This window comes from Pseudomonas fluorescens (assembly GCF_004683905.1).
Taxonomy (GTDB): Bacteria; Pseudomonadota; Gammaproteobacteria; order Pseudomonadales; family Pseudomonadaceae; genus Aquipseudomonas; species Aquipseudomonas putida_A.
Map to the genome: position 1 here is coordinate 861250 of NZ_CP038438.1, position 230686 is coordinate 1091935.

205 protein-coding genes, 3 tRNA genes, 1 other RNA gene and 3 pseudogenes (1 of these 212 cut by a window edge) are annotated in these 230686 nt (G+C 60.0%); 116 read left to right on the forward strand and 96 right to left on the reverse strand.

What is annotated here, in order from left to right; all coding sequences use genetic code 11:
• Positions 1-171: 171 nt before the first annotated feature.
• The 8 genes from ssrA to E4T63_RS03855 all read right to left on the reverse strand — a co-directional run bounded on the left by ssrA (position 172) and on the right by E4T63_RS03855 (position 9143).
• Positions 172-561, reverse strand: a transfer-messenger RNA (tmRNA) gene (ssrA, locus tag E4T63_RS03820).
• Between the two features lie 96 nt (positions 562-657).
• Positions 658-933 carry a hypothetical protein gene (locus E4T63_RS03825; RefSeq protein ID WP_027610765.1) on the reverse strand — a complete coding sequence of 92 codons (276 nt, stop codon included), beginning with the start codon at positions 931-933 and terminating at the stop codon, positions 658-660.
• A gap of 197 nt (positions 934-1130) precedes the next feature.
• Positions 1131-1412: a hypothetical protein gene (locus tag E4T63_RS03830; RefSeq protein WP_027610766.1), complete on the reverse strand. Its 282-nt coding sequence runs from the start codon at positions 1410-1412 to the stop codon at positions 1131-1133.
• A 132-nt stretch (positions 1413-1544) separates the two neighbouring features.
• Positions 1545-4355, reverse strand: a complete 2811-nt coding sequence (locus E4T63_RS03835) for an FAD-binding and (Fe-S)-binding domain-containing protein (RefSeq protein WP_135294929.1) — start codon at positions 4353-4355, stop codon at positions 1545-1547.
• Positions 4352-5023 (reverse strand): LutC/YkgG family protein, encoded by a 672-nt coding sequence (locus tag E4T63_RS03840; protein WP_135294930.1) that lies wholly within the window; start codon positions 5021-5023, stop codon positions 4352-4354. Before E4T63_RS03840 ends, E4T63_RS03835 begins: the two co-directional genes overlap by 4 nt.
• Positions 5023-6477 (reverse strand): LutB/LldF family L-lactate oxidation iron-sulfur protein, encoded by a 1455-nt coding sequence (locus tag E4T63_RS03845; protein ID WP_135294931.1) that lies wholly within the window; start codon positions 6475-6477, stop codon positions 5023-5025. The genes E4T63_RS03840 and E4T63_RS03845 overlap by 1 nt, the downstream gene beginning before the upstream one ends.
• Positions 6474-7298 carry a (Fe-S)-binding protein gene (locus E4T63_RS03850; protein WP_135294932.1) on the reverse strand — a complete coding sequence of 275 codons (825 nt, stop codon included), beginning with the start codon at positions 7296-7298 and terminating at the stop codon, positions 6474-6476. The genes E4T63_RS03845 and E4T63_RS03850 overlap by 4 nt, the downstream gene beginning before the upstream one ends.
• A gap of 150 nt (positions 7299-7448) precedes the next feature.
• Complete coding sequence (locus E4T63_RS03855; RefSeq protein WP_098967142.1) at positions 7449-9143, reverse strand: lactate permease LctP family transporter; 1695 nt, start codon at positions 9141-9143, stop codon at positions 7449-7451.
• A gap of 261 nt (positions 9144-9404) precedes the next feature.
• Here E4T63_RS03855 and E4T63_RS03860 point away from each other — a divergent pair, with 261 nt between their 5' ends.
• Positions 9405-10172: a GntR family transcriptional regulator gene (locus E4T63_RS03860; protein ID WP_027610772.1), complete on the forward strand. Its 768-nt coding sequence runs from the start codon at positions 9405-9407 to the stop codon at positions 10170-10172.
• 102 nt (positions 10173-10274) lie between these two features.
• On the opposite strand, the gene smpB is transcribed toward E4T63_RS03860, so the two are convergent.
• Entirely contained in the window at positions 10275-10757 is a 483-nt protein-coding gene (gene smpB, locus E4T63_RS03865; RefSeq protein WP_003221505.1) for an SsrA-binding protein SmpB, read from the reverse strand.
• Positions 10758-10876: 119 nt separating this feature from the next.
• Here smpB and E4T63_RS03870 point away from each other — a divergent pair, with 119 nt between their 5' ends.
• From E4T63_RS03870 to E4T63_RS03880, 3 genes are read left to right on the forward strand one after another with little or no spacing between them, the layout of a single operon-like run.
• Positions 10877-12280 (forward strand): sodium-dependent transporter, encoded by a 1404-nt coding sequence (locus E4T63_RS03870; RefSeq protein ID WP_007961408.1) that lies wholly within the window; start codon positions 10877-10879, stop codon positions 12278-12280.
• Positions 12281-12287: 7 nt separating this feature from the next.
• A complete protein-coding gene (locus E4T63_RS03875) occupies positions 12288-12722 on the forward strand; it encodes a type II toxin-antitoxin system RatA family toxin (protein WP_003221509.1) in 435 nt (144 codons plus the stop codon).
• A complete protein-coding gene (locus E4T63_RS03880) occupies positions 12715-13029 on the forward strand; it encodes an RnfH family protein (protein WP_135294933.1) in 315 nt (104 codons plus the stop codon). Before E4T63_RS03875 ends, E4T63_RS03880 begins: the two co-directional genes overlap by 8 nt.
• A 61-nt stretch (positions 13030-13090) precedes the next feature.
• Here E4T63_RS03880 and E4T63_RS03885 read toward each other — a convergent pair whose 3' ends face one another.
• A complete protein-coding gene (locus E4T63_RS03885; RefSeq protein ID WP_027610774.1) occupies positions 13091-13618 on the reverse strand; it encodes an outer membrane protein assembly factor BamE in 528 nt (175 codons plus the stop codon).
• A 97-nt stretch (positions 13619-13715) separates the two neighbouring features.
• Between E4T63_RS03885 and fur the strand changes: the two genes are divergently transcribed.
• Positions 13716-14120 carry a ferric iron uptake transcriptional regulator gene (gene fur / locus E4T63_RS03890; protein WP_003221515.1) on the forward strand — a complete coding sequence of 135 codons (405 nt, stop codon included), beginning with the start codon at positions 13716-13718 and terminating at the stop codon, positions 14118-14120.
• A 75-nt stretch (positions 14121-14195) separates the two neighbouring features.
• Here fur and recN read toward each other — a convergent pair whose 3' ends face one another.
• Positions 14196-15869 (reverse strand): DNA repair protein RecN, encoded by a 1674-nt coding sequence (gene recN / locus E4T63_RS03895; RefSeq protein WP_007961422.1) that lies wholly within the window; start codon positions 15867-15869, stop codon positions 14196-14198.
• 240 nt (positions 15870-16109) lie between these two features.
• Here recN and grpE point away from each other — a divergent pair, with 240 nt between their 5' ends.
• The 8 genes from grpE (at position 16110) to E4T63_RS03935 (ending at position 26581) form a co-directional block, all read left to right on the forward strand.
• Positions 16110-16676: a nucleotide exchange factor GrpE gene (grpE, locus tag E4T63_RS03900; RefSeq protein WP_007961425.1), complete on the forward strand. Its 567-nt coding sequence runs from the start codon at positions 16110-16112 to the stop codon at positions 16674-16676.
• Positions 16677-16778: 102 nt separating this feature from the next.
• The gene (gene dnaK / locus E4T63_RS03905) at positions 16779-18695 is read left to right on the forward strand and encodes a molecular chaperone DnaK (protein ID WP_003221521.1); all 1917 of its coding nucleotides are present in this window, start codon (positions 16779-16781) and stop codon (positions 18693-18695) included.
• Positions 18696-18992: 297 nt separating this feature from the next.
• Positions 18993-20117 carry a molecular chaperone DnaJ gene (dnaJ, locus tag E4T63_RS03910; RefSeq protein ID WP_135294934.1) on the forward strand — a complete coding sequence of 375 codons (1125 nt, stop codon included), beginning with the start codon at positions 18993-18995 and terminating at the stop codon, positions 20115-20117.
• Between the two features lie 9 nt (positions 20118-20126).
• The gene (gene dapB, locus E4T63_RS03915; protein WP_134785409.1) at positions 20127-20933 is read left to right on the forward strand and encodes a 4-hydroxy-tetrahydrodipicolinate reductase; all 807 of its coding nucleotides are present in this window, start codon (positions 20127-20129) and stop codon (positions 20931-20933) included.
• 257 nt (positions 20934-21190) lie between these two features.
• Positions 21191-22327: a glutamine-hydrolyzing carbamoyl-phosphate synthase small subunit gene (gene carA / locus E4T63_RS03920; RefSeq protein WP_027610776.1), complete on the forward strand. Its 1137-nt coding sequence runs from the start codon at positions 21191-21193 to the stop codon at positions 22325-22327.
• Between the two features lie 126 nt (positions 22328-22453).
• Entirely contained in the window at positions 22454-25675 is a 3222-nt protein-coding gene (carB, locus tag E4T63_RS03925) for a carbamoyl-phosphate synthase large subunit (protein WP_007961429.1), read from the forward strand.
• A complete protein-coding gene (greA, locus tag E4T63_RS03930; protein WP_003221530.1) occupies positions 25672-26148 on the forward strand; it encodes a transcription elongation factor GreA in 477 nt (158 codons plus the stop codon). Before carB ends, greA begins: the two co-directional genes overlap by 4 nt.
• Positions 26149-26176: 28 nt before the next feature.
• Positions 26177-26581, forward strand: coding sequence for a hypothetical protein (locus E4T63_RS03935; protein ID WP_027610778.1), 405 nt, complete (start codon positions 26177-26179; stop codon positions 26579-26581).
• Between the two features lie 9 nt (positions 26582-26590).
• Here the strand turns inward: E4T63_RS03935 and E4T63_RS03940 are convergent, their stop codons facing one another.
• A complete protein-coding gene (locus E4T63_RS03940) occupies positions 26591-26899 on the reverse strand; it encodes a YhbY family RNA-binding protein (protein ID WP_003221534.1) in 309 nt (102 codons plus the stop codon).
• A gap of 101 nt (positions 26900-27000) precedes the next feature.
• On the opposite strand from E4T63_RS03940, the gene rlmE reads away from it, so the two are divergent.
• The 17 genes from rlmE to E4T63_RS04025 all read left to right on the forward strand — a co-directional run bounded on the left by rlmE (position 27001) and on the right by E4T63_RS04025 (position 43020).
• Positions 27001-27630 carry a 23S rRNA (uridine(2552)-2'-O)-methyltransferase RlmE gene (gene rlmE, locus E4T63_RS03945; protein ID WP_003221536.1) on the forward strand — a complete coding sequence of 210 codons (630 nt, stop codon included), beginning with the start codon at positions 27001-27003 and terminating at the stop codon, positions 27628-27630.
• A 202-nt stretch (positions 27631-27832) separates the two neighbouring features.
• A complete protein-coding gene (gene ftsH / locus E4T63_RS03950; protein WP_027610779.1) occupies positions 27833-29740 on the forward strand; it encodes an ATP-dependent zinc metalloprotease FtsH in 1908 nt (635 codons plus the stop codon).
• An 8-nt stretch (positions 29741-29748) separates the two neighbouring features.
• Entirely contained in the window at positions 29749-30600 is an 852-nt protein-coding gene (folP, locus tag E4T63_RS03955) for a dihydropteroate synthase (RefSeq protein ID WP_098967152.1), read from the forward strand.
• Between the two features lie 16 nt (positions 30601-30616).
• Positions 30617-31954, forward strand: a complete 1338-nt coding sequence (gene glmM, locus E4T63_RS03960) for a phosphoglucosamine mutase (protein ID WP_027610781.1) — start codon at positions 30617-30619, stop codon at positions 31952-31954.
• Positions 31955-32019: 65 nt separating this feature from the next.
• Complete coding sequence (gene tpiA / locus E4T63_RS03965) at positions 32020-32775, forward strand: triose-phosphate isomerase (protein WP_008088336.1); 756 nt, start codon at positions 32020-32022, stop codon at positions 32773-32775.
• 4 nt (positions 32776-32779) lie between these two features.
• The gene (gene secG / locus E4T63_RS03970; protein ID WP_027610782.1) at positions 32780-33166 is read left to right on the forward strand and encodes a preprotein translocase subunit SecG; all 387 of its coding nucleotides are present in this window, start codon (positions 32780-32782) and stop codon (positions 33164-33166) included.
• A 22-nt stretch (positions 33167-33188) separates the two neighbouring features.
• A tRNA-Leu gene (locus E4T63_RS03975) sits at positions 33189-33274 on the forward strand.
• Positions 33275-33371: 97 nt separating this feature from the next.
• Positions 33372-33448, forward strand: a tRNA-Met gene (locus tag E4T63_RS03980).
• 138 nt (positions 33449-33586) lie between these two features.
• Positions 33587-34045: a ribosome maturation factor RimP gene (gene rimP, locus E4T63_RS03985; RefSeq protein ID WP_007915250.1), complete on the forward strand. Its 459-nt coding sequence runs from the start codon at positions 33587-33589 to the stop codon at positions 34043-34045.
• A gap of 47 nt (positions 34046-34092) precedes the next feature.
• Positions 34093-35574 (forward strand): transcription termination factor NusA, encoded by a 1482-nt coding sequence (gene nusA / locus E4T63_RS03990; protein WP_003221546.1) that lies wholly within the window; start codon positions 34093-34095, stop codon positions 35572-35574.
• A gap of 27 nt (positions 35575-35601) precedes the next feature.
• Positions 35602-38121 carry a translation initiation factor IF-2 gene (gene infB / locus E4T63_RS03995; RefSeq protein WP_027610783.1) on the forward strand — a complete coding sequence of 840 codons (2520 nt, stop codon included), beginning with the start codon at positions 35602-35604 and terminating at the stop codon, positions 38119-38121.
• A 160-nt stretch (positions 38122-38281) separates the two neighbouring features.
• The gene (gene rbfA, locus E4T63_RS04000) at positions 38282-38680 is read left to right on the forward strand and encodes a 30S ribosome-binding factor RbfA (protein WP_135294935.1); all 399 of its coding nucleotides are present in this window, start codon (positions 38282-38284) and stop codon (positions 38678-38680) included.
• Between the two features lie 4 nt (positions 38681-38684).
• Entirely contained in the window at positions 38685-39602 is a 918-nt protein-coding gene (gene truB / locus E4T63_RS04005) for a tRNA pseudouridine(55) synthase TruB (RefSeq protein WP_024011571.1), read from the forward strand.
• Positions 39603-39717: 115 nt separating this feature from the next.
• Complete coding sequence (gene rpsO, locus E4T63_RS04010) at positions 39718-39987, forward strand: 30S ribosomal protein S15 (protein ID WP_003221553.1); 270 nt, start codon at positions 39718-39720, stop codon at positions 39985-39987.
• A 193-nt stretch (positions 39988-40180) separates the two neighbouring features.
• Positions 40181-42286, forward strand: coding sequence for a polyribonucleotide nucleotidyltransferase (pnp, locus tag E4T63_RS04015; protein WP_007961443.1), 2106 nt, complete (start codon positions 40181-40183; stop codon positions 42284-42286).
• A gap of 129 nt (positions 42287-42415) precedes the next feature.
• Positions 42416-42491 (forward strand) — tRNA-Thr (locus E4T63_RS04020).
• Between the two features lie 229 nt (positions 42492-42720).
• Complete coding sequence (locus E4T63_RS04025) at positions 42721-43020, forward strand: DUF6388 family protein (protein WP_135294936.1); 300 nt, start codon at positions 42721-42723, stop codon at positions 43018-43020.
• 51 nt (positions 43021-43071) lie between these two features.
• On the opposite strand, the gene nadC is transcribed toward E4T63_RS04025, so the two are convergent.
• Positions 43072-43920 carry a carboxylating nicotinate-nucleotide diphosphorylase gene (nadC, locus tag E4T63_RS04030; RefSeq protein ID WP_027610785.1) on the reverse strand — a complete coding sequence of 283 codons (849 nt, stop codon included), beginning with the start codon at positions 43918-43920 and terminating at the stop codon, positions 43072-43074.
• Between the two features lie 370 nt (positions 43921-44290).
• On the opposite strand from nadC, the gene E4T63_RS04035 reads away from it, so the two are divergent.
• The 5 genes from E4T63_RS04035 to E4T63_RS04055 all read left to right on the forward strand — a co-directional run bounded on the left by E4T63_RS04035 (position 44291) and on the right by E4T63_RS04055 (position 50898).
• Positions 44291-46477, forward strand: coding sequence for a DUF1631 domain-containing protein (locus tag E4T63_RS04035; protein WP_135294937.1), 2187 nt, complete (start codon positions 44291-44293; stop codon positions 46475-46477).
• A gap of 64 nt (positions 46478-46541) precedes the next feature.
• Entirely contained in the window at positions 46542-47102 is a 561-nt protein-coding gene (gene ampD / locus E4T63_RS04040; RefSeq protein ID WP_103367760.1) for a 1,6-anhydro-N-acetylmuramyl-L-alanine amidase AmpD, read from the forward strand.
• On the forward strand, positions 47099-47938 hold the full coding sequence (gene ampE / locus E4T63_RS04045; RefSeq protein ID WP_098967162.1) for a regulatory signaling modulator protein AmpE: 840 nt from the start codon (positions 47099-47101) through the stop codon (positions 47936-47938). The genes ampD and ampE overlap by 4 nt, the downstream gene beginning before the upstream one ends.
• A 1591-nt stretch (positions 47939-49529) precedes the next feature.
• Positions 49530-50234, forward strand: a complete 705-nt coding sequence (locus E4T63_RS28920; RefSeq protein WP_432431704.1) for a methyl-accepting chemotaxis protein — start codon at positions 49530-49532, stop codon at positions 50232-50234.
• A 274-nt stretch (positions 50235-50508) separates the two neighbouring features.
• A complete protein-coding gene (locus E4T63_RS04055) occupies positions 50509-50898 on the forward strand; it encodes a hypothetical protein (protein ID WP_135294939.1) in 390 nt (129 codons plus the stop codon).
• Here E4T63_RS04055 and E4T63_RS04060 read toward each other — a convergent pair whose 3' ends face one another.
• Both E4T63_RS04060 and cra read right to left on the reverse strand, forming a co-directional pair.
• Positions 50899-51675 (reverse strand): TatD family hydrolase, encoded by a 777-nt coding sequence (locus E4T63_RS04060; RefSeq protein ID WP_097090477.1) that lies wholly within the window; start codon positions 51673-51675, stop codon positions 50899-50901. It lies immediately after the preceding gene.
• Between the two features lie 3 nt (positions 51676-51678).
• Positions 51679-52674: a catabolite repressor/activator gene (gene cra, locus E4T63_RS04065; protein WP_027610792.1), complete on the reverse strand. Its 996-nt coding sequence runs from the start codon at positions 52672-52674 to the stop codon at positions 51679-51681.
• Positions 52675-52980: 306 nt separating this feature from the next.
• Here cra and ptsP point away from each other — a divergent pair, with 306 nt between their 5' ends.
• The 4 genes from ptsP to E4T63_RS04085 all read left to right on the forward strand — a co-directional run bounded on the left by ptsP (position 52981) and on the right by E4T63_RS04085 (position 60243).
• Complete coding sequence (gene ptsP, locus E4T63_RS04070; RefSeq protein WP_135294940.1) at positions 52981-55842, forward strand: phosphoenolpyruvate--protein phosphotransferase; 2862 nt, start codon at positions 52981-52983, stop codon at positions 55840-55842.
• Positions 55842-56783, forward strand: coding sequence for a 1-phosphofructokinase (gene pfkB / locus E4T63_RS04075; protein ID WP_135294941.1), 942 nt, complete (start codon positions 55842-55844; stop codon positions 56781-56783). Before ptsP ends, pfkB begins: the two co-directional genes overlap by 1 nt.
• 11 nt (positions 56784-56794) lie before the next feature.
• Positions 56795-58528: a PTS fructose-like transporter subunit IIB gene (locus E4T63_RS04080; protein ID WP_135294942.1), complete on the forward strand. Its 1734-nt coding sequence runs from the start codon at positions 56795-56797 to the stop codon at positions 58526-58528.
• Positions 58529-58701: 173 nt separating this feature from the next.
• Complete coding sequence (locus E4T63_RS04085) at positions 58702-60243, forward strand: alkaline phosphatase D family protein (protein ID WP_134785419.1); 1542 nt, start codon at positions 58702-58704, stop codon at positions 60241-60243.
• Between the two features lie 16 nt (positions 60244-60259).
• Here E4T63_RS04085 and E4T63_RS04090 read toward each other — a convergent pair whose 3' ends face one another.
• The 3 genes from E4T63_RS04090 to E4T63_RS04100 form a co-directional block, all read right to left on the reverse strand.
• Positions 60260-60661 (reverse strand): endonuclease domain-containing protein, encoded by a 402-nt coding sequence (locus E4T63_RS04090; protein WP_003221578.1) that lies wholly within the window; start codon positions 60659-60661, stop codon positions 60260-60262.
• 621 nt (positions 60662-61282) lie between these two features.
• The gene (locus tag E4T63_RS04095; RefSeq protein ID WP_135294943.1) at positions 61283-63811 is read right to left on the reverse strand and encodes a PepSY domain-containing protein; all 2529 of its coding nucleotides are present in this window, start codon (positions 63809-63811) and stop codon (positions 61283-61285) included.
• A 236-nt stretch (positions 63812-64047) separates the two neighbouring features.
• On the reverse strand, positions 64048-66369 hold the full coding sequence (locus E4T63_RS04100; protein ID WP_135294944.1) for a TonB-dependent receptor: 2322 nt from the start codon (positions 66367-66369) through the stop codon (positions 64048-64050).
• 207 nt (positions 66370-66576) lie between these two features.
• Between E4T63_RS04100 and E4T63_RS04105 the strand changes: the two genes are divergently transcribed.
• Positions 66577-67257 (forward strand): Fe2+-dependent dioxygenase, encoded by a 681-nt coding sequence (locus E4T63_RS04105; RefSeq protein WP_135294945.1) that lies wholly within the window; start codon positions 66577-66579, stop codon positions 67255-67257.
• Positions 67254-68030, forward strand: a complete 777-nt coding sequence (locus E4T63_RS04110; RefSeq protein WP_135294946.1) for a tetratricopeptide repeat protein — start codon at positions 67254-67256, stop codon at positions 68028-68030. Before E4T63_RS04105 ends, E4T63_RS04110 begins: the two co-directional genes overlap by 4 nt.
• Before the next feature lie 17 nt (positions 68031-68047).
• Here the strand turns inward: E4T63_RS04110 and E4T63_RS04115 are convergent, their stop codons facing one another.
• The 7 genes from E4T63_RS04115 to E4T63_RS04145 all read right to left on the reverse strand — a co-directional run bounded on the left by E4T63_RS04115 (position 68048) and on the right by E4T63_RS04145 (position 75680).
• Positions 68048-69049 (reverse strand): alpha-xenorhabdolysin family binary toxin subunit B, encoded by a 1002-nt coding sequence (locus tag E4T63_RS04115; RefSeq protein ID WP_135294947.1) that lies wholly within the window; start codon positions 69047-69049, stop codon positions 68048-68050.
• A 31-nt stretch (positions 69050-69080) separates the two neighbouring features.
• Positions 69081-70145: an alpha-xenorhabdolysin family binary toxin subunit A gene (locus E4T63_RS04120; RefSeq protein WP_135294948.1), complete on the reverse strand. Its 1065-nt coding sequence runs from the start codon at positions 70143-70145 to the stop codon at positions 69081-69083.
• Positions 70146-70401: 256 nt separating this feature from the next.
• Positions 70402-71565: a type III PLP-dependent enzyme gene (locus E4T63_RS04125; protein ID WP_039769212.1), complete on the reverse strand. Its 1164-nt coding sequence runs from the start codon at positions 71563-71565 to the stop codon at positions 70402-70404.
• Positions 71566-72255: 690 nt separating this feature from the next.
• Complete coding sequence (locus tag E4T63_RS04130; RefSeq protein ID WP_027610804.1) at positions 72256-73413, reverse strand: osmoprotectant ABC transporter ATP-binding protein OsmV; 1158 nt, start codon at positions 73411-73413, stop codon at positions 72256-72258.
• A complete protein-coding gene (locus tag E4T63_RS04135) occupies positions 73410-74063 on the reverse strand; it encodes an ABC transporter permease (protein WP_007965673.1) in 654 nt (217 codons plus the stop codon). The genes E4T63_RS04130 and E4T63_RS04135 overlap by 4 nt, the downstream gene beginning before the upstream one ends.
• A 12-nt stretch (positions 74064-74075) precedes the next feature.
• The gene (locus E4T63_RS04140) at positions 74076-74969 is read right to left on the reverse strand and encodes a glycine betaine ABC transporter substrate-binding protein (RefSeq protein WP_041066880.1); all 894 of its coding nucleotides are present in this window, start codon (positions 74967-74969) and stop codon (positions 74076-74078) included.
• A 21-nt stretch (positions 74970-74990) separates the two neighbouring features.
• Positions 74991-75680: an ABC transporter permease gene (locus tag E4T63_RS04145; protein ID WP_177409065.1), complete on the reverse strand. Its 690-nt coding sequence runs from the start codon at positions 75678-75680 to the stop codon at positions 74991-74993.
• A gap of 358 nt (positions 75681-76038) precedes the next feature.
• Between E4T63_RS04145 and E4T63_RS04150 the strand changes: the two genes are divergently transcribed.
• The 3 genes from E4T63_RS04150 (at position 76039) to E4T63_RS04160 (ending at position 80144) form a co-directional block, all read left to right on the forward strand.
• Positions 76039-77622: a peptide chain release factor 3 gene (locus E4T63_RS04150; protein WP_027610807.1), complete on the forward strand. Its 1584-nt coding sequence runs from the start codon at positions 76039-76041 to the stop codon at positions 77620-77622.
• Between the two features lie 880 nt (positions 77623-78502).
• Positions 78503-79732: an MFS transporter gene (locus E4T63_RS04155; protein WP_135294949.1), complete on the forward strand. Its 1230-nt coding sequence runs from the start codon at positions 78503-78505 to the stop codon at positions 79730-79732.
• A 157-nt stretch (positions 79733-79889) separates the two neighbouring features.
• Entirely contained in the window at positions 79890-80144 is a 255-nt protein-coding gene (locus E4T63_RS04160; RefSeq protein WP_047291237.1) for a hypothetical protein, read from the forward strand.
• A gap of 200 nt (positions 80145-80344) precedes the next feature.
• Here E4T63_RS04160 and E4T63_RS04165 read toward each other — a convergent pair whose 3' ends face one another.
• From E4T63_RS04165 to E4T63_RS04205, 9 genes are all read right to left on the reverse strand, one after another.
• A complete protein-coding gene (locus tag E4T63_RS04165; protein ID WP_027610810.1) occupies positions 80345-81325 on the reverse strand; it encodes a peptide ABC transporter ATP-binding protein in 981 nt (326 codons plus the stop codon).
• Positions 81325-82293, reverse strand: coding sequence for an ABC transporter ATP-binding protein (locus tag E4T63_RS04170; protein WP_134785427.1), 969 nt, complete (start codon positions 82291-82293; stop codon positions 81325-81327). Before E4T63_RS04170 ends, E4T63_RS04165 begins: the two co-directional genes overlap by 1 nt.
• 10 nt (positions 82294-82303) lie before the next feature.
• Positions 82304-83230, reverse strand: coding sequence for an ABC transporter permease subunit (locus tag E4T63_RS04175; protein ID WP_007966702.1), 927 nt, complete (start codon positions 83228-83230; stop codon positions 82304-82306).
• A 10-nt stretch (positions 83231-83240) separates the two neighbouring features.
• Positions 83241-84251, reverse strand: coding sequence for an ABC transporter permease subunit (locus tag E4T63_RS04180; RefSeq protein WP_007953665.1), 1011 nt, complete (start codon positions 84249-84251; stop codon positions 83241-83243).
• 73 nt (positions 84252-84324) lie between these two features.
• Entirely contained in the window at positions 84325-85920 is a 1596-nt protein-coding gene (locus tag E4T63_RS04185; RefSeq protein WP_098967183.1) for an ABC transporter substrate-binding protein, read from the reverse strand.
• Between the two features lie 78 nt (positions 85921-85998).
• The gene (locus tag E4T63_RS04190; protein WP_135294950.1) at positions 85999-87420 is read right to left on the reverse strand and encodes an OprD family porin; all 1422 of its coding nucleotides are present in this window, start codon (positions 87418-87420) and stop codon (positions 85999-86001) included.
• 176 nt (positions 87421-87596) lie between these two features.
• Entirely contained in the window at positions 87597-89195 is a 1599-nt protein-coding gene (locus E4T63_RS04195) for an ABC transporter substrate-binding protein (protein ID WP_135294951.1), read from the reverse strand.
• A gap of 303 nt (positions 89196-89498) precedes the next feature.
• Complete coding sequence (locus tag E4T63_RS04200) at positions 89499-91124, reverse strand: ABC transporter substrate-binding protein (RefSeq protein WP_027610816.1); 1626 nt, start codon at positions 91122-91124, stop codon at positions 89499-89501.
• A gap of 260 nt (positions 91125-91384) precedes the next feature.
• Positions 91385-92986: an ABC transporter substrate-binding protein gene (locus E4T63_RS04205; protein WP_135294952.1), complete on the reverse strand. Its 1602-nt coding sequence runs from the start codon at positions 92984-92986 to the stop codon at positions 91385-91387.
• 968 nt (positions 92987-93954) lie between these two features.
• On the opposite strand from E4T63_RS04205, the gene E4T63_RS04210 reads away from it, so the two are divergent.
• On the forward strand, positions 93955-94314 hold the full coding sequence (locus tag E4T63_RS04210; RefSeq protein WP_135294953.1) for a DUF6124 family protein: 360 nt from the start codon (positions 93955-93957) through the stop codon (positions 94312-94314).
• Between the two features lie 170 nt (positions 94315-94484).
• Here E4T63_RS04210 and E4T63_RS04215 read toward each other — a convergent pair whose 3' ends face one another.
• The gene (locus tag E4T63_RS04215) at positions 94485-95204 is read right to left on the reverse strand and encodes an SIMPL domain-containing protein (protein WP_027610819.1); all 720 of its coding nucleotides are present in this window, start codon (positions 95202-95204) and stop codon (positions 94485-94487) included.
• 404 nt (positions 95205-95608) lie between these two features.
• Between E4T63_RS04215 and E4T63_RS04220 the strand changes: the two genes are divergently transcribed.
• The gene (locus tag E4T63_RS04220) at positions 95609-96871 is read left to right on the forward strand and encodes an ATP-binding protein (RefSeq protein ID WP_027610820.1); all 1263 of its coding nucleotides are present in this window, start codon (positions 95609-95611) and stop codon (positions 96869-96871) included.
• On the forward strand, positions 96864-97424 hold the full coding sequence (locus E4T63_RS04225; RefSeq protein WP_003221630.1) for a response regulator transcription factor: 561 nt from the start codon (positions 96864-96866) through the stop codon (positions 97422-97424). The genes E4T63_RS04220 and E4T63_RS04225 overlap by 8 nt, the downstream gene beginning before the upstream one ends.
• Before the next feature lie 71 nt (positions 97425-97495).
• Here E4T63_RS04225 and E4T63_RS04230 read toward each other — a convergent pair whose 3' ends face one another.
• A complete protein-coding gene (locus E4T63_RS04230; RefSeq protein WP_134785433.1) occupies positions 97496-97822 on the reverse strand; it encodes a hypothetical protein in 327 nt (108 codons plus the stop codon).
• A gap of 270 nt (positions 97823-98092) precedes the next feature.
• Between E4T63_RS04230 and E4T63_RS04235 the strand changes: the two genes are divergently transcribed.
• Positions 98093-99820, forward strand: coding sequence for an ABC transporter ATP-binding protein/permease (locus E4T63_RS04235; protein WP_135294954.1), 1728 nt, complete (start codon positions 98093-98095; stop codon positions 99818-99820).
• A gap of 190 nt (positions 99821-100010) precedes the next feature.
• Complete coding sequence (locus E4T63_RS04245) at positions 100011-100760, forward strand: FadR/GntR family transcriptional regulator (protein ID WP_205884893.1); 750 nt, start codon at positions 100011-100013, stop codon at positions 100758-100760.
• A gap of 145 nt (positions 100761-100905) precedes the next feature.
• Here E4T63_RS04245 and E4T63_RS04250 read toward each other — a convergent pair whose 3' ends face one another.
• Both E4T63_RS04250 and E4T63_RS04255 read right to left on the reverse strand, forming a co-directional pair.
• Positions 100906-101094 (reverse strand): hypothetical protein, encoded by a 189-nt coding sequence (locus tag E4T63_RS04250; protein WP_135294955.1) that lies wholly within the window; start codon positions 101092-101094, stop codon positions 100906-100908.
• 11 nt (positions 101095-101105) lie between these two features.
• A complete protein-coding gene (locus E4T63_RS04255) occupies positions 101106-102410 on the reverse strand; it encodes a phospholipase (RefSeq protein WP_135294956.1) in 1305 nt (434 codons plus the stop codon).
• A gap of 237 nt (positions 102411-102647) precedes the next feature.
• On the opposite strand from E4T63_RS04255, the gene kdgD reads away from it, so the two are divergent.
• The 5 genes from kdgD to E4T63_RS04280 all read left to right on the forward strand — a co-directional run bounded on the left by kdgD (position 102648) and on the right by E4T63_RS04280 (position 109475).
• Entirely contained in the window at positions 102648-103559 is a 912-nt protein-coding gene (gene kdgD / locus E4T63_RS04260; protein WP_007981458.1) for a 5-dehydro-4-deoxyglucarate dehydratase, read from the forward strand.
• A gap of 60 nt (positions 103560-103619) precedes the next feature.
• The gene (locus E4T63_RS04265) at positions 103620-105065 is read left to right on the forward strand and encodes an aldehyde dehydrogenase family protein (RefSeq protein WP_027610827.1); all 1446 of its coding nucleotides are present in this window, start codon (positions 103620-103622) and stop codon (positions 105063-105065) included.
• A 149-nt stretch (positions 105066-105214) separates the two neighbouring features.
• The gene (locus E4T63_RS04270; protein ID WP_027610828.1) at positions 105215-106579 is read left to right on the forward strand and encodes an MFS transporter; all 1365 of its coding nucleotides are present in this window, start codon (positions 105215-105217) and stop codon (positions 106577-106579) included.
• An 11-nt stretch (positions 106580-106590) separates the two neighbouring features.
• A complete protein-coding gene (garD, locus tag E4T63_RS04275; protein ID WP_135294957.1) occupies positions 106591-108144 on the forward strand; it encodes a galactarate dehydratase in 1554 nt (517 codons plus the stop codon).
• A gap of 389 nt (positions 108145-108533) precedes the next feature.
• Entirely contained in the window at positions 108534-109475 is a 942-nt protein-coding gene (locus tag E4T63_RS04280) for an AEC family transporter (protein ID WP_041072811.1), read from the forward strand.
• A 135-nt stretch (positions 109476-109610) separates the two neighbouring features.
• Here E4T63_RS04280 and E4T63_RS04285 read toward each other — a convergent pair whose 3' ends face one another.
• The 6 genes from E4T63_RS04285 to gatC all read right to left on the reverse strand — a co-directional run bounded on the left by E4T63_RS04285 (position 109611) and on the right by gatC (position 114911).
• A complete protein-coding gene (locus tag E4T63_RS04285) occupies positions 109611-109991 on the reverse strand; it encodes a carboxymuconolactone decarboxylase family protein (RefSeq protein ID WP_003221648.1) in 381 nt (126 codons plus the stop codon).
• The gene (locus tag E4T63_RS04290; RefSeq protein ID WP_135294958.1) at positions 109988-111049 is read right to left on the reverse strand and encodes a calcium/sodium antiporter; all 1062 of its coding nucleotides are present in this window, start codon (positions 111047-111049) and stop codon (positions 109988-109990) included. The genes E4T63_RS04285 and E4T63_RS04290 overlap by 4 nt, the downstream gene beginning before the upstream one ends.
• A gap of 46 nt (positions 111050-111095) precedes the next feature.
• Positions 111096-111470 carry a septal ring lytic transglycosylase RlpA family protein gene (locus E4T63_RS04295; protein ID WP_007966094.1) on the reverse strand — a complete coding sequence of 125 codons (375 nt, stop codon included), beginning with the start codon at positions 111468-111470 and terminating at the stop codon, positions 111096-111098.
• A gap of 229 nt (positions 111471-111699) precedes the next feature.
• Positions 111700-113145, reverse strand: a complete 1446-nt coding sequence (gene gatB, locus E4T63_RS04300) for an Asp-tRNA(Asn)/Glu-tRNA(Gln) amidotransferase subunit GatB (RefSeq protein WP_007961565.1) — start codon at positions 113143-113145, stop codon at positions 111700-111702.
• A 10-nt stretch (positions 113146-113155) separates the two neighbouring features.
• Positions 113156-114607: an Asp-tRNA(Asn)/Glu-tRNA(Gln) amidotransferase subunit GatA gene (gatA, locus tag E4T63_RS04305; RefSeq protein WP_135294959.1), complete on the reverse strand. Its 1452-nt coding sequence runs from the start codon at positions 114605-114607 to the stop codon at positions 113156-113158.
• A 16-nt stretch (positions 114608-114623) separates the two neighbouring features.
• On the reverse strand, positions 114624-114911 hold the full coding sequence (gene gatC / locus E4T63_RS04310; protein WP_003221657.1) for an Asp-tRNA(Asn)/Glu-tRNA(Gln) amidotransferase subunit GatC: 288 nt from the start codon (positions 114909-114911) through the stop codon (positions 114624-114626).
• A gap of 211 nt (positions 114912-115122) precedes the next feature.
• Here gatC and mreB point away from each other — a divergent pair, with 211 nt between their 5' ends.
• From mreB to tldD, 8 genes are all read left to right on the forward strand, one after another.
• Positions 115123-116160 (forward strand): rod shape-determining protein MreB, encoded by a 1038-nt coding sequence (gene mreB / locus E4T63_RS04315; protein WP_002555108.1) that lies wholly within the window; start codon positions 115123-115125, stop codon positions 116158-116160.
• Positions 116161-116337: 177 nt separating this feature from the next.
• Positions 116338-117414, forward strand: coding sequence for a rod shape-determining protein MreC (mreC, locus tag E4T63_RS04320; RefSeq protein ID WP_245223423.1), 1077 nt, complete (start codon positions 116338-116340; stop codon positions 117412-117414).
• A complete protein-coding gene (mreD, locus tag E4T63_RS04325; protein WP_096795347.1) occupies positions 117414-117905 on the forward strand; it encodes a rod shape-determining protein MreD in 492 nt (163 codons plus the stop codon). The genes mreC and mreD overlap by 1 nt, the downstream gene beginning before the upstream one ends.
• A gap of 44 nt (positions 117906-117949) precedes the next feature.
• Positions 117950-118546, forward strand: a complete 597-nt coding sequence (locus tag E4T63_RS04330) for a Maf family protein (protein WP_098967207.1) — start codon at positions 117950-117952, stop codon at positions 118544-118546.
• 58 nt (positions 118547-118604) lie between these two features.
• Positions 118605-120062, forward strand: coding sequence for a ribonuclease G (gene rng, locus E4T63_RS04335; RefSeq protein WP_007961585.1), 1458 nt, complete (start codon positions 118605-118607; stop codon positions 120060-120062).
• 75 nt (positions 120063-120137) lie between these two features.
• Positions 120138-123941, forward strand: coding sequence for a YhdP family protein (locus tag E4T63_RS04340; RefSeq protein ID WP_135294960.1), 3804 nt, complete (start codon positions 120138-120140; stop codon positions 123939-123941).
• Positions 123942-123999: 58 nt separating this feature from the next.
• The gene (locus E4T63_RS04345; protein WP_135294961.1) at positions 124000-124860 is read left to right on the forward strand and encodes a carbon-nitrogen hydrolase family protein; all 861 of its coding nucleotides are present in this window, start codon (positions 124000-124002) and stop codon (positions 124858-124860) included.
• A gap of 4 nt (positions 124861-124864) precedes the next feature.
• On the forward strand, positions 124865-126307 hold the full coding sequence (gene tldD / locus E4T63_RS04350) for a metalloprotease TldD (protein WP_007961588.1): 1443 nt from the start codon (positions 124865-124867) through the stop codon (positions 126305-126307).
• 51 nt (positions 126308-126358) lie between these two features.
• On the opposite strand, the gene yjgA is transcribed toward tldD, so the two are convergent.
• Positions 126359-126883 carry a ribosome biogenesis factor YjgA gene (yjgA, locus tag E4T63_RS04355; RefSeq protein ID WP_007961589.1) on the reverse strand — a complete coding sequence of 175 codons (525 nt, stop codon included), beginning with the start codon at positions 126881-126883 and terminating at the stop codon, positions 126359-126361.
• 108 nt (positions 126884-126991) lie between these two features.
• On the opposite strand from yjgA, the gene pmbA reads away from it, so the two are divergent.
• The 6 genes from pmbA (at position 126992) to E4T63_RS04385 (ending at position 132358) form a co-directional block, all read left to right on the forward strand.
• Positions 126992-128338 (forward strand): metalloprotease PmbA, encoded by a 1347-nt coding sequence (gene pmbA, locus E4T63_RS04360; RefSeq protein ID WP_135294962.1) that lies wholly within the window; start codon positions 126992-126994, stop codon positions 128336-128338.
• Between the two features lie 250 nt (positions 128339-128588).
• Positions 128589-128996: a hypothetical protein gene (locus E4T63_RS04365; protein WP_027610839.1), complete on the forward strand. Its 408-nt coding sequence runs from the start codon at positions 128589-128591 to the stop codon at positions 128994-128996.
• Positions 128977-130353 (forward strand): class II fumarate hydratase, encoded by a 1377-nt coding sequence (locus tag E4T63_RS04370; RefSeq protein WP_134785441.1) that lies wholly within the window; start codon positions 128977-128979, stop codon positions 130351-130353. The genes E4T63_RS04365 and E4T63_RS04370 overlap by 20 nt, the downstream gene beginning before the upstream one ends.
• A 27-nt stretch (positions 130354-130380) precedes the next feature.
• Positions 130381-130821: a hypothetical protein gene (locus E4T63_RS04375; protein WP_096795353.1), complete on the forward strand. Its 441-nt coding sequence runs from the start codon at positions 130381-130383 to the stop codon at positions 130819-130821.
• Position 130822: 1 nt separating this feature from the next.
• Positions 130823-131434 carry a superoxide dismutase gene (locus E4T63_RS04380; protein WP_135294963.1) on the forward strand — a complete coding sequence of 204 codons (612 nt, stop codon included), beginning with the start codon at positions 130823-130825 and terminating at the stop codon, positions 131432-131434.
• Between the two features lie 30 nt (positions 131435-131464).
• Positions 131465-132358, forward strand: a complete 894-nt coding sequence (locus E4T63_RS04385) for a ZIP family metal transporter (RefSeq protein ID WP_135294964.1) — start codon at positions 131465-131467, stop codon at positions 132356-132358.
• Between the two features lie 101 nt (positions 132359-132459).
• On the opposite strand, the gene E4T63_RS04390 is transcribed toward E4T63_RS04385, so the two are convergent.
• The 10 genes from E4T63_RS04390 to E4T63_RS04435 all read right to left on the reverse strand — a co-directional run bounded on the left by E4T63_RS04390 (position 132460) and on the right by E4T63_RS04435 (position 139486).
• Positions 132460-132735 carry an HPr family phosphocarrier protein gene (locus tag E4T63_RS04390; protein ID WP_003221684.1) on the reverse strand — a complete coding sequence of 92 codons (276 nt, stop codon included), beginning with the start codon at positions 132733-132735 and terminating at the stop codon, positions 132460-132462.
• 15 nt (positions 132736-132750) lie between these two features.
• Entirely contained in the window at positions 132751-133608 is an 858-nt protein-coding gene (rapZ, locus tag E4T63_RS04395) for an RNase adapter RapZ (protein WP_027610844.1), read from the reverse strand.
• Positions 133609-133610: 2 nt separating this feature from the next.
• The gene (ptsN, locus tag E4T63_RS04400) at positions 133611-134075 is read right to left on the reverse strand and encodes a PTS IIA-like nitrogen regulatory protein PtsN (RefSeq protein WP_027610845.1); all 465 of its coding nucleotides are present in this window, start codon (positions 134073-134075) and stop codon (positions 133611-133613) included.
• Positions 134076-134087: 12 nt separating this feature from the next.
• Positions 134088-134396 carry a ribosome hibernation-promoting factor, HPF/YfiA family gene (hpf, locus tag E4T63_RS04405; RefSeq protein WP_025109458.1) on the reverse strand — a complete coding sequence of 103 codons (309 nt, stop codon included), beginning with the start codon at positions 134394-134396 and terminating at the stop codon, positions 134088-134090.
• A gap of 73 nt (positions 134397-134469) precedes the next feature.
• Complete coding sequence (locus E4T63_RS04410) at positions 134470-135963, reverse strand: RNA polymerase factor sigma-54 (RefSeq protein ID WP_027610846.1); 1494 nt, start codon at positions 135961-135963, stop codon at positions 134470-134472.
• Positions 135964-136149: 186 nt separating this feature from the next.
• Positions 136150-136875, reverse strand: coding sequence for an LPS export ABC transporter ATP-binding protein (gene lptB / locus E4T63_RS04415; RefSeq protein ID WP_007967211.1), 726 nt, complete (start codon positions 136873-136875; stop codon positions 136150-136152).
• Entirely contained in the window at positions 136875-137420 is a 546-nt protein-coding gene (gene lptA, locus E4T63_RS04420; protein WP_096795357.1) for a lipopolysaccharide transport periplasmic protein LptA, read from the reverse strand. Before lptA ends, lptB begins: the two co-directional genes overlap by 1 nt.
• On the reverse strand, positions 137407-137979 hold the full coding sequence (gene lptC, locus E4T63_RS04425; protein ID WP_027610848.1) for an LPS export ABC transporter periplasmic protein LptC: 573 nt from the start codon (positions 137977-137979) through the stop codon (positions 137407-137409). Before lptC ends, lptA begins: the two co-directional genes overlap by 14 nt.
• Positions 137980-137987: 8 nt before the next feature.
• Positions 137988-138512, reverse strand: a complete 525-nt coding sequence (locus E4T63_RS04430) for a KdsC family phosphatase (protein WP_007967216.1) — start codon at positions 138510-138512, stop codon at positions 137988-137990.
• Positions 138512-139486 (reverse strand): KpsF/GutQ family sugar-phosphate isomerase, encoded by a 975-nt coding sequence (locus E4T63_RS04435; RefSeq protein ID WP_027610849.1) that lies wholly within the window; start codon positions 139484-139486, stop codon positions 138512-138514. The genes E4T63_RS04430 and E4T63_RS04435 overlap by 1 nt, the downstream gene beginning before the upstream one ends.
• A 275-nt stretch (positions 139487-139761) precedes the next feature.
• Here E4T63_RS04435 and E4T63_RS04440 point away from each other — a divergent pair, with 275 nt between their 5' ends.
• The 10 genes from E4T63_RS04440 to hisC all read left to right on the forward strand — a co-directional run bounded on the left by E4T63_RS04440 (position 139762) and on the right by hisC (position 147714).
• Positions 139762-140571 (forward strand): ATP-binding cassette domain-containing protein, encoded by an 810-nt coding sequence (locus tag E4T63_RS04440; RefSeq protein ID WP_003221703.1) that lies wholly within the window; start codon positions 139762-139764, stop codon positions 140569-140571.
• The gene (gene mlaE, locus E4T63_RS04445) at positions 140571-141368 is read left to right on the forward strand and encodes a lipid asymmetry maintenance ABC transporter permease subunit MlaE (RefSeq protein WP_003221704.1); all 798 of its coding nucleotides are present in this window, start codon (positions 140571-140573) and stop codon (positions 141366-141368) included. The genes E4T63_RS04440 and mlaE overlap by 1 nt, the downstream gene beginning before the upstream one ends.
• Positions 141368-141835: an outer membrane lipid asymmetry maintenance protein MlaD gene (gene mlaD / locus E4T63_RS04450; RefSeq protein ID WP_007967220.1), complete on the forward strand. Its 468-nt coding sequence runs from the start codon at positions 141368-141370 to the stop codon at positions 141833-141835. Before mlaE ends, mlaD begins: the two co-directional genes overlap by 1 nt.
• A gap of 11 nt (positions 141836-141846) precedes the next feature.
• On the forward strand, positions 141847-142500 hold the full coding sequence (locus E4T63_RS04455; protein WP_027610852.1) for an MlaC/ttg2D family ABC transporter substrate-binding protein: 654 nt from the start codon (positions 141847-141849) through the stop codon (positions 142498-142500).
• Positions 142497-142802 (forward strand): STAS domain-containing protein, encoded by a 306-nt coding sequence (locus E4T63_RS04460; protein ID WP_027610853.1) that lies wholly within the window; start codon positions 142497-142499, stop codon positions 142800-142802. Before E4T63_RS04455 ends, E4T63_RS04460 begins: the two co-directional genes overlap by 4 nt.
• 116 nt (positions 142803-142918) lie before the next feature.
• Complete coding sequence (locus E4T63_RS04465; RefSeq protein ID WP_003221710.1) at positions 142919-143158, forward strand: BolA family protein; 240 nt, start codon at positions 142919-142921, stop codon at positions 143156-143158.
• Positions 143159-143180: 22 nt separating this feature from the next.
• On the forward strand, positions 143181-144446 hold the full coding sequence (gene murA, locus E4T63_RS04470; RefSeq protein ID WP_134785444.1) for a UDP-N-acetylglucosamine 1-carboxyvinyltransferase: 1266 nt from the start codon (positions 143181-143183) through the stop codon (positions 144444-144446).
• 127 nt (positions 144447-144573) lie between these two features.
• Entirely contained in the window at positions 144574-145209 is a 636-nt protein-coding gene (gene hisG, locus E4T63_RS04475; RefSeq protein WP_007967226.1) for an ATP phosphoribosyltransferase, read from the forward strand.
• Positions 145210-145333: 124 nt separating this feature from the next.
• Positions 145334-146659 (forward strand): histidinol dehydrogenase, encoded by a 1326-nt coding sequence (hisD, locus tag E4T63_RS04480; RefSeq protein ID WP_027610855.1) that lies wholly within the window; start codon positions 145334-145336, stop codon positions 146657-146659.
• Between the two features lie 2 nt (positions 146660-146661).
• A complete protein-coding gene (gene hisC / locus E4T63_RS04485; protein WP_135294965.1) occupies positions 146662-147714 on the forward strand; it encodes a histidinol-phosphate transaminase in 1053 nt (350 codons plus the stop codon).
• Positions 147715-148169: 455 nt separating this feature from the next.
• Here hisC and E4T63_RS04490 read toward each other — a convergent pair whose 3' ends face one another.
• The 3 genes from E4T63_RS04490 to algW form a co-directional block, all read right to left on the reverse strand.
• Complete coding sequence (locus tag E4T63_RS04490; protein WP_135294966.1) at positions 148170-148889, reverse strand: DUF4198 domain-containing protein; 720 nt, start codon at positions 148887-148889, stop codon at positions 148170-148172.
• Between the two features lie 12 nt (positions 148890-148901).
• Positions 148902-151007: a TonB-dependent siderophore receptor gene (locus E4T63_RS04495; protein WP_135294967.1), complete on the reverse strand. Its 2106-nt coding sequence runs from the start codon at positions 151005-151007 to the stop codon at positions 148902-148904.
• Positions 151008-151094: 87 nt separating this feature from the next.
• Positions 151095-152249, reverse strand: coding sequence for a Do family serine endopeptidase AlgW (gene algW, locus E4T63_RS04500; protein WP_096795365.1), 1155 nt, complete (start codon positions 152247-152249; stop codon positions 151095-151097).
• Positions 152250-152352: 103 nt separating this feature from the next.
• Between algW and E4T63_RS04505 the strand changes: the two genes are divergently transcribed.
• From E4T63_RS04505 to cysN, 3 genes are all read left to right on the forward strand, one after another.
• A complete protein-coding gene (locus E4T63_RS04505) occupies positions 152353-153111 on the forward strand; it encodes a Nif3-like dinuclear metal center hexameric protein (RefSeq protein ID WP_135294968.1) in 759 nt (252 codons plus the stop codon).
• 249 nt (positions 153112-153360) lie between these two features.
• Positions 153361-154278: a sulfate adenylyltransferase subunit CysD gene (cysD, locus tag E4T63_RS04510; RefSeq protein WP_003221715.1), complete on the forward strand. Its 918-nt coding sequence runs from the start codon at positions 153361-153363 to the stop codon at positions 154276-154278.
• 9 nt (positions 154279-154287) lie between these two features.
• A complete protein-coding gene (gene cysN / locus E4T63_RS04515) occupies positions 154288-156186 on the forward strand; it encodes a sulfate adenylyltransferase subunit CysN (protein ID WP_098967229.1) in 1899 nt (632 codons plus the stop codon).
• Positions 156187-156971: 785 nt separating this feature from the next.
• On the opposite strand, the gene E4T63_RS04520 is transcribed toward cysN, so the two are convergent.
• From E4T63_RS04520 to E4T63_RS04530, 3 genes are read right to left on the reverse strand one after another with little or no spacing between them, the layout of a single operon-like run.
• A complete protein-coding gene (locus tag E4T63_RS04520) occupies positions 156972-157877 on the reverse strand; it encodes an acyltransferase (protein WP_135294969.1) in 906 nt (301 codons plus the stop codon).
• Positions 157878-159977 carry a phosphate acetyltransferase gene (gene pta / locus E4T63_RS04525; RefSeq protein ID WP_135294970.1) on the reverse strand — a complete coding sequence of 700 codons (2100 nt, stop codon included), beginning with the start codon at positions 159975-159977 and terminating at the stop codon, positions 157878-157880.
• Positions 159978-160037: 60 nt separating this feature from the next.
• Entirely contained in the window at positions 160038-160364 is a 327-nt protein-coding gene (locus E4T63_RS04530; protein ID WP_096795392.1) for a DUF3565 domain-containing protein, read from the reverse strand.
• On the opposite strand from E4T63_RS04530, the gene E4T63_RS04535 reads away from it, so the two are divergent.
• From E4T63_RS04535 to E4T63_RS04545, 3 genes are all read left to right on the forward strand, one after another.
• Positions 160333-160818 (forward strand): FKBP-type peptidyl-prolyl cis-trans isomerase, encoded by a 486-nt coding sequence (locus tag E4T63_RS04535; RefSeq protein WP_007968032.1) that lies wholly within the window; start codon positions 160333-160335, stop codon positions 160816-160818. The two genes, E4T63_RS04530 and E4T63_RS04535, sit on opposite strands and share 32 nt — an antisense overlap.
• 122 nt (positions 160819-160940) lie before the next feature.
• Complete coding sequence (locus E4T63_RS04540; RefSeq protein WP_027610864.1) at positions 160941-161423, forward strand: glutathione peroxidase; 483 nt, start codon at positions 160941-160943, stop codon at positions 161421-161423.
• Positions 161424-161564: 141 nt separating this feature from the next.
• Entirely contained in the window at positions 161565-162668 is a 1104-nt protein-coding gene (locus E4T63_RS04545; RefSeq protein WP_003221722.1) for an NADH:flavin oxidoreductase, read from the forward strand.
• Between the two features lie 111 nt (positions 162669-162779).
• On the opposite strand, the gene E4T63_RS04550 is transcribed toward E4T63_RS04545, so the two are convergent.
• Entirely contained in the window at positions 162780-163979 is a 1200-nt protein-coding gene (locus E4T63_RS04550) for a glycosyltransferase family 4 protein (protein ID WP_135294971.1), read from the reverse strand.
• Between the two features lie 114 nt (positions 163980-164093).
• Here E4T63_RS04550 and E4T63_RS04555 point away from each other — a divergent pair, with 114 nt between their 5' ends.
• Positions 164094-164669 (forward strand): hypothetical protein, encoded by a 576-nt coding sequence (locus E4T63_RS04555; protein ID WP_127646215.1) that lies wholly within the window; start codon positions 164094-164096, stop codon positions 164667-164669.
• Between the two features lie 28 nt (positions 164670-164697).
• Here E4T63_RS04555 and cysZ read toward each other — a convergent pair whose 3' ends face one another.
• Positions 164698-165453: a sulfate transporter CysZ gene (gene cysZ, locus E4T63_RS04560; protein ID WP_027610866.1), complete on the reverse strand. Its 756-nt coding sequence runs from the start codon at positions 165451-165453 to the stop codon at positions 164698-164700.
• Positions 165454-165764: 311 nt separating this feature from the next.
• Between cysZ and trxB the strand changes: the two genes are divergently transcribed.
• Positions 165765-166727: a thioredoxin-disulfide reductase gene (trxB, locus tag E4T63_RS04570; RefSeq protein WP_003221727.1), complete on the forward strand. Its 963-nt coding sequence runs from the start codon at positions 165765-165767 to the stop codon at positions 166725-166727.
• Positions 166728-166909: 182 nt separating this feature from the next.
• On the opposite strand, the gene E4T63_RS04575 is transcribed toward trxB, so the two are convergent.
• The 6 genes and pseudogenes from E4T63_RS04575 to E4T63_RS04600 all read right to left on the reverse strand — a co-directional run bounded on the left by E4T63_RS04575 (position 166910) and on the right by E4T63_RS04600 (position 170046).
• Positions 166910-167248 (reverse strand): HopJ type III effector protein, encoded by a 339-nt coding sequence (locus tag E4T63_RS04575; RefSeq protein WP_003221728.1) that lies wholly within the window; start codon positions 167246-167248, stop codon positions 166910-166912.
• The gene (locus E4T63_RS04580) at positions 167241-167537 is read right to left on the reverse strand and encodes a DUF1244 domain-containing protein (RefSeq protein WP_007968038.1); all 297 of its coding nucleotides are present in this window, start codon (positions 167535-167537) and stop codon (positions 167241-167243) included. Before E4T63_RS04580 ends, E4T63_RS04575 begins: the two co-directional genes overlap by 8 nt.
• Before the next feature lie 96 nt (positions 167538-167633).
• Complete coding sequence (folX, locus tag E4T63_RS04585; RefSeq protein WP_007968040.1) at positions 167634-168005, reverse strand: dihydroneopterin triphosphate 2'-epimerase; 372 nt, start codon at positions 168003-168005, stop codon at positions 167634-167636.
• A complete protein-coding gene (folE, locus tag E4T63_RS04590) occupies positions 168006-168566 on the reverse strand; it encodes a GTP cyclohydrolase I FolE (RefSeq protein WP_135294972.1) in 561 nt (186 codons plus the stop codon).
• A 21-nt stretch (positions 168567-168587) separates the two neighbouring features.
• On the reverse strand, positions 168588-169298 hold the full coding sequence (folM, locus tag E4T63_RS04595) for a dihydromonapterin reductase (protein ID WP_135294973.1): 711 nt from the start codon (positions 169296-169298) through the stop codon (positions 168588-168590).
• Positions 169299-169477: 179 nt separating this feature from the next.
• Positions 169478-170046, reverse strand: a pseudogene (locus tag E4T63_RS04600) (antibiotic biosynthesis monooxygenase).
• A gap of 212 nt (positions 170047-170258) precedes the next feature.
• Between E4T63_RS04600 and E4T63_RS04605 the strand changes: the two are divergent.
• The gene (locus tag E4T63_RS04605; RefSeq protein WP_096795375.1) at positions 170259-171218 is read left to right on the forward strand and encodes a MerR family transcriptional regulator; all 960 of its coding nucleotides are present in this window, start codon (positions 170259-170261) and stop codon (positions 171216-171218) included.
• A 3-nt stretch (positions 171219-171221) separates the two neighbouring features.
• Here E4T63_RS04605 and E4T63_RS04610 read toward each other — a convergent pair whose 3' ends face one another.
• Both E4T63_RS04610 and E4T63_RS04615 read right to left on the reverse strand, forming a co-directional pair.
• Entirely contained in the window at positions 171222-171827 is a 606-nt protein-coding gene (locus E4T63_RS04610; RefSeq protein WP_027610872.1) for a hypothetical protein, read from the reverse strand.
• 55 nt (positions 171828-171882) lie between these two features.
• The gene (locus E4T63_RS04615; RefSeq protein WP_135294974.1) at positions 171883-172359 is read right to left on the reverse strand and encodes a PAS domain-containing protein; all 477 of its coding nucleotides are present in this window, start codon (positions 172357-172359) and stop codon (positions 171883-171885) included.
• Between the two features lie 152 nt (positions 172360-172511).
• Here E4T63_RS04615 and E4T63_RS04620 point away from each other — a divergent pair, with 152 nt between their 5' ends.
• The gene (locus E4T63_RS04620; protein WP_135294975.1) at positions 172512-172967 is read left to right on the forward strand and encodes a flavodoxin; all 456 of its coding nucleotides are present in this window, start codon (positions 172512-172514) and stop codon (positions 172965-172967) included.
• Here E4T63_RS04620 and E4T63_RS04625 read toward each other — a convergent pair.
• Complete coding sequence (locus tag E4T63_RS04625) at positions 172957-173844, reverse strand: LysR family transcriptional regulator (protein ID WP_135294976.1); 888 nt, start codon at positions 173842-173844, stop codon at positions 172957-172959. The genes E4T63_RS04620 and E4T63_RS04625 overlap by 11 nt on opposite strands.
• 94 nt (positions 173845-173938) lie before the next feature.
• On the opposite strand from E4T63_RS04625, the gene E4T63_RS04630 reads away from it, so the two are divergent.
• From E4T63_RS04630 to E4T63_RS04655, 6 genes are all read left to right on the forward strand, one after another.
• Positions 173939-174325 carry a CidA/LrgA family protein gene (locus E4T63_RS04630; RefSeq protein ID WP_135294977.1) on the forward strand — a complete coding sequence of 129 codons (387 nt, stop codon included), beginning with the start codon at positions 173939-173941 and terminating at the stop codon, positions 174323-174325.
• Positions 174315-175001 carry an LrgB family protein gene (locus E4T63_RS04635; RefSeq protein WP_135294978.1) on the forward strand — a complete coding sequence of 229 codons (687 nt, stop codon included), beginning with the start codon at positions 174315-174317 and terminating at the stop codon, positions 174999-175001. Before E4T63_RS04630 ends, E4T63_RS04635 begins: the two co-directional genes overlap by 11 nt.
• 131 nt (positions 175002-175132) lie before the next feature.
• Complete coding sequence (locus tag E4T63_RS04640) at positions 175133-175915, forward strand: class II aldolase/adducin family protein (protein WP_135294979.1); 783 nt, start codon at positions 175133-175135, stop codon at positions 175913-175915.
• Positions 175915-176817, forward strand: a complete 903-nt coding sequence (locus E4T63_RS04645) for an alpha/beta fold hydrolase (RefSeq protein ID WP_134785456.1) — start codon at positions 175915-175917, stop codon at positions 176815-176817. Before E4T63_RS04640 ends, E4T63_RS04645 begins: the two co-directional genes overlap by 1 nt.
• A gap of 201 nt (positions 176818-177018) precedes the next feature.
• Positions 177019-177930 carry an SDR family oxidoreductase gene (locus E4T63_RS04650; protein WP_007968066.1) on the forward strand — a complete coding sequence of 304 codons (912 nt, stop codon included), beginning with the start codon at positions 177019-177021 and terminating at the stop codon, positions 177928-177930.
• A 599-nt stretch (positions 177931-178529) separates the two neighbouring features.
• Positions 178530-182012, forward strand: a complete 3483-nt coding sequence (locus E4T63_RS04655; RefSeq protein ID WP_135294980.1) for a dermonecrotic toxin domain-containing protein — start codon at positions 178530-178532, stop codon at positions 182010-182012.
• A 31-nt stretch (positions 182013-182043) separates the two neighbouring features.
• Here E4T63_RS04655 and E4T63_RS04660 read toward each other — a convergent pair whose 3' ends face one another.
• Positions 182044-182829: an IclR family transcriptional regulator gene (locus E4T63_RS04660; RefSeq protein ID WP_097090409.1), complete on the reverse strand. Its 786-nt coding sequence runs from the start codon at positions 182827-182829 to the stop codon at positions 182044-182046.
• Positions 182830-182994: 165 nt separating this feature from the next.
• Here E4T63_RS04660 and hmgA point away from each other — a divergent pair, with 165 nt between their 5' ends.
• From hmgA to E4T63_RS04680, 4 genes are all read left to right on the forward strand, one after another.
• Positions 182995-184299 carry a homogentisate 1,2-dioxygenase gene (gene hmgA / locus E4T63_RS04665; protein WP_135294981.1) on the forward strand — a complete coding sequence of 435 codons (1305 nt, stop codon included), beginning with the start codon at positions 182995-182997 and terminating at the stop codon, positions 184297-184299.
• A gap of 3 nt (positions 184300-184302) precedes the next feature.
• Positions 184303-185607, forward strand: a complete 1305-nt coding sequence (gene fahA, locus E4T63_RS04670; RefSeq protein ID WP_135294982.1) for a fumarylacetoacetase — start codon at positions 184303-184305, stop codon at positions 185605-185607.
• A 12-nt stretch (positions 185608-185619) separates the two neighbouring features.
• Positions 185620-186255, forward strand: coding sequence for a maleylacetoacetate isomerase (gene maiA / locus E4T63_RS04675; RefSeq protein WP_135294983.1), 636 nt, complete (start codon positions 185620-185622; stop codon positions 186253-186255).
• A 160-nt stretch (positions 186256-186415) separates the two neighbouring features.
• Positions 186416-187786, forward strand: a complete 1371-nt coding sequence (locus E4T63_RS04680; protein WP_134785460.1) for an MFS transporter — start codon at positions 186416-186418, stop codon at positions 187784-187786.
• A gap of 183 nt (positions 187787-187969) precedes the next feature.
• On the opposite strand, the gene E4T63_RS04685 is transcribed toward E4T63_RS04680, so the two are convergent.
• On the reverse strand, positions 187970-188773 hold the full coding sequence (locus E4T63_RS04685) for a SirB1 family protein (protein ID WP_027610885.1): 804 nt from the start codon (positions 188771-188773) through the stop codon (positions 187970-187972).
• A gap of 172 nt (positions 188774-188945) precedes the next feature.
• On the opposite strand from E4T63_RS04685, the gene E4T63_RS04690 reads away from it, so the two are divergent.
• Positions 188946-189965 carry a Glu/Leu/Phe/Val dehydrogenase family protein gene (locus E4T63_RS04690; RefSeq protein WP_135294984.1) on the forward strand — a complete coding sequence of 340 codons (1020 nt, stop codon included), beginning with the start codon at positions 188946-188948 and terminating at the stop codon, positions 189963-189965.
• A 178-nt stretch (positions 189966-190143) separates the two neighbouring features.
• Here E4T63_RS04690 and E4T63_RS04695 read toward each other — a convergent pair.
• The 5 genes and pseudogenes from E4T63_RS04695 to E4T63_RS04715 all read right to left on the reverse strand — a co-directional run.
• A pseudogene (locus E4T63_RS04695) lies at positions 190144-190398 on the reverse strand (YebG family protein); the annotation flags it as partial.
• A 189-nt stretch (positions 190399-190587) separates the two neighbouring features.
• Positions 190588-191358 (reverse strand): SDR family NAD(P)-dependent oxidoreductase, encoded by a 771-nt coding sequence (locus E4T63_RS04700; protein ID WP_135294985.1) that lies wholly within the window; start codon positions 191356-191358, stop codon positions 190588-190590.
• 13 nt (positions 191359-191371) lie between these two features.
• Positions 191372-192520: an NADH:flavin oxidoreductase gene (locus tag E4T63_RS04705; protein ID WP_027610889.1), complete on the reverse strand. Its 1149-nt coding sequence runs from the start codon at positions 192518-192520 to the stop codon at positions 191372-191374.
• Positions 192517-193761 (reverse strand): AfsA-related hotdog domain-containing protein, encoded by a 1245-nt coding sequence (locus E4T63_RS04710; RefSeq protein WP_135294986.1) that lies wholly within the window; start codon positions 193759-193761, stop codon positions 192517-192519. Before E4T63_RS04710 ends, E4T63_RS04705 begins: the two co-directional genes overlap by 4 nt.
• A gap of 180 nt (positions 193762-193941) precedes the next feature.
• A complete protein-coding gene (locus tag E4T63_RS04715) occupies positions 193942-194496 on the reverse strand; it encodes an acyl-homoserine-lactone synthase (RefSeq protein WP_027610891.1) in 555 nt (184 codons plus the stop codon).
• A 155-nt stretch (positions 194497-194651) separates the two neighbouring features.
• Here E4T63_RS04715 and E4T63_RS04720 point away from each other — a divergent pair, with 155 nt between their 5' ends.
• On the forward strand, positions 194652-195371 hold the full coding sequence (locus tag E4T63_RS04720; RefSeq protein ID WP_027610892.1) for an autoinducer binding domain-containing protein: 720 nt from the start codon (positions 194652-194654) through the stop codon (positions 195369-195371).
• A gap of 325 nt (positions 195372-195696) precedes the next feature.
• Positions 195697-196197 (forward strand): phosphate-starvation-inducible protein PsiE, encoded by a 501-nt coding sequence (locus E4T63_RS04725; RefSeq protein WP_003221775.1) that lies wholly within the window; start codon positions 195697-195699, stop codon positions 196195-196197.
• On the opposite strand, the gene E4T63_RS04730 is transcribed toward E4T63_RS04725, so the two are convergent.
• The 3 genes from E4T63_RS04730 to E4T63_RS04740 form a co-directional block, all read right to left on the reverse strand.
• Entirely contained in the window at positions 196194-196511 is a 318-nt protein-coding gene (locus tag E4T63_RS04730; protein ID WP_007968083.1) for a DUF3509 domain-containing protein, read from the reverse strand. The two genes, E4T63_RS04725 and E4T63_RS04730, sit on opposite strands and share 4 nt — an antisense overlap.
• Before the next feature lie 315 nt (positions 196512-196826).
• On the reverse strand, positions 196827-198128 hold the full coding sequence (locus E4T63_RS04735; RefSeq protein ID WP_115988185.1) for an HAAAP family serine/threonine permease: 1302 nt from the start codon (positions 198126-198128) through the stop codon (positions 196827-196829).
• An 86-nt stretch (positions 198129-198214) separates the two neighbouring features.
• Positions 198215-199591, reverse strand: coding sequence for an L-serine ammonia-lyase (locus E4T63_RS04740; protein ID WP_098967266.1), 1377 nt, complete (start codon positions 199589-199591; stop codon positions 198215-198217).
• Between the two features lie 135 nt (positions 199592-199726).
• On the opposite strand from E4T63_RS04740, the gene E4T63_RS04745 reads away from it, so the two are divergent.
• Both E4T63_RS04745 and E4T63_RS04750 read left to right on the forward strand, forming a co-directional pair.
• Positions 199727-200674 carry a LysR substrate-binding domain-containing protein gene (locus tag E4T63_RS04745; protein WP_007914183.1) on the forward strand — a complete coding sequence of 316 codons (948 nt, stop codon included), beginning with the start codon at positions 199727-199729 and terminating at the stop codon, positions 200672-200674.
• 200 nt (positions 200675-200874) lie between these two features.
• On the forward strand, positions 200875-201279 hold the full coding sequence (locus E4T63_RS04750) for an HPF/RaiA family ribosome-associated protein (protein ID WP_027610895.1): 405 nt from the start codon (positions 200875-200877) through the stop codon (positions 201277-201279).
• A gap of 282 nt (positions 201280-201561) precedes the next feature.
• Here the strand turns inward: E4T63_RS04750 and fecA are convergent, their stop codons facing one another.
• The 3 genes from fecA to E4T63_RS04765 all read right to left on the reverse strand — a co-directional run bounded on the left by fecA (position 201562) and on the right by E4T63_RS04765 (position 205518).
• A complete protein-coding gene (gene fecA / locus E4T63_RS04755; RefSeq protein WP_135294987.1) occupies positions 201562-203892 on the reverse strand; it encodes a TonB-dependent Fe(3+) dicitrate receptor FecA in 2331 nt (776 codons plus the stop codon).
• 208 nt (positions 203893-204100) lie between these two features.
• On the reverse strand, positions 204101-205033 hold the full coding sequence (locus tag E4T63_RS04760) for a DUF4880 domain-containing protein (RefSeq protein WP_135294988.1): 933 nt from the start codon (positions 205031-205033) through the stop codon (positions 204101-204103).
• Positions 205030-205518 (reverse strand): sigma-70 family RNA polymerase sigma factor, encoded by a 489-nt coding sequence (locus E4T63_RS04765; protein WP_123587206.1) that lies wholly within the window; start codon positions 205516-205518, stop codon positions 205030-205032. The genes E4T63_RS04760 and E4T63_RS04765 overlap by 4 nt, the downstream gene beginning before the upstream one ends.
• Before the next feature lie 178 nt (positions 205519-205696).
• On the opposite strand from E4T63_RS04765, the gene E4T63_RS04770 reads away from it, so the two are divergent.
• From E4T63_RS04770 to E4T63_RS04795, 6 genes are all read left to right on the forward strand, one after another.
• Positions 205697-206002, forward strand: a complete 306-nt coding sequence (locus E4T63_RS04770) for a DUF3649 domain-containing protein (protein WP_007967542.1) — start codon at positions 205697-205699, stop codon at positions 206000-206002.
• Positions 205999-207582: a PepSY-associated TM helix domain-containing protein gene (locus tag E4T63_RS04775; protein WP_135294989.1), complete on the forward strand. Its 1584-nt coding sequence runs from the start codon at positions 205999-206001 to the stop codon at positions 207580-207582. The genes E4T63_RS04770 and E4T63_RS04775 overlap by 4 nt, the downstream gene beginning before the upstream one ends.
• Positions 207582-207908, forward strand: coding sequence for a DUF3325 domain-containing protein (locus E4T63_RS04780; RefSeq protein WP_098967271.1), 327 nt, complete (start codon positions 207582-207584; stop codon positions 207906-207908). Before E4T63_RS04775 ends, E4T63_RS04780 begins: the two co-directional genes overlap by 1 nt.
• A gap of 1 nt (position 207909) precedes the next feature.
• Complete coding sequence (locus E4T63_RS04785) at positions 207910-208476, forward strand: RNA polymerase sigma factor (protein WP_003221797.1); 567 nt, start codon at positions 207910-207912, stop codon at positions 208474-208476.
• Positions 208473-209462 (forward strand): FecR family protein, encoded by a 990-nt coding sequence (locus tag E4T63_RS04790; protein WP_135294990.1) that lies wholly within the window; start codon positions 208473-208475, stop codon positions 209460-209462. The genes E4T63_RS04785 and E4T63_RS04790 overlap by 4 nt, the downstream gene beginning before the upstream one ends.
• 214 nt (positions 209463-209676) lie before the next feature.
• The gene (locus E4T63_RS04795; protein WP_135294991.1) at positions 209677-212106 is read left to right on the forward strand and encodes a TonB-dependent siderophore receptor; all 2430 of its coding nucleotides are present in this window, start codon (positions 209677-209679) and stop codon (positions 212104-212106) included.
• A 142-nt stretch (positions 212107-212248) separates the two neighbouring features.
• Here the strand turns inward: E4T63_RS04795 and E4T63_RS04800 are convergent, their stop codons facing one another.
• Positions 212249-213124: a helix-turn-helix domain-containing protein gene (locus tag E4T63_RS04800; protein ID WP_097090427.1), complete on the reverse strand. Its 876-nt coding sequence runs from the start codon at positions 213122-213124 to the stop codon at positions 212249-212251.
• A gap of 254 nt (positions 213125-213378) precedes the next feature.
• Here E4T63_RS04800 and E4T63_RS04805 point away from each other — a divergent pair, with 254 nt between their 5' ends.
• A complete protein-coding gene (locus tag E4T63_RS04805; RefSeq protein WP_134785470.1) occupies positions 213379-214281 on the forward strand; it encodes a DMT family transporter in 903 nt (300 codons plus the stop codon).
• A gap of 19 nt (positions 214282-214300) precedes the next feature.
• Here the strand turns inward: E4T63_RS04805 and E4T63_RS04810 are convergent, their stop codons facing one another.
• The 5 genes from E4T63_RS04810 to E4T63_RS04830 form a co-directional block, all read right to left on the reverse strand.
• Complete coding sequence (locus tag E4T63_RS04810; RefSeq protein WP_135294992.1) at positions 214301-214810, reverse strand: DUF2165 family protein; 510 nt, start codon at positions 214808-214810, stop codon at positions 214301-214303.
• A 148-nt stretch (positions 214811-214958) separates the two neighbouring features.
• The gene (locus E4T63_RS04815; protein WP_135294993.1) at positions 214959-215933 is read right to left on the reverse strand and encodes a 2-hydroxyacid dehydrogenase; all 975 of its coding nucleotides are present in this window, start codon (positions 215931-215933) and stop codon (positions 214959-214961) included.
• Between the two features lie 173 nt (positions 215934-216106).
• On the reverse strand, positions 216107-217366 hold the full coding sequence (locus tag E4T63_RS04820; protein ID WP_098964685.1) for an IS256 family transposase: 1260 nt from the start codon (positions 217364-217366) through the stop codon (positions 216107-216109).
• 712 nt (positions 217367-218078) lie between these two features.
• A complete protein-coding gene (locus E4T63_RS04825; protein WP_098967280.1) occupies positions 218079-218453 on the reverse strand; it encodes a DUF6124 family protein in 375 nt (124 codons plus the stop codon).
• A gap of 306 nt (positions 218454-218759) precedes the next feature.
• On the reverse strand, positions 218760-219728 hold the full coding sequence (locus E4T63_RS04830; protein WP_027610909.1) for a LysR family transcriptional regulator: 969 nt from the start codon (positions 219726-219728) through the stop codon (positions 218760-218762).
• A 275-nt stretch (positions 219729-220003) separates the two neighbouring features.
• Between E4T63_RS04830 and E4T63_RS04835 the strand changes: the two genes are divergently transcribed.
• From E4T63_RS04835 to E4T63_RS04850, 4 genes are all read left to right on the forward strand, one after another.
• Positions 220004-221503 (forward strand): efflux transporter outer membrane subunit, encoded by a 1500-nt coding sequence (locus E4T63_RS04835; protein ID WP_135294994.1) that lies wholly within the window; start codon positions 220004-220006, stop codon positions 221501-221503.
• A 236-nt stretch (positions 221504-221739) separates the two neighbouring features.
• The gene (locus E4T63_RS04840) at positions 221740-223932 is read left to right on the forward strand and encodes an FUSC family protein (RefSeq protein ID WP_135294995.1); all 2193 of its coding nucleotides are present in this window, start codon (positions 221740-221742) and stop codon (positions 223930-223932) included.
• Entirely contained in the window at positions 223922-224122 is a 201-nt protein-coding gene (locus E4T63_RS04845; RefSeq protein ID WP_003221811.1) for a DUF1656 domain-containing protein, read from the forward strand. The genes E4T63_RS04840 and E4T63_RS04845 overlap by 11 nt, the downstream gene beginning before the upstream one ends.
• 10 nt (positions 224123-224132) lie before the next feature.
• Positions 224133-224999, forward strand: a complete 867-nt coding sequence (locus tag E4T63_RS04850; RefSeq protein WP_135294996.1) for an efflux RND transporter periplasmic adaptor subunit — start codon at positions 224133-224135, stop codon at positions 224997-224999.
• A gap of 129 nt (positions 225000-225128) precedes the next feature.
• Here E4T63_RS04850 and E4T63_RS04855 read toward each other — a convergent pair whose 3' ends face one another.
• Positions 225129-225527, reverse strand: coding sequence for a DUF4440 domain-containing protein (locus E4T63_RS04855; protein WP_135294997.1), 399 nt, complete (start codon positions 225525-225527; stop codon positions 225129-225131).
• The gene (locus tag E4T63_RS04860; RefSeq protein ID WP_135294998.1) at positions 225524-226894 is read right to left on the reverse strand and encodes an MFS transporter; all 1371 of its coding nucleotides are present in this window, start codon (positions 226892-226894) and stop codon (positions 225524-225526) included. The genes E4T63_RS04855 and E4T63_RS04860 overlap by 4 nt, the downstream gene beginning before the upstream one ends.
• Positions 226895-227003: 109 nt before the next feature.
• On the opposite strand from E4T63_RS04860, the gene E4T63_RS04865 reads away from it, so the two are divergent.
• Positions 227004-227885, forward strand: coding sequence for a LysR family transcriptional regulator (locus E4T63_RS04865; protein ID WP_134785477.1), 882 nt, complete (start codon positions 227004-227006; stop codon positions 227883-227885).
• A 100-nt stretch (positions 227886-227985) separates the two neighbouring features.
• On the opposite strand, the pseudogene E4T63_RS04870 reads toward E4T63_RS04865, so the two are convergent.
• The 3 genes and pseudogenes from E4T63_RS04870 to E4T63_RS04880 all read right to left on the reverse strand — a co-directional run.
• Positions 227986-228174: pseudogene (locus E4T63_RS04870) on the reverse strand (SDR family oxidoreductase); the annotation flags it as partial.
• 61 nt (positions 228175-228235) lie between these two features.
• Complete coding sequence (locus tag E4T63_RS04875; RefSeq protein WP_134785478.1) at positions 228236-229060, reverse strand: SDR family oxidoreductase; 825 nt, start codon at positions 229058-229060, stop codon at positions 228236-228238.
• Between the two features lie 36 nt (positions 229061-229096).
• Entirely contained in the window at positions 229097-229561 is a 465-nt protein-coding gene (locus E4T63_RS04880) for a multidrug transporter (protein ID WP_098967290.1), read from the reverse strand.
• A 178-nt stretch (positions 229562-229739) separates the two neighbouring features.
• Here E4T63_RS04880 and E4T63_RS04885 point away from each other — a divergent pair, with 178 nt between their 5' ends.
• Positions 229740-230686, forward strand: partial view of an RHS repeat domain-containing protein gene (locus tag E4T63_RS04885; protein ID WP_135294999.1) — the 5' portion only. It continues 1906 nt past the right edge of the window; only the first 947 of its 2853 coding nucleotides appear in the window; it begins with the start codon at positions 229740-229742; its stop codon lies off the right edge, out of view.

Below are 230686 nucleotides of genomic sequence, written 5' to 3' on the forward strand. Positions count from 1 at the left end.
TGAATGCGGGTACGAAAAAGGACGACATCGTGTCGTCCTTTTTTATGAGTAGGCAGAGCATTGCCAGGGTTATCGAGCTCGATCGCCTGCAGGCTGTAGATTTGTGTGCCCGGTTTGGCTGATGTCCAGATGCGACAAAGCCCGCACAAGGCGGGCTTTGTCGTCGAGAGTTGGTGGAGCCGGGGGGATTTGAACCCCCGTCCGCCAGTGCTCCGCTGTCGGTACTACATGCGTAGCCGTGTCTATTAAGTTAACCCTCAGCGACCCGACGGGCAGGGTGCTTTGGGCGAGTTGTGTAAGTTTTAGCCGCTTCGTCCACAACGTACTGCACGGCGATTCTGTTCTATATGACAATCATTTCGGGTTTACAGACATCCCCTGATGATTGCTGGGCCCGAAGGCACCAGGAGTGCATGTCAGCTGCAATTAAGCAGCGAGAGCAGCACCGTATTGGTCGTCATTGGCAACTATAAGAAGTTGCAACAGTGGATTTACGACTTCTGTTACCAAGTCGGCATGCACCTAAAGTTTCGTCACCGGCGTCGAATCCTAATCGGCCCCGAACTCATTGCCTCGTACATCAGGTGAGGCAACAAGCCTGCGCAGTGTACGCCAAACGGCCGGCGAGGCCAACCCGAAGGTTGGCCTCGTGGCATATCAATTGCGCGTTGGATTGCGGATTTGCATTTTGGTTATCAAGGAAGAGGTGACCTCAACGCAATCCTTGTCATTGCCGGCCGCCTGCGCGTCTTCAGCTTTTTTCTGCGCTTCCTTGACGTTGTTCATGGACGTCTCGGGAATTGACGGCTGACTGGTAACGAAGTCTTTGATGGTTTGAAGATTCCCGGCACAAAGGTCTTTGTCTGCCGCAAACACCGGCGACGTCAGCAGGGCACCAGCGATGAACAATCCAGCAATTGCAGAATGCTTCATGGGTATCTCCTTGAACGGTTGGTCTCGGTGCTGCCGGACGGTCTGGCGGCGATGCCGAGGTCGTAACAGGCCGTGTTTGGTAGTGGGCCTGTACAATCGACCGCGGCCGCAAGCAGGAATTCGGTTTTTTTTACATCGTGGCCCGTCAACCCGAACCGCGCTGCATCACGCCACCTGAAGGCTCGTCGTCCCGAGGTTTATTTCTTGGTATCGCCCGTCGAGTTCTGGATTACCAGAAGGGTTTGCTGGGTTTCCGCCAGGCAGTCGTCAATCCTGCCCTGAGCCTTGAGGGCCTGGGCTTTACTGACGCTTGCCGAGACGCGCGAATTCAGATCCGGCGACGTCTGATATTGCGTCTTGGCGCTTTCGATCTTTTGCAGATTCGCCTCGCACAAGTCGGCAGGTTTGCCATCGGCGAACGAAGTAGAAGCCATCATCGAGGCAGTAACGAACAGACCAAACAGTACAGAATGCTTCATGAGTATCTCCTTGCACTGAGGAATCCAGACTCTCGCTGACCGTCAGAGCAGGCCTGCGAAAGGAGGAAAAGCCCCGCGTGTTCGGGGCTTGTTCTGTGGACTACCGCCTCGCTCAAGGGTTCTAACTTTCTTTTAGCAGGCCTTCGCTCGAGTGACCCGATCCACCAGATAGACCAGTCCGTGATAGTCGATGCCGCCGTGCTGCGTCAGGCCGATCTCACAGGTGCGGCTGGTGGAAATCCCCTCGTTGCAATGTTGCACCGCGTCCTTGAGTGTGCGCAGCGAGTGGCTGTTCAGCTCCGGCGTGGTGAAACCCTTGTCACCGGCAAACCCGCAACAATGAATACCTTCCGGAATCACCACGGTTTTGCTGCATTTGCGTGCCAGTTCGATCAGCGCCTGGCTTTCGCCCAGATGCTGGGTGCTGCAGGTCACATGAACTGCAATCGGTGCTTCTTGCGGGGTGAACTCCAGTCGATCGAGAAGATGCGTACGGATGAAGCGCACCGGGTCATACAGATCCAGGCGAACATTTCCCACGTCCTGCACCAGGCGCAAGGTGCACGGGCTGGTGTCGCAATAGATCGGATCGAGTCCACCGCGACTGGCGTGCAGCAGCGCGCTGATCAACTCCTGACGCTTGTGCTCGGCCTGTTCGGCGTAGCCTTTGGAAGCAAACGGCTGACCGCAGCAGAGGTTGTCCTGATTGTCCGGGAATACCACTTGGTAACCGGCTTTTTCCAGCAGGCCACGGGTCTTGTCGTACAGCGACATCTGCTCCTTGTCGCCCGCTGCCGGGCCCATCACCCGTGAAACACAGGCGGCCAGATACACAACGCGTGGGCGTTCGTCGGACACGCTCGGGCTGAAGCGAATGGCTTTTTCCGGTTGCGGCATCGCGCTGGTCCACAGCGGCACCTGGCCTTTGGACAAACGTGTCAGGGTTGCCGACAGCTTCGCCAGGCGCGGTGCGCCGAGCAGCATCCGTGCGCCGTTGGCCACGTGCAGGGTGAAGCGTGCGCCTTGCAGGGTCTTGGCGAAATTTCCTTCGATCCAGTCAGCGGTTATCTGATGCGTGGCGTTGCGGGCGCGGAGCTTTTTCACCAGTTCGCCGGTATTGATGCCTACGGGGCAACGCTGCGCGCACAAGCCTGTCGCGGCGCAGGTTTCAATGCCTTGGTACTCGTAGGCTTGTTCCAGCTCGGTGGTGTCAACGCCGGCACGTTTTTTCGCCTGAATGTCACGCCAGATCACGATGCGCTGGCGCGGGCTGAGGGTCAGTCCTTTCGACGGGCAGACCGGCTCGCAGAAGCCGCACTCGATGCATTTGTCGACAATCTCGTCAGCCGCCGGCAGCGGCTTGAGGTGTTTGAGGTGGATCTGCGGATCTTCGCTGAGCACCACGTCGGGGTTGAGGATGCCGTTGGGGTCGAGCAGACGTTTGAGCTGCCACATCAACTGATAGGCATCGCTGCCCCATTCCAGCTCAACGAACGGTGCCATGTTGCGCCCGGTGCCGTGTTCGGCTTTGAGCGAACCGCCGAACTCCACCGCCACCAGTTGCGCCACGTCGTCCATGAACGCCTGATAGCGTGCGACTTCTTCCGGACTGTTGAAGCCTTGGGTGAAAACGAAGTGCAGATTACCCTCCAGAGCGTGTCCGAAAAGGATCGCTTCGTCGTAGGCGTGTTTGTCGAACAGCGCGATCAGGCGATTGACGCCGATAGCCAGTTGCTCGACCGGGAAGGTCACGTCTTCGATGATCACCGTGGTGCCGGTTTTGCGCACGGCGCCGACGGCGGGAAAGGTGTCCTTGCGGATCGCCCAAAGCTTGGCGTTCTCGGCCGGATCTTCGGTGAAATCGACCTGTTTCTCCACCGGGAAACGGGTCAGCGAAGCCATGATCTGCGCCAGTTGTTCTTGCAGCAAAGTGGAAGAGGCGGCGCGGGATTCGATCAGCAGCGCGCAGGCATTACTCGACAGGTGCTGTACGAAATCCGGCATGCCCGGTTTGTCCTGCACCGAACGCAGACTGCGCCGATCGAGCAATTCCACTGCCGACACCGGTTGGCTTTTCAGCACGGTGACCGCGTTGCAGCAGGTTTCCACATCCGGGAACACGATCAGCGCCGACGCCTTGTTCGGATGGTCGATCACCGTGTCATAGGTCACCGCGCTGATGAAGCCAAGGGTGCCTTCGGAACCGACCAGCAAGTGGCTCAAGATATCCACAGGCTCGTCGAAATCCACCAGGGCGTTGAGTGACAGACCGGTGGTATTTTTCAGACGATATTTGTGGCGGATTCGCGCAGCCAGTTCGGCATTGGCGCGGGTCTCGCGGCCCAATGTTGCCAGGCGCTCCAGCAGATCTTCGTGGCTTACGCGAAAAGCGGCGACGCTGGCGGCGTCTTCGGTGTCGAGACGGGTGCCGTCGGCGAGTACCAGACGGATCCCGGCCAGGGTGTGGTAGGTGTTTTGCGCGGTGCCGCAGCACATGCCGCTGGCGTTGTTGGCGACGATGCCGCCGATCTTGCAGGCGTTGATCGACGCCGGGTCCGGACCGATCTTGCGCCCGAACGGTGCCAGCCATGCGTTGGCCTGCGCGCCGATCACGCCCGGCTGCAGGCGGATTTGCATGCCTTGGTCGCGAATCTCGCGAGCGTTCCAGTTATCCCCCAGCACAATCAGCACCGAATCGCTGATCGCCTGCCCGGACAAACTGGTGCCAGCGGCGCGGAAGGTCACCGGGACTTGATCGCGCTGGGCCAGTTTCAACAGCGCTACCACTTCATCTTCGGACTCGACGCGGATCACCAGTTTGGGAATCAGCCGATAAAAACTGGCGTCGGTGCCGAAGGCCAAGGTCGACAGCGGATCGTCGAAGCGGCGATCCGCTGGAATCAGTTGCTGCGCGTCGCGCAGGAAATTCACTGGAAGCGTCATTGGTCCTCCAGGATCAGCACCACAAGGTCTTTCGGGCCGTGGGCGCCGTAGGCCAGTACTTGTTCGATGTCGGCAGTTTTCGACGGGCCGGACACCAGCAGCGCGTTGGTCGGCATGCCTTGGGCCCACTCGAATTCCTGTTGCACTTGATAGAAGTTGTCGCGGATTTCGCTGGCCTTGAGCAGGGCGAAATGCACCGGCGGCACCAGGCTCATCAATCGCGGCTCTTCACGAGTGGGCCAGAGAATCAGGCTGCCGGTCGCGGCGATGGCGCCGAGAGTGCCAGTGAGGCTGGCCGGGGTGTCGTTGAACAGCTCGGCTTTCCATTCTTCCATCGGCCGGTTGTAGGATTTCAGTGTCGGCAGATCAGGATTGTTCGCCCAGTGTTGTGAGATGCGCTGCCCGTGAGGCGTAGTCGGTGCGATCAGCAGGCTCGGTAGCTGCCGGTCACGCAGCAATTGCGCGAGCAGCGTCGGCCAGTCTGCGCCGGTAGTCAGATGGATCTCGGTGTGTACCGCTTCCATCAGTTTGCGCAGCTGCGGGATGCGTTGCTCGGCGCTGTAGGTGTAAGGCTGGGTCACCAGATCGACGTCGAAGTCGTCGGCAATCGGTGTGGTGCCGGTCAGACTTTTCCGTAGCTTGGCGAGGATATTTTGCTTGGCGCTCATCAGCGGTCTCCCTGTTTGCCCAGATGCTCGCGGGCCATGTCGTGCAGTGAGCGGGCGGCGGGTTTTGGTGCGCTGTGGTTTTGTGTCCACGGGCCGACATTGCTCGGCGTTAACGCACGCAGGCGCGTGGCGAAGAAACCGAACAACCGATACAACGTCGGCGAGCTGTTGAGTTTCGCCCAGGCGTTCCAGATGAAACGTTCCTTGCGCGAATACTTGCTGCCCTGACCGCGCATCACTTGATGCGGACTGTCCGGGGCTTTGACGTTTTCTTCGCGCAATCGCCGCAGCAGGGCAGGGATCGGAATTTTCACCGGGCACACTTCACCGCAGGCACCGCACAACGACGAAGCGCTCGGGTGATCCGGGACTTTCGCCAGACCGACCATGTGCGGCGTGATGATTTTGCCGATCGGTCCCGGATACACCTCGCCATAGGTGTGACCACCGACGCGGGTGTAGACCGGGCAATGGTTCATGCAGGCACCGCAGCGGATGCAGTTGAGGGTCTGGCGCAGTTCGCTGTCGGCAAAGGCCTGGCTGCGACCGTTATCGAGCAGCACCAGATGCACTTCTTGCGGGCCGTCGAGTTCATGTTCCTTGCGCGGGCCGGAGATCATGTTGACGTAGGTGGTGATCGGAATGCCCAGCGCCGAGCGGGTCAGCAGCGACAACAGCGGCACCACGTCGCGCAGGTTTTCCACGACCTTTTCGATGCCGGTGACGGCGATGTGCACCGGCGGCACGGTGGTGGTCATGCGTCCGTTGCCTTCGTTTTCCACCAGCAGCAGGGTGCCGGTTTCGGCTACGGCGAAGTTGACGCCGGAAACGCCGATGTCCGCTTCGAAGAATTTCTGCCGCAGGACCCTGCGACCGATCTGAATGAGTTGGTCAACGTCCTTGGTGTACTCCACGCCAAGTTTGTCGTGGAACAAGGACGCGACCTGACCGGCATTCTTGTGGATCGCCGGCATAATGATGTGTGAAGGCTTCTCGTGGTCGAGCTGGACGATGTATTCCCCCATGTCGGACTCCAGGCATTCAACACCTTGAGCCTCGAGGAAATGGTTCATCTCCATCTCTTCGCTGACCATCGATTTGCCCTTGATCACTTGCCGCGCCTCGTGAGCGCGGATGATCGAAAGGACGATGCCATTGGCCTCGTCCACCGTTTCCGCCCAGTGCACTGTCACACCGTTGCGGGTCAGGTTCTGTTCCAGTTGCTCGAGCAGGTCGGGCAACTTGGAGAGCGCACGCGCCCTGATCGAGTTGCCCAGGGCGCGCAAGTGTTCTCTTTCGTGGGCATCGCTGAAAGCCGCTGCCCGCTTGGTCATCAGTGAATCCATCGCAGTGCGGAAGTTGTTCCGTAGCTGCTGATCACCCAGGGCGTTGTGCGCCCGAGTACGGAAATCTTCTTCTACGGCAACCGTAGGAATAATCGTCGAGGTGCTCATTGCGCACCTCCGGTTCGTTGCCACAGAAAGCTGGCGAGATGTTGCCCGCGCAGCGCTTCTTTTTGTTTCTCCAATGCGCCATTGATGTTCATCAAACAGCCGCAGTCGGCGCTCAACACTTTGTGCGCGCCGGAATCCTTCAACGCGCGGGTCTTGTCCGCCACCATCGCGCCGGAAATGTCTGGCATACGGACGCTGAATGTCCCACCGAAGCCACAGCACTCGCTTTCGTGGTCGTGGTTGACCCGTTCCACGTTGCTCAACTGCGCCAATAACTCGCGGCCGTGCAGGTGGGTGTTCATCTCGCGGCGTGCCGAACACGAGGTGTGCAGCGCGACTTTGACCGGCTCGCCGCTGTCCTTGAGCTGCACCTTGCAGACGAACAGCATGAACTCGGCCAGCTCATAGGTGCGGGCCGCGAGTGCCTGCACCTGTTTCAACGTTTGCGGCTCGTCCTTGAACAAGTCGGCGTAATGCTCGCGCAACATGCCCGCGCAGGAACCCGACGGCACCACCACCGGATAATCCCCGGCAAACAGCGCCAGTTGCGAACGCGCCACCGTACGCGCCTGCTCGGTGTAACCCGAGGTGTAGGCCGGTTGCCCGCAGCAGCTCTGCCCTTGCGGGTACTCGACCTTGATCCCTTCACGCTCGAGCAAGTGGATCGCGTCCATCCCGGCTTCGGGGTAGAACAGGTCGACCACGCACGTGCCGAACAGATAGACCCGCGACGGTTTCTCGCTGGGGTACTGCCGAGGTTCGGGCAGTGGCGGTGCGACGCGGGTGGCGTTGGGCACAGCGTTGTAAAAAAGCTCGCTCATCAGGCGTGTCTCCGGGTGGGCCCGGTTATCCGTCTGTTGAGACTGCTGAATATAAAGAGCCTTGCTTTCAGCAGCCTTACAGACCGGGGTGTGAATTGCTGACGCCGGAATCACCAGCCGGCGTCGGTTATTTCCGTTTTGTTTATAGGTTTAGTGCACCAGCATGCCGGTGAACCAGTAAGCCTGGGCCAGAGTGATCAGGCCGACAATCGTGGCAAAGAATAGGCTGTGCTTGAGAGTGAAGCGGAACAGATCCGATTCCTTACCCACCAACCCGGTCGCGGCGCAGGCCACGGCGATCGATTGTGGCGAGATCATCTTGCCGGTCACACCGCCGCTGGTATTGGCGGCTACTAGCAGGGTGTCATTGACGCCGATCTGGTGTGCGGTGGTCGCCTGCAGCGAACTGAACAGGGCGTTGGAAGAGGTATCCGAGCCGGTGAGGAACACGCCCAGCCAGCCGAGGAACGGCGAGAAGAACGGGAAGGCTGCGCCGGTCGCGGCCAGGACCAGCGCCATGGTCGAAGACATGCCCGAGTAGTTGGTGACGAAAGCGAAGGCCAGCACCATGCCGATCGACAGAATCGGCCAGCGCAGTTCGTAGAAGGTCTCTTTCAAAGTGGTCAGACCAGTTTTGAAGTTGATCTTCAATACCAGCATCGAGATCAGCGCCGAGAAGAAAATCGCGGTACCGGTCGCGGAAATCGGGTCGAGTTTGAACACGGCCGGGATGGCGGTCGGGGTGGCGACGATCGGAGCAGTCTTGATCACCAGTTGGTCAAGGTGCGGGATGGCAAAGTTGAACACCCAGGCGTACATCGAACCGCCGGCGGCAAACATGGCCTTGAACGGCTTGAGGGTCCAGATGGTTACCAGCACGGTGAGGATCAGGAATGGCGACCAGGCAATGAAAATTTCCCAGAGGCTGTAAGGCGACGCCACGGTGCTGCGTTTCTGGCCGAAACCACCTGCGCTGGCGGTTACTGCCGAGGCCGAAACGGCGCCAGCGATGTGTTGGCCGGCGGCGCGTTTTGGCTGCCAGACTTTGAGGAACAGGGTCAGGGAAATCAGGCTGGCCAGGGCCGAGGTGATGTCCGGCAGCTCCGGGCCGATGAAGTTCGAAGTGAAGTACTGGGTCACGGCGAAACTCAGGCCTGCGACCAGTGCTGCCGGCCAGGTTTCACGCACGCCACGCAGGCCGTCCATCATGAACACCAGCCAGAACGGCACGAACAGCGACAGCAGTGGCAGTTGGCGGCCGGTCATGGCGCCGATCTTGAACGCGTCGATGCCGGTCACTTGCCCGGCAACAATGATTGGAATGCCCAGTGCGCCAAACGCCACTGGCGCGGTGTTGGCAATCAGGCACAGGCCGGCGGCGTACAGCGGGTTGAAGCCGAGACCGACCAGCAGCGCGGCGGTAATCGCCACTGGCGCGCCGAAGCCGGCGGCACCTTCAAGAAATGCACCGAAGCAGAAACCGATCAGCAGCACCTGCAGACGCTGGTCGTCGGTGATCGACAGCACCGAACTGCGAATGACCTCGAACTGACCACTCTTGACCGTCAGTTTGTAGAGGAACACCGCCGCGACAATGATCCAGGCAATCGGCCACAGACCATAGGCAAAGCCGTATCCAGCAGCGGCGAAGGCCATGTCGACCGGCATGTGGAAGGCGAAAATCGCCACGGCAATCGATAGGGCCAGCGTGATGCTGCCGGCCACGTGACCCTTGAGGCGGAACACCGCCAGCGCGAGAAAGAAGAAAACGATGGGGATGACGGCCGCAAGAGCGGAGACGCCGAGACTGCCGAGCGGGGTATAGAGCTGTTGCCAGGTTTGCATATGGGGTGGCCCCTAATTGTTGTTGGTCAGGCACTATCAGCGTTCTTGGTTAATTGGTAATACCAATTTACAATCGCTGTTGGCTAGGGTAAAAGCCTTGATGTCGGTGTGTCAATTTGTCGCCCTGAAACTTTTGTCGAATAAGCGGTGCAGAGGGCATCTGATCCGGTCGGGCGAATGTGCGCTGACAGGTGTCGGCGGGGCGCCGATAGGCCAGAATAGAGAGCCCGGCGAGCGGTCGGGATCGTGGAGAATTGAGTTATGGGGTTTGATCAGATTCGTCAGCGCCGTTTGTCTGACGATATTGTCGAGCGCCTCGAGGGGATGATCCTCGAGGGCACGCTGAAGTCCGGTGAGCGGCTTCCGGCCGAGCGCGCCTTGGCCGAGCAGTTCGGCGTGTCGCGTCCGTCGTTGCGCGAAGCGATTCAGAAACTGGCGGCCAAGGGCTTGCTGGTCAGTCGCCAGGGCGGCGGCAATTATGTGGTGGAAACGCTCGGCTCGACCTTCAGTGATCCTCTGCTATTGCTGCTGGAGAGCAATCCCGAGGCGCAGCGCGACTTGCTGGAGTTTCGGCACACTCTGGAGGCATCGTGCGCCTATTACGCCGCATTGCGCGCCACGGATGTGGATCGTGAGCGTCTGACTGCTGCGTTCAATGAGTTGCAGGATTGCTATACGCGGCATGACGAAGTGAGCCGGGCGGAAGAGGGCGCGGCGGATGCGAAGTTTCATCTGGCGATCGCCGAAGCCAGCCACAACGCAGTGCTGCTGCACACCATTCGCGGGTTGTTCGATCTGCTCAAGCGCAACGTGGTGACCAACATTGGCGGCATGTACAAGCAGCGCACGGAAACCCGCGACATGCTGATCTCTCAGCACCGGGAGCTGTATCTGGCGATTATCGAGGGGCGTGCGGAGCAGGCGCGGGAGGTTTCCAGTCGGCACATTCTGTATGTGCAGGAAGTGCTGGAGGAGGTACGGCAGGAAGTTCAGCGCATGGCTCGGGCGGAGCGGCGCAAGGGAATGTAGCTTTTAGAGGCAAAAAGATCGCAGCCTTCGGCAGCTCTTACAGGGAAATTCTCATTCCTGTGTAGGAGCTGCCCCAGGCTGCGATCTTTTAAAGCAGGAAAATTATTCTTCCTTGCCCTTGTTGCGCACGGCGCGCTGCAGCTCTCGACCAGCGTCGCGTTCGCGCTCGGTGTCACGCTTGTCGTATTCCTTCTTGCCCTTGCCCAGAGCAATTTCGCACTTGACCATGTGCTTGCTCCAGTAGAAGGACAGGCACACGCAGGCGTAGCCTTTCTGTTGCACGGCAGCGGCGAGTTTTTCCAGCTCGCGCTTGTTGAGCAGCAGTTTGCGGGTGCGGGTCGGATCGGCGATGACGTGGGTGCTGGCGGTCATCAACGGCGTGATGTGACTGCCGAGGAGCCAGGCTTCGCCATCCTTGAGCAGCACGTAACTGTCGACCAGTTGCAGCTTGCTTGCCCGCAGACTTTTTACTTCCCAGCCGGCCAGGACCAGACCAGCCTCGAAACGATGTTCGATGAAGTAATCGTGTCGCGCCTTTTTGTTCTGCGCGATGGTCCCTGTTGGGTGTTTCTTCTGTTTAGCCATAGGGGCGGCATTATATGGAGATAAACGGTCCTCGGCTACGGTGATGCTGCGTGCTTGAGCACGTTGAGTGAATCCCGGACAATGCGGCCTCTTTTTCTAACGCTTGGGCGTGATATTCAATGTCGACAGACAAGGTTTCTGTCCACGGCAGTTGGGCTAGCCGCTGGGTTTTCATATTCGCCGCGACCGGTTCGGCCGTGGGACTGGGCAGCATCTGGAAATTCCCCTACATGGTCGGGGTCTACGGCGGCGGCGCCTTCGTGCTGATGTTTCTGGCCTGCATCGCCCTGATCGGGATCCCGGTCATGCTGGCTGAAACCCTGATCGGCCGCCGCGCACGGCAAAGTCCGGCGAACGCCCTGAAGGTGCTGGCGCTGGAAGCCGGGCATTCGGGCAAGTGGTCGTGGGGCGCATTTGCCGGGATGATCACGGCGTTGCTGATCCTGTCTTTCTATAGTGTGGTTGGCGGCTGGTCGCTGGATTACATCATCGACATGGGGCGCGGCGACTTCCAGGGCGCCACGGCGGAGCAGGTCGGCGCTTATTTCGGCAATGTCATCTCCGATCCCTGGCGCCTGACACTTTGGCATACAGTTTTCATGCTGTTGTCGGCCGTGGTGATCGCCAAAGGCGTGGTTGCCGGGCTTGAGCGCAGTCTGCGGATCATGATGCCGCTGCTGTTCGTGATGGTGCTGGTGTTGCTGGGTTACAGCATGACCACCGGGCATTTCATGGAAGGCGTGCATTTCATGTTCGATTTCCACCCGGAAAAAGTCCTCGACGGCTTGCTGCCCGCCATGGGCCATGCGTTCTTTTCCCTGAGCGTGGGCGTCGGCTCGATCATGATCTACGGCGCTTACATGACCAAGGAAGCCTCGTTGTCCGGCACCGTGGTCGGTGTGGCACTGCTCGACACCTTCGTGTCGCTGGTGGCCGGTCTGGCATTGTTTCCGATTGTGTTTGCTGGCGGTTTGAACCCTAGCGAAGGTCCGGGCCTGATGTTCGTCAGTCTGCCATTTGCCTTCGGTAACGTGGTTTTCGGCCAGTTGATGGGCGTGGTGTTCTTTGTCCTGGTGGCAATTGCCGCCTGGAGCTCGGCGATTTCCCTGCTCGAACCGATGGTTGCCTATTTGGTTGAGCGCACGAAAATCAGCCGTGGCTGGGTGACTTTCTGGCTGGCATTCATTTGCTGGTTCGTCGGTCTGGGTACGGTTTTCTCCTTCAATATCTGGAAGGAAGCCAAATTTTTCGTGAACGATGGCGGGCTGTTCCATCTCTACCAATGGGGTGCGGCAGGCGGTCTGGACTTCTTCGGCGTGATTGATTTCTTCACCTCGCGGATCATGTTGCCGCTCGGTGGCTTGTGCTTCGTGCTGTTTGCCGGTTGGGTGATGGGGCGTGAGGCGGTGCGTGACGAGTTGTCGATTCGTAACCCGGCGCTGTTTGCCCTGTCCCTGTTCTTGATGCGCTACGTGGCGCCCATCGGCATTCTGGTAGTGTTTGCCGCTCAGCTCTGGAAGTAACGCTTACATGACGACACATATTCAACGTTCGGCGTTGCTGCCATACCCGGCGCAATTCCTCTACGACCTGGTCAACGACGTCGCGCGTTACCCGGAATTCTTGCCATGGTGCTCGTCCGCCGAGGTGCTGGAGAGTTCTCCCGAGCACATGCGTGCCAGCGTTGGCGTGGCCAAGGGCGGTCTGAGTCAGCACTTCGTCACGCGCAATACGCTGGTGCCGGGGCAATCGATCGAGATGAACCTGGAAGAAGGCCCGTTCAACCAACTGCATGGCGTCTGGGTCTTCAAGGCGTTGAACGAGAAGGCCTGCAAGATCAGTCTTGACCTGTCTTTCGACTACGCCGGCCCGCTGGTGCGCGCGACACTCGGCCCGCTGTTCAATCAGGCGGCGAATACGTTGGTGGATGCGTTCTGCCAGCGCGCCAAGCAGATGCATGGTTGAGTCGGTGATCGAGATTGAGGTGGTGTATGCCGCCGTGGATCGTCAGATCTTGCGCACTTTGAGCGTTCCTGAAGGGACGACAGTGCGTGAGACGGTGCTCAAGTCAGGTATTGGCGATGAATTTCCGGAGCTGGACTTGAGCGAGTGCCCGTTGGGTATCTTCGGCAAAGTGATCGCGGATCCGCAGGTTCGCCTGATTCAGGCGGGGGATCGCATCGAGATCTACCGGCCGCTATTGGCAGATCCGAAAGAGGTTCGGCGCTTGCGGGCGGCCAAGGCTGCCGAAGCCAAGGCGCGAAATCAGTAGGACGAGCAAATCGCAGGCAATAAAAAACCCGGAAATTCCGGGTTTTTTATTGCCTCGCACATTACTGCGGCGAGGTGTCCAGCGGTTCGGGCGTCGGAACCGGAACGGTTTCAACACCGTCCACGTCCTTCTGGATCGAATCCAGCAAGGAGCCCGGTTTGGCTGGTTGTTCCGGCTTCGGCTTCTCGGCGTTTTCAGCAGGGGCGGTCACGCTGGTGCCACTGTCCTTGCCGAGAATGGCTTCGTCACGGCTCACGCCCGGCATGAAGTCACCGGACAGGCTGACAAGCTGGTCGTTGGAGTTGAAGTTAACACTCACGCGTTCCTGTTGGCGTTCACCGCCACCAGGTTGCAGGCTGTACAGATAATCCCAGCGATCGGCATGGAACGTGTCGGTCAGCAGAGGGTTACCCATGATAAACCGTACTTGCCGACGGGTCATTCCCGGGCGTAACTGGTCTATCATGTCCTGCGTGACGACATTGCCCTGCTGGATGTCGATTTTGTAAACCCCGGGGAATGAACAACCGGCGAGTGCGAGCAGTCCCACAAAGGTGAAACTGGTTAGCAAGAGCTTGGTGTTTTGCATCGGTGGGCGACTTCCACTATCTTGGCTGGGACAACGTAAACGCCGATCATACCCGCATTAAGAGAAGCTGCGAAGCAGCATCGCGAGAAAGCTGACCATGGTTGAAAATAGCGAACTACGCAAAGCCGGCCTCAAAGTGACCCTGCCACGGGTCAAGATCCTGCAAATGCTCGACTCTACCGAGCAGCGTCACATGAGTGCCGAAGACGTCTACAAGGCGTTGATGGAAGCGGGCGAGGACGTCGGTCTGGCCACGGTTTACCGTGTTCTGACCCAGTTCGAAGCCGCTGGCCTCGTGGTCCGTCACAACTTCGACGGTGGCCACGCGGTATTCGAATTGGCCGACGGTGGCCACCACGACCACATGGTCAACGTGGAAACCGGTGAAGTCGTCGAATTCGTCAGTCCGGAAATCGAAAAGCTCCAGAAGGCAATTGCCGAGGAGCACGGTGTTGATCTGGTAGATCACAATCTGGTGCTGTACGTACGCAAGAAAAAGTAAGCATGTCGCGCGAATTTCAGGTTCGCGAAACGAACGAAGGCGACCCAAGGGTCGCCTTCGTGCTTTCTGCTGTGCTTAAACTTTTGCGGTAACCACCATTTTTTTTGCGTGAGCCAAAGACTCTTTGGTCAGGTCGATGCCGCCCAGCATCCGCGCCACTTCTTCTATACGGTCGTTCTTGCTCAGCTTGGACACGGCGGTGTGAGTCGCCTGTTCGCCCCGTACCTTGTGCACGAACAAATGCTGATGACCCTGCGCTGCCACTTGCGGCAAGTGCGTCACGGTCAGTACCTGCCCGCGATCGCCAAGACGTCGCAACAACTGGCCGACGATTTCGGCGGTCGGCCCGCCGATACCCACGTCCACTTCGTCGAATACCAGGGTCGGCACTCTTGAGGTCTGCGCGGTGATCACCTGAATCGCCAGACTGATCCGCGACAGCTCGCCGCCGGAGGCCACTTTGGCCAGCGCCTTCAGTGGCTGGCCGGGGTTGGCGCTGACCAGCAGTTCAACCTGTTCCAGACCATTGGGCAGCAGTTCGTCGCTGCTATTGGCGCGCAATTCAATGGTGAAGCGCCCGCCCGGCATGCCCAAGCGCTGGATTTCCTGCTCCACGGCGCTGGCAAGGCTGCCGGCGGCCTGATGACGCAAGTCGCTCAGCTCGCGGGCCTTCTCTTGATAATGGCGTGCGTAGGACGCCAGTTCTTCACCCAGGCGCTCGATGGATTCGTCGTTGGCGTTAAGGGTTTCGATCTCATCCAGCAACTTCTGCTGCATCTCGGCGACTTCGGTTGGCTGGATCCGGTGCTTGCGGGCCAGGGTGTAAATTGCGTCGAGGCGTTCTTCCAGATACTGCAGGCGCGCCGGATCGGCATCGAAGTTGTCGAGGAAGCGATTGAGTTCGCCCACGGCTTCTTCGACCTGGATCTGCGCGCTGGTCAGCAGGCTGCTGGCTTCGCCCAGTGCGCCAACCGAGTTGTTCACGCTCGACAGGCGATTGAGGCTGGCGGTCAGTGCATTCAGTACGTTACCGGAATCGCTTTCGCTGCACTGCTCGACCACCTGTCGGCAGATGCCGAGCAGGGTTTCGGCATTGGTCAGATTCTTGTGTTCCTGCTCCAGCTGTTCCAGCTCGTTTTCGCCGAGGCCGAGGTTTTCCAGTTCTTCGAGCTGGTAGCTGAGTAGTTGGTGGCGCGCGCGTTGTTCGTCGCCAGAATTGGAGAGGCGCTCCAGCTCCTGGCGAGTCTGGCGCCAGCGCTGCGCAGCCAGTTGAACCTGGCGGGCCAGATCGGTGGCACCGGCGTATTCATCGAGCAGGCGGCGATGGGTATCGGTTTTCAGCAGGGACTGGTGTTCGTGCTGGCTGTGGATATCGATCAGCAGTTCGCCGAGAGCCTTGAGATCGCCGAGCGGGCAGGGCGTGCCATTGATATAGCCGCGTGAACGGCCTTCAGCGGTGATCACCCGACGCAGGATGCACGGACCATCGCTTTCAAGATCGCGCTCGGCCAGCCAGGCATGGGCTTCGGGAATGTCGACCAGGTCGAAGGTGGCCAGGATATCGGCCTTGTCGGCGCCTGGGCGAACTACGCCGCTGTCGGCGCGATCGCCGAGGGTCAGGCCCAGGGCGTCGAGCATGATCGACTTGCCGGCGCCGGTTTCCCCTGTGATCACGCTCATCCCGCGATCGAGTTCGAGATCGAGATGTTCAACGATGGCGTAGTTATGTACGGACAGGTGCACCAGCATAAAGGCCGCTCCCAGGCTTTAGGTCTGGTTATTTATACAGTGTTTTGTTTCAGGCTGACAATGCCCTCGCTTAGCTCGATTTGCTTGATCCGATCAAATACTTAGTCCGAGCGGGAATGACAAAGCAGCACTTTTTTGTAGGGTTAATCATTGCAGGCCCTTGAAGCCTGATTTTGCGGCCCCATATATCGGGGCAGAAGCGCGAGTACAGCTCGCGGACGTAATTGAAAGGAGAATTCTATGGCTGACGAACAGACAGTAGATACGCAAAATCCAGAAGCCAATCAGGCGCCCGAAACTTCGGGTGACGACCTGGCGACCCGTGTACAAGTGCTCGAAGAGCAGTTGGCCGCCGCGCAGGATCAGTCGCTGCGCGTAGCTGCCGATCTGCAGAACGTCCGCCGTCGTGCCGAGCAGGATGTCGAGAAGGCGCACAAGTTTGCGCTGGAAAAGTTCGCCGGTGACTTGCTGCCGATCGTTGACAGCCTGGAGCGCGGCCTCGAACTGTCGAGCCCGGACGACGAAAGCATCCGTCCGATGCGCGAAGGCATCGAGCTGACCCTGAAAATGTTCCACGACACCCTCAAGCGTTACCAGCTTGAAGCGATCGATCCGCATGGCGAACCGTTCAATGCCGTTCACCATCAGGCGATGGCCATGCAGGAAAGCGCCGACGTCGAGCCGAACAGCGTTCTGAAGGTGTTCCAGAAGGGCTACCAGCTCAATGGCCGCCTGTTGCGTCCGGCCATGGTTGTGGTCAGCAAGGCGCCGGCGCCAATTTCGCCTTCGATTGACGAGAAGGCTTGAAATTAGCCGCAAGGCCCCCATTTAGAAGTCAAGCGTTTAAGTATTACCGCAGTTAGCCACCACTGCTGCGGCAACAAAATCCAAAGTTTCGGGAGAGTGAACATGGGCAAAATTATCGGTATCGACCTGGGGACTACCAACTCCTGCGTCTCCGTGCTGGAAAACGGCGTAGCCAAAGTTATCGAAAACGCCGAAGGCGCGCGTACCACGCCGTCGATCATCGCTTACGCCAACGATGGTGAAATCCTCGTTGGTCAGTCGGCCAAGCGTCAGGCAGTGACCAACCCGCACAACACCCTGTACGCGGTGAAGCGTCTGATCGGTCGCAAGTTCGACGAAGAAGTCGTACAGAAAGACATCAAGATGGTCCCGTACAAAATCGCCAAGGCTGACAACGGCGACGCCTGGGTTGAAGTGAACGGCCAGAAAATGGCGCCGCCACAAATCTCGGCTGAAATTCTGAAGAAGATGAAGAAGACCGCCGAAGACTACCTCGGCGAGCCTGTGACCGAAGCGGTGATCACCGTTCCGGCCTACTTCAACGACAGCCAGCGTCAGGCGACCAAAGACGCCGGCCGCATTGCCGGTCTGGACGTTAAACGTATCATCAACGAACCAACCGCAGCTGCTCTGGCTTACGGTATGGACAAGGCCAAGGGCGATCACACCGTGATCGTTTACGACCTGGGTGGCGGTACTTTCGACGTTTCCGTGATCGAGATCGCTGAAGTTGACGGCGAGCACCAGTTCGAAGTGTTGGCCACCAACGGTGACACCTTCCTCGGCGGTGAAGACTTCGACATTCGTCTGATCGACTACCTCGTTGACGAATTCAAGAAAGAAAGCGGCATGAACCTCAAAGGTGACCCGCTGGCCATGCAGCGCCTGAAAGAAGCCGCTGAGAAAGCCAAGATCGAGCTGTCGTCCGCGCAGTCGACCGACGTCAACCTGCCGTACATCACTGCAGACGCCACCGGTCCTAAGCACCTGAACGTGAAGATTTCGCGTGCCAAGCTCGAAGCTCTGGTTGAAGACCTGGTTCAGCGCACCATCGAGCCTTGCCGTATCGCTATGAAAGACGCCGGTATTGACGTTGGCGCGATCAACGACGTGATTCTGGTCGGCGGTCAGACCCGTATGCCGCTGGTACAGAAGCTGGTGACCGATTTCTTCGGTAAAGAAGCACGTAAAGACGTGAACCCGGACGAAGCGGTTGCCATGGGTGCTGCGATCCAGGGCGCCGTTCTGGCCGGTGACGTGAAAGACGTTCTGCTGCTCGACGTCAGCCCGCTGACCCTGGGTATCGAAACCATGGGTGGCGTGATGACCGCGCTGATCGAGAAAAACACCACGATTCCTACCAAGAAATCGCAAGTCTTCTCGACTGCCGACGACAACCAGGGCGCTGTGACCATTCACGTTCTGCAAGGTGAGCGTAAGCAAGCCGCACAGAACAAGTCCCTGGGCAAGTTCGACCTGGCCGACATTCCACCAGCTCCACGTGGCGTGCCACAGATCGAAGTGACCTTCGACATCGACGCTAACGGCATTCTGCACGTTGGTGCGAAAGACAAGGCGACCGGTAAAGAGCAGAAGATCACCATCAAGGCCAACTCCGGTCTGTCGGATGAAGAAATTCAGAAGATGGTTCGCGATGCCGAGCTGAACGCCGAGGAAGACCGCAAGTTCGCTGAACTGGCTGAATCCCGTAACAAGGGTGACGCACTGGTTCACTCGACTCGCAAAATGGTTACCGAAGCGGGCGACAAGGTCAGCGCTGAAGAGAAGACCGCGATCGAAGCTGCCGTGGTTGCACTGGAAGCCGCTGTGAAAGGCGACGACAAGGCTGCCATCGAAGCGAAGATCGAAGAGCTGTCGAAAGTCTCGGCTCCGGTTGCTCAGAAGATGTACGCCGAACAGGCTCAGCCTGCTGAAGGCGCGGCACCGCACGACGAGAAAGCTGAAAAGGCTGACGATGTTGTCGATGCCGAGTTCGAAGAAGTCAAAGACCACAAGTAAGTTGTTGGTCGGCCGGTTGACTGCCTTGCGGCGGTGACTGGTAGGATGTCGCCGCGCGGGAGCTTGCTCCCGCGTTGGCGTATCTGGAATACACGAATTTTTACAGCATGCGACAAGGTTTGCCTGCTGCTGGTATGGCCGGGAATGCTCCTGCTTTTCGCGCCGCAAGTACCAAAAGAAACAAAGACCAGGATCGTTGAATTGACGTGAGTTGGGTCCGGGCCTGTATTGGGGCTCAACGAGTTTGGCCATCCTCAGGAGGGGTTTGCCGAACGTCCTCAAGAGTGCAAAAGACTTATGGCAAAGCGTGACTATTACGAAGTATTGGGTGTAGAGCGTGGTTCAAGCGATGCAGACCTGAAGAAGGCCTATCGTCGTCTGGCGATGAGGCATCACCCGGACCGTAATCCCGATGACAAAGCGTCGGAAGAACTGTTCAAAGAGGCCAACGAGGCCTACGAAGTATTGTCCGATTCGAGCAAGCGCGCGGCGTACGACCAGTACGGTCATGCTGGCGTCGACCCAAGCATGGGTGGCGGTGGCGCCGGTTTCGGCGGGCAGAACTTCTCCGACATCTTTGGCGATGTCTTCAGTGACTTCTTCGGTGGCGGTCGTGGCGGTTCCCGTGGCGGCGCCCAGCGCGGCAGCGATCTGCGCTACACCCTGGAGCTGAATCTGGAAGAAGCGGTGCGCGGCACTACCGTGAATATCCGCGTTCCGACACTGGTCAATTGCAAGCCATGCGATGGTTCCGGTGCGAAGAAAGGCTCGTCGCCATCAACCTGCCCGACCTGCGGCGGCATCGGCCAGGTGCGTATGCAGCAGGGCTTCTTCTCGGTGCAGCAGACCTGCCCGCGCTGCCATGGCCAAGGCAAGATCATTTCCGATCCGTGCGATTCCTGCCACGGCGACGGTCGCGTCGAAGAGTACAAGACCCTGTCGGTGAAGGTGCCGGCTGGCGTTGATACCGGCGACCGCATTCGTCTGTCTGGCGAGGGCGAGGCGGGCACCCAGGGCGGCCCGACCGGCGACCTGTACGTGGTGATCAACGTGCGCGAACACGACATCTTCCAGCGCGATGGCAAACATCTGTTCTGCGAAGTGCCGATCAGCTTTGTTGATGCGGCGCTCGGCGGCGAGCTGGAAATCCCGACCCTCGACGGTCGCGTCAAACTGAAAATCCCTGAAGGCACCCAGACCGGCAAGCAGTTCCGTGTACGCGGCAAAGGCGTGGCGCCGGTGCGGGGCGGTGGTGCGGGCGACTTGATGTGCCGTGTAGCGGTCGAGACCCCGGTCAATCTGAATCGTCGTCAGCGCGAATTGCTCGAAGAGTTCCGCAGCTCGCTGGCGGATGACAACAGTCACTCGCCAAAAACCACCGGTTGGTTCGATGGCGTGAAGCGCTTCTTCGGCGATCTGTAAGGAGTCGGCATGCGACGTATAGCTGTGATGGGCGCCGCCGGGCGCATGGGCAAGATTCTGGTCGAGGCCGTGCAACAGCGCGCGCCGCTGACCGGCCTGACCGCGGCGATCGTTCGTCCCGGCAGTACGCTGATCGGGGTGGATGCCGGTGAGCTGGCTTCGCTGGGTCGCATCGGTGTGCCGTTGTCCGGCAATCTCGAATCGGTGGCTGAAGAGTTCGATGTGCTGATCGATTTCACCCTGCCGGAAGTCATGCTGAAAAACCTCGCGTTCTGTCGCAAGGCTGGCAAGGCCATGGTCATCGGCACCACCGGGCTCGACGCTGCGCAGAAGCAGCTGCTGGCTGAGGCGGGCAAGGATATTCCGATCGTCTTCGCGGCCAACTTCAGTGTCGGGGTCAACCTGTCGCTGAAGCTGCTCGAAATGACCGCTCGGGTGCTGGGCGATGATGCGGACATCGAGATCATCGAGGCGCATCACCGGCACAAGATCGATGCGCCTTCGGGCACGGCCCTGCGCATGGGTGAAGTGATCGCCGAGGCGCTGGATCGTGATCTGCAGAAGGTTGCGGTCTATGGCCGTGAAGGCCACACCGGTGCGCGCGAGCGGGAAACCATCGGTTTCGCTACCGTGCGTGGTGGTGATGTGGTCGGCGATCACACCGTGCTGTTCGCTTGCGAAGGCGAGCGCCTGGAGATCACGCACAAGGCTTCCAGTCGCATGACTTTTGCCAAGGGCGCGGTGCGTGCGGCGTTGTGGCTGGATGGTCGCGAGCCGGGTCTGTATGACATGCAGGACGTGCTCGACCTGCATTGATTGACTGTTTTACCCAGCGCAAACGCCCGGTTTGCGCTGGTTTTTCTACACCGCGCGACGGCCTGTCGCATTCTCCGGCCTTTTAGGCTCTTTAGCGGTGGACCAAAAAAGCCTTTTTCTGTAAGCTACAGCTTTAGTGTGTCCACTAAAAGCGCGCAGAATAATTCAGTGAAGAAGCGGGGTGACGTGTCCATACGTCACTCCGCTTTTTTACAACCTGCGATTGCCCTTTCATGCGTTATTTACGGGAGGTCTTCTTGACTAAGCCAGCCATACTCGCCCTTGCTGATGGCAGCATTTTTCGCGGCGAAGCCATTGGAGCCGACGGTCAAACCGTTGGTGAGGTGGTGTTCAACACCGCAATGACCGGCTATCAGGAAATCCTTACCGATCCTTCCTACGCCCAACAGATCGTTACCCTGACTTACCCGCACATCGGCAACACCGGCACCACGCCGGAAGACGCCGAGTCTGACCGCGTATGGTCCGCTGGCCTGGTCATCCGTGACCTGCCGCTGGTAGCGAGCAACTGGCGTAACACGATGTCCCTGTCCGACTACCTGAAAGCCAACAATGTTGTGGCAATCGCTGGTATCGATACTCGTCGCCTGACCCGCATCCTGCGTGAAAAAGGCGCACAGAACGGCTGCATCATGGCCGGCGACAACATCTCCGAAGAAGCTGCAATTGCCGCTGCGCAAGGCTTCCCGGGCCTGAAGGGCATGGATCTGGCGAAAGTCGTCAGCACCAAGGAAAAGTACGAATGGCGCTCCACTGTCTGGGACTTGAAGACCGACAGCCACGCGACCATCGAAGCGTCCGAGTTGCCGTACCACGTGGTTGCCTACGACTACGGCGTCAAACTGAACATCCTGCGCATGCTGGTCGAGCGCGGCTGCCGCGTGACCGTGGTGCCGGCGCAAACCCCGGCTGCCGATGTGCTGGCACTCAAGCCGGACGGCGTGTTTCTGTCCAACGGCCCTGGTGACCCGGAGCCTTGCGACTACGCGATCAAGGCGATCAAGGAAGTGCTGGAAACCGAAATTCCGGTCTTCGGCATCTGCCTCGGTCACCAGCTGCTGGCTCTGGCCTCCGGCGCCAAGACCCTGAAAATGGGCCATGGCCACCACGGTGCCAACCACCCGGTGCAGGATCTGGACACTGGCGTTGTGATGATCACCAGCCAGAACCACGGTTTCGCGGTTGACGAAGCGACCCTGCCGGCCAACGTGCGTGCGATCCACAAGTCGCTGTTCGACGGCACCCTGCAAGGCATCGAGCGCACTGACAAGAGCGCGTTCAGCTTCCAGGGCCACCCTGAAGCGAGCCCGGGCCCGAACGATGTGGCGCCCCTGTTCGACCGCTTCATCAACGAGATGGCCAAGCGACGCTAAGCGTTCGCCTTGAGACTGTAGCGAGAAGCCCTCGAGGGCGGCCCCGACACCGGTGGCGCCCCTCAGGGCTTCAGAAATCGATCAAGACGGCTTGCCGACTGACCTGCGGATTTGAGTGACAAACCCATGCCAAAACGTACAGACATTAAAAGCATCCTGATTCTCGGCGCTGGCCCGATCGTTATCGGCCAGGCCTGCGAATTCGACTACTCCGGCGCCCAGGCCTGCAAAGCCCTGCGCGAAGAGGGTTACCGCGTCATCCTGGTGAACTCCAACCCGGCCACCATCATGACCGACCCGGACATGGCTGACGCCACGTACATCGAGCCGATCAAGTGGCAGACCGTGGCCAAGATCATCGAAAAAGAGCGTCCGGATGCCGTGCTGCCAACCATGGGCGGCCAGACTGCTCTGAACTGCGCCCTGGACCTGGAGCGCGAAGGCGTTCTGGAAAAGTTCGGCGTGGAAATGATCGGCGCCAACGCCGACACCATCGACAAGGCTGAAGACCGTTCGCGTTTCGACAAGGCCATGAAGTCGATCGGCCTGGAATGCCCGCGTTCCGGTATCGCCCACAGCATGGAAGAAGCCAACGCCGTCCTCGAGCGTCTGGGTTTCCCGTGCATCATCCGTCCGTCCTTCACCATGGGCGGCACCGGTGGCGGTATCGCGTACAACCGTGAAGAGTTCGAAGAAATCTGCGCCCGCGGTCTGGACCTGTCGCCGACCAAAGAGCTGCTGATCGACGAGTCGCTGATCGGCTGGAAAGAATATGAAATGGAAGTTGTCCGCGACAAAAAGGACAACTGCATCATCGTCTGCTCGATCGAAAACTTCGACCCGATGGGCGTGCACACCGGTGACTCGATCACCGTTGCTCCGGCACAGACCCTGACCGACAAGGAATACCAGATCCTGCGTAACGCCTCGCTGGCGGTACTGCGCGAGATCGGCGTCGAGACCGGCGGTTCCAACGTGCAGTTCGGCATCTGCCCGGACACCGGCCGCATGGTCGTGATCGAGATGAACCCGCGTGTATCGCGTTCCTCGGCACTGGCTTCGAAAGCCACCGGTTTCCCGATCGCCAAAGTCGCGGCCAAGCTGGCTGTGGGCTACACCCTCGACGAACTGTCGAACGACATCACCGGCGGCAAGACTCCGGCGTCCTTCGAGCCGTCGATCGACTACGTCGTCACCAAGCTGCCACGTTTCGCTTTCGAGAAATTCGCCAACGCTGACGCACGCCTGACCACTCAAATGAAGTCGGTCGGCGAAGTCATGGCCATCGGTCGCACCTTCCAGGAATCCCTGCAGAAAGCCCTGCGCGGTCTGGAAGTCGGTGTCTGCGGTCTGGACGAGAAGCTCGACCTGAGCAACCCGGAAAGCATGAGCATCCTCAAGCGCGAGCTGACCGTGCCGGGCGCCGAGCGTATCTGGTACGTGGCGGACGCCTTCCGCGCCGGCATGACCGTCGAAGACATCTTCGGCATGAACATGATCGACCCGTGGTTCCTGGTGCAGATCGAAGATCTGATCAAGGACGAAGAGAAGGTCAAGACCCTCGGTCTGTCCGCCATCGACCGCGACCTGATGTTCAAACTCAAGCGCAAAGGCTTCTCCGATCAGCGTCTGGCCAAGCTGCTGGGTGTGACCGAGAAGAATCTGCGTACTCACCGTCAAAAACTGGAAGTGTTCCCGGTCTACAAGCGCGTTGACACCTGCGCCGCCGAGTTCGCCACCGACACCGCTTACCTCTACTCTACTTACGAGGAGGAGTGCGAAGCCGCGCCGTCCGGTCGCGACAAGATCATGATTCTGGGTGGCGGTCCGAACCGTATCGGCCAGGGCATCGAGTTCGACTACTGCTGCGTACATGCTGCCCTCGCTCTGCGCGAAGACGGCTACGAAACCATCATGGTCAACTGCAACCCGGAAACCGTTTCCACCGACTACGACACTTCCGACCGTCTGTACTTCGAGCCGGTAACCCTGGAAGACGTGCTGGAAATCTGCCGCGTCGAGAAGCCGAAAGGCGTAATCGTCCAGTACGGCGGCCAGACGCCGCTGAAACTGGCGCGTGCCCTGGAAGCCGCTGGCGTGCCGATCATCGGTACCAGCCCTGACGCCATCGACCGCGCCGAAGACCGCGAGCGCTTCCAGCAAATGGTTGAACGCCTGAACTTGCGTCAGCCGCCAAACGCCACCGTGCGCAGCGAAGATGAAGCCGTTCGCGCTGCCGCGAAAATCGGTTATCCGCTGGTGGTGCGCCCGTCCTACGTACTGGGTGGCCGCGCGATGGAAATCGTTTACAAGGAAGACGAACTCAAGCGCTACCTGCGTGACGCGGTGCAAGTCTCCAACGACAGCCCGGTGCTGCTCGACCACTTCCTCAACTGCGCCATCGAGATGGACGTGGATGCGGTCTGCGACGGCAAAGACGTGGTGATCGGCGCGATCATGCAGCACATCGAACAGGCGGGCGTTCACTCCGGTGACTCCGCGTGCTCGCTGCCGCCGTACTCGCTGCCGGCGCACATCCAGGACGAGATGCGCGAGCAGGTCAAGAAAATGGCCCTGGAACTGGGCGTTGTCGGCCTGATGAACGTGCAACTGGCGCTGCAGGGCGAAGACATCTACGTCATCGAAGTCAACCCGCGCGCTTCGCGTACCGTGCCGTTCGTGTCCAAGTGCATCGGTGTCTCCCTGGCAATGATCGCGGCTCGCGTCATGGCCGGTAAGACTCTGAAGGAAATCGGCTTCACCAAGGAAATCATCCCGAACTTCTACAGCGTGAAAGAGGCGGTGTTCCCGTTCGCCAAATTCCCTGGTGTTGACCCGATCCTCGGCCCAGAGATGAAGTCCACCGGTGAAGTGATGGGCGTCGGCGACACCTTCGGTGAAGCATTCGCCAAGGCCCAGATGGGCGCGAGCGAAGTGCTGCCGACCGGCGGTACCGCGTTCATCAGCGTGCGTGACGATGACAAGCCGCTGGTTGCAGGCGTGGCCCGTGATCTGATCAACTTGGGCTTCGAAGTGGTCGCGACTGCCGGCACTGCCAAGCTGATCGAAGCTGCAGGCCTGAAAGTGCGCCGTGTGAACAAGGTGACCGAGGGGCGTCCGCACGTGGTCGACATGATCAAGAATGACGAAGTCACTCTGATCATCAACACCACCGAAGGCCGTCAGTCGATCGCTGATTCCTACTCCATTCGTCGTAATGCCCTGCAGCACAAGATCTACTGCACCACCACCATTGCTGCGGGCGAAGCTATCTGCGAAGCGCTGAAGTTCGGTCCCGAGAAGACCGTGCGCCGCTTGCAGGATCTACACGCAGGATTGAAGGCATGATCAAATACCCAATGACCGTCCAGGGCGCGAAAGCCCTGGAAGAAGAACACGCTCACCTGACCAAGGTCGTTCGTCCAAAGCTCAGCCAGGACATCGGTACGGCTCGCGAGTTGGGTGACCTGAAGGAAAACGCTGAATACCATGCCGCCCGCGAACAGCAAGGCATGGTCGAGGCGCGGATCCGTGACATCGAAGGCCGGATTCAGAATCAGGTCATCATCGACGTCACGACTATTCCGCACACCGGCAAAGTGATCTTCGGTACTACCGTCGAAATCGCCAACGTCGAGACTGATGAGAGCGTCACTTACCACATCGTGGGTGAGGATGAGGCTGACTTCAAACTCGGCAAGATTTCGGTCGGCTCACCATTGGCCCGTGCCTTGATCGGCAAGGAAGAGGGTGATGTGGTCGCCGTGAAAACGCCGAGTGGCGTTATCGAGTACGAGATTGTCGAAGTCCGTCACATCTGAAGGCAGGCGCCCGCTACGTGCGGGCGCCATGCTTTGGCAGCTGACCCAGATGTTGTGGGTCGGCGGCTTCTGGTTGATACATCTCGGTTTGCGACCGGTGTTGGGCAAGATTGGCCTGGCACCGTTGCTGATCGATGAAGTTGCCGATGCATTCGAAGTGCCGGTGGCGGGTTTTGCCGCGGCATGCGTGATTTTTCAGGCTTTGGTGCTGGTACAGGCCGATGGCCTTGCCAGTCTATGGCGGGATTTTCGCGGGCAGGTGTTGCTGATGGCGTTGTATGCGTGTGCGATGTTTATTGCAGTGCGTGTCGGCTGGCCGCAAGCGCAGCGCTGGCAGGAATTCAGTTTTCTGCTGTTGGGCTTCTCCGGTGTGGTGTTGGTGTTGCAACCACTGCCGGGATGGAGTGGCAGGGTGCGCGAAGCACACCCTTGACCCCTGTCATCACTTGAAGCGATGAACGTTCGACAGCTGCTTGTTGACGCTGAAGTTCTTGCGATAAACCAGTGCCATCTTGCCGATGACCTGTACCAGGTCAGCCTTGCCAACCTTGCACAGTTCTGCAATGTGCGCCAGGCGCGACTCGCGATCGAGGATGTTGAGCTTGATCTTGATCAGCTCGTGATCCGCCAGGGCGCGTTCAAGTTCGGCTAATACACCTTCAGTCAGACCGTTGTCCGCCACCGTCAAAACTGGTTTCAGGTGGTGGCCAATGGATTTGTACTGTTTCTTCTGCTCTGGAGTGAGCGGCATAATCTGACCCTTTCGTCTGGATTCTGTAAAATGGCGGCCATTTTACCCGAGGGTTCGTGGATCCGCCCAATTAATCACGACCCTAATCATCGAGGTGCCCAATGGCGCGTTCCAAGACAAGCCTTGGTTGGCTGAAACGACATGTCAACGATCCTTATGTGAAGCAGGCGCAGAAGGATGGCTACCGTTCGCGTGCAAGTTACAAGCTTCTGGAGATCCAGGAGAAATACAAGCTGATCCGTTCCGGCATGAGCGTTGTCGACCTGGGCGCAGCGCCCGGCGGCTGGTCGCAGGTCACCAGCCGGCTGATTGGCGGTCAGGGGCGTCTGATCGCTTCGGACATTCTGGAAATGGACAGCATCCCGGACGTTACCTTCATTCAGGGTGACTTCACCGAGGACGAAGTGCTCGCGCGAATCCTTGAGGCCGTGGGTAATTCGCAGGTGGACCTTGTGATTTCCGATATGGCCCCCAATATGAGTGGTACGCCTGAAGTGGATATGCCGAAAGCCATGTTCCTTTGCGAACTGGCGCTTGATCTGGCGGAACGGATACTCAAGCCGGGTGGCAATTTCGTGATCAAGATCTTTCAGGGTGAAGGTTTCGATGTTTACCTGAAGGATGCTCGCAAGAAATTCGACAAGATCCAGATGATCAAGCCGGATTCTTCCCGAGGCAGCTCCCGCGAGCAATATATGCTGGCTTGGGGTTACCGCGGTGGTAACGAGTAAAACGAGGTTTTTTGCCGGGGCGATAGGTTTTTCGTATTTTGCCCCGCGTGCATAAGCGAATATTGTGTAGAAAGTGTTTCACAAAGGGTTACAGACGGCGCCTGCCAGAGTTGTAGGTAATGTAGTAAGTTAGGCCGGTGAATATCATGCGAAGCGCGCGCCAGTAGCGGAGCTTGCTTCAGAGGGTAGTTAATTGAACGATATGGCAAAGAATCTGATCCTGTGGTTGATCATCGCGGCAGTCCTCGTGACGGTGATGAACAACTTCTCCAGCCCTAACGAGCCGCAGACCCTCAACTATTCCGACTTCATCCAGCAGGTCAAGGATGGCAAGGTCGAGCGCGTAGCCGTTGATGGCTATGTGATTACCGGCAAGCGCAACGATGGCGACAGCTTCAAGACCATTCGTCCGGCGATCCAGGACAATGGCCTGATCGGCGACCTGGTCGACAACCACGTTGTGGTTGAGGGCAAGCAGCCTGAACAGCAAAGCATCTGGACTCAACTCCTGGTGGCGAGCTTCCCGATCCTGGTGATCATCGCGGTGTTCATGTTCTTCATGCGCCAGATGCAGGGCGGTGCCGGCGGCAAGGGCGGACCGATGAGCTTCGGCAAGAGCAAGGCACGCCTGCTTTCCGAAGATCAGGTGAAAACCACCTTGGCTGACGTTGCAGGTTGCGACGAAGCCAAGGAAGAGGTCGGCGAGCTGGTTGAGTTCCTGCGTGATCCGGGCAAGTTCCAGCGCCTGGGTGGTCGTATTCCTCGCGGCGTATTGATGGTCGGCCCTCCGGGTACCGGTAAAACCTTGCTGGCCAAGGCGATTGCCGGCGAAGCGAAGGTTCCGTTCTTCACTATTTCCGGTTCCGACTTCGTTGAAATGTTCGTGGGTGTTGGTGCAAGCCGCGTTCGCGACATGTTCGAGCAGGCCAAGAAGCATGCGCCGTGCATCATCTTCATCGACGAAATCGACGCCGTCGGTCGCCACCGTGGCGCCGGCATGGGCGGCGGTCACGACGAGCGTGAGCAGACTCTCAACCAGTTGCTGGTAGAGATGGATGGCTTTGAAATGAATGACGGCATCATCGTGATCGCCGCTACCAACCGTCCTGACGTACTCGACCCTGCGCTGCTGCGTCCGGGCCGTTTCGACCGTCAGGTCGTTGTAGGTTTGCCGGATATCCGTGGTCGCGAGCAGATCCTCAAGGTTCACATGCGCAAAGTGCCAATGGGTGACGACGTTGCCCCGGCCGTTATCGCACGTGGTACCCCGGGCTTCTCTGGTGCCGATCTGGCCAACCTGGTCAACGAAGCGTCGCTGTTCGCTGCACGCAGCGGCAAGCGCATCGTCGAAATGAAAGAGTTCGAACTGGCCAAAGACAAGATCATGATGGGCGCCGAGCGCAAATCGATGGTCATGTCCGAGAAAGAGAAGCAGAACACTGCTTATCACGAAGCGGGTCACGCTATTGTCGGTCGCGTCGTACCTGAGCATGATCCGGTCTACAAGGTTTCGATCATTCCACGTGGTCGTGCGCTGGGTGTGACCATGTTCCTGCCGGAAGAAGATCGCTACAGCCTGTCCAAACGTGCGTTGATCAGTCAGATCTGCTCGCTGTACGGTGGCCGTATCGCTGAAGAAATGACCCTTGGTTTCGACGGTGTGACCACCGGCGCTTCCAACGACATCATGCGTGCCAGTCAGATTGCGCGGAACATGGTGACCAAGTGGGGTCTGTCGGAAAAGCTCGGTCCGCTGATGTACGCCGAAGAAGAGGGTGAAGTGTTCCTCGGTCGCGGTGGTGGCGGTCAGAATGCAAGTTTCTCCGGTGAGACTGCCAAGCTGATCGACTCCGAAGTGCGCAGCATCATTGACCAGTGCTACGGCACGGCCAAGCAGATCCTCACGGACAACCGTGACAAGCTGGATGCCATGGCTGATGCGCTGATGAAGTACGAAACCATCGATGCCGAGCAGATCGACGACATCATGGCGGGTCGTACGCCTCGCGAACCGCGTGACTGGACCGGTGGCACGGGTACGCCCCCGCCTCCAGTGATTCAGGATGAGCGCCCGGAAACACCGATCGGCGGTCCGGCTGCTGACGTTTAAGGCTTGAAATGACTTCTGTACAGTCCCTGACCCGGTTGCCTTGCGGCAACCGGGTTCTTGATTTGGCCCAGACGCATGTCATGGGTATTCTCAATGTCACTCCCGATTCCTTTTCCGACGGTGGCCGATACAACCAGCTCGACGTGGCCTTGCGTCACGCCGAGGCCATGGTGGCTGCTGGTGCGACGCTGATCGATGTCGGCGGCGAATCGACCCGGCCTGGCGCTCGAGCGGTTTCGCCGTTGGAAGAGTTGGAGCGCGTAGCTCCGATCGTGGAGTTGATCAATCGCGAGCTGGATGTGGTCATCTCGGTCGATACTTCGACGCCAGCGGTGATGCGTGAAACGGCGCGCCTGGGTGCCGGGTTGATCAATGATGTGCGCTCGCTGCGCCGCGATGGCGCGCTGGATGCCGCGGCCGCGACCGGGTTGCCGGTCTGCCTGATGCACATGCTCGGCGAGCCGGGTGACATGCAGGACAATCCGCATTATCAGGACGTTACCCGGGAAGTGGGTGAGTTTCTGGCAGAGCGCATGACTCAATGTGCGGCGGCGGGTATTCCTGCCGAACGGATCATTCTTGATCCCGGTTTCGGTTTCGCGAAAACCCTGCAGCACAATCTAAGCTTGTTCAAGCATATGGAAGCCCTGCATGCGCTGGGGCGTCCGCTATTGGTTGGTGTCTCACGCAAAAGCATGATTGGCCACGCATTGAACCGCCTCGTGGGTGAGCGTCTTTATGGTGGTCTGGCTCTCGCAGCACTCGCGTCGGTTAAAGGAGCGCGTATATTGCGCGTCCATGATGTGGCGGAAACGGTAGACGTGGTGCGCATGCTCGCGGCCGTGGAATCAGCCGAATAAGAATGATGGAGCACTTATGAGCAAGAAATACTTTGGTACTGACGGTATTCGTGGTCGTGTCGGTGAATATCCGATCACTCCTGACTTCATGCTTAAGCTCGGCTGGGCGGCGGGTATGGCCTTTCGCAAGATGGGCGCCTGCAAGGTGCTGGTAGGCAAGGACACGCGCATCTCTGGCTACATGTTCGAATCGGCACTTGAAGCAGGCCTGACCTCGGCTGGTGCGGACGTGATGCTGCTCGGTCCGATGCCGACGCCTGCCATTGCTTATCTGGCGCGCACGTTCCAGGCTGAAGCCGGGATCGTGATCAGTGCTTCGCACAATCCGCATGACGATAACGGCATCAAGTTTTTCTCCGGCAAGGGCACAAAGCTGCCTGATGAGCTGGAGCTGATGATCGAAGAGCTGCTCGATACCCCAATGACTGTGGTTGAGTCGAGCAAGATCGGCAAGGTGTCGCGCATCAATGACGCCTCCGGCCGCTACATCGAATTCTGCAAAAGCAGTGTGCCGACCGGTACCAGTTTTTCCGGTTTGAAGATCGTGATCGATTGTGCGCACGGTGCGACCTACAAGGTTGCTCCGAGTGTGTTCCGTGAGCTGGGTGCTGAAGTGGTCGTGCTGTCGGCGCAGCCCAACGGTCTGAACATCAATGACAATTGCGGCTCGACCCATATGGGTCAGCTGCAGGCCGCGGTTCTGGCCGAGCACGCTGATCTGGGCATCGCCTTTGATGGTGACGGTGATCGGGTGTTGATGGTTGATCACACTGGCGCCATCGTTGATGGTGATGAGTTGCTGTTCATCATTGCGCGCGATCTGCACGGGCGGGGCAAATTGCAGGGCGGCGTAGTCGGTACGCTGATGAGCAACCTGGGTCTTGAACTCGCGCTGGCAGAGCTCTCGATTCCATTCATTCGTGCCAATGTCGGTGACCGTTATGTGATCGCCGAACTGCTGGAGCGCGACTGGCTGGTAGGCGGTGAAAACTCGGGGCATATCGTCTGCTTCAATCACACCACCACCGGTGATGCGATCATTGCTGCGCTCCAGGTGCTGATGGCACTGAAGGCCCGTAATGAAGGTCTTGCGCAAACGCGTCAGGCCTTGCGCAAGTGTCCTCAGGTGCTGATCAATGTGCGTTTTGGTGGCGGTGAAAGTCCGCTTGAGCATCCGGCGGTCAAGGAAGCCAGTGCGCGTGTCACCCAGGCAATGGCGGGGCGTGGCCGGGTACTTCTGCGCAAGTCCGGTACAGAGCCTTTGGTGCGCGTGATGGTCGAAGGTGAGGATGAAACTCAGGTTCGCAGCTACGCCGAAGAACTGGCAAAACTGGTAAGTGAAGTTTCTGCCTGATTCGGCTTGCCAGCCATGATTGTGTTGGGTAACATCTGCGCCCACTTTGACCGACGAGGTACAGCATGCGTCGCCCTATGGTAGCTGGTAACTGGAAGATGCACGGTACCCGCGCCAGCGTCGCTGAGCTGATCAACGGCCTTCGTCATCTGGCCTTGCCAAGCGGTGTTGATGTCGCGGTATTCCCGCCTTGCTTGCATATCAATCAAGTGATTGATGGCTTGAAAGGAAAATCGATTTCGGTCGGTGCGCAGAATTCTGCGGTGGAATCCATGCAAGGTGCATTGACCGGTGAAATTGCACCGAGTCAGTTGGTGGATGCAGGTTGTTCCCTGGTACTTGTCGGGCACTCCGAACGCCGCCAGATAATGGGCGAGCGAGACGGGATGCTGAATCGCAAGTTCGCAGCGGCACAGGCATGTGGCTTGATTCCGGTGTTGTGTGTAGGGGAAACCCTCGAGCAGCGCGAAGCCGGAAAAACTCTTGAAGTTGTCGGGCGTCAGCTGGGCAGCATCATCGAGGAGCTGGGTGTTGGTGCCTTTGCCAAGGCAGTCATTGCTTACGAGCCTGTCTGGGCCATTGGTACCGGACTGACTGCAACGCCGCAACAGGCTCAGGATGTGCATAAAGCCATTCGCGAGCAGTTGGCGGCAGAGAATTCTGAAGTCGCACGAGGTGTGCGGCTTCTATACGGCGGCAGCGTGAAGGCGGCCAATGCGGTCGAACTGTTCGGCATGCCGGATATCGATGGGGGGCTCATTGGTGGAGCTTCCCTGAATGCAGATGAGTTCGGTGCGATTTGTCGCGCCGCGGGAAACTGAAAAAATGCTGGAAACAGTCGTAGTCGTTTTTCATCTGCTGGGTGCATTGGGCGTAGTTGCTCTGGTTTTGCTGCAGCAGGGTAAGGGTGCGGACGCTGGCGCGTCTTTCGGAGCAGGTGCTTCAAATACTGTGTTCGGAAGCCAAGGTTCCTCTACCTTTCTTAGTAAGTTTACTGCTATACTTGCCGCCGGTTTCTTCATAACCAGCTTGGGGTTAGGTTACTTTGCTAAAGAGAAGGCTCATCAGCTGACTCAAGCAGGTTTGCCAGATCCAGCAGTGTTGGAAGTACCTAAGCAACAACAACCGGCTTCTGATGATGTCCCGGTGCTTCAAGAGCAAAAGTCGGCTACTCCAGCGACTGACGTACCTCCAGCTCAAGAGCAGAAGTAAGAAGGGTTTCAAACGTAGTTTTGCCGAGGTGGTGGAATTGGTAGACACGCAACCTTGAGGTGGTTGTGCCCATAGGGTGTAGGGGTTCGAGTCCCCTTCTCGGTACCAATTAGTCAGGAGAGCCCGCTGTTGCGGGCTTTCTTGCAGGTGGAAGGTTACATTGACCCTATAAGGGATCGGTCGTATACTTCCGCCCCAGCTTTGTCGCGGGGTGGAGCAGTCTGGTAGCTCGTCGGGCTCATAACCCGAAGGTCGTCGGTTCAAATCCGGCCCCCGCAACCAGTTTAAGGAGCCCCTTTTCAGGGGCTTTTTGTTAGCTGGACACTTTCTACGCCGATGTTCGACGGCGTTTCAAGGATGGGCGTTTCGCCCATTTTTTTATTTTGCAGCGCATGCATTTACATGCACGAGGGGGTTCAGGTGTCGAGCAAGCTAGAAGAGTTGCAGGCCTTGTTGGCCCCGGTGGTCGTGGCCCTAGGCTATGAATGCTGGGGTATCGAGTTTTCGGCTCAAGGTCGTCACTCGATGTTGCGCGTTTATATCGATAAAGAGGGTGGCGTGCTGGTGGACGATTGCGCCATTGTCAGCCGTCAGATCAGCGGTGTCCTGGATGTTGAAGATCCGATCTCCGTTGAATACACCCTCGAAGTTTCCTCGCCTGGCATGGAACGCCCACTGTTCACTCTTGAGCAGTTTGCAAAATTTGCCGGTGAACAAGTGAAGATCAAGCTGCGCTCGCCTTTTGAAGGTCGACGCAACTTTCAGGGCCTTCTGCGCGGTGTAGAAGAACAGGATGTCGTGGTGCAGGTAGATGACCATGAATTCCTGTTGCCGATCGATATGATCGACAAGGCCAACATTATTCCCAGTTTTGACTGAGACGCGGATCCCGCGGATCCAATGGCTTGCGAAAGGCGAGGCGTACGATGAGCAAAGAAGTACTGCTGGTTGTTGAGTCGGTATCCAATGAAAAGGGCGTACCGGCAAGCGTGATTTTTGAAGCGCTGGAGCTGGCTCTGGCCACTGCTACCAAAAAGCGTTTTGAAGACGAAGTTGACCTGCGTGTGGAAATTAACCGCCACACCGGTTCCTACGAGACTTTCCGTCGCTGGACAGTCGTCGAAGAGAATGATCTCGACGATCCTGCGATCGAAACCTGGCCAAGCAAGGTTGCCGAAACGCATCCGGGCGCCAAGGTCGGCGACGTCGTCGAAGAAAAGATCGAATCCATCGAGTTCGGCCGTATTGCTGCACAGACCGCCAAACAGGTCATCGTGCAGAAAGTGCGTGAAGCCGAGCGCGCTCAAGTGGTCGACGCCTATCGCGAGCGCCTGGGAGAAATCATCTCCGGCACCGTGAAGAAAGTCACCCGCGACAACGTGATCGTCGATCTGGGCAACAACGCCGAAGCGTTGCTGGCCCGTGAAGACATCATTTCTCGCGAAACCTTCCGTGTCGGTGTGCGTCTGCGTGCACTGCTCAAGGAAATCCGCACCGAGAACCGCGGCCCGCAGCTGATCCTGTCGCGTACCGCGCCGGAAATGCTGATCGAGCTGTTCCGTATCGAAGTGCCGGAAATCGCTGAAGGCCTGATCGAAGTAATGGCAGCGTCCCGTGATCCGGGTTCGCGTGCCAAGATCGCTGTCCGTTCCAAGGACAAACGCATCGACCCGCAGGGCGCGTGCATCGGTATGCGCGGTTCGCGCGTCCAGGCCGTGTCGGGCGAGTTGGGTGGCGAGCGTGTCGATATCGTCCTGTGGGACGATAACCCGGCGCAGTTCGTGATCAATGCCATGTCGCCGGCAGAAGTGGCGGCCATTATCGTTGACGAAGATGCCCATGCAATGGACATCGCCGTTGGCGCAGACAACCTGGCTCAGGCCATCGGTCGAGGTGGTCAGAACGTGCGTCTGGCGAGCCAGTTGACTGGCTGGACCCTGAACGTGATGACCGAATCGGACATCCAGGCTAAGCAGCAAGCAGAAACCGGCGACATCCTGCGCAACTTCATCGACGAGCTGGAAGTCGACGAAGAACTGGCTCAGGTGCTGGTAGATGAAGGCTTCACCAGCCTGGAAGAGATTGCCTACGTACCGTTGGAAGAAATGCTCAACATCGACGGCTTTGACGAAGATATCGTCAACGAGCTTCGCGCTCGTGCCAAGGATCGTTTGTTGACCAAAGCCATCGCTACTGAGGAAAAGCTGGCAGACGCCCATCCGGCCGAAGACCTGCTCTCGCTTGAGGGTATGGACAAGGATTTGGCGATGGAACTGGCGGTGCGCGGCGTAATTACCCGCGAAGACCTGGCCGAGCAGTCTATTGACGACCTGCTCGACATCGACGGCATTGACGATGATCGTGCCGGCAAGTTGATCATGGCCGCCCGAGCCCACTGGTTCGAGTAATTAGGCGCGGCCTGAGGAGAGAAGTGCATGACGCAAGTCACGGTGAAACAACTGGCCGATGAGGTCAAAACACCGGTAGAGCGCCTGTTGCAGCAGATGCGTGAGGCAGGTCTGCCGCACACCGCCGCCGAAGAAAATGTGACTGACAGTGAGAAGCAATCCCTGCTGACTCACTTGAAGAGCAGCCACAAGGCGAAAGTGGAAGAACCACGCAAGATCACGCTGCAGCGTAAAACCACCAGCACCCTGCGTGTGGCTGGTAGCAAGAGCATCAGCGTTGAAGTTCGCAAGAAGAAAGTTTTCGTACAGCGTAGCCCGGAAGAAATCGAAGCCGAGCGCAAGCGTGAACTGGAAGAGCGTCGCGCAGTAGAAAATGCTGCTCGTCAGAAGGCTGAAGAAGAAGCCAAGCAGCGCGCTGAAGAAGAAGCGCGTCGCCAGCCTGCTGCTGCGCCGTCCGCTCCTGCCGAAGCTGTTGCAGCACCTGCGCCAGTCGCTGAACCAGTGCGCGACGCCGCGCCGGTTGCTGCTGCGCCGGCTGCCGACACTCGCAAGCGTGACGAACAGCGCCGTCCGGACAAGCCACGTGCCGACGATAACAATCGTCGCGGCGGTGGTGGCGATGGCGAGCGCAAAAACGCTCCGCATCGCGCATCGGTCAAAGAAAAAGCGCCGGCTCCACGTGTGGCGCCACGCACTACCGACGAAGAAAGCGATGGCTTCCGTCGTGGTGGTCGCGGCAAGGCCAAGCTGAAAAAACGCAACGCTCACGGTTTCCAGAACCCTACCGGTCCTGTCGTGCGTGAAGTGAAGATCGGCGAGACCATCACTGTTGGCGATCTCGCTCAGCAGATGTCGGTCAAGGCTGCTGAAATCATCAAGTTCATGTTCAAACTGGGCACTCCAGCGACCATCAACCAGGTACTCGATCAGGAAACTGCTCAACTGGTAGCTGAAGAGCTGGGCCACAAAGTGACCCTGGTCAGCGACACCGCCCTGGAAGATTCCCTGGCCGAGTCCCTGAAGTTTGAAGGTGAGGCAGTTTCCCGTGCACCCGTCGTGACCGTAATGGGCCACGTTGACCACGGTAAGACTTCCCTGCTCGACTACATCCGTCGTGCCAAGGTAGCAGCGGGCGAAGCCGGCGGCATTACCCAGCACATCGGTGCGTACCACGTTGAAACCGACCGCGGCATGGTGACGTTCCTCGACACCCCTGGTCACGCTGCGTTTACCGCAATGCGTGCCCGTGGTGCCAAGGCGACCGACATCGTGATCCTGGTGGTTGCGGCGGACGACGGCGTGATGCCGCAAACCATCGAGGCTGTTCAGCACGCTCAGGCGGCTGGCGTTCCTCTGGTGGTTGCGGTGAACAAGATCGACAAGCCGGGTGCCGACCTCGATCGCATCCGCAGCGAACTGTCGGTTCACGGCGTGACCTCCGAAGACTGGGGTGGCGACACTCCATTCGTACCGGTTTCGGCGAAAATGGGTACCGGCGTTGACGAACTGCTCGAAGCCGTTCTGCTGCAGGCCGAAGTGCTCGAACTGACTGCCACTCCATCGGCTCCTGGCCGTGGTGTTGTCGTTGAATCGCGTCTGGACAAGGGCCGTGGCCCGGTGGCCACCGTGCTGGTTCAGGACGGTACGCTGCGTCAAGGCGACATGGTGCTGGTCGGCTCGAACTATGGCCGCGTGCGCGCCATGCTTGACGAGAACGGCAAGCCGATCAAGGAAGCAGGTCCGGCCATTCCGGTCGAGATCCTGGGTCTTGACGGTACGCCGGACGCTGGCGACGAGATGAGCGTGGTTGCCGACGAGAAGAAAGCCCGTGAAGTGGCTCTGTTCCGTCAAGGCAAGTTCCGCGAAGTCAAACTGGCTCGCGCTCACGCCGGCAAGCTGGAAAACATCTTCGAAAACATGGGCCAGGAAGAGAAGAAGACGCTCAACATCGTCCTCAAATCCGACGTCCGTGGTTCGCTGGAAGCTTTGCAGGGCGCTCTGAACGGCCTGGGCAACGACGAAGTGCAAGTGCGCGTAGTCGGTGGCGGTGTCGGTGGTATCACCGAATCCGACGCCAACCTGGCACTGGCTTCCAACGCTGTACTGTTCGGCTTCAACGTGCGTGCCGATGCTGGCGCACGGAAGATCGTCGAGCAGGAAGGTCTGGACATGCGTTACTACAACGTGATCTACGACATCATCGAAGACGTCAAGAAAGCCCTGACCGGCATGCTCGGCAGCGATGTTCGCGAGAACATCCTGGGTGTGGCCGAAGTGCGTGATGTGTTCCGTTCGCCGAAGTTTGGCGCGATCGCCGGTTGCATGGTGATCGAAGGTGTTGTGCACCGTAACCGTCCGATCCGTGTACTGCGTGAAGACATCGTTATCTTCGAAGGCGAGCTGGAATCCCTGCGCCGCTTCAAGGATGACGCTTCCGAAGTACGTGCCGGCATGGAATGCGGTATCGGCGTGAAGAGCTACAACGACGTCAAAGTCGGTGACAAGATCGAAGTCTTCGAGAAGGTTCAGGTTGCTCGCAGCCTCTGACTCGCGCACTTCAAGGGCCACGCCGAGCCGCCGCATGCAGATGCGCGCCACGGCGTCAGGACTCTAAACGCAACGCCCGGTCTGGCTTTTGTCAGGCCGGGCGTTTGCCGCTTTCAGACCTTGCGGGTTTCACCGTGGGGCAGTAACAGGTAACAAAATCATGGCAAAAGAATACAGCCGTACCCAACGTATCGGCGATCAGATGCAGCGTGAGCTGGCCCAACTGATCCGTCGTGAAGTCAAAGACCCGCGCGTCGGCCTGGTCACCATTACCGCTGTGGAAGTCAGCCGTGACGTCGGTCACGCGAAGATCTTCATCACCGTGATGGGGCAGGACAGCGCCGAAGACATCGCGCAAAGCATTAAGGTGCTCAACGCTGCCGCAGGTTTCCTGCGCATGCAGCTGGCCCGTGAAATGAAGCTGCGCAGCGTGCCGCAATTGCACTTCCACTACGACGAAAGCGTCGTGCGTGGCGCGCATCTGTCGGCCCTGATCGAGCGCGCCGTGGCTGAGGACAATCAGCACGTGGTCGCTGCACCTGAAGACACCAAGGAGTAATTCGGTGGCTCAGGTCAAACGTATCCGTCGTAACGTCAGCGGTATCATCCTGCTCGACAAGCCGCTGGGGTTCACCTCCAACGCCGCGTTGCAGAAGGTTCGCTGGTTGCTCAACGCCGAGAAGGCCGGTCACACCGGCAGTCTCGACCCGCTGGCCACCGGTGTCTTGCCGCTGTGCTTTGGCGAGGCAACGAAGTTCTCGCAGTACCTGCTCGATTCCGACAAGGGTTACGAAACCCTGGCGCAACTGGGCAAGACCACCACCACGGCGGACGCCGAGGGTGAGGTTTTGCAGGAGCGCCCGGTGACCGTTGGTCGCGCCGATGTCGAAGCGGTTCTGCCGAAATTTCGTGGGCAAATCAGTCAGATACCGCCGATGTACTCGGCACTCAAGCGTGACGGTCAGCCGCTGTACAAGCTGGCCCGTGCAGGCGAAGTAGTGGAGCGCGAACCGCGTTCTGTTACTATTGCGCGCTTGGAATTGCTGGCCTTCGAAGGCGATACTGCGCGTCTTGCGGTGGATTGCAGCAAGGGCACCTATATCCGCACCCTGGTGGAGGATATCGGTGAGCAACTCGGTTGTGGTGCGTACGTCGCAGAACTGCGTCGTACCCAGGCCGGGCCTTTCACCCTGGCGCAGACCGTGACCCTCGAAGAGCTGGAAGCGGTACATGCCGAAGGCGGCAACGAAGCGGTCGACCGCTTCCTGATGCCATCGGACAGCGGCCTGCAGGATTGGCCGCTGCTGCACTTCTCCGAAGCGAGTGCGTTCTACTGGCTCAACGGCCAGCCGGTACGCGCCCCGGATGCTCCGAAGTTCGGCATGGTACGGGTACAGGATCACAATGGTCGCTTCATCGGTATCGGTGAAGTGAGCGAAGACGGGCGCATCGCGCCGCGTCGACTGATTCGGTCAGAATGACCGAACGAGTGTGGCTGTTAACAGGCACGGTCACTACTCATTTATAGATACAGGGATTTGTCCCTGGCCTGTTGAAACTGTTTTTGAAACAGTTTCCTGATAAAAGGATTGCCTCATGGCTCTCGACGTTCAAGAAAAAGCTCAAATCGTTGCCGACTACCAGCAAGCTGTTGGTGATACTGGTTCGCCAGAAGTGCAAGTTGCACTGCTGACCGCCAACATCAACAAACTGCAAGGTCACTTCAAGGCCAACGGTAAAGACCACCACTCCCGTCGTGGTCTGATCCGCATGGTAAACCAGCGTCGTAAGCTGCTGGATTACCTGAAAGGCAAAGATCTGAGCCGTTACAGCGCTCTGATCGGCCGCCTGGGTCTGCGTCGCTAATCAGCGATTGCGCTATGAGGTTGGTGGTCTGTCAGGCATCAGCGGTTTTCCGCTGGTGGCTGGCAGGCTCCCAGCCTCAAGTTTTATCTGCACTACCGTTTTACCCGGACAGTCAGCGGGCCGATTCCCGACATTGCCCAAGAATTTCGCAAGAAACCAGTTCCCCCAAGAGCCACAAAGAAGGTAGGACACCGTGAACCCGGTAATCAAAAAATTCCAGTTCGGTCAGTCGACCGTTACCCTCGAGACTGGCCGTATCGCCCGTCAGGCCTCCGGCGCAGTATTGGTCACCGTTGACGACGACGTCAGCGTATTGGTGACCGTAGTCGGTGCCAAGCAAGCCGATCCAGGCAAGGGCTTCTTCCCTCTGTCCGTTCACTACCAGGAAAAGACTTACGCTGCCGGTAAGATCCCTGGCGGTTTCTTCAAGCGTGAAGGCCGTCCTTCCGAGAAAGAAACCCTGACTTCCCGACTGATCGACCGTCCGATCCGTCCGCTGTTCCCGGAAGGCTTCATGAACGAAGTGCAGGTTGTCTGCACCGTCGTTTCCACCAGCAAGAAGACCGATCCGGACATCGCTGCGATGATCGGTACCTCGGCTGCCCTGGCCATCTCGGGCATTCCGTTCGACGGCCCGATCGGCGCCGCTCGCGTCGCTTTCCACGAAAGCACCGGCTACCTGCTGAACCCGACCTACGAGCAGCAAGCTGCTTCGAGCCTGGACATGGTCGTTGCCGGCACCTCCGACGCCGTACTGATGGTTGAATCGGAAGCCAAAGAGCTGACCGAAGACCAGATGCTGGGCGCGGTACTGTTTGCTCACGACGAGTTCCAGGTGGTGATCAACGCCGTCAAAGAACTGGCCGCTGAAGCTGCCAAGCCAACCTGGACCTGGGCTCCTGCTCCAGAAGCCACCGAACTGCTGGGCGCGATCCGTGCCGAGTTCGGCGAAGCGATCTCCCAGGCTTACACCATCACTGTCAAGGCTGACCGCTACGCACGTCTGGGCGAGCTGAAAGACCAGGTCGTTGCCAAGCTGTCCGGCGAAGAAGGCCAGCCTTCTGCTGCTGACGTCAAAGCCGCTTTCGGCGAAATCGAATACCGCACCGTTCGCGAAAACATCGTTAACGGCAAGCCACGTATCGACGGCCGCGACACCCGCACCGTACGTCCGCTGAACATCGAAGTCGGCGTTCTGCCTAAGACTCACGGTTCGGCGCTGTTCACCCGTGGCGAAACCCAGGCTCTGGTAGTCGCGACGCTGGGTACTGCCCGCGACGCACAGCTGCTGGACACCCTGGAAGGCGAGAAAAAAGACCCGTTCATGCTGCACTACAACTTCCCTCCGTTCTCGGTGGGCGAGTGTGGTCGCATGGGTGGCGCTGGTCGTCGTGAAATCGGTCACGGCCGTCTGGCCCGTCGCTCCGTTTCGGCCATGCTGCCGGCCGCTGACGTGTTCCCGTACACCATCCGTGTGGTTTCGGAAATCACCGAATCCAACGGTTCGAGCTCGATGGCTTCCGTTTGCGGCGCTTCCCTGGCCCTGATGGACGCTGGTGTGCCAATGAAGGCTCCGGTTGCCGGTATCGCCATGGGTCTGGTTAAAGAAGGCGAGAAGTTCGCCGTCCTGACCGACATCCTGGGTGACGAAGACCACCTGGGCGACATGGACTTCAAAGTAGCCGGTACCGCCAAAGGCGTTACTGCGCTGCAGATGGACATCAAGATCAAGGGCATCACCGAAGAGATCATGGAAATCGCTCTGGGCCAAGCCCTGGAAGCGCGCCTGAACATCCTCGGCCAGATGAACCAGATCATCGGCCAGTCGCGTACCGAACTGTCGGCCAACGCTCCGACCATGATCGCGATGAAGATCGACACCGACAAGATCCGTGACGTTATCGGTAAAGGTGGCGCGACCATCCGTGCGATCTGCGAAGAAACCAAGGCTTCGATCGACATCGAAGACGACGGTTCGATCAAGATCTTCGGCGAAACCAAGGATGCCGCAGAAGCTGCTCGTCAGCGCGTTCTGAGCATCACTGCAGAAGCCGAGATCGGCAAGATCTACGTCGGCAAGGTTGAACGCATCGTCGACTTCGGCGCATTCGTCAACATCCTGCCGGGCAAGGACGGTCTGGTGCACATCTCGATGCTGAGCGACGCTCGCGTAGAGAAAGTCACCGACATCCTGAAAGAAGGCCAGGAAGTGGAAGTGCTGGTACTGGACGTGGACAACCGCGGCCGTATCAAGCTGTCCATCAAAGACGTGGCAGCGGCCAAGGCTTCGGGCGTTTAATCAGCCCACAGCTTTAGCGCAATGAAAATGCCCCGCCGTGAAAACGGCGGGGCATTTTTTTGTCTGCGAAATACCGGGACAGGCTTTGAAGTTGCCGGACTTCAAGACCGGTGCTAGGTTTAGCCCACCGCCCGTGTAGCTCAGCCGGTAGAGCAGCGCACTCGTAACGCGAAGGTCGCAGGTTCGATTCCTGTCTCGGGCACCATCCCCTCGCGCAATCCCGCGATTTATGTCTCCCAGGTCAAAGTTTTTGTGCGAGAGATGTAAAGAGCCGTGTAATTCGTCATGCAAACGTCCTATATTCGGTGCCTGCATGAGCATCGCTTAGCAGTTTTCAGATGATCCCGAATGGTTCCGAAGGCCGGACAATCCGCGTCAGAGAGATCCTTGATGATCCAGATCCATCCTCCATTCTTACGATCAGCGAGAACGCCATGACCGAATTAACTCAAGAGCAACGTCACGTACTAGCGCTGGAAAAATACATTCAGGACGTCCCGGACCTGAAAGAAGAGATCAAGGACCTGAGTCCTGATGATCAGAAAGACCAGATCCAGTGGGCGTTCGAGGACGAAGCCGAAGCCCAGGGCTTGCAGCCGTGGGAGCTGACGCTCAAGTACACCAGCACCCCTGAAGAGTTTGAGGCCAAGCGCCTGGAGCTGCACAAGGAGGCGGCCGAGGTGTTGGGCGTCGAGTGGGACGAGTACTGCGAGATGAACAATCTGGTGGTCTGAAACAAAAACGCCAGCCTCAACCGGGCTGGCGTTTTTTATTGCGTGACAGCCTCAGAGGCTCAGACGCATCGACAGGTCCACCGCCTTCACGTCCTTGGTCATCGCCCCGATCGAGATGTAATCCACGCCGGTTTCGGCGATCGGCAGCAGCGTGCTTTCGTTGATGCCGCCGCTGGCTTCCAGTTTGGCCTTGCCGCCATTCAGGCGCACGGCTTCGCGCATGTCATCCAGGCTCAGTTCGTCGAGCATGATGATGTCGGCGCCGGCAGTCAGCGCCTCCTTCAGTTCTTCCAGGCTCTCCACTTCGACTTCCACCGGTTTGCCCGGCGCGATCTTGTGCGCGGCGGCGATGGCCTGCGCGATGCCACCACTGGCGGCGATGTGGTTTTCCTTGATCAGGAACGCGTCGTAGAGACCGATGCGGTGGTTGTGGCAACCACCGCAGGTCACTGCGTACTTCTGCGCCAGACGCAGGCCCGGCAAGGTCTTGCGGGTATCCAGCAGCTTGACCTGGGTTTGCGCCACGAAGTCCGCCAGATATTGCGCACGCGTGGCCACGCCGGACAGCAGTTGCAGGAAGTTCAGCGCGCTGCGTTCGCCAGTCAGCAACGAACGGGCCGGGCCCTCCAGATGAAACAACGGCTGGTTGGGTTTGACCCGTTCACCGTCCCGTACCTGCCAGTGCACCGCGACGCGCGGATCGAGCTGGCGAAACACCGTGTCGACCCACGCCGTGCCGCAGATAACCGCTTCGTCGCGAGTGATGATGGTGGCTTTGGCCAGACGTTCGGCCGGGATCAGTTGTGCGGTGATGTCGCCGCTGCCGACATCTTCGAGCAACGCACGGCGCACGTTGGCTTCGATTTCGGCGGTCAGATCGGCGAGACGTAGATTCGGCATAACGGGCTCCACAAACTAAGTGCGCCGATTATAGGGGCATGGCAGGAGCCAACCCAAGGCGAGAACGCGCGTGCCTGACTGCAATTGGTCGATTTTCTGTGAGCAAAGCGCCGTTTTTCGTGGTCACTGGAAGGTGTCGCGGGCATAGGGGAAACCCTGACGGCTATAGCGCCGGTGACAAGTTTTGCAAGATAATCCGCCTTGCATTTGACGTCATGGCTTTGACGCCGATGTGGGAGCGGGCTTGCTCGCGAAAGCGGTTTGTCAGTGACAGTTTTGGCGAACGACACACCGCTTTCGCGAGCAAGCCCGCTCCCACAGGGAATTGCGCGGTAAATGCCCAGTGGAATCACCGTTTCAGGAGGCTTGGATGCACAACGACGGGAATGTAGTGCCTTTGCACAAGGCCGCTACCGATCAGGCGAATCATTCGCCGCTCGCCCGCCTGCCTGTGATTCTGCTTCAGGTCCGCGACAAGGCCGCCCAGCAACTGCGCCACGGTTTGCAGGAGTTGTTCGATAATGCCGACGACACCCTGTTCGAAATGGCCGACCGAGCGCGCAACGATGTCGAGCAGAACATCTTTTTCGAAGCCATGCGCGACCTGCGCCTCAAGCGCAAAAACATCGAACGGGGTTTTCTCGAGCAATTCTTCGAAGCCTTTGTCGCGCTGATTCAATACGAAGTCGTGCAACCCACATTGTCCGGCACGCTGATATTCGAGGATTCGGCACCGCGTACCGATGACATGGAACGCAGCGTGGCGGTCGAGACCATGGTCGGGCGGGTGCTCAAGCGTGATGGCTTTGCTCTTGATCAACTGACTGCGCGGCTCAACGTGTTGCTGGGCAAGGATTTCGATAACCAACACAATCCGCTCGGCCCGGCGATGCTTTGCGAGTTCTTTCTGCAGGCCGGACGTAACCTGGGCGTGGAGATCAAGGTCAAGCTGATCCTGCTCAAACTGTTCGAACGCTACGTGCTGGCCGATACCGAGCAGTTGTATGCCGAAGCCAATCAATTGCTGGTCGCCACCGGCGTGTTGCCTGAGTTGAAACCGGCCCCCGCACGCCGCGCAATCGAGCGTGCGGCAGCAAGCATCAGCAGCGAAGAGAGTGACGAACCCGCGCCCGCCGACGAAGGCGTGCAGGAAGTCTTCGCCGCGTTGCAGGAACTGCTGCTGCACGTGCGCGGCAGTGTCGCGCCGACCCTGGAGCCGAGTGCGGCGGCGCAACCGATCAGCACCCGTGATCTACTGCGCCTGCTTTCACACTTGCAGCAATACGTCCCGGCGCTGGCGGCGCAGGACGATTTCGATCTGCGCAATCAGCTTGAGCAGCTGCTGACGCGGGTCAGCGTGAGGAGCGGCAAATCACGCATCGTCGACGGCGCCGATGAAGACGTGATCAACCTGATCGCCATGGTCTTCGATTGCATCCTCGAAGACCGTAACCTCCCGGATTCGCTCAAGGCGTTGATCGCGCGTTTGCAGATTCCGATGCTCAAGGTCGCAGTACTCGACAAGAGCTTCTTCAGCCGCAGCAGCCACCCGGCGCGGCGCCTGCTCAACGAAATCGCCGATGCCGCCATGGGCTGGGGCGATTGCAATGGCGAGGCGCGTGACAGCCTGTATCTGCGCATTGAACAAGTGGTGCAGCGCCTGTTGAGTGATTTCGTCGACGACCCGGCAATTTTCTCCGAGTTGCTCGCCGATTTCCTGGCCTTCACCAGTGATGAACGGCGGCGCAGCGAATTGCTGGAGCAGCGTTTGCGCGATGCCGAGGAAGGACGGGCGAAAACCGAACTGGCTCGGCAGCGAGTCGAGCATGTGCTGAACCAGGCGTTGCTGGGTAAAGTCCTGCCGCCGTCGGTGGTGACCTTTGTGCGTGATGCGTGGAGCAAAGTGCTGCTGCTGACCTGCCTCAAACATGGCGACCACTGCGCTGAATGGCAGGCCGATGTGCAGACCATGGAGCAATTGATCTGGAGCGTACAGCGTCACGACGAGGTGGACGCCGATCTGCAGTTGCTGGCGCTGGTGCCAGGGTTGCTCAAATCATTGCGTGATGGCCTGAGCAGTTCGGCGTTTGATCCGTTCGCCACCAGCGAATTTTTCAGCGAGCTGGAAGCGCTGCATGTGCGGGTGCTTGAACCGCTCACCGAGCAGCCGCCGGCCGATGCGCCGGCGTTGGTGGAGGTGTCGCAGCACATCACCCTGCGTAGCGCCGACGAGGGCGCGATCGGCGTGAATGCCAGCGGCCTGGCGCATGACGACCCGGGGCTGCGTCAGTTGGAGCAACTGCGCCTGGGCAGTTGGGTGGCGTTCCAGGAAGATGACGAGCACAGCCTGCGCTGCAAGCTGGCAGCGATCATCGAAGCCACCGGCAAATACGTGTTCGTCGACCGCACCGGGATGAAGGTGCTGGAGCGCAGCCGCGTCGATCTGGCCCTCGAGTTCCGCCGTGGCGCGGTGCGGGCGCTGGATGACACCTTGCTGTTCGATCGGGCGCTGGAGTCGGTGCTTGGCAATCTGCGGCGACTCAATCGCGGCAAGTGATCGCGCGCCGGGGCCCGATCACGGCATACTGGGCGCCAACACAGTCGGCGTTGAAGGAATCGGTATGCAGTTGGATCCCGCTAGCGGGTGGTGTCACGGGGTACAGGTCTGCCCATCGCCCAACTTCAATGAACGCCCTGCGGGCGAAATCTCCCTGTTGGTGATCCACAACATCAGCCTGCCGCCGGCGCAGTTTGCCACCGGCAAGGTGCAGGAATTTTTCCAGAATCGTCTGGATGTCACCGAGCATCCCTATTTTGCAGGGATTGCCGACCTGCGCGTCTCGGCGCATTTTCTGATCGAACGTGACGGCACCGTCACCCAGTTTGTCTCCTGTCTTGAGCGGGCGTGGCATGCTGGCGTGTCGATGTTCGAAGGCCGGGAAACCTGTAACGATTTTTCCGTGGGCATCGAGCTCGAAGGCACTGATGATCTGCCCTTTACCGATGCGCAGTATCAGGCGCTGATCACGTTGACGCGTCAGTTGCAAACAGCATTTCCGGCTATCACCGGCGCCCGTATCTGCGGGCACAGCGACATCGCACCCGGGCGCAAGACCGATCCTGGCCCGGCATTCGACTGGGCGCGTTACCGCGCCGCCCTGGCACAAGAGGAAGGACAATGAGTTTTCTGGTGTTACTGCTGGCGGTCTGGATCGAGAAATTCTCGGCCCTGCGCCATCGGGTTCAACGCGATGGCGGATGGATCCGCGAACTGCACAAACTCGAAACCAGCGCGCGCCTGGCCCAGCGACCATGGCTGGTGCTGACGATTCTGGTGTTGCTGCCGGTGGCGCTGCTCGGCTTGTTGCTGGTGGTACTGGAACCCGTCGCGTACGGCTTGCTGGCCTTGCCGGTGCATTTGCTGGTGGTGATTTATGCGCTGGGGCGCGGTGATCTGCTCGGCGGTCTCGGGCCGTTTCGTGACGCATGGCGTCGCGAAGACCTCCAAGCCGCCGCGCATGTGGCCAAGCGTGATCTGGATATCTGTGCCGACAGTGGTGAGCAATTGCTGGATCGGGTCCAAGGGCACCTGTTGTGGCAGGCCTATCAAAGTTTCTTCGCGGTGATCTTCTGGTACTTCGTGCTCGGTCCGGTCGCGGCGCTGGCTTATCGCTTGCTCGCATTGGCGGAAGAACACAGCCAGAACCCGGCGCTCGCCGAACGTGCCGGACAGTTACGTCACGCCTTTGACTGGTTGCCAGTGCGCTTGCTCGCCGCCAGTCTGGCTCTGGTCGGCAATTTCGTCGCGGTCAGCCGGGTGATGTTGCATGAGCTGCTGAACTGGAACATCAGCGCCGCGCAGTTGATCAACAAGGTCGGGCTGGCAGCGGGTGAGATCCCGCCGCCGGTAGTTGGTCCTGAAGGCATCAACACTCTCGACTGCCTCTGGGAACTGCTGCTGCGCGCGGCGGTGTTGTGGTATGCCGGGTTTGCCTTGTGGACAGTCTTGATTCACTGATACTCGCCCGTGAAATTCATTGTGGTGAGGGGATTTATCCCCGATGGCGCGCGCAGCGGCCCCAATATCTTAATGGGGCTGCTGTGCAGCCCATCGGGGATAAATCCCCTCGCCACAGGTCAGTGACCGGCGCAGCGTAGTCGTTAACCTTAAGTTACAAAACCTCTCCCCGATTTGAGCTATACAGAGACAGCGCCCGATAGTGGCTATCTGCTGTCGCCCCGCGCCTGCCAATAAAAACAAGAAAAACCAAGGGAGACTTCCAGTGAAGAGCTTGCTCTATCCCGCCGTCTCGCTGATGAACCGTCTGAGCTTCGGCATGAAGTTCAGCTTGATCAGCGTGCTGTTCCTGGTGCCGATGCTGGTGACCAATTTTTATCTGGTGCGCGATTCCTATCGCGAATTCCAGGGCACCCGGGTCGAATTGCAGAGCCTCGATCTGCTGGGCAGCAGCCTGAGCCAGCGCCGGGATCTGGAAACGCTGAACAATCTGGTGCAGATCAACGTCACCCTCGGCCAGTCCGGCAAAGCCGACAATCTCGAAGCGCAGATCAGCGGCCTGGAGCAATCCGTGCTGGCGCGCCTGCAAGGTCTGCAGGCGATGACCGACGATCCCGAACAGATCAAACTGTTCGACGGCAAACGCGATGAAATGATCAGCGCGCTCAAGGCCCAACAGGCGGAAAGCTCCCTGCAAAGCAAAAGCGCAATGATCGGCAAGCTGCTCGGCAACGCGCAGATTTTCAGCCAGATCATCGCCAGTCAGGCCGGTCTGAGCCGCGACAACCAGAGCGACATCCGTCAGCTCAGCGATCTGCTCACCAACATCACTCCGGCCGTGACCCAGACTCTCGGTGAAGGTCGAGCCATCGGTTCGTATTCGTTGGGGCAGGGCTTTCTCAACAGTTCGTCGAGCAGCCGTTTCGACGAGTTGCTGGCGCAGATCGAAAAGCTCCAGGCTGAATACGCGTTGAAACTGCAGGACGCCCTCGACTCCAGCCAGGCCGCGCGCGCCAGTCTCAGCGCGCCGGCCGACAGCAGCAAGGCTTCGCTCAAACAGGCCAGTGAACTGTTTGAGGCGAAAGTCGTGGTGGCCGAGACCCTCGATACCCCGTGGCAGGCGTTCTACGATCAGGTCACCGGGCTGATGGCGCAGACCTACCAGCTCAATGACGCGACCCTGAAATTCCTCGATACCCAACTGCAGCAGCGCCTGGCGCAAAACCGCACGCACATGGTGTTGCAGGCGGTGGCGCTGGCGGTGGTGTTCGTGCTGATTTTCTATCTCTACGGCGGGTTCTACGCCTCGACCCGCACCACGCTCAAGCGCTTGGGCGCGATGATGGACAAGGTCGCGGCCGGTGACATGACGGTCAATTTCAAGGCCAACAGCCGCGATGAACTCGGCGAGCTGGGTGAGGTGTTCAACGGCACCGTGAGGAAAATCCATGACCTGATCGAGCGAGTCGGGCAGACCGTGGCTGAGGTCGAGCGCCAGGCAGGGCAGGTGGAAACTGTTTCCGCGCAAAGCAATCAGGCGGTGGCCGGGCAGCGCACGCAGATCGAGCAAGTGGCGACCGCGATGAACCAGATGTCGGCGACCTCGCTGGAAGTTGCACGCAGCGCAGCGGCAGCGGTGAGCAGCGCGCACAGCGTCAACGATGAAACCGTCAGCGGTCGCACACTGGTGGAGTCGCAGCAGGGCAGCATTGCTGCGCTGGCCAGCGAGATCGATCAATCGGTGCTGGTGATCAACCAGTTGGCCAGCGACAGCCAGTCGATCAGCCGCGTGCTGGAAGTGATCAAGAGCATTGCCGAGCAGACCAACTTGCTGGCGCTCAACGCCGCCATCGAAGCCGCCCGGGCCGGAGAGCAGGGCCGGGGATTTGCGGTGGTGGCGGACGAAGTGCGTACGTTGGCCAAGCGCACCCAGCAATCGACCGAAGAAATCGAGCAGATGATCAGCAAGCTGCATGGCGGCGTGGGCGCTGCGGTGAAGGCCATGGGCGTTAGCCATCAGATGGCCAACGGCACGGTCGGGCAGTCGGAAAAGGTCCAGCAGGCGCTGGAAAACATCCTCGGCGCGGTAGGCATGATCGTCGACCAGAACCAGCAGATCGCTGCCGCCGTGGAGCAACAGACTGCGGTGGCCCATGACATCGACCAGAACATCGTCGAGATCAATCGCGCTGGCGAGCGCACGGCGCAGGGGGCGCACCAGACGGAGGACGCCAGCCGAGCGTTGTCAGCGCAGGTGGTGGAACTGAAACAGCTGATCAGCGCGTTCCGCGTCTAAGTCCTGACGCAGCGGAAGATCCTGTAGCGAGGGGATTCATCCCCGATGGGACGCATAGCGTCCTCCCAAGCCTGTAAGTGATCAGGGACCGCTGCGCAGTCCATCGGGGATGAATCCCCTCACCACAGGGCTGGAGCAGGGCAGATGTCAGAACATTTTGTAATGCTTTGATGCTTACGCTTGTAAGCCAATTCCTGTTTTCTTCCGGCGGCTGGCTTTTCGTCATTATTGAGCCAGTATCCCTGATCAGTTAGTTGCGCTGAGGAGGCCGCGAATGTCCGTTGTAACCCTGGGAGTTCAGGGCCGTTGTGCTCATTGCCAGACCACGCAGGTGCTTAAACCCTGGCAACTCAATGCCATCGCAATCAATGAACCGTTTACCTGCAATCACTGCCAGAAAACCCTGGAGTTGCGCTGTCCGGTGCAGATCAAACGCTTCAAATCTCTCGACTCTCTCGGATTGCTGCGCTTCAGCGCGTCAGTCACGGTGTGCACCGCGCTGTTGGTGGCGTTGGTCATGGAATGGATCGGGCTGCTCAACGTGACGGAACAGTTGAATGCATCACTGATCGTGCTTTTCGTGTACTTCGCGCTGCTGCGTTTTGTTCATCATCGCCAGCACATGACCCTGATCCTCGAGGCGGCCAAGGCCCACGGCGACTGATTACCAACCAAACACTTCGCAGCTGTTGGCGGTGCTGGCGGCGGCCAGTCGTTCTGCACTGACATTCATCAACTCGGCCAGTGCCGCACAGATCGCCGGCAAGTGCGCCGGTGTATTGCGTACTCCGGGAAACATCGCCGGCGCCATGTCCGGAGAGTCGGTCTCCAGCACGATCGAATCCAGCGGCAGATCCGCCAGCACCCGATGCATGCGCAACGCCTGCGGCCAGGTTGGCGCGCCGCCCAGACCCAGTTTGAAACCGAGCTTGATGTATTCGCGTGCTTCTTCGCGGCTGCCGGCGAACGCGTGGATGATGCCCGCGCGCTTGAGCTTGAAGCGCTTGAGCGTGGCGATCACCGCGGCGTGGCTGCGGCGCACGTGGATCAGCGCCGGCAGTTCGAAATCTGCCGCCAGTTGCAGCTGCGCGTCGAACAGCGCCTGCTGGCGTTCGCGGTCGAGGGTTTCGATGAAGTAATCCAGGCCGATCTCGCCCACCGCACACAGTTGCCGATGGCCGCGTAGCCGCGTCAGCCAGTCGCCGAGTGCGCGTAGATCTTCGGGTTGATGCTGATCGAGGTACACCGGATGCAGACCAAATGCCGCGTACAGGTCGGCATCGCTCTGCACCAGCTCCCACACCCGTTGCCAATTGCCCTGATAAACCCCCAGCACCACCATCCGCCGCACCCCGAGGGCGCGGCTTTCGGCGAGCAAGGCCGAGCGATCGGCGTCGAAGTCGGGGAAGTCGAGGTGGGTGTGGCTGTCGATCAGCTCCACGGTTCAGTCCCGATGAATACGCTGCTTGAAGGTACGGGCGATGGCCTGCACGCCAGGCTTGTATTGCGATTGCTCGACGGCGGCCAGCGCCAGTTCCAGCGCCTTGTCGGCGATCAACTGGTGCTGCTGGGCCATGGCGTTGACCGGCAGCGGCAGAAAGTCGAGCAATTGCGTGTCACCGAAGGTGCCCAGACGCAGCGGGCGGGATTTGAGCGGGAAGTCATGCAGCGCATCGAACACGCCCTGCAACAGCACGTAGGACGTGGTCACCAGCGCATCCGGCAAATGCCCCAGGCGTTGCAGGAGTTCTTCCATCAGTTGCTTGCCGCATTCACGGCTGAAGGACTCGGCGTGCTCGATCAGCACTTCGCCTTTGAACTCGACCAGCGCCTGCTTGAAGCCCGCCGCACGTTCCTGACTGATGCTCAGCTCCGGACGCGCGCCGAGCAGCACGATCTGTTTCGGCTGCGGATCGAGCAGGCTCTGGGTCAGGTGCAGGCTGGCTTCGCGGTCATCACTGATCACCGAGCAGAAGTGCTCGGGTTCCATGACCCGGTCGATGGCGATGATCGGCAAGCCCTTGGCCTGCAACTGGCGATAGCTGTCGTCACCGGCCGGCAGGCAACTGGCGACGATCAGCGCATCGCAGCGGCGCGCCTTGAACAGTTGCAGCAACTGGCGCTCGCTGTCCGGCGCATCGTCGGAGCTGGCAATCAGCAACTGATAGCCACGCGCCCGCGCGCCTTGCTCCAGCAGTTTGGCGATCCGCGCGTAACTGGGGTTTTCCAGGTCCGGCAGAATAAAACCCAACGTGCGCGTGTGCCGACTGCGCAACCCGGCCGCTTGCGGGTTGGGGGTGAAGCCGTGCTGTTCGACGACCGCACGCACCCGCTCGACCGTGGCGTTGCTGATGCGTTGCTGTTCGGCCTTGCCGTTGATGACGTAGCTGGCGGTGGTCACGGACACTCCGGCCAACCGCGCGATATCACTGAGTTTCAACCCGGGATTTCCTTGTTTTTTCGAGCTTGCCGCCACATTTTCGCCAATCCTAACCGATTCGGGCAGACGACTATTGTCGCAGCGCATCCGACAAGTTGGACTTCAAGGATGAGACATTATCGAGTAACGTGCCGATCAATCTAGATTAAACGTTTCAGCAAGCGTATTTTCTACGTTTTAGACGCCTTTGGCCGGTTCTGCCGTGAAACCGCCAAAACTGCCGCTGAAAAGCAGGCTGACCAGCGCCTAAGCTGTGACCATTCAAAACAATATCCTGGCGCATCCATGTGCCAAAAAGGAGATCGCATGCTCGAGCTCACTATAGAGCAGATATCCATGGGCCAATCGGCTGTGGATAAACCCGCCGCCCTGCAATTGCTTGCCCATCATCTGGTGGCCGATGGCCTGGTCGCCGATGGCTACCTCGCTGGATTGCAGGCCCGGGAAGCCCAGGGCTCGACCTTTCTCGGCCAGGGTATCGCCATCCCTCACGGTACGCCCGAGACCCGCGATCAGGTGTTCGCCACCGGCGTGCGGCTGATGCAGTTTCCCGAGGGCGTGGACTGGGGCGACGGCCAGATCGTTTATCTGGCGATCGGCATCGCCGCCAAATCCGACGAACACCTGCGTCTGCTGCAGTTGCTGACCCGCGCCCTGGGCGAGACCGATCTGGGTCAGGCCCTGCGTCGCGCCAGTTCTCCCGAGGCGCTGCTGAAATTGCTGCAAGGCGCGCCACAGGAACTGGCGCTGGATGCGCAGATGATCGGCCTCGGCGTGTCGGCTGACGATTTCGAAGAACTGGTCTGGCGTGGCGCGCGTCTGTTGCGTCAGGCTGATTGTGTGAGCAACGGTTTTGCCGGTGTGTTGCAACAAGTCGAAGCGCTGCCACTGGGCGATGGCCTGTGGTGGCTGCACAGCGAGCAGACCGTGAAACGTCCGGGCCTGGCCTTCGTCACCCCGGACAAACCGATGCGCTACCTCGGGCAGCCGCTCAGCGGTCTGTTCTGTCTGGCCAGTCTGGGTGAGGCGCATCAGGCGCTGCTTGAACGTCTGTGCGCGCTCCTCATCGAAGGGCGCGGCCATGAATTGGGCCGCGCCACCAGCAGTCGTAAAGTCCTCGAAGTGCTCGGCGGCGAACTGCCCGCCGATTGGCCGAGCGCACGTATTGCCCTGGCCAACGCCCACGGTTTGCATGCACGCCCTGCGAAGATCCTTGCGCAACTGGCGAAGAGTTTCGACGGTGAAATCCGCGTGCGCATCGTCGACAGCGCGGACAGCGCCGTGTCGGTAAAAAGCCTGAGCAAACTGCTGAGCCTCGGCGCCCGTCGTGGTCAGGTGCTGGAGTTGATCGCCGAACCGAGCATCGCTGCTGACGCCTTGCCTGCATTGCTGGCCGCTATCGAAGAAGGCCTCGGCGAAGAAGTCGAACCGTTGCCGGCCGTGAGTCAGCAACGCGAAGTCATCGCTGATATCGCCGAAGTGCTGATCGCCCCGGCGTCCGGCGCGCAGTTGCAGGCGATCCCGGCGGCACCGGGCATCGCCATTGGGCCTGCGCATATTCAGGTGCAACAGGCTATCGATTACCCGTTGCGCGGCGAGTCCGCCGCCATCGAGCGCGAGCGCCTCAAGCAAGCGCTGAGCGATGTGCGCAGTGACATCCAGGGCCTGATCGAACGCAGCAAGGCCAAGGCGATTCGCGAGATTTTCATCACCCACCAGGAAATGCTCGACGACCCGGAACTGACCGACGAAGTCGACACCCGCCTCAAACAAGGCGAAAGCGCCGAAGCGGCGTGGATGGCGGTGATTGAAGCAGCGGCCAAACAACAGGAATCGCTGCAGGACGCGTTGCTCGCTGAGCGGGCGGCGGATTTGCGGGACATAGGCCGCCGGGTACTGGCGCAACTCTGTGGTGTGCAGACTCCGAATGAGCCGGAGCAGCCATACATTCTGGTGATGGACGAAGTCGGCCCATCCGACGTGGCGCGGCTCGATCCGGCCCGAGTTGCAGGGATTCTCACCGCGCGCGGCGGCGCCACGGCGCACAGTGCAATCGTCGCCCGTGCATTGGGCATTCCGGCGCTGGTCGGAGCTGGCGCTGCGGTGTTGCTGCTGGAACCGGGCACGCCGTTGCTGCTCGACGGCCAGCGCGGTCGCCTGCACGTCGACGCCGATGCCGCGACCCTGCAACGCGCCGCCGAAGAACGCGACACCCGCGAGCAGCGCCTCAAGGCTGCCGCCGAACAACGTCATCAACCGGCGCACACCACTGACGGTCACGCCGTGGAAGTGTTCGCCAACATCGGTGAAAGCGCCGGAGTTACCGCTGCGGTCGAGCAGGGCGCCGAAGGTATTGGTCTGCTGCGCACCGAACTGATTTTCATGGCTCACCCGCAAGCGCCAGACGAAGCCACTCAAGAGGCCGAATACCGTCGCGTTCTCGACGGCCTCGCCGGGCGGCCGCTGGTGGTGCGCACCCTTGATGTCGGCGGTGACAAACCGCTGCCGTATTGGCCGATCGCCAAGGAAGAAAACCCGTTCCTCGGCGTGCGCGGCATTCGCCTGACCTTGCAGCGTCCGCAGGTCATGGAAGCGCAGCTACGCGCCTTGCTGCGTTCGGCGGACAACCGTCCGCTGCGGATCATGTTCCCGATGGTCGGCAGTGTTGAAGAGTGGCGTCAGGCCCGCGACATGACCGAGCGTCTGCGCCTGGAAATCCCGGTCGCGGACTTGCAACTGGGGATCATGATCGAAGTACCGTCCGCTGCATTGCTGGCGCCGGTATTGGCCAAGGAAGTCGACTTCTTCAGCGTCGGTACCAACGACCTGACGCAATACACCCTGGCCATCGACCGTGGTCATCCGACGCTTTCGGCCCAGGCTGACGGCCTGCACCCGGCGGTGCTGCAACTGATCGACATCACCGTGCGCGCCGCGCATACCCATGGCAAATGGGTCGGCGTGTGCGGCGAGCTGGCGGCAGATCCGCTGGCGGTGCCGGTGCTGGTCGGCCTCGGTGTCGATGAGCTGAGCGTGTCCGGGCGCAGCATCGCCGAGGTCAAGGCGCGCATCCGCGAACTCAGCCTGACCCAGGCGCAAACCCTTGCTCAACAAGCCCTCACCGTGGGCAGCGCGAACGAAGTGCGTGCATTAGTGGAGGCCCTGTAATGGCCAAGATTCTCACCCTGACCCTCAACCCGGCGCTGGACCTCACGGTTGAGCTGCCACGCCTGGAGGCCGGTCAGGTCAACCGCAGCGACGAGATGCACACCCACGCCGCCGGCAAAGGCGTGAACGTCGCCCAGGTACTCGCAGACCTCGGGCATCAACTGACGGTCAGCGGCTTTCTCGGCGAAGACAATCTGCAAGCCTTCGAAACCCTGTTCGCCAAGCGCGGCTTTGTCGATGCGTTCATTCGCGTGCCGGGGGAGACGCGCAGCAACATCAAGGTCGCCGAGCACGACGGGCGCATCACCGACATCAACGGCCCGGGGCCGGTGGTCGACGCGACGGCGCAGCAGGCGTTGCTTGAGCGTCTGCTGCAGATCGCTCCGGGGCATGACGCGGTGGTGGTCGCCGGCAGTCTGCCGCGTGGCGTCAGTGCGCAGTGGTTGCGTGAGTTGATCGAACGCCTGAACGGTCTCGGCCTGAAAGTCGCCCTCGACAGCAGTGGTGACGCCTTGCGCGCGGCCATTGAAGCGCGCCCGTGGCTGATCAAGCCGAATACCGAAGAACTCGCCGATGCGCTCGATTGCGATGTGGTCTCGCACGCCGCCGAAGATCAGGCTGCGGCGTGCCTGCACGCCAAGGGTATCGAGCACGTGGTGATCTCCCATGGCGCCGACGGTGTGAACTGGTTCAGCGTCGGCTCGGCGCTGCATGCCACGCCGCCCAAGGTTACGGTCGCCAGCACAGTGGGTGCCGGTGACTCGTTGCTGGCCGGCATGCTCCACGGTCTGCTCAGTGCCGATACGCCCGAGCAGACCCTGCGCACGGCCACGGCGATTGCCGCGATGGCGGTGACGCAGATCGGTTTCGGCATCAACGATGCGGCGCAACTGGCGCAGCTCGAACAGGGCGTACGCGTGCGTCCCCTGACAGAACAATAAGAGGGTTTGTCATGAAATTAGCCATTGTCACGGCCTGCCCGAACGGCATGGTCACCAGTGTGCTGTGCGCCCGTCTGCTGGACGCGGCGGCCCAGCGTCAGGGCTGGAGCACCAGCGTTGAAGTGGTCGATGCGGCGCACCCGGAGCGCGAATTGTCGGCTGCCACCATTGAAGCGGCGGAGTGGGTGTTGCTGGTCGCCACCGGTGATGTCGACATGCGCCGTTTCGTCGGCAAGCGCGTGTTCCGCATCGCCCCGGCGCAAGCGCTGCAGGATGTCGAAGCGGTGCTGCGCCGTGGTGCGCAAGAGGCCGAAGTTTACCTCGCCAGCGAAGCCGTCCCGGTTGCCGCTGCGCCACGTGCGCCACGCATCGTCGCCATCACTGCGTGCCCGACGGGTGTTGCCCACACCTTCATGGCGGCCGAGGCGTTGCAGCAGACGGCCAAGCGTCTGGGCTATGAACTGCACGTCGAAACCCAAGGCTCGGTCGGCGCGAAAACCCCGCTCAGCGCAACGGCGATTGCCGAGGCTGACGTGGTGTTGCTGGCGGCCGACATCGAAGTCGCCACCGAGCGTTTTGCCGGCAAGAAAATCTACCGTTGCGGCACCGGCATTGCCCTCAAGCAATCCGAAGCGACGCTGAAAAAAGCCCTCGCCGAAGCTCAGGTGGAGAGCGCTGCGAGCGACGGCAAGGCGCCGGCCAAGCAAGAGAAAACCGGCGTTTACAAACACCTGCTGACCGGTGTTTCGTTCATGCTGCCGATGGTGGTGGCCGGTGGTCTGATGATCGCCTTGTCGTTCGTCTTCGGCATCACCGCGTTCAAGGAAGAGGGCACGCTGGCGGCAGCGCTGATGCAGATCGGCGGCGAAACCGCGTTCAAGCTGATGGTGCCGCTGCTCGCCGGTTACATCGCTTACTCGATAGCCGACCGTCCGGGCCTGGCGCCGGGGATGATTGGTGGCTTGCTCGCCAGTACGCTGGGCGCCGGGTTCATCGGCGGGATCGTCGCCGGTTTCATCGCCGGTTATGCGGCCAAGTTGATCAGTCGTTATGTGGCGTTGCCGCAGAGCCTCGAAGCGCTGAAACCGATTCTGATCATTCCGTTGTTCGCCAGCCTGTTCACCGGGCTGGTGATGATCTACGTGGTCGGTAAACCGGTCGCCGGGATGCTCGCGGCGCTGACGCATTTTCTCGACAGCATGGGCACCACCAACGCGATTCTGCTCGGCGTGTTGCTCGGCGGCATGATGTGTGTCGACCTCGGCGGGCCGATCAACAAAGCCGCGTATGCCTTCTCGGTGGGGCTGCTGGCTTCGCAGAGTTATGCACCGATGGCCGCGACCATGGCCGCCGGCATGGTGCCGCCAATCGGGCTGGGCATTGCCACGTTCATAGCCCGCCGCAAGTTCGCCCAGACCGAGCGCGAGGCCGGTAAAGCGGCGCTGGTGCTGGGGCTGTGTTTCATCTCCGAAGGGGCGATTCCGTTTGCCGCGAAAGACCCGCTTCGGGTGATTCCGGCGAGCATCGCCGGTGGTGCGTTGACTGGCGCGTTGTCGATGTACTTCGGCTGCAAACTGATGGCGCCGCACGGTGGCTTGTTTGTGCTGGCGATCCCCAATGCGATCAATCATGCGTTGTTGTATCTGCTGGCGATTGTCGCGGGGAGTCTGTTGACTGCTGTTGTCTATGCGATGGTCAAGCGTCCGGAAGCGGTGGAGCTGGCGCTGGAACCCGCCAAAGCCTGACACTGCAACACCCCTGTGGGAGCGGGCTTGCTCGCGAAGGCGTCGTGTCAGTCGATATCTTTTTAACTGATACACCGCTTTCGCGAGCAAGCCCGCTCCCACAGGGGGGATGTGTTGTCATGCCGGATTCATCATCCCGTGCTTAAGTTTTCCTTTTTTCAGGGAGAACACGCATGAGCGATTTCAATCCGGGGCGTCGGCGGGTCATGCAGGTGGTCGGTGCCGGGCTGCTGATGCCGGGGCTGGCGCCGGCGGTGATCGCGTCGGTCAAGGATCGGCCGCAACTTACCGACGGCGTGCAGTCCGGCGACCTGCAAGGCGACCGCGCGATGATCTGGAGCCGCAGCGATCGCCCGGCACGGATGGTGGTCGAGTGGGACACCCGTAGCCAGTTTCGCCACCCGCGCCGTGTAGTCTCGCCACTGGCCGATGCGCGCACCGACTTCACCGCCCGCGTCGAACTCACCGGGCTGCCCCCTGATCAGGCGATTTTCTACCGGGTGTATTTCAAGGACGCACAATCCGGCGTCGCCAGCGAGCCGTGGCTCGGCCATTTGCGCAGCGCTCCGAAGGCGCGGCGCAATATTCGTTTCGTCTGGAGTGGCGACACGGTCGGCCAGGGTTTCGGCATCAACCCGGACATCGGCGGCATGCGCATCTACGAATCCATGCGTCTGCGCCTGCCGGACTTCTTTATCCACAGCGGCGACACCATCTACGCCGACGGCCCGGTGCCGGCACAACTGACCACCGAAGGTGGACGTATCTGGCGCAACCTCACCACCGAGGCCAAGAGCAAAGTCGCGCAGACCCTTGACGATTATCGCGGCAATTATCGCTACAACCTGATGGACGAAAACATCCGCCGTTTCAACGCCGAAGTCCCGCAGATCTGGCAGTGGGACGACCATGAAGTGGTCAACAACTGGTCGCCGGGCAAGCAGCTCGACGAGCGTTATCAGGAAAAAGATATCCACACCCTGGTCGGCCGTGCGCGCAAGGCCTGGCTGGAATATTCGCCGATGCGTTTGCAGGCGGCAGACGGCGGCGGACGGATTTATCGCAAGCTCAGCTACGGGCCGATGCTCGATGTGTTCGTGCTCGACATGCGCAGTTATCGCGGGGCCAACGACGACAACCTCGGCGCGGCCAAACCGTTTTTGGGGCGCGAGCAACTGGACTGGCTCAAGCGTGGCTTGAAGCACTCCAAGGCGCAGTGGAAGGTGATCGCCGCCGACATGCCGATCGGCCTCGGCGTGCCCGACGGTGAAGTCAGCCCGGGTGTGGCGCGCTGGGAGGCCGTGGCCAACGGTGATCCGGGCCCGGCGCAGGGACGGGAGCTGGAAGTCGCCGAGTTGCTCGGTTTTCTGCGGGCGCAACAGGTACGCAATTTTGTGTTTCTGACCGCGGACGTGCATTACTGCGCGGCGCATCACTACCACCCGGATCGCGCGGCGTTTCAGGATTTCGAACCGTTCTGGGAGTTTGTCGCCGGGCCGCTGAATGCCGGGAGTTTCGGTCCTAATCCGCTGGACAGGACCTTCGGCCCGGAAGTGGTGTTCCAGAAGGCCCCACCCACGCAGAACGCTTCACCGTTTGCCGGCTTTCAGTTCTTTGGCGAGGTGAACATCGAAGGGCAGAGCGGGGAGATGAGTGTGGTGTTGCGGGATTTGAATGGGGTAGCGGTTTTCGAGCAGAAATTGCAGCCAGTTTGAAGATCAAAAACAACCCTCACCCCGGCCCTCCCGAAATGTCGGACCGCTTGGAGGGTGAGGGTGTTTTTCGATTCGCGGCAATTCTTGTGATTTGCTCCAGTACATCATCCATCTGCTGCATTACTTCGAGATTACTGAATCGCACAACTTCAATGCCCTGACGTTCCAGGAAAAGCGTCCGACGTTGATCGTGGATCAAGCCCGCTATTTCATAGTGTTGACCCCCATCCAGCTCAATCGCCAGTTTCAGCTCTACGCAGTAAAAATCCAGGACATAGGGCGGACATGGAAACTGCCTGCGGAATTTCAGATTGGCGACTTGGCGTGAACGAAGTTTTTGCCAGAGTAATTGTTCGCAATCGGTTTGGCTGCTGCGTAACTGGCGGGCGAACTGAGCGAGAGTGAGGCGATTTTGCATGCTTCACGATCCTTGTGAAGTGGCTGGAAATCTCACTGTAGACGAGGACCCTCACCCCAGCCCTCTCCCGGAGGGAGAGGGAGCCTACGGAGTTGTATCGAGTTGTACATCGACCTGAAAGACCGAGTCGATTATGGATTCGGTGAATCACCTTCATAGCGGCGTAATTCGGCATCCCCAATCAGCCCCCCTCTTTTTCGGGGAGAGGGAGCCTACGGAGTTGTATCGAGTTGTACATCGACCTGAAAGACCGAGTCGATTATGGATTCGGTGAATCACCTTCATAGCGGCGTAATTCGGCATCCCCAATCAGCCCCCTCTTTTTCGGGGAGAGGGAGCCTACGGAGTTGTATCGAGTTGTACATCGACCTGAAAGACCGAGTCGATTACGGATTCGGTGAATCACCTTCATAGCGGCGTAATTCGGCATCCCCAATCAGCCCCCCTCTTTTTCGGGGAGAGGGAGCCTACGGAGTTGTATCGAGTTGTACATCGACCTGAAAGACCGAGTCGATTATGGATTCGGTACATCACCTTCAGGTCGGCGTATTTATCCGGCATCCCCCAATCAGTCCCCTCTCCCTCCGGGAGAGGGTTAGGGTGAGGGGCTCTTTGGCTGAGTCAGTACACGTCGCGGCGATAGCGGCCCTGTTCGATCAGACGTTCGACTTCGGAGGTACCGAGGATGTCGTTGAGTGCCTGATCGACGCCGGCGGCCATGCCCTGCAGGCTGCCGCAGATGTAGATCACCGCACCGTCAGCCAGCCATTTCTTCAGTTCGTCAGCGGATTCGCGCAGGCGATCCTGCACGTAAATCTTTTGCGCCTGATCCCGCGAAAACGCCAGGTCCAGCCGCGCCAGATCACCATTGATCAACCACTCTTCCAGCTCCGCCCGGCAGAGGAAATCGTGCTGACGATTGCGCTCGCCGAACAGCAGCCAGTGACGCTGCTGACCGTCGGCGATGCGTGCTTTGAGCAGGCTGCGCAATCCGGCGAGGCCGGTGCCGTTGCCCAGCAGAATCATCGGCACCGGTTCGTTTGGCAAGTGGAAGCCACTGTTGCGCCGCACGCGCAGGCTGATGCTGCCGCCCACGGGCGCATGTTCGGTCAGCCAGCCGGAGCCGATGCCGAGGCTGCCGTCGCTGTGTTGTTCCTGACGCACGATCAGTTCCAGCACGCCGTCGGCGGCAATCGAGGCGATCGAGTATTCGCGCATGGCCAGCGGCACCATCGCATCCACCAGTGCTTGTGCATGCAGGCCGACCAGATGCGCGCGATGCTCGGGCAACTGGCGGCTGGCGAGGGCGATTTCCAGTGGCTCTTCGAGGCCGTTGATCTTCACCGTGGTTTCGCCACGAATGCCGAGGCCGTCGAGGAAGTGTTCGATCGCCCACGCACAGTTGCGCGGCAACACTTCCACCAGATCGCCGGCCAGCCAGCTGCTGGTGCTCGGCGCCTTCAGGCCTAACAGGTACACCGGCGAACCGCTGCTGTCCGGGTTCATCAGTTCGCGGCGCAGCAGTGTCCAGTTGTCGTAGCTCGGCGCTTGCCAGGTGTCGACCGGCGCTTGTCCAGTGATCAGGCCGAGTTGAGTCTGCCAGTGACGCAGGGCGTACGGGTCGCCGTTGTCGACTTCGACCGGGGCGAACAGGGTCTTGCCGCCGTGCTCGCCCAGCCACTGATGCAGGCGTCGGGCGAAACCGCAGAAATTCTGGTACTGGCGGTCGCCGAGGCCCAACACCGCATAGTTCAGGCCGTCGAAGCTTGCAGCGTTGCTCAGCACTTTGCGCTCGAAACCGCGGGCGCTGTCCGGTGCTTCGCCGTCGCCGAAGGTGCTGACCACGAACAGAGCGTTATTCGATTCACGCAGATCCTGCGCGCTGACGTTCGCCAGCGGCTGCACCTTCACCGGCAACCCGGCGGCTTGCAATTGCCCGGCGGTCTGCCACGCCAGTTGCTCGGCAAAACCGCTCTGGCTGGCGAAACCCACCAGCCATGCCGGTGTATCTGCGTTCGGTGCCTGAAGACCTTTGCGTGCGTCCTGAATCTGCTTTTTCTTGCGACGGCGATCCAGATACAGCAGCCATCCGGTGATGAAAAACAGCGGCATGCACACGGCGGCGAGGGTGACGATGATCCGTCCGACGAGGCCGAAATAGCTGCCGACGTGCAGCGCGTAAATGCTGGTCAACAGCTGCGCCTTGAAGCTCTTGTCAGCGTAGCGGTCGACGCGTTTGACCACGCCGGTGGCCGGGTCGAGGGTGATCTGGTTCAGCGCGCGATCATGCGGCGAGCTGTCGAGCAGGTAGAACACGGTCGCCGGTTGCCCGGCCACTGGCGGCATGCGGATGTTGTAGGCCGACAGGCCCGGGCCGGCAGCGCTGTAGATGCTGCTCCACATCGCCGCATAGTCGGCGGTCGGTGCCGGACCTTCTGGCGCCGCGCCGCGACCGCCGCGCACGCGCTCGTTTTGCGGCGCGTCGGAAAGCAGTCTGGTCAGGCCCTTGTTGTACCACTCGTACGACCAGGACAACCCGGTCAACGCCAGCAGCAGATACACCAGCAGGCACCAGGTGCCGGCCACCGAGTGCAGATCCCAGTTGAAGCTGCGGCCCTTTTTCTTCCAGTCGAGGGTCAGCCACACGCGCCAGCTGTTCCACTGGCGTGGCCAGCGCAGGTACAGCCCGGAGAGGCAGAAGAACAGCAGGATCAGGGTGCAGGCGCCGGTGATGTTGCGCCCGGTGTCGCCCATGGCGAGAAAGCGGTGCAGTTGCAGCATCAGGCCGAAGAAGTCCTGACCCACGGCGTCGCCCATGAACTCGCCGGTGTACGGGTCGAAGTAGCGCATCTCGCCACGGCGTTCGCCTTTGGGCGGGGTGAAGTAGACGCGCGCGGCGTTGCCGCTGTCGGTCTCGACCCAGAGCATCCCGACTTTCTTGCCGGAGTTCGCTTCGATGTGTTCCACCAGTTCGACTGGAGGCAGGACGCCAGCGACCTGTTTTTCCACCTGCAACACCGACGGGTTCAGCGCCCGCAGGATTTCGTCCTGGAACGAATAGGCGGCACCGGTAATGCCCATCAGGGCCAGCACCAGCCCGGCAGTGATGCCGAAAAACCAGTGCAACTGGAACAGGGTTTTCTTCAACACGTCGCTCGCCTTGTCCGTTCGAAAATTGTCATCACGGCGCGCATTATGCCGTGGGTTGTCGAGAGCTTCTTTGATTACGCACAAAGGCCCCGTTCAATCTAATGAACGGGGCCGGATCTGCTGATTGCATTAACTGTGGGAGGGGGCTTGCTCCCGAATGCGTCGTGTCAGTCGATATCTATTTCACTGACACATCGCCTTCGCGAGCAAGCCCGCTCCCACATTTAAAGCATCCATCAGAAGTGGAAGTTGGTGCTCAACAGCGCCGTACGGCCCGCCGCCTGGTTGGCGAAGTGGGTCGAGAAGGCTTTGTCGTAGTAGGTTTCGTTGGTCAGGTTCTGCACGTTGAGTTGCAGGTCGACGTTTTTGCTTAGCTTGTAGGCGGCCATCGCGTCGTAACGTACATAGGAATCGACCATCGTGGTGTTGGCCACGCTGCCGTAGACGTCGTCGACGTAGAACGCGCCGCCACCGAGGGTCAGCTTCGGTGTGACCTGATAAGTGGTCCACAGGCTGGCGCTGTTTTTCGGCGTGTTGGGCAACTCGTTACCGTTGTTGATTTTGTTGGCCGGCAGGTCACCGCCGTCCACCTGTTCGCTGTCCATGTAGGCGTAGCCGGCGAACACTTGCCACTTGTCAGTGATCTTGCCGCTGGCCGACAGCTCGATACCTTGCACGCGGGTCTTGCCGGCGTTCTCGTAGGAGGTGGTGTCGACTTGTACGCGAGCGTTTTCTTTCTCGGTGCGGAAGATGTCAGCGGTCAGCGACAGGCGATCGTTCAACAGATCCCACTTGGTGCCGAATTCGTAGTTCTTGGTGGTTTCCGGCTCCATGTCGCTCTTGAGCAGGTTGCCGTTGCGATCCGGGGTGCCGCCCAGCGGGTTGCCTTCCTGGCCTTCACCGAGGGTGTTGCCCGGTGGCGTCGCGGAGGTCGCGTAGGAGGCGTAGATGCTGCCGTTCGGTGCCGGTTTGTAGACCACGCCGAACTGACCGGTGACGAATTCGCTGGTGTCATCACCCTTGGAGGTGGTTGTGCCGGCGTTGTTGTAGGTCTTGTAGTCGGTGTCGAAGTGGTCGTAACGCAGGCCCATGTTCACCAGCCACTGCTCGGACAACTCCAGGGTGTCGAACGCATACAGCGCGTAAGTGTTGGCCTTGGTGTCGGTGCCGGCGTAGTTGCGCGAGATCGCGCCGTTCCACGGATCGTTCGGGTTCGGGTTCGACAGCGAGGTGCAGTTGTAGCCGCTCGATGCGCCAATCATCGACGGGGTGCAATTGGTGGTCGCGGCGCTGGTGCGCGGCGTGGTGTCAGTGTTGACGTTGTACGAGGACTTCTGGCCTTCCTCGCGGGTGTATTCGACACCGGTGGAGAAGCTGTTCTTGAAACCGGCGACGTAGAAATTGCCGAACAGATCAGTCTGGTTGGTGGTGGTCTCGGTGTTGCTGACCCGCGTGTTGGCACGGCGCCAGACGCTGCCATTGTTGACGTTGCCCTTGCTGTCGTCCGGCTGAGTCAGGATGTAATCCTGCATGCTGGTGCCGTGGCGCAGGGTGTTCTTGATGGTCAGCGAGTCGCTCAGGTCATGCTCGATGGCGAAGGTCGCGGTGTCGGTGCGGCCCTTGCGGAAGTCGCGATCCAGACCGTAGAAGTTGCTGTGATCACCACCGGCGTACGGCTTGTCCGGGTTGGACTTGGTGCGTGCCGCCGAACCACCGGCCGGGATGGTGTAAGGAATGCCCGAGTCCGGGGTGTCGTTGCTTTCCAGATGGTAGTAGTCGAGGTTGACGCGGGTGTCGGTACCCAGGCCAAACGCCAGGGACGGCGCGATACCCCAGCGATCGTAGTCGACCTTGTCGCGACCGGCGACATTGCTCTCGTGGCTCATCAGGTTCAGGCGGCCGGCAGCGGTGTCGCTGAACTGGTAGTTGCCGTCCAGGGTGTAACGCTGGGTCTGGTCGGAACCCCAGGTGAAACCACCATCAAACGAATTGCCCAGGTGCGCTTTCTTGCTCACCAGGTTGATGCTGCCGCCGGCTGCGCCACGACCGCCGATGGCGGAGTTCGGGCCTTTGCTGACTTCAATGTTTTCCACGGCGAAGATTTCGCGACTCTGCGAACCGGTGTCGCGCACGCCGTCGAGGTAGGTGTCGCCCTGGGCGTCGAAACCACGAATGAACGGACGATCGCCCTGCGGGTTGCCGCCTTCACCGGCACCGAAGGTGATGCCCGGCACGGTGCGCAGCGCGTCCTGCATGTTCAGGGCGCCGGTGTCTTTCAGGACTTGTTGCGGAATGACGGTGACCGAGCGCGGCGTGTCGACCAGCGGCGCGGTGTACTTGGGCGAGGAGGCTTTTTCGACCTGGTAGGACGTCGAGTCCTGCGCTTCGCCGGTGATGGCGGTAGCGTCCAGAGCGATGGCATTGCCGGAAGCTTTGCTGTCGGTCTTTTCCGCGGCGAAGACCATGTGCCCAGCAGAGCCGGCGGTGATGGCGACACCAATGGCCGAAGCAAGCAAACGTGGTGAACTGACCGGCAATTGAACCTGTTGACGTGACATTTTTATTCCCCTCCCCAAGGATTTGAGGTCGCGGAATATAGGGTAAACAGGTATTCGTATCAATTGCGAAACATTGTTATTCGCGACGAATTTACATTCTTTACAATTTAACCTTACGGTTTTTGCCGATTCATCCGTCGTGCGGGTTTTACACGGCCAATAAGAATCAATACCATTGGCACCCCTTTACCATCAGGTACGATCGCCATGCTGCTGCACATCCCCGGCCTGTTCGCCAAAGCAGAAGTGCAGCGCATCCGCGAGGCGCTGGAGCAGGCGGATTGGGCCGATGGCAAGATCACCGCCGGCTATCAGTCGGCCAAGGCCAAGCACAATCTGCAACTGCCGGAAGGCCACCCACTGGCCAAAGAAATCGGCGCAGCGATGCTCGAGCGGCTGTGGAAAAATCCGCTGTTCATGTCGGCCGCGCTGCCGCACAAAGTATTCCCGCCGTTACTCAACTGCTACACGGCGGGCGGTAGTTTCGACTTTCACATCGACAACGCCGTGCGTCAGCCCAAAGGCAGCATCGAGCGGGTGCGCACCGATCTGTCGGCCACACTGTTTTTCAGCGAACCCGAGGATTACGACGGCGGCGAGCTGGAGATCCAGGACACTTTCGGCACGCAACGGGTGAAACTGCCCGCCGGCGACATGGTGCTGTACCCCGGCACCAGCCTGCACAAGGTCAATGCCGTCACCCGCGGCGCGCGTTATGCGTCGTTCTTCTGGACGCAAAGTCTGGTGCGCGAAGACAGCCAGCGCGCCTTGCTGTTCGAGATGGACGGGGCGATCCAGCAGATCACTCAAGATATGCCCGATCACCCGTCGCTGATCCGCCTCACCGGCACCTATCACAATCTGTTGCGACGCTGGGTCGAGGTATGAGTTTTCAACTGCGGCGCGAAGAAGTACTCGACGGCGCCCAGCTCAACGCCATGCTTGAAGAAAGCCCGGCCCGTGCCGCGCAGGCGATTCTGCTCGCGGCCGGCCAGGGCATTGTTGAAGCGCAGGCGCTGCTCGGGCAGATCCTGCTCGATGGCCGTGGCATCGCTCAGGATCAGCCGCTGGCGCTACGCTGGTTTGGCATTGCCGCCGGGCAAGGGCATCTGATGGCGCGCAACATGCTGGGTCGTTGTCATGAGCATGGTTGGGGCTGTGTCGCCAATGCTGCGGTTGCCGCGCAGCATTACCGGGTCGCCGCAGATAATGGGCTGGACTGGGCGATGTACAACCTGGCCAATCTGCTCGCCACCGGGCGTGGGATTCCTGATGATCAACTTCAGGCACTGAACCTGTATCGACGCGCCGCTGAAGCCGGCCACGCCAAATCAATGAACCTGTTGGGACGTTATCTGGAAGAAGGGCGGGTGTGCCCGAGGGATCTGACAGCGGCACATGACTGGTATCGACGCTCTGCCGAGGGCGGCGATTTCCGCGGGCAGTTCAGTCACGCCGCGATTCTGGCCCAAGCGGGGCGAATCGAAGAGGCGCTGCAATGGCTGCGCAAGGCGCTGTTGCTTGGCAATGCGAAGTTCTTGCGCATCAGCGGCGAATCGCTGCTGGCATCCGCGCATCCGCAGATACGCGCCATGGGCGCCGAGTACCGTCAGCGCCTGGCGGCCCTCGACGCCGAGGTGCCTGCCCTCCATCAGTCATGAGGGGCAGGCGCCATCAGTCAACCGCGCAACCAGCGACCCTGTAGCGGGATCAGGTAATTGCGCAAGGCCTCGCTGTTTTGGAGCACTCGTCCACCACGCAGCTGAACATCTTCGTTCGGCGCAGCCATGACCGCAGCGAGAAACGCGGATAACGCGTCCGTCAGTTTGCCGGTCTCACTGACGTAGGTTTGCTGATGCGGCACAACCTTTTGCGTGTCGTTCAACTGGCGGGTCTTGTCGTCGTTTTCGCGCAGTTGTTTTGCCAAGGAGGCCACACGCTCCTCACGCTGGGCGAGGCGGGTCTGAATGATTTGCCGCGCCTTTATCAGGTCGTTGTACTTGATCAGCTCGTTGGCTTCGTCGAGAAACTTGTTGGCTACAATCAGTCCGGCTTCCAGCGCTGCACTTTCAGGGGTTTTTGGTTTGCCGCCGAAGATGGCCTTCAGTTGTGCGAGTAACGGTTTGATTCGATCAATGAATGTCAGCTTTTCAAACGCCGTGATCGCCAGATTGAGAACCGCCTCATCGTCTTTCAGTTGAGCCAGCGGGATACTTTCTGCACTGTATTCGCGGTCCAGACTGGTTTTGGCAACGGCCAACTCTTCAAGCCTGAAACGGTTATTACTGATGGTGATGCTCTGCACACCAAACACACCGTTGTGCAGTGACGAGTGCAAGCGGGTCATTTGCTCGGTGTTCAACTTGATCAGTTGCATGACAATCTGCGAATACACCTGGCGTGCTTTTTCGACGTCAGAGTTGGCATCATCACTCTTGATATTGGCCAGCGCTTGCAGGTTTTCGTGCAGTTCGTCAGTCTCCAGTGTCGAAATGGCCGAGGTGATGGTGTTGGCAGCCAGGAGATCCAGTTCACCGATGGCAGCGTTCAAACCGAGCAACTCATCGCTGAGGGCTTTGATATAAAGATTTGCAGAACCTACGATCGCCTGATAGCGGATAGCCTCGCGGCTTTCTTGCAGGCGAGAGAAGTCGGGTTGCATATAGGAAACAGTTGTCATGGATAATTCTTCCTTGTTGGTTAAGTGATTTTTAGTCGAAAGCGCTGATAAGCTGGTTTGCGTTGATTTGCACTGATTTCCAGTTTTTCAGAACAATGTTCAAACTTGATACAAAGCTTCTGAGCGTCAGAAACTCGTGCATATCCATGACTTTGTTCTGCGAGGAACTGATGTAATCGGTAATGGAGATCCAGAGTGTCTCCAGTTGCGAAGTGCTCTGGATAGCGCCCTCTACATATAGCGACATGCTATCCAGGCCCGCCTGGAACTCCATGAGTGTGCCGGCAAGGATATTTTTCTGCTTGACTTGCGCGGCCAGCAACTCTCGTTGCTCGAGCAAGGGCTTCAAATATATCGATTGTTGACGTTCGAGATGTTGATACCAAACCGACGGACTGCCGTTGATAGCAACGATAAAACCAAGAATGTGGTCGAAAAAGTTGGGTTCTGTTTCCTTGGCCTTTTCATCAATACGTTGCTGAGCCAGATCGATGGCCGCATTCAGCTCAGTCAACTGTTGGTTGATTTGCTCATCGCCGGCCAACTTCAATTTCTTGCCAATATTGACGGCAACCTTTTCGTTAAGATCAGTCTTGAAGTATTTCAGACGCTCGCTGACGTCCTGGCTGCTGAGTTTTTTCTGGTTGATCGAACTTGCGATGAACGCCAGCGACTCCTGAATGGAGCCAAAGCGGTTTTTCTCCTCTTTGCCGATTTCAAATGGCGGAAGTTTGTTTATTTCTTCCTCGGTCAGCGAATCGATGGTGCCAAGATAGTTGACGTAGCCCGGCATTGTCACGATGGCATTGATAATGTCCTGGCCGAAGCTTTCAAGGTCCTCCGAGAAAGTTGCGAGGCTACTGGCCACGCGTTTCATCGAGTATTCGATATCGGCCCAGGAGCTGGCGTTATTGATGATCGATATATAGAGTTCGACAATGTCGATCAGCTCGAGCCCGACAATGCCTGTCTGTTTTGTCTGTAATTGTTTTTCCAGGTCCTCGATGTTACGTGGCAATGTTTTGGTGGCGGAGACGTAGTTTTTGATTTTTCTGACGTCGTCTTTAGTGATAAGCGGGTTTTGGCTTGGTTGCACTTTAAATTCCCTTTAGGTGTGGTTTGAGTCCTCAGGGTAAATTCGAATTGGCATTTAAGTACATGTATTGAGTGTGACGGGTTGTTAGTTATTATTTGTGATTTTTGATATGTTTCGTATTGGCGCGAACTGTCGCCGCTGATTAAGTTTTGTTCTGAACGAGCAGGTCGTCGCTGTAACTAAATAATCGAGACTAATAATCGAGGGAAATAAAAAAGGCCCATGAAAGCATGGGCCTTTTTTAAACTGGAGCGGGTTACACGTAAAACGATTTCAGCGGCGGGAAGCCATTGAATTCCACGGCACTGTAACTGGTGGTGTACGCACCGGTCGACAACCAGTACAGACGGTCACCAATGGCCAGGTTCAGCGGCAGACCGTACTTGTAGTTCTCGTACATGATGTCGGCGCTGTCGCAGGTCGGGCCGGCGATGACCACTTCTTCCATCTCGCCTTTCTTCTCGGTCCAGATCGGGAACTTGATCGCCTCGTCCATGGTTTCGATCAGTCCGGAGAATTTACCCACATCGGTATACACCCAACGCTCAACGGCGGTGCGGGATTTACGTGCAACCAGTACCACCTCGCTGACGAGAATGCCCGCGTTGGCAATCAACGAACGGCCCGGTTCCAGAATGATTTCCGGCAGGTCATCGCCGAAGTCTTCCTTCAGGAAGCGGATGATTTCTTCGGCGTAGGTTTCCAGGCTATTGGTGCGGGTGATGTAGTTGGCCGGGAAGCCACCGCCCATGTTGATCAGCTTCAGATGAATGCCGTCTTCTTCTTTCAGGCGCTCGAAGATCACTTTGACCTTGGCGATCGCCGCGTCCCAGACACTGATGTCGCGCTGTTGCGAACCGACGTGGAACGAGATGCCGTACGGCACCAGGCCCAGGTCGCGGGCGAGGATCAGCAGGTCCATGGCCATGTCGGTCTGGCAGCCGAACTTGCGCGACAGTGGCCAGTCAGCGGTGGTCGAGCCTTCGGTGAGGATGCGCACATAGACTTTCGCACCCGGCGCAGCCTTGGCAATGTTGCGCAGGTCGGCTTCGGAGTCGGTGGCGAACAGGCGCACACCCTTCTCGTAGAAGTAGCGGATGTCCTTGGACTTTTTGATGGTGTTGCCGTAGCTGATCTGGTCCGGGCTGACGCCACGGCTCAGCACTTTGTCCAGCTCATAGATGGAGGCGATGTCGAAGCTCGAGCCTTTCTCTTTGAGCAGGTCGATGATCTCGACAGCCGGGTTGGCCTTGACCGCGTAGTAGACCTTGGCGAATTCGAAACCGGCGCGCAGGTCATCGTAGGCCTGGGCGATCATCGCGGTGTCGATCACCACGAACGGGGTTTCCTGTTTGTCGGCGAACGCCTTCATTTTCTGAAAGGTTTCGCGCGCGAAATAGTCTTCGACCTGGATCGACATGCTGGAGTGCTCCTATGGGCAAACGGGTAAAAACATGGGTGTAAATGAACGTCCTCCGTATCCCCACTTTGGTTCGCCTACTTCCCAAGGCATGTCGCCGAAAGCAAAAAGGCCACGGGCGTATCTGCCCTTGGCCTTGCTGTCTCGTCGTCAGTACTTGAGCCGGATGGATCGTTTCCAGCATGGACGTTCGGCGCGAACGTCGTCAGTACTTGAGCCGGATGGATCGTTTCCAGCATGGACGTTCGGCGCGAACTTTAGGGCGTGAGGGGCCTGAGATCAACTAAAAATGTCGCGTTTTTGCACGCTTCTGACGTACGTCGCGGATATCACTCTTTGTAGCCGACCCATATGACGGACAGATGTTCCCGGGGAATTTTCATGTGTTAAAAATACCTGCACGTTCGCGGCTTTTGTCGGCTAATTAGCCGGGAAGTGTGATCGGCGCAACATCGGCGACGTTGGCGGCGAGAGGTGGATGTGAGGGGGATTTTGGCCGTTTGGGAGCGGGAGTTTGCAGAGGTTCTGTGAACGCAGCTGTTGAGATTCTTTTCCGCCCTGCGAATCATCAGGAAATTGCACGAATCCTGTGGGAGCGGGCTTGCTCGCGAAGACATTTTCACAGCCGACATCACCGCCGACGGCCACTACGCATTCGCGAGCAAGCCCGCTCCCACAGGTTTGGAGTTTTTACGCGATTACAGCCTCAGCCGGCGAGACGATATTGGTCTTCATCCCGCGCGAACGCCCCGAGCTCAGATAGGCTGCGATCGACTCCTGCGTCACCTCACCGAGGAACACCCGCTCGGCATCCATCACCGGCAGCCACGAACGGTTGAACTCGTACATGCGCGACAACAGGATGCGCAGATGCTCGTCGTACGCCGCGGTGGCGTTGAACTCACGCAGGTACTGCGCGCAGGTGCCGGTCTGGCGGTGCAGGTCGCGACGACGGACGTAACCCAGCGCCTTGTTCTCGGCACAGGTGACCACCACGTAGCGGCGGTCATGCTCGTCCATCAATTCCAGCGCATCGGCCACCGGGGTTTCCGGACTGACCGATGGCGCGTTGTCCGCTGCGTCTTCAGCCTTCACCAGCAGCAGACGCTTGAGGGTGCTGTCCTGGCCAACGAAATTGCTGACAAAGTCGTCCGCCGGGTGTGCGAGCAGGGTGTCCGGGTGGTCGATCTGCAGCAGTTTGCCGGCGCGGAAGATCGCTATCTTGTCACCGAGTTTGATCGCTTCGTCGATGTCGTGGCTGACCATGATCACGGTCTTGTTCAGCGCGCGCTGCATCTCGAAGAACTCGTTCTGGATCATCTCGCGGTTGATCGGGTCGACCGCACCAAACGGCTCGTCCATCAGCAACAGCGGCGCATCCGCCGCCAGTGCGCGGATCACGCCGATGCGCTGTTGCTGGCCGCCGGACAGTTCACGCGGATAGCGATGCAGATACTGCTTGGGTTCCAGTTTGATCATGCTCATCAGTTCGCGAGCGCGGTCGTGGCATTTCTGTTTGTCCCAGCCGAGCAGTTTCGGCACCACGACGATGTTCTCTTCGATGGTCATGTTCGGGAACAGGCCGATCTGCTGGATCACGTAGCCGATGTTGCGGCGCAGGGTGACTTCGTCGAGGTCGGTGGTGTCTTCGCCGTTGATCAGGATCTTGCCCGAGGTCGGCTTGATCAGGCGGTTGATCATTTTCAGCGTGGTGCTTTTGCCGCAACCCGATGGCCCGAGGAACACACAGATTTCGCCTTCATTGACGGTCAGGCTTACCGAGTCCACGGCTTTGACATCTTTGCCGTTGCTCTGGAAGGTCTTGCTGAGGTTTTGAAGTTCGATCATTTGAGGAGTCCTTTTGGAGTCAGCGTACGTTGCAGCCACTGCAGGAGAAGGTCGGCGAAGATCGCCAGAAGACTGACCAGCAGCGCGCCGACGATCAGCATCGACATGTCGCTGCGGCTGATGGAGGCGAGGATCAGCACGCCAAGGCCACCGGCGCCGATGGTCGCGGCGATGGTCATCACGCCGATGTTCATCACCACCGCGGTGCGCACCCCGGCGAGGATCACCGGCACCGCAATCGGCAATTCGACCATGCGCAGGCGCTGGCCGAAGGTCATGCCGATGCCGCGTGCAGCTTCACGAATGCCCGGTTCGACGCCGGTCAGGGCGAGGTAGGTGTTGCGCATGATCGGCAGCAGCGAATAGAGGAACACTGCGGTGATCGCCGGCATCGGCCCCAGGCCCTGGCCGAATTTGGAGTAGAACGGCAGCAGCAGGCCGAACAGGGCAATCGACGGCACGGTCAGCAGCACCGTGGCGCTGGCCTGCAAGGGACCGGCGAGGCTCGGGAAGCGCGTCATCAGAATGCCCAGCGGCACACCGATGAGAATCGCCAGCGTTACCGCGATGCCGACCAGGGTGATGTGCTGCCAGGTCAGGTGCATCACCTGCTGCCAGTCGAGGTGGGAAAAGGCGTTGAGAAATTCCATGACTTTTCCTCCTTAATTGAGTGGGTGCTGGCGCAGGAAATCCGCGGCCACTTTCGATGGGCTTTCGTGATCGACATCGACCCGCGCGTTGAGTTGGCGCATGGTTTCGTCGTCGAACAGTTGCGCCAGCGGCTTGAGTTGCTCGGCCAGTTGCGGGTGTGCATCGAGGTAGGCCTGACGCACCACCGGCGCGGCGGTGTAGTCGGGGAAGTAATGCTTGTCGTCTTCCAGCAGCTTCAAGCCGAAGGCGTTGAGGCGGCCGTCGGTGGTGTAGACCAGACCGGCAAACACCTGGCCATTGCGCAGCGCGGTGTAGACCAGCCCGGCGTCCATCTGGCGGATGTTCTTGCGGGTCAGGTTCATGTCGTAGAGCTTGACCATGCCGTCCAGACCGTCGGAGCGGTTGGCGAACTCGGTGTCCAGCGCCACCAGGTGATTGGTCTTGGCTTCATCACGCAGAACCTTGTTCAGGTCGCTGATGGTGTTGATCTGCGGGTACTCCTCGGCGACTTTTTTCGGCAGGGCGAGGGCGTAGGTGTTGCTGAATTTCGACGGGGTCAGCCAGACCAGGCCTTTTTTCGCGTCGAGTTCTTTGACCCGGGCGTAGGACTGTTCGCTGTCGAGTTTCTCGGTGACATGGTTGTAGGCCACCAGCGACACGCCGGTGTATTCCCAGAGCATGTCCAGCTGTCCGCTTTCGTGGGCGCTGCGGGCGAGATTGCTGCCCAGACCGCCGGTGATCTGCGCGTCGTAGCCTTTGCTGCGCAGGTATTGCGCGGTGATTTCCGCGAGCAGGGTCTGCTCGGTGAACACCCGGGCGCCGAGGCGAATCACTGGTTTTTCGGCGGCTTGGGCCAATCCTGCAAACAGCAGGAGGCAGCTCAAGATCAAGCTAAATCGTTTCATAAATATTCCTTCGCAAGAGCCTTAAGACGGGCGCAAACCGCGTTCCAGCCAGAGACGGCTGGCGAGGGTGACCACGCCATCGAGCAGCAGGGCCAGCAGCGCGGTGCACGCGGCGCCGAGCAGCAGTTGCGGCTGATTGTTCAGGGCGATGCCAGGGAAGATCAGGCTGCCGAGGCTGTTGGCGCCGATCAGGAATGCCAGCGGCGCGGTGCCGACGTTGATCGCCAGTGCCACGCGCACGCCACCGATGATGATCGGCACGGCGTTGGGCAATTCGACTTTCCACAGCACCTGGCGCGGGGTCATGCCGATGCCGACGGCGGCTTCTTTGAGCGAGCCCTGAACGTTTTTCAGGCCTTCGTAGGTGTTGCGCACGATCGGCAACAGGGACGCGAGGAACAGAGCGAAGATCGCCGGACCACTGCCGATGCCGAGAATCCCCAGGGCAATCGCCAGTACGGCCAGCGGTGGCACGGTGTTGCCGATATTGAAGATCTGCATGAAGCGTTCAGCGCGGCCGACCATGGTCGGGCGACTGAGGAAGATACCGGCGGGGATGCCCACGACCAGGGCGGCCAGCATTGAAGCGAGGACGAGAATCAGATGAGCTTGCAGGTAAAACAACAAATCGTCGCGGTAGTGTTCGATCGTGTTGATGCCGATCCAGTGGATCAGCAGGGCCAGGAGCGCGATAACCACCGCACCTCCCATCAGCCCTTTGCCATAGCGGATAGCCACAGGCGGACTCCTTTTTTATAGTCGGCGAACGCTCTCCCGTGTGGCATGCCAAGCCTTGGCTGCCGGGAATAAACGTTCGCGAGAAGCAGCTCCTTCAGCACCGGCAACAAGCGGTCTGAAAGCGAGCCATGAGCGCAGCCTCGTCAGGCTAACTTGCTGATTTTTCAGCCCCTGACGAAATGTCGTAACAGGGGATGGACGTCTCCGTGCTTTAAAAGGTTCCCATCTGGGGCAGCATTTGGCCACCCTTAATGTGCTCAACGGTTCGGTTATTGCATCGAGTTGGGCTATAATCGCGGCCCTTTTTTGAATCACCGCCAGGCGATTTCCCATGACCAACCAGGCCGCCGAAGTCGCGAAACGCCGCACTTTCGCCATTATTTCCCACCCCGATGCCGGTAAAACCACGATCACCGAAAAGCTCCTGTTGATGGGCAAGGCGATTGCAGTGGCCGGTACGGTGAAATCCCGTAAATCCGACCGCCATGCGACATCCGACTGGATGGAGATGGAGAAGCAGCGGGGTATTTCCATTACCACGTCGGTCATGCAGTTCCCGTATCGCGAACACATGATCAACCTGCTCGACACCCCGGGCCACGAAGACTTCTCCGAAGACACCTACCGCACCCTGACGGCGGTCGACTCGGCATTGATGGTCCTCGACGGCGGTAAAGGCGTTGAGCCACGGACCATCGCCCTGATGGACGTCTGCCGTCTGCGTGACACGCCGATCGTCAGCTTCATCAACAAACTCGACCGTGACATCCGCGACCCGATCGAACTGCTCGACGAAATCGAAGCTGTTCTGAAGATCAAGGCAGCGCCGATCACCTGGCCGATCGGTTGCTACCGCGACTTCAAGGGCGTGTACCACCTGGCCGACGACTACATCATTGTCTACACCGCCGGTCACGGTCACGAACGCACCGAAACCAAGATCATCGAGAAGCTCGACTCCGACGAGGCGCGCGCGCACTTGGGCGACGAGTACGATCGCTTCCTCGAACAGCTGGAACTGGTGCAGGGCGCCTGCCATGAGTTCAACCAGCAGGAGTTCCTCGACGGTCAACTGACTCCGGTGTTCTTCGGTACGGCATTGGGCAACTTCGGTGTTGATCACGTGCTCGACGCTGTAGTTGACTGGGCCCCGCGTCCGCTGGCCCGTGTCGCCAACGAACGTACCGTGGAGCCGGTGGAAGAGAAGTTCTCGGGCTTCATCTTCAAGATCCAGGCGAACATGGACCCGAAGCACCGCGACCGCATCGCCTTCATGCGTATCTGCTCCGGCAAGTACGAGAAAGGCATGAAGATGCGCCACGTGCGTACCGGCAAGGACGTGCGCATCGGCGACGCCCTGACGTTCTTCTCCTCCGAGCGTGAACAGCTGGAAGAGGCGTACGCCGGCGACATCATCGGTCTGCATAACCACGGCACGATCCAGATCGGCGACACCTTCAGCGAAGGTGAAGTCCTCGGTTTCACCGGTATCCCGCACTTCGCCCCGGAGCTGTTCCGTCGTGTGCGTCTGCGTGATCCGCTGAAGTCCAAGCAGTTGCGTCAGGGTCTGCAGCAGTTGGCCGAAGAAGGCGCGACCCAGGTGTTCTTCCCGGAGCGCAGCAACGACATCATTCTTGGCGCCGTCGGTGTGCTGCAGTTTGATGTGGTAGCGAGCCGCTTGAAGGAGGAATACAAGGTTGAGTGCTCTTATGAGCCGATCACCGTTTACTCCGCGCGCTGGATTGAATGCAGTGACAAGAAGAAGCTTGAGGAGTTTTCCAACAAGGCGGTGGAGAACCTCGCACTGGATGGCGGTGGGCACCTGACCTACCTGGCGCCGACGCGGGTTAACCTGGCGTTGATGGAAGAGCGGTGGCCGGATGTGAAATTCCGTGCGACGCGTGAGCATCACTAAGCGCTGAGCTGGTTTGTTCGAAAGCCCCTGAGGTGTAGGCCTTGGGGGCTTTTTTTTGGGGGCTTTGGTCTTGGCGGCCTTTGGGCCGACCAGGTTCTTGGTTTTTTTGTGTACATATCCGTTTTCTCGGTAATGGCTACTTAGGGTTTCGCCCTTACGGCGAGTCACCTTTTCCAAACGCCGAAAAGGTAACCCAAAAGGCTTGCTCCTACGTTCGGCCCACTCGCTGGGGCTCGGGGTCCCTTCGCTCCGGGATTGATCCGGGCGCAGCGCCTCCGGTTTGCTTCGCTGCACCTCCTCTCGCTGTGTTTGGCTTCGCCAAACGGTCGCTGCGCTCCCACCCCCGGATCAATCCCTCCACTCAGCCTTCCGACGTCGCCCGTGGATCAAGATCAAAAGCTTTCGGCGAGCTGACACTCGGCCATTTGAGTGGTGAAAAGCATGCGCCTGGCTTTAGCTTTTTCTGTGGGAGCTGGCTTGCCAGCGATGGCGGCCTGATAGCCGACCAATTTCTACCTGAATACACCGGGTTCAACCTGTGGGAGCGGGCTTGCTCGCGAAGGCGGCCTGACAGCCGACCAATCTCTACCTGAATACACCGGTTTCAACCTGTGGGAGCGGGCTTGCTCGCGAAGGCTGCCTGACAGCCGACCAGTCTCCAGCTGACCGCACCCATTCCCACTGTAGGAGCCAGCCTGCTGGCGATGGCGGCCTGACAGCCGACCAGTTTCTCTAATCCAATTGAGCGACTGAAGGAAGCTCCTTGCAGGGACTGTAGGACGAATCCGTATTTTGAGATCTCAAGGTTCTTGAACGCGACAACCGGCGCGCTGGACGTTAGTGTTCCAGGTCACGCCAGTCGCTTTGAGAGGTCAATGGAATGACGCGCAACCTCATCCATCTGCTGCGCCCCAATGGCTATTTCAGTCTGATGGCCTGGGTGCTTGCGGCGTTGCTGTTCATCAATCGTCTGAGCAGCATGGTCAAGTTGTTCATGGCGCTGTATCTGCGTCAGGAGCTGGGGCTGGCGATTGAAACCGTCGGCTGGTTGCTGTCGGCCTATGGTGCCGGGTTGTTGGTCGGTTCGATGCTGGGTGGTTTGCTCAGTGACCATGTGCGTACGGCGCGGCTGACGGCGGGGTTGTTCTTTGTTTCGGTGTGGGTGTTGATCCTGCTGGGGCTGGTCTCGCAAGTGCCGTTGCTTGCGGCATTGCTGTTGCTCAGCGGGACGATCGATGGGGCCATTCGCACCCTGCACCAACGCCTGATCATGGAGTACTGCGAAGTCTCTCAACGCTCGCGCGCGCAGGCCTTGAGCCGGGTGGCGCGTAACCTTGGCATGGCCGCCGCGGGTGTGGCGGGCGGGGTGTTGGCGCAGACGGATTTCCGTTGGGTGTTTTTTGTCAGTGCGGCGATGACGTTGCTGGCGTTGCTGTGGTTTGTGCGCACTACCTGGCGCCGTGCGGTGCTTGAACCCGATGAGGTGACCGAGGCTGGCACGGGCACACCGTTGCGCGACGCGGCGTTCCTCTGGCTGCTCGGTGCGGCCGTGTTGCTGGGGATGGCCTTCGACACGGTTTACAGCACGCTGGGCAACTATCTGCGCGACTACTACCACTTGAGCACCGAGGCCATCGGCTGGCAGTTCGGGCTTAACGCGATGCTGGTGGTGGCGCTGCAGATACCACTGACGCATTGGGGCGAGCGCTGGGGCTTGCGTCGGCAATTGCTGGCGGGTTGTGTGTTGCTGGCGGTCGGGTTGGGAATGCTGCCGTTTGGTTCGGGGCTGTTTTACGTGTGTTTGTCGACGGTGATCTGGACGTTGGGTGAAGCTTTTTTCATGCCGCCGATGAATGTGCTGGTCATGCGGCATGCGCAGGGCGGCAAAAGCGGCCAGTATTTCGGCCTGTTTTTCATGAGCTGGAGCGCCAGTGCATTGCTGTCGCCGGTGTTGAGTGGTCAGTTGTATGGTCGCTTCGGCGGCCACAGTGTATGGCTTGCAAGCGCGACACTGGCGTTGTTGACCTTGCCGCTGATCTGCCTGGCGACGCGCTCATCGACCCAGGCCAAAGTGCTGGCCACCAGCAAACGCACGGCCTCGCTTAGCTGATTCGGTTATAGCGGTTATTCACAAGTGATCTGCCGTACCGGGGCATTTCCCGGGGTTGGTCAGCGTCCTATCTGGTGAACCGGACTGATCGGAACTAGATTTCATTCAGCGCCGGATCGGCACCCCAGGCTTCAACCACGAAAGGATGGAAATGGCTATGAGCATTTTTCAACGCATTGTGCTGTTGCTTAAGGTTTTGGTGATGTTGACGCTTGGCACTACGGCGGCGTGGGCAAGTTCTGCCACACCATCACAGGGGTTTAACGCAGCCCACGGACAAGCCGGTGTGGTCATGCTGGCCAAGTCGGAATCCGAACCGGGCGATCAGGATCAGGGCGGCAGCAAGGATGATGACGACTCGACCACTGACGAGCCGGACACTGACGATGACGAAGGCGACAGCCAGTCGTAAATCGCCGGCAAAAGAAAACCCCTTCTTCCCCGACTGATGCGCAATCGGGGGAGAAGGGGTTTGGTTAACGCTTTAGCGACAACTCAAGTTCCCTGTGGGAGGAGGCTTGCTCTCGAAAGCAGTGAGTCAGTCACCATTATCAGTGACTGTCACACCGCATTCGCGAGCAAGCCCGCTCCCACAATTTCGTCCGCCGTTAATCAGGCGGCGCCGTCGAGAAATTGCTCGGCGTAGTGGCAGGCCACCTGGCGATTATCCAATTCACGCAACAACGGCTCTTCAGTGCTGCAACGCTCGGTCGCGTACGGGCAGCGCTTGTGGAACGCGCAGCCCGGTGGCGGGTTCAGCGGGTTGGGCAATTCGCCGACGATCTTGATTTTCGGCTTGTTCGGGTCCGGGTGAATGGTCGGGGTCGCCGACAGCAACGCCTGGGTGTACGGGTGCAGCGGACGTTCGTAGATAGCGTCTTTCGGGCCCATTTCCACCGGGCGACCGAGGTACATCACCATCACGTCATCGGCCACATGTTGCACCACCGCCAGGTTGTGCGAGATGAACACGTACGCCGTGTTGAACTCTTGCTGCAGATCCATGAACAGGTTCAGCACCTGGGCCTGAATCGACACGTCCAGTGCCGAGGTAGGCTCATCCGCCACCAGCACTTTCGGTTGCAGCATCATCGCCCGGGCGAGAGCGATCCGCTGGCGCTGACCGCCGGAGAACATGTGCGGATAGCGCTGGTAGTGCTCGGGACGCAAGCCGACCTGCTTCATCATCGCCTGGACTTTTTCGCGGCGTTCAGCGGCGGACAGGTTGGTGTTGATCAGCAGCGGCTCGCCGAGTTGGTCTCCGACTTTCTGCCGTGGGTTCAACGACGCGTACGGGCTCTGGAATACCATCTGCACGTCTTTGCGCAGTTGTTTGCGCTGGGCCTTGTCGGCGCCAGCCACTTCCTGGCCGGCGATTTTCAACGAACCGGACGACGGCTCTTCAATCAGGGTCAGGGCGCGGGCGAGGGTGGATTTGCCGCAGCCCGATTCGCCGACTACGGCGAGGGTCTTGCCGGCTTCCAGTTCGAACGACACGCCGTTGAGCGCGCGTACGGTGGCGTGCCCCTTGAACAGGCCACGGGATACTTCGTAGTGACGGGTCAGGTCGCGGGCGGTAAGTACGACGGCCATTACGCCACCTCCTGGTTCAGCGGGAAGAAGCAGCGCGCGAGGCTGTTGCTTTTCGGATCAAGGGCCGGACGCTGCGCGCGGCAGGTGTCCTGCACGTACGGGCAGCGCGGCGACAGCAGGCAACCCTGCGGGCGGTCATAACGGCCCGGGACGATGCCCGGCAGTGTCGCCAGACGCTCGGCGCCCTGGCTGTGTTCCGGAATCGCCTTGAGCAGCGCTTCGCTGTACGGGTGCGCCGGGATGTCGAACAGTTGCGGCACCTGACCGACTTCAACAGCCTGGCCTGCGTACATCACACAGACGCGCTGAGCGGTTTCGGCCACGACCGCGAGGTCGTGAGTGATCAGCACCAGGCCCATGTTCTGTTCTTTCTGCAACGCCAGCAGCAGATCCATGATCTGTGCCTGAATGGTTACGTCGAGTGCCGTGGTCGGTTCGTCGGCGATCAGCAGTTTCGGCTCGCCGGCAATCGCCATGGCGATTGCGACACGCTGGCTCATACCGCCGGACAGTTGGTGCGGGTAGGCGTCCATACGGCTGGCGGCGCCCGGGATCTCCACTTTTTCCAGCAGTTCGATGGCGCGTTTGCGCGCCTGCTTGCCGGACATTTTCAGGTGCAGCCGCAGCACTTCTTCGATCTGGAAGCCAACGGTGTAGCTCGGGTTGAGCGCGGTCATCGGGTCCTGGAACACCATCGACAGGTCTTTGCCAACGATTTGCCGACGCTGACGATTGCTCAGCTTGAGCATGTCTTTGCCGTCAAAGCTGAGCGAGTCGGCGGTGACGATGCCGGGATGCTCGATCAGGCCCATCAGCGCCATCATGGTCACGGATTTACCCGAACCCGATTCGCCTACGATCGCCAGGACTTCGCCTTTGTCGACTTTCAGGTCGAGGCCATCGACAACGGGTGTCGCGGTTTTGTCGCCGAAGCGAACGTTGAGATTCTTGATTTCTAGCAGTGACATGGGAATCTCCTCAGGCGGCGTTCTTGAGTTTCGGGTCCAGCGCATCGCGCAGACCGTCGCCCATCAAGTTGATTGCCAGCACGCTGAGCAAAATGGTCAAACCAGGCAGACTCACGACCCACCAGGCGCGTTCGATGTAATCGCGGGCCGAGGCCAGCATGGTGCCCCATTCAGGGGTTGGCGGTTGTACGCCAAGGCCGAGGAAGCCCAGGGCGGCGGCATCGAGAATCGCCGAGGAGAAGCTCAGGGTGGCCTGCACGATCAGCGGCGCCATGCAGTTGGGCAGCACGGTGATGAACATCAGACGTGGCAGACCGGCACCGGCCAGACGCGCGGCGGTCACGTAGTCGCGGTTCAGTTCGCCCATTACCGCAGCACGGGTCAGACGCACGTAGGACGGCAGCGATACCACAGCAATGGCGATCACGGTGTTGATCAGGCCAGGGCCGAGGATGGCGACGATCGCCACAGCCAGCAGCAGGGACGGCAGGGCCAGCATGATGTCCATCAGACGCATGATGGTCGGGCCGATCATTTTCGGGAAGAAACCGGCGAACAGACCCAGCAGGATCCCCGGGATCAGCGACATCACCACCGACGACAGACCGATCAGCAGCGACAGGCGCGAACCCTGGATCAGCCTTGACAGCAGGTCGCGACCCAGTTCATCGGTGCCGAGCAGGAATTGCATCTGCCCGCCTTCGAGCCACGCCGGTGGCGTCAGCAGGAAGTCCCGGTATTGCTCGCTCGGGTTATGCGGGGCGACCCACGGCGCGAAGATCGCGCAGAAAATCACCAGCAGCATGAACAGCAGGCCGGCAACCGCGCCCTTGTTCTTGGAAAAGGCTTGCCAGAATTCTTTGTACGGTGACGGGTACAGCAGGCTTTGATCCGCGTTTGGAGCGGAAGTGGCTACTGAGGATGTTGGAGTGCTCATGGTATGGACCTCAGCGCTGATGACGGATGCGTGGGTTGGCAAAGCCGTAGAGGATGTCCACTACGAAGTTGACCAGAATCACCAGGCAGGCGATTAACAGGATGCCGTTTTGCACAACCGGGTAGTCCCGGGCGCCGATGGCTTCGATCAGCCATTTACCGATGCCGGGCCAGGAGAAAATGGTTTCGGTCAGGACTGCACCGGCCAGCAGGGTGCCGACTTGCAGGCCGACCACGGTCAGCACCGGAATCAGCGCGTTGCGCAGGCCGTGCACGAACACCACGCGCGAGGGCGACAGGCCTTTGGCCTTGGCGGTGCGGATGTAGTCTTCACGCAGCACTTCGAGCATCGACGAACGGGTCATCCGCGCGATCACCGCCAGCGGAATGGTGCCGAGCACGATGGCCGGCAGGATCAGGTGATGCAGGGCGTCGAGGAATGCGCCCATGTCATCGGCCAGCAGCGTGTCGATCAGCATGAAACCGGTGCGCGGCTCGATGTCGTAGAGCAGGTCAATCCGCCCGGAAACCGGGGTCCAGCCCAGGCTCACCGAGAAGAACATGATCAGGATCAGGCCCCACCAGAAGATCGGCATCGAATACCCCGCCAGGGAGATGCCCATCACCCCGTGGTCGAACAGGGATCCTCGCTTGAGCGCCGCGATCACCCCGGCCAGAAGACCGAGGATGCCGGCAAACAGCAGGGCGGCCATGGACAGTTCCAGGGTCGCCGGGAAGAGGGAGGTGAACTCGGTCCATACGCTCTCACGCGTACGCAGGGATTCGCCGAGATCGCCGTGGGCCAGTTTGCCGATGTAGTCCAGGTACTGGGCATACAGCGGTTTGTTCAGACCTAGGCGTTCCATTGCCTGAGCGTGCATTTCGGGGTCGACCCGACGTTCGCCCATCATCACTTCCACGGGGTCGCCCGGAATCATGCGAATCAACGCGAAAGTCAGCAAGGTGATGCCGAAAAACGTGGGGATCAACAACCCCAGTCGGCGGGCAATAAAACTAAACATCTTGTGTGGTACCTCATCAGCCGGTTAGGCGTGCCCGGCGACCCTGGGATCAGGGAGGCCGGGAGTTTCTTATCTACTTCACCTGGGTAGTGGCGAAGTTATTGGTTGTGAGAGGGCTGATGTGATAACCCTCTACGTTGTTGCGCATTGCGGTAAACATCCGGGTGTGGGCCATGCTGATCCACGGTTGGTCCTGATTAAACAGCACCTGGGCCTGTTCGTAGAGTTTGGCGCGTTCGGCCGGATCTACTTTAGCCCGTGCTTCGTCGAGCAGGGTCTGGAATTTCTCGTTGCACCAGCGCGCGTAGTTTTCGCCGTTCTTGGCTGCTTCGCAACTGAGCATAGGCGTCAGGAAGTTATCCGGGTCGCCGTTGTCGCCCGCCCATCCGGCCGACACCATGTCGTGCTCGCCGGCCTTGGCGCGTTTGAGCATTTCGCCCCATTCCATGACGCGGATGTCGATCTTGATTCCGACCTTGGCCAGGTCAGCCTGCATCATCTGCGCGCCCAGCATCGGGTTCGGGTTGGTCGGGCCGCCACCGTTACGGGTAAACAGGGTAAACACGGTGCCTTCCGGAACCCCGGCTTCCTTGAGCAGGGCGCGTGCCTTGTCCAGATCGCGTGGCGGGTTCTTCAGGTCGTGGTTGTAGCCCAGCAGCGTCGGCGGGTACGGGTTGACCGCCACGCTGGCGTTGCCTTTGCCGAACAGCGCGTTGACGTAGGCTTCCTTGTCGAACGCGATGTCGATGGCCTTACGCACGCGCACGTCGCTCATGTATTTGTGCTGGGTGTTCATGGCGATGTACGAGACGGTCATCGCGTCCATCTCGTCGACTTTCAGGTTGCTGTCTTTCTTGATGCTCGGGATGTCATCCGGTTTCGGATACAGCGCGATCTGGCACTCGTTGGCCTTGAGCTTCTGCAGGCGCACGTTGTTGTCGGTGGCAATCGCCAGGATCAGCGCGTCAGCCGGGGCCTTGCCACGGAAGTAGTCCGGGTTGGCCTTGAAGCGCACCTGCGCATCCTTGGCGTAGCGCTGGAAGATAAACGGACCGGTGCCGATCGGCTTGCTGTTCAGGTCGGCAGTTTTGCCAGACTTGAGCAACTGGTCGGCGTATTCGGCCGGGTAGATCGAGGAGAACGCCATGGCGATGTCGGCCAGGAACGGCGCTTCGCGGCGGGTCAGGGTGAACTTGACCGTGTTGTCGTCGACTTTCTCTACGCTTTTGAGCAGTTCCTTGAAGCCCATGCTTTCAAAGTACGGGAAGCCCACGCTCGACAGTTTGTGCCACGGGTGATTCGGGTCCAGCTGACGCTGGAAGCTCCAGACCACGTCGTCGGCGTTCATGTCGCGGGTCGGCTTGAAGTATTCGGTGGTGTGAAACTTGACGCCTTTGCGCAGGTGGAACGTGTAGGTCAGGCCGTCTTCACTGATGTCCCAGGATTCGGCCAGTGCCGGAATCACTTCGGTGGTGCCGGGCTTGAAGTCGGCCAGGCGGTTGAAGATCGTTTCGGCCACCGCATCGGCAGTGACTGCAGTTGTGTACTGGACCATGTCGAAGCCTTCCGGACTGGCTTCGGTGCAGACCACCAAGGGTTTGGCCGAGACGCCGATGGCGGCGCTCAACAACGCGGCAGCGACGGCCGCACGTAGGGGAAGCATTTTCATCGATAACCCTCTGCAATCGGTTGAAGACAAAAAACCGAACGGCCGACTCGTCATGAGTCAGCCGTCGGTTGGCGGTTTTTACAGGATGTTGAACGGGATGGTGGTCACGAGACGGAACTCGTTGATGTTGCCGTCAGCCTGGTGCTCGCTCGCGCGGTGAGTGGTGTAAGTCGCGCGAATCGCGGTGGCCTTCAGAGGGCCGCTCTGCACAGCGTAAGAGGCGCCGATGCCGTATTCGTAGTGGCTTTCGCCGTCCATCAGGCTCAGGTCGCCGCGCTTGTCACCTGGGACGGTGTAGGCAGTACCGGTGTAGTGAGTCCCGTCGATGCCCCAGCCGCGAGCCTGATAGATGTTGAACTTCAGGCCTGGCACGCCGTATTCGGCCATGTTGATGCCATAGGCGATCTGGAAGGATTTCTCGTTCGGGCCGTTGAAGTCCGACAGCAGGGAGTTGGCCAGGTAGATGCCGTTGGTTTCGTGCAGGTAGTCGAAGTACTCGTCACCGTTCACTTGCTGGTACGAGAAGGTCAGGCTGTGGGCCTGGTGAGTCAGGCCGAACGACAGCGAGTAGGTGTCGTTGTCGATGTTGCCCATCAACTTTTTGCCTTCGTCGACGGTCTTGTAGTAGTTCAGACCGGTGGTCAGGCTTAGTACCTGGCTATCACCCAATTCGTGGGTGCCGCCGAAGTAGTACTGGTTCCAGAAGTCTTCGACGTTGGCTACGTAGAGGCTGGTTTTCAGGCTCTTCAGAGGCTGGTAGTTCACGCCAGCGGTGTAAACCTTGTCGGTTTCAACGCCAGTGGCCGAGTACTCGGTGCGGAACTTCGACAGGCTCTGCTCGGTACGCGGCGAAACACGGTCAAAACCGGCCAGATCGAACGACAGGTTGTTGAATTCTTCGCTGTGCAGGCTGATACCTTCGAAGCTCGAAGGCAGCGGACGGTTGCCGATGACGTCGACGATCGGGGTGCTGAAGTTCTGACGACCCGCGGTCAGCGTGGTGTTGGAAACACGGAACTTGACGTTGGCCAGACCCAGTTTGCTCCACTGGTCAACAGCATCGCCGTCGGAGTGCGCCAGGGTGCGGTTGGAGCCGCCGGCGATGTCCTTGCGGTCACGGTCCAGAACGATGGCGTTGTAGGCGGCGACTTCAGTGCTCACGCCAACGGTGCCTTGGGTGAAGCCCGAGGTGTAGTTGACGATGGTGCCTTGAACCCAGTTGATACGGCGCGGGGTCTTGGTCCGGACCACTGGCGAAGTATTCTTGTCGCTGTTTTTCACGTAGCTGAAAGTGTCGTCGCGACGACGCAGTTCATTGGCGTACCAGTTACGGGTGGTGCCGCCCAGGCTTTGTCCATCGATAAAGCCTTTGGCCTCGCTTTGGGCGCTGCTGCCGGCCAGGGTGGTCGGTACGAATTCCTGACTTGCAGGTTCTGCGTACGCCGTAGCGGTGATGCTGCTGATGGCCAGGGCCAGTATCGCGGTGCTGCTCAGTTTCATGGGTGAAGCTCCTTTACTTTCTTTTTATGCCGGCTTTTTTGGGTGGGCCGGTTATTGGTTTAGAACTCATTTCACACATCGCAAACGTTTGCAAAAGGCCTGATTGGCGAATTTCGGCAAAGCGCTTGCGTGAGGGGGATAGACAGCCCCCTCAGCGTTGCGGCTAATCGGTTGGGTTAATCGATACTGACGCCCGAGAACACATTGCGACCGAAGGGGCTGACCTTGAAGCCTTCAACCCGGGCGCTTAACGGCTGGTTGACCGTCGAGTGGGCGACAGGCGTGATCGGCACTTGCTGCTTGAGCAACTGCTGCGCCTGTTTGTAGAGCACGGTGCGCTGGTCGCGGTCGGTGACGACCTTGGCCTCTTTGATCAGCTTGTCGTAAGCCGGGTCGCACCACATGGAGTAGTTGTTGCCGCCAATCGCGTCGCAGCTGTACAGGGTGCCCAGCCAGTTGTCCGGGTCCCCGTTGTCGCCGGTCCAGCCGATCAGGCTGATATCGTGCTCGCCATTCTTGGTGCGCTTGATGTACTCGCCCCATTCGTAGCTGACGATCTTCACTTTCAGACCGATTTTCGCCCAGTCTGCCTGGAGCATTTCGGCCATCAGTTTGGCGTTCGGGTTGTATGGACGCTGTACCGGCATCGCCCACAGGGTGATCTCGGTGCCTTCTTTCACGCCGGCAGCCTTGAGCAGCTCGCGGGCTTTTTCCGGGTTGTAGGCGGCGTCTTTGATGCTGTCATCGTAGGACCATTGGGTCGGTGGCATGGCGTTGACCGCCAGTTGCCCGGCGCCTTGATAAACAGCGTTGAGAATCCCCTGTTTATTCACCGCCATGTCCAGCGCCTGACGTACTTCGAGCTGGTCGAAGGGCTTGTGGCGCACGTTGTAGGCGATGTAGCCGAGGTTGAAGCCCGGCTTGGAGATCAGCTGCAGTTTCGGATCGGCCTTCAGCGCTTCAACATCGGCAGGGCGCGGGTGCAGAGTGATCTGGCATTCGCCGGCCTTGAGTTTCTGCACGCGCACCGAAGCGTCGGTGTTGATCGCGAAGATCAGGTTCTTCAGCTTGACCCGGCTCGGGTCCCAGTAGTGCTCGTTACCGGTGTAACGGATATTCGAGTCTTTCTGATAGCTCTTGAACACGAACGGCCCGGTGCCGACCGGCTTCTGGTTGATGTCGCTCGGCTTGCCTTCGGCCAGCAGCTTGTCGGCGTATTCGGCGGACAGGATGGCAGCGAAGCTCATGGCGATGTTCTGGATGAACGCGGCGTCGACGCTGTTGAGCGTGAATTCCACGGTCAGCGGCCCGGTCTTTTCGACCTTGGCAATGTTCTTGTTCAGGCTCATCCCGTTGAAATACGGGAATTCGGTCGGATAAGCCTTACGGAATGGCTGTTGCGGATCGAGCATGCGGTTAAACGTGAACAGCACGTCGTCGGCGTTGAAATCGCGCGTCGGTTTGAAGTACGGCGTTGTATGAAATTTCACACCTTCACGCAGGTGAAAGGTGTACTTGAGACCATCCTCGGAAATATCCCACTTGGTTGCCAGTCCCGGTACGACGTTGGTCGCGCCTTTTTCAAACTCGACCAGGCGGTTGTACAGCGGCTCGGCGGCATCGTTATCGGTGGCCGTCGTGTATTGCGCGGTATCAAAACCCGCCGGGCTGCCTTCGGAGCAGAACACCAGGCTGTTGCTGGCGGCGTAACTGGCGGACGTGGCGGCCAACAGGCCGGCGCCCAGCAGTGCGGAAAAAACCAAGGTATGGCGCATGACGCTCCCTCTTTTTTGTAGTGTTGTTCAATGCACCGCGGTCCCGTCCAGGGACGCTGAGGTGGCATTGAGCTCAATCCAGTACGTACAGCAAGCCGGTGGCCCACGCAGAAACTGGTCAGAACCCGACGGTAGGGGCCGTGGGTCTGGCAGTAAATGCGCTGAGTCCTAAAGACTCGTAGGAAAAGGCAACACGTCATGTACCACCCTGTTAGAGCAAGGTGGAAATGGCTGTAGGCAAATTCCTGGCTAGTCGGCAGAAAAAAACAGCGGCGCCGCCTGAAACGTCGCCGCTGTCTGTTTTTAATTGCTGACGCTGACGCCGTAGAAGGAGTTCAAGCCGAATGGGCTGATCTTGAAGTCCTGCACGTTGGCGCGCATGGGTTGATACACCGTCGAGTGAGCGATAGGTGTCATTGGGACTGCATCTTTGAGGACGTGTTGCGCCTGTTTGTACAGTTCGGTGCGCTTGGCCTGGTCGGTCGTGCGCTTGGCTTCCTTGACGAGACCGTCGAACTTCTTGTCGCACCACTTGGAGAAGTTGTTGCCGCTGAGCGAGTCGCAGCCGAACAGCACGTTCAGCCAGTTGTCCGGGTCACCATTGTCACCGCTCCAGCCAATGATCATGGCCTGGTTCTCGCCACCTTTGGAACGCTTGATGTACTCGCCCCACTCGTAGCTGGTGATCTTCACGTTCAGGCCGATCTTCTTCCAGTCGGACTGAAGCATTTCAGCCATCAGCTTGGCGTTCGGGTTGTACGGACGCTGCACCGGCATCGCCCACAGAACGATCTCGGTACCTTCCTTGACGCCAGCTTCCTTGAGCAGTTGCTTGGCTTTTTCAGGATCGTACTTGGCGTCCTTGATGGTGGTGTCGTAGGACCACTGGGTCGGTGGCATGGCGTTGACGGCCAGCTGGCCGGCGCCCTGGTAAACCGAATCGATGATCTGCGGCTTGTTCACCGCCATGTCCAGCGCCTGACGTACGCGCAGGTCAGCCAGCGGGTTAGCCTCGTTGCTGCCCTTGACCTTGTCCATCACGTTGTAGGCGATGTAGCCCAGGTTGAAACCGGCCTGGTCAGGCATCTTCAGGGTTTTGTCGGCCTTCAGCGCCGCGAGATCCGCCGGACGCGGGAACAGGGTGACCTGGCACTCGTTCTTTTTCAGTTTCTGGATACGTACCGACGGGTCGGTGGTGATGGCGAAGATCAGGTTGTCGATCTTCACGTCCTCAGGCTTCCAGTAATCCTTGTTGCCGGTGTAGCGGATGTTCGAGTCTTTCTGGTAGCTCTTGAACACGAACGGGCCAGTGCCGATCGGCTTCTGGTTGATGTCGGCAGCCTTGCCTTCCTTGAGCAGCTGGGCAGCGTACTCGGCGGACTGGATCGAGGCGAAGCTCATGGCCATGTTCTGGATGAACGCGGCGTCGACTTCTTTCAGCGTGAATTTAACGGTGTGGTCGTCGACTTTATCGATCTTGGTGATGTTGGTGTCCATCCCCATGTCGGTGAAGTACGGGAATTCGGTCGGGTACGCCTTACGGAACGGGTCATCCTTGTTAATCATGCGATTAAAGGTGAACAGCACGTCGTCGGCGTTGAACTCACGAGTCGGCTTGAAATACGGGGTGGTGTGGAACTTGACGCCTTCACGCAAGTGGAAGGTGTAAGTCAGGCCGTCCGGGGAAATGTCCCAGCTGGTGGCCAGGCCCGGGATAACGGCGGTGCCGCCACGCTCGAACTGGCTCAGGCGGTTGAACATGGTTTCGGCTGAGGCGTCGAAGTCGGTTCCGGTGGTGTACTGGCCTGGATCAAAACCGGCCGGGCTCCCTTCGGAGCAGAACACCAGGTTAGTCGCAGCGGATGCGAAAGGTGCGGAGGCTAACAAGCCTGCGCCGACTAAAAACGGAATGACCGCGTGTTTAAGCATGTTGGCCTCATGATTTGTTGTCATTTTTTAATATTGAGGTACGACCTCGTGAGTCGTGCCTGCGGATACTTATGCAGGGGCCATACCCAATGCAAGATCCAGAGTGTGAGCGAGCGTTAAACGGTGGCACGTACGTACCTTAATGTCGCATCTGTATAACTTTTGACGCATTTGACCGTTTGCGGGTGGATTTTACGGTGCAAACGAAGCCCCAAAACGGTGCGCTGGTCACGTTGTGCGCGCCGCATTGGGGCTCGGTGTTACTTATTTATACCCACGCCGTAGAAGGGCGTAAGGCCAAACGGACTGATCTTGAAGTCGGTCACTTCCTTGCGCAGCGGCTGGAACACCGTGGAGTTGGCGATCGGGGTGATCGGCACCTGCTGTTTAAGGATCAGTTGCGCCTGTTGATACAGTTTTACCCGTTGCGCCTTGTCGGTGGTCACCTTGGCCTGCTGCACCAGTTTGTCGTAGGCCGGGTCGCACCACTTGGCGTAGTTGCTGCCCTTGACTGCCGCGCAGCTGTAGAGCACGCCGAGCCAGTTGTCCGGGTCGCCGTTGTCACCTGTCCAACCATAGATCATCGCGTCGTGTTCGCCATTTTTCGCACGCTTGATGTACTCGCCCCATTCGTAGCTGACGATGTTGGCCTTGATGCCGATTTTCTCCCAATCCTGCTGGATCATCTGCGCCGACATGCGTGCATTCGGGTTTGAGGCGCGCTGCACCGTCATCGCCCACAGGTTGATGGTGGTACCCGGCGCAACCCCGGCTTCCTTGAGTAGCGCCTTGGCTTTCGCCGGGTCGTATGGCGCGTCCTTGATGTTCGGGTCATACGACCATTGCGCCGGCGGCAAGGCGTTCTGCGCCAGTTGGCCGGCACTCTGGTAAACGGCTTTGATGATTGCCGGTTTGTCGATGGCCATGTCCAGTGCCTGACGGACCTTGAGCTGGTCCAATGGCGGGTGAGTGGTGTTGTAGGCGAGGAAGCCGAGGTTGAATCCGGGCTGCTTGAGCACGCGCAGGTTCGGGTCTTGTTGCATCACTTCGATGTCGGCCGGGCGCGGGTAGCCGCTGACCTGGCATTCGCCGGCCTTGAGTTTCTGCAGGCGTACGGCGGCGTCGGGGGTGATCGAGAAGATCAGGTTGTCGATCTTCACGTCTTCGGGTTTCCAGTAGGCCGGGTTGTCGGCGTAGCGGATTTGTGAGTCTTTCTGGTAGCGCTTGAATACGAACGGGCCGGTGCCCACCGGTTTCTGGTTGAGGTCGGCGGCTTTGCCTTCCTTTAGCAGTTGCGCGGCGTATTCGGCCGATTGCACCGAGGCGACGCTCATGGCGAGGTTTTGCACGAACGCGGCGTCGACGTTGTTCAGGTTGAAGCGCACGGTCTGATCGTCGATTTTTTCTACCGATTTGATCGTGGTGTTCAGGCCCATGTCGGTGAAGTACGGGGACTCGGCGGGGTAGGCCTTGCGGAAGGCGTTGTCGGGGTCGAGCAGGCGCTGGAAGGTGAACAGTACGTCGTCGGCGTTGAAGTCGCGGGTCGGGGTGAAATATTCCGTTGTGTGGAATTTCACGCCTTGCCGTAGGTGGAAGGTGTATTGCAGGCCGTCGCTGGAGACGTCCCATTTTGTCGCCAGGCCGGGTTCGATGTCGGTGCCGCCGCGCTGGAATTGGGTGAGGCGGTTGAAGACGGTTTCGGCGGAGGCGTCGAAGTCGGTGCCGCTGGTGTATTGGCTGGGGTCGAAGCCTGCCGGGCTGGCTTCGGAGCAGTAGACCAGGGTGGTGGCGGCATTGGCGATTGGGGTGGTTGCGGCCAGGGCCAGGGAGATCAGGAGCGGTTTGAGGGTGGATCTTGGCATGGAGTCCCCGGGTCGATTGGAGGTGGTTGTGTTTTCAGGGTAGCGGGGATTTGGGGGACTTCGGAAATATCGTTTTTCCTGTTGAGATGTCTATCTCGGTATATCTGGGGCTTTTGGGTGCATATCCGTTGCTGCGGTAACGGCGGCTGGGGTTCCGCCCTTACGGCGGGTCACTTTTTCCAGACGCCGAAAAAGTAACCAAAAAGGCTTGCTCCTGCGTTCGGCCCGCTCGCTGGGGCTCGGGGTCCCTTCGCTCCGGGATCGATCCGGGGGCAGCGCCTACGGTTTGCTTCGCTGCACCTCCTCTCGCTGTGTTTGGCTGCGCCAAACGGTCGCTGCGCTCCCGCCCCCGGATCAATCCCTCCACTCAGCCTTCCGACGTCGCCTTACAGATCAAAAGCCGCAGCCGAGCTAACGCTCATCCTGTTGAGTGGTGAAAGCGGGGGGGCGGCTTTGGTTTTTTGGTGGATTTGCCCCTCATCGGAACGCCGCCCGCCCAGCCCTCTCCCGAGGGAGAGGGGGCCGATTTTTGAGCTTTTCAAAATTGGAGTTCGACTCGGTATTTCATGTCGGCGTAGCTCCCCCAAATACCTCGGTCAGTCCCCTCTCCCTCCGGGAGAGGGCTAGGGTGAGGGTTGGCTTTTGGCTGTTTAAATCTGTGTCAAATAACCAGAACCTTCCCACAAAGTTTTCAGGTTGTCCCTCGGACGCCAGCTCTCTAGCCTTGGGCTGTCGCTGAAAACTCAGCGATCGGGTGTGAGAACCCGCAGGAACTGTTAATCCACAATCAGTACCACCATAATTGCCGCCGGCATTTCTGCTGCTGCAATGTTCTATGGCGGCTGTGTGCGGGCGGGCTTCGGTCCGGCCGGGCTTGTTCCTACCGGTTTCTCACCCCGCACATTGCTGCCACCACTCCGCCGCGTGAGAAACGGCGAGTGAATGGCTTTTGATTAGGAACGCTATCAATGTCCAAGCCTGTCCCCGATCCACCCCCAGAAACAACCCCACTCACCGAAGCCCTCAACGCCGAAGACCTCGCAAAAAACCGCGAAGCGATCAAACGCGCCCTCGACTTCTACCTCAGCCCCGAAGCTACAAAACCGCGCCCCCCGAGTTCGATGTTCCTCGTCCATCCGGGCATCGACACGGAAAGCCTGCTGGCGCATGCCTGTGAATCCCTGGCCTCGGCCAACACCATGGCCAGCGATTTCGTCGATCAGCTCAGTCGTCCGCAGCGCAATACGGCGCTGGCGATTCAGCAGATCATCATGCTCGCTGAGCTGGCGGTGAATCGGGCGCTGGATCGGGTTGATCCGCAGGCTTGAGACCGCGTTATCGTTCATCGCGAGCAGGCTCACTCCTACAGGGGAACGCATTCCAAATTGTAGGAGTGAGCCTGCTCGCGATGGCGGCGGAACATTCACCACAAAATCCAGGCACAAAAAAACCGGCGATCATTCACTGATCGCCGGTTTCTCATTCAGCCCACATCAATTCACTGCATCAGCACTTCGATCGAGCCATCGGCGGTCAGGCTGACCTGGCTGGTGCCGGCTTCAACTTCTGGCGTGACCGGTGCCGAATCCGCCATGCCGGCGGCTTTCATCATCATCGGGGCGCGCATGTACGGTTGTGGATAACCGTTGCTGTTGAGGTTCAGGTTGACGATTTTGTACCCCTTGCCGCCCAGTGCGTCAGTGGCCAATTGCGCGCGGGCCTTGAAGGCGCTGACGGCTTCTTTCAGCAACTTGTCCTCGCTGGCCTTGCGGGTCGGCTCAGCGATGGCGAAGTCCATGCCGCCCATTTTCAGGTCGGTCAGCAGTTCGCCGGTGAGTTTGGACAGGGCGGCGAAGTCGGCGCTTTCCAGGCGCAGTTCGGCGCGTTCACGCCAGCCGGTGATTTTCTGGCCCTTGGTGTCGTAGATCGGGTAGCTGTTGCGGCTGCCCTGGCGCAGGGTGATGTCTTTGACTTGCTTGGCCTGTGCGAGTGCCTTGTTCATGGTGGTGCTGACGTCGGCGGCGAGTTTGGCCGGGTCGGTGTTTTGCGCTTCGGTGTAGAGCGTCACGATCATCAGGTCGCGGGCCACTTCCTGGCTGACTTCGGCGCGCAGGGAGATCTGGTTGTAGTGCAGCTCATCGGCGGCCAGCGCCGGAAGGCTGGCGATGCTGCCGACGGTCAGGGCGAGAAGGGCGGCGCTGCGGCGAAAGGTGTGCATGAAGGCTCCTTGAATAATGCGCAGGTGTTGGTTCGTCCCTGCGTGAAACCATCAGACTCTAGCTTCTGTGATCCGGTTCGCCCAGTTACAACTTCTATACAGATGTCCGCAAGTTGAAAGCACTCTGTGGTGAGGGGATTTATCCCCGATGGGTGGCGAAGCCGCCCAAATGCTGCAACTAGATTTATTTCAGGAGAATGGGGGCGCAGGTTTTACGACTGCTGCGCAGCCGATCGGGGATGAATCCCCTCACCACAGTTGATCTCTTCATGCCTCGGAATTTCGTGTGAGGTAGCCGATTTTTCTGGTAGCGCCATGTGGTCATTTGCCGCACTTTCGCCTCTCAAAGGCGCGGCTTGGTTATACTCCGTGCGATCCGCCTGGAGCGCTCATCAGGAGAGCTCATGCTCGCCCCCGTACAACTGACTTCCGCCACTCGCCAGAACCTCTGGCGGCTGACCTTCATTCGCACCCTGGTGCTCGCCGCGCAGGCCGGTTCCGTCGGCCTGGCCTACTGGCTGCAACTGCTGCCGTTGCCGTGGGTGCAACTGGCGATGACCCTCGGCTGCTCGATTCTGCTGTGCGTGTTCACCGCCGTGCGCCTGCGCACTTCATGGCCGGTGACTGAACTCGAATACGCCCTGCAACTGGCCTGCGATCTGGTGATCCACAGTGCGTTGCTGTATTTCTCCGGCGGTTCGACCAACCCGTTCGTTTCCTACTATCTGGTGCCGCTGACCATCGCGGCGGTGACGCTGCCGTGGCGTTATTCGGTGATTCTGTCGGGTATCGCGCTGGCGCTGTACACCGTGATGCTCACGCGTTTCTACCCGTTGGAAACTCTGCCGGTGGCCCGCGAGAACCTGCAGATCTACGGCATGTGGCTGAGCTTCGCGCTGGCGGCTGCGGTCATCACGTTTTTCGCTGCGCGCATGGCTGAAGAGCTGCGTCGTCAGGAAGAATTGCGTGCGATTCGCCGCGAAGAAGGCTTGCGCGATCAGCAATTGCTCGCCGTCGCCACTCAGGCGGCCGGCGCCGCGCATGAACTCGGCACGCCGCTGGCGACCATGAGTGTGTTGCTCAAGGAAATGCAGCAGGATCATCCCGACGCGATGCTGCAGGACGACCTCAAGGTGCTGCAGGACCAGGTCAAACTCTGCAAAGAAACCCTGCAGCAACTGGTGCGCGCCGCCGAAGCCAACCGTCGTATGGCCGTGGAGATGCAGGACGTCACCCAATGGCTCGACGAAGCGCTGAACCGCTGGCACCTGATGCGTCCGGAAGCCAGTTACCGTTTCCAGCGTCTCGGCCAGGGCACGGTGCCGCGCATGGCGCCGCCGCCGGACCTGACCCAGGCGCTGCTCAACCTGCTGAACAATGCCGCCGACGCCTGCCCGGAAAATCTTCAGGTGACGCTGGACTGGGACGCGGAAACCGTGACCATCAGCATTCGTGACCACGGCGCCGGTGTGCCGCTGGCCATCGCCGAGCAGATCGGCAAACCGTTTTTTACCACCAAGGGCAAAGGTTTCGGCCTGGGCCTGTTTTTGAGCAAGGCCAGCGTGACACGCGCCGGCGGCTCAGTGAAACTCTATAGTCATGAGGAAGGCGGCACGCTCACCGAGCTGCGCCTGCCCCACGGCGCCCGAGGAGACCAACATGAGTGACGAAATCCAAGTCGAAGGCGAAGAACTGCCGCATTTGCTGCTGGTCGACGACGACGCGACCTTCACCCGAGTGATGGCCCGTGCCATGGCTCGTCGTGGCTTTCGCGTCAGCACCGCCGGTTCCGCCGAAGAAGGCCTGACCATCGCCCAGGCCGACCTGCCGGACTATGCCGCGCTGGACCTGAAAATGGATGGCGACTCCGGCCTGGTGCTGCTGCCCAAGCTGCTGGAGCTGGACCCGGAAATGCGCGTGGTGATCCTCACCGGTTATTCGAGCATTGCCACCGCGGTCGAAGCGATCAAGCGCGGCGCCTGCAACTACCTGTGCAAACCGGCCGACGCCGACGACGTACTGGCCGCGCTGCTCTCCGAGCACGCCGACCTCGACAGCCTGGTGCCGGAAAACCCGATGTCGGTTGACCGTCTGCAATGGGAGCACATCCAGCGCGTGCTGACCGAGCATGAAGGCAACATTTCCGCCACTGCCCGCGCCTTGGGCATGCACCGCCGCACCCTGCAGCGCAAACTGCAGAAGCGCCCGGTTCGTCGTTGAGAGGTTTTCTGGCCGAATGAGCTGGATTGAATGAAGCAGGCGCTACCCTGCATTCGGGTAGCGCCTTGGGTTCAATCTACAACCGTGAAGAATGTTTTTGGCGATGAGTATTGTTTTTCACCCAGTGTCGCTTTGCATTGCGCGTAGAGATCCAGCCCCAACCAGCTTTCCAAGGTAGCTTTTGATACCGGGAGAATAAGCTCGTTGTTTTTACCGCCTTTCTGTTCGGATTTCTTTCCGGAGGCATAACCGATCCAGGCAGCATCGATATGAACCTCGGAGTTTTTGGACCCGAATGTGAATGTAGTTCCCGAATCCCCGAGCTTGCTGATAGACAGTTTGCCATTCCTGATCGAATCGCTGGTTGGAGCATTAAGCGGGTTTTCTTCTTTGTTCATGACCAATTCCTTTCGTTGTCAGAGGGGTAATCTGCTCTCCTGATTCACAGCGAACTCCTTGCAGGAGGCCAGCCCAGTTGATCAGCCTGAATAGCCCCCCTCTACTGTCAACTCTGACAGTCCCGATGAACGGTACGTGCGCTCGCTGCGATACTGAAACCCCCATCAATCTGAACAATCCCTGAATGAGCCAGTCCCACTCTGGCGATAAAACGAACCGATCAACTATGATCGGTGCGTGTCTGTTCTTTTCTTTATCGAGCCTTTTCCATGAATCAGAACGCTGAATATTCCGCGGTCAACGATGCTGTGCGCGGGCAGTTTTTTCGCAAGGTGTGGGCGATCATCACGCCCTACTGGCGCAGTGAAGAGAAGGGCAAGGCCTGGACGCTGCTGATTGCGGTGATCGCGCTCTCGTTGCTGAGCGTGGGCATCTCGGTGTGGTTCAACACCTGGTACAAGGATTTCTACAACGCCCTGCAAAAGAAGGATGAGGCGGCGTTCTGGCGCTTGATTCTGTATTTTTGCGGAATTGCGGCGGTGGCGATTGTCGGTGCCGTGTATCGGCTGTATCTGACCCAGATGCTGACGATTCGCTGGCGGGCCTGGCTCACCGAAAAGCATTTCTCCCGTTGGCTCGCCGACAAGAATTACTACCAGCTGGAGCAGGGCGGTTATACCGATAACCCGGACCAGCGGATTTCCGAAGACCTCAACAACTTCACCTCCAACACCCTTGAACTGGGGATCGGCCTGCTGCGCAATATAGTCAGCCTGGTGTCGTTCTCGATCATTTTGTGGGGTGTGTCGGGCAGCATCGAAGTCTATGGCATCACCATTCCCGGCTACATGTTCTGGTGCGTGCTGGTCTACGCCGTGGTGGGCAGCTGGCTGACGCATTTGATCGGTCGTCGCTTGATCGGCCTGAACAACCAACAACAACGCTTCGAAGCCGACCTGCGTTTTTCCATGGTGCGGATTCGCGAGAATGCCGAAAGCATCGCGTTGTATAACGGCGAACCGAATGAGAACCGTCGCTTGAGCAACCGTTTCGGCATGGTCTGGCATAACTTCTGGGACATCATGAAAGTGTCCAAGCGCCTGACATTTTTCACTGCCGGTTACAGCCAGGCTGCGATCATTTTCCCGTTTATCGTTGCGTCGCCGCGTTACCTCGCCGGCAAGATCGAACTGGGTGAGCTGATGCAGATCAGCTCGGCATTCGGCAACGTCCAGGAGAGTTTCAGCTGGTTTATCAGTGCGTATCAGAGCCTCGCGTCCTGGCGTGCGACCTGTGATCGTCTGCTGAGTTTCCGTCAGGCCATGACCGATAACGAACAGCGCACCCCGGCCATCGATGTGCAGAATCAGGGCAGCGAACTCAAAGTGCACAACCTCGGTCTGGACTTGGCTGATGGTCGTCATCTGCTGACCAGCGCCGACATGACAGTCGAGCCGGGTGAGCGTGTAATGCTCAGCGGCCGATCCGGCAGCGGCAAGTCGACGTTGCTGCGAGCGATGGGGCATCTGTGGCCGGCGGGCCACGGCAACATCCGGCTGCCAGCGGCGCGCTACCTGTTCCTGCCGCAGAAACCGTATCTGCCGATCGGCACCTTGCGCGAGGCCTTGAGTTATCCACAACCGGGCGATACCTACGCGCCGGAGCGCTACGCGCAGGTGCTGGAGACTTGCCGTCTGCCGCATCTGGTTGCGCGTCTGGACGAAGCCAATCACTGGCAGCGCATGCTGTCGCCGGGTGAGCAGCAACGCCTGGCTTTCGCCCGCGCCATGCTTTATGCACCGCAATGGCTGTACATGGACGAAGCGACGTCGGCGATGGATGAAGAGGATGAGGCAACGTTGTATCAGGCGCTGATCGATCAGTTGCCGGGCCTGAGCATCGTCAGCGTCGGCCACCGCAGCAGCCTGAAGCGTTTCCACCCTAGACATGTGCGGATCGACAGCGGGCATCTGGTGGAGCAGGCCGTGACCGCTTGATCACCACAACCCCCGTGGGAGCGGGCTTGCTCGCGAAGGCGTCCATTCAGTCGACAAATCGGTTGCCTGACACACCGCCTTCGCGAGCAAGCCCGCTCCCACATGGGGTATTGTGAGGCGGGATGTGATCGTACAACCCGCCTGCGCTATGATGCCCACCAAGCCGAATTTTCGAGACCAGACGTTGACCATGGAAAACCCGATCGACACTCCACGCCTCCCACGCAAGCGCCGCAGCCTGGCTCAGGAGCTGGTGACGGTGCTGACCGAGCAGATCCGCGACGGTCTGCTCAAGCGCGGCGACAAATTGCCCACCGAGTCGGCGATCATGCAGGAGCACGGCGTCAGCCGCACCGTGGTGCGCGAGGCGATCTCCCGTTTGCAGGCCGCCGGCCAGGTGGAAACCCGCCACGGCATCGGCACCTTTGTGCTCGACACGCCGAGCCCCAGCGGTTTCCGCATCGACCCGGCCACGGTCGTCACCCTGCGTGACGTGCTGGCGATTCTCGAATTGCGCATCAGCCTGGAAGTGGAGTCCGCCGGCCTCGCCGCGCAACGCCGCAGCTCCGAACAACTGGCGACCATGCGCGCCGCCCTCGATGCGCTGAACGACAGCGTCGCCCACGCCAGCGATGCGGTGGCCTCGGACTTCGCCTTCCACCTGGAAATCGCCCTGTCCACCGGCAACCGCTATTTCACCGACATCATGACCCACCTGGGCACCAGCATCATTCCGCGTACGCGGCTGAATTCGGCGCGTCTGGCCCATGATGATCAGCAGCACTACATGAATCGTCTGAGCCGTGAGCACGAGGAAATCTACGAGGCGATTGCCCGCCAGGATTCCGATGCGGCGCGAGCGGCAATGCGTCTGCACTTGACCAACAGCCGCGAAAGACTGCGCCAGGCCCATGAAGAGGCGCAGGCGCAGCGGGGATGAGTTTGCAGGTTTGATTCATGTGTTGACTGATCTACCGCTTTCGCGAGCAAGCCCGCTCCCACCCTGGATTTTCGGCAAGCCCGGACTTTGAGTTCAGCCGAGATCCATTGTGGGAGCGGGCTTGCTCGCGAAGGGGCCCGTGAATTCAGCGCGGCAATATCGAGCGATCCACCCTCACTGCCAGTTGCGCTTGCCCCGGCTTGGCAGCAAACGCCACCTCGCCTGATTGATCCACAATACCCCGCGCAATCGGCTTGCCATCTGCCAGCAACTCCAGCGGTGCACCTTGCAGCGACTGCCCCGACGCCAGTTCAAGTTTCAATGTGATCGTCATGCTCATTCTCCTTAGTTGACGTTGCCCGTCGGGTGGTAGTCCTTGAGCAGCAGGTAGGTGCTCCAGCCCCACCAGTCATCGATGGTGGCGGTGTCGTTGAGGTTGTTCACGTCTTTGCGCCGCAGCACCTTGCCGCCCTCGACGCGGAACAGCGGCGAGAAGTTGCCGGAAAGATTCAGCACCGCCGTCAGATCCGGCAGCCGTTGCAGCGCGGCAAACGTCGAAGGGGCGGGCACGTTGCCGCTGAGGTAAGCGGCGAAGACTTCATCCGCCGAGGCCTGCACCGCCAGGTTGACCTGGGTGCGGTTGTCCGCATCGCTGGCCTCGAAGTAGCGTTTGTCGCCGTAGGCGCGCCATTGATCGCCATGGGCGTTGCGCACTTTGAGGCCGAATTTGCTGTCCTCGTCGTGCATGAAACGGGTCACCAGCGAGCCGAGATCGCTCGGCGTGACCACCGCCGCCATCTCTTTGCGCGGCACCCGCAGATGGCCGGCAGAGAACAGGTCAGTGAGGAAGTGGTCGGCAAACGCGTTCATCGCGTAGGCCCGTTCCAATCGTTGTTCATCGTGAGTGGCGCGGGCCGCGACGGCGGTTTGCAGGGCGGCGGTGTGGCCGGCGATGTAGGCCAGTCTGGCCCATTCGCCGAAGTGGTCGGCGTTGTTCGCCGCCAGTTTCAGATAACGTCCGAGCGGGAACAGCGCGGAGACAAAACTGCCGCCACCGGTGATCTTGTTCCACTCTTCGGACAACGTATCTCCGAGCGCGTCGTAGGCTTCGTGCGGTGCTTTGCCGTTCTTGATCGCCTGCTTAACCGCGTCGATCTCTTTTTGCATGACCGCGAGAATCTGTGTGGCCTCAGCGCGGGAGGCCGGCAGCACGGCGAGAGAGTCGAAGGCGGCATTGAAACGGTTCAGGCGATCGGCCGGGGTCGCGCCTTCGTTGATCGGTCGATCGACCACGCCGTAGAAATCTCCAGCCAGCGCCACCACCTGGCCGTAGGTCAGCGCTAGACCGTTGGGCAAGTACAAGGGCAGGTTTTGCGCGCGAACCGGCTCGACGTTTGCGCTGAAGCGCAGCAGGGTGTTGTCGCCGATGGCCGTGTGTTCAGCGCCTTCAAAGCGCAGTGGCGGTCGAATGTTCAACGCTTTGCCGGGGAGGGCGGTGGCCGGTTCAACATCGCCGTGGGCGTCGGCGATGTGCAGCAGCAGATGCGGATTGTCGGTGCTGAAGTGGATGCCGTTTACAGTGAAAAGATCTTCGAATCGGGCGATGACCGGTGTGGGTCTTTCCTGTGGTTTTGCATGCAGTCCGGACATTTCTGGCTCCTTGATATGTCGTCGGTGGATTTATTTTTATCTGTATGGATATACAGTTAAATCGAGCCTAGCCTAGATTTTTCCTACGTCAAGAACGAATCTTGTCCGACAAAAAGTGTGAGGCGACGATGAAATGCAGTTGACGGTTATCTTTTAAGTTGTACGATGACCTACAACTTCAGCGCTGGCTGAACCATAAAACTCACAAAAAATGTTGCTACCCAGGGTGTTCGAAAAATGAATCCACAAGAACTGAAGTCCATCCTCTCCGCCGGTCTGCTGTCGTTCCCGGTCACCGATTTCAATGCCCAGGGCGATTTCAACCGCGCTGGCTACATCAAACGTCTGGAATGGCTGGCCCCGTACGGCGCGTCGGCACTGTTCGCCGCCGGCGGCACCGGTGAGTTCTTCTCCCTGGCAGCCAGCGAATACTCGGAAATCATCAAGACTGCAGTCGATACCTGCGCCACCAGCGTGCCGATTCTGGCCGGTGTCGGCGGTTCGACCCGTCAAGCCATCGAATACGCACAGGAAGCCGAGCGTCTGGGCGCCAAGGGCCTGTTGCTGCTGCCGCATTACCTGACTGAAGCCAGCCAGGACGGCGTCGCCGCCCACGTTGAAGCGGTGTGCAAATCGGTGAACATCGGCGTGGTTGTCTACAACCGCAATGTCTGCCGCCTGACCGCGCCACTGCTGGAACGTCTGGCCGAGCGTTGCCCGAACCTGATCGGCTACAAGGACGGTCTGGGCGATATCGAGTTGATGGTGTCGATCCGTCGCCGCCTCGGTGATCGCTTCAGCTACCTCGGCGGCCTGCCGACCGCTGAAGTCTACGCCGCCGCCTACAAGGCGCTGGGCGTGCCTGTTTACTCGTCGGCGGTGTTCAACTTCATCCCGAAAACCGCGATGGATTTCTACCACGCGATTGCTCGCGAAGATCACGCCACCGTCGGCAAGATCATCGACGACTTCTTCCTGCCGTACCTCGACATCCGCAACCGCAAAGCCGGTTACGCCGTGAGCATCGTCAAGGCAGGCGCCAAGATCGCCGGCTATGACGCAGGCCCGGTGCGCGCACCGCTGACCGACCTGACCGGCGAAGAGTACGAAATGCTCGCTGCGCTGATCGACAAGCAAGGCGCGCAATAAACACCGACCCACAAGGCCGCTGAGCAATCAGCGGCTTTTGCGTAGAGAGGAGAATTTTCTGTGGCTGATTCCAAGCGTTACGACAACTACATCAACGGTGAATGGGTCGCCGGTGCCGACTACTCGGCCAACATCAACCCGTCCGAGTTGAGCGACACCATCGGCGATTACGCCAAGGCTGACCTGACTCAGGTTAACGCCGCTATCGATGCGGCCCGCGCCGCGTTCCCGGCGTGGTCGACTTCGGGCATTCAGGCCCGTCACGATGCTCTGGATAAAGTCGGCACGGAAATCCTCGCCCGTCGCGAAGAACTCGGCACCCTGCTGGCCCGGGAAGAGGGCAAGACCCTGCCCGAAGCCATCGGCGAAGTGACCCGCGCCGGCAATATTTTCAAGTTTTTCGCCGGTGAATGCCTGCGTCTGTCCGGCGATTACGTGCCGTCGGTGCGCCCGGGCGTCAACGTTGAAGTGACCCGCGAAGCCCTCGGCGTGGTCGGTCTGATCACCCCGTGGAACTTCCCGATTGCCATCCCGGCATGGAAGATTGCTCCGGCATTGGCCTACGGCAACTGCGTGGTGCTGAAACCGGCGGATCTGGTGCCGGGTTGTGCCTGGGCGCTGGCGGAAATTATCTCCCGTGCAGGCTTCCCGGCCGGCGTGTTCAACCTGGTGATGGGCAGCGGTCGGGTGGTCGGTGAAGCGCTGGTCAACAGCCCGAAAGTCGATGGCATCAGCTTTACCGGTTCGGTGGGCGTGGGTCGGCAGATCGCTGTTAATTGCGTGTCGCGCCAGGCCAAGGTGCAGCTGGAAATGGGCGGCAAGAACCCGCAGATCATTCTCGACGATGCTGACCTCAAGCAAGCGGTCGAGCTCTCGGTGCAGAGCGCGTTCTATTCCACCGGCCAGCGTTGCACGGCGTCGAGCCGCCTGATCGTCACCGCCGGGATTCACGACAAATTCGTCGAGGCCATGGCCGAGCGCATGCAGTCGATCAAGGTCGGCCACGCGCTGAAATCCGGCACCGACATCGGTCCGGTGGTTTCCCAGGCGCAGCTTGAACAGGACATGAAGTACATCGACATCGGCCAGTCCGAAGGTGCACGTCTGGTCAGCGGCGGTGGTCTGGTGACCTGCGACACCGAAGGCTACTTCCTCGCGCCAACGCTGTTTGCCGACAGCGAAGCGTCGATGCGCATCAGCCGTGAAGAGATCTTCGGCCCGGTGGCCAACGTCGTTCGCGTGGCCGATTACGAGGCGGCGCTGGCGATGGCCAACGACACCGAGTTCGGTCTGTCTGCCGGCATCGCCACCACGTCGCTGAAGTACGCCAACCACTTCAAGCGCCATTCGCAGGCCGGGATGGTGATGGTCAACCTGCCGACCGCCGGTGTCGATTACCACGTTCCGTTCGGTGGCCGTAAGGGTTCATCCTATGGCTCACGTGAGCAAGGCCGCTATGCGCAAGAGTTCTACACCGTGGTGAAAACCGCCTACATCGGCTCCTGATACAGCAATACCCCTGTAGGAGCTGCCGAAGGCTGCGATCTTTGCTTTTGAAGATCAAAAGATCGCAGCCTTCGGCAACTCCTACAGGGAATACATGCAGCACAACAGATTCACCCGCGCATAAAAATAATCAGTGGGAGTACATCTACATGCAATCGTCCAAGCCGACTCACGTCCGCTATTTGATCCTGCTCATGCTGTTCCTGGTGACCACGATCAACTACGCCGACCGCGCGACCATCGCCATCGCCGGTTCCAGCCTGCAAAAAGACCTCGGCATCGACGCGGTCACCCTCGGCTACATCTTCTCCGCTTTCGGTTGGGCCTATGTTGCCGGGCAGATTCCCGGTGGCTGGCTGCTCGATCGCTTCGGCTCGAAAAAAGTCTATGCCCTGAGCATTTTCACCTGGTCGCTGTTCACCGTGCTGCAAGGCTTTGTCGGTGAATTCGGCATGTCCACGGCGATCGTTGCGCTGTTCATGCTGCGCTTTCTGGTGGGCCTGGCCGAGGCGCCATCCTTTCCCGGCAACGCGCGGATTGTCGCGGCCTGGTTCCCGACTGCGGAACGCGGTACCGCCTCGGCGATCTTCAACTCGGCGCAATACTTCGCCACCGTGCTGTTCGCACCGCTGATGGGCTGGATCGTGTATCGCTTCGGCTGGGAGCACGTGTTCATCGTCATGGGCATCCTCGGTATCATCTTCTCGCTGGTCTGGCTCAAGGTTATCCACAGCCCGCGTCAACATCCGCTGGCCAACGAAGCCGAAGTGCAGTTCATCGCCGACAACGGCGGCATGGTCGACATGGACGTCAAGCAAGGCAAAAAATCCGACGGTCCGAAGTGGGATTACATCCGTCAGTTGCTGACCAACCGCATGATGCTCGGTGTATATCTGGGTCAGTACTGCATCAACGGCATCACCTATTTCTTCCTGACCTGGTTCCCGGTGTACCTGGTGCAGGAGCGCGGCATGACTATTCTCAAAGCCGGTTTCATTGCCTCGCTGCCGGCGATCTGCGGTTTCATCGGTGGCGTGCTTGGCGGGGTGATTTCCGATTACTTGCTGCGCAAAGGGCATTCGCTGACCTTCGCCCGCAAGGCACCGATCATCGCCGGTCTGCTGGTATCCAGCAGCATCGTCGCCTGCAACTATGTTGATGTGGAATGGATGGTGGTCGGCTTCATGGCCTTGGCATTCTTCGGCAAAGGCGTGGGCGCGTTGGGCTGGGCAGTGGTGTCCGACACCTCGCCGAAACAGATCGCCGGTTTGAGCGGTGGCCTGTTCAACACCTTTGGCAACATCGCCTCGATTACCACGCCGATCGTGATTGGCTACATCATCAGCTCCACCGGTTCGTTCAAGTGGGCGCTGGTGTTCGTCGGTGCCAACGCACTGGTCGCGGTGTTCAGCTACCTGGTGATCGTCGGCCCGATCAAACGTGTGGTGCTCAAAGAGCCGCCAACCAACGGTGGTTCTGAAATCACCGGCAAATTGTCTCAAGCGCATTCCTGAGGAGCGGCGTCATGCAGTTGATTGAACATTCCGACTCGCCGCGCTACATCCGCCTGCACGAGCGGGACAACGTAGTGATTGTGGTCAACGACCAGGGCGTACCGGCCGGCACCGAGTTCCCGGACGGTCTGGTGACCGTGGATTTTGTGCCGCAGAGCCACAAGGTCACCCTCGAGGACATTCCCGAGGGCGGCCAGGTGATTCGCTACGGCCAGACCATCGGCTACGCGTTGCAGCCGATCCCGCGTGGCAGCTGGGTCAAGGAAGATCAACTGCGCATGCCGACCGCGCCGCCGCTGGACAGCCTGCCGCTGTCCACCGAAGTGCCGGCCACACAGGCCCCCCTGGAAGGCTTCACGTTCGAGGGTTATCGCAACGCCGACGGCACCGTCGGTACGCGCAATATTCTCGGGATCACCACCACGGTGCAGTGCGTGACCGGCGTGCTCGATCACGCGGTGAAACGCATCAAGGACGAGTTGCTGCCGAAATACCCGCATGTCGATGATGTGGTGGCGCTGACCCACAGTTACGGCTGCGGCGTGGCGATCACCGCCACCGACGCCTACATCCCGATCCGCACCGTGCGCAACCTGGCGCGCAACCCGAACCTGGGTGGCGAGGCGTTGGTGATCAGTCTGGGCTGCGAGAAATTGCAGGCCGGGCAGGTGATGCACGAGGACGACGCCTCGGTCGATCTCAGCGAGCCATGGCTGTATCGCCTGCAGGATTCCAGTCACGGTTTCACCGAGATGATCGAGCAGATCATGGCACTGGCCGAAGTCCGTTTGAAGAAGCTCGACCAGCGCCGCCGCGAAACCGTGCCGGCCTCCGAGCTGATCCTCGGCATGCAGTGCGGCGGCAGCGATGCGTTCTCCGGCATCACCGCCAACCCGGCGCTGGGTTATGCCTCGGACTTGCTGCTGCGCGCAGGGGCGACGGTGATGTTTTCCGAAGTCACCGAAGTGCGCGATGCGATTTATCTGCTGACTTCCCGTGCCGAAACCAAGACCGTGGCGCAGGAACTGGTGCGCGAGATGGACTGGTACGACCGCTATCTGGCCAAGGGCGAAGCGGATCGCAGTGCCAACACTACGCCGGGCAACAAGAAGGGTGGGTTGTCGAACATTGTCGAGAAGTCGCTGGGTTCGATCGTCAAATCCGGTAGCAGCGCGATCAATGGCGTGCTCGGCCCGGGCGAGCGTTTCAAGCAGAAGGGTTTGATTTTCTGCGCGACGCCGGCGAGTGATTTTGTCTGCGGCACCTTGCAGTTGGCAGCGGGAATGAACCTGCATGTGTTCACCACCGGGCGGGGTACGCCGTATGGTTTGGCGATGGCGCCGGTGGTCAAGGTTTCGACCCGCACCGAGCTGGCGCAGCGCTGGCCGGACCTGATCGACATCGATGCCGGTCGGATTGCCACCGGGCGCGCGACCATCGAGGAATTGGGCTGGGAGTTGTTCCACTACTACCTGGATGTGGCGAGCGGCAAGCAGCAGACGTGGGCGGAGAAGCACAAGCTGCATAACGACATCACCCTGTTCAATCCGGCGCCGATTACCTGATGGTTTGTGAGGCAAAAGCTACCCTCACCCCAACCCTCTCCCGGAGGGAGAGGGGGCCGATCCGGGAATATTCTAGTAATACACCGACCTGAAAGGGATCTACCGAATCCATAATCGACTCGGTCACTCGGGTCGATGTATGACGCACCAGACCTCAGTCAGCCCCCTCTCCCGGAGGGGGAGAGGGGCCGATCCGGGAATTTTAATAATACGCCGACCTGAAAATGCTTTGCCGAATCCATAGTCGACTCGGTATTGCAGGTCGATGTATGACGCACCACACCTCAGTCAGTCCCCTCTCCCTCCGGGAGAGGGTTAGGGTGAGGGGCTTTTCAAGCTTTTGGCTTATCATTAAGCCCTGACGACGCTCACCCAAAGGCTCCCCCGGCATGCTGGCAATCTTCCTCGAAACCTTGAACATCACCGCGCCGGTGTTCGCCATGCTGTTCCTCGGGGTGTTGCTCAAGCGCATCGACTGGATCAACGACAACTTCATCCACACCGCCTCGGCGCTGGTGTTCAACGTCAGCATGCCGGCGCTGCTGTTTCTCGGGATTCTGCATGCGGACCTGCATGCCGCGCTGCAACCGGCGCTGCTGATCTATTTTGCGGTTGCGACGCTGGTGAGTTTTGCTCTGGCCTGGGGCTGGGCGATCATCAAGTGCCCGCGTGAAGATCGCGGTATCTACACCCAGGGTGCGTTTCGCGGCAACAACGGGGTGATCGGTCTGGCGCTGGCGGCGAGCATGTACGGCGACTACGGGATTTCCCTCGGGGCGATTCTCGCGGCGCTGGTGATCCTGTTTTACAACACGCTGTCGACCATCGTGCTCGCGGTGTACAGCCCGGTGATCAAGTCCGATCCGTGGAGCATCTGCAAAAGCGTGTTCAGCAACCCGCTGATCATCAGCGTGATTGCCGCCGCGCCGTTCGCGTATTTCCAGATCAGCCTGCCCGGCTGGCTGGAAACCTCCGGCCAGTATCTGGCGCAAACCACTTTGCCGCTGGCGCTGATCTGCATTGGTGGCACGCTGTCACTGGCGGCGCTGCGCAAGAGCGGCAGCATGGCGCTGAGTTCGAGTCTGGTGAAGATGATCGGCCTGCCGGTGCTGGCGACGCTGGGGGCGTGGTTGTGGGGCTTTCGTGGCGCAGAGCTGGGGATTCTGTTTCTGTACTTCGGCAGCCCGACGGCGGCGGCCAGTTTCGTCATGGCCCGGGCGGCGCAGGGCAATCATGAGCTGGCAGCGGCGATCATTGTGCTGACCACGCTGATGGCGGCGGTGACCACCAATATCGGGATCTTTCTGTTGCAGTGGGGTGGGTGGATCTAGCCTGAGACTCGGGTTGCTCCTGCGGGCCTCTTCGCGAGCAAGCCCGCTCCCACAGGTTTTTGTGTTGTTAATCAGATTTCAACAACACCAAAGAACCCTGTGGGAGCGGGCTTGCTCGCGAAGGCGTCAGTCCTTTCACTCAGGTTTCTGGTAACTGTCGATCACTTCCTGCGCCGCGCGAAACGCATCAATCGCCGCCGGCACCCCGGCGTACACCGCGCAATGCAGCAGCGCCTCGCGAATCTCCTCGACCGTGCAGCCATTGTTCAGCGCACCGCGCACGTGGCCCTTCAATTCCTGCGGGCACTTCAATGCGGTCAGCGCTGCAAGGGTAATCAGGCTGCGGGTTTTCAGCGGCAGACCTTCGCGATTCCACACGCCGCCCCAGGCGTGTTCATTGACGAAATCCTGCAACGGCTGAGTGAATTCGGTGGCGTTGCCCAAGGCGCGATCAACGAACGCATCACCCATTACCTGACGGCGGATTTCAACCCCGGTTTTCTGCGAATCGGTCATGGCACATCCCTCTTGTGGTGTTGGCGGCGCCAGGCGCGTACGGACGTGAACAACAGAAACGCCAGCAGCGTCGGCAGCACGTAGAACAGCATCAGTTTTTCCAGTTTGCCGGCCAGCGGCATGCCGGTGGTGAACGACACCACGTGCAGTCCGTAAGCCGCGTACAAACCGAGCAACAGCAGACCCTCGGCGCGGGTCACACGGTAGCCGGAATAGAACACCGGCAGGCACAGCGCGGCGACGCCGAGCATCACCGGCAAGTCGAAATCCAGCGCGTTGGGCGAGACCGACAACGGCGTCGGCGCAATCAACGCAGTGACCCCGAGCACCCCGAGCAGGTTGAACAGGTTGGCGCCAATCACGTTGCCCACGGCGATATCGCGTTGCCCGCGCAATGCCGCGATCAGCGAGGTGGCGAGTTCCGGCAGCGAGGTGCCGACCGCAACCACCGTCAGACCGATCACCCGTTCGGAGAAGCCCAGATCGGTCGCCACCGCCACCGCTGCGCCGAGCAGCAAATGCCCGGCGAACACCAACAGCGCCAGGCCGACAACGATCATCAGCAGACTGCTGAACCACGGCACCTGCGGAGGTTGTGGCGATTCCGAATGCGGGCGCGCCGAGTGCCGCGACTGGCGCAGCAACAGGCCCAGATACAACGCCAATGCCGCGAGCAACAGCACGCCGTCGAAGCGGCCGATCTGTTCATTCCAAGCGAGGACGAACACCAGCAGGCTGGCGCCGATCATCAGCGGAATGTCCAAGCGCACCAGTTGCCGCGACACCCGCAGCGGAATGATCAGCGCCGACAGGCCGAGGGTCACGAGGATGTTGAAGATGCTGCTGCCGATCACGCTGCCGACGGCAATGTCGGGGTTGTGCGCCAGGGTCGCTTGCAGGCTGACCGCCATCTGTGGGGCGCTGCTGCCGAGGGCGACGATGGTCAGGCCGATGATCAGCGGTCGCACATGCAGGCGCGCGGCCAGACGCACGGCGGCGCGCACCATCAGTTCGGCGCCGAGGATCAGCAGGATCAGGCCGCTGAGCAGCTCGATCACCTTGATCAGCGGTAAGTCGGCTAGAGCAAAAATGGTCAGCGCTCCATCAGTCGTCGAGGGCCTGTATGCGCACCCGTGCGGTGCCGCTACCGAGCATGCCGAGGCGTTCGGCGGCTTCACGCGAGACATCGATCAAGCGGCCACGGGTGTGCGGGCCACGATCGTTGATGCGCACAACGCAGGATTTGTCGTTTTTCAGGTTGGTGACCTTCACCCGGGTGCCGAATGGCAATTGGCGGTGGGCGGCGGTCAGGGAATGCTGGTTGAACGGCTCGCCACTGGCGGTGCGTTTACCGTGGTGCTTGGCACCGTAATAGGAGGCGACGCCGGTCTGGTCGTACCCGTGCGGGTCGATGATGTCGTTGCTGGCGCAACCGGCGAGCAAGGAGAGCAGGGCGCAGGCGCCGAGCAGACGTTTCATTCAAAGGCTCCACAAAACAAATGTGGAAACAACCCAATGTGAAGATCAGCTTCAGTGGCGAGGGGATTTATCCCCGATGGGGCGCGCAGCGCCCCCAAATTCCAGATACAGAAGAATTGGGGCCGCTTCGCAGCCCATCGGGGATAAATCCCCTCACCACAAAACCCCTTCAGCCATGGATTGTTCCCACAGGGGATGGAGCCAGGCTTCAGGTCTGGCCCCATTTGCATCAGCCTTCGAGCTTGCTTTTCAGCAGTTCGTTCACTTGCTGCGGGTTGGCCTTGCCTTTCGAAGCCTTCATGGCCTGACCGACGAAGAAGCCGAACATCTTGCCGCGTTTGGCTTCGTCTGCCGCACGGTATTGTTCGACCTGCTCGGCGTTGGCCGCGAGCATTTCGTCCAGCACCGCGGAGATCGCGCCGCTGTCGGTCACTTGCTTCAGACCGCGCTTGTCGATGATCTCGTCCGCCGTGCCTTCGCCGTTGGCCATCGCTTCGAACACCACTTTGGCGATCTTGCCGGAGATGGTGTTGTCCTTGATGCGCTGCAGCATGCCGCCCAACAGTTCAGCGGAAACCGGCGACTCGTCGATGTCCAGGCCTTGCTTGTTGAGCAGGCTGCCCAACTCGACCATCACCCAGTTCGCCGCCAGTTTGGCGTCGCCGCCGATGGCTGCGACCTTCTCGAAGTAGTCCGCTTGCTCACGGCTGGTAGCCAGCACGTTGGCGTCGTAGGCCGACAGACCGAACTGGCTCTGGAAGCGCTCGCGTTTTTGCGGTGGCAGTTCCGGCAGGGTGGCGCGCACCTCGCCGAGGAACGACTCTTCGATGACCACTGGCAGCAGGTCCGGGTCGGGGAAGTAACGATAGTCGTTGGCTTCCTCTTTGGAGCGCATCGGACGGGTCTCGTCCTTGTTCGGATCGTACAGACGGGTCTGCTGGATCACTTTGCCGCCGTCTTCGATCAGCTCGATCTGCCGCTGGATCTCGGAGTTGATGGCCTTCTCGATGAAGCGGAACGAGTTGACGTTCTTGATCTCGCAGCGGGTGCCGAACTCGACCTGGCCTTTCGGGCGGACCGAGACGTTGCAGTCGCAACGCAGCGAACCTTCGGCCATGTTGCCGTCGCAGATGCCCAGATAACGTACCAACGCGTGGATCGCCTTGACGTAAGCCACGGCTTCCTTGGCGCTGCGCATGTCCGGCTCGGAAACGATTTCCAGCAGCGGCGTGCCGGCACGGTTCAGGTCGATGCCGGTGGCACCGTTGAATTCTTCGTGCAGACTCTTGCCGGCGTCTTCTTCCAGGTGCGCGCGGGTGATGCCGACACGTTTGACGGTGCCGTCTTCCAGCGCGATGTCCAGGTGGCCCTTGCCGACGATCGGCAATTCCATCTGACTGATCTGGTAGCCCTTCGGCAGGTCCGGGTAGAAGTAGTTTTTGCGGGCGAACACGTTGTGCTGACCGATCTCGGCGTCAATCGCCAGACCGAACATCACCGCCATGCGCACCGCTTCCTGGTTCAGCACCGGCAATACGCCGGGCATGCCCAGGTCGATCAGGCTGGCCTGGGTGTTCGGCTCGGAGCCGAACTGGGTGGAACTACCGGAAAAGATTTTCGACCGGGTAGTGAGCTGAGTGTGAATCTCCAGCCCGATCACGACTTCCCATTGCATGTGTGTCTCCTCAGAAGCCGGTTGGGGTGCGGGTGTGCCAGTCAGTGTTCAACTGATACTGATGGGCAACGTTCAACAGGCGACCTTCCTGGAAATACGGCGCAAGCAACTGCACGCCCACCGGCAGACCGTCGACAAAACCGGCCGGCATCGACAGGCCCGGCAGGCCCGCGAGGTTGGCGGTGATGGTGTAGACGTCTTCCAGATAGGCAGCGACCGGATCGCTGTTCTTCGCGCCGAGTTTCCAGGCCGGGTTCGGCGTGGTTGGGCCGAGGATGATGTCGACTTCATTAAAGGCCGCCATGAAGTCGTTCTTCACCAGACGACGGATCTTCTGCGCTTTCAGGTAGTAGGCGTCGTAGTAACCGGCGGACAGCGCGTAGGCGCCGACCATGATCCGGCGCTGCACTTCCGGCCCGAATCCTTCGCCACGCGAGCGTTTGTACAGGTCGATCAGGTTTTCCGGGTTCTCGCAGCGATGGCCGAAGCGCACGCCGTCGAAACGCGACAGGTTCGAGGAGGCCTCGGCTGGCGCGATCACGTAGTACGCAGGAATCGCGTGCTGCATGTTCGGCAGGCTGATTTCCTTGATCACGGCACCGAGCTTCTGCAGCTCTTTGATGCTGTTCTGGATCAGCTCGGCGATGCGCGGGTCGAGACCGGCGCTGAAGTATTCCTTCGGCACGCCGATGCGCAGGCCCTGCAGCGAAGTGTCGAGGCTGGCGGAGTAATCCGGAACCGGCTCATCGATGCTGGTGGAGTCGTTCTGGTCGAACCCGGCCATACCTTGCAACAAAATCGCGCAGTCTTCGGCCGTACGCGCCAACGGGCCACCTTGGTCGAGGCTGGAGGCGTAAGCGATCATGCCCCAGCGCGAAACACGACCGTACGTCGGTTTCAGGCCTGTGAGGTTGGTGAATGCAGCGGGCTGACGGATCGAACCACCGGTATCGGTGGCCGTGGCCGCCGGCAACAGACGAGCGGCAACCGCCGCCGCCGAACCACCGGACGAACCACCCGGCACGTGTTCCAGGTTCCACGGGTTTTTCACCGCACCGTACCAGCTCGACTCGTTGGCCGAACCCATGGCGAATTCGTCCATGTTGGTCTTGCCCAGGGTCACGGCGCCGGCAGCGGCCAGTTTCGCGACCACGGTGGCGTCGTACGGGGCCTTGAAGTTGTCGAGCATCTTCGAACCGCAGCTCGTGCGGATGCCCTGGGTGCAAAACAAGTCCTTGTGGGCGATCGGCGCACCGAGCAGGGCGCTGCTCTCACCGTTGGCCCGGCGCGCGTCGGCGGCTTTCGCCTGCTCGAGTGCCAGCTCTTCGGTGAGGCTGATGAAACTGTTGAGCTGCGGATCGAGCTGGGTAATACGCGCCAGCAGGACTTTGGTCAGCTCTTCGGAGGAAAACTTTTTATCGGCGAGACCGCGGGCGATCTCGGCCAGAGTCATTTGATGCATTGCAGGCTCTTTCCCTTTAGTCGATGACTTTCGGAACCAGATACAGGCCGTTTTCGACCGCTGGTGCGATGGACTGATAGGCCTCGCGGTGATTGGTCTCGGTCACGACGTCGGCGCGCAGGCGCTGACTGGCTTCCAGCGGGTGGGCCAAAGGCTCGATACCGTCGGTATCGACGGCCTGCATTTCGTCGACCAGCCCGAGAATGCTGTTGAGGGCGGAAGTAATGTGCGGAAGATCGGCATCATTCAGGCCAAGGCAGGCCAGATGTGCGATTTTTTCCACGTCGGAGCGTTCTAGCGCCATCGGGATTCTCCAGTGGAAAACAGAACGGACGGCGTCCGTGTGTTAGATTGTCGGAACACTACCGCACTTCTACGGTCATAAGGCCGCGATTGTGGGGCTTGGTGCACAGAAAAGCGGCCAATTTAACATATTGGCGCCTTGCCCAAAATCCCTGTCGTTGTTAGAGTTTGCCGCACTTTTTTACCCACGCGTTGCCTAGGGTCCCTTTCCCATGTTCAAGAAACTGCGTGGCATGTTTTCCAGCGATCTTTCCATTGACCTGGGCACTGCCAACACCCTTATTTACGTGCGCGAGCGCGGTATCGTCCTGAATGAGCCATCGGTTGTGGCCATTCGGACACACGGTAACCAGAAAAGTGTCGTTGCTGTCGGCACCGAAGCCAAGCGCATGCTCGGCCGTACGCCGGGCAACATTGCTGCCATTCGTCCGATGAAGGACGGCGTGATCGCCGACTTCAGCGTCTGCGAAAAGATGCTGCAATACTTTATCAACAAGGTTCACGAAAACAGCTTTCTGCAGCCCAGCCCTCGTGTGCTGATCTGCGTTCCATGCAAATCCACCCAGGTTGAGCGTCGTGCCATCCGTGAATCGGCCCTCGGTGCCGGTGCCCGTGAAGTGTTCCTGATCGAAGAGCCGATGGCTGCTGCGATCGGTGCCGGCTTGCCGGTTGAAGAAGCACGCGGTTCGATGGTCGTCGATATCGGTGGTGGTACCACTGAAATCGCGCTGATCTCCCTGAACGGTGTGGTCTATGCCGAATCCGTCCGCGTGGGCGGCGACCGCTTCGACGAAGCGATCATCACCTACGTGCGCCGCAACTACGGCAGCCTGATCGGTGAATCGACTGCCGAGCGCATCAAGCAGGAAATCGGTACGGCCTACCCGGGCGGCGAAGTTCGCGAAGTCGACGTTCGCGGTCGCAACCTGGCCGAAGGCGTTCCACGTGCATTCACCCTGAACTCCAACGAAGTGCTGGAAGCTCTGCAAGAGTCCCTGGCCACTATCGTTCAGGCGGTGAAAAGCGCGCTGGAGCAATCGCCGCCGGAACTGGCTTCCGACATCGCCGAGCGTGGCCTGGTGCTGACCGGTGGTGGCGCGCTGCTGCGTGACCTCGACAAGTTGCTGGCCCAGGAAACCGGTCTGCCGGTGATCGTTGCCGAAGATCCGCTGACCTGTGTTGCTCGCGGCGGTGGCCGTGCATTGGAAATGATGGACAAGCACACCATGGACCTGCTCTCCAGCGAATAAGCGCCGGTTTGCAATACGTGGGTGAGCGCACAGGCAGCACTTTGCAGTGCTGCCTGTTGGCGTTTATCTTCTGTCAGTCTTCATCCAGGCCGGTTTGATGCCGTATGAATAAACAGAACATTTGCCTGGGAGGAGCGGCTTATTAAACCGCTTTTCGCCAAAGGCCCTTCGTTGGGTGTGCGCCTGTTGGTGCTGGCCGTGCTGTCGGTCGCGCTGATGGTGGTCGATGCCCGCTTCGACCTGCTCAAACCCGCGCGCAAACAAGCGTCGCTGGTGTTGATGGACGCCTACTGGATCACCGACCTGCCCGGACGGCTGTGGGAAGGGATCGCCAGTCAGTTCGGCAGCCGCACCGAGCTGGTCGCCGAAAACGAAAAACTCAAGACCGAGAACCTGCTGTTGCAGGGGCGCATGCAGAAGCTTGCCGCCCTTACCGAGCAGAACGTGCGGCTGCGCGAGTTGCTCAATTCCTCCGCACTGGTCAACGAAAAGGTCGAAGTGGCCGAGTTGATCGGCATGGACCCCAATCCCTTCACCCATCGCATCATCATCAATAAAGGTGAGCGCGATGGCGTGGTGCTCGGTCAGCCGGTGCTCGATGCACGCGGTCTGATGGGCCAGGTGGTCGAGTTGATGCCGTACACCTCCCGGGTGCTGCTGCTGACCGACACCACTCACAGCATTCCTGTGCAGGTGAACCGTAACGGTCTGCGGGCGATTGCCAGCGGCACCGGCAACCCGGAACGTCTGGAACTGCGGCATGTTGCCGATACCGCTGACATCAAGGAAGGCGATCTGCTGGTCAGCTCCGGCCTGGGTCAGCGCTTCCCGGCCGGTTATCCGGTGGCGACGGTCAAGGAAGTCATCCACGATTCCGGCCAGCCGTTCGCAATTGTCCGCGCGGTGCCGACCGCTGCGTTGAACCGCAGCCGTTATCTGCTGCTGGTGTTCAGTGACAACCGCACCGCCGAAGAGCGCGCCAACGATGCGGCGCAGGCCCAGGAAAATCTCGATGCGCAGGGCGGCGGCCCGATGCTTCCAGCCACGGTGCCGAAAGTCGTCAACACACCGGCAGCGGCGGCAACGCCAGCTTCGCCGACCGCTCCAGCGCCAGCTGCTGCGGCCAGCACCACGCCGGCCAAACCTGCGGCCAAGCCCGCGGCGGCGAGCAAGCCGCCAGCATCCCAGCCTGCTGCGCGTCCGGCGGCGAAACCGCCCGCCACTGCGCCGGGCAACACAGGGAGACAAGAATAATGGTCGGCGCTACCGCTTCGCGTAACGGCTGGATTGTCTGGCTGACTTTTGTCTTCGGCATCCTGCTCAGCGTTTCACCGCTGCCGATGTTCATGGAAATCCTGCGTCCCCTCTGGCTGGCCTTGCTGCTGACTTTCTGGGCGTTGTACATGCCGCATACGGTCGGCATGGTCACCGCGTTCTGCCTGGGGCTGGCCGAAGACGTGCTGCAGGGCGATCTGCTTGGCCAGAATGCGTTGATCCTGACGCTGATCACTTTCCTCGTGCTGTCGTTGCAGCAGCGTCTGCGGATGTTCCCGATGTGGCAGCAATGCCTGGTGATCCTGGTGATCTTCGGCCTCGCTCAACTGGTTCAATTGTGGCTCAGCGCCTTGACCGGCAACCGTCAGCCAACCCTGGCGCTGGTACTGCCGGCACTGGTCAGTGCCTTGCTCTGGCCTTGGGTCAGCTTCGCTTTGCGTGGATTGCGCCGGCGCTACAAAATCAACTGATTCGGTCAGGCATGTGCCCGCACCTCGACAAGGGAGATGTCTTGATGAAGCCGCTTTACCTCGCCTCTGGTTCGCCGCGTCGGCGTGAGTTGCTCACGCAGATCGGCGTGCCGTTCTCCGCCATCAGTGCGGACATCGATGAAACCCCGCTCCCCGAAGAATCGCCAGCGGCCTATGTCGAACGCCTTGCGCGTGGCAAGGCCGAGGCCGGTCGACGCACGCTGGTGTCCGACGCGGCATTTTGCGTTCTGGGCGCAGATACCGCGGTGGTGCTCGACGGCAAAATTCTTGGCAAACCGGTGGACGAAGCCGACGCATGCGCCATGCTGATGATGTTGTCCGGCAAGGAGCATGAAGTGCTGACCGCCATCGCCGTGCTCGAAGGCGAGCGCTGTGAGTCGCGCGTGGTGCGCAGTCTGGTGCGGTTCCGCCCGATCAGCCGCGAAGAAGCGGCGGCCTACTGGGCCAGTGGCGAACCCCGGGACAAGGCTGGCGGTTATGGCATTCAGGGCCTCGGCGCGGTGTTTGTCGCCGGGCTCAATGGCAGCTATTCGGCGGTGGTCGGGCTGCCGGTTTGCGAAACCGCAGAACTGTTGGGCCATTTCGGCATACCCTGTTGGCAAAACCTGAACGCGCAATGAGCGTCGTACGAATCAAGATGCGGCCATTATCGTGAACATGCCTGAACGAGACCCTGCCATGAGTGAAGAGATTCTGATCAACATCACGCCGATGGAATCGCGCGTGGCGGTGGTCGAAAACGGTGTGCTGCAAGAAGTCCATGTCGAGCGCACGCAAAAACGCGGGATCGTCGGCAACATCTATAAGGGCAAGATTGTCCGGGTGCTGCCGGGCATGCAGGCGGCATTCGTCGACATCGGTCTGGATCGTGCCGCGTTCATCCATGCCTCGGAAATCTCCCTGCGCGAAGGCCCTGCGGTGGAAAGCATCAGCGCGCTGGTGCACGAAGGGCAGAGCCTGGTGGTACAGGTGACCAAGGATCCGATCGGTTCCAAGGGCGCGCGCCTGACCACGCAGCTGTCGATTCCGTCGCGCTATCTGGTGTACATGCCGCGCACCGCCCACGTCGGCATTTCCCTGAAAATCGAAGACGAAGCCGAGCGCGAGCGCCTCAAACAGGTGGTCAGCGATTGTGTGGCCAAGGAAGGAATCAAGGAGGCCGGTGGCTTCATTCTGCGTACCGCCGCCGAAGGTGCCGGGGCCGATGAGATCCTCATGGACATCCGCTACCTGCGCCGCCTGTGGGATCAGATCAATGCGCAGATCCAGACCATCGGCGCGCCGAGTGTGATCTACGAAGACCTCGGTCTGGCCCTGCGCACGTTGCGCGATCTGGTCAGCCCGAAGATCGAGAAAATCCGCATCGACTCCAGGGAAACCTTCCAGAAAACCACGCAGTTTGTGGCCGAACTGATGCCGGAAATCGCCGATCGTCTCGAACACTATCCGGGCGAGAGGCCAATTTTCGACCTGTATGGCGTCGAAGACGAAATCCAGAAAGCCCTCGAGCGCAAAGTGCCGCTCAAGTCCGGCGGCTATCTGGTGGTCGATCCGGCGGAAGCCATGACCACCATCGACGTCAATACCGGCGCGTTTGTAGGCCATCGCAATCTCGAAGAAACCATCTTCAAGACCAACCTCGAAGCCGCCACCGCGATTGCCCGGCAGATGCGCCTGCGCAATCTGGGTGGGATCATCATCATCGACTTCATCGACATGGAAGATGAAGAGCATCAGCGCCAGGTGCTGCGTACCCTGGAAAAACAGCTCGAACGTGATCACGCCAAGACCAACATCATCGGTATCACCGAGTTGGGCCTGGTGCAGATGACCCGCAAGCGCACCCGTGAAAGCCTTGAGCAAGTGCTGTGCGAGCCGTGCAGCAGTTGCCAGGGGCGGGGCAAGTTGAAGACCCCGGAAACCATCTGTTACGAGATTTTCCGCGAGATTCTGCGCGAAGCCCGCGCCTATCAGGCCGAAGGTTACCGGGTGCTGGCGAACCAGAAAGTGGTGGACCGTTTGCTCGATGAAGAATCCGGTAACGTCGCCGAGCTTGAAGGGTTTATCGGCCGCACCATACGCTTTCAGGTCGAAACCATGTATTCCCAGGAACAATATGACGTGGTGCTGCTCTGAACCCCTGCAGCACATTTAATCCACAACGGCTGGCCTCAGCTTTCAGTAGTTTTTTTGCCATGGGAGCCAACTGACATGGAGCGTCTGACACGCATTTTGGCCGCACTGACCCGCTGGGGGCTGGGCCTGTGCGCGTTGGTTCTGGTGTTGATGGCGTTGTACGTCAGCCTCGGTCGGGAACTGACGCCACTGGTGGCGGAATACCGCACCGATATCGAAGACAAGGCCACGGCTGCGCTTGGCATGCCGTTGCAGATCGGCGAGCTGGAAGGCAACTGGAGCGGCTTCGCGCCGATTCTGCTGGCCCACGATGTGATGGTCGGTGACGGCGCCAATGCCTTGCGTCTGGATCGGGTGCGCGTGGTGCCTGACCTCTGGGCCAGTCTACTGTCGCGCGAAGTGCGTATCGCCCATCTGGAATTGAACGGCCTGAAGATCAGTGTCAAAGAAGCACAGGACGGCACCTGGGCGCTGGAAGGCCTGCCGGTGCAGAACGATCAGCCGCTGGATCCCGAACAATTGTTCAAGCGCTCGCAGATGGTTCAGCAACTGTCGGTGCTCGACAGTCAGGTGACCGTGCAGCCGCTGGATCAGGCGCCGATGACCTTTACGTATGTCGGCCTCAATCTGAAAACCGGCAGCAGCCGTCAGCGTCTTGATGCTCGTCTGACCTTGCCCGACGGGCAACCGGTGGCGATGAGCCTGCGTACACGGATTCGCCCCCCTCAATTGCCGGACAGTTCGCTGGAGGGTTATGTCAGCCTGCCGCAAAGCGATTGGTCGAAGTGGCTGCCGGAGCGTTTGACCCAACAGTGGAATTTTTCCGAGATCAAGGCTGGCGGCGAGCTGTGGGTGAACTGGAACGACGGCGCTCTGCAAAGCGCCGCCATTCGTTTGAACGCACCACAGGTGACCGGCGCTTATGCCGAGCGCAAGCCGATCAAGATCAACAATCTGGCGCTCAACGGCTATTACCAGCGCGATGACGAGGGCGCGATTGTCACTCTCGATTCGCTGGCGATGAACTTCGGCGAGACCCGCTGGGAATCCCATGTGCAGCTCAAGCAGACGGTGGCCACCGATAAAACCGATGAGTTGTGGCACTTGCAGGCCGACCGCCTCGACCTGACACCGATCACGCCGTTGCTCAATGCGCTGGGGCCGTTGCCCGAAAACGTCGCTACGGTCGTCGACCACCTGAAGGTGACGGGTGGACTGCGCAACGTGCTGCTGGATTTTCGTCCCAATGCCACCGACGGCTCGAAATTCGGCTTTGCGGCCAACCTCGATAATGTCGGTTTCGATGCCTATCACGGTGCCCCGGCGGCGCGAAACGTCAGTGGCAGCCTCAGCGGCAACCTCGACGGTGGCGAGTTGCGCCTGGACAGCAAGGATTTCGTCCTGCACCTCGACCCGATCTTCGCCAAGCCATGGCAATACATCCAGGCCAATGCCCGACTGACCTGGAAGCTCGATAAAGAAGGTTTCACCCTGATCGCGCCGTACCTGAAAGTGCTGGGCGAAGAGGGCAAGATTGCCGGCGACTTCCTGATCCGCCTGCACTTCGACCATAGCCAGGAAGACTACATGGACCTGCGCGTCGGGCTGGTCGATGGCGATGGTCGCTACACCGCCAAATACCTGCCCGAAGTCTTGAGCCCGGCCCTCGACGAGTGGCTGCGTACAGCGATCCTCAAGGGCGCCGTGGATCAGGGCTTCTTCCAGTACCAGGGTTCGCTGAGCAAAAACGCCAAGGACGTGGATCGCAGCATCAGCCTGTTCTTCAAGGTGCATGACGCCGAGCTGGCGTTCCAGCCGGGCTGGCCGCACGTGAGCAAGGTCAGCGGCGATGTGTTCATCGAGGACAGCGGCGTGCGCATCGTGGCCGACAAGGGCCAGTTGCTCGACACCCAGGTCAGCGACGTTTTCGTCAACATTCCCCATGTGCCGGCCGGGCAACCTACCCATCTGTTGCTCGACGGCGGATTTGCCGGCGGGCTGGGCGATGGCCTGAAAATTCTCCAGACCGCGCCGATCGGTACCGGCGAAACCTTTGCCGGCTGGGAAGGCGAGGGCGATTTGCAGGGCAAGGTCAAACTCGACATTCCGCTGGAAAAGGGCGATCTGCCGAAGATCCTCGTCGATTTCAAAACCGCCAATGCGCGCCTGAAACTGGCCGAGCCGAAGCTGGAACTGAGCCAGCTCAAGGGCGATTTCCGTTTTGACAGCGCCAAGGGGCTGAGCGGGCAGAACATCGCCGCCAGGGCCTTCGACAAGCCGGTGACCGCGCAGATTTTCGCTGATGGCAGCCCGAACAAGCTCAAGACTCGGGTCGCGGCCTCCGGGCAGGTCGAGGTCAAGAAGCTCACTGACTGGCTGGGCGTGACTCAGCCGTTGCCGGTGTCCGGGACCCTTCCGTATCAGTTGCAGGTCAACCTTGACGGCACTGACAGTCAGCTCACTGTCAGCTCCAGCATGAAAGGCGTGGCAGTGGATCTGCCGGCACCGTTTGGCATGTCGGCCGAGCAGGGTCGTGACACGGTGTTCCGCATGACGTTGCAAGGTGCGGAGCGGCGTTACTGGGTCAACTACGATCAACTGGCGAGCTTCACCTTCGCCGCGCCGCCGAGCAATATCGCCGATGGTCGCGGTGAGCTGTTCCTCGGTACGGGCGACGCCGTACTGCCGGAGGCCAAGGGCTTGCGCATTCGCGGTGTGCTGTCGGAGCTGGACGTCGCGCCGTGGCAGGATCTGGTCAGCAAATACGCCGGCAACGATCCGGGCGGCAGTGCCAAACAATTGCTCAACAGTGCCGACTTCAAGGTGGGCAAGCTCACCGCCTTCGGCACCACGCTGGATCAGGCTGCTGTACAGGTCAATCGCAAGCCATGGGCGTGGAATCTGGCGCTCGACAGCCAGCAGGCCAAGGGTTCGGCCAGCCTGCCCGATGCCAAGGGCGCGCCGATCGCGGTCAATCTGCAATACGTACGCCTGCCGGCGCCGGATCCGACGGTGCAGGCTGACGAGAACTCGCCTGATCCGCTGGTTTCGGTCGACCCGACGAAGATTCCCGCGCTGGATATCACCATCAATCAGTTGTTTCTGGGCCAGGATCTGGTGGGCGGCTGGTCGCTCAAGGTTCGACCGACGGCCAAAGGCATTGCCCTGAACAATCTCGATATGGGCCTCAAGGGCATTCTGTTGCAGGGCAATGGCGGCTGGGAAGGGGCGCCGGGTTCGACCAACAGCTGGTTCAAGGGCCGGATCAGCGGCAAAAACCTTGCCGATGTGCTCAAGGGCTGGGGCTTTGCGCCGAGCGTGACCAGTGAAGAGTTCCACATGGATGTCGATGGCCGCTGGCCGGGCTCGCCGGCATGGCTGGCAACCAAGCGCTTCTCCGGCACGCTGGATGCCTCGCTCAATAAAGGTCAGTTCGTTGAAGTGGAGGGCGGCGCGCAGGCGTTGCGGGTGTTCGGTCTGCTCAACTTCAACTCCATCGGCCGTCGTCTGCGCCTGGACTTCTCCGACTTGTTTGGCAAAGGCTTGAGCTACGATCGGGTCAAGGGCCTGTTGGTGGCTAATAACGGCGTGTATGTCACCCGCGAGCCGATTCGCCTGACCGGTCCTTCGAGCAACCTTGAACTGGACGGTACGCTGGATCTGGTCGGCGATCAGGTCGACGCCAAATTGCTGGTGACCTTGCCGGTGACCAACAACCTGCCGATTGCCGCGTTGATCGTCGGCGCGCCGGCGGTCGGCGGGGCGCTGTTCCTGATCGACAAGCTGATCGGCGACCGCGTGGCGCGCTTCGCCAGCGTCAAGTACACCGTCAAAGGTCCGTGGAAAGAGCCGAAAATCACCTTCGACAAGCCTTTTTGAACAGCCACATCCCAGGCCTATGGAGTAGCATGGCCGCATACCTGTTACGGAGTGCGCCATGTCTTTAGCGGTGATTCAAATGGTCAGCCAGAGTGATGTGCTGGCCAATCTGGCGCAGGCTCGACGCCTGCTCGAACAGGCCGCGGCCGGCGGCGCGAAGCTGGCGGTGCTGCCGGAAAACTTCGCCGCCATGGGTCGTCGCGACATCGCCGACATCGGCCGTGCCGAAGCGCTTGGCGAAGGGCCGATCCTGCCATGGTTGAAACAGACCGCCCGCGACCTCAAGTTATGGATAGTGGCCGGCACCTTGCCGTTGCCGCCGCTTGGGCAACCGGACGCCAAGTCGCATGCCTGTTCGCTGCTGGTCAACGATCAGGGTGAAACCGTGGCACGGTATGACAAGTTGCACCTGTTCGATGTTGATGTGGCGGACAATCGCGGGCGGTATCGCGAATCCGATGACTATGCTTATGGCAGTGGCGTGGTGGTCGCAGACACGCCGGTTGGCCGAGTCGGCCTGACCGTGTGTTACGACCTGCGCTTTCCGGAGCTGTACAGCGAATTGCGCGCCGCCGGTGCCGAGTTGATTACCGCCCCGTCGGCCTTCACCGCAGTGACCGGTGCGGCGCATTGGGATGTGCTAATTCGCGCCCGGGCCATCGAGACGCAGTGTTATGTATTGGCGGCAGCGCAGGGCGGGACTCACCCGGGACCGCGTGAAACCTTCGGTCATGCGGCTATTGTCGACCCGTGGGGCCGTGTGCTGGCGCATCAGGATCAAGGCGAGGCGGTATTGTTGGCCGCACGCGACAGTGATGAACAAGCGTCTATCAGGGCGCAAATGCCGGTGACGAGTCATCGGCGGTTTTTCTCGCAGGGCGCCCAGCGGCCTGCTTCAGAACATGAATTTAAGGCGTAAACCTATGAGCGAGTTGTTGTCCTCAGTCAGTGATCACCTGTTGGCGCCCGGCGGCGTGACCATCGAGAGCCTGCAAGGCGTGCTCGGCGATCTGGCAGGCCCGGGCATCGATGCTGCCGATCTGTATTTCCAGGGCCAGATCTCTGAGTCGTGGTCGCTGGAGGACGGTATCGTCAAGGAAGGCAGCTTCAACCTCGACCAAGGTGTTGGCGTGCGTGCGCAGTCCGGCGAGAAAACCGGTTTTGCCTACAGCAACGCGATCACCCTCGAAGCCCTGGGCGCTGCGGCCCGTGCCGCCCGCTCGATCTCCCGCGCCGGGCAGAACGGCACGGTGCAGGCGTTCAGCACTCAGGATGTCGCGCAGTTGTATGCGCCGGACAATCCGCTGGAAGTGCTGAGCCGCGCCGAGAAAGTCGAGCTGCTCAAGCGCATCGACGTCGCCACCCGCGCCCTCGATCCACGGATTCAGCAGGTCAGCGTGAGCATGGCCGGGGTCTGGGAACGGATTCTGGTGGCGTCCACCGACGGTGGCCTGGCCGCTGATGTGCGTCCGCTGGTACGTTTCAACGTCAGCGTGATCGTCGAGCAGAATGGCCGTCGCGAGCGCGGCGGACATGGCGGCGGCGGGCGTACCGACTACCGTTATTTCCTCGCCGAAGACCGTGCCATGGGCTATGCCCGTGAAGCACTGCGTCAGGCGCTGGTGAATCTGGAAGCGATTCCGGCACCGGCCGGCACCTTGCCTGTCGTCCTCGGTTCGGGCTGGTCCGGCGTGCTGCTGCACGAAGCGGTCGGTCACGGTCTGGAAGGCGACTTCAACCGCAAGGGCAGTTCGGCCTACAGCGGGCGGATGGGCGAAATGGTTGCCTCCAAGCTCTGCACCATTGTCGATGACGGCACGTTGAGCGGTCGTCGCGGCTCGCTGAGCGTCGACGACGAAGGCACTCCGACCGAGTGCACCACGCTGATCGAGAACGGCGTGCTCAAAGGTTACATGCAGGACAAGCTCAATGCGCGTCTGATGGGCGTGGCCCGTACCGGCAACGGTCGTCGCGAGTCCTACGCGCATCTGCCGATGCCGCGCATGACCAACACCTACATGCTCGGAGGCGAGAGCGATCCGGCGGAAATCATCGCGTCGGTGAAGAAGGGCATCTACTGCGCCAACCTTGGCGGCGGTCAGGTCGACATCACCAGCGGCAAGTTCGTGTTCTCCACCAGTGAGGCGTACCTGATCGAGGACGGCAAGATCACCGCGCCGGTCAAGGGCGCGACGTTGATCGGCAACGGCCCCGAGGCGATGAGCCGGGTGTCGATGGTCGGTAACGATCTGGCGCTGGACAGCGGTGTGGGCACGTGCGGCAAGGACGGGCAGTCGGTGCCGGTGGGTGTCGGTCAGCCGACGCTGAAGATCGATGCGATTACCGTGGGTGGCACGGGCGCATAAAAAGAGGTGGAGCTGCGGGTGGCGCGCAGGGCGGCCACCCGATGGCGAGTATCAACGCAGGCCGCGTTGGGTATCGTCCAGCTCACGGATGTACTTGAAGATCTTGCGGCTGGAAGCAGGAGGTTTGTTGTGTGCAACCTCGTGCTGAGCCTGACGGATCAGGGAACGCAGTTGCTGGCGATCGGCGTCGGGGTATTCGACGACGAATTTCTCCAGCACGGCATCGTCACCGGCGATCAGGCGGTCACGCCAGCGTTCGAGGTTGTGGAAACGCTCGTTGTACTGACGGGTGGAGGCATCGAGTTGATCGAGCAGGACCAGAATCGCGTCAGTGTCCTGATCGCGCATCAGTTTGCCGATGAACTGCAGGTGCCGTTTACGCGCGATGTTCGCGGTGTGCTTCGGCGCATCAGCCAGGGCCCGGCGCAAGGCGTCGGTCAATGGCAGTTTTGCCTGCAAGTCGGGCTTGAGTGTTGTAAGGCGCTCGCCAAGGTCAACCAGAGCATGCAGCTCGCGTTTGACCTGAGATTTGCTTTTTTCTCCCGTATCGAGGGAGTCGTCGTAAGAATCAACCATGGTGGCAGTCCGCAAAGAAACGCCGCCATGATAACCAGTCGGGGGCCGCTTGTCCGGCCCGGTCGCTCGATGACCCCAGCCGAAAGCAGAATTTGAGTGGAGATGAGCATGAGTGCAGTTCAAAGCGTCGGCCCGCAAGCATTGCCGGCACTGCAGGAACAGGTCGAGCAGATCATCGCCGAAGCCAAGCGTCAGGGCGCCAGTGCCTGCGAAGTCGCGGTGTCGCTGGAGCAGGGTTTGTCGACGTCGGTGCGTCAGCGTGAGGTCGAGACGGTCGAATTCAATCGCGACCAAGGCTTTGGCATCACCTTGTATGTTGGCCAGCGAAAAGGCTCGGCAAGCACCTCCGCCACCGGGCCGGACGCGATTCGTGAAACCGTTGCCGCTGCACTGGCGATCGCCAAACATACCTCTGAAGACGAAGCCTCGGGCCTCGCCGATGCCGCGCTGATGGCCAGGGATGTGCAGGATTTCGACCTGTTCCACGAATGGGACATCACCCCGGAGCAGGCCATCGAGAAGGCGTTGCTCTGTGAAGCCGCCGCGTTCGACGCCGATGCGCGAATCAAGAACGCCGACGGCACCACCCTCAGCACCCATCGGGGCTGCCGTGTATATGGCAACAGCCACGGTTTCATCGGCGGTTACGCGTCGACCCGGCACAGCCTGAGCTGCGTGATGATCGCCGAAGCCGACGGCCAGATGCAGCGCGATTACTGGTATGACGTCAATCGTCAGGGCAGCCTGCTGGCGGATCCGGTGAGCATCGGCCAGCGTGCCGCGCAACGCGCCGCGAGCCGTCTGGGCGCGCGTCCGGTGCCGACCTGCGAAGTGCCGGTGCTGTTTTCCGCTGAACTGGCGGGCGGCTTGTTCGGCAGCTTCCTGTCGGCGGTTTCTGGCGGCAGTCTGTATCGCAAATCGTCGTTCCTCGAAGGCACGCTGGGGCAGAAATTGTTTCCGGAATGGCTGACCATCGATGAGCGTCCGCATCTGATGCGCGCCATGGGCAGTGCGTCCTACGACGGTGATGGTCTGGCCACCTACGCCAAACCGTTCGTCGAGAAGGGCGAGTTGGTGTCGTACATCCTCGGCACGTACTCCGGGCGCAAACTCGGCATGCCGAGCACCGCCAACGCGGGAGGCGTGCATAACCTGTTCGTCACTCACGGTGATGAAGATCAGGCGGCGCTGTTGAAGCGCATGGGCCGTGGGCTGCTGGTCACCGAATTGATGGGCCATGGCTTGAACATGGTCACCGGCGATTATTCGCGCGGGGCGGCGGGTTTCTGGGTCGAAAACGGCGAAATCCAGTTCGCGGTGCAGGAAGTGACCATCGCCGGCAACATGCGCGACATGTTCAAGCAGATCGTTGCAGTCGGTAATGACCTGGAGTTGCGTAGCAATATTCGTACGGGCTCGGTGCTGATCGAGCGGATGACTGTCGCGGGCAGCTAAGCCCCAGCGGTCAGACAAGAAAGGCGCGCCACCTCATCGGGTGGCGCGCCTTTTTTCTTGGCTCCACACAAAACCTTGTGGGAGCGAGCCTGCTCGCGAAAGCGATTTAACAGCCGACCCCGGCGGTGACTGACACGACGCCTTCGCGAGCAGGCTCGCTCCTACAATGGAGTCTGTGTAATCAGGCGCTCTTGTTTTGGTTCTCATTATCATATAATAATAAATCTCATCTCCGAACGAGTCCCGGATCATGAGTTCTGCCTTGCACGAGCAGCCGTACCTCGAAAGCTGGCGCTGGATGAGTCGCCAGATCCGTTGCGCGATGGATCCTGACGAACCACGCCTGATCGAACATTACCTGGCCGAAGGCCGTTATCTGGCCTGCTGTACGGCGACTTCCCCGTGGACCATCGCTGAAACCTCCTTCCGTCTGCTGCTCGACACAGCCACCGACATCGCGTTGCCGTGGCACTGGCGCAGCCTGTGTCTCGATCAAGCCTGGCGTCCGTTGCGTGAAATGGAGCGCCTCTCTCTGTGCAACTGTCGGCTCCAGCGCTGGCAGCGCTACACCTGGCAACTGGCGACCTGCGAGTTGCTTCCCTCGATTCCTCTCATTGAATTAGTCCAAGGATTTACCGATGACCAAGACTCGTATTGAGCGCGACAGCATGGGCGAACTACAGGTGCCGGTGGACGCTCTCTATGGCGCGCAGACCCAGCGTGCAGTGGATAACTTCCCGATCAGCGGCAAGCCGATGCCAACGCAATTCATCCGTGCGCTGATCCTCGCCAAAGCCGCCGCCGCGCGGGCCAACGTCGAGCTCAACCAGCTCAGCGCCGGCCAGGGCAAAGCCATCAGCGATGCGGCCCAAGGCCTGCTCGAAGGCGACTTCATGCAGCATTTCCCGGTGGATATCTTCCAGACCGGCTCCGGCACCAGCTCCAACATGAACGCCAACGAAGTGATCGCGACCCTCGCCAGCCGACTGCTTGGCGAGCCGGTCAACCCGAACGATCACGTCAACTGCGGCCAGAGCAGCAACGACATCATTCCGACCACCATCCACGTCAGCGCCGCCCTGGCGTTGCACGAACAACTGCTGCCGGCGCTGTTGCATCTGGTGCAGGTCATCGAAAACAAAGCCGAACAGGTGCACCACCACGTCAAAACCGGCCGCACGCACTTGATGGACGCGATGCCGGTGCGCATGAGTCAGGTGCTCAATGGCTGGGCGCAGCAGCTCAAGGCCAACATCGGTCATCTGCAGGACTTGCTGCCGAGCCTGCAATCGCTGGCGCAGGGCGGTACGGCGGTCGGCACCGGGATCAACGCGCATCCGGAGTTTGCCAAGCGTTTCAGTCGCCAGCTCAGCCAACTGACGAATGTGCAATTAACTCCGGGCAAGGATCTGTTCGCCCTGATCGGCTCGCAGGACACCGCCGTCGCCGTCTCCGGTCAGCTCAAGGCTACCGCCGTGTCGCTGATGAAAATCGCCAACGACCTGCGCTGGATGAACTCCGGTCCGCTCGCCGGCCTTGGCGAGATCGAGCTGGAAGCCCTGCAACCGGGTTCGTCGATCATGCCGGGCAAGGTTAATCCGGTGATTCCGGAAGCTACTGCGATGGTCGCTGCGCAAGTGATCGGCAACGATTCGGTGATCACCATCGCCGGCCAGTCGGGCAACTTCGAGCTGAACGTGATGCTGCCGATCATCGCCCAGAACCTGCTGAGCAGCATCGAACTGCTGGCCAATGCCAGTCGTCTGCTCGGCGACAAGGCCATCGCCAGCTTCAAGGTCAACGAGTCGCGGCTCAAAGAAGCGCTGTCGCGTAATCCGATCCTAGTCACGGCGCTCAACCCGATCATCGGCTATCAGAAAGCCGCCGAAATCGCCAAGCAGGCCTACAAGCAGGGCCGCCCGGTGATCGACGTCGCGCTGGAACACACCGATCTGTCGCGCAGCCACCTGGAAGAGTTGCTCAACCCCGAGAAACTCACCGCCGGCGGCGTGTAAACCCCGCAACCGCTTTGGAGGCTCACCATGGAGCACTGGAAACGCACGATCGAACGGGCCAATCGCTGCTTCATGCTCGGCGAGCTGATCGACGCCCGCGAGGCTTACCTGCAAGCCCTGGCCCTGGCGCAAGTGCTATTCGAACGCTGGGCCGATGCCGACGAAGCGGTGGCGGCCTGCGTCATCTCCCACCACAACCTGGCGGATCTGCACCTGCGCCTGAATCAGCCGGAGGAGAGCGCCGAGTACCTCTGCGCGATTCATCAACGGCTGTTGCAGACCATGCAGGACGAGCGCCTGCGCCCGGCCCTGCGTGAAGCGGCGTTGCGCCAGAGCAGCAAGACCTACGTCGAACTGCTGAATTTCATCAGCGAACACGGCGAATACCCGCGCACCCAGCGCCTGCTGCACCCGGACACCGGCAATGCACGCCGCGCCTCAGTCTCACATCACCATGGAGTCCACTGAAATGGCTTTTACCTTGCCTGCCTTGCCTTACGCCTACGATGCCCTGGAACCGCACATCGATGCGCAAACCATGGAGATCCACTACACCAAGCACCACCAGACCTACATCAACAACCTCAATGCCGCCGTCGAAGGCACTGAGTACGCCGAATGGCCGGTGGAAAAACTGGTCGCCAGCGTTCAGCAGTTGCCGGAAGAACTCCGCGCGGCGGTGATCAATCAGGGTGGCGGGCATGCCAACCATTCGCTGTTCTGGGAAGTCATGGTGCCCAACGGCGGTGGTAAGCCGGACGGCGCGCTGGCCAAGGCCATCGAGGCGCAACTGGGCGGCCTCGACAGCTTCAAGGAAGCCTTCACCAAAGCCGCGTTGACCCGTTTCGGCAGCGGCTGGGCCTGGCTCAGCGTGACCCCGGAGAAAAAACTGGTCGTGGAAAGTAGCGGCAATCAGGACAGCCCGTTGATGAACGGCAACACGCCGATTCTCGGTCTGGATGTTTGGGAACACGCCTATTACCTGCGTTATCAGAACCGTCGCCCGGAATACATCAACGCGTTCTACAACGTGATCAACTGGCCGGAAGTTGCTGCGCGCTACCAGGCTGCACTGGTTTAAGTCTTCTATAAAAACAATCCAGGGCTGACTATGGGCACTGAAACACTGGCGATTGGCGGTGGGCGCATGTTTCGTTACGCGGTCGGGTCGCTGTTGCTGCTGGCGGGCATGACCCTGCTGGCCGTGCACGGGCTGGAATGGCTGGATCTGCAGCCGCGATTGTCACGCGCATTGCAGGGCGGCGCGATCTGCGCCCTCGGCACGGCGCTCGGCGCGGTGCCGGTGCTGGTGATCCGGCGTATGCCGCAGAGGCTCAGCGATACGCTACTGGGTTTCGGCGCCGGCGTGATGCTGGCGGCGACCGCGTTTTCGCTGATCGTGCCGGGCATCGCTGCTGCCGAAAGTCTGGGCCTGACACCGTTGGCCGCCAGCGGGCTGATTTGCTTCGGCATCATGCTCGGTGCATTCGGTTTGTATCTGGTGGATCTGAAACTGTCCGGCGCCTCACCGGAAATGCTCGTCGGTACCCCCGAGCACCCGGTGATTCCGCCGCGCATCTGGCTGTTCGTCTTCGCCATCATTGCTCACAACATCCCGGAAGGCATGGCGGTGGGGGTGTCCGCTGGCGGCGGCATGCCGGATGCCGACAGTCTGGCGATGGGCATCGCCTTGCAGGATGTGCCAGAGGGATTGGTGATTGCGCTGGTACTGGCGGGGGCGGGAATGTCGCGGGTCAAGGCATTCTTGATCGGTGCGGCGTCAGGACTGGTCGAACCGGTGTTTGCACTGCTCTGTGCGTGGCTGGTCAGTCTTGCGGAGCTGTTATTGCCGATGGGGCTGGCAGTGGCGGCGGGGGCGATGTTGCTGGTGGTGACGCACGAAGTCATTCCAGAATCGCGCCGCAATGGTCATGACAAGCTGGCCAGTCTTGGCTTGCTGATCGGGTTTTGTCTGATGATGGTGATGGATACGGCGTTGGGTTGAATATCAAAAGATCGCAGCCTGCGGCAGCTCCTACATTGGAATGCGTTCACTGTAGGAGCTGCCGCAGGCTGCGATCTTTTGATCTTTTGATCTTTAAACGATCAACCACCCTCATCGAAGTAGTTGTTGATCAACGCCACCAGCGCATCCAGCGCTTCCTGTTCCTGATGGCCTTCGGTGCTCAGATAGATCTTCGTACCCTTGCCGGCGGCGAGCATCATCATCGCCATGATGCTTTTGCCATCCACTGTGGTTTCTGGCGTGCGACCCACTCTGATCGTGCAATCCGGGAACTGGCCCGCCACCCCGACGAACTTGGCCGACGCTCGGGCGTGCAGGCCCAGTTTATTGATGATTTCGATTTCCAGAGCAGGCATCGCGGTGTGAATCCTTTAAGTGAGGTCGCGGTGGCGAACCTGGACGTTCTTCAGGGTTTTCTGCAGGGCCTGACCCAGACGTTCGGTCAGGTAAACGGAGCGGTGATGCCCGCCGGTGCAGCCAATGGCAATGGTGACATAGGCGCGATTACTCGCGGCAAAGCGTGGCAGCCATTTGTACAGGTAGCCGTAGATATCTTGAAACATCTCCTCAACCTCCGGTTGTGCAGCCAGGTACTCGGCGACCGGTGCGTCGAGACCCGATTGTGCACGCAGTTCCGGTTTCCAGTAAGGATTGGGCAGGCAGCGCACATCGAACACCAGATCCGCGTCCACCGGCATGCCGCGCTTGAAGCCGAACGACTCGACCAGAAACGCCGTGCCCGGTTCCGGCTGGTTCAGCAGTCGCAGCTTGATGGTGTCACGCAACTGGTACAGATTCAGATTGGTGGTGTTGACCTTGAGGTCGGCCAGGTCGGCGATCGGGCCGAGCAGGGCGGTTTCATCTTCGATCGCTTCGGCCAGCGAGCGGTTGGCAGTGCTCAATGGATGGCGCCGGCGGGTTTCCGAGAAGCGCTTGAGCAGGGTTTCTTCGTCGGCATCCAGATACAGCACATCGCACTGGATGTGCCGGGCACGGACTTCTTCAAGCAGTTCGGGGAAACGCGACAGGTGGCTCGGCAGATTGCGTGCATCGATCGACACGGCCACCAGCGGCTGGGCCAGTTCGGTGTGAATCAGGGCGCGTTCGGCGAGTTCCGGCAGCAGACCGGCCGGCAGGTTGTCGATGCAGTAGTAGCCGTTGTCCTCAAGGACATTCAGGGCGGTACTTTTACCCGAGCCGGAGCGGCCGCTGACGATGATCAAACGCATGATTAATGACCGTTCTGCTCGCTCAGGACGACCTGATACAAGGCTTCGTTGCTCGGTGCGCTGCGCAGTTTTTCGCGCACTTCCTTGCGATCGAGCATGCTGGCGATCTGGCGCAGTAATTCCAGGTGGGCATCGGTGGCCGCTTCCGGGACCAGCAGTACAAACAGCAGGTCGACCGGTGCGCCGTCGATGGCATCGAAATCGATGGGGGCATCAAGGTGCATCAACGCGCTGATAGGCGCTTCGCAGCCTTTGAGGCGACAGTGGGGAATGGCGATGCCGTTGCCGAAACCGGTGGATCCGAGTTTCTCACGGGCTACCAGGCTCTCGAAAACATCCTGCATGGCCAGATCCGGCACTTCTTTATGGATGAGGTTGGCAATCTGTTCGAGGGCTTTCTTTTTACTGCCGCCCGGCACGTTCACCAGGGAACGGCCGGGGGTCAGGATACTTTCAAGTCGGATCATGGGTTGGGAGTGTTAACGACCTGTCGCGCCCTGAAGGAGGCTCTGGGTCTTTTCCTTATGCTTTTTGAGTTGGCGATCCAGCTTGTCGGTCAGTGAGTCGATCGCAGCGTACATGTCGGTATCTTCTGCGTTGGCGACCACTTCGCTGCCGGGTATATGCAAGGTGGCTTCGATTTTCTGCTTGAGCTTTTCGACGCACATCGTGACTTGCACGTTGGTGATCTTGTCGAAATGGCGCTCCAATCGTTCGAGTTTCTCGTTGATGTAGGTGCGCAGAGGTTCGGTCACTTCCAGTTGGTGTCCACTGATGTTGACTTGCATACAGCTTCTCCTTCGTTGCCAGTGCATAAAGCGGCAGGCCGAAGAGCCTGCCACTGGAACGCTGTAACGTGGCTTACATCAACCGCTTGCGTTCGCTCGAAGGCGCGATCCCGAGGGATTCGCGGTACTTGGCGACGGTGCGGCGAGCCACCTGAATGCCTTGTGCCTCCAGTAAACCAGCGATCTTGCTGTCACTCAACGGCTTTTTCTGATTTTCCGCCGCAACCAGTTTTTTGATGATCGCGCGGATCGCCGTCGACGAGCATTCACCGCCTTCGGAGGTGCTGACGTGGCTGGAGAAAAAGTATTTCAGTTCATAAATACCGCGCGGGGTATGCATGAATTTCTGCGTGGTGACCCGGGAAATCGTCGATTCGTGCATGCCGACCGCCTCGGCGATGTCATGCAGGACCAACGGCTTCATGGCTTCATCGCCATACTCCAGGAAGCCGCGCTGATGCTCGACGATCTGGGTGGCCACCTTCATCAGGGTTTCGTTGCGGCTTTGCAGGCTCTTGATGAACCAGCGTGCCTCTTGCAACTGGTTGCGCATGAAGGTGTTGTCGGCGCTGGTGTCGGCGCGACGGACGAAACCGGCGTACTGCGCGTTAACCCGCAGACGGGGCACTGACTCCTGATTCAGCTCGACCAGCCAGCGTTCGTTATCCTTGCGCACAATGACGTCGGGCACCACGTACTCGGCTTCGGTCGATTCGATCTGCGAGCCCGGACGCGGATTGAGGCTTTGCACCAGTTCGATGACCTGACGCAACTCGTCTTCCTTGAGCTTCATACGCCGCATCAACTGGCTGTAGTCGCGACTGCCGAGCAGATCGATGTAATCGCTGACCAGACGTTTGGCTTCGTTGAGCCACGGGGTCTTGGCCGGGAGCTGACGCAGTTGCAGCAGCAGGCATTCGCCGAGGTTGCGCGCGCCGATACCGGCCGGTTCGAACTGCTGAATGCGGTGCAGAACGGCTTCGATCTCGTCCAGCTCGATGTCGAGCTCCGGATCAAAGGCGTCGAGAATTTCTTCGAGGGTTTCGTCCAGGTAGCCCTGATTGTTGATGCAATCGATCAGGGTCACGGCGATCAGGCGGTCGGTGTCGGACATCGGCGCCAGGTTCAATTGCCACAGCAGATGGCTTTGCAGGCTTTCGCCGGCGGACGTGCGGGTGGTGAAGTCCCACTCGTCGTCATCGCTGCTGGGCAGGCTGCTGGCGCTGGTCTGGTAGACGTCTTCCCAGGCGGTATCAACGGGCAGTTCGTTAGGAATGCGCTCGTTCCATTCGCCATCTTCCAGATTGTCCACCGTCGGGGCGGCTTCCTGATAGGACGGTTCCTGAATGTCGGTGTTGGGTTTTTGTTCGGCGTTGTCGGCCAAAGGATCGGTATTGTCGAAGTCGTCGCCTTCTTCCTGGCGTTCGAGCATCGGATTGGATTCCAGGGCCTCCTGGATTTCCTGTTGCAGGTCCAGGGTCGACAATTGGAGCAGGCGGATGGCCTGTTGCAGCTGCGGTGTCATCGTCAGCTGCTGGCCCATTCTCAAGACTAGCGATGGTTTCATGGCAGGGGCTTAACACCTTATTCGCCGGCGCGCATGCGCCATCCACTACAGGGCGCCGGAGCGCCAAACTTAAGCAAATTATATGCCTGAAACTGTCGTGTTTGCCTAGAGCGCTGTAACAATAAAAGCGTATAAAAGCCTGCTTCATCGATACAGCACCCGGAGGCTGGCCAAGTGCCTTGGTGCTTACAGGCGGAACTCGTGGCCCAGATACACTTCCTTCACCAGATCGTTGGCAAGGATGGTCGCCGCATCGCCTTCGGCGATCAGTTGACCGTCGTTGACGATGTAGGCGGTTTCGCAGATATCCAGGGTCTCACGCACGTTGTGGTCGGTGATAAGAACACCGATGCCCTTGGCCTTGAGGTGATGGATGATCTGCTTGATGTCGCCGACCGAAATCGGGTCGACACCGGCGAACGGCTCGTCGAGCAGGATGAATTTCGGTGCGGTCGCCAGGGCGCGGGCGATTTCCACCCGGCGGCGTTCACCACCGGACAGGCTCATGCCGAGGTTGTCGCGGATGTGGCTGATGTGGAATTCCTGCAGCAGGCTTTCCAGTTCCTTGCGACGACCGGCCTTGTCGAGTTCCGTGCGGGTTTCGAGGATGGCCATGATGTTATCTGCCACCGACAGTTTGCGGAAGATCGACGCTTCTTGCGGCAGATAGCCGATACCGGCCTTGGCGCGGCCGTGCATCGGCTGATGGCTGACGTCCAGATCATCGATCAGCACGCGACCCTGATCGGCCTGCACAAGGCCGACGATCATGTAGAAACAGGTGGTCTTGCCGGCACCGTTCGGGCCGAGCAGGCCAACGATCTGGCCGCTGTCGATCGACAGGCTGACGTCGCGCACAACCTGGCGGCTTTTATAGGCCTTGGCCAGGTGTTGAGCTTTCAGAGTTGCCATTACTGGGTTTTCTCGTCGGTTTTCTTCTTCGGCTGGATCACCATGTCGATACGCGGACGCGCTTCGGTGACTTTGCTGCCGGTAGCGCGACCGGCACTGGCCAGTTTCTTCACCGTGTCATAGACGATTTTCTCGCCCTGAGTGGTGTTGTTGTCCTTGTCGACAACCTTGGCCTTGTCGATCAGCACGACGCGGTTTTGCGCGGCGTGGTACTGAATCGTCACGCCCCAGCCCTGAACAGGCTTGGCGTCACCCTGGGTTTGCAGTTGCTCGAAGTAGGCAAGGTTGCCCACCGAGGTCACCACGTCGATATCGCCGGTCGGAGTACGGGTGATGGTCACCGTATTGCCCTTAACGATCATTGAGCCCTGGGTGATGATCACATCACCTTTATAGGTGGCGATGCCGTTCTTGTCGTCCAGTTGGGCGTCGTCGGCCTGAATGCGGATAGGTTGCTGCTGATCGTTCGGCAGAGCCCAGGCGCTCACGCTTCCCAGTGCTGCGCCCAGACTGAGCAAAATAGGGAGGGTTTTAACGAGCCTCATACTGTCCTCTTACGTTCGATTGCAGGTGTATCCTGCTTTCCTTCAAATACGCCTTCATTCCCACGCCAGTCGATACACCGCCAGCGCCGTCGATTCTAACGGGTTGCTCGGTCTGCGCATATTGCTGCTGAGGGAACACCGTCATGCGTGTGCTGGTGATCAGGGTGTCGCGTTTCTTTTCATCGGTGCGCTTGATGCGTACCGAGTCGATCAATTCTACCTGCGTTCCGTCCGGATTCACTTCGCCGCGTTCGCTGGTCACGTGCCACGGAAACTCGGTGCCGCGATACATGTTGAGGTCGGGTTTGGTAACCAGAGTCACATCCGTCGCTTTCAGGTGTTCGGCCTTGTCCGACGTCATTTCGTACTGCACTTTGCCGTCCGGCAGATATTGCAGGGTATGCGTATTGGTGGCGTACCAGTCGATGGCAGTGTCTTCGACCTTGGCCACAGGCTTGTCGAGGAAACGTTCCGGACTGATGTTCCAGTAGCCGACCGCCGCAAACATCGCAGCGATGCAGCCGAACAGCAGGAAGTTGCGAAATTTTTTGCTAAACATGATTTGGCTCACAGGTACGCGGCGTTGGCCGCATCGAGGCGGCCCTGGGCGCGCAGGATCAATTCGCAGAATTCGCGGGCGGCACCTTCGCCACCGCGGGCCCGAGTGACGCCATGGGCGTGTTCGCGCACGAAGTCGGCAGCATTGGCAACGGCCATGCCCAGCCCTACGCGGCGGATCACCGGCAAGTCAGGCAGGTCGTCACCCAGGTAGGCGACCTGTTCATAGCTTAGGCCCAGTTGCGCCAGCAGGCCGTCCAGAACCACCAATTTGTCTTCGCGACCCTGAAACAGGTGCGGGATACCGAGGTTCTTCGCCCGGCGTTCAACCACCGGGGTCTTGCGGCCACTGATGATGGCAGTCTCGACACCGGCATTCATCAGCATTTTGATGCCCTGGCCATCGAGGGTGTTGAAGGTCTTGAATTCGCTGCCGTCTTCGAGGAAGTACAGGCGCCCGTCGGTGAGGACGCCGTCGACGTCGAACACCGCCAGTTTGATCGCTTTGCCGCGTTGCAGCAGATCGGTGGTCATTACATCACTCCTGCACGCAGCAGATCGGAGAGGTTGAAGGCGCCGATCGGGCGATCTTCTTCGTCCACGACAACCAGTGCGTTGATTCGGTGGTCTTCCATGATTTTCAGGGCTTCGGCGGCGAGCATCTCGGGCCGTGCGGTCTTGCCGTGTGCGGTCATGACCTGGTCGATGGTGGCGCTGCGGATGTCGATGCTGCGGTCCAGCGTGCGGCGCAAATCGCCGTCGGTGAAGATTCCGGCCAGTTTGCCATCGGCTTCAACGATCGCGGTCATGCCCAGACCCTTGCGGGTCATTTCCATGAGCGCGTCCTTGAGCAGGGTGCCGCGCTGCACTTGCGGCAGCTCTTGCCCGGCATGCATGACGTTTTCCACTTTCAGCAGCAGGCGTCGACCCAGAGCGCCGCCCGGGTGTGAAAAGGCAAAATCTTCGGCGGTGAAACCACGCGCTTCCAGCAGCGCCACGGCCAGGGCATCGCCCATGACCAGCGCGGCGGTGGTCGAGGAAGTCGGTGCAAGGTTCAGCGGGCAGGCTTCGTGTTCGACATGAACGTTGAGATTGACTTCGGCAGCTTTGGCCAGCGGCGACTGCGGATTGCCGGTGAGGCTGATCAACTGGATGCCGAGGCGCTTGATCAATGGCAGCAGGGTGACGATTTCGTTGGTCGAGCCGGAGTTGGAGAGGGCGAGGATCACGTCGTCGCGGGTGATCATGCCCATGTCGCCATGGCTGGCTTCGGCCGGGTGGACGAAAAATGCCGGGGTGCCGGTGCTGGCCAGGGTCGCGGCAATCTTGTTGCCGACGTGCCCGGATTTGCCCATGCCGACCACGACCACACGGCCTTTGCTGGCCAGAATCATCTCGCAAGCGCGTACGAAATCGGCGTCGATATGGGGCAACAAGCCTTGTACGGCTTCCACTTCGAGGCGAATGGTGCGTTGTGCCGATTGAATCAGGTCGCTGGATTGGCTCATGTCAGAAATCGTATAGCCCGATGAAAAGGCGGCGATTATAGCGGTTATGTTGAAAAGCCTCACGCAAGTTCGTCGCGCTTTGTCATTCCTCGTAACCAAAACCCTGAAAAAGCGCGGCCGCGCCTGTCATATCGCTGAACACAGGGGGGCATGGGCCTTGGGCGCTTGGCCTTTGCAGTGATATAGTTCGCCGCCAGTTCGGCCTGCCCGGGAGGTATGTGCTTTCTGCGGAAAGCCAGGCGTCCGAGTGAGAGGCTGCATCGCAAGGAGTTTAGATGAGTGCCGATAACGCCTACGCGGTCGAGCTGAAGGGAGTCTCCTTCAAGCGCGGTGCGCGCAGCATTTTCAATAACGTCGATATTCGCATCCCGCGTGGCAAGGTTACCGGCATCATGGGACCTTCCGGGTGCGGCAAGACCACTTTGTTGCGCCTGATGGGTGCGCAGTTGCGTCCATCCAGCGGCGAAGTCTGGGTCAACGGCCAGAACCTGCCGACGCTGTCGCGCAGTGATCTGTTCGATGCGCGCAAGCACATGGGTGTGCTGTTTCAGAGCGGCGCGCTGTTCACCGATCTCGATGTCTTCGAGAACGTCGCTTTCCCCCTGCGCGTTCATACCCAATTGCCGGATGAAATGATCCGCGACATCGTCCTGCTCAAATTGCAGGCGGTCGGTCTGCGCGGTGCGATCGAGCTGATGCCCGACGAGCTGTCCGGGGGCATGAAGCGTCGGGTCGCCCTGGCCCGGGCGATTGCGCTCGATCCGCAGATTCTCATGTATGACGAGCCTTTCGTCGGTCAGGATCCGATCGCCATGGGCGTGCTGGTACGCCTGATCCGTCTGCTCAACGATGCGCTGGGGATCACCAGCATCGTGGTCTCCCACGATCTGGCCGAAACCGCGAGCATCGCTGACTACATCTATGTAGTGGGTGATGGTCAGGTGCTGGGGCAGGGCACGCCGGACGAATTGATGAATTCGGATGAACCGCGTATTCGCCAGTTCATGACCGGCAACCCCGATGGCCCGGTGCCGTATCATTTTCCAGCGACGGATTACCGCGCAGATCTTCTGGGGAAGCGCTGATGCGCAGAATTTCATTAATAGAACGCGTACGCCGGTTCGGCGAGGCGGCGATCGACGCCGTCGCGGTGTTTGGCCGCGCGACCCTGTTCCTGTTTCACGCCCTGCTCGGTCGTGGCGGCATCAGCGGCGGTTTCGGCCTGCTGGTCAAGCAGTTGCATTCGGTCGGCGTGATGTCGCTGGTGATCATCGTCGTGTCGGGGATTTTCATCGGCATGGTGCTGGCGCTGCAGGGCTTCAGTATTCTGTCGAGCTACGGTTCGGAGCAGGCGGTGGGGCAGATGGTGGCCCTGACGTTGCTGCGTGAACTGGGGCCAGTCGTGACGGCGTTGCTGTTTGCCGGGCGTGCCGGTTCGGCGCTGACCGCAGAAATTGGCAACATGAAGTCCACCGAACAGCTTTCCAGCCTGGAAATGATCGGTGTCGATCCGCTCAAATACATTATTGCCCCGCGTCTGTGGGCCGGTTTCATTTCCCTGCCGGTGCTGGCGATGATTTTCAGCGTGGTGGGAATCTGGGGCGGTTCGTGGGTGGCTGTCGACTGGCTTGGCGTGTATGAAGGCTCCTACTGGGCGAACATGCAGAACAGCGTGAACTTCACCAGCGATGTGCTCAACGGCGTCATCAAAAGTATCGTTTTCGCCTTCGTCGTGACCTGGATCGCCGTTTTCCAAGGCTACGACTGTGAGCCCACTTCCGAGGGCATCAGTCGCGCCACCACCAAGACCGTGGTATTCGCCTCGCTGGCGGTACTGGGCCTGGACTTTATTCTGACCGCTTTGATGTTTGGAGATTTCTGATGCAAAACCGCACCCTGGAAATCGGTGTCGGCCTGTTCCTGCTGGCAGGGATCCTGGCTTTGTTGCTACTGGCTCTGCGGGTCAGTGGCCTGTCTCCGACTTCGACCACCGACACCTATAAACTGTATGCCTACTTCGACAATATCGCCGGTTTGACGGTCAGAGCCAAAGTGACCATGGCTGGCGTAACCATCGGCAAGGTCACGGCCATCGATCTGGATCGCGACAGCTTCACCGGTCGGGTAACCCTGCAAGTGGATAAAAAGGTCGACAACCTGCCGACCGACTCCACAGCGTCTATCCTGACCGCTGGCCTGTTGGGCGAGAAGTACATCGGTATCAGCGTGGGCGGGGAAGACACCCGTCTGAAGGATGGTGGAACCATCCACGACACGCAGTCGTCTCTGGTACTGGAAGACCTGATCGGTAAATTCCTGCTCAATACCGTTAGCAAAGACGCCAAATGAGGAGCTTTTGAATGATCTCTACCTTGCGACGTGGCCTGTTGGTGTTGCTTGCGGCACTGCCGATGCTGGCTAGCGCTGCGCCCGGACAGTCGGCGCACGACCTGATTCAGGACACCACGAACCGGATGCTGGCCGACTTGTCGGCCAATAAAGAGAAGTACAAGAAGGATCCGCAGGACTTCTACACGGCGCTGAACACCATCGTCGGACCTGTGGTGGATGCCGAAGGCATTTCCAAGAGCATCATGACGGTCAAGTATTCGCGCAAGGCCACGCCGGCGCAGATGCAGACCTTCCAGGAAAACTTCAAGCGCGGCCTGTTCCAGTTCTATGGCAACGCTTTGCTCGAGTACAACAACCAGGGCATCACCGTTGATCCTGCCAAGGATGAGTCCGGCGATCGCACCAGCGTCGGCATGACCGTCAAGGGCAACAACGGCGCGATCTACCCTGTGCAGTACACGCTGGAGAAGATCAATGGCGAGTGGAAACTGCGCAATGTGATCATCAACGGCATCAACATCGGCAAGCTGTTCCGTGATCAGTTCGCCGACGCGATGCAGCGCAATGGCAACGATCTGGACAAGACCATCAACAATTGGGCTGGCGAAGTGGCCAAGGCCAAGGAAACCACCGAGAAAGCTGCCGAGAAGCCAGCGCAATGAATGAGGCGGCAGTTCGTATGAGTGACGTCGACGAGCTATTGCTCAGTGGAGTACTGGATTACCGCACAGGTCCCGACCTGCGCAAGGAAGGCCAGGCGCTGATCAAGTCCAGCAAGGCGGCATCGCTGGTCATCGATTGCTCGGCAGTGAAGAAGTCCAGCAGCGTCGGCTTGTCCTTGCTGCTGTGCTTCATGCGCGATGCCCAGGCGGCCGGCAAGGCCGTCAGCATCCGTGCGATGCCGGAAGACATGCGCGAAATCGCTCAGGTCAGTGAACTGACCGAGTTGCTGGCGCACCCCTGAACCCGCATCGATAAACAAGCCCCCCGTCAGAGTCCTGCCAATGCGGGGTTCGCAGGCGCGGGGCTTTTTTGTATGATGTCCGACCCGTGCGCACAGGGCGCCGATTGAGGTTGAGCATGCAGGCCGTAGAAGTGAAGAGCTTCCTTGAAGGGAAGCTGCCAGGAACGCAGGTGGAAGTTGAAGGCGAAGGCTGCAACTTTCAGCTGAACGTGATTAGCGATGAACTGGCGGCGTTAAGCCCGGTCAAGCGTCAGCAGAGCATCTATGCCCATTTGAACCCGTGGATCGCCGATGGCAGCATCCATGCGGTCACTATGAAATTTTTCAGCCGCGCGGCCTGGGCCGAGCGCACCTGAGCCCAAGGGCGTCGAGATTCTTATGGATAAATTGATTATTACCGGTGGCGTTCGTCTTGATGGCGAAATCCGTATCTCCGGGGCGAAGAACTCCGCCCTGCCGATTCTGGCTGCCACCCTGCTGTGCGATGGCCCGGTGACCGTTGGCAACCTGCCGCACCTGCACGACATCACCACCATGATCGAGCTGTTCGGTCGCATGGGCATCGAGCCGGTGATCGACGAGAAACTCAGCGTCGAAATCGACCCACGCACCATCAAGACCCTGATCGCGCCGTACGAACTGGTGAAAACCATGCGTGCCTCGATCCTGGTATTGGGCCCGATGGTTGCGCGTTTCGGTGAAGCCGAAGTCGCCCTGCCTGGCGGTTGCGCCATCGGTTCGCGTCCGGTTGACCTGCACATCCGTGGCCTCGAAGCCATGGGCGCGGTGATCGACGTCGAAGGCGGCTACATCAAGGCCAAGGCGCCTGAAGGCGGCCTGCGCGGCGCCAGCTTCTTCTTCGATACCGTCAGTGTGACCGGTACCGAAAACATCATGATGGCAGCTGCCCTGGCCAAGGGCCGCAGCGTCCTGCAGAACGCCGCGCGCGAGCCGGAAGTGGTTGACCTGGCGAACTTCCTCAACGCCATGGGCGCCAAGGTTTCCGGCGCCGGCACCGACACCATCACCATCGATGGCGTCGAGCGTCTGGGTTCGTGCTTCTACAAGGTCATGCCTGACCGTATCGAAACCGGCACCTACCTGGTGGCCGCTGCGGTCACCGGTGGCCGCGTGAAGGTCAAGGACACCGATCCGACCATCCTCGAAGCCGTTCTGGAAAAGCTCCGTGAAGCCGGCGCTGAAGTAACCAGCGGTGAAGACTGGATCGAGCTGAACATGCACGGCAAGCGCCCGAAAGCGGTCAACGTGCGCACCGCGCCGTACCCGGCGTTCCCGACCGACATGCAGGCCCAGTTCATCTCGCTCAACGCCATTGCCGAAGGCACAGGCGCAGTGATCGAGACGATCTTCGAAAACCGTTTCATGCACGTGTACGAACTGCACCGCATGGGCGCCAGGATCCAGGTCGAAGGCAACACCGCGATCGTCACCGGTACTGAAGTCCTGAAGGGCGCGCCAGTGATGGCCACTGACCTGCGTGCTTCGGCCAGCCTGGTGATCTCGGCACTGGTGGCCGAAGGCGACACCCTGATCGATCGCATCTACCACATAGACCGTGGTTACGAGTGCATCGAAGAAAAACTGCAGATGCTGGGCGCCAAGATCCGTCGCGTTCCGGGCTGATTGCTGCATGCGGACACAGGGACGTGTCCACTGAATTTGTTTCGAGTCGAGCCGGTATCCGGCTCGATGTGTGTCCGGCGCCGATTGCGACCGGACATGAGTACCTTGATAAGGACTGACGTTTCCCATGTTGACCATCGCACTGTCCAAGGGCCGCATCCTTGACGACACCCTGCCGCTTCTCGCTGAAGCCGGCATCGTGCCGACCGAGAATCCGGACAAGAGCCGCAAGCTGATCATCCCCACCACTCAGGATGACGTACGTCTGTTGATCGTGCGTGCCACCGACGTGCCGACCTATGTCGAGCATGGCGCGGCCGACCTCGGCGTCGCCGGTAAAGACGTGTTGATGGAATACACCGGCCAGGGCCTGTACGAGCCGCTGGATCTGCAGATTGCCCAGTGCAAGCTGATGACCGCCGGCAAGATCGGCGCGGCCGAGCCCAAGGGCCGCCTGCGCGTGGCGACCAAGTTCGTCAACGTCGCCAAGCGTTACTACGCCGAGCAGGGCCGTCAGGTCGACATCATCAAGCTCTACGGTTCGATGGAGCTGGCGCCACTGATCGGTCTGGCCGACAAGATCATCGACGTGGTCGACACCGGCAACACCCTGCGCGCCAACGGCCTGGAACCCCAGGAACTGATCGCCACGATCAGCTCGCGCCTGGTGGTCAACAAGGCTTCGATGAAGATGCAACACGCCCGAATCCAGGCGTTGATCGATACCCTGCGCAACGCAGTGGAATCGCGACACCGCGGCTGATGTACCTGCGCGACCCCTGGTCGCGCCGTCTATCCGCCTCATAGCCAGAATTCTCAGGTGCCCAAGCGGATCGAATGATAGTTTCGGGCGCCTGAGTTTTTGCCATTCCTATGAGGCTCTCGCTATGACCGCACCGACTGCAATTCGCCGACTCAACGCTGCTGACCCGGATTTCGCGCATCATCTGGATCATCTGCTGAGCTGGGAAAGTGTGTCTGACGACTCGGTCAATCAGCGCGTGCTGGACATCATCAAGGCGGTGCGCGAGCGCGGTGACGCGGCGCTGGTCGAGTTCACCCAGAAGTTCGACGGCCTCGAAGTGGCGTCGATGGCTGACCTGATTCTGCCGCGCGAGCGCCTGGAGCTGGCCCTGACTCGCATCACTGTGGCGCAGCGCGAAGCGCTGGAAAAAGCCGCGGCGCGAGTGCGCAGCTATCACGAAAAACAGAAACAGGATTCCTGGAGCTACACCGAGGCCGACGGCACCGTACTCGGGCAGAAGGTCACGCCGCTGGATCGCGCCGGCCTTTACGTACCGGGCGGCAAGGCGTCGTACCCGTCTTCGGTGTTGATGAACGCGATTCCGGCCAAGGTCGCCGGCGTGACCGAAGTGGTCATGGTCGTGCCGACCCCGCGCGGTGAGCTCAATGAACTGGTGCTGGCGGCGGCGTGCATTGCCGGCGTTGACCGGGTGTTCACCATCGGCGGCGCACAAGCGGTTGCCGCGCTGGCTTACGGCACCGAAAGCGTGCCACAGGTGGACAAGGTGGTCGGCCCGGGCAACATCTATGTCGCCACCGCCAAGCGTCACGTGTTCGGTCAGGTCGGCATCGACATGATCGCCGGCCCGTCGGAAATCCTTGTGGTGTGCGACGGCCAGACCGATCCGGACTGGATCGCCATGGACCTGTTCTCCCAGGCCGAACACGACGAAGACGCCCAGGCGATTCTGGTCAGCCCGGATGCCGAATTCCTCGACAAGGTCGCCGCCAGCATCGACAAACTGCTGCCGACCATGGACCGCGCGACCATCATCGAAACCTCGATCAATGGTCGCGGTGCATTGATTCATGTGCGCGACATGGCGCAAGCCATCGAAGTCGCCAACCGTATCGCCCCGGAACACCTGGAGCTGTCGGTCGCTGATCCACAAGCGTGGTTGCCGCAGATCCGTCACGCCGGCGCGATCTTCATGGGCCGCCACACCTCCGAAGCGCTGGGCGACTACTGCGCTGGCCCGAACCACGTGCTGCCGACCTCCGGCACTGCGCGGTTCTCCTCGCCGCTGGGTGTGTACGACTTCCAGAAACGTTCGTCGATCATCTTCTGCTCCGAGGCCGGTGCTTCCGAGCTGGGCAAGACCGCTTCGGTGCTGGCCCGTGGCGAATCCCTGAGTGCGCACGCACGCAGCGCCGAATACCGCATCAAAGCTGAGCAGAAGGGGAACTGATCATGAGTAAATTCTGGAGTCCGTTCGTCAAGGATCTGGTGCCGTATGTGCCGGGCGAACAGCCAAAGCTGACCAAACTGGTCAAGCTCAACACCAACGAAAACCCCTACGGCCCGTCGCCAAAAGCCCTGGCGGCGATGCAGACCGAACTGAACGACAACCTGCGTCTGTACCCAGACCCGAACAGCGATCTGCTGAAAAACGCCGTCGCTAACTACTACGGCGTGCAGAGCAATCAAGTGTTCCTCGGCAATGGTTCGGACGAAGTGCTGGCGCACATCTTCCACGGTCTGCTGCAACACGAGCAGCCGCTGCTGTTCCCGGACATCAGCTACAGCTTCTATCCGGTGTATTGCGGTCTGTACGGCATCCAGTTCGATGCCGTGCCGCTGGACGCGCAGTTCCAGATCAACCCGGCGGACTACGCCAAGCGGAATGGCGGGATCATCTTCCCCAACCCGAATGCACCGACCGGTTGCCTGTTGGCGCTGGAGGCGGTCGAGCAGATCCTCAAGGCCAGCCCGGATTCGGTGGTTGTGGTGGACGAGGCTTATATCGACTTCGGCGGCGAAACCGCGATCAGTCTGGTGGATCGTTATCCGAACCTGCTGGTGACCCAGACCCTGTCCAAGTCGCGCTCGCTGGCCGGGCTGCGCGTTGGTCTGGCGGTGGGTCATCCGGATCTGATCGAAGCGCTGGAGCGGATCAAGAACAGCTTCAACTCCTATCCGCTGGATCGTCTGGCGATTGTCGGTGCGGCGGCAGCGTTCGAGGATCGCGAGTATTTCGACAAGACCTGCCGTCTGGTGATCGAGAGCCGTGAGTGGGTCATCGCGCAATTGCAGGCCAAGGGCTTTGAGGTGCTGCCGTCGGCGGCGAACTTCATCTTCGCCCGGCACCCGCAACACGATGCAGCAGGGCTGGCAGCCAAACTGCGCGAGCAGGGTGTGATCGTGCGTCACTTCAAGCAGGAGCGGATTGCCCAGTTCCTGCGGATCTCGATCGGTACGCCGGAGCAGAATCAGGCGCTGATTGATGGGCTTGGCGACCTCTAAAAGCCAAAGCCCCTCACCCTAGCCCTCTCCCAGAGGGAGAGGGGACTGATTGGGGGATATTGCAGAGTTTCGCCGACGTGAGAGTGCTGTACTGAATCCATAATCGACTCGGATTTTCAGGTCGATGTACTTCGCAATACAGCTCGGTCTGCTCCCTCTCCCAGAGGGAGAGGGGACTGATTGGGGGATATTGCAGAGTTTCGCCGACGTGAGAGTGCTGTACTGAATCCATAATCGACTCGGATTTTCAGGTCGATGTACTTCGCAAGACAGCTCGGTCTGCTCCCTCTCCCAGACGGAGAGGGGACTGATTGGGGGATATTGCAGAGTTTCGCTGACGTGAGAGTGCTGTACTGAATCCATAATCGACTCGGATTTTCAGGTCGATGTACTTCGCAAGACAGCTCGGTCTGCTCCCTCTCCCTCAGGGAGAGGGCTGGGGTGAGGGTGCGCTTTTACTCGTGATGCGGTTCGCCAAGGAACGTCAGCGAACTGAACAGCCCGCGACTGTTCACATCCGCGCTGTCCTTCACCGGCACTTCCACCTGCGCCGCAATCACATTCAATCCTTCATTACGCACCAGCACTTGCGCGCGTCCGTCCTTGTCCGTTTCAGTGCTCAGGGTGTTCGGTGCATTGCGATAGTCGCCAATCAGCTTCACGCCCGCTGCCGGCTTGCCATCGAGCAACACCCGTACCGGCAATGATTTGCCCGGGCCGACGGTCAGCGGGTCGACCTCCGGCAAAATCAGCAACTTGATCTGCTCAAGCCTGGGCAACTTTGCTTCCGGTTGATAAATCGCCAGGCTGTACTTGAGCGTCTCGGTGGCTTCGACAGCACCCGGCACTTTGCTGCGGCCTTCGTTGATCCATTTTCTGTCGGCGGTTTGCGACCACATGCCGTTGTTCAGTGCGACGGCCATGACCGCCGGTGTTTTTAGCGGCTTCAGGCGCGCGTGATCGGACAGGCATTCGACGCTCACCGGGATCATTTTGCCGCTTGTGTCATAGGCCCAGGCGCCGCTGATTTTCTGCGCCTTGAAGGCATTGTCTTCGGCGCCATGGCCGTAGATCACTTCGATGTTGCCGCGCCGTTGTTCGGTCCACAGGCCATGGGCCGAGGCTTGAGTGACGAACAAAGCGGCGATGATCAGTAGGGTTTTGCCGTATTGCATGGTGACGTCCTTTTACAGGTTGAGTGTCAGGCTGACGGTGAAATTGCGCGGCTCGCCGGGGTTGACCCAGTAATTGCTGTAGGAGCGCTCGTAGTATTTTTCGTCGAAGAGGTTGTTCAGGTTCAGGCCAACCGTGACGTTGTCGCTGGCCTTGTAATGGGCCAGCAGATCGAAGGTGTGATAGGCCGGCAGTTCAAAATCACCGCCGGCTTCACCGGAGCGATCGCCGACATAGGTGAACGCCGCGCCGACGTCCGAGCCGCGCAAATGGCCGTCCTGAAATTCGTACACACCGAGCAGGCTGCCACTGCGCTTGGCCACGCCGAGGATGCGGCTGCCGGTCGGGATTGCTGCGTCGCCCTTGGTCACTTCAGCGTCGATGTAAGCGAAGGCACCCATCACCCGCACGGCATCGGTCACTTGCCCGGTCACTTGCCAGTCGAAACCGCGACTGCGCGCCTTGCCCATCGCGCGGCTGGTATCGGTGTTCGGATCTAGGGCGAGGACGTTTTCCTTGTCGATGTGGAAGTAGGCGAGGGTGCTGCTCAGGCGCTCGTCGAACAGTTCGTTCTTGATGCCGATTTCGTAGCCGACACCTTCTTCGGGATCGAAGGATTTGCCGGAGGCGTCGAGGCCGTTATTCGGTTTGAACGAGGTCGAGGCGTTGGCGAACAGGCCGGTGTTCGGCGTCAACTGATAGAGCAGGCCGGCGCGTTGGGTGAGGGCGTCGTGAGTCTGCTGGCTTTTGGCATCGTGGGTGTGATCGTCGATGCGTTGATCAAAGTGTTCGAAGCGTGCGCCGATCATTCCGCGCAGTTTGTCGGTGAAGATGATTTGATCCTGCAGGTTCAGTGCGTGGCTTTCGACGTGTTCGAAGAAGTCAGTACCCGAGCGTGGGCCGTTGGGTTTCGGTTGGCCGTAGATCGGCTTGTAGATGTCGATGGCGTAGGGACCGCCAGCGATGGTAGTGACGCGTTCGTTCTTGCGGAAGTTCTCGTATTCGGTGCCGATCAGCAGTTCGTGCTGCCACGAGCCGAGGTCGAACAGACCGCGCAGCTCCAATTGGGTGATGCTGTCGTGCCAGTTAGTGTCCCGTTCGCGGTAGCGTCGGTTGACCGTGTGACCATCGGCGTTCAGCGCACGACTTTCAGACGCGTCGCCCCACAGTTTGCCTTCCTTGTAGTGGCTGGCCAGACGCAGTTTCCAGCTGTCGCTGAGGTGATGTTCGAGGGTGGCCTGGAGCAGGTTGTTGTGGTTGTCGATGTTGCCGTCGTTCGGTTCACCGAGGAAGGTCGAGCGCGAAACGCCGTTCCATTTGTTGTTCGGCGCGACGATTCCTCGGTCGAACGTGGAGTTGTGCCGGACGATTTCACTTTCCACCAACAACGAAGTGTCCGGGCTCAGTTGCCAACTGATCGAAGGTGCGACGAAGACCCGCTGGCTGTCGACGTGATCACGGAAGCTGTGGTTGTCTTCGACCGCGAGGTTGATCCGTGAGAGCACGTCCCCCTGCTCGTCGAGCGGCGTGTTGACGTCCAGTGCCGTGCGATAACGATCCCAGCTGCCAGCGCTGGTCTGCAGGGTGGTGAACGCTTCGGGCTGCGGCTTTTTGGTGACGATGTTTACCGTGCCGCCAGGATCGCCACGGCCATACAGGCTCGCGGCCGGACCTTTGAGGACTTCGATGCGCTCCACATTGGCCGCGTCCGGCGTGCTCGGGTAGCCGCGATTGGCGCTGAAACCGTCCTTGTAGAACTCCGAGGTGGTGAAGCCGCGTACGCTGTATTCGTACAGCGTCAGGCCGCCAAAATTGTTCTGCTTCGACACGCCGCCGGCAAATTCCAGTGCGCGTTCGACATTGTGGCTGCCCAGATCCTTGAGCACGCTGGCCGGCACCACGCTGATCGCTTGGGGAATGTCGCGGATGGCGGTGTCGGTTTTGGTTGCACTGGCGGAGCGCGTCGCGCGGTAGCCGCTGACCGGCCCGCTGGGGGATTCATAATCGGAAGTGACGCTGATGGCGTCGAGTTCGAGGGGTTGCGGATCTTCGGCGAAGACCGGATCGCCCAGCAGGCCCAGGGTCAGGCCAAGCAGCGAAGCCTTTTTTCGAGACGACATGTTATGTTGTTCCAATCGTTAAATTGAAACAATATAACATGCCTGTTGAGAGTGTCTTTCATTCGCGCACTCGGCGCGAATAAAGTTTTACTCTTCTTCTTTCACCGGTGCAGGCGGCGGACGCAGGCCGATTTCAGCGGTGAGCTTCAGCTCTTTGCCGTTGCGCATGACCTGAATGGTCACTTTGTCAGTCGGCTTGATCCGCGCCACCTGGTTCATGGACTTGCGGCCATCACCGGCCGGTTCGCCGTCGATACTCAGAATCACGTCACCCAGTTGCAGGCCGGCCTTCTGTGCCGGGCCATCGCGGAAGATGCCCGCCACGACAATCCCCGGACGCCCGGACAGGCCAAACGACTCGGCCAGTTCCTGGGTCAGCGGCTGCACTTCAATACCGAGCCAGCCACGAATCACCTGACCGTGCTCGATGATCGACTTCATTACCTCCATCGCCAGTTTCACCGGGATCGCAAAACCGATGCCCTGCGAGCCGCCGGACTTGGAGAAGATCGCCGTATTGATGCCGGTGAGGTTGCCGTTGGCATCGACCAGCGCGCCGCCGGAGTTGCCCGGGTTGATCGCCGCGTCGGTCTGGATGAAGTCTTCGTAGTTGTTCAGGCCCAACTGGTTACGCCCGGTGGCACTGATGATGCCCATGGTCACGGTCTGGCCGACGCCGAACGGGTTGCCGATGGCCAGCGCGACATCGCCGATGCGGATGCTGTCGGAGCGGCCGACGGTGATCGCCGGCAGGTTTTTCAGGTCGATCTTCAGCACCGCGAGGTCGGTTTCCGGATCGCTGCCGATCACCCGGGCGAGGGTTTCGCGACCGTCCTTGAGCGCCACCACGATCTGGTCGGCGCCGGTGGTCACGTGGTTATTGGTCAGAATGTAGCCTTCCGGGCTCATGATCACCCCGGAACCGAGGCTCGATTCCATGCGTTTCTGCTTCGGCGAGTTGTCACCGAAGAAGCGCCGGAACTGCGGGTCTTCAAACAGCGGGTGCGCCGGTTTGTTGATGACCTTGGTGGTGTAAAGGTTGACCACCGACGGTGCGGCGATGGTCACCGCGTCGGCATAGGACACCGGCCCCTGCTGCACGCTGGTGGTTTGCGGGGCCTGTTGCAGGTTGACATCGAGGCTCGGCAGCCCGACCCACTGCGGGTAACGCTGAATAATCAACAGAGCGATAAGCACACCGGCCAACAGCGGCCAGCCGAAAAAACGCAGCGCCTTGAGCATTAAGCACGTCCTGGAAAAGTTGCAGGCGGGGTCAGACCGCCCATAATGTCGCGCATTATACGAGGCCGCGCGCGCCTCTGAACGGGATTTTCAGGAGTCTTTCATGGCCGTCGCCCTCAGCACCCTCGTCGAAGAAGCCGACCGTTACCTTGGCAGTGCGAAAATCGCCGATTATTGCCCCAACGGCCTGCAGGTCGAAGGCCGACCGCAAGTGATGCGCATCGTCAGTGGCGTCACCGCCAGTCAGGCGCTGCTTGACGCGGCGGTGGAGGCCGAGGCCGATCTGATACTGGTGCATCACGGTTATTTCTGGAAAGGCGAGAACCCGTGCATCACCGGCATGAAGCAGCGGCGCTTGAAGACTTTGCTCAAGCACGACATCAGTCTGCTCGCCTATCACTTGCCGCTGGATCTGCATCCGGAGGTCGGCAACAACGTGCAACTGGCGCGTCAGCTGGACATTACCGTTGAAGGGCCACTGGATCCGGACAACTTCAAAATTGTCGGACTGGTCGGGTCGTTGAGCGAGCCAATGACCCCAAGGGATTTCGCCCGCAAGGTTAAAGACGTCATGGGCCGCGAGCCGCTGCTGGTCGAGGGCAGTGGGATGATTCGTCGGGTCGGCTGGTGCACCGGTGGCGGGCAGGGCTATATCGATCAGGGCGTGGCGGCGGGTGTCGATCTGTTCCTCAGTGGTGAAGCCTCCGAGCAGACCTTCCACAGTGCGCGGGAAAACGACATCAGCTTCATCGCCGCCGGCCACCACGCCACCGAGCGCTATGGCGTGCAGGCGTTGGGTGACTACCTGGCAAAACGTTTCGCCCTCGAACACATCTTCATCGATTGCCCGAACCCGATCTGAATCCACCGCATTTCGCCTGTAGGAGTGAGCCTGCTCGCGATAGCTTTGTCACATTCAACATAGCGGCGACTGATACACCGCTATCGCGAGCAGGCTCACTCCTACAAGGGGTGGGTGCCCAAACGGGTGGGCATATTCATATGCCCTTTCGATCTAGTAGGCGTCCTGATTAGAAGAGGTCGCTGTGCTAGGATTCCCCGCTCGAACACGGCCCGCTGGCCGTTCATAAGAAAGCTTTCGTGAGTAGCCATGGTCGACAAACTGACGCATCTGAAACAGCTGGAGGCGGAAAGCATCCACATCATCCGCGAGGTGGCCGCCGAGTTCGACAACCCGGTGATGCTGTACTCCATCGGTAAAGACTCCGCCGTGATGCTGCATCTGGCACGCAAGGCGTTCTTCCCGGGCAAACTGCCGTTTCCGGTGATGCACGTCGACACTCGCTGGAAATTCCAGGAGATGTACAAGTTCCGCGACAAGATGGTCGAAGAGCTGGGCCTGGACCTGATCACCCACATCAACCCCGATGGCGTGGCGCAGAACATCAACCCGTTCACCCACGGCAGCGCCAAACACACCGACATCATGAAGACCGAGGGCCTGAAACAGGCGCTCGACAAGCATGGTTTCGACGCCGCGTTCGGCGGCGCCCGTCGCGATGAAGAGAAATCCCGCGCGAAAGAGCGCGTGTACTCGTTCCGCGACAGCAAGCACCGCTGGGACCCGAAAAACCAGCGCCCTGAGCTGTGGAACGTCTACAACGGCAAGGTCAACAAGGGCGAATCCATTCGTGTGTTCCCGTTGTCGAACTGGACCGAGCTGGACATCTGGCAATACATCTACCTCGAAGGCATCCCGATCGTGCCGCTGTACTTCGCCGCCGAGCGCGAAGTGATCGAGAAGAACGGCACGCTGATCATGATCGACGACGACCGCATCCTCGAACACCTGTCCGACGAGGACAAGGCACGCATTGTCAAAAAGAAAGTGCGTTTCCGTACCCTTGGCTGCTACCCGTTGACGGGCGCGGTGGAGTCCGAGGCTGAAACCCTCACGGACATCATTCAGGAAATGCTCCTGACGCGAACTTCCGAGCGCCAGGGCCGGGTCATCGACCACGATGGCGCAGGCTCGATGGAAGACAAGAAACGTCAGGGTTATTTCTAAGGGGTTGTCATGTCGCACGCATCTGATTTGATCAGCGAGGACATCCTCGCCTACCTGGGCCAGCACGAACGTAAAGAGCTGCTGCGCTTTTTGACCTGCGGTAACGTCGATGACGGCAAGAGCACCCTGATCGGGCGCCTGCTGCACGACTCCAAGATGATCTACGAAGATCACCTGGAAGCTATCACTCGCGATTCGAAGAAAGTCGGCACCACCGGTGACGACATCGACCTGGCGTTGCTGGTCGATGGCCTGCAGGCTGAGCGTGAGCAGGGCATCACCATCGATGTCGCCTACCGCTATTTCTCCACCGCCAAACGCAAATTCATCATCGCCGACACCCCTGGCCATGAGCAGTACACCCGCAACATGGCCACCGGTGCGTCCACCTGTGACCTGGCGATCATCCTGGTCGACGCCCGTTACGGGGTGCAGACCCAGACCCGCCGCCACAGCTTCATCGCCTCGTTGCTGGGCATCAAGCACATCGTCGTCGCCATCAACAAGATGGACTTGAAAGACTTTGATGAAGGCGTGTTCGAGTCGATCAAGGCCGACTACCTGAAGTTCGCCGAAGGCTTGAAGATGAAGCCTACCAGCATGCACTTCGTGCCGATGTCTGCCCTCAAGGGCGACAACGTGGTGAACAAGTCCGAGCGCTCGCCTTGGTACAAAGGCCAGTCGCTGATGGAAATCCTCGAGACCGTGGAAGTGGCGGGCGACCGCAACTTCACCGATTTGCGTTTCCCGGTGCAGTACGTCAACCGTCCGAACCTGAACTTCCGTGGTTTCGCTGGCACCCTCGCCAGCGGCATCGTGCACAAGGGCGACGAAGTGGTGGTTCTGCCGTCGGGCAAGAGCAGCCGCGTCAAATCCATCGTCACCTTCGAAGGTGAGCTGGAGCAGGCCGGCCCGGGTCAAGCGGTGACGCTGACCATGGAAGACGAAATCGACATCTCCCGTGGCGACCTGCTGGTGCATGCCGACAACGTGCCGCCGGTCACCGACAGCTTCGAAGCGATGCTGGTGTGGATGGCTGAAGAGCCGATGCTGCCGGGCAAGAAATACGACATCAAGCGCGCCACCAGTTACGTGCCGGGCTCGATTGCCAGCATCGTCAACAAGGTCGACGTGAACACCCTCGAAGAAGGCCCGGCGAGCGCGTTGCAGCTCAACGAAATCGGCAAGGTGAAGATCGCGCTCGACGCGCCGATCGCCCTCGACGGTTACGACAGCAACCGCACCACCGGCGCGTTCATCGTCATCGATCGTCTGACCAACGGCACCGTCGGCGCCGGCATGATCGTCGCTCAGCCAGTGGCTCATGGGACTGCCTCGCACCACGGCAAACTGGCTCACGTTGCCACTGAGGAACGTGCCCAGCGCTTTGGCCAGCAACCGGCTACTGTGTTGTTCAGCGGTCTGTCGGGCGCGGGCAAGAGCACGCTGGCTTATGCGGTCGAGCGCAAGCTGTTCGACATGGGCCGTGCGGTGTTTGTGCTCGACGGTCAGAATCTGCGTCACGACCTGAACAAAGGTCTGCCGCAGGATCGTGCCGGTCGTACCGAGAACTGGCGGCGTGCTGCGCATGTGGCGCGTCAGTTCAACGAGGCGGGTCTGTTGACCCTGGCGGCGTTTGTTGCGCCGAGTGCTGAAGGTCGTGAGCAGGCCAAGGATCTGATCGGCAAGGAGCGTCTGCTGACGGTTTATGTGCAGGCTTCGCCGGCGGTGTGTGCCGAGCGTGATCCGCAGGGCTTGTATGCTGCGGGTGGCGATAATATTCCGGGTGAGTCGTTCCCGTATGACGTGCCGCTGAATGCTGATCTGGTGATCGACACGCAGTCGCTGTCGTTGGAAGAGAGCGTCAAGCAGGTGCTGGATCTGCTGCGCAAGCGTGGCGCGATTTAAGCTTTAGCCGGAAATGAAAGGCCCGCGGATGAGTGATCATCGGCGGGTTTTTTATTGTGGGGCATTTGGTTTTCGGCGGTGGCGGCTTTTGGGCTGACCATGCTCTTGGGGTTTTGGGGGTATATCCGTTGCTGCGGTAACGGCTGATTATGGTTCCGCCCTTACGGCGGGTCACTTTTTACAAACGCCTAAAAAGTAACCAAAAACGCTTGCTCCTGCGTTCGGCCCACTCGCTGGGGCTCCGGGTTCCTTCGCTGCGGGATTGATCCGGGGGGCAGCGCCTACGGTTTGCTTCGCTGCACCTCCTCTCGCTGTGTTTGGCTTCGCCAAACGGTCGCTGCGCTCCCACCCCCGGATCAATCCCTACGCTCAGCCTTCCGACGTCGCCCGTGGATCAAGATCAAAAGCTTTCGGCGAGCTGACACTCGGCCATTTGAGTGGTGAAAAGCGTGCGCCTGGCTTTAGTTTTTCCTGTGGGAGCTGGCTTGCCAGCGATGGCGGCCTGACAGCCGACCAATCTCTACCTGAATACACCGGTTTCAAACTGTGGGAGCGAGCTTGCTCGCGAAGGTGGTCTGACAGCCGACTAATCTCTACCTGAATACACCGTGTGCAAACTGTGGGAGCGGGCTTGCTCGCGAAGGCGGCCTCACAGCCGACCAAGCTCTAACTGAATGCACTCCATCCAACTGTAGGAGTGAGCCTGCTCGCGATAGCGGTATGTCGTTCAACATTGGGAGTGGCTGTTCCACCGCTATCGCGAGCAGGCTCGCTCCTACAGGGGATTAACGTTTGTCTGGGAATTCGCGGTGCATCTGTTCCAGCAGTGCATCCTTGTCCTGCCACAGCTGGTTGATCCAGCCCTGGAATTGCAGGCGATATTCGCCGTCCTGGTCGTAGTTCTTGCCGATGAAGGCCGGCGGGATTTTCAGCTCTTCAAAGTGCACCACCACGTCGCGCACGTTGCCGCACAGCAGATCCCAGAAACCCGGACGCCCGCCCGGATAGTGGATGGTCACGTTGACGATCGACTCCAGTTGCTCACCCATCGCGTCCAGCACGAAGGCGATGCCACCCGCCTTGGGTTTGAGCAGGTATTCGAACGGTGACTGCTGTTGCGCATGTTTGCCTTCGGTGAAGCGCGTGCCTTCGACGAAGTTGAAAATCCCCACCGGGTGGTTGCGGAATTTCGCGCAGGTCTTGCGCGTGGTTTCCAGGTCTTTGCCTTTCTTCTCTGGATGCTTTTCCAGGTACGCCTTGGAGTAGCGCTTCATGAACGGGAAGCCCAGCGCCCACCACGCCAGACCGATCACCGGGACCCAGATCAGCTCCTGCTTGAGGAAGAATTTCAGCGGCTGGATGCGGCGGTTGAGCACGTATTGCAGCACCAGAATGTCGACCCAGCTCTGGTGGTTGCTGGTGATCAGGTATGAGTGTTGGTAGTCCAGACCTTGCAGGCCGCTGATGTGCCAGCGGGTGCGGCGCACCAGGTTCATCCAGCCTTTGTTGTTGCTGATCCAGGCTTCGTGGGTGTGGCTCATCAGCCACAGTGAGGCGCGGCGGGCGAGGTCGAAGGGCAGCACTTTGATCAGCGCGACGCAGAACAGGAACGAGCACAGCAGAATCGTATTGAGTGCCAACAGCAGCGCGGCGATCACGCCGCGAATCGGGGCGGGCAGGAAGTCCAGCATTTACACATCCATAGGTCGGTTGGCGGCTTGAATCGCGGTCAGGGCGATGGTGTAGACGATGTCGTCGACCTGCGCGCCACGCGGCAGGTCGTTCACCGGTTTGCGCAGGCCTTGCAGCATCGGGCCGAGGCTGACGCAGTCGGCGCTGCGCTGCACGGCTTTGTGGGTGGTGTTGCCGGTGTTCAGGTCGGGGAACACGAACACCGTGGCGCGACCGGCCACCTGGCTGTTCGGCGCCAGTTGCCGGGCAACGTCTGCGTTGGCAGCGGCGTCGTATTGCAGCGGGCCGTCGATCAGCAGCGAGTGCTGTTGCTCGTGGGCGAGCAGGGTGGCTTCGCGGACTTTCTCGACTTCTTCACCGCTGGCCGATTCGCCGCTGGAGTAACTGATCATCGCCACGCGCGGGGTGATGCCGAATGCTGCTGCGGAATCAGCGCTTTGCAGGGCGATCTCCGCCAGTTCGGCGGCGCTCGGGTGCGGGTTCATCACGCAGTCGCCGTAGACCAGCACTTCTTCGGGGAACAGCATGAAGAACACCGACGACACCAGCGTGCAGCCCGGTGCAGTCTTGATCAGTTGCAGGGCCGGGCGGATGGTGTTGGCGGTGGTGTTGATCACGCCCGAGACCAGGCCGTCGACCTCATCCAGCGCGAGCATCATGGTGCCGATCACCACGGTGTCTTCCAGTTGCTGTTCGGCCATCGGCGCGTTGAGGCTTTTGCTTTTGCGCAGGGCGACCATCGGCTCGATGTAGCGCTCGCGGATCAGGTCCGGATCGATAATCTCCAGCCCCGGCGGCAACTCGATACCTTGCGCACGGGCCACGGCTTCGACGTCTTCGGGTTTGGCCAGCAGCACGCAACGGGCGATGCCGCGCTCCTGGCAGATCGCCGCCGCTTGCACGGTGAGCGGCTCGCTGCCTTCAGGCAGGACGATACGTTTGTTCGCCGACTGCGCCCGTTGAATCAGTTGGTAGCGGAATACCGCTGGCGACAGACGCATTTCCCGTGGTGTGCCGCAGCGTTGATGCAGCCATTTGGCGTCGAGATGACTGGCGACGAAGTCAGTGATGATCTCCGCACGCTCGCGGTCATCGATGGGGATTTCCTTGTTCAGGCCATTGAGCAGGTTGGCGGTGTCGTAGGAGCCAGTGCTCACCGACAGCACCGGCAGACCGGCCTGCAACGCGCCACGGCATAGGTCCATGATGCGTGGATCGGGCAGGGTGTCGCTGGTCAGCAACAGCCCGGCCAGCGGTACGCCATTGAGTGCCGCGAGGCTGACCGCGAGGATGATGTCGTCGCGATCACCCGGGGTCACCACCAGTACGCCGGGCTTGAGCAGCTCCACAGTGTTGCGCATGGTCCGTGCGCAGATGATGATTTTGGTCATGCGCCGGGTTTCGTAATCGCCGGCGTTGAGCACCTGCGCGCCCATCAGGTCGGCGACGTCGCGGGTACGCGGTGCATTGAGTTCGGGCTGAAACGGAATGCAGCCGAGCAGGCGGAAATCACCGCTGCGCAACAGCGGCGAATGCTCTTTGAGGCGCGTGGCGAAGGCGTCCATGCTCTCCTCGGTCTTGACCTTGTTGAGGATTACGCCGAGGACTTTTGGATCTTTCGGGCCGCCGAACAATTGCGCCTGCAATTCCACGCGACCGGAGAGTTCGGCAAGCACTTCGTTTTCCGGGGCCGAGACCAGAATCACCTCGGCATCCAGGCTTTTCGCCAGGTGCAAATTGACCCGCGCGGCGTAGCTGGCGCTACGGGTCGGCACCATGCCTTCGACCACCAGCACATCTTTGCCGATAGCAGCTTGCTGATAGAGGGCGATGATTTCTTCGAGCAACTCATCGAGCTGACCGTCGCCGAGCATCCGCTCGACATGGGCCAGGCCCAGTGGCTGCGGCGGTTTCAGGCCGTGGGTGCGCGCTACCAGTTCGGTGGAGCGCTCAGGACCAGTGTCGCCCGGATGCGGCTGGGCAATCGGTTTGAAGAAGCCGACTTTCAGTCCGGCCCGCTCCAGGGTACGCACCAGCCCGAGGCTGATGGAGGTCAGACCCACGCCAAAATCGGTGGGCGCGATAAAAAAAGTTTGCATGCGGATTCTCTAAAGGTGCATGGCAATGGTGGCGATCTATACGTGACCGCCTACCGCAATTCAGTCGCCAAGGTTATCGCTAACCGAGCCTTGTGCGCACCAACCGCAGTCAAAGGGTTGGCCTATTTTTTCAATACGTTGCGCCGGGTCCAGGACCCATGGCCGCGATTGCCACGGCGGCTGGTGACGCAGGTGCTGGGTGTGGCCACAGGAAAGCTCGGCCACCCAGTGACCGTCTTCATCCTGATGGAAGCCGGCGATTGTCGAATCCCGTTTGTCCGGGTTGTGTTCGCTTTCGCGCGATTGCTTCGCTAAACTTGGCCTTTCTATATTCTTCTGCAAAAGGTCTCGCCCCATGCTGATCGCCGCCAATAAGGCTGTCTCCATCGACTATACCCTGACCAACGACGCTGGTGAGGTCATCGACAGCTCCGCCGGCGGCGCTCCGCTGGTCTACCTGCAAGGCGCAGGCAACATCATTCCGGGCCTGGAAAAAGCTCTGGAAGGCAAGGCTGTTGGTGACGAGCTGGAAGTTTCCGTTGAGCCGGAAGACGCTTACGGCGAATACGCTGCCGAACTGGTCAGCACCCTGAGCCGCAGCATGTTCGAAGGCGTTGATGAGCTGGAAGTCGGCATGCAGTTCCACGCTTCGGCGCCGGACGGCCAGATGCAGATCGTGACCATCCGTGACCTGGACGGCGACGACGTCACCGTTGACGGCAATCACCCACTGGCCGGTCAGCGCCTGAACTTCAAAGTGAAGGTCGTTGCTATCCGTGACGCCAGCCAGGAAGAAGTCGCTCATGGCCACGTCCATGGCGAAGGTGGCCATCACCACTGATTTTCTGCGCTAAGCTTCGAGTACTGGAGAGGCGCCTGCGGGCGCCTTTTTAGTCCGCGGCTGTCCTTGGTGCTCTCGCCAAGTGGCTGTTTCGAGTAGAACACGGGAATCTGGAGTCCGTCATGAGTGCTTTTCACGACCTTAAGTTGACAGCCCTGGATGGTCAGGAGCTACCGCTGGCGCCTTTCAAAGGCCAAGTCGTGCTGGTGGTCAACGTCGCCTCCAAATGCGGCTTGACCCCACAGTACGCGGCGCTGGAAAACCTCTACCAGCAATTCAAGGGCAAGGGCTTCAGTGTGCTGGGCCTGCCGTGCAACCAGTTTGCCGGTCAGGAGCCAGGTACCGAACAGCAAATCCAGGAGTTCTGCAGCCTGAACTATGGCGTGACGTTCCCGTTGTCGAGCAAGCTTGAAGTCAACGGCCATGATCGTCATCAGTTGTACCGCTTGCTGGCGGGCGAGGGTGCGGAGTTTCCGGGGGATATCACCTGGAACTTCGAGAAATTCCTGCTGGGCAAGGATGGCCGGGTATTGGCGCGATTCTCGCCGCGCACGCCGCCGGATGATCCGACCATTGTCCACGCGATTGAAAAAGCGCTGGGCTGAAACACAAAAATCGCAGCCATCGAGCTGCGATTTTTTTTGCCTGACTTTTGACCCTTAATCATTCAAATCAATAGTGCTGTTAAAAGGCGCTGACTGGTCATATTATCGCCGTCATAAAGTCATTCCCTGTGGAGCCTTCCAATGCCGGTGCAAGCCCTGTTCAAACCGTTCCACCTCGGTGCCCTCGAACTGCCGACCCGCGTGGTGATGGCGCCGATGACCCGCTCGTTTTCCCCGGGTGGCGTACCCAATTCCAAAGTGATCGAGTACTACCGTCGCCGCGCTGCGGCTGGTGTTGGTCTGATCATCACTGAGGGCACCACTGTCGGTCACAAGGCTTCCAACGGTTACCCGAACGTGCCGCAGTTTTTCGGTGAAGCGCCACTGGCCGGCTGGAAAAAAGTCGTCGACGCGGTGCATGCCGAGGGCGGCAAGATTGTTCCGCAACTGTGGCATGTCGGCAGTGTGCGCCGCATTGGCACCGAGCCGGACGCCAGCGTGCCGGCTTACGGTCCGACGGAAAAACTCAAGGATGGCCAGGTCGTGGTGCACGGCATGACCAAACAGGACATTCAGGACGTGATCGGTGCTTTCGCCCAAGCGGCGAAGGATGCGCAAAGCATCGGCATGGACGGCGTGGAAATCCACGGCGCCCACGGCTATCTGATCGACCAGTTCTTCTGGGAAGGCAGCAATCAGCGCACCGATGAATACGGCGGCAGCCTGGCCAACCGTTCGCGGTTCGCCATCGAGCTGATTCAAGCGGTGCGTGCGGCAGTCGGTGAAGGCTTCCCGATCATCTTCCGTTTTTCGCAGTGGAAGCAGCAGGATTACACCGCGCGTCTGGTGCAGACCCCGGAGGCGCTGGGCGAATTCCTCAAGCCGTTGGCCGACGCCGGGGTGGACATTTTCCACTGCTCGACGCGGCGTTTCTGGGAGCCTGAATTTGACGGTTCCGAGCTGAACCTGGCCGGCTGGACGCGCAAACTGACCGGCAAACCGACCATCACCGTAGGCAGCGTCGGCCTGGACGGCGAGTTCCTGCAGTTCATGGTCAACACCGACAAGGTCGCGCAACCGGCAAGTCTGGAGAAACTGCTGGAGCGTCTGAACAACGACGAGTTCGATCTGGTGGCAGTGGGCCGTGCGCTGCTGGTGGATCCGGACTGGGCGCTGAAAGTCCGTGAAGGGCGTGAGCAGGATATTCTGCCGTTCAGCCGTGAGGCGTTGATGACCCTGGTTTAAACTTCGCCTGTAACGCCCTCTTCGCGAGCAAGCTCGCTCCCACATTTTGAAATGCATTCCAAATGTGGGAGCGAGCTTGCTCGCGAAGAGGGCATCAGAGTCGACGATGATCTAAGGCAATGTCTGCGCATTCGGCAACACCCGCTCCCGCACACACGCGCCACGCAAATGCTTTTCAAACTGCTCGATGATCGCCGCCCAGCCCTGGCGACTGGCATGCTGCCGCGCATTCAGACGCACACAGCGCAAGCGCTCGTCCTCTTCCAATAACCACGCCGCCGCATCGCAAAACGCTTCCTCATCCCCGGGCATCGCCAGCACGCCGTTGTAGCCATGGCGAATGTGCTGCGCCGCCGCAGCCTGATCGTAAGCCACCACCCCCAGCCCTGACGCCAGCGCCTCAAGCACCACATTACCGAAGGTTTCGGTCATGCTCGGGAACAGAAAAATATCGCCGGACGCATAGTGCGCCGCCAGTGCTTCGCCGCGCTGTGAACCACAGAAGATCGCCTCGGGCAGCTCCTTTTCCAGCGCAGGCCGTTGCGGCCCGTCGCCGACCACGATCAGCTTCAGTTTGCGCTGTGGATAAGTGCCGCACAGGGTGTCGAAGCAGCGCTTGAGCAGGCCGAGGTTCTTTTCCGGGGCCAGCCGGCCGACGTGAATCACCGCGATGTCCTGCTCGCTCAGGCCCCATTGCTCACGCAAGCCGTTCAGGCGCTTGGCCGGATGAAACAACTGGCTGTCCACGCCGCGAGAGAGCAGGGCGAGGCGGTCGAAATGCCGACGCTCCAGTTCCAGGCGCTGACTGACGCTCGGCACCAGGGTCATTGCCGAGCGATTGTGAAACCAGCGCAGATAATGGGTCAGCAAGCGCGTCAGCAAACTCAGTCCGTACTGGTGGGTGTATTGCTGGAAATTGGTGTGAAAACCGCTGACCACCGAGATCCCCAGGCGTCGCGCCGCACGCAACGCCGACAAACCGAGCGGGCCTTCGGTGGCGATGTACAAAACGTCCGGGCGATGACGCTTCCAGCGCCGCAGCAGCTTGTGCATCGACGACTGTCCCCATTGCAGACCGGGATAACCCGGCAACGGCCAGCCCCGGCACAACAGCAAGGCATCGTCCTCGACGCGCTGCGGATCGCCCGCCTGGCGCGGTCGCACCAGTTCAACCTGATGCCCACGCGCGCGCAAGCCATCGCACAAGCGACCAAGGGTATTGGCCACCCCGTTGATTTCCGGTGGGAAGGTTTCGCTGATCAGGGTGATATGCAGAGCTGTCGTCATGACCTCAGTGTCGATTGAGGCGATGTCGTCATTGTGTCGAGTTGATGATCGATTGATGACAGCTGCTTACCGTGTGCCTAAACCTTTTGCCTGCCCGGTCGTTAGCCTTGACTTGAACTCTTTCCAGGAAATATGGCTGTGTCCGAGAATGCTTATGCACCGCCTGAGGCGGAACTGTTGGTTGCGGATGAACAAACACCAGAGTTTTATGTTGTTGCACGGTGGAAGTTCATTCTGCTGGCGATCCTCAGTTTTGGCCTGTATTTCTACTTCTGGATTTACAAAAACTGGAGTCAGTACAAGCGCAGTACTCGACAGGAGCTATGGCCGTGGGCGCGAGCGTTTTTCTATTTGTTTTTCGTGCATCAGCTTTATCGGCAGGCCAAAAAACGAATCCATGACAGAGGTGGAAAGTCCGATTGGGATCTTGAGCAATGGGCAACAGTCTTTGTTGTACTGACCGTAGTCGCGCACATATTCGAAAAGCTTCCCAGGCAGATTCCAGAGCTGAGTTTTCTTGGCCTTGTCGCCTTGATCATGCTGCCGATAAGAGTTTATGTCGCAAGCCAAGGGCAACAACTGATCAATTTGGCCGCCAGCGATCCTCAAGGCCTGAGTAACAATCGCCTCAACGCCTGGAACTTGCTGATTATCTTGCCAGGCGCTGCGGCGTGGGTATTGGTAGGGCTGCTTCTAGGCGGCGTTTACCCCTGAGTTGCCAGAAGGATTGATGCCTGGAGGCTCAGACTTTTTCCTGAGCCAGCATCTCGGCACCGCGCTCACGCACCCAGAACAACGTCGCTCCCGCTACCGCCGCCGGCATCATCAGAATGTTCACCACCGGAATCAGCAGCGCCAGATAGACGATCCCGCCAAAACTCATGCTCTGCCAGCGTTTCTGCCGCAGCCAGGCGAGCATCTCGTTCCAGCCCAGTTTGTGGTTGTCCGCCGGGTAGTCGATGTACTGGATCGCCATCATCCACACGCCGAACAGCAGCCACAGCGGGGCGGCGACGATGTTCACCACCGGGATGAACGAGAGAATGAACAGGCCGATCGCCCGCGGCAGGAAATAGCCGAGTTTGCGCATTTCCCGGGCTAGGGTGCGCGGGATCATCGCAATCAGTTCGCCCCAGCTGAAGGCCGGGAAATCATCGGTGCCGCGTACCACCACTTCGACTTTTTCCGCGAGGAAGCCGTTGAACGGCGCAGCGATCACGTTGGCGAGCATGGTGAAGGTGAAGAACACCATCAACGCCACCAGCACCACGAACAGCGGCCAGAGGATGTAGCTGAGGAAACTCAGCCAGTCGGGCAGCGACGGCATCAGGCTGTCGACCCACAGGCTGAACTGATGGCCGGCCAGATAGATCAATCCGACGAACAGCACCAGGTTGATCGCCAGCGGCAGCAACACGAACAGGCGCAGGCCCGGGCTGAGAACCAGTTTGAGGCCTTCGCGCAGGTATTGCGGGCCGGACAGAACAGGGGCGGGCATAAGGTGCTCCGAGCAAGGGAAAACGCGCCGACCTTACCGACTTTGCAACAGGTGTGAAAGCGCGGCAGAGCGATCGACATTCACTGTAACAAAGACGTCGATCTGGTCGGAGTCTGCGTATAGAGACCACCTATGAGCTGGATTGTTAATCCGTATTTCCTTAATCTTGCCCCCCTCGATACGCTGCACCCAACTTTTTACAGGACTGTCGAGCTCATGCCTTCCCCAAGGTTATCCACAGTCCTTTTTTATTCCCGCCGGCAGTCCGGCGTTCCGCGCCAGTGTTTCGGCCCGGTCAACAGGAGCAGGTCATGTCTGAAGTCCGTCATTCGCGAGTGATTATTCTCGGTTCCGGCCCTGCCGGTTACAGCGCTGCGGTCTACGCCGCCCGTGCCAACCTCAAGCCACTGCTGATTACCGGCATGCAGGCCGGCGGTCAATTGACCACCACCACCGAAGTCGACAACTGGCCGGGCGACGTGCACGGCCTGACCGGTCCGGCCCTGATGGAGCGGATGCGCGAGCACGCCGAGCGTTTTGAAACCGAGATCGTTTTCGATCACATCAACGCCGTGGACTTCGCTGCCAAGCCGTACACCCTGACCGGCGACAGCGCGACTTACACCTGCGACGCCCTGATCATCGCTACCGGTGCCAGCGCTCGCTACCTGGGCCTGCCGTCGGAAGAAGCGTTCATGGGCAAAGGCGTTTCGGCCTGCGCGACCTGCGACGGTTTCTTCTACCGCAACAAGCCAGTGGCGGTGGTCGGTGGCGGCAACACCGCTGTTGAAGAGGCACTGTACCTGGCCAACATCGCCAGCACCGTGACTCTGATCCACCGTCGCGAAACCTTCCGCGCCGAGAAGATCCTGATCGACAAGCTCAACGCCCGCGTGGCCGAAGGCAAGATCATCCTCAAGTTGAACGCCAACCTCGACGAAGTGCTGGGCGACAACATGGGTGTGACCGGTGCGCGTCTGAAGAACAACGACGGCAGCTTCGACGAGATCAAAGTCGACGGCGTGTTCATCGCCATTGGCCACACCCCGAACACTTCGCTGTTCGAAGGCCAGTTGACCCTGAAAGACGGTTATCTGGTAGTGCAGGGCGGCCGTGACGGCAACGCCACTGCCACCAGCGTCGAAGGTATCTTCGCTGCCGGCGACGTGGCTGACCATGTTTACCGTCAGGCCATCACCTCGGCCGGCGCCGGCTGCATGGCGGCACTGGACACCGAGCGTTACCTGGACGGTCTGCAGAACGCTTCGTTCTAAATCGCAGACACAAAAAAACCGGCTTCGGCCGGTTTTTTTATGCCCGTATTTCCGCTACATCGCATAACCCTGTGGGAGCGGGCTTGCTCGCGAAAGCGGTGTGTCAGACAAAGAAAAGTCGCCTGGCACGGCGCCTTCGCGAGCAAGCCCGCTCCCACAGGGAATGGGGTTGGCTATGGAAATCAGCGACGGGTCAGGGGCTGCGTTTCGAACTTCACACCCGCCAGCCCGTGCTTGATCAGCGCGCGGATATTGCCGTGGTCGCTGCCCTCAGGCGTCGCCACCACCGAGCGGTAATGCTCGCCGAATGCCAGCAGCGCTTCTTCATCGCTCAAGCCTTCCAGTAGCGCCAGACCCAGGGTCTTGCACGAACCTTCGTTCTGCCCGGCGGCGTTTTCCACGCCACCGTTGTTGAACGCCTGAGGCTGGTAGTCGTAACCGGCGGCGATGAAAGCCAGGGTGTCGGCGAAAGCGTGTTCGCCGCTCTTGAGGCTGGCGCGCAGGGTGTTCAGATCACTCATTGGGTTTTCCTTTGGCGAACGCCGCCTGTTGTTCGGCGCTGGCTTCTTGCTGGTATTGGGCTTTCCACTCGGCGTAAGGCATGCCGTAAACCACTTCACGGGCGTCGTCGAGGCTGACCTCGATCTGACGGTCATCGGCGGCAGCCTTGTACCACTTGGACAGGCAGTTGCGGCAGAATCCGGCGAGGTTCATCAGGTCGATGTTCTGCACGTCCTTACGGCTGTCCAGATGGGCGACCAGCCGGCGGAAGGCGGCGGCTTCGAGTTCGAGGCGTTGTTGCTCGGTCATGGGAGTCTCTGCGAGACAGCTTCAAGCGACGAGCTTCAAGCTGCAAGATGGGTGGCGTTGATACGAAGTTTACAGCTTGCCGCTTGAAGCTTGAAGCTAGCGGCTCGCTGCAAGCGTTATTGACACCGACTCGGCAAAACGCAGCGCATGCGGCTTGTCGACTTCGACTTCGGCGTACAGCACTGCAGCATGAGTCATCACCAGATCCAGCAGTTCCTGGGTCAGGCGTTCGAGCAGCGCAAACCGATTGCCCTCGACGTGGGCGATGATCGCCTTGGTGATGGTGCGGTAATTCAGCGCGTGATCGATGTCGTTGTCGCGCACCGCTTCCTGCGCGGCGTACAGGATGGTGAGGTTGATCAGCACATCCTGCTTGTTGAGGATCTCGTCCTCGTTGATCCCGATAAAGGTGCGCAAGCGCAGATCCTTGACCCGGATGCGCGCCATTCCCGGTTGAAGTTGTGACATTTACTTGCTCCGTCCAATCAATTGCAGGAACTCCTGGCGGGTGTTGCTCGAGTCGCGAAAGGCGCCGAGCATGACCGAGGTGTTCATGGTCGAATTCTGTTTCTCGACACCGCGCATCATCATGCACATGTGCCGGGCCTCGATGACCACCGCGACGCCGGCGGCATCGGTGACCTGTTGCACCGCATCGGCAATCTGCCGGGTGAGGTTTTCCTGAATCTGCAGGCGCCGGGCGAACATGTCCACCAGCCGCGCGATCTTCGACAGCCCCAGCACCTTGCCTGTCGGAATATAAGCCACATGGGCCTTGCCGATGAAGGGCAGCAGGTGATGTTCGCACAACGAGTAGAGCTCGATGTCGGCGACGATGATCATCTCGTCGCTGTCGGAGGCAAACAGCGCGCCGTTGACGATCTGATCCACACTCTGTTCATAGCCGTGACACAGGTATTGCATGGCCTTGGCCGCGCGCAACGGGGTGTCGAGCAAGCCTTCGCGGTCGGGGTCTTCGCCGAGGCCGATGAGGATCTCGCGGTAATTCTCGGGCAGGGAACGGGTCATGGGAGATCCTCGCGCAGCAGCTTATTTGACGTGCCGTCCGCCGTTGACGGTCAGGGTTGTGCCGGTGACATAGGGGTTGTCGAGCAGATAGCGCAGGCTCTGGTAGATCACTTCGCTGCCGGGTTCGATGCCCAGCGCGGATTTGGCCAGCGCCCTGGCGCGGTACGCCGCGTCGTCGTCGGGATTGAACAATAGCAGGGCCGGCGCGATGCCGTTGACTTTGATTGCCGGCGCGTAGCGCGCGGCGAAGGACAGGGTCAGGCTGTCGAGCCCGGCTTTGCTGGCGCAATAACCGATGTGTTTGCTGCTGCCCTTGCGCGTGACGTCGTCGCTGATGTGGATGATGTCGGCCGGGGTCGAGCCTTTGAGCAGGTCGGCGCAGTGCAGGTTGATCAGATACGGCGCGAGCATGTGCACGTTGAGCATGCGCGAGAAGGCCTCGGCTTCACTGCCCGGGGTTTCCGCCAGCCATTCGGAGGCGTTGTGGACGATGGCGCGCAGGCAGTCGGTGTGGGTTTTCAGTTCATCGATGAAGGCGAGGATGGTGGCTTCGCTGGAGAAGTCCGCGAACACCGCGACAGCGCCCAGATCACGCAGGGCTTGTACGCCCGGACGTTCGCTGCGGTAGGTGAAGATGACCCGATGGCCGTCTTCAAGCAAACGCTGTGCGCAGTGCAGACCGACACGCTGGCCGGCACCGGTGATGAGGATCGGGGCGGAGGATATGGACATGAACGGCTCGCGTCGCGGTTGGAGCAAAAACTATAACAGTGACGCGGGGTGCCCACCTATCGCAAGACGGGTGCTGTGCTTTTGTGGGAGCCGGGCTTGCTCGCGAAGGCGGTGTGCCAGGCACGGATACATCAACTGACACGACGCTTTCGCGAGCAAGCCCGCTCCCACATGGGCGCTCAGCGGTTTTGAGACACTGGTTCAACAGGCAGTCGAGGTGCCGGGACGCTGTTCAGCCAACCCGCCAGCAACCGTGTCGACAGTGGAATAAAGAAATACACCATCAACGGCGTCAGGCACGCCGTACTGACCAATACCCGCGGCAGCAGGCTCATCTCGCCGAGCAGCGGTCCGAGGACAAAGTTGAACAGCAGCGACACCGGGAAGAACGCCAGCCAGATCGCCACGGCCTGTTTCCAGCGTGGTGGCCGTTGACCGGCAGCGCCGAACCAGCCTTCGATGCCGCTGACCCGATGCTCCTTGGGATGCTCGAACAGATCGCTGCCCCGCGCCAGCCACGCGGTACGCGAGACCGAGTGCTCCCAGGCGTGCAGGGTCTGCTCGTCGACGAAGCGGAAAATGATCTGGAATTCGTTGTCACCGGGTGGCGGAGCGAGCACGCCGGACCTAGATAACCGGGAAAGTCAGTGGCCAGTTGTTCGCCTTCGCGCAGCCAGGCAATCAGGTCCTGATAGCGGCCGTCGGCGACGCGACGCGCAACCATCAGCGTGACGGGGGAAGTAGACATTGTGTATCTCCATATTTCGAGTGCGGCGCTCCGGGTAGGAGGTTTCGCATTGCGCAAACCGGGGTAGGGGTCTGCGCTTTTCAACAAGCAAGGATTATTCCCGATTTTGATGACAGTTTCAGAGACTTTCGTCTCTGTTTATTGGGTTGAACCGACAGAGGGCATCGGATGTAGAATGGGATCCAAATTTACCGAGCGGACACATCAGCACCATGGCTGTTATCACGGACGCTAACCCTGCCTCGCAGGCCTCTGTCGCACTTGAGCGCGAAGAGTTGTTCCCTATTCGGGAGGTGTCGCGGCTGACCGGCGTCAACCCGGTAACGCTGCGTGCATGGGAGCGCCGCTACGGTTTGATCCAGCCGACGCGCACCGAAAGCGGGCACCGGTTGTATTCGATGACCGAAATCGAGCGCGTGCGCAGCATTGTCGACTGGATTGATCGCGGCGTTGCCGTGAGCAAGGTCGGCAAGATCCTGGCGAGGACCGAGCCGCTGAAAGCCTTGGCCCATATCATCCCCGATGATCTGGTCCAGGCCGATTACGCGCAATGGCAGCAGCAGGTGCAATTGGCCGTCAGTTCGTTCGACGACCGCGCGCTGGATCAGGTTTACAACCAGATCTTCTCGTCCTACTCGCTGCCGGTAGTGTTTCAGAACATTCTCATGCCTTTGTGGCTGCAGATGTTGCAGCGCCAGGATGCCTTCGGGCAGACCAGCGAGTGGCTGTTTTTCGACGGGTTCCTGCGGGCGCGGGTGTTGCAGCGGATCGTCGCGCTGCGCGGCACCCAGCCGCGCAAAGTGATTGTCAGTGCGCTCGCCGGTCAGTGTCGTGAACTCGAGCTACTGGTTGCCGCGTTGTTTCTCAGTGGCAATGATGCGGGCGTGCGGGTGCTGACCACCGGCCAGCCATTCGATGAGTTGGCGCTGGTGTGCGAGCGGATCAAGCCGCAGGCGCTGGTGCTTTTTTCCAACCACGCCCCCACCGCGGATTTGCCGCGCCGTCTGAATCGACTGGCCTTGAGTCTCGACTGTCAGGTAATGCTCGCCGGCGACGCTGCCGATCTGGCACAGGACAGTCTGGCCGGATCGTCGATCGGTTGTCTGGGCAATGAAGGAGCGACGATGCGTCAGCGCATGACGCAATTTCTCGCAGGTACGCTGGATACCTGAATATCAGGTGTGCAGGGCGGGATGGGTCAGGCGATGTTGTTGCAGGATGAACTGACGCAGCCGTTCGGTTTCATCGGCGTCGGTCTGGCTCAGCTCGTAGGCGTAGAAGCCGTGCTCGGTTTCGCGCTCGAAGTTGCCGCGCAGGGAAATCCGCTCGTAACCTGAAGGGCTGAACCACAGCGCGAAATGCTTGGGCGGTTTGGTCTTGTTGCGCATTTCCAGCAGCACGCCTTTGTGCGACACCTCGTGCACCCACATCATGCCCGGTTGGCCTTTGGCATTTTCCAGCGCGACCGGCTCTTCGAGAGTCAGGCGCCATGGGCGAATCATTGGCCCGTCTTCGTAAATGCTCGGCACGCCCAGGCGCAGGTGCAACGCGTGGAATTCGTCTTCCACCAGGTGCAGCGGAAAGGTCATTTGCTGATTTTCGAAATTGGCCTGAATGGTCACTTGCTCGTGAGCCGCCAGGCGCGTGAGCAGGTCACGGATCTGCGAACCTCCATTGACCAACAGGCTCGACGTCGCATCCCGCACATTGAGCTGCGGGTTGTGCTGCATGGTCTGGATGAAATCCAGCTCATCCTGGGTCAGGAGTGCGTCGCGTTGCATGGCCTGGCTCGAAAGAAATAGTTACAAAGTCATTGGTGATTGTAGTTACTGACACTTAGTTCGTAGTTTTGTTTACGCCGTTCGTCGCTTTCAACGCTGCCAGTTCCGCTTTCAGCGCTGCGACCTCAGCCTCGAGCTGAATTACGCGTTGCTGCGCCTTGACCTGAACCGTGACATCTTTCTGCACACCGACGAAATAAGTCTGGCCGTCATCAGCGTTTTTCACCGTCGAAAGCGACAGTTCGTTCCAGAACGGGGTGCCATCCTTGCGGTAGTTGCGCAGGATTTCCCGGCACGCCCCGCCGTTGTGCAAGGTGTCGCGAATCAGCGACAGGCCGGCTTGATCGCGGTCTCCCGACTGCAGAAAGCGGCAGTCCTGATAAAGTATCTCTTCGCTGCTGTAACCGGTCAGGCGTTCGAAGGCCGGGTTCACGTAAATCAGGATGTTGTCCTGCTCGCCTTCCTTTTCGGCCACCACGATTCCATCGTTCGACGCGTTGATCACCATTTGCAGCAGACTGGCGTTGATCATCAATGAATCCTTTCAGTGTCGATAATGGCTGGCATTCTAGAAGTTCCAACGCCGCTGTCTACTGGCTATCACGGCGAATCGGGGCTGGATCGCGGCTTTTGCGTCGGACTGCTACTATCGCCGCTCTTTTTTTCAGCTTCAGGATCAGATTGATGAAAGTCGCCATCCTCTCCGGCTCGGTATACGGCACGGCCGAAGAAGTCGCCCGTCACGCGCAGAACCTGCTGAAAGACGCCGGTTTTGAAACCTTCTACAACCCGCGCGCCAGCCTGGCGGATATCCAGGCGTTCGCACCTGAAGCGTTTCTCGCGGTGACGTCTACCACTGGCATGGGCGAGTTGCCGGATAACCTGCAGCCGTTGTATTCGGCGATTCGCGACCAGTTGCCAGCCGCGTGGCGCGGTTTGCCGGGCGCGGTGATCGGTTTGGGCGATGCCAGTTACGGCGATACGTTCTGTGGCGGCGGCGAACTGATGCGTGAGTTGTTCGCCGAACTGAGCGTGCGCGAAGTGCAGGAGATGCTGCGTCTGGACGCCAGCGAAAGCGTGACCCCGGAAACCGACGCCGAGCCATGGCTGGCGCAATTGATCGCCACGCTCAAGGGCTGATCGCGCGCTCACGCAGCAGAGCCAGCCAGGCCAGCGCGGCTTTCGACAGATAGGCGCCCCGGCGCCAGATGAAGGCGATGTCCCAGCGCAAATAATCTGGCGCGCGCAAGGTCAGGCGCACCACGCCCGGACGCTCAAGAGCCCGGGCCACCACGCTGGGCAGCAGCACCACGCCTTGCCCGGCGGCCACCAGTGCCGCGAGAAAATCCGCCTGCCCGCTGCGCCCGCCTTCTTTCGGGGTAAAGCCCAGTTGCTGGCAGGCCTGCAGTAAACGGTCATTGAGCACGAAGCTGCGCTGATACAACAGGAACGGCGTGTCTGCCAATTCCTCAAGGCCAATCTCGCCGCGCCCCGCCAACGGATGATCCACCGGCAATAACGCATCGAGTTTCTCATCGCAGAACGGCTGGAAATCGAACTGCGGATCTTTCGGCAGCAGGCTCCCGCCTAACTCCAGTTCGCCGCTGAGCACCGCTTGCTCGACATTGCGGCTGCCGCCTTCAAGTAATTGAATGCTGATGTTCGGATAGCGCCGGCGATACTCGGCGAACAACCCGGCGAACAGCGCATCACTACCCAACAGCGGCAGACCGAGGCGCAATTCGCCGCGTGCCAGTTGGCTCAGATCATCCAGTTCGCTGAGCAATTCATTGCGCAGGCGCAACATGCCCTCGGCGCGCTGCAGCACCACGCTGCCCGCAGCGGTCAGGCGCAATTGCGAGCCGAGTCGTTCGAGCAACGGCGTGCCGAGACTCTGCTCTAGTTGCGCGACTTGTTTGCTTACCGCCGACTGACTGATGTGCAAGGTTTTCGCTGCCTGGGTGAAGCCGCCTTGGTGCATGACTTCGACAAAACTGCGCAGCTGTTTGAATTCCATCATCCGATTCCATTGTGGAATAGGGCTGAGTCTAACAATTCGCTTCTGGGATGACAGGCCGCTTCGTAAAATAAGCGCCTGTAAGGAGCCCATCATGAAGACCGCATCCCTCAAATACCTGTCCCGTCTATTCGCAGAACTGGCCGTGTTGCTCGGTCTCTACCTGCTCGGCTGCCAGATCGCCGCGTGGTTGGCCTGGCCGATTCCCGGCGGCGTGATCGGCATGGCCCTGTTGCTGCTGGCGTTCGCGTTTGGTTGGGTCAAACCGGCGGCGTTGCAACTGGGGGCCGGATTGCTGATGGCCGAGATGCTGCTGTTCTTTATTCCGGCACTGATGAGTCTGCTCGACTACGGCGCACTGTTGCGTGATGACGGCTGGCGGATTCTGCTGGTGATCGGCGCCAGCACCCTGATGGTGATGCTGGTGACCGCCTTCACCGTGGAGCTGGCCGTGCGCCTGAGGCGGTCCCATGAAGCTTGAATGGATGCCGATGTTCTGGCTCGCCTTTACGCTGTTGGCGTACCTGTTCAGTCGCTGGATTTACCGGCGCACCGGGCGTTATTTGCTGTCGCCGTTGATCCTGGTGCCGGCGCTGTTGCTTGCGCTCGCCGTGCCGCTGCACACCGCGTATGCCGAATATTCGAGCAACACCCATTGGTTGATGCTGGTGCTCGGGCCGGTGACGGTCGCCTTCGCCGTGCCGATCTGGCAGCAGCGGCGTCTGCTGGTGCGGCACTGGTCAGCGCTGTTGCTGGGCATGCTTGCCGGCAGCGCGGCGTCGATCGCTACGTCGTTCGGCCTGGCCAGAGCGCTGGCGCTGGATAGCTCGGTGACGATGTCGCTGGTGCCGCGTTCGATCACCACGCCATTCGCCATGCCGCTGGCGCAGGATCTCGGTGGCGTGCCGGAACTGACTGCCGTGTTCGTGATGTTTACCGGCGTGTTCGGCGCGATGCTCGGCGGCGTATTGCTCAAGTGGCTGCCGTTGCGCAGTGCGTTGGCGCGCGGCGCGTTGTTCGGGGTTGGCGCGCACGGCGCAGGCGTCAGTCGGGCGCATGAAGTGGGCGGTGAGGAAGGCTCGGTGGCGGGGCTGGTGATGGTGCTGACCGGGCTGCTCAATCTGTTCGCCGCGCCTTTGTTGGCGTCGTTGCTTTGACATGGATCCAAGGAGTTTGCCTGGCTGACCCGCTCAGTCATCAAGCTGGCTGGCAATGCAACTACGCGATCCTCTGCGCCTGACTAGACTGCTCGTACGTGCAGAACAATAAGAACGCAGAGGTGCATACAGTGAGCGTAGCCCCCGTCCAATTGTCCCTTGATGTCAAAGACCAGGTCAGTGCCGCGGAATGGCAGACCCGGGTCGATCTCGCCGCCTGTTATCGGCTGGTTGCGCTACATGGCTGGGATGACCTGATCTTCACCCACATCTCGGCCAAGGTCCCGGGCACCGAAGACTTCCTGATCAACCCGTTCGGGTTGATGTTCCATGAGATCACCGCGTCGAGCCTGGTCAAAGTCGATCAGGCCGGCCACAAGCTCATGGACAGTCCCTACGAAATCAATCCCGCCGGTTACACCATCCACAGCGCCGTGCACGAGGTAAGGCACGATGTGGTTTGTGTGCTGCATACCCACACCGCGTCCGGTGTAGCCGTTTCAGCGCAAAGACAGGGTGTGTTGCCGATCAGCCAGCAATCGCTGTTCGTGCTGTCGAGCCTGGCCTATCACGCCTACGAAGGTGTGGCGCTGAATCACGAAGAGAAGGCGCGCTTGCAGGCCGACCTGGGCGAGAACAATTTCCTGATGCTGCACAACCACGGTCTGCTGACCTGTGGCGGCACCATCGCCGACACCTTTCTGATGATGTTCACCTTCCAGCGCGCCTGCGATATTCAGGTCATGGCGCAAACCGGCGCTGCTGAACTGATCGCCATCGAACCGCAGATCCTGGCGGGCGCCAAAGCGATGATCGCCGGCGTCACCAAAAGTGCTCAAGGCATGGGCGGCGCGCTAGCCTGGCCGGCGTTGCTGCGCAAACTCGATAAACAAGACCCCGGATATAAACTCTGATGCCTCTTGCCGAGATCCCTCTGTGTGTCTGGCGCAAACGCAGCCGGACGTTTGTCTTTCGCGGCCAGTCGATCCGTTACTGGACGGCGGGGCAGGGTGAGCCGCTGCTGCTGATCCACGGTTTCCCGACGGCCAGTTGGGACTGGCACTACCTGTGGCAGCCTCTGGCCCAGCGCTACCGGGTGATCGCCTGTGACATGCTCGGTTTCGGTGACTCGGCCAAACCGTTGAACCACCGCTACAGCCTGCTGGAACAGGCCGACTTGCAACAGGCGCTGCTGGCGCATCTTCAGGTCGAGCAAGCGGTGCATGTGCTGGCCCACGATTACGGCGACAGCGTTGCCCAGGAATTGCTCGCCCGGCATTACGAAAACCGGATCGAGGTCGCCAGTTGCGTCTTTCTCAATGGCGGGCTGTTCCCCGAAACCCATCGTCCTGTGCTGATGCAAAAGCTGCTGCTCAGCCCGCTGGGCTGGATGATCGGACGGGCGTTCAGCCGTGATGCACTGGTAAAAAGTTTCCGCCAGATCTTCGGTCCGCAGACCGGCCCCAGCGAAAGTGAGCTGGATGATTTCTGGAGCCTGATCGAGACCCATCGTGGCCCACGCATCCTGCACAAACTGATCGGCTACATCCCCGAGCGCCGCGTGCAGCGTGACCGCTGGGTGGCGGCCATGCAGCGTGATGAAATCCCGCTACGGGTGATTGATGGCGAAGTTGACCCGGTTTCCGGTGCGCACATGGTCGAACGTTACCGCGAACTGATTGCCGACGCCGATACGGTGCTACTGTCAGGTATCGGCCACTATCCGCAGATCGAAGCGCCGGTGCAGGTGCTCAAGCATTACCTGGCGTTTCGTGAGCGCCTGGAGTTGCCGCCGCGCAAGGTCGCGTGCTCCTGAAAGATCAAAAGATCGCAGCCTGCGGCAGCTCCTACACCGATCTTCTGTAGGAGCTGCCGCAGGCTGCGATCTTTTGATCTTTTGACGCCCTCATCATCCCTCACCCTTATCGCGCACCATTCAGCCTCAGCCGTATTCGTTGTGACCCAAAGCCCTGTGCCTGACACTCGGACTCAATACTGGCCTGCTGGAGTTCCTGCGATGAATGAATCCGTACGTTTCGAAGATAAAGTCGTGATCGTCACCGGTGCCGGTGGTGGCTTGGGTCGGGCGCACGCGTTGCTGTTCGCCCGGCACGGTGCCAAAGTGCTGGTCAACGACCTCGGCGGCTCGACTCAGGGCGAAGGGGCCAACGCCTCCGCCGCCGATCGTGTGGTGGCGGAGATTCGCGAAGCCGGCGGCATCGCCGAGGCCAACCATGACTCGGTCACCGACGGCGACAAACTGGTACAGAACGCTCTCGATGCGTTTGGCCGCGTCGACGTGGTGGTGAACAACGCCGGGATTCTGCGCGACAAGACCTTTCACAAGATGGACGACGCCGACTGGGATCTGGTTTACCGCGTCCACGTCGAAGGCGCCTACAAAGTGACCCGCGCCGCGTGGCCGCACTTGCGCGAGCAAAACTACGGAAGGGTGATCTTCACCGCCTCGACCTCGGGCATCTACGGCAACTTCGGCCAGTCCAACTACGGCATGGCCAAACTCGGCCTCTACGGCCTGACCCGTACCCTGGCCATCGAAGGTCGCAAGAACAATATTCTCGTCAATGCCATCGCGCCTACCGGCGGCACGCGTATGACCGAAGGCCTGATCCCGCCGCAAGTGTTCGAACAGCTCAAACCGGAACTGGTCAGCCCGCTGGTGGTGTACCTGGCCAGTGAACAGTGCCAGGAAACGTCCGGCCTGTTTGAAGTCGGTGGCGGCTGGATGGGCAAGGTGCGCTGGGAACGCAGCCTCGGTGCTGGCTTCGATCCCCGCAGCGGCTTCTCCCCGGAAGATGTCGCGGCGCACTGGCAGCAGATCTGCGACTTCGAAGGCGCGGCGCATCCGAAGGACAACATTGAAGCGCTGAAGGAAATGATGGCGAATTTGCAGAAGTATTCGCTTTAACGTTTGCCACGCCCCGCAAATACCGATCCCGCCGGTAAAGCCTTCGCCCATAAAAAAGGCCGCTGCAAACGCAGCGGCCAAGGTAAGACGTTGGATCAAGGAGCTACAAATCAACGTCAGTGAACACCGGGGCGATCAATCGAAGCATCGACTCATCTGAAATCGGTCAGCGCTGGCGCGAGTTGCTCAGCAGCCAAGGCTTGGTGCTTTGCGGCGTCTGCCTGAAAGCCCGCTCAGAATAAGCACTTGAACCCGAAGGAAAAATAGCGATTCCGGACATGCACTGTTACGGGGCGTGCAACAGTCTTGATCGCGCCACAGGACTGTGCACGGACTGCGCAAAGTGCTCGCGTCCGGAAATAACGCTTCGCTGTCTATTATGGATGGCTGAGTTAGTGACTTTGTATAAAGTTTTGTGCGGATTATTTGTCTGTGAATTTGTCATTTTTCACAGGTGGTTTTTTTGTTTCGGTTAATACCTTGTAATCTATATTTGTTGAAATGAACTGGCGCTTCTTGTTTGTTAAAAATAAAACTATCTTTCGCTATCGCAGTGATGCGGGGTTGCGTTCACTGAACTTGAAAGATAGGACTTGAATATGGATAAGTTATACAAAAGTTTGATGCGAGGTTCTGAAGGTGCAGAAGTAACCTGGAGGGCTGAGTGGGTAAAGGCCGCTGCCGCGCAGAATGATTTGTTCGCTATTGTTGAGGCGATCCCGACAGTTCGGCAAATTGCTCGGCAGGCATTGCAGCAAGAATTGCAGCAGCGGCAGAAGAATATCGATATTGATAATGTTTATATCAATATCACCGATCAGTCCAATGAGATTGAACGTCGTCCTTCGGGGAAACTGTCTGAGGTATTGCTTCATTGTCTTGATAATAATGTGCTGCCGAGCTATCTGGCTGGCGGCGGGGACGGTGTCTTTCACCTGCCCGATACCGTTGGCGAACAGATGAGAGTCAAAGGCTTCAGTATTATCGAGGCTGAGGAGGCTATTACTTATACGCTGCGAAATCTGGAAAGCAGCCTGCGTTCGGAGATGACCAAGTATTGGGCGGCTCCCGTAAAAGTCGCAACAACTGAAAAGACCGGGCTGACAAATAAACAGGCCTTGCAGCAGGCTTATAACGTTGTGCTGACAGCGGAGCTTTCTTTAAAAGCCATGGCGGGATTTCTGGATCACGGCATGGCGACGCGCTATTGCTATTTGTTGAACCTGGAAAACGGCGCCGGCGCTTATAACGTTGTGGTGAGTCCTGAATCCGACTCTCGCACTTCGCTTGTTCCGGGGTTTGTCCTCGATAATTCGATGCGGGCGGATCCGCAAATGAAACTGCTCAATGAGCCCACCGGTTATGTCATTCACACGCCAGGCAACGGCTTTGAATACTTCGCCAGGAATCTCGACGTGCATGCAACGCTGCTGGCGCGTGTATCGGCGTCCGGTAGCAAAATCGCTTTCCCTAAAGCCACGCAAAGTGTGTCTGCTCATTGTGTCGACGCTTACTTGAAGGGACAACTTGAGACACTTGCAAGTCTGATGCGCGATCGCAAGGGCCAGACTCGAGCGTTCAGCCGGGTATTGCAGGACAATCAGATGTTGTCGGTGATGCGTGCTGACATCGGTCGTCGATTCGATCAAGTGCAGGCAGAACTCAAGCGGACCGAATGGCCACTCTGGCTGAAGAACGGTGGTAACACTCTTCAGCAGCGTTACGTCGAGCTTGAGCACTCGATGGAGAAATATCACTCTGACTACCGGGTGGTTTTCGACAGGTGTTTCTCGTTTAAAGATTATGTCTTGCGTTGTTTTTCCGAGTGGGCGATGAGCGCGTTGGGTGAGCAACTGGAAGCCGAGACGATAAAGGTGCGCAGCGTCCACAAGATGCAACTGGGGGGCCGCACCCTAGAGCAGGTCGATAACCGGACCCTGACGGAATTCATCATCTTCGGTCTGCATGACGAGGGGTATAAAGCCGAAATCAGCCTCACCGGGATGCCGCCCGGCAGCAAGCTGTCCGCTGCTGCACTTGAGCAATGGTTGAACAACATCAACGTGCGCTCGCAGTTTGTATCCAGTCTTTCGGCTGATCCATCGCCGGAGTTTGCACAGGCGTATCGCGACCACTTGCACAGCAACATCGAGTTCGCGCTTTTCGTTGCGCGCCATTCGGGCATTTTCAGTGAAACCGAAGCGAAGGTAATCGAAAGGGCGCTGGCAGGTGACTCGTCGGTGTCTATCCGCGGATTGAAACTGAGCCTGCAGATTCCGGGGCCCGCCTTGAAAGGTGTGATGGTTTTTCAGGCACCGGAGACTCGGAACTATCTTGTTTATCTGATAACACCTGCAGGCAAGTCTGTTTTCATGACGTTTGCGGATGCATTCGCTCTGAACAAATGGTTTGAATCGGCCATGACCGCTGATCGTCAATACGCGGCGTCATTGATTCATCCGGACTATTTGCACGATGCCGGATCCTTGCGCGGTGCCAGCCGTCACTCCACCCATTATCTATATAAGCTGGATACCCAATACTCGGACCTTTTCCCCAATGGCACAGCGCCGTTGCTCAATGACGTCAAAGTCGCTTATCAGTCTGAACTGGCGTTACACAAGACCATTGCGCCTGCGCCTTACCGCTACCTCGGGATTGAGCCGCGCAAACGTTACGCTCGATTGAATACCGAGCTGAAAGCGCTCTCCACCGTAGAGGCAAGGGACAATGCGTTCCCTTCTTTCGAACGCTTTACCCATGATGCGGTAAAGCAGAACCTTGAAAGCCTGTTGCGTTCGCGAGGACGAAATATCGAGATCAATCCCGATCAGATTATTGTCCAGACTGACGATTTTCAGAAAAGCGTAACGGATCTGCTCATCGAAGGGCTGTCGTTTGAAGCTGCCAATCCGGCATATCCGAGCAAGTATGACCCGAGGTATTTTTTGACGGACGGCCATCCGGCGATCGATCAACTGGATATTCGCGATCTGTCCTCGTTATCGAAAACATTCCGTCCTGGCGACAGGTATACGGAAATGCTCAATACCGACTATCTGGACGGGAAGCATCCTGGCTATGCATTCAAGCGCGCCGTTCACGCAAAAAAAATTCGCTGTCAGATGCATTACGATCTGCTCTCCAACTACATCGATGGCAGGTTTGGGTCTGACATTTTTTTAGCGCTACAACGGGTTGTCGGGAATTTGAAAGAGGATGTCTATCACTACCCGATCAATGATTCGTCCGCAGAAGGTGATGAAGGTCTTTACGAATTCAATATCGGGAAAACAGGCTTGACCAAGTCGAGGGATCGTACGGTTGCGGGTGTCTACATCCTGCGGATGAACATTCTCGGCCAGTTCCACGACTGGTTATATACGCCCGATGCGCCGGATGGCGTTGCCTATCGACCCATCAACGATTTCATTCCATCCATTCGTTTCCAATACGGACCGATGCGCGATTACTACTTTGACCGGGTTGCAATCGTCGATCAAAAAGTAATCAATGATTATTTTGACGATCTTGCCGCGAGCGGGAAACCTCTGCCTCCGGTCAAGACGCAAGAACGCGCCAAGTTGAACAACCTCTTCACGTTCCATGATCGGAGAGTGCGTCGCGCATTGAGCGATATCGATGAGCGAACCACCAGTTTGAAGGAGGTTATCGCGGGACTGGTTTACGATGGCCTGATCAAAGTGGTGAATGTCATCAGTCTCGCCGTGCCGCCTATTGGCTCCGTGGCCGTTGCGGTGCAGATGATGAAAAGTGTCTACGACGGAGCACAGGCGCAACGGCGCGGTGACTACTCGGCGGCACTGGGATACGGCGCGGACGCGTTGATCGGACTATTTACGCTCGGCCAGGCGGCCACAGCCGGTGCGAGCGCAGAGGTGATCAAGCAGGTGACCAACGTTCAACGATCGTTTCTCGGTCTGGTCGATGATGCACGGTCGGCGGCGCAATTCGTCGCCGAGGCGGCGGGTCATAAAGCGGCAGATCAACAGTTGATCGATTTCTTCACTGAATTGATGAAGGATCGGGTAACCGGCATCAGCCAGACCATCGTGCGCTGATCCCCGGGCTGGCGCCTGGAGATCGCCTGACTCAACCGGCTTGCTCATACCCCATTCGCCAGCTCACGGCCCGCGACGCCGCCAGTAACCGCTGCGCCGCCGGGCCGTCTTCATCAGCGTGGAACAGTGAAGTCGGGCCGACGATGGTCAGCACCGCGGCGATCTGCCCGACTGCGTTGAACACCGGGGCTGACAACGCGTCCACACCTGGCATCAACAAGCCGTGCACATGATGCAGACCGCGTTCGCGGATCTGCTCGCACAAACCGCTGTAGGCATTTTGATCGGCCAGTGGATGGCCGGCGACGGCGATTTCCTGCGCGCGCAACTCATCGGTTTCCCGATGCGGCAGAAAGGCACTGAACACCAGCCCGGTGGACGAACTAAGCAGCGGCAAAACCGAACCCAACTGAGTCACCACCGTCACCGCGCGCACTGCCGGCTCGATGTGCACTACGGTCGCGCCCTGATTGCCCCACACCGCCAGAAAGCAGGTTTCATTCAATTCGTCGCGCAGCTCAGACAGGGGCAGGGCGGCGACTTTCAGCACGTCCATACTGTTCAGGGCTGCCAAGCCTACACGCAACGCTTCACGGCCGAGGCCGTAGTGGTTGGTGGCGGCATTCTGCTCGGCAAAACCGCTGGCGATCAGTGCCTGAAGATAACGGTGCACCTTGCTCGCGGGCATCTGCACATGTTCGGCCAGACGCGACAGTGAGGTAGAGGGCGACAACTCGGCCAACGCCTTGAGGATGTCGGTGCCGACCTCGGCGGAGCGGACTTTCTGTTTGCCGTTGCTGTCGCTGGTTTTTTCCATGGTGCGGCCGGGATCCGAAAACGAATGGGCGTCTTTATAGCTTGACGCTGGATAGCGAGCAAATTACGTTATGCGTAATCGAATTACGATAATAACAACCCCGGCGTGCGCAAAGCTCTGAGCCAGAGCGATGGGCCACTGCCGACTCCCTGTTCAGGAGGCTCCATGAACCTCGATTCAAACGCGTCGGAGCTGACGTACCAGTCCGGTTTCGGCAACGAATTCAGCAGTGAAGCGTTGCCCGGCGCCTTGCCCATCGGCCAGAACTCCCCGCAAAAAGCCCCGTACGGCCTCTATACCGAATTGCTCTCCGGCACTGCGTTTACCATGACCCGTAGTGAAGCCCGGCGTACCTGGATGTACCGGATCCAGCCATCGGCCAATCACCCGGCGTTCGTCAAACTGGAGCGGCAACTGGCCGGCGGCCCGTTGGGTGAAGTGACGCCCAATCGCCTGCGCTGGAATCCTCTGGATATCCCGGCCGAGCCGACTGATTTCATCGACGGTCTGGTCGGCATGGTGGCCAATTCGGCGGCGGAAAAACCAGCCGGCATCAGCATCTATAACTACACCGCCAACCGTTCGATGGAGCGGGTGTTTTACAACGCCGACGGCGAACTGCTGCTGGTGCCGCAACTGGGGCGGCTGCGAATTGCCACTGAACTCGGCGTGCTCGAAGTCGCGCCGCTGGAAATTGCTGTGCTGCCGCGTGGCCTGAAATTCCGCGTCGAGCTGCTTGATCCGCAGGCGCGCGGTTACGTTGCCGAGAACCACGGCGCGCCGCTGCGCCTGCCGGACCTGGGGCCAATCGGCAGCAACGGCCTGGCCAATCCACGGGATTTCCTCGCGCCGGTCGCGTCTTACGAAAACCTGCAGCAGCCGACGACGCTGGTGCAGAAATTCCTCGGCCAGTTGTGGGGCACCGAGCTCGATCATTCGCCGCTGAACGTGGTCGCCTGGCACGGCAACAACGTGCCGTACAAATATGATCTGCGCCGTTTCAACACCATCGGCACCGTGAGCTTCGATCACCCGGATCCGTCGATCTTCACCGTGCTGACCTCGCCGACCAGCGTGCACGGTCTGGCCAACCTCGACTTCGTGATCTTCCCGCCACGCTGGATGGTCGCCGAGAACACCTTCCGTCCGCCGTGGTTCCATCGCAACCTGATGAACGAATTCATGGGCCTGATTCAGGGCGAATACGACGCCAAGGCAGAAGGCTTCGTGCCCGGCGGTGCCTCGTTGCACAGCTGCATGAGCGCCCACGGCCCGGATGGCGAAACCTGCACCAAAGCGATCAACGCGGAACTCAAACCGGCGAAGATCGACAACACCATGGCATTCATGTTCGAGACCAGTCAGGTACTGCGCCCAAGCCGCTTCGCCCTCGACTGCCCGCAACTGCAATCCACTTACGACGCCTGCTGGGCCACGCTGCCCGCCACGTTCGACCCGACCCGGAGATAACCCATGACTCAGACTTCCATCACCCGCAGCTGGGTTGCTTCGGCCAATGGCCACGCGGATTTCCCGCTGCAGAACCTGCCGCTGGGCGTGTTCAGCACTGGCGGCTCGGCGCCGCGCGCGGGCGTGGCGATTGGTGAACATATTTTCGATCTGCAGGTGGCGCTTGAAGCCGGCCTGTTCGACGGCCCGGCACGCAGCGCGGTCGAAGCCACGCACGGCGGCGTGCTGAATGCGTTCTTCGACCTCGGTCGTGAAGCCCGCGTAGCCTTGCGCAGCCGCTTGCTGGAATTGTTCGGCGAGGGCAGCACTCATCGCGGCGCCATCGAAGCCCAAGGCGCAAAACTGCTGCCACTGGCTGCTGATTGTCAGATGCACCTGCCGGCACGCATCAGCGATTACACCGACTTCTACGTGGGCATCGAGCACGCGCAGAACGTCGGCAAACTGTTCCGTCCGGACAACCCGCTGCTGCCCAACTACAAGCACGTGCCGATCGGTTATCACGGTCGCGCCTCCACCGTGCGCGCTTCTGGTACCGACGTGCGCCGCCCGAAAGGCCAGACCCTGCCGGCCGGTGCGAGCGAGCCGACCTTCGGCCCGTGCGCACGACTGGACTACGAGCTGGAACTGGGCATCTGGATCGGTCAGGGCAACGACATGGGCGAGCCGATTGCCATTGGTGACGCCGCCGAACACATCGCCGGTTTCTGTCTGCTCAACGACTGGTCGGCCCGCGATATCCAGGCCTGGGAATACCAGCCGCTCGGCCCGTTCCTCTCCAAGAGTTTTATCACCAGTGTTTCGCCATGGGTGGTGACCGCCGAAGCGCTGGAGCCATTCCGCATGGCGCAACCTGCGCGCCCGGAAGGTGATCCGCAGCCGCTGCCATACCTGTTCGACAAACGTGATCAAGATGGCGGCGCCTTCGACATCGAACTGGAAGTGCTGCTGCTCACCGAAGCCATGCGCGAACAGAATCTGCCGGCCCATCGCCTGACCCTGAGCAACACTCGCTACATGTACTGGACCGTCGCACAAATGGTCGCGCACCACAGCGTCAACGGCTGCCAGTTGCAGGCCGGTGACCTGTTCGGTTCGGGGACTTTGTCCGGCCCGCAAAGCGGTCAGTTCGGCAGCCTGCTGGAAATCACCGAGGGCGGTAAAAAGCCGATCGAACTGGCCTCCGGCGAAGTGCGCAAATTCCTCGAAGACGGCGACGAAATCATTCTGCGTGCGCGCTGCGCCCGTGACGGTTTTGCCTCGATCGGCTTCGGCGAATGCCGCGGCAAAGTGCTGGCGGCGCGCTGACAGGAGCGGATCATGGATCTCTACACCTATTACCGCTCGACCTCGTCTTATCGGGTGCGTATCGCGTTGGCGCTGAAAGGGCTCGACTACACCGCGTTGCCGGTCAATCTGATCGCGCCGTCGGGAGGTGAGCATCGCCAGCCGGCGTATCTGGCGATCAATCCGCAGGGCCGGGTGCCGGCCCTGCGCACCGATGACGGCGAGCTGCTGATTCAGTCGCCGGCGATCATCGAGTACCTGGAAGAGCGTTATCCACAGCTGCCATTGCTGCCCGAAGACCTCGCTGCCCGTGCTCATGTGCGCGGTGTGGCGGCGGTGATCGGCTGCGATGTGCATCCGCTGCATAACGTCAGCGTGCTCAATTGCCTGCGCCAGTTGGGCCACGAAGAGCCGCAGGTGGTGGAGTGGATCGCGCACTGGATCAGTCAGGGGCTGGCGGCCGTCGAGCAATTGATCGGTGACAGCGGTTTCTGTTTCGGCGAGTGGCCGTGTGTGGCGGATGTTTATCTGATTCCGCAGTTGTATGCGGCCGAGCGCTTCGGTGTTTCGCTGGAGGCTTATCCGCGGATTTGTCGGGTGGCGGCGTTGGCGGCTGAGCATTCGGCGTTCATCAAGGCGCATCCGGCCAATCAGCCGGATACCCCTTAAAGCTTCACCTTGCCCCAATGTGGGAGCGGGCTTGCTCGCGAAAGCGGAGTGTCAGGTACCGGGATGCTGACTGATACACCGCTTTCGCGAGCAAGCCCCTCCCACAGGGGAGATTCGGCGCCCGCCAAAAAAATCATAAAAACAAAACAGGTACCTTGCGATGCATAACCAGATTGCCAGCTTTCGCGCGGCACTCGACGCCCGTCCTGTGTCCCGCTATCAGTGGTTATTGCTGATCCTGCTCGCCTTGCTGCTGGTCACCGACGGCTATGACGCCCAGGTGCTCGGTTACGTGGTGCCGGCCCTGGCTCAGGACTGGGGGCTGGAGAAAGCCGCGTTCGGGCCGGTTTTCAGCGCCAACCTGTTGGGCCTCACGCTCGGCTCGCTCGCGGTGACGCCGCTGGCCGATCGCTTCGGCGTGCGGCGAATCCTGCTCGCCTGCGTGCTGATCTACGCCAGCCTGACGGTGTTGATGGTGTTCGCCGATTCTCTGAACACCTTGATGATCGCGCGCTTCATCTGCGGCATCGGCATGGGCGGTGCGATGCCCAGTGCCATGGCCTTGATGTCGGAATATTCACCGCCGCGTCTGCGCACCTTGATGGTGACACTGGCCGCTTGTGGGTTTTCGTTTGGCGGTGCGGCGGGTGGTTTTGTCGCCGCTGGCTTCATCGACCGCTTTGGCTGGCAAGCGGTGTTCCTTGCCGGTGGTGTCACGCCGTTGCTGCTGTTCCCGTTCCTGTGGTGGATGCTGCCAGAATCGCTGCCACGTCTGCTGCGCGATGCACCGCCCTATGTGCGCCTGCGCAAAGTCACCGCGCGAATGCTGCCGGACTGGCAACCGCCGGCCGCGACCGTCGAACAGAACGAGCGCGAGCAGGGCAGCAAGCTGACCGTGGTCGAGCTGTTCCGCAACGGTTATGCGCGCCCGACCCTGCTGATCTGGGCGACGTTTTTTGTCAGCCTGATTCTGCTGTATTTCATGATCAGCTGGCTGCCGACGCTGTTGCTGGAAAGCGGTCTGAAACTCAATGAAGCGAATCTGGTGACCTCGATGTTCCTGTTCGCCGGTACCTTGGGCGCGGTGTGCATGGCCTGGTTCGCCGACCGTTTGAAACGCAAGGTGCGGCTGCTCTGCGCGGTGTTGGCCGGGGCGGCGCTGTGCACGATTCTGCTGGGCTTGAACCACGACAACCCGCGCTATCTGGTGGCCTGCGTGTTTGCCGCCGGTTTCTGCATCATCGGTGGGCAACTGACGCTGAACGCCTTCGCCAGCAACTTCTACCCGGCGCACGTGCGGGCCACGGGCACTGGCTGGGCGTTGGGGGTCGGGCGCTTCGGTTCGATCCTCGGGCCGCTGTTCGGCAGCATGCTGCTGGCGATGCACATTCCGGTGACGCAGATTTTCTTCTTCTGCGCGATTCCGGCGGTTATTGCGGCGCTGCTGATCATCCAGGTGCGCTCGCCTTCAGATATCCCGCAATCCAATGTGGGAGCGAGCTTGCTCGCGAAGAACGATAACGCAGTCTGACAGGAACAACGGTGGCGCCTGCTTCGCGGGCAAGCCACGCTCCCACAATGGATCGTTGTGATGCAGAAGAATGGGTTCACGCTGAACCCTGTGGGAGCGGGCTTGCTCGCGAAGGCGATTCAGGCTTCGATGCATTCATCGCTGACACCACGCTTTGCGAGCAAGCTCGCTCCCACACAGGGATTAGTGGACGACTGAATTCGGCGGCAGGTGCCCAAGCCGCTCAGTCAGGCGCAGGCGCTGGATCGGATCGTCGCTGAGCAGCAGCGCATGTTCCAGATCGAAGCGCTCGGCGTTCGGACAGTCGAGCCGTTGATACAGGCTGGCGCGAGCCAGATAGTCGGCGGCGCTGGCACCGCCCAGTTCCAGCACGCGTTCGGCATCGATCAGCGCGGCAATGTAATCCTCATGCGCCAGATGCAACTGCCGCAGGTTGCGTGACAGGCGCTGGAGCATCTGCTCTGGGCTGGCGGTGGCCAGATGGTCAGCGTTGAGTTTGAGGTGCGCGCCGTACTGACGTTGCAACAACTCGCGACAGTCATTGGGGTACAGCCGCCGACCGCCGCAGGGATCCAGCAGGTGATCAGCACCGGGTACCCGCAGCAGGAAATGCCCGGGGAAGTTCACTCCGACCAGCGGAATCTCCAGACCACGGGCCAGTTCCAGAGCAATCAGGGACAGGGTCAGCGGCTGGCCGCGGCGGGTCTGCAACACTTTGTGCAACAACGCGACCTGTGGGCGTAGCGGCAGAAAATCGTCCTGAGAGAAGCCCAGATCATTCAACCGCCGCAGCAACGGTTGCGCCAGTTCGCTGACTGGCAGCATCGGCAAGCCGTAGCTGACGCGCTGTTGCAGCTCCTTGAAGTCCTGTTGCAGCGCTTCTACATCGAGGCCTTTTTCGTGCTCGGCAGCCATCCACAGCGCCGCTTCGAACAGCGCGGGCGGTGAACGGTGCAGACACTCGAAAAAGCGTTGGCGCGGACTCATCGAAATCTCCGGGGAATGCCTCGTTTTAGCCCCGTCCGCGCCATTCGTCCAGTACCGGCCAGGTTATGCCGCAAAGTCGCCGTCGAAGCGGGCGCTTATTCCGGTGCGCTTCAGCAATTTTTGGGCGCAAGCCTATACTGGCGTCTACCAGAAGTGATTCGGGAGCCTGCCGATGTTCGCTCTCATGCAAAGCACTCGCCTGGAATCGCTGCACCTCAGCGTTGACCCGGTCACCGGGTTGAAGGCGGTCATTGCCATTCATAACAGTCGCCTCGGGCCTGCCCTGGGCGGTTGCCGTTATCTTGCCTATCCCAACGACGAATCCGCAGTCGAGGACGCCATTCGCCTGGCTCAGGGCATGAGCTACAAGGCGGCACTGGCCGGGCTCGATCAGGGCGGCGGGGTGGCGGTGATTGTGCGCCCGGCGCATGTGGAAAACCGCGCTGCGTTGTTCGAAGCGTTTGGCCGCTGCATCGAGCAGCTCGACGGTCGCTACATCACCGCCATCGACAGCGGCACTTCGGTGGCGGACATGGATTGCATTGCCCAGCAGACCCAGCATGTCACCAGCACCACCTCGGCCGGTGACCCGGCACCGCACGCGGCGATGGGCGTGTTCACCGGAATTCGCGCCACCGCCATGGCGCGGCTGGGCAGCGACAATCTCGAAGGATTGCGCATAGCAATTCAGGGGCTGGGGAATGTGGGTTATGCACTGGCGGAACAACTGCATGCGGCGGGCGCCGAATTGCTGGTCAGCGACATCGACCACGGCAAGGTGCAACTGGCGATGGAACAGCTCAACGCGCATCCGATCGCCAACGACGCCTTGCTCAGCACACCCTGCGACATCCTTGCGCCGTGCGGCCTCGGCGGGGTGCTCAACAGTCACACGGTGACGCAATTGCGCTGCTCGGCGGTGGCCGGTTCGGCGAACAATCAACTGACGCATCTGGACGTGGCCGATCAACTGGAGCGGCGCGGGATTCTGTATGCGCCGGATTATGTGATCAACGCGGGCGGGTTGATTTATGTCTCGCTCAAGCATCGCGGCGAAGAGCTGGGGACAATTACTGCGCACCTGTCGAAGATCAGTTCGCGGCTGACCGAAGTGTTTGCCCATGCGCAGGCCGAGAAGCGTTCGCCAGCGCGGGTAGCGGATGAGTTGGCAGAGAAAGTCCTATATCGCTGAAAAGCAAAAGATCGCAGCCTGCGCCAGCTCCTACATATGGAATGCGTATTCCCTGTAGGAGCTGCCGCAGGCTGCGATCTTTTCGATTCAAACGTGGTTACTTGGCAGCTTTCGCCGCTTTAACCGGCTTCACTGGAGCTTCTTCCGGCTCAGCCGCTGCGTCTTTTTCGACTACTTCTGCCGGTGCATTGATCAGCTCCGACAGCGCATCAGGCTGGCTCTTGAAGGCCTTGGCGAACACATCGCGGTTCTTCGCCATGTAGATCCCGACTTCTTCAACCTGTTGCTCGTTCAGCGACGGCACGGCTTTTTGCAACACTTCGGACAGCATCTCGGCCAGTTCGAGCATTTTGTCATGACGGTCAGCTTCGGCTTTATCCATGAACAAGCGCTCCAGATCTCGGCTGCTGCGGTATACCACTTCGACGGCCATTCACCACCTCACATGCCTTCACATTTAGTTGTCTTAGCGACTACTGTATTTATATACAGCGAAAGGATAAGCGAATCCCTGCGCTTTGGGTAGTGGCTTTTCAATGTAGACCGGATTCGGGGTTTTTCCTGATTCACGCGCCTCAAACCAAACGACCCGCACACGGCGGGTCGTTTGGTTTATTTGGTTTCAGAACTTACCGCTGGCGTAACCGCCATCGATGGGCATGATCACACCCGTGACGTAAGCAGATTGATCGCTGAGCAGCCAGAGCACCGCGTTGGCCACTTCGTCCGCCGTGCCGAAGCGCTTCATCGACGTCACGTTGATTTTACGCTGAGTGTTTTCCGGTGCGGCTTTCAGGCGTGCCTCGCTGTTCATGCCGCCGAGGATCGGCCCCGGGGCGACCGCATTGACGCGAATGCAGCCGCCGTCTTCCAGCCGCGCATTCTCGATCGACGCCACCTGGGTCATGCCGTTGATCGCCTGCTTGCTGGCGACATAGGCGACCTGGCCGCCAATCGGTACCACGCCGGCGCAGGACGAGGTATTGACGATGGCCCCGGTGCCGCGGGTGAGCATCAGTTGCAGTTCATGGCGCATGCAGTGGTAGGTGCCGTTGACGTTGATGTTCATCACCTTCATCCAGTCCTCCGGGCACGATTGCGCGAGCGCTCCGTATTTGGCGGTCACGCCGGCATTGTTGAACGCGCAATCGAGGCGGCCGTAGGCCGAACGAATGGTCGCGAACGCCTGCTCGACCTGCGCCGGATCACCGACATCGCAGGCGATAAAGCGGCAGTGTTCACCCAGCCGATCGGCCAGCGCCGCGCCTTTTTCCTCGTCCCGGCCGAACACGATCACATCGGCGCCGGCCTTGATCAGGCGTTCGCTGACGGTTTCGCCAATGCCGCTGGTGCCGCCGGTGACCAGGCAGACTTTTCCTAGAAAATCGTACATATGTCGCATCTCCTTATGCCAACGCGGGGCGTAAATATTTCGGGTTTACGCAGCAATACACCCGATCCAGTCGCGGATTGCTTTTGTCACTGAAGCACTGGCTGTCCCATCGACATTTGTGGATGTCGGCGGAGCGGCCCTGCAGGGTTTTATTGATCAGGTCGTTGTCGGCAAACAGCGCCCGCGACATCCCCACCCAATCGCATACGCCGTCGGCGAGCAACTGCTCGGCCTTGTCCAGACCGTCGATGAAACCGGCGTAACCCACCGGCACTGTCGACACCGACTTGATCGCCCGCACTCCGGCTTGCAGGTAGTGGTCCATGGTCTCGGAATGCACGATCAACTGGCCGAAGGTCGCGCCCATGCACATCGAACATTCCAGCGCGGCAACGCCGGCCTGACAGAGCGCCTGCACGGTTTCCTTGAGGTCCGGATATTGCAGCCCTTCAGCGCCCAGACGGTCGTCGATGCCCAGACGAATAGTGACGATCAGTTGGCCCTGGGTGCGCTCGCGGATGGCCTTGACCACGTCGAGCAACAGTCGCGCACGGTTCTCTTCGCTGCCGCCATATCGGTCGGTGCGCTTGTTGGTGTGCGGCGAGAGAAAACTGCTCAGCAGGTAGCCGTTGGACGCCTGCAATTGCACCAGACGCGCGCCGTTGGTCCAGGCCAGCCAGGCGGAATGGGCGAACTGCTCGATCACCAGGGCGATGTCGCTTTCGTCCATGATCCGCACGCGATAATCCGGATCAAGTTTCGACACGCGCGGGCAGGGCACGCCGCTCGGGGTCAGCACGGCAACGCCGGTGTGGGTGGTGGTGCCCTGACCGCCGTAATGCTGCAGTTGCACACCCACCGGCGTGTTGACCTGCTCGGCCATCGCGAACATCGCCTTGAGCGATTCGCCCTGCTGCTGTTCGAACAGGCCGAGCCCGGTGCTCTGCAGACGCGATTGCGGCGAGACCGTGGCGTTGCACAGAAACGCCATGGAGCAACCGCCCTCCATGATGCCCTGATAGAACTCGATCATGGCGGGCGTCACGCACCCGCTGTGATCGGCCAGGTCCACGCCCATCGACGCGAAGAACAGCCGATTGCGCAACTCCAGCCCGCCGGCCAGCCGCAGGGGCTCCAGCACGTGGGGATAGCGCGGCATCATGCTTCCTTCCTTTGTTCGGGCATCGCCGAAGCTTGGTCGAAGGTCATCCACAACGGTTGGCCGAGGACGGGCGCCGGAACCGGGGCGGTTTCTTCGTGGGAGAAGTAAGCGAACTGTTTGAGCACTTCGCGCCACTTGAAACGCAACGGCGAATCCAGCTCTGCCAGGTGCAGTTTGAGCGTGCCGGCCTTTGTCGCGTCGCTGGCGTGCAGCGATTGCAACGGCAGGCTGATCATCCCTTCGTTTTCCAGGTACAGGTAGACGTGTCCGCGCTCGGAAGCCTCGAGCGGGCTGTCGCATTGCACTTGCAGGCCGGCCATCGACAGCAGCTCAAGGCGGGCGGAGAGGTGACGTCCGGAATCCAGGCGCACCAGCACTTCATGGCGTATGCCCTTGAGCGGACGGAACCAGCAGGCGGGGTCGATGTTGATATTCCGCATGCGCTTGAACACCGGCATCTTGATCACTTCACCGTGCAGGCGAATGTCGGCCACCAGCTCGCCCCGCTGGAAGAATCGCGCACGCTTGTCGACCTTGCGCGCCCGCGGCTGGGCCATGCCTTCGTAGTCGCCAACCAGCACATCCACCTGAAACGAAGACTCGGTGTAACGGGGAAAACTCGACAGCAGATCAACGATGGAAATCGACACCTCACCGCGGGCATAACCGCTGTGCTCGTAGAACTGCGCGTACATGGCCTGGCGTGCCGCTTCGATCAGCATCAGGCCGGGCACGTGCTCGTGGTGCTTGCGGTAGAAAAAGTAATTGGCGGTGTCGTTGAACAGGGTGAAATAGAGCAGACCCTGCTGCGGGCAGCCGTCCAGGTTTTTCAGGACATCATGTACCTGCCGGCGCTGATCGAGGCTCAGGCCGTTGCCGCAACCGGGCAGTCGAGCCAGTTTGGCTTCGGTGCTTTCCAGCACCCAGATGCCGCTGAGGATCAGGTGGTCGGTGGCCTTTTCGTAATTCGTCAGCAGTTCCGGCAGACAGTCCGACAGGCCTGCCTGTTCGAGCTCTTCCAGGTCAATGATGGTTGGCAGCGAGCGCAGCACCAGACGTTCGCTGTCCAGCCGATAGGCCTGATTGACGATCTCCAGATCCATTGGATCAAGGTTCGCCCGTTGCGCGACGGCGGCCGGCAGCCAGGCCGGCAGCAAGTGGTGAGCGTCGTAAATCAGCACGTCGTCATCGTGGCCCTTGTGGACGATGTCTTTGGCAACTTTCCTGTGCATGTCGATCATGATCATCCCTCTGTGTTGAACGTTGGTTGTAAGGCAGTTGCTATCCATGGCGTGAAATCGACCCACACCGAAAGGTGCTGCTCGACGCGTGTCAGCAGCTTCAGTTGATGTGTTTTCTTGTTTTCTTGTTTTCTTGTTTTCTTGTTTTCTTGTTTTCTTGTTATCGAGTGTCGGGCAGGGTTACTGCACCGTGATGTAGCAGGCGCCCAGGGTTCGGTTGTCCAGAACCTGCAGCGGCGCCAGCCATTTGTAGTCGATGCCGCCACGTCTGAGCAGGCGTCCGATGGCAACCGGGGACACTGACACCAGATGTGAAACGCCGCAGGTTCGGGCGTACTCCAGTGTGGCCATGAACAGGCCAACGGTGTTTTCGTCGGACATCATCTGTTCGTTTTTGCCGCCCTCGGCATCGAGGTCAAGTGAGGTGAAACGCGACAGCTCCCAGATGTCATCGCCGCACGGGGCAGGCTTGTCGCCGAGCAACGAAGTGAATACTTCACTCAGCAGATACGGCTGGGTGGTGGGCAGCAGGCGGGCGCATCCCTTGATGTTGCCGTCGTGCTCTTCGGCGACAATGTAGTGAGTGCCGCTGTGATCAAATTGGTCGAACTCGAAATCGTCCGGCGTGGATAATTGCCAGCCGAGGCGTTCGACGAACACCTGATAGCGATATTGAGCCAAGCGTTGACGCTTTAGTGTCGTCAACTCGTCATAACGTCCTGACAAGTAATCCATCACAGATTCCGTTTAGTGATTGGTTGGGTGGCGATTAAAGTGCACACTGCGCTCGCATACTACCTGTCACCCTTGACAGCTAGCGGAAACATTTGGAAATATGCTAGGCATGTTGGCAAGAGGCCGACAGCATTAACTGTGGGAAAGGAATCTCTATGTCATATTGGCAGGCTGAACTGTTGGAAAACGCCATGTCTGCAACGGATGTCGAGTTGTTGTTCGACAGTATCAAGACCGTCGCCAGGCAGTTGGAGTTTGATTATGTGGCTTACGGGTCACGCCGGCTTTTCCCCATCACCAAACCTTGTCTTTTTCTCGCCAATAATTATTCGCCCGCCTGGCAAGCTGCCTATTCCGCCAATCGTTACCTGGACATCGATCCTTACGTCCAGCGCGCAATGCGCAGCGTGAAACCGGTGCTGTGGGACGCTGAACTCAAGGCTCAGATGCCCGAATTCTGGCAGGATGCGCAGGCTCACGGGCTCTCGGAGGGCTGGGGGCAGACGCTGCTCAACAGCGAAACTCAAGGGCTGGTGACCTTTGCCCGGGGCAGCGGGACGATCACCGCGCAGGAACTCGAAACCAAACAGGCACAGTTGTCCTGGCTGGCCCAGATTACTCACCTGGGGCTGACGCGCCTGCAGATGCGCGGCGCCGATTCGGTGCTCCCGGTGCCGATAGAACTGTCGCAGAGAGAAAAGGAAATCCTGCAATGGACCGCTGACGGAAAGTCATCGGACGATGTTTCGGTGATCCTCGGTATCAGCAAAAGGACAGTAAACTTCCATATTAATCATTGCCTGAAAAAACTCGGTTGCCAAAACAAGATTGCCGCTGCAGTTAAAGCTTCGCTGATGGGCCTGCTGTGGAAATAATTACCCTGATAATTTATTGGATAACTAACTGGTGAATAACCGGAGTGTTTGTGCGCGAGTTCACAGATTTTTCCGATTAATAATATTTCATTTATAAGCTAATGCCTTTTGAAGCGTAACGAATTCATCAAGAAACTTCAGTTATAGCGTCACAAACATTCCTGACGACGGTGCCTGTTCAACGGTGCGACCAAACGCCACGGCGCAGGTTTCATGCCGGCTCGCCATGATGCGTGGCCTCGTTTCTGCATGGCGCATAGCGCATACGGAAAACCGTCACGTCCAACCGGCATCATCCGCTCGCATCGGGCTAAGGAACATCATCGTGAAAATCAACTGGGCCGAGAAACTGCGGCAAAACGTGCATCAACTGGCCGAGTCCCTGGGCAATCTGTTCGTCGAGACCTTCCACTACCTGGCGCTGTTCGCCATTGGTGCGGTGACCGCATGGGCGGCGGTGATGGAATTTCTCGGCATGCTCGAAGAAGGCCACATCAAGATCGATGACATTCTGTTGCTGTTCATCTATCTGGAACTGGGGGCGATGGTCGGGATTTACTTCAAGACCAACCACATGCCGGTGCGCTTCCTGATCTACGTGGCGATCACTGCGCTGACCCGCCTGCTGATCTCCAACGTCTCGCACCACAACCCGCCGGACATGGGCATCATCTACCTGTGCGGCGGCATTCTGCTGCTGGCGTTCTCGATCCTGGTGGTGCGTTACGCCTCGTCGCAATTTCCGTCGGTGAAGATCGAAAAACCGCAACGCAAGCTCGGCGCCGGCTCCGGTGAACATCCCGAGATCGAGAAGGGCGAGCTTTAAAGCCCCATCGACGGCCGAGGCTGGCCGTTGCTCTGCTGCGGTGGCGGAGGCAGCCCGTCACCGCTGGTCATCGCTTCAAGGATCGCCATGGCGCTGTGGCCCTGTTCGATGGCGATGCCGAACTGAATGCTTTGCACCAGCCGCTTGAGCCGTACCGGATCGTTGCGCTGTTCGGCGCTGATCATCCGTTTGGCGACGATTCGGCCGCTGTTCGACAGGGTCAGCATGATGCTGCCGTCCAGCCCCTGAATGCTCAGGTTGATCTGATAGTCCGGCGCGAAGGCATCGGTAATGATCTGAAAAGGGTTGTCCATGATGCGTCACCGCCTGATTGAACGTGCAGTTGTTGACCGGCCGTGATCGGGTTGGTTCGCAATACCTGATCATCGGCGATTCCGTGGCCTGTGGTGTTGCGTTTTGTAGGAGCTGCCAAAGGCTGCGATCTTTTGATCTGCGCTGTTTTGACTTCGGTCATGAAGATCAAAAGATCGCAGCCTCGTTGCACTCGACAGCTCCTACACAGCTCCTGCACAGGTCATAGCAAGGGCTGTGCCGGGAAAATTGTTGGACAATGGATACGGCATAAAAAAGGCGAGCCCATGGCTCGCCTCTGTCATTTGTGGCCCGTTTCAGGGCAGAACCGAGTAGATGATCGCCGACAGTGCAATCAGGCCGATCAGCACCACGAACACGTTGGACGCCTGTCCCGAGTACTGGCGCAAGGCTGGCACACGGCGGATGGCGTACATCGGCATCAGGAACAACAGGCAGGCAATCACTGGCCCGCCGAGGGTTTCGATCATGCCGAGGATGCTCGGGTTGAACGTCGCCACGGCCCAGCAGCTGAGGATCATGAACAGCGCGGTCGCACGGTTCAGCCAGCTCGCCGACATCACCTTGCCACGACCGCGCAGGCTCTTGACGATCATGCCCTGAAAGCCTTCGCTGGCGCCGATGTAGTGGCCGAGGAAGGATTTGGTGATCGCCACCAGCGCGATCAGCGGCGCGGCGTAAGCGATGACCGGGGTCTGGAAGTGGTTGGCGAGGTACGACAGGATCGAAATGTTCTGCGCTTTCGCGGCCGCCAGATCCGCCGGCGACAGCGCCAGCACGCAGCTGAAGCAGAAGAACATCACCGTCACCACCATCATCCCGTGGGCCATGGCGAGGATGCCGCTGCTCTTGCGTTCGGCCTCGGCGCCGTAGCGCTGCTTCTGGTCAACCGCGAAGGCGGAGATGATCGGCGAGTGGTTGAACGAGAACACCATCACCGGGATCGCCAGCCACAGGGTCTTGAGGAACGTCGACAGCGGCATCGCTTCCTTGGCGCTGGCGAAGAACGCGCCGTTCCAGTTGGGGATAAGGCTCAGGCCGAGCAACAGCAGCGCGGCGACGAACGGATAGACCAGCACGCTCATGGCTTTGACGATCACGTTCTGCCCGCAGCGCACGATCGCCATCAGGCCGAGAATCAGCACCAGCGACAGGATTGCCCGAGGTGGCGGCGCGATGTGCAATTGATGTTCGAGAAAACTGCTCAGGGTGTTGGTCAGTGCAACGCTGTACACCAGCAGGATCGGGAAGATCGCGAAGAAGTACAGCAGGGTGATCAGCTTGCCGGCACCGATGCCGAAGTGTTCTTCAACGACTTCGGTGATGTCGCCCGAACGCCCGGACAAGACGAAGCGGGTCAGGCCCCGGTGGGCGAAAAAGGTCATCGGGAACGCCAGCAACGCCAGAATCAGCAATGGCCAGAAACCGCCGACGCCGGCGTTGATCGGCAGAAACAAAGTGCCGGCACCGATGGCGGTGCCATACAGACCGAGCATCCAGGTGGTGTCGGATTTGCTCCAGCCCTTGTGGGCTATTTCGGTGTTGCGTGTGCGATCTACAGCGGGATTTTCGGCAGCAGGTGTACGTACATCGGTCATCGTTTTTGCCTCGTTATTATTTTTGCTCGGGCTCACGGTTGGCGGGCCGCAAGTTGCGGCCCGCCGGGACGGTCAGGCAATGCGCGTCAGCATTCCACCCAGTTCACAGCCAGGCCGCCCCGTGAAGTCTCTTTGTATTTGTCGTGCATGTCGGCGCCGGTATCGCGCATGGTGCGGATTACCCGGTCGAGGGAAATGAAGTGTTTGCCGTCGCCGCGCAGGGCCATTTGCGTGGCGTTGATCGCCTTCACGGCGGCGATGGCATTGCGTTCGATACACGGCACCTGCACCAGGCCGCCGACCGGGTCGCAGGTCAGGCCGAGGTTGTGTTCCAGGCCGATTTCAGCGGCGTTTTCCAGTTGCTCCGGGGTTGCGCCGAGCACTTCAGCGAGGCCCGCCGCGGCCATGGCGCAGGCCGAACCGACTTCGCCCTGGCAGCCGACTTCGGCGCCGGAGATCGAGGCATTTTTCTTACACAGAATGCCGACGGCGGCGGCGCCCATGAAGAAAGCGACGACGTCATCGTCAGACGCGTCCGGATTGAATTTCATGTAGTAGTGCAGCACCGCCGGAATGATCCCGGCCGCGCCATTAGTCGGCGCGGTGACCATGCGCCCGCCGGCAGCGTTCTCTTCGTTGACGGCGAGGGCGAACAGGTTGACCCACTCCATCGCCGACAGCGTCGAACTGATCACGTTCGGCTTGCCGATTTCCAGCAGGCTGCGGTGCAATTTCGCCGCGCGGCGCGGCACGTTCAGCCCACCGGGCAGGATGCCTTCGTGACGCAGGCCTTGCTCGACACACTCGCGCATCACCGACCAGATGTGCAGCAAGCCGTTACGGATTTCAGCGTCGCTGCGCCAGGCCCGTTCGTTGGCCATCATCAGTTCCGACACGCGCAAGTTGTGCTGCCTGCACAGGTTCAGCAGTTCGGCGGCGCTGGAAAAATCGAACGGCAACACCACGTCGCCGGCCGGCGCCACACCGGACTCGGCTTCCGCCGCTTCGATGATGAAACCGCCGCCAATCGAGTAGTACGTCTGCGTGAACAGCTCGGCGCTTTCGCCGAAGGCTGTCAGCGACATGGCGTTGGGGTGGTAGGGCAGGCTTTCGTCCAGCAGCAGGAGATCGCGCTGCCAGTTGAAGGAAATTTCTCTCTGGCCGGCAAGCAGCAACAGGCCGCTTTCGCGCAGTTGCTGGATGCGTGGATCGATGGTCGCCGGATCGATGCTGTCCGGCCATTCGCCCATCAGGCCCATGACCGTCGCGCGGTCGGTGGCGTGGCCGACGCCGGTGGCCGACAGCGAACCGTACAAACGGATTTCCACGCGACGCACATCGTTGAGCAAGCGTTGCTCGATCAGCGCCTGGGCGAAGGTCGCGGCGGCGCGCATCGGGCCGACGGTGTGGGAACTGGACGGACCGATGCCGACTTTGAATAGATCGAAAACACTGATAGCCATGCTAAACCCTTACAAGCAATGGAGTAGAAATCGCTGCCATTTTTTGTAGGACAAGCGCAATGTCGGCGATACTGCCTACCTCGGTCCTACGTGACTAACGAAATTTCCTAAGTAAGCCTTTAGCAGGACTAAACAATGAGTCGTCAATTGCATGCCCAGACCTACGTCTGGCTGCAGGTGTTTTCCTGTGCCGCGCGGCACCTGTCGTTCACCCGTTGTGCGGAAGAGCTGCACATCACTCCGGGAGCGGTCAGCCAGCAGATTCGCCAACTGGAAGAGCGACTGGGTTTTCGCCTGTTCCACCGACGAGCGCGGGGTGTGGAGTTGAGTGCGGAAGGCCAGCGACTGGCCATCACGGTCAACGAGGCCTATGGCAGCATCGATGCTGAATTGCGTCGTCTGGATGCCGGGATGATCAGCGGGATTCTGCGGGTGCGTTCGATTCCATCGTTCCTCAGCAAATGGCTGACCCCGCGCCTGCCGCGTCTGCAACAGCGTTATCCGGACATCCAGTTACGGCTGGTGGCCGAGGACAGCAGCGTGCCGTTGCACGAGGGCGATTTCGATCTGGCGATTGACCTGAATGACGGCAGTTATCCGGGGCTGTTATCCACAGCCTTGCTCGATGAGCAGATTTTCCCGGTTTGCGCGCCGAGTTTGCTGCGCGGGCGTCCGCCGCTGCATGGGCCGGCGGACTTGGTGCATTTCCCGTTGTTGCACGACATCACCGCCTGGCGGGGCAGTTATGAATATGCGGAATGGGAGTTTTATCTGAACGCGATTGGCTTTGAAGGCGCCGACGTACGGCGTGGGCACACGTTCAATCGCAATCACCTGACCATCGAAGCGGCGATCGCCGGTATGGGCGTGGCGATTGCCCGGCGCACGTTGCTCAACGATGAACTGGAGCGCGGGACGTTGATTGTGCCGTTCGGCCTGTCGGTGCCCAACCACAAACGCTACGTGCTGCTGTATGCGCCGGGGGCCTTGAGCCATCCGGGCGTGCGCGCGGTGCATGACTGGCTGGTGGAGGAGGCGGGGATTTTCCGCAGCTTGCACCCGTTGAACGACGGGCAATTGTGAGCAGATTTTGCAGGGTTGCGAAGCGACCCAACTCCCGACCTTACCAGTGACTTGCCCGGTTGTCCGGCTTTTTTTGCGAATGAATATTTATCTTTTTTCAGGGGTTGAAATGTTCGTCGGTCGGGCCGATTGTTGTAACCAGGAGGTCAGGAAATCCAATTCAAGGCCTCTGGCGAGCTAGCTGAAATAAGGGATGAACTATGCAAATCCAAGTCAACAGCGATAACCATATTCAAAGCAGTAAGCGACTGGAGGAGTGGGTACGTACAACTATTGAGAGCACGCTCGAACGTTATGAAGAAGACCTGACCCGTGTCGAAGTCCACCTGAGCGACGAGAACGGCGACAAACCAGGTCCCCATGACTTGCGCTGCCAACTGGAAGCGCGGCCAAAAGGCCATCAACCGATTTCCGTCACCCACAAAGCCGATTCGCTGGAACAGGCGATCGACGGTGCAGCCGAAAAACTGGAACACGCGCTGGAGCACCTGTTTGGCAAACTGCGAGGCAAACCTCGCGCCGCCATCGTGCCATTCAGCAAGGCGAATGATGCACTGCTGGAGGAAGAATTTCTCGAGAACGAACAGGCAGCGATCAACAGTTGATACGCTGATTTTTCAAGCCACCCCATGAGAACGGGCCTGCGCAAGCAGGCCCGTTTTTGTTTGTGGCGTTTTTTGCGCAGGGCATCAGAAAGCGGCCCCTCACCCCAGCCCTCTCCCTCCGGGAGAGGGGGCCGACCGAGGTGTCTGACGTGAAACATCGACCTGAAAGACCGACTCGACTATGGATTCGGCAAAGTAGAATCAGGTCGGCGTACTTCGCAAGCATCCCGCAATCAGTCCCCTCTCCCTTGGGAGAGGGTTAGGGTGAGGGTTTTTTCAATCTCAGAACGCGAGGGTGGTTTGCACGTACACCGTGCGCGGTTCACCCACGTACTTGCCTTTATTGTTGTCATCAAACGAGCGGGTGAAATACTGGGTGTTGAAAATGTTCTTCACCCCCACCGCCACGTTCAGATCCGACAATTGCGGGCCGAAGTCATAACCGGCGCGGCTGCTGAACAGCATGTAACCGGGGATCTTGCCGGTGCTGCCGTCGGCGCTTTCCCTGGAGGTGTTGGCATTGTCGGCGAACTGGTCGCTCTGGAAGCTGCTGTCGACGTTGAGTTTCCACGGGCCCTCGGTATAACCGACGCCAATCGTGCCTTTGTGTTTCGACGAGAACGGCACGCGATTGCCCTTGTTCGGCCCGTCCTCACGGATGGTCGCGTCAACATAGGCATAAGTGGCGTACACATCGAAACCGGCGAGTGCCGGGCTCAAGTCATCCAGCGCGTAGTTGACGCTGGTCTCGATGCCCTGATGGCGGGTCTCGCCTCGGGCGATCACCGAATCGTTGGTCTGGTTGCTTTCGTACTGGTTGTCGAAGTTGATCAGGAACGCACCGATTTCCGCGCGCAGGGTGCCGTTGTCATAACGGGTTCCGAGTTCCCAGGTGCGGGCCTTCTCCGGTTTGACTTCGCCGCTGCTCACACGGTTGGGCATCTGACTGTATTGCACGCTGCCGAACGAACCTTCGGTGTTGGCGTACAGATTCCAGCTGTCGCTCAGGTGATACAGCACGTTCAGCGCCGGCAGCGCGGTGTTGTAGTCGCCCTTGTATTTGACGTCGGTCAGGTTGTTGGTCTGCTGCGACTCGATCATCTCGTAGCGCACGCCCGGAGTGATGGTCCATTTGCCGATGTCGATGCGATCGTCGACGAACAACGCATTGGCTTCGGTGCCACCGCGGGTGTCGCGGTCGTTGCGGCTGTCGGTAGTCGGGTATTGGTTGCTGCTGATCGGCGTGCGATAGCGCAACTCGTGGCCGGCCTCGTTGATGTAGCGGTAACCGACGCCGACTTCATGGCTGGTCGGGCCGAGGTCGAAGCCCTGGGCGAAACGCGTTTCGAAACCGCGCACCCAATACTCGCGCGGTGACAGCGAGAGGAAACTGCCCTGATCCAGATAACCGCTGCGCAGGGTCTTGGTGAAGAAAGTGTTGGCGGTGAATTCGCGGCGATCTTCCTGATAGCGATAGCCGAAGTTGAACATTGTGCGGCGACCCCAGAACTGGTCTTTCAGGCGCGTCGACTGATACGGATCGGCGTCGTAATCGGCAACGCTGAGGCCGCCGGGCATGTCGGCCTTGCCTTCGTAATACTGGGCCATGGCGTTGAAGCTGTTGGCCTCGTCGAGCTGGTATTTGCCCTTGAGGATCAGGTCGTCGATTTCGCTGTCGCTGTGTTCACGCCAGTCACCGCCACGGGTGCCGGAGTACAGCAGCGCGCCGCCCAGACCATTTTCGTTGGTGCCGCCGGCCAGCAGGTTGGCGCTGGTCTTGAAGCCGTCATGGCTCGACGACGGACTGGTTTCGGTCTGGAAACCACCCTTGACCGTCGGCGCATCGGGAATGGCACGGGTCACGAAGTTGACCACCCCGCCAACGTTCTGCGGGCCGTAACGCACGGCGCCGCCGCCACGCACCACGTCCACGGCATCCATGTTGCCCATGCTGATCGGCGCGAACGACAACTGCGGTTGGCCGTACGGTGCGAATGGCACGGGAATGCCGTCCATCAGTACGGTCGAGCGCGCGGCCAGGCGCGGATTGAGGCCGCGAATGCCGAAGTTCAGCGCCATGTCATGGCTGCCGGTGCCGTTGTTTTCCGGAGCGTTGACCCCGGGGATGCGGTTGAGCACATCGCGCGCCTGAGTCGCGCCTTGACGTTCGAAGTCTTCGCGGCGGATCACATCGCGGGCGCCGGGGTGTTCGAACACGTTGACCTGCGCCGCTTCACCGAGCCAGTCACCGACGACTTTCGAGGTGTCCAGCTCCAGCGCCGTGTCGCCGACCGGTTGCAGGCTGAAGGCATTGTTGCCTTCGGCGCGGGCTTGCAGGCCGGTGCCTTCGAGCAATGCATCGAGACCTTCTGCGGTGCTGTAGCTGCCTTCGAGGCCACGGCTTTGCACGCCGCTGGTGATCTGCGAACCGAAGGAAATCAGCACGCCGGCTTCACGACCAAACTGGTTGAGGGTGTTTTCCAGCGATGCCGGGGCGATGTGGTAAACCCTGGTTTCGGCGGCCATGGCCGGCAGAGCGCTGAAGCTCAGGCTGGCGCCCAGTATGAGGTTGCGCAGGCGACGGGCCAGTGGCGTGAGGCGGGTGGGGTGCATGAAGGGTGATCCTGAGAAGGTTGAATCAAGGGGGCTTTCCTTCTCTGTCACGCCAGATCTGAAAAACGGCTCACGGTTTACGAATATTTTTTGCATGACTGATTTTGTGGCGAGGGAGCTTGCTCCCCGTTGGGGCGCAAAGCGGCCCCTGTATTGAGGGCCTGCTGCGCAGGCCAGCGGGAGCAAGCTCCCTCGCCACAGTTTTGTTTTAAACCCGAGCCTCGACGCTGACCCAATAGCGGGTAAACCGCCGCACTTTCACCGGCAGACTGATTTGCAGCAGATCAAGAATCCGCTCGCTGTCGTCCAGTGGATAGGTCCCGGAGATCAGCAGGTCAGCCACTTTCGCATCGCAATGCAACTGGCCGCGACGGTAGCGGCTGAGCTCTTCAAGAAAATCGCCCAGGCGCATGTGCGCGGCGATCAACATGCCGTCGGCCCAGGCGCCGCTGTTGGCGTCCAGTGGCTTGGCTTCGCTGACCGAAGTGGCGCTGAAACTCAGCTGACGGGCGACGGGCAGCCACATCGGTGCGTGCTCGTGGCGGGTCAATTCGACCTGGCCTTCAAACAGCGCCACCTGCGTACGATCGGCAAATTGCCGGACGTTGAGCCGGGCAGCAGCGGTTCTCAACAGCCCTTGTGCCGTGCGCACTTCGAACGCTTGTACGGTGCTGAGCAGAATCTCGCCCTCCAGCAGACTAATCAGCCGTTGCGTGCTGTCCACGTCCGCTGCGCTCGCGGTGTTGAGCTGCAACTGGCTGCCCGCACCCAGCGTAACTTTGCGGCGCTCCCCCAGCGGGCTGCGGTAATCGGCGAGCAGCGTCGGCAGCGGATTGTGCTCGCGCATGCCCCAGGTGACGGCAGAACCGGCACCCAGAAGCAGCAGCAACTTGAGCGCCTGACGGCGACTGGAAGACTTCTGCCCGTTCAACGCGGCATGGGCCAATGGCGAAGCCACGCCGCGCAAGCGCTGGTTGACCCGCTGCATGTGTTCCCACGCCCGACGATGTTCGCTGTGGGCGTCCAGCCATTGTTGCCAGGCTTGTTGCTGACGCGGGGAGAGCGTGCCTTGCTGCATTTCCATCAGCCAGTGCACGGCCTGTTCGGCCACTTGCGCAGAGAAATCCGGAGCGCGGTTCATAGGGCGAAATAGCAGCGCAGGGCGGCTTTGTGCAGATGGCGTTTGACCGTGGCTACGGAGATGCCCAGTTCGGCGGCGATTTGCGGATAAGTCAGGCCATCGACCTGCGCCAGCAAAAAGGCGCGCTTGACCAGACGTGGCAAGCCATCGAGCAGCTGATCCAGCTCGATCAGGGTTTGCAGGATGATCGCTTTGTCTTCTTCCGATGGCGCAACCATTTCCGGCATCTGCGCCAAGGTGTCGAGGTAGGCGCGTTCCAGGTCCTGGCGGCGGTAGTGATTGAACAGCACACGTTTGGCGAGGGTGGTGAGAAACGCGCGCGGCTCAACAATTACCGATTGTTCACGTGCAGTGAGCACGCGGATGAAGGTGTCCTGAGCCAGATCCGCCGCGCTGTCCGGGCAGCCGAGTCTGCGCCGCAACCAGCCGGTGAGCCAGCTGTGGTGGTCGTGGTAGAGCGATTCGACGGGATGGGCGGACGACAAGGGTATTACTCCGGGCGCATGATCGATGCGTTAGAGAACAAGAACTGTTCGCATTGTAGGGGCGGGCGAGGGTGTCCGGCAATCAGATGCTTTTGCGTATGAGAATATTTATCATTAATATTGCTCGCCTGTTGGTTCGGCTCGTTGGCCGGACGTTTTTTCGTTTCAGGGTCGAAACATGAAAGGCAAACTCGCCTCACTTCCCATGTCCTATCGTCTGGCTGTCACTTCGCGGGTGCTGGCGGCGGTGTTCGGCGGCTATCTGGTCGCGGCGCTGGCCAGTGTCGCGTTGACGATGTGGCTGCCGTTGAGCCGCGCCGAAGCGGTGGTGACCGGTATGACCATTTCCTTTCTGGTCTATCTGGTCGCGGTGCTGTGGTGCTTCGCTTGCCGCACGGCGTGGTCGGCGTGGGTCGGTTTGCTGGTGCCCAGCGTGATTCTGGCGACGGTGTCGGGTGCCGCGCGGGGCTTGGGTTACGCATGAAAGAGGGCTTTCGTCAGTCGATGGCCTGGCTGCACACGTGGACGGGGCTGGTGTTCGGCTGGCTGCTGTTTGCGATTTTTCTGACCGGAACGCTGGCCTATTTCAAGGATGAGATCAGCCACTGGATGCAGCCGGAAATTCCCGCGCGGCCGATTAATGCCGAAGCGAGCCTGACCCTTGCGCAAAGTTACCTGCAGCAACACGCCGCCGGCGCCTCGCGCTGGCTGATCGACTTGCCCGACGCCCGCGATCCCGGCCTGACGGTGCGCTGGCAGCAGGCGCCGAACGCACCGGGCCAGCGCGGCAAGTTCGAATCCAGAACACTCGACGCGCAGACCGGCAGCGAAGTCCAGGCCCGCGAAAGCCTGGGCGGCGAGTTCTTCTATCGCTTCCATTTCCAGCTGCAAATGCCTTATCCATGGGGCCGCTGGCTGGCGACGATGGCGGCGATGGTGATGTTCGTCGGGCTGATCACCGGCATCATCACCCACAAGAAAATCTTCAAGGACTTCTTCACCTTTCGCCCGCGCAAAGGCCAGCGTTCATGGCTCGACGGGCATAACGCGGTCGGCGTGCTGGTGTTGCCGTTTCACTTGATGATCACCTACAGCAGCCTGGTGATTTTCATGGCGATGGTCATGCCGGCGAGCATTCTGGCGTCCTATAACGGCGACGTGCGCGCCTTTTACGACGAAGTTTTTCCGGCATCGAAGACCCCTGAGCCAGCCAACCGGGCGGCGCCGCTAAGTCCGATGGCACCACTGCTGGCCAAGGCCAGCGAGCAGTGGGCGGGAGGCAGCACCGCGCGGCTGACAGTGAACAACCCGGGGGACGCGAATGCCTCGGTGGTGCTGTCGCGCCGTGGCGACCGCGTCGTCCACGATTTCGGGCGCGCGGTGACGTTCAACGGCGTCACCGGCGAGCGCCTCGGCAGCACCCCGGAGCAGCCCGTGGCGATGGCCGTCGGCGGCACGTTCTACGGTTTGCACATGGGCCACTTCGCCGGGGCGACGTTGCGCTGGCTGTATTTCATCTGCGGTCTGGCGAGTACCGCGATGATCGGCACCGGGCTGGTGATCTGGCTTGGCAAGCGCCAGCTCAAACACGCCAAGAGCGGCGTGATGCCGTTCGAATTGCGTCTGGTGGAAGTGCTGAACATCGCCAGCATGGCCGGGCTGGTGTTGGCGGTGGCGGTGTTCTTTTTGGCCAATCGCCTGTTGCCGACAGATCTGCTCGGGCGCGCCGATCAGGAAGTGAATGCGTTTTTTATCGCCTGGGCTTTGAGTGTGGTGCATGCGTTGCTGCGCAAAGGGCGCAAGGCCTGGGTCGAACAGCTCGCGCTGGCTGCCGTGCTGTTTATCGCGGCGCCGCTGATCAATTTGACCACACCGTGGAATCTCGGCGAAACGCTGGCGCAAGGTGACTGGACGCTGGCGGGTTTCGATCTGACTTGCCTGGGCGCAGGTCTGTTCCTCGGCTGGGCCGCATGGAAAATGCAGCGTGCCGGCGGCGCCGTCAGCGTGAAAAAAACATCCCGCGAAAAGCCGCGACCGATCGCGCTTGAGCAGGAGGTCAGCTGATGTTGCTGGCGCTGTTGCTGTGCTACGCCGGGTTCAGCGCGTTGTGTCTGTCGATGCCTCGGCACCACGATGAGCTGCTCGGCAACAAACTCTCGGTCCGACGCGCACGGGTTTTGAAACTCGCCGGTTGGCTGTTGCTCGGGCTGTCGCTTTGGGCGGCAGTCGCTGCACACGGCTGGAGTTTCGGTCTGGTCGACTGGTTCGCGGTGCTCATGCTCAGCGCCTTGGCGTTGGTGCTGTTGCTGCCGTATCGCCCACGTCTGGCCCTCGCACTGGCCGGGTTGAGTCTGCTGGCCAGCCCGGTCGCTGCCTGGGCGCAGGTCTGACATGCTGATCGGTCATCCCCCGGAATCCCGCGACGACGAACCGCACGGCGCGCGTGCGCATTTTCTTCAGGTGTTCCTGTCGCAGCGGTCGCAGATGGAAGCGCTGGTCAACCGGCGCGTCGGCTGCCGGGCCACGGCGGCGGATCTGGTGCAGGATCTGTTCCTGCGTTTCTGGCGGCGGCCGCTGGTGCAGGTCGAAGAACTCAGCACCTATCTTTTGCGCTGCGCCGGCAACATCGCCATCGATCACTTGCGCAGCGAAGGCACGCGTGTGCGGGTCAATGAGGGCTGGCAACCGGATGCGCCGGACAGTCACGGCAGCGAACCGCAAGCCGCGCTCGAAGCGGGCAATGATCTGCGCCATGTCGAGGCGGCGTTGCGTGCCTTGCCCGAGCGCACTCGGCAGATCTTTTTGCTCAATCGCATCCACGGCCGCAAATACGCAGACATCGCCAAAGCCATGGGCCTGTCCCAAAGCGCCGTGGAAAAACATATGATGCGCGCCCTCGAGGCCTGCAAGGCCAGCCTGCGCGAACCCGCGCCACGCCTGCCAGGGAAAGCACCGTGAAAGCCAACGACCGTGTCATTCCAACGCCCGCTCAGGAGCAGGCCGCGCTCGCCTGGCTGAGTCTGCTGCACGACCGCCCGAGCACCGGCGATCAACTGACCTTCAGCCACTGGCTGCGCGCCGATCCGGCCCACGCCGAGGCTTACGCCCAGGCGCAAGTGCTCTGGGAGTTGAGCGAAAGTCCGGCGCGTACCTTGGCCGATGAAGAGGCGTTGGCGTTGCAGGGCTACCTCAATGCGATGGATCGTCCGCGTCGTTTACTGCTGCTGCGCTGGTCGGGCGCGCTGGCGATGGCCGCGTGTCTGATGCTGATGATCAGCCTTGGCACGGGTTGGCAGCCGCAGCGCTGGATCGATGATCTCGGTGCCGATTACGTCTCGGCGCCGGGTGAAGTCCGCACCGTGACCCTGGCCGATCAATCGCAAGTCACGCTGGATGCCGACAGTGCCATCGCGGTGGATTTCAGTCAGGGCGAGCGGCATGTGCAATTGCGCCGCGGTGCCGGATTTTTCAGTGTCACGCATACGGGGGATCCGTTTGTGGTCGCGGCGGAGAAGGGCGAGGCGCGGGTGCTCGGCACGCAATTCGAAGTGCGTCTGCAGCCCGCAGGTGCGCAGGTCACGGTGCTGTCCGGGCGCGTTGGCGTGACGGCGAATCGCAACGCGCAACAGCAGATTCTGACCGCCGGCCAGCAAGTGGCTTACGGGCAGGGCAGTGCGGAAAAACTGCACGCGGTGGACAGCGAGGCGCAACTGGCTTGGCGTCAGGGCTGGCTGAATTACTACAAGGCGTCACTGGCCGATGTGGTGGAGGATCTGCGGCGCTATTACCCGGGACGGATTGTTGTGCTCAATGATGAACTGGCAGCGCGCAAGGTCAGCGGCAGTTTTCCGAGCAAGGATCCGCAGGCGGTGCTGAGTTCGTTGCGAGGGGTGCTGGGGTTTGAGCAGCATCAGGTGCTGGGGCATCTGATTATTTTGCGCTAGGTCTACTGGCCTCTTCGCGAGCAAGCCCGCTCCCACAGGGGAATGCATTCCAGAATGTGGGAGCGGGCTTGCTCGCGAAGGCGTCAGAACTACCGACACTGCTCTCGAAAAATATTTTCAAATTTGTGGTGAGGTAAACCGCAGCCCCATCCGTGTAGTGACTGAAACTGCGAGTCATTCGCATCCGTTGCGGTTCTACACAGGTCATTGAGCAATGAAGTCCAGGGCAAAATCGGGTTCGGTCAAACAGTGGTTGGGTGTTTCGGCATTGAGTTTTTCGGCGTTGGCGCTGTTGCCGCTGAGTGTGGCGCTGGCCGCTGAAACCGTCAGCAGTCCGACACAGAAACAGTTCAGTTTCTCCCTGAGCGCCAAACCACTGCCCCAGGCTCTGAGCGACTTCAGCCGCGTCACCGGGCAAAGCGTGGTCTACACCGATGAAGCGCCGTACGGCCTCAACGCCCCGGCCGTCAGCGGCCAGATGAGCGCCGAACAGGCGCTGCAACGCCTGCTCAGTGGTTCCGGCATGACCTTTCGCCGTACCGACAGCCACACCTTGGCGCTGGAACCGCAACCCACCGCAGGCGCACTCAATCTTGGCGCGACCACCATCACGTCGATGCGTGACGAGTCGATGAGCTATCAGCCGCCGCAGACCAGTTCGGTGATGCGCTCCTCGGCTTCGCTGCAGGAGATTCCTCAGACCGTCAACGTGATTCCGGCCCAGGTGATCCGTGATCAGGCCCCGCGCAATCTCGACGATGCGTTGGCCAACGTCAGCGGCATCACCCAGGGCAACACCTTGGGCAGCACGCAAGACTCGGTGATGACCCGCGGTTTCGGCGACAACCGCAACGGCTCGATCATGCGCGACGGCATGCCGATCGTGCAGGGCCGTGGCATGAACGCGACGGTCGATCGGGTCGAAGTGCTCAAGGGCCCGGCCTCGTTGCTCTACGGCATTCAGGATCCGGGCGGCGTGGTCAACCTGGTCAGCAAGAAGCCGGAACTGACTCAGTACAACGCGCTGACCCTGCGCGGTTCCACCTACGGCGACGGCAAAAATGGCAGCGGTGGCACCTTCGACAGCACCGGGGCGCTGGGCGAATCCGGGCTGGCCTATCGGCTGGTGCTGGATCATGAAGACGAAGATTACTGGCGCAACTACGGCACTCACCGCGAGACGCTGATCGCGCCGTCGCTGGCCTGGTTCGGCGAGCGTACCAAGCTGTCGTTCGGTTATGAACACCGCGAGTTTCTCACCCCGTTCGACCGGGGCACGGTAATCGATCCGCGCACCAACCATCCGCTGGACATCTCGCGCAACGAGCGTCTGGACGAGCCGTTCAACGACATGGAAGGCCGTTCCGACCTGTACCACTTCGAAGCCGACCACGAACTCAACGACGACTGGAAAGCTCATTTTGGCTACAGCTGGAACCGCGAAACCTACGACGCCAGCCAGGTACGCGTGACCGCCATCGACACCAAAAAAGGCACGCTGACCCGCAGCATGGACGGCACGCAAGGCGCGATCAGCACTGACCGTTTCACCACCGCCAGCCTCGAAGGCAAAGTCAACCTGCTGGGCATGCAACATGATCTGGTGTTCGGCGTTGACGATGAGTACCGCAAGATCTACCGCGCTGACCTGATCCGCCAGAAAAGCCTGAGCACCTTCAGCTATGTCAATCCGGTGTATGGCCGTGAAGTCGAAGGCACCACGGTCAGCCCGGCGGACAGCGCGCAGACCGATCTGCTGCGCAGCGATTCGGTGTTTCTGCAGGACTCGATACACCTCAACGACCAGTGGATTCTGGTCGCCGGCGGACGCTTCCAGGAGTACGACCAGTACGCCGGCAAAGGCGTGCCGTTCAAGGCCAACACCGACAGCAACGGGCAGAAATTCGTACCGCGCGCCGGTCTGGTGTATCGCTACACCGACGAATTATCGTTCTACGGCAGCTACACCGAATCGTTCAAACCCAACTCGACCATCGCCCCGCTCAGCGGCAGCAGCACCGTGCTCGACGGCAGCATTGCGCCGGAAGAGGCCAAGTCGTGGGAACTGGGTGCGCGTCTGGATATGCCGGGGCGCATCACCGGCAATATCGCGCTGTTCGACATCAAGAAGCGCAACGTGCTGGTCTCCAATTCTGAAGGCCCGACCACCATTTACAGCGCGGCTGGCGAAGTGCGTTCCCGGGGTCTGGAACTGGACCTGACCGGGCAGTTGACCGATCGCTGGAGCCTGATCGGCGCCTATGCCTACACCGATGCCGAGGTCACCGACGACCCGGACTACAAAGGCAATCGCTTGCAAAACGTGGCGAAGAACAGCGGTTCATTGTCGGCGGTGTATGACTTCGGCAGCGTGATGGGTGGCGACCAACTGCGGGTCGGTGCCGGGGCGCGGTATGTCGGCGAACGCGCGGGCAATGCGGTGAATGATTTCGACCTGCCGAGCTACACCGTGGCCGATGCGTTTGCCACTTACGACACCAGACTCGAAGGGCAGAAGGTCAAGTTCCAGCTCAACGTGAAGAACCTGTTCGACCGCACCTACTACACCTCCGCGGCGAGCCGGTTCTTTGTGTCGATGGGCGATTCGCGGCAGATTTCGCTCTCCAGTACGCTGGAGTTCTGATTCAGGACCGCGTCATCGTTCTTCGCGAGCAAGCCCGCTCCCACACTGGATGGTGTTATTCACACAATCTGAGTTCACTCTGAACCCTGTGGGAGCGGGCTTGCTCGCGAAGCGGCCCGATCAGGCAATAAAAACCCCGGATCTAACGCAAAAACGCCTGTCGATAATCCCCCGGCGTCCCACCCAATACTTGCCGAAACCGGTTGGTGAAATGACTGGCACTGGCAAACCCGCACGCCAGTGCAATCTCCCCCAGCGGCAACGCCGTGCCGCGCAACAATTCCCGCGCCCGGTTCAAGCGCCGCGCCAGCACGTACTGATGCGGCGGCAGGCCGAAGCTCACGCGAAACATCCGCGCAAAGTGGTATTCCGACAGCGCACACAATCCGGCCAGTTGCCCGAGGCTGATCGGCTCGGCCAACTGATTGTCGATGAACTCGACCAGTTGCCGCCGCTGATGGGGCGCCAGTCCGCCCTTGAGGCGCACACCCTGCCGGGCGCCGACCTGGCTGAGCAGGGTATGGCTGATCAATTCATGCGCAATGCTGCTGGTCAGCAGGCGTTCGGCCGGTTCGTCCCAATTCAGTGTCAGTAACTGACGAAAGCGTCGGGCCTGCTGCGGATCTTCCAGAAAGGTCTGCTCGCGCAACTGCATCTCTCGCGGCTCGCGATCCAGCAGCGTGACGCAACCCAAGGCAAATTGTTCGGCGCTGAAATACAGATGAGCGAGACGCAGATCGCCGTTGATCACCCAGCCCGATTGGTGATCGGCGGGCAGGATGCACAACTTGTCCGGTCCGCCCTTGCGCCCCGGTTGGCCACGGCGAAAGGTGCCCGTGCCCCCGGCGATGTAGCAGGAAAGCGTGTGGTGGCTCGGCGTTTCGTATTCCTGGGCATCGTGGTGGTTGGTCCACAGGGCCGCAGACAAGCCGTCACCGAGATCGGCGCTGTGCAACAGGCGTGCATTCGGCGAGCGGTTGAGGGCTTGGAAGACTTGCAGGGTATCGATAGCGGCCATATTCGGTTCTCTCCAACGCCTTGCATCCTACTCCGTAGCTTTCGCGCTGCCAGCCTGTCGAGCGACAAAAGCGCAAGAATCTGCAAGCGCCCCGATCGTTGCTGTCGCACCCTGAACCTCCATACAACACAACCCTGTGGCGAGGGAGCTTGCTCCCGCCGCGCTGCGCAGCGGACCCATCAGTGAGTGCTGCGCACTCAAGCGCGAGCAAGCTCGCTTGCCACAGAGTGCCCGGTGTTCTCAGGAGTTTCGTCATGAACCTTTCGCTGTATCTGCTGACCGTGCTGATCTGGGGCACCACCTGGATTGCCCTGAAATGGCAACTGGGCGTGGTGGCGATTCCGGTGTCGATCGTTTATCGCTTCGGTCTCGCCGCGCTGGTGCTGTTCGTGCTGTTGCTGCTCAGTCGGCGGCTGCAACCGATGAATCGGCGTGGCCATTTGATCTGTGTGGCGCAGGGGTTGTGCCTGTTCTGCGTCAACTTCATGTGCTTTCTGACCGCCAGCCAGTGGATTCCCAGCGGGCTGGTGGCGGTGGTGTTTTCCACGGCCACTTTGTGGAATGCGCTCAATGCCCGCGTATTCTTCGGTCAGCGCATCGCGCGCAATGTTTTGATGGGCGGGGCGCTCGGCCTGTTCGGTCTGGGAATGCTGTTCTGGCCGGAACTGGCCGGCCATCACGCCAGCCCCGAAACGTTGCTTGGTCTTGGCCTGGCGCTGTGTGGCACCTTGTGTTTTTCGGCGGGCAATATGTTGTCGAGTCTGCAGCAGAAGGCAGGCTTGAAACCCTTGACCACCAATGCCTGGGGCATGGCCTACGGGGCGGCGATGTTGTCGGTGTGGTGTCTGGTCAATGGCATTGCGTTCGACATGGAGTGGTCGCCACGTTACGTCGGGGCGTTACTGTATCTGGTGATCCCCGGTTCGGTGATCGGCTTCACCGCGTACCTGACGTTGGTCGGACGTATGGGGCCGGAGCGTGCGGCGTATTGCACCGTGCTGTTCCCGGTGGTGGCACTGAACGTGTCAGCGTTTGTTGAAGGTTATCAGTGGACGGCACCGGCGTTGTTCGGGCTGGTGTTGGTGATGCTGGGTAATGTCTTGGTGTTTCGTAAGCCGAAAACGCTGGTGGCGCCGGTGCAGGGGAAGTTGGTATGAAACAAACGATCACTGAACATCAGCGCTCGACTTTCAAGGTGATGTAAATCATCACCGGGAATATGAAGTCAATGATATGCCGGGCCCAGTCCTTGGCATTCCATGATTGTGAGGTGTCCATGTCAAACCATTCCACCCCCACGGTTTGCAGGCACACGTAATAAATGAAAATTGCCGCCAGTATGCCCATGATCGAGAACTTTTTTGCCTCATGGAATACCTCTGCAGGCGCATTGATGTGCCGATAGAGTTGATAGGTGCCTATCAGGCATAACGTCGTATACGTTACTTCCATCGTGATGATGAACCAGTAGATCCGGTGATGAATCATCGGTGAATCGATGGCTCGGTATTTTATGGACTCATTGGCGGTGGTAGTGTCCATGCTCAGGATATGAGCCACGTACGTGTAGTTCGAGTCATAGTCGGTAAAGTTGTGAAACATCACCAATACACCAAAGAAGCTGATGTAAGCCATCAATATAACTTTGCTGTAGCGAATAACTTTATCGGTTGTCAGGTTGTTCACGGGATTAGCTCTCCATAGCAGTGGTCGATCATTCGATTGCCAGGCAGAGCTTATAATGCTGTTGTTAAATTGGCTTTGTTGTTCAATTTCAAGTTGTGTAGGGCGGCAACTAACGGGCAAGTGCGGTTCTGCACTTGCCCGTCATTTTTTATCCGCGCCAGACTTGCGGATTGACCAGGTCCTGCGGGCGTTCGCCGAGCAGCGCGCTGCGCAGATTGGCCAGTGCACGATCGGCCATGGCTTCGCGCGTTTCATTCGTGGCGGAGCCGATGTGCGGCAATGTCACAGCATTTTTCAACTGGAACAGCGGCGACTCGGCCAGCGGTTCTTTCTCGTAGACGTCCAGTCCGGCGCCACGGATGCGATTGTTTTGCAGGGCTTCGATCAGCGCCGGCTCGTCGACCACCGGGCCACGGGAGATGTTGACCAAAATCGCCCCCGGCTTCATCAACGCCAATTCGCGATGGCTGATCAGGTGGCGGGTCTTGTCGCTGAGCGGCACCACCAGGCAGACGAAGTCGGCTTCGGCGAGCAACTGGTCGAGGCTGCGAAACTCTGCGCCGAGTTGCTGTTCCAGTTCGGTCTTGCGGCTGTTGCCGCTGTAGATAATCGGCATGTTGAAGCCGAAATGGCCACGGCGGGCGACGGCGGCGCCGATGTTGCCCATGCCGACGATGCCCAGGGTTTTACCGTGGACGTCACAGCCGAACAACGGTGCGCCGACGCTGGCCTGCCATTGGCCGGCCTTGGTCCAGGCGTCGAGTTCGGCGACGCGGCGGGCGCTGCTCATGATCAGGGCGAAGGCGAGGTCGGCGGTGCTTTCGGTGAGCACGTCCGGGGTGTTGGTGAGCATGATCCCGCGTTCATTGAAGTAGTCGAGGTCGTAGTTGTCGTAGCCGACGGAGACGCTGGAGACTACTTCGAGTTTTGTGGCGGTTTCGAGTTGGGCTTTGCCGAGTTTGCGGCCGACGCCGATCAGGCCTTGGGCGTGGGGGAGGGCTTCGTTGAATTGGGCGTTGATGTCGCCGTTCTTTGGGTTGGGGACGATGACGTCGAACTCTTGTTGCAGGCGTTCGATCATGGGTGGGGTGATGCGGCTGAAGGCCAGGACTGTTTTTTTCATTGGGCTTGGGCTCGGCTTCTGGGCTTTATTGCCAAGCAAGCTAACATTTCTGTTTTGGGTTGTCTTGGCGGCCTCTGGGCCGACCATGCTTTGGGTTGATGGGGGACATATCGAGAGTGTCAGATTTTTTGTGTGCGGGCCGGTAATGGCCTGCCGTCAGGCAGGCCTTCATTTCACCAGTTCGGCCTGATGAATCGGTCTCCATATAAAACCGCAAACTGATTCATGGCGCTTTTCCAGTCATGGGCGGCGCTGCCCCAGTTGGCGGTGATGTTTTTCAGCGCCAGCCAGATCAGTTTTGTCGCCGCCTCATCGGTTGGAAAGTGGCCTCTTGTCTTGATGATCTTGCGTAACTGCGAATTGATGCTTTCGATCGCGTTGGTGGTGTAGATCACTTTGCGTATCGCGGGTGGGAACACGAAAAATGGGATAACCCGCTCCCAGGCGCGTCTCCAAGCCGCCGCTATCGTCGGATACTGCTTGCCCCACGGCCCCGCTTCGAAGGCGTCCAGAGCCTGTTCGGCGACATCGGCATTGAGAGCTTGATAAATCGGCTTAAGGGCCTTGGCCAGTTCACGGCGCTTGTCCCACGCCGCGTAATCAAGGCTGTTGCGGATCAAATGGACGATGCATGTCTGCAGCGTTGTCTCTGGAAACACCGCACTCAAAGCCTCCGGCATACCTTTGAGCCCGTCAGTTACCGCGATCAGCACGTCTTCGACGCCCCGGGTTTTGAGGTCATTGAAGACCTTCATCCAGAACTTGGCACCTTCAGTGTTCTCGATCCAGATCCCCAAAATATCTCGGGTCCCATCCGGCAGCACGCCCAGAGCCAAGTAGATGGCCTTATTGCGAACCACGCCTTCGTCACGGATCTTGACCCGCAGAGCATCGAAGAAAATGACCGGATACATGGGCTCAAGCGGGCGTTGCTGCCAGGTACTGACTTCCTCCAGAACCGCATCGGTGACGGAGCTGATGAAGTCATGAGAGACATCTGTGCCGTACTGTTCCGAGAGGAAAGCACGAATCTCGCGAACGCTCATGCCACGGGCATACATGGCGATGATTTTGTCGTCGAAACCCGTGAAACGGCGCTCGTGCTTGGGGATCAGGATCGGGGCGAAACTGCCGTCGCGGTCTCTGGGAATATCCAGACGCAACGGGCCGTCTTCGGTCAGCACGGTCTTGCTGCTTCTGCCATTACGCTGATTACTCGAATCCTCAGGGCGCTCCGCGCCCTGAGGATAACCAAGGTGGTGCCCCATCTCGGCGCCAAGGGCTCGCTCGATCAGCGCTTTCTTAAACGCCATCGCGGCATCCTGAATAGCGTCGGCACTCATCGGGCCGCTGACGAACTGGTCGATCAGCTCTTGGGGAATGGAAGGAAGGTCACGCTGGGCCTCTCGGGCCGGTTTCTTTTTGGTCGGCATACATGCACCTCTGCGACATGTTATGCCCGAACACAAAATTTATGACACTCCCGACATATCCGTTGCTTCGGGTGCTGCTGCTGGCGGTTTCGCTCTTACAGCGACTCCCTTTGGCAAACGCCCCAAAGGAAGCAAAGGTCTTGGCCCCTGCGTTCGGCCCTCGCTTAGGCTCGGGTTCCTTCGTTGCGGGGTTCATCCGGGGGCATCGCCTCCGGTTTGCTTCGCTGCACCTCCTCTCGATGTATGCGGCTTCGCCGCATGGCGCTGCGCGCCTACCCCCGGATAAACCCCTCCACTCAGCCTGCCGATGGGGCCGGCACGGCAAGATCAAGAGCTTTCGGCGAGCTGACACTCGGCCATTTGAGTGGTGAAGAGCATGCGGTCTGTCTGGACTGCTTTGCTTTTCTGTAGGAGTGCGCCTGCTCGCGATGGCGGCCTGACAGCCGACCAGTTTCCAACTGACTGACCCAATCCCACTGTGGGAGCGGGCTTGCCAGCGAAGGCGGCCTGACAGCCGACCACTCTCTAACTGACTCACCCAATCCCTGTGGGAGCTGGCTTGCCAGCGATGGCGGCCTGACAGCCGACCAGTCTCTAACTGACTCACCCAATCCCCCTGTGGGAGCGGGCTTGCTCGCGAAAGCGGTGTGTCAGTCACCGAAAGTGTTGGATGTGCTGACGCCTTCGCGAGCAAGCCCGCTCCCACAATGGCTCAGCTGTGTGCTGCAGGTTGGCTGATTTCCACGTTGTCCAGCACCCGATTCACCGCCAGCTCGGCCAGCATGATGATTTGCTGGATCGCCAGTATCGTCTGTCGCTGCGGGGTTTCGACATAGGCCGCAATGTCGCTGGTCATGATGCTTGCCGAGGCCAGTGATTCGCAGGCGTGAACCAGCAGGCTTTCGTTGTCCATGTCGGGGACGACCTGGAACATGCTGCTGGGTTTGTGGAATCTCACAGCGGCGGCGGAAGGTTTCAGGTAATGGTCGAGTGCACGCTCGGCGGCGTCGTGGAGCTTTTTTGAATCGAGGGGTTCGTAGGGGGAGGTGCTTTCGGCTTGGGGCGGATTGGGTGTGGGTTTGAGCATGGTGGAACTCCATTCGGGATGTGGAGTTCGCCACGTACTGCGACCAAGCAATAGGGTGGCGAACCGTACGCAGGTTGGTCGACCAGGGAATGGAAACCCGGCAGGGCCAAGGCCCTCCCACGCACAGCTCGCCATTAAGCAAGCTTAAAAAGTGCGCCATTCTAAACCCGGACGACCAAGTCCGGTCGTTGATTCGTCAACGACCCCCTGAGCCTATCCACCCCACTTCCGAGTCACAACCGTCAAAACCTGTCGGAAAACTCCCTTCAAATCACCGCTTCTACAGTGAACACCGTATGTTGAAAATCAGTTGGCGACGCGGGCTCCGGCGAGGCTCCCACTCAACTCATACGCCGCCAGTTCCGCCTGATGTGCCGCCAATATCTCCGGCAGTGACCCGCGCAAATACTCGACCCAGGTCTTGATCTTCGCGTCCAGGTACTGCCGCGACGGGTAGATCGCGTACAGGTTGAGTTCCTGCGAGCGGTAGTTGGGCATCATCCGCACCAGCGTGCCGTTGCGCAGGCCTTCGATGGCGGCGTAGACCGGCAGGACGCCGACGCCCATGCCGCTGATGATCGCGGCTTTCATCGCATCGGCGGAGTTCACCAGGAACGGCGAGCTGTTGATGGTGACCATTTCCTGGCCGTCCGGGCCGTTGAAGGCCCATTTTTCCAGGGGGATCACCGGGCTGACGAGGCGCAGGCAGGCGTGGTTCAGCAGGTCTGCGGGCTTTTGTGCGCAGCCGTTGGCTTTCACGTAGGCCGGGGAGGCGCAGACGATGCTGTAGGTGATGCCCAGGCGTTGCGAGACGAAGCCCGAGTCCGGCAGTTCGCTGGCGAGCACGATGGACACGTCGTAGCCCTCGTCGAGCAGGTCCGGCACGCGGTTGGCCATGGTCAGGTCGAAGGTCACGTCCGGGTGGGTCTTGCGGTAGCGGGCGATGGCGTCGATCACGAAGTGCTGGCCGATGCCGGTCATGGTGTGCACTTTCAACTGGCCGGCGGGGCGGGCGTGGGCCTGGCTGGCCTCGGCTTCGGCTTCTTCGACATAGGCCAGGATCTGTTCGCAGCGCAGCAGGTAGCGCTTGCCGGCCTCGGTCAGGGCGATGCGCCGGGTCGTGCGATTGAGCAGGCGGGTTTGCAGGTGGGCTTCCAAGTTGGAGACCGCGCGCGAGACGTTGGCCGTGGTGGTGTCGAGTTGCACGGCGGCGGCGGTGAAGCTGCCGGCTTCGGCCACACAACTGAAGGCGCGCATGTTTTGCAATGTGTCCATGGGGTGCTCTCAAGGGAGATGGCAAATTGTGACACGAAGTTTCAGGGGCTGAGACCCCCGACCAACGGATTATCTCGTTAACGGTAACAAAGATTCACAGGAATCCCAGCTTATCGCCACCAAGGCGCCCACCTAGAATTGCGCCGCTCCCTGTAGGAGCTGCCGCAGGCTGCGATCTTTTGATTTTGTTTTAAGGGAATCAAGATCAAAAGATCGCAGCCTGCGGCAACCCCTGCACAAATCCCCGCCTTATCCTCTTTCAGGAATTCGCAGCTGTGCCGCGTCGCATCATCAGAGCGCTTTTGCCGCTCAGTGTTCTGGCTTTTACCCTGGGTCTCAGCGGCTGCATCTCAACGCAAGGAATTGCCCCGCATAGCACGGCATTGGAAGCCGACGCACTGGCCACTGACGACGCCATCGCCCACGCCGCCCGTGACGCCAACTGGCCCACCGCACAATGGTGGCAAGCCTACGGCGACCCGCAACTCAATCACTGGATCGACCTCGCCGTGCAGGGCAGTCCGAGCATGGCCATGGCCGCTGCACGGGTGCGTCAGGCCAAGGCGCTGGCCGGTGTCGCCGAGGCCGCCGAGTCGTTGCAGATCAATGGCGAGTCAACGCTCAAGCGCCACAACTGGCCGACCGACCAGTTCTACGGCCCGGGCGAGCTGGCCAACACCACCACCTGGGACAACAACGCCGCGCTGGGTTTCAGCTACGCCCTCGACCTCTGGGGCCGGGAAAGCAATGCCAGCGAACGCGCGGTGGATCTGGCGCACATGAGCGCCGCCGAAGCGCGGCTGGCGCAACTGGAATTGCAGAACAACATCGTGCGCGCCTACATCGAGCTGTCGCTGCATTACGCCCAGCGCGATATCGTCGCCGCGACGCTAAAACAGCAACAGCAGATTCTCGACCTGGCGCAGAAGCGTCTGGACGGCGGCATCGGCACGCACTTTGAAGTCAGTCAGGCCGAAACGCCGTTGCCGGAGACCCATCGGCAACTGGATGCGCTGGACGAAGAAATCGCCCTGAGCCGCAACCAGATCGCCGCGCTGGCCGGCAAAGGCCCGGGCGACGGTGCGCAGTTGCAGCGGCCGACGCTGGCGCTGGGTGCTGCGTTGAAACTGCCATCGGCATTGCCCGCCGAGTTGCTCGGTCAGCGCCCGGACGTGGTCGCCAGTCGCTGGCAAGTGGCGGCCCAGGCACGCGGCATCGATGTCGCGCATGCCGGGTTTTATCCCAACGTCGATCTGGTCGGCAGCCTTGGCTACATGGCCACCGGCGGCGGGGCGCTGGAGTTTTTGACTGGCAAGAAACTCAATTACAACGTCGGCCCGGCAATCTCGCTGCCGATCTTCGACGGTGGGCGTTTACGCAGCGAATTGGGTGAAGCCTCCGCCGGGTATGACATCGCCGTGGCGCATTACAACCAGACGCTGGTCAATGCGCTGAAGAACATCTCCGACCAGTTGATCCGTCGCGAGTCGATGGACAAGCAGCAAGCCTTCGCCGCCGAGTCGGTGGCTACCGCGCAGAAGACCTACGACATCGCGATGATCGCCTATCAGCGTGGCCTCACCGATTACCTCAACGTGCTGAATGCGCAGACCTTGCTGTTCAAGCAACAGCAAGTGCAGCAGCAGGTGCAGGCGGCGCGCTTGAGTGCGCATGCCGAGTTGGTGACGGCGTTGGGTGGCGGCCTCGGGGCTGGCAATGATGTGCCCACCACCGAGCAAACGGCAGCCCCGAAAACCCCGACCCTTTTGCGGTGAATACACGATCTCTTTGGCAATTTAATACCTGTGGTGAGGGGATTTATCCCCGATGGGCTGCGAAGCAGACCCAATACGGGCCTGTGCAATCTGACTGTGAGAACTCAATTGCCTTGTTTGGGGTTGCTACGCAACCCGTCGGGGATAAATCCCCTCACCACAGAGTTTGTGTTCACCACAAAAATTGATGTTTGCCACAGATGACTCTTCAGTCCTCAATCATTGAGCAAGACCAAATGACTCCCTTGCCCGCACCTCTACGCTGGCTCTACTCCCTGGAATGGCGCCGGGGTTTGTTTGACTGGGCGCGCAGCGATGGCGTGACCTGGGTGTATATCTTCAAGGTATTGCTCGCCGCGTTCCTCACGCTGTGGCTGGCGATGCGCCTGGAGTTGCCGCAACCGCGCACGGCGATGATCACCGTGTTCATCGTCATGCAGCCGCAGAGCGGCCAGGTGTTCGCCAAGAGTTTCTATCGTTTCCTTGGCACCCTGGCCGGGTCGGCGATGATGGTCACGCTGATTGCGCTGTTCGCGCAAAACACTGAGTTGTTCCTCGGTTCGCTGGCGATTTGGGTCGGCATCTGCTCGGCCGGTGCGGCGCGTTGCCGTAACTTCCGCGCCTACGGTTTTGTCCTCGCCGGCTACACCGCGGCGATGGTCGGACTGCCCGCGCTGGCGCATCCGGATGGTGCGTTCATGGCCGCCGTCTGGCGAGTGCTGGAGATCTCGCTGGGGATTCTCTGCTCGACAGTAGTCAGCGCCGCGATCCTGCCGCAAACCGCCAGCGCAGCAATGCGCAACGCCTTGTATCAGCGCTTCGGCGTGTTCGCGTTGTTCGTCACCGATGGCCTGCGCGGACGCAGCAAAGCCGAATCGTTCGAAGCGAGCAACGTGCGTTTCATCGCCGAAGCGGTGGGCCTGGAAGGGCTGCGCAGCGTCACCGTGTTCGAAGACCCGCACATGCGTCGGCGCAACGGTCGCCTCAGCCGTTTGAACAGCGAGTTCATGGGCATTACCACGCGCTTCAACGCGCTGCATCAGTTGCTGGAACGCTTGCGCGTGAATGACGAAGAACACGTGGTGGCCGCGATCAGGCCGGGCCTGCAGGATCTGGCGGAAGTACTCGACGGCTTCAGTGGCCGCGCCTTGACCAGCCCGGACGCGGCACGTTTGGCGACGGCATTGGCCACGTACAAGGAAGGCCTGCCGACGCGCGTGCGAACCTTGCGCGGCATTTTCCAGGAAACCGGTCCGAGTGAAGCCGAACAACTGGATTTCCACACTGCATACGAGCTGCTCTATCGCTTCGTCGATGACTTGCACAGTTATGCACAGACCCACGCCTCGCTGGCCGATCACCGCCACGAACGTGAGCGCTGGGACGAGCCGTTCACCCCGCAAACCAACTGGTGGGCCGCTGCGGCTTCGGGGATTCGCGCCTCGTTCATCCTGATTGTACTGGGCAGCTATTGGGTCGCCACCGCGTGGCCGAGCGGCGCGACCATGACCCTGATTGCCGCCGCGACGGTGGGCCTGTCTGCCGCCACGCCGAACCCGAAACGCATGGCGTTCCAGATGGCCTGCGGGACTTTCCTCGGAGCGGTGATCGGCTTCGTCGAGATGTTTTTCATCTTCCCGTGGATCGACGGATTTCCGCTGTTGTGCGTGATGCTTGCGCCAGTGATCGTGTTCGGCTCGTTCCTCGCTTCGCGACCGCAATACGCAGGTGTCGGTCTCGGTTTGTTGATCTTCTTCAGCACCGGTTCGGTGCCGGACAACCTGACCATTTACAACCCCTACACCTTCATCAACGACTACATCGCCATGGTCATGGGCATGCTGGTCTGCGCTGCTGCTGGCGCAATCATTCTGCCGCCCAACAGCCGCTGGTTGTGGAAGCGCCTGGAGCAGGATTTGCGCGAGCAAGTGGTCTATGCGATCAGCGGCAAACTCAAGGGCCTGGCGTCGAGTTTCGAGAGTCGTACTCGTGACTTGCTGCATCAGGCTTATGGTCTCGCCGCCGGGCAGCCGACCGTGCAGAAGAACCTGCTGCGCTGGATGTTCGTGGTGCTCGAAGTCGGCCACGCGATCATCGAATTGCGCAAGGAACAGGCGATCCTCCCGGTGCATCCGGCGTATGCCGAATCGCAGCCGTGGCGTCAGGCGATCCGCGTCATGGGCCGGGCGCTGGTGCGACTGTTTCTGCAACCGAACCCGAGCAATCTGGAGCGCGCACTGGTGGCGGTCGATCACGCGATCAGTCGGGTCGCCGCGACCGACGAGCCGTTTGCGCCGCACTTCGACACGTCCGCGTTACGCCGGGTGAAGAGTTACCTGCACTTCATCCGCACCTCGTTGCTCGACCCGCAATCACCACTCGCTGCCTATGCCGTCGCCAAGCCCGAAGGACTTGCCCATGCCTCGTGAAATCGCCTTCCACGGCGTGTACATGCCGACCATGACCCTGATGTTTTTTGTCGCTGCGGCGCTGGCCTGGGCCTTGGACCGGTTCCTCTCGGGGTTCGACCTGTACCGCTTTTTCTGGCACCCGGCGCTGCTGCGTCTGAGTCTGTTTACCTGTCTGTTCGGCGCCATGGCGCTGACTGTCTACCGTTGAGAACGTTCTGATGAAAAAGTTTTTCAGCCTGCTTGCGACCCTGCTGGTGCTGGCCCTGGCACTGTGGATCGGCCGGACCCTGTGGGAGCACTACATGAACACCCCGTGGACCCGCGACGGCCGGGTGCGGGCGGACATCATCAACGTCGCCGCCGACGTCACCGGGGAAGTGGTCGACGTACCGGTGCGCGACAACCAATTGGTGAAGAAGGGCGATTTGCTGATGCAGATCGATCCCGAGCACTACCGCATCGCGGTCAAGCAGGCGCAGTCGCTGGTCGCGTCGCGCAAGTCGACCTGGGAGATGCGCAAGGTCAACGCGCATCGTCGCGCCGACCTCGACAACCTGGTGATCTCCAAGGAAAACCGCGACGACGCCAGCAACATCGCCGACGCCGCGCTCGCCGACTATCAACACGCGCAAGCACAACTGGAAGCCGCCGAACTCAACCTCAAACGCACCGAAGTGCGCGCAGCGGTGGATGGCTACGTGACCAACCTCAACGTGCATCGCGGTGACTACGCGCGCATCGGCGAAGCGAAAATGGCCGTGGTCGACATGAACTCGTTCTGGGTCTACGGCTTCTTCGAAGAGACCAAACTGCCGCACGTGCGCGTAGGCGACAAGGCCGACATGCAACTGATGAGCGGCGAAGTGTTGAAGGGCCACGTGGAGAGCATTTCCCGCGGCATCTACGACCGCGACAACCCGGAAAGCCGCGAGCTGATCGCCGATGTGAACCCGACGTTCAACTGGGTGCGTCTGGCGCAGCGGGTGCCGGTGCGCATTCACATCGACGAAGTGCCGGAGGGTGTGTTGTTGGCGGCGGGGATTACTAGCACGGTGGTGGTGAAGCAAGAGTCTGTGGATAACTGACAGACCGCGCCGACTGAATCGCGAGCAGGCTCACTCCTACACTGGATCTCTGCCACACCGAAGATTCCTTGTAGGAGTGAGCCTGCTCGCGATAAGGACAACCCGGTCTTTCAGACCAAAACCGAGTAATCACTCAGCGCAAAACGTCTCCTGCAAATGCCGCCACAGCACCCGCCCGGCCTCGGTCTTTTCAAACACCACCGTCGACCGGCGATCGGTGCGCAACCCGCTCGCATCGCTCTGCTGCTCGCGATAACTCAGCGTCGCGCCATGCGCATGCAGCGCAATCCCGCGCAGCTCACTGAGCTCGATCCTGAACCCGGGCTTCTTCCCGCCCGCCGCGTGAAACAGCGCACGCAAGGCTTCGATATCCAGCGCCCGGCCCAGCGGCGTGACCATGGAAAAATCCGCCGAGAATCGGCTCAGCAAGCGCTCCATTTCGGCTGAATCCTGCTCCACGGCAAACCAGCGTTCGATCACCAGGTGGGCCTGGATCACTTCATCAAAATATTCGTTGTAGTCAGTCATGTGGATTTTTCCTGAAGGGGAGGTGGGCTCAGCAGGGCGAGCACTGTGGAGGCGTCGAAACGCAGCACGGCGACCATTGGCAGCAATGTGAGCAAGGCCGCCGCGACAAAGCAGTATTTGAATCCGTTGCCGCCCAGTGCGCCCAACAGCGAACTGAGCAACGCGGCGCCAAGACAGAAACCGAGCTGGCGATTGATGTTCCACAGAGCGCTGGAGTGGCCCATTTTTTCCGGCGCGATGCCGACAAATGCCAGGCTCTGCGCGGTGACGCTGCACAGGCTGCCGCCCAGTCCCATCAAGGCATAGGCAATGATCAGCGGCGTGGCGGCGGGTTGTTCGATGCGCATCAGCAGGACAATCCCCAGGCACTGCAAAAGCATCCCGGTGATCAGCAGCGGTTTGGGGCCAATGCGGTTGAAACTGCGTTTGCCGAGCATGATCGCCACCCCCGATGCGGCCGCCCAGGACAGCATCAACGCACCGGTCTGCGCGGCGCCGAAACCGAGGTCGTGCAGGTACAACACGGCAATCATGTTGGTGCCGGTAAACACCCCGGGCACGAACAGGTAGATCAGCATTGCCAAACGCAGTGACGGACTCTTGAGCAGTTGCAGGTCGAGCACCGCGTCGGGTTTGTGCCAGCCATCACGCAGGTACAGCCATAAGGTCAGGACGCCGAGCAGCAGAACTCCGCCGGCGAGGTGTCGGGTAGCGGCGGCGCTCGCCAGGCTCACGGCAATCAACAACAGAGTCAGGGCTGCCACCGCTAGCAGCAGGCCGCGCAGATCCAGTGTCGGGCGTTCCGTGCCGGGTTGATCCGCTTGCAACCACAGCAGACCCAGGCCGAACGCGAGCAGCGCCAGCGGCATGTTCAGGTAGAAAATCCAGCGCCATGACAACGCCTCGACGATCAGGCCGCCCGCCGCCGGCGACAGGGCTGGCACCATCAGCGCGACCATCAGCACTACGCCGGTAAGGTGCGCGCGTTGCGTCGCTGGATACTGCCGATAAGCCAGGGCCTGACCGATCGGCAGCAACAAGCCGCCACCGAGGCCTTGCAGCAAACGCCAGCCGATCAGGCTTTCAATCGACCCGGCCTGGGCCACCAGACCGGAAGCGATGCCGAACAGCAAAAGCGAACCGAGAATCAGCCGCCGTTCGCCCAGCCGCGCCGCGAGCCACACGCTCAGCGGAATGATCAGTGTCAGCCCGAGCATGTAGGCGTTGGTGATCCACGCCAATTGCGTCACCGAGGCCTGTAATTCCCGGGCGATGTCCGGGTAGGCGATGCTCGCGGCGAACATGTTCAGCAGGTCGAGGGCGAACCCGAACAGATACACCAGCGCGACTTTCGAGCGATAGGCCATGGCAGCTTCCCTGTAATGAGACGCGCAGGGTAGTGCGCTTCAGGCGTTAGGAAAACGCTGGTTTGCCTGCTAGTTTGTCAAAATAATTTTGACAGGGAGTGCGCTGGATATGGTCAGTCTGGACCGTTTTGACACTTTCAAAGCCGTGGTCGAGGCCGGGTCGTTGACGGCGGCTGCTGAGACGCTGGGCCAAACTCGGGCGGTGGTGAGCTTCAATCTCAAGCGCCTGGAAGAAGAACTGGGCGTCACCTTGCTCACGCGTAACACTCGGCAACTGGCCCTGACCGATGCCGGCGAGCGCTTCTATCGGCGCTGCCTGCGCACCCTCGACGAAGCGCGACTGGCGATCGAGGAAGCGCGCTCTGAGCATTCGCAACTCAAGGGCACGTTGCGCATCACCACCACCGTGGAGTTTGCCCTGGCCCAAGTGGTGCCGGCGCTGGAGGTGTTTCGCCAGCAACAGCCGCAACTGAACATTCACTTGTCGACATCCTCGACCCACGCCGATCTGATCTCCGAGCGCTTCGACATGGCGATCCGTCTGGGACGCATGCACGACTCCAATCTGCGCGCGGTGCAGTTGTCGAGGTTCGAAGTGTTTGCGGTGGCGGCGCCGCAACTGGTCGAGCGCTTCGCGCCGGTTGCCACGCTGGCAACGCTGGAGTCGATGCCGACGCTGGGCCATGGCCGAGTTCCGGAAATGACCGTGACCGACCCGGCCGGCAGTGAGCATGTCTACCAGCCAAAACCGGGGACCACCGCCATCGTCGCCGACAACTCGGCGACGCTCAGGGCGTTTGCGCTGACTGGCCAAGGCGTGGCGATTTTGCCGCAGTGGCTGATTCAGGAGGATCTGCAGGCGGGGCGATTGGTGCGGTTGCTGGCCGATTATCGCTTTGCCCAGCAGGGTGTTTATGCGCTGTACCCGGATACCCGGCATCTGCCGCTGAAGGTACGGGCGTTTATTGATTTCATGAAGGGCTGGGGCTGAGTGTTGGCTGATCTGGCCCCTTCGCGAGCAAGCCCGCTCCCACATTTGGAATGCATTCTCCTGTGGGAGCGGGCTTGCTCGCGAAAGCGTCAACCCGGTCTCAGAGCTTCCCACGCAAGCCGAACCGCTTCATCAACGTCGACTCCAGCAATCCCTTGGGCAATAACGTCGCCAGCAACGGCAACGCGCGGCTGCCATTACCAATGCGGATCAAGCGTGGCGGCGTGTTCTGCTGCACAGCCTTGAGCAACTCAGCCGCAAACTCACTGGCCGGCGTCGATTTCTCCTCCCACATTTGGAATGCATTCTCCTGTGGGAGCGGGCTTGCTCGCGAAAGCGTCAACCCGGTCTCAGAGCTTCCCACGCAAGCCGAACCGCTTCATCAACGTCGACTCCAGCAATCCCTTGGGCAATAACGTCGCCAGCAACGGCAACGCGCGGCTGCCATTACCAATGCGGATCAAGCGTGGCGGCGTGTTCTGCTGCACCGCTTTGAGCAACTCAGCCGCAAACTCACTGGCCGGCGTCGGCTTGTCCTGCGAGGCCTTGGCCCGCGCGCGAATCCCCTCACGCAACGGAAACCAAGGTGATTGCTCGTTGATCAGTTGCTCCGCTTCATGCCCGGCATTCTTGGCGAAGCTCGACTGGATCGCCCCAGGCTGGACCTCCATCACGCGGATACCGAACGGCGCCAGCTCCATGCGCAGCGCATCGCTCAGCGCATGCACCGCGGCTTTCGAGGCGCAGTAGGCGCCGGCGAACGGCGTGACCAGTACCCCTGAGACACTGCCGATGTTCACCACCAGCCCCTTGGCCCGGCGCAGTACCGGAAACAGGGCGCGGGTAACGCCGACAATCGAGAACACATTGGTTTCGAACTGGCGCTGCATGGCCGGCACGCCGCCGTCGAGCAGCGGTCCCATGGCGCCATAACCGGCGTTGTTGATCAGCACGTCGAGGCCGCCGTGTTGCTGGTTGATGCGCTCAGCGAGTTGTTCCAGCGCCACACTGTCATTGACGTCCAGCGCGATTGCGCTGAACCCCGCAGCGGCGAGGGCCGCGACGTCTTCAGCCTTGCGCGCACTGGCCCAGACCTCATAACCGGCGGCTTTGAACGCATCGGCGAGGGCGCGGCCAATGCCGCTGGAGCAACCGGTAATCAACGCAACGGGCATGGCGCATTCCTTGGGCAAAAAATGGGAGGAGGGGGATCAGTCGGAGAAGCTGCCCTGCAAGCGCTCGGCACGAAACTCCAGGGTTTGTGGGCGATAACCGGGGCGCAGCGGTGGCATCGGCAGGCAGTCTTCCCAGTCGCCACCGGCCTGCAGTTCGCCGGGGCCGCGATAGCGCGGGGCGGTGTATTGGTTGTCGGCCAGATTGACCGTGTCGCCCGGCGCGTAAGCTGCGATGCGCCAGCGCAGTTCAGTCAGCGGCACGTCGTTGCCGTTTTTCATTTTCAATTGCAGCGGCCGATCTGCCGGGCATTGTTCCGGTGCATAGCTGATGCGCATCTCAAGGCGCGCCAGTTGCTTGAGCTCGCGGTTGTCCAGCCACACCACCCACATGGCCACCAGGCCCAGACCGACAGCCGCGGCCACGGAGACCGGCACAGCCTTGGCGGGATAGCGCAGCAGCAGAATCAACCAGGTGATGATCAGCAGGATGCCGATGAACATGAGGGAACGCTCCTTGGTTCGTGAGTACCATCCTACCGGAGGGCCGGCGCAATGGACATTCGCGCGTATTCCGAATGTACCGTCAGTCGGTACTGTAATTTCTGACAGTTGAAAATCGTAAAGCGCGGATGCTCTGATGCCCTGAAGCATGGATAACGCTAGTGCCGGGAGCAAGCTGATGAACAAGCATGGCAAAACACCGACGCTTTCAGTAAGCGACCCGCGCGGACTGCAGGTTCGGACGGTTGGTTATTGGCGTGCCGACGACCTTTGCCCAGCTCAAACCCGCGTCAATCGCACGGCGCGCGACGCTGCCGGAAGGGTTGTGGAACAGTGGGATCCGCGCCTGTGGGCACTGCAAACGACCGAGCCGCTGACGCCAGCGAATCTGCGCACCCTTTATTCGTTGATCGGGCAAACGCTGCGCTCCGACAGCGTCGATGCCGGCACGCAGCTGGCGTTGTACGGGCTGGGTGCCGAGACGCTGTACGACTGGGACAGTCGAGAAACCTGGCGCGAGGTGCAACACGACCCGTTGCTGCGTCCGATTGCCGTGTTCGAAGAAGGCGCATCCGAGCCTAGGCGGTGCGTCGAACGTCTCACTTACGGTCAGCCCGGCGCGGGTGATCCCTCCCGGAATCAGCTGGGCCAGTTGATTCGGCACGATGATCCGGCGGGTAGTGTGTGCTCGCAAAGCTTTGCAATCAGTGGGCAATGCATTGAAAGCACACGGCACTTCACTCTCGACCCCAGCGTCCCCGATTGGCCGCAAAACGTTGATGACCGCCAGCGCTTGCTGGAGCCCGGTGACGGTGCAACGACCCGCTGGCGCTTCGGGCCGCTGGGGCAGGTACTCGAACAAGTCGATGCACGTGATAATCGACAGGACCGCGAGTTGACGCTGGACGGTCAGTTGCGCGCCTGCCATCTGCAATTGCGGCACCAGACCAAAGCGCAAACGCTGGTGAGCGACATTCGTTACAACGCTGATGGGCAAGTCACTCAGGAACTGGCGGGCAATGGTGTGCTGACGACGCTGACCTATCAGCCCGAGGATGGTCTTCTGCTAACCCGCCATGCGAGGAAAGCCGGGGGCGAGATATTGCAACATCTGATCTACAACTA

Coding starts and splice junctions, on each gene's coding strand:
- E4T63_RS03825 (WP_027610765.1), bottom strand. CDS start 933: ATGAAGCATTCTGCAATTGCTGGATTGTTCATCGCTGGTGCCCTGCTG.
- E4T63_RS03830 (WP_027610766.1), bottom strand. CDS start 1,412: ATGAAGCATTCTGTACTGTTTGGTCTGTTCGTTACTGCCTCGATGATG.
- E4T63_RS03835 (WP_135294929.1), bottom strand. CDS start 4,355: ATGACGCTTCCAGTGAATTTCCTGCGCGACGCGCAGCAACTGATTCCA.
- E4T63_RS03840 (WP_135294930.1), bottom strand. CDS start 5,023: ATGAGCGCCAAGCAAAATATCCTCGCCAAGCTACGGAAAAGTCTGACC.
- E4T63_RS03845 (WP_135294931.1), bottom strand. CDS start 6,477: ATGAGCACCTCGACGATTATTCCTACGGTTGCCGTAGAAGAAGATTTC.
- E4T63_RS03850 (WP_135294932.1), bottom strand. CDS start 7,298: ATGAGCGAGCTTTTTTACAACGCTGTGCCCAACGCCACCCGCGTCGCA.
- E4T63_RS03855 (WP_098967142.1), bottom strand. CDS start 9,143: ATGCAAACCTGGCAACAGCTCTATACCCCGCTCGGCAGTCTCGGCGTC.
- E4T63_RS03860 (WP_027610772.1), top strand. CDS start 9,405: ATGGGGTTTGATCAGATTCGTCAGCGCCGTTTGTCTGACGATATTGTC.
- smpB (WP_003221505.1), bottom strand. CDS start 10,757: ATGGCTAAACAGAAGAAACACCCAACAGGGACCATCGCGCAGAACAAA.
- E4T63_RS03870 (WP_007961408.1), top strand. CDS start 10,877: ATGTCGACAGACAAGGTTTCTGTCCACGGCAGTTGGGCTAGCCGCTGG.
- E4T63_RS03875 (WP_003221509.1), top strand. CDS start 12,288: ATGACGACACATATTCAACGTTCGGCGTTGCTGCCATACCCGGCGCAA.
- E4T63_RS03880 (WP_135294933.1), top strand. CDS start 12,715: ATGGTTGAGTCGGTGATCGAGATTGAGGTGGTGTATGCCGCCGTGGAT.
- E4T63_RS03885 (WP_027610774.1), bottom strand. CDS start 13,618: ATGCAAAACACCAAGCTCTTGCTAACCAGTTTCACCTTTGTGGGACTG.
- fur (WP_003221515.1), top strand. CDS start 13,716: ATGGTTGAAAATAGCGAACTACGCAAAGCCGGCCTCAAAGTGACCCTG.
- recN (WP_007961422.1), bottom strand. CDS start 15,869: ATGCTGGTGCACCTGTCCGTACATAACTACGCCATCGTTGAACATCTC.
- grpE (WP_007961425.1), top strand. CDS start 16,110: ATGGCTGACGAACAGACAGTAGATACGCAAAATCCAGAAGCCAATCAG.
- dnaK (WP_003221521.1), top strand. CDS start 16,779: ATGGGCAAAATTATCGGTATCGACCTGGGGACTACCAACTCCTGCGTC.
- dnaJ (WP_135294934.1), top strand. CDS start 18,993: ATGGCAAAGCGTGACTATTACGAAGTATTGGGTGTAGAGCGTGGTTCA.
- dapB (WP_134785409.1), top strand. CDS start 20,127: ATGCGACGTATAGCTGTGATGGGCGCCGCCGGGCGCATGGGCAAGATT.
- carB (WP_007961429.1), top strand. CDS start 22,454: ATGCCAAAACGTACAGACATTAAAAGCATCCTGATTCTCGGCGCTGGC.
- greA (WP_003221530.1), top strand. CDS start 25,672: ATGATCAAATACCCAATGACCGTCCAGGGCGCGAAAGCCCTGGAAGAA.
- E4T63_RS03935 (WP_027610778.1), top strand. CDS start 26,177: ATGCTTTGGCAGCTGACCCAGATGTTGTGGGTCGGCGGCTTCTGGTTG.
- E4T63_RS03940 (WP_003221534.1), bottom strand. CDS start 26,899: ATGCCGCTCACTCCAGAGCAGAAGAAACAGTACAAATCCATTGGCCAC.
- rlmE (WP_003221536.1), top strand. CDS start 27,001: ATGGCGCGTTCCAAGACAAGCCTTGGTTGGCTGAAACGACATGTCAAC.
- ftsH (WP_027610779.1), top strand. CDS start 27,833: ATGGCAAAGAATCTGATCCTGTGGTTGATCATCGCGGCAGTCCTCGTG.
- folP (WP_098967152.1), top strand. CDS start 29,749: ATGACTTCTGTACAGTCCCTGACCCGGTTGCCTTGCGGCAACCGGGTT.
- glmM (WP_027610781.1), top strand. CDS start 30,617: ATGAGCAAGAAATACTTTGGTACTGACGGTATTCGTGGTCGTGTCGGT.
- tpiA (WP_008088336.1), top strand. CDS start 32,020: ATGCGTCGCCCTATGGTAGCTGGTAACTGGAAGATGCACGGTACCCGC.
- secG (WP_027610782.1), top strand. CDS start 32,780: ATGCTGGAAACAGTCGTAGTCGTTTTTCATCTGCTGGGTGCATTGGGC.
- nusA (WP_003221546.1), top strand. CDS start 34,093: ATGAGCAAAGAAGTACTGCTGGTTGTTGAGTCGGTATCCAATGAAAAG.
- infB (WP_027610783.1), top strand. CDS start 35,602: ATGACGCAAGTCACGGTGAAACAACTGGCCGATGAGGTCAAAACACCG.
- rbfA (WP_135294935.1), top strand. CDS start 38,282: ATGGCAAAAGAATACAGCCGTACCCAACGTATCGGCGATCAGATGCAG.
- rpsO (WP_003221553.1), top strand. CDS start 39,718: ATGGCTCTCGACGTTCAAGAAAAAGCTCAAATCGTTGCCGACTACCAG.
- E4T63_RS04025 (WP_135294936.1), top strand. CDS start 42,721: ATGACCGAATTAACTCAAGAGCAACGTCACGTACTAGCGCTGGAAAAA.
- nadC (WP_027610785.1), bottom strand. CDS start 43,920: ATGCCGAATCTACGTCTCGCCGATCTGACCGCCGAAATCGAAGCCAAC.
- E4T63_RS04035 (WP_135294937.1), top strand. CDS start 44,291: ATGCACAACGACGGGAATGTAGTGCCTTTGCACAAGGCCGCTACCGAT.
- ampD (WP_103367760.1), top strand. CDS start 46,542: ATGCAGTTGGATCCCGCTAGCGGGTGGTGTCACGGGGTACAGGTCTGC.
- ampE (WP_098967162.1), top strand. CDS start 47,099: ATGAGTTTTCTGGTGTTACTGCTGGCGGTCTGGATCGAGAAATTCTCG.
- E4T63_RS28920 (WP_432431704.1), top strand. CDS start 49,530: ATGTCGGCGACCTCGCTGGAAGTTGCACGCAGCGCAGCGGCAGCGGTG.
- E4T63_RS04055 (WP_135294939.1), top strand. CDS start 50,509: ATGTCCGTTGTAACCCTGGGAGTTCAGGGCCGTTGTGCTCATTGCCAG.
- ptsP (WP_135294940.1), top strand. CDS start 52,981: ATGCTCGAGCTCACTATAGAGCAGATATCCATGGGCCAATCGGCTGTG.
- pfkB (WP_135294941.1), top strand. CDS start 55,842: ATGGCCAAGATTCTCACCCTGACCCTCAACCCGGCGCTGGACCTCACG.
- E4T63_RS04080 (WP_135294942.1), top strand. CDS start 56,795: ATGAAATTAGCCATTGTCACGGCCTGCCCGAACGGCATGGTCACCAGT.
- E4T63_RS04085 (WP_134785419.1), top strand. CDS start 58,702: ATGAGCGATTTCAATCCGGGGCGTCGGCGGGTCATGCAGGTGGTCGGT.
- E4T63_RS04090 (WP_003221578.1), bottom strand. CDS start 60,661: ATGCAAAATCGCCTCACTCTCGCTCAGTTCGCCCGCCAGTTACGCAGC.
- E4T63_RS04100 (WP_135294944.1), bottom strand. CDS start 66,369: ATGTCACGTCAACAGGTTCAATTGCCGGTCAGTTCACCACGTTTGCTT.
- E4T63_RS04105 (WP_135294945.1), top strand. CDS start 66,577: ATGCTGCTGCACATCCCCGGCCTGTTCGCCAAAGCAGAAGTGCAGCGC.
- E4T63_RS04110 (WP_135294946.1), top strand. CDS start 67,254: ATGAGTTTTCAACTGCGGCGCGAAGAAGTACTCGACGGCGCCCAGCTC.
- E4T63_RS04115 (WP_135294947.1), bottom strand. CDS start 69,049: ATGACAACTGTTTCCTATATGCAACCCGACTTCTCTCGCCTGCAAGAA.
- E4T63_RS04125 (WP_039769212.1), bottom strand. CDS start 71,565: ATGTCGATCCAGGTCGAAGACTATTTCGCGCGCGAAACCTTTCAGAAA.
- E4T63_RS04130 (WP_027610804.1), bottom strand. CDS start 73,413: ATGATCGAACTTCAAAACCTCAGCAAGACCTTCCAGAGCAACGGCAAA.
- E4T63_RS04135 (WP_007965673.1), bottom strand. CDS start 74,063: ATGGAATTTCTCAACGCCTTTTCCCACCTCGACTGGCAGCAGGTGATG.
- E4T63_RS04140 (WP_041066880.1), bottom strand. CDS start 74,969: ATGAAACGATTTAGCTTGATCTTGAGCTGCCTCCTGCTGTTTGCAGGA.
- E4T63_RS04145 (WP_177409065.1), bottom strand. CDS start 75,680: ATGGGAGGTGCGGTGGTTATCGCGCTCCTGGCCCTGCTGATCCACTGG.
- E4T63_RS04150 (WP_027610807.1), top strand. CDS start 76,039: ATGACCAACCAGGCCGCCGAAGTCGCGAAACGCCGCACTTTCGCCATT.
- E4T63_RS04155 (WP_135294949.1), top strand. CDS start 78,503: ATGACGCGCAACCTCATCCATCTGCTGCGCCCCAATGGCTATTTCAGT.
- E4T63_RS04160 (WP_047291237.1), top strand. CDS start 79,890: ATGAGCATTTTTCAACGCATTGTGCTGTTGCTTAAGGTTTTGGTGATG.
- E4T63_RS04165 (WP_027610810.1), bottom strand. CDS start 81,325: ATGGCCGTCGTACTTACCGCCCGCGACCTGACCCGTCACTACGAAGTA.
- E4T63_RS04170 (WP_134785427.1), bottom strand. CDS start 82,293: ATGTCACTGCTAGAAATCAAGAATCTCAACGTTCGCTTCGGCGACAAA.
- E4T63_RS04175 (WP_007966702.1), bottom strand. CDS start 83,230: ATGAGCACTCCAACATCCTCAGTAGCCACTTCCGCTCCAAACGCGGAT.
- E4T63_RS04180 (WP_007953665.1), bottom strand. CDS start 84,251: ATGTTTAGTTTTATTGCCCGCCGACTGGGGTTGTTGATCCCCACGTTT.
- E4T63_RS04185 (WP_098967183.1), bottom strand. CDS start 85,920: ATGAAAATGCTTCCCCTACGTGCGGCCGTCGCTGCCGCGTTGTTGAGC.
- E4T63_RS04190 (WP_135294950.1), bottom strand. CDS start 87,420: ATGAAACTGAGCAGCACCGCGATACTGGCCCTGGCCATCAGCAGCATC.
- E4T63_RS04195 (WP_135294951.1), bottom strand. CDS start 89,195: ATGCGCCATACCTTGGTTTTTTCCGCACTGCTGGGCGCCGGCCTGTTG.
- E4T63_RS04200 (WP_027610816.1), bottom strand. CDS start 91,124: ATGCTTAAACACGCGGTCATTCCGTTTTTAGTCGGCGCAGGCTTGTTA.
- E4T63_RS04205 (WP_135294952.1), bottom strand. CDS start 92,986: ATGCCAAGATCCACCCTCAAACCGCTCCTGATCTCCCTGGCCCTGGCC.
- E4T63_RS04210 (WP_135294953.1), top strand. CDS start 93,955: ATGTCCAAGCCTGTCCCCGATCCACCCCCAGAAACAACCCCACTCACC.
- E4T63_RS04215 (WP_027610819.1), bottom strand. CDS start 95,204: ATGCACACCTTTCGCCGCAGCGCCGCCCTTCTCGCCCTGACCGTCGGC.
- E4T63_RS04220 (WP_027610820.1), top strand. CDS start 95,609: ATGCTCGCCCCCGTACAACTGACTTCCGCCACTCGCCAGAACCTCTGG.
- E4T63_RS04225 (WP_003221630.1), top strand. CDS start 96,864: ATGAGTGACGAAATCCAAGTCGAAGGCGAAGAACTGCCGCATTTGCTG.
- E4T63_RS04230 (WP_134785433.1), bottom strand. CDS start 97,822: ATGAACAAAGAAGAAAACCCGCTTAATGCTCCAACCAGCGATTCGATC.
- E4T63_RS04235 (WP_135294954.1), top strand. CDS start 98,093: ATGAATCAGAACGCTGAATATTCCGCGGTCAACGATGCTGTGCGCGGG.
- E4T63_RS04245 (WP_205884893.1), top strand. CDS start 100,011: ATGGAAAACCCGATCGACACTCCACGCCTCCCACGCAAGCGCCGCAGC.
- E4T63_RS04250 (WP_135294955.1), bottom strand. CDS start 101,094: ATGACGATCACATTGAAACTTGAACTGGCGTCGGGGCAGTCGCTGCAA.
- E4T63_RS04255 (WP_135294956.1), bottom strand. CDS start 102,410: ATGTCCGGACTGCATGCAAAACCACAGGAAAGACCCACACCGGTCATC.
- kdgD (WP_007981458.1), top strand. CDS start 102,648: ATGAATCCACAAGAACTGAAGTCCATCCTCTCCGCCGGTCTGCTGTCG.
- E4T63_RS04270 (WP_027610828.1), top strand. CDS start 105,215: ATGCAATCGTCCAAGCCGACTCACGTCCGCTATTTGATCCTGCTCATG.
- garD (WP_135294957.1), top strand. CDS start 106,591: ATGCAGTTGATTGAACATTCCGACTCGCCGCGCTACATCCGCCTGCAC.
- E4T63_RS04280 (WP_041072811.1), top strand. CDS start 108,534: ATGCTGGCAATCTTCCTCGAAACCTTGAACATCACCGCGCCGGTGTTC.
- E4T63_RS04285 (WP_003221648.1), bottom strand. CDS start 109,991: ATGACCGATTCGCAGAAAACCGGGGTTGAAATCCGCCGTCAGGTAATG.
- E4T63_RS04295 (WP_007966094.1), bottom strand. CDS start 111,470: ATGAAACGTCTGCTCGGCGCCTGCGCCCTGCTCTCCTTGCTCGCCGGT.
- gatB (WP_007961565.1), bottom strand. CDS start 113,145: ATGCAATGGGAAGTCGTGATCGGGCTGGAGATTCACACTCAGCTCACT.
- gatA (WP_135294959.1), bottom strand. CDS start 114,607: ATGCATCAAATGACTCTGGCCGAGATCGCCCGCGGTCTCGCCGATAAA.
- gatC (WP_003221657.1), bottom strand. CDS start 114,911: ATGGCGCTAGAACGCTCCGACGTGGAAAAAATCGCACATCTGGCCTGC.
- mreB (WP_002555108.1), top strand. CDS start 115,123: ATGTTCAAGAAACTGCGTGGCATGTTTTCCAGCGATCTTTCCATTGAC.
- mreD (WP_096795347.1), top strand. CDS start 117,414: ATGGTCGGCGCTACCGCTTCGCGTAACGGCTGGATTGTCTGGCTGACT.
- E4T63_RS04330 (WP_098967207.1), top strand. CDS start 117,950: ATGAAGCCGCTTTACCTCGCCTCTGGTTCGCCGCGTCGGCGTGAGTTG.
- rng (WP_007961585.1), top strand. CDS start 118,605: ATGAGTGAAGAGATTCTGATCAACATCACGCCGATGGAATCGCGCGTG.
- E4T63_RS04340 (WP_135294960.1), top strand. CDS start 120,138: ATGGAGCGTCTGACACGCATTTTGGCCGCACTGACCCGCTGGGGGCTG.
- E4T63_RS04345 (WP_135294961.1), top strand. CDS start 124,000: ATGTCTTTAGCGGTGATTCAAATGGTCAGCCAGAGTGATGTGCTGGCC.
- tldD (WP_007961588.1), top strand. CDS start 124,865: ATGAGCGAGTTGTTGTCCTCAGTCAGTGATCACCTGTTGGCGCCCGGC.
- yjgA (WP_007961589.1), bottom strand. CDS start 126,883: ATGGTTGATTCTTACGACGACTCCCTCGATACGGGAGAAAAAAGCAAA.
- pmbA (WP_135294962.1), top strand. CDS start 126,992: ATGAGTGCAGTTCAAAGCGTCGGCCCGCAAGCATTGCCGGCACTGCAG.
- E4T63_RS04365 (WP_027610839.1), top strand. CDS start 128,589: ATGAGTTCTGCCTTGCACGAGCAGCCGTACCTCGAAAGCTGGCGCTGG.
- E4T63_RS04370 (WP_134785441.1), top strand. CDS start 128,977: ATGACCAAGACTCGTATTGAGCGCGACAGCATGGGCGAACTACAGGTG.
- E4T63_RS04375 (WP_096795353.1), top strand. CDS start 130,381: ATGGAGCACTGGAAACGCACGATCGAACGGGCCAATCGCTGCTTCATG.
- E4T63_RS04380 (WP_135294963.1), top strand. CDS start 130,823: ATGGCTTTTACCTTGCCTGCCTTGCCTTACGCCTACGATGCCCTGGAA.
- E4T63_RS04385 (WP_135294964.1), top strand. CDS start 131,465: ATGGGCACTGAAACACTGGCGATTGGCGGTGGGCGCATGTTTCGTTAC.
- E4T63_RS04390 (WP_003221684.1), bottom strand. CDS start 132,735: ATGCCTGCTCTGGAAATCGAAATCATCAATAAACTGGGCCTGCACGCC.
- rapZ (WP_027610844.1), bottom strand. CDS start 133,608: ATGCGTTTGATCATCGTCAGCGGCCGCTCCGGCTCGGGTAAAAGTACC.
- ptsN (WP_027610845.1), bottom strand. CDS start 134,075: ATGATCCGACTTGAAAGTATCCTGACCCCCGGCCGTTCCCTGGTGAAC.
- hpf (WP_025109458.1), bottom strand. CDS start 134,396: ATGCAAGTCAACATCAGTGGACACCAACTGGAAGTGACCGAACCTCTG.
- E4T63_RS04410 (WP_027610846.1), bottom strand. CDS start 135,963: ATGAAACCATCGCTAGTCTTGAGAATGGGCCAGCAGCTGACGATGACA.
- lptB (WP_007967211.1), bottom strand. CDS start 136,875: ATGGCAACTCTGAAAGCTCAACACCTGGCCAAGGCCTATAAAAGCCGC.
- lptA (WP_096795357.1), bottom strand. CDS start 137,420: ATGAGGCTCGTTAAAACCCTCCCTATTTTGCTCAGTCTGGGCGCAGCA.
- lptC (WP_027610848.1), bottom strand. CDS start 137,979: ATGTTTAGCAAAAAATTTCGCAACTTCCTGCTGTTCGGCTGCATCGCT.
- E4T63_RS04430 (WP_007967216.1), bottom strand. CDS start 138,512: ATGACCACCGATCTGCTGCAACGCGGCAAAGCGATCAAACTGGCGGTG.
- E4T63_RS04435 (WP_027610849.1), bottom strand. CDS start 139,486: ATGAGCCAATCCAGCGACCTGATTCAATCGGCACAACGCACCATTCGC.
- E4T63_RS04440 (WP_003221703.1), top strand. CDS start 139,762: ATGAGTGCCGATAACGCCTACGCGGTCGAGCTGAAGGGAGTCTCCTTC.
- mlaE (WP_003221704.1), top strand. CDS start 140,571: ATGCGCAGAATTTCATTAATAGAACGCGTACGCCGGTTCGGCGAGGCG.
- mlaD (WP_007967220.1), top strand. CDS start 141,368: ATGCAAAACCGCACCCTGGAAATCGGTGTCGGCCTGTTCCTGCTGGCA.
- E4T63_RS04455 (WP_027610852.1), top strand. CDS start 141,847: ATGATCTCTACCTTGCGACGTGGCCTGTTGGTGTTGCTTGCGGCACTG.
- E4T63_RS04460 (WP_027610853.1), top strand. CDS start 142,497: ATGAATGAGGCGGCAGTTCGTATGAGTGACGTCGACGAGCTATTGCTC.
- E4T63_RS04465 (WP_003221710.1), top strand. CDS start 142,919: ATGCAGGCCGTAGAAGTGAAGAGCTTCCTTGAAGGGAAGCTGCCAGGA.
- murA (WP_134785444.1), top strand. CDS start 143,181: ATGGATAAATTGATTATTACCGGTGGCGTTCGTCTTGATGGCGAAATC.
- hisG (WP_007967226.1), top strand. CDS start 144,574: ATGTTGACCATCGCACTGTCCAAGGGCCGCATCCTTGACGACACCCTG.
- hisD (WP_027610855.1), top strand. CDS start 145,334: ATGACCGCACCGACTGCAATTCGCCGACTCAACGCTGCTGACCCGGAT.
- hisC (WP_135294965.1), top strand. CDS start 146,662: ATGAGTAAATTCTGGAGTCCGTTCGTCAAGGATCTGGTGCCGTATGTG.
- E4T63_RS04490 (WP_135294966.1), bottom strand. CDS start 148,889: ATGCAATACGGCAAAACCCTACTGATCATCGCCGCTTTGTTCGTCACT.
- E4T63_RS04495 (WP_135294967.1), bottom strand. CDS start 151,007: ATGTCGTCTCGAAAAAAGGCTTCGCTGCTTGGCCTGACCCTGGGCCTG.
- algW (WP_096795365.1), bottom strand. CDS start 152,249: ATGCTCAAGGCGCTGCGTTTTTTCGGCTGGCCGCTGTTGGCCGGTGTG.
- E4T63_RS04505 (WP_135294968.1), top strand. CDS start 152,353: ATGGCCGTCGCCCTCAGCACCCTCGTCGAAGAAGCCGACCGTTACCTT.
- cysD (WP_003221715.1), top strand. CDS start 153,361: ATGGTCGACAAACTGACGCATCTGAAACAGCTGGAGGCGGAAAGCATC.
- cysN (WP_098967229.1), top strand. CDS start 154,288: ATGTCGCACGCATCTGATTTGATCAGCGAGGACATCCTCGCCTACCTG.
- E4T63_RS04520 (WP_135294969.1), bottom strand. CDS start 157,877: ATGCTGGACTTCCTGCCCGCCCCGATTCGCGGCGTGATCGCCGCGCTG.
- pta (WP_135294970.1), bottom strand. CDS start 159,977: ATGCAAACTTTTTTTATCGCGCCCACCGATTTTGGCGTGGGTCTGACC.
- E4T63_RS04535 (WP_007968032.1), top strand. CDS start 160,333: ATGCTGATCGCCGCCAATAAGGCTGTCTCCATCGACTATACCCTGACC.
- E4T63_RS04530 (WP_096795392.1), bottom strand. CDS start 160,364: ATGGAGACAGCCTTATTGGCGGCGATCAGCATGGGGCGAGACCTTTTG.
- E4T63_RS04540 (WP_027610864.1), top strand. CDS start 160,941: ATGAGTGCTTTTCACGACCTTAAGTTGACAGCCCTGGATGGTCAGGAG.
- E4T63_RS04545 (WP_003221722.1), top strand. CDS start 161,565: ATGCCGGTGCAAGCCCTGTTCAAACCGTTCCACCTCGGTGCCCTCGAA.
- cysZ (WP_027610866.1), bottom strand. CDS start 165,453: ATGCCCGCCCCTGTTCTGTCCGGCCCGCAATACCTGCGCGAAGGCCTC.
- trxB (WP_003221727.1), top strand. CDS start 165,765: ATGTCTGAAGTCCGTCATTCGCGAGTGATTATTCTCGGTTCCGGCCCT.
- E4T63_RS04575 (WP_003221728.1), bottom strand. CDS start 167,248: ATGAGTGATCTGAACACCCTGCGCGCCAGCCTCAAGAGCGGCGAACAC.
- E4T63_RS04580 (WP_007968038.1), bottom strand. CDS start 167,537: ATGACCGAGCAACAACGCCTCGAACTCGAAGCCGCCGCCTTCCGCCGG.
- folX (WP_007968040.1), bottom strand. CDS start 168,005: ATGTCACAACTTCAACCGGGAATGGCGCGCATCCGGGTCAAGGATCTG.
- folE (WP_135294972.1), bottom strand. CDS start 168,566: ATGACCCGTTCCCTGCCCGAGAATTACCGCGAGATCCTCATCGGCCTC.
- folM (WP_135294973.1), bottom strand. CDS start 169,298: ATGTCCATATCCTCCGCCCCGATCCTCATCACCGGTGCCGGCCAGCGT.
- E4T63_RS04605 (WP_096795375.1), top strand. CDS start 170,259: ATGGCTGTTATCACGGACGCTAACCCTGCCTCGCAGGCCTCTGTCGCA.
- E4T63_RS04610 (WP_027610872.1), bottom strand. CDS start 171,827: ATGCAACGCGACGCACTCCTGACCCAGGATGAGCTGGATTTCATCCAG.
- E4T63_RS04615 (WP_135294974.1), bottom strand. CDS start 172,359: ATGATCAACGCCAGTCTGCTGCAAATGGTGATCAACGCGTCGAACGAT.
- E4T63_RS04620 (WP_135294975.1), top strand. CDS start 172,512: ATGAAAGTCGCCATCCTCTCCGGCTCGGTATACGGCACGGCCGAAGAA.
- E4T63_RS04625 (WP_135294976.1), bottom strand. CDS start 173,844: ATGGAATTCAAACAGCTGCGCAGTTTTGTCGAAGTCATGCACCAAGGC.
- E4T63_RS04630 (WP_135294977.1), top strand. CDS start 173,939: ATGAAGACCGCATCCCTCAAATACCTGTCCCGTCTATTCGCAGAACTG.
- E4T63_RS04635 (WP_135294978.1), top strand. CDS start 174,315: ATGAAGCTTGAATGGATGCCGATGTTCTGGCTCGCCTTTACGCTGTTG.
- E4T63_RS04645 (WP_134785456.1), top strand. CDS start 175,915: ATGCCTCTTGCCGAGATCCCTCTGTGTGTCTGGCGCAAACGCAGCCGG.
- E4T63_RS04650 (WP_007968066.1), top strand. CDS start 177,019: ATGAATGAATCCGTACGTTTCGAAGATAAAGTCGTGATCGTCACCGGT.
- E4T63_RS04655 (WP_135294980.1), top strand. CDS start 178,530: ATGGATAAGTTATACAAAAGTTTGATGCGAGGTTCTGAAGGTGCAGAA.
- E4T63_RS04660 (WP_097090409.1), bottom strand. CDS start 182,829: ATGGAAAAAACCAGCGACAGCAACGGCAAACAGAAAGTCCGCTCCGCC.
- hmgA (WP_135294981.1), top strand. CDS start 182,995: ATGAACCTCGATTCAAACGCGTCGGAGCTGACGTACCAGTCCGGTTTC.
- fahA (WP_135294982.1), top strand. CDS start 184,303: ATGACTCAGACTTCCATCACCCGCAGCTGGGTTGCTTCGGCCAATGGC.
- maiA (WP_135294983.1), top strand. CDS start 185,620: ATGGATCTCTACACCTATTACCGCTCGACCTCGTCTTATCGGGTGCGT.
- E4T63_RS04680 (WP_134785460.1), top strand. CDS start 186,416: ATGCATAACCAGATTGCCAGCTTTCGCGCGGCACTCGACGCCCGTCCT.
- E4T63_RS04685 (WP_027610885.1), bottom strand. CDS start 188,773: ATGAGTCCGCGCCAACGCTTTTTCGAGTGTCTGCACCGTTCACCGCCC.
- E4T63_RS04690 (WP_135294984.1), top strand. CDS start 188,946: ATGTTCGCTCTCATGCAAAGCACTCGCCTGGAATCGCTGCACCTCAGC.
- E4T63_RS04700 (WP_135294985.1), bottom strand. CDS start 191,358: ATGTACGATTTTCTAGGAAAAGTCTGCCTGGTCACCGGCGGCACCAGC.
- E4T63_RS04705 (WP_027610889.1), bottom strand. CDS start 192,520: ATGATGCCGCGCTATCCCCACGTGCTGGAGCCCCTGCGGCTGGCCGGC.
- E4T63_RS04710 (WP_135294986.1), bottom strand. CDS start 193,761: ATGATCGACATGCACAGGAAAGTTGCCAAAGACATCGTCCACAAGGGC.
- E4T63_RS04715 (WP_027610891.1), bottom strand. CDS start 194,496: ATGGATTACTTGTCAGGACGTTATGACGAGTTGACGACACTAAAGCGT.
- E4T63_RS04720 (WP_027610892.1), top strand. CDS start 194,652: ATGTCATATTGGCAGGCTGAACTGTTGGAAAACGCCATGTCTGCAACG.
- E4T63_RS04730 (WP_007968083.1), bottom strand. CDS start 196,511: ATGGACAACCCTTTTCAGATCATTACCGATGCCTTCGCGCCGGACTAT.
- E4T63_RS04735 (WP_115988185.1), bottom strand. CDS start 198,128: ATGACCGATGTACGTACACCTGCTGCCGAAAATCCCGCTGTAGATCGC.
- E4T63_RS04740 (WP_098967266.1), bottom strand. CDS start 199,591: ATGGCTATCAGTGTTTTCGATCTATTCAAAGTCGGCATCGGTCCGTCC.
- E4T63_RS04745 (WP_007914183.1), top strand. CDS start 199,727: ATGAGTCGTCAATTGCATGCCCAGACCTACGTCTGGCTGCAGGTGTTT.
- E4T63_RS04750 (WP_027610895.1), top strand. CDS start 200,875: ATGCAAATCCAAGTCAACAGCGATAACCATATTCAAAGCAGTAAGCGA.
- fecA (WP_135294987.1), bottom strand. CDS start 203,892: ATGCACCCCACCCGCCTCACGCCACTGGCCCGTCGCCTGCGCAACCTC.
- E4T63_RS04760 (WP_135294988.1), bottom strand. CDS start 205,033: ATGAACCGCGCTCCGGATTTCTCTGCGCAAGTGGCCGAACAGGCCGTG.
- E4T63_RS04770 (WP_007967542.1), top strand. CDS start 205,697: ATGAAAGGCAAACTCGCCTCACTTCCCATGTCCTATCGTCTGGCTGTC.
- E4T63_RS04775 (WP_135294989.1), top strand. CDS start 205,999: ATGAAAGAGGGCTTTCGTCAGTCGATGGCCTGGCTGCACACGTGGACG.
- E4T63_RS04780 (WP_098967271.1), top strand. CDS start 207,582: ATGTTGCTGGCGCTGTTGCTGTGCTACGCCGGGTTCAGCGCGTTGTGT.
- E4T63_RS04785 (WP_003221797.1), top strand. CDS start 207,910: ATGCTGATCGGTCATCCCCCGGAATCCCGCGACGACGAACCGCACGGC.
- E4T63_RS04795 (WP_135294991.1), top strand. CDS start 209,677: ATGAAGTCCAGGGCAAAATCGGGTTCGGTCAAACAGTGGTTGGGTGTT.
- E4T63_RS04800 (WP_097090427.1), bottom strand. CDS start 213,124: ATGGCCGCTATCGATACCCTGCAAGTCTTCCAAGCCCTCAACCGCTCG.
- E4T63_RS04805 (WP_134785470.1), top strand. CDS start 213,379: ATGAACCTTTCGCTGTATCTGCTGACCGTGCTGATCTGGGGCACCACC.
- E4T63_RS04815 (WP_135294993.1), bottom strand. CDS start 215,933: ATGAAAAAAACAGTCCTGGCCTTCAGCCGCATCACCCCACCCATGATC.
- E4T63_RS04820 (WP_098964685.1), bottom strand. CDS start 217,366: ATGCCGACCAAAAAGAAACCGGCCCGAGAGGCCCAGCGTGACCTTCCT.
- E4T63_RS04825 (WP_098967280.1), bottom strand. CDS start 218,453: ATGCTCAAACCCACACCCAATCCGCCCCAAGCCGAAAGCACCTCCCCC.
- E4T63_RS04830 (WP_027610909.1), bottom strand. CDS start 219,728: ATGGACACATTGCAAAACATGCGCGCCTTCAGTTGTGTGGCCGAAGCC.
- E4T63_RS04840 (WP_135294995.1), top strand. CDS start 221,740: ATGACTCCCTTGCCCGCACCTCTACGCTGGCTCTACTCCCTGGAATGG.
- E4T63_RS04845 (WP_003221811.1), top strand. CDS start 223,922: ATGCCTCGTGAAATCGCCTTCCACGGCGTGTACATGCCGACCATGACC.
- E4T63_RS04850 (WP_135294996.1), top strand. CDS start 224,133: ATGAAAAAGTTTTTCAGCCTGCTTGCGACCCTGCTGGTGCTGGCCCTG.
- E4T63_RS04855 (WP_135294997.1), bottom strand. CDS start 225,527: ATGACTGACTACAACGAATATTTTGATGAAGTGATCCAGGCCCACCTG.
- E4T63_RS04860 (WP_135294998.1), bottom strand. CDS start 226,894: ATGGCCTATCGCTCGAAAGTCGCGCTGGTGTATCTGTTCGGGTTCGCC.
- E4T63_RS04865 (WP_134785477.1), top strand. CDS start 227,004: ATGGTCAGTCTGGACCGTTTTGACACTTTCAAAGCCGTGGTCGAGGCC.
- E4T63_RS04875 (WP_134785478.1), bottom strand. CDS start 229,060: ATGCCCGTTGCGTTGATTACCGGTTGCTCCAGCGGCATTGGCCGCGCC.
- E4T63_RS04880 (WP_098967290.1), bottom strand. CDS start 229,561: ATGTTCATCGGCATCCTGCTGATCATCACCTGGTTGATTCTGCTGCTG.